Origin of the sequence: Bradyrhizobium sp. S3.3.6, assembly GCF_040546905.1 — a bacterium.
Lineage (GTDB): Bacteria > Pseudomonadota > Alphaproteobacteria > Rhizobiales > Xanthobacteraceae > Bradyrhizobium > Bradyrhizobium cytisi.
In genome coordinates, this window is sequence record NZ_JBEPOT010000008.1 from 1 (window position 1) to 228,762 (window position 228,762).

206 protein-coding genes and 1 tRNA gene (1 of these 207 only partly in view) are annotated in these 228,762 nt (G+C 63.6%); 85 read left to right on the plus strand and 122 right to left on the minus strand.

Translation table 11 applies throughout. From position 1 onward, the window contains the following. Both ABID59_RS22560 and ABID59_RS22565 read right to left on the minus strand, forming a co-directional pair. Positions 1–246: hypothetical protein (locus tag ABID59_RS22560; RefSeq protein WP_354084822.1), on the minus strand; the 246-nt coding region annotated here is incomplete at its 3' end. A gap of 155 nt (positions 247–401) precedes the next feature. After that, positions 402–1,262 (minus strand): L,D-transpeptidase, encoded by an 861-nt coding sequence (locus ABID59_RS22565; protein ID WP_354084823.1) that lies wholly within the window; start codon positions 1,260–1,262, stop codon positions 402–404. An 833-nt stretch (positions 1,263–2,095) separates the two neighbouring features. Here ABID59_RS22565 and ABID59_RS22570 point away from each other — a divergent pair. Continuing rightward, positions 2,096–2,335 (plus strand): DUF3551 domain-containing protein, encoded by a 240-nt coding sequence (locus ABID59_RS22570; protein ID WP_148755635.1) that lies wholly within the window; start codon positions 2,096–2,098, stop codon positions 2,333–2,335. Positions 2,336–2,860: 525 nt separating this feature from the next. On the opposite strand, the gene ABID59_RS22575 is transcribed toward ABID59_RS22570, so the two are convergent. After that, entirely contained in the window at positions 2,861–3,934 is a 1,074-nt protein-coding gene (locus tag ABID59_RS22575) for a TauD/TfdA family dioxygenase (RefSeq protein ID WP_354084824.1), read from the minus strand. Between the two features lie 207 nt (positions 3,935–4,141). Between ABID59_RS22575 and ABID59_RS22580 the strand changes: the two genes are divergently transcribed. Next, positions 4,142–4,963 (plus strand): outer membrane protein, encoded by an 822-nt coding sequence (locus ABID59_RS22580; protein WP_354084825.1) that lies wholly within the window; start codon positions 4,142–4,144, stop codon positions 4,961–4,963. A 53-nt stretch (positions 4,964–5,016) separates the two neighbouring features. Here ABID59_RS22580 and ABID59_RS22585 read toward each other — a convergent pair whose 3' ends face one another. From ABID59_RS22585 to ABID59_RS22605, 5 genes are read right to left on the minus strand one after another with little or no spacing between them, the layout of a single operon-like run. Beyond that, positions 5,017–5,787 carry a TSUP family transporter gene (locus ABID59_RS22585; protein ID WP_354084826.1) on the minus strand — a complete coding sequence of 257 codons (771 nt, stop codon included), beginning with the start codon at positions 5,785–5,787 and terminating at the stop codon, positions 5,017–5,019. Then, positions 5,784–7,052, minus strand: coding sequence for a CCA tRNA nucleotidyltransferase (locus ABID59_RS22590; RefSeq protein ID WP_354084827.1), 1,269 nt, complete (start codon positions 7,050–7,052; stop codon positions 5,784–5,786). The genes ABID59_RS22585 and ABID59_RS22590 overlap by 4 nt, the downstream gene beginning before the upstream one ends. A 22-nt stretch (positions 7,053–7,074) precedes the next feature. Beyond that, the gene (locus ABID59_RS22595) at positions 7,075–7,338 is read right to left on the minus strand and encodes a DUF6111 family protein (protein WP_148755630.1); all 264 of its coding nucleotides are present in this window, start codon (positions 7,336–7,338) and stop codon (positions 7,075–7,077) included. After that, positions 7,335–8,015, minus strand: a complete 681-nt coding sequence (locus ABID59_RS22600; RefSeq protein ID WP_354084828.1) for a CoA pyrophosphatase — start codon at positions 8,013–8,015, stop codon at positions 7,335–7,337. The genes ABID59_RS22595 and ABID59_RS22600 overlap by 4 nt, the downstream gene beginning before the upstream one ends. Beyond that, the gene (locus ABID59_RS22605) at positions 8,012–8,623 is read right to left on the minus strand and encodes a DUF1285 domain-containing protein (RefSeq protein WP_354084829.1); all 612 of its coding nucleotides are present in this window, start codon (positions 8,621–8,623) and stop codon (positions 8,012–8,014) included. Before ABID59_RS22605 ends, ABID59_RS22600 begins: the two co-directional genes overlap by 4 nt. Positions 8,624–8,900: 277 nt before the next feature. Here ABID59_RS22605 and ABID59_RS22610 point away from each other — a divergent pair, with 277 nt between their 5' ends. The 6 genes from ABID59_RS22610 to ABID59_RS22635 all read left to right on the plus strand — a co-directional run bounded on the left by ABID59_RS22610 (position 8,901) and on the right by ABID59_RS22635 (position 18,677). Continuing rightward, positions 8,901–9,899 (plus strand): AAA family ATPase, encoded by a 999-nt coding sequence (locus ABID59_RS22610; RefSeq protein WP_148755627.1) that lies wholly within the window; start codon positions 8,901–8,903, stop codon positions 9,897–9,899. Beyond that, positions 9,899–10,843 carry a DUF58 domain-containing protein gene (locus ABID59_RS22615; RefSeq protein WP_354033693.1) on the plus strand — a complete coding sequence of 315 codons (945 nt, stop codon included), beginning with the start codon at positions 9,899–9,901 and terminating at the stop codon, positions 10,841–10,843. The genes ABID59_RS22610 and ABID59_RS22615 overlap by 1 nt, the downstream gene beginning before the upstream one ends. Beyond that, the gene (locus ABID59_RS22620; RefSeq protein WP_354084830.1) at positions 10,840–13,653 is read left to right on the plus strand and encodes a DUF4159 domain-containing protein; all 2,814 of its coding nucleotides are present in this window, start codon (positions 10,840–10,842) and stop codon (positions 13,651–13,653) included. The genes ABID59_RS22615 and ABID59_RS22620 overlap by 4 nt, the downstream gene beginning before the upstream one ends. A gap of 7 nt (positions 13,654–13,660) precedes the next feature. Next, on the plus strand, positions 13,661–15,724 hold the full coding sequence (locus ABID59_RS22625) for a hypothetical protein (protein ID WP_354084831.1): 2,064 nt from the start codon (positions 13,661–13,663) through the stop codon (positions 15,722–15,724). Positions 15,725–15,862: 138 nt separating this feature from the next. Further along, the gene (locus tag ABID59_RS22630) at positions 15,863–16,261 is read left to right on the plus strand and encodes a DUF2946 domain-containing protein (RefSeq protein WP_354033697.1); all 399 of its coding nucleotides are present in this window, start codon (positions 15,863–15,865) and stop codon (positions 16,259–16,261) included. A 148-nt stretch (positions 16,262–16,409) separates the two neighbouring features. Then, entirely contained in the window at positions 16,410–18,677 is a 2,268-nt protein-coding gene (locus tag ABID59_RS22635) for a TonB-dependent receptor (RefSeq protein WP_354084832.1), read from the plus strand. Between the two features lie 53 nt (positions 18,678–18,730). Here ABID59_RS22635 and ABID59_RS22640 read toward each other — a convergent pair whose 3' ends face one another. The 9 genes from ABID59_RS22640 to ABID59_RS22680 form a co-directional block, all read right to left on the minus strand. After that, positions 18,731–19,114, minus strand: a complete 384-nt coding sequence (locus ABID59_RS22640; protein ID WP_148755621.1) for a RidA family protein — start codon at positions 19,112–19,114, stop codon at positions 18,731–18,733. A 40-nt stretch (positions 19,115–19,154) separates the two neighbouring features. Next, on the minus strand, positions 19,155–20,780 hold the full coding sequence (locus ABID59_RS22645) for an N-acyl-D-amino-acid deacylase family protein (protein WP_354084833.1): 1,626 nt from the start codon (positions 20,778–20,780) through the stop codon (positions 19,155–19,157). A gap of 10 nt (positions 20,781–20,790) precedes the next feature. After that, positions 20,791–22,110 carry an MFS transporter gene (locus tag ABID59_RS22650; protein ID WP_354084834.1) on the minus strand — a complete coding sequence of 440 codons (1,320 nt, stop codon included), beginning with the start codon at positions 22,108–22,110 and terminating at the stop codon, positions 20,791–20,793. Positions 22,111–22,298: 188 nt separating this feature from the next. Beyond that, complete coding sequence (locus ABID59_RS22655; RefSeq protein ID WP_354084835.1) at positions 22,299–23,069, minus strand: IclR family transcriptional regulator; 771 nt, start codon at positions 23,067–23,069, stop codon at positions 22,299–22,301. 105 nt (positions 23,070–23,174) lie between these two features. Next, entirely contained in the window at positions 23,175–23,657 is a 483-nt protein-coding gene (locus tag ABID59_RS22660) for a hypothetical protein (RefSeq protein WP_354084836.1), read from the minus strand. 6 nt (positions 23,658–23,663) lie between these two features. Beyond that, on the minus strand, positions 23,664–24,179 hold the full coding sequence (locus ABID59_RS22665; RefSeq protein ID WP_354084837.1) for a GNAT family N-acetyltransferase: 516 nt from the start codon (positions 24,177–24,179) through the stop codon (positions 23,664–23,666). Positions 24,180–24,233: 54 nt separating this feature from the next. After that, on the minus strand, positions 24,234–25,169 hold the full coding sequence (locus ABID59_RS22670; protein WP_354084838.1) for a glycosyltransferase family 2 protein: 936 nt from the start codon (positions 25,167–25,169) through the stop codon (positions 24,234–24,236). Then, the gene (locus ABID59_RS22675) at positions 25,166–26,317 is read right to left on the minus strand and encodes a hypothetical protein (protein ID WP_354084839.1); all 1,152 of its coding nucleotides are present in this window, start codon (positions 26,315–26,317) and stop codon (positions 25,166–25,168) included. The genes ABID59_RS22670 and ABID59_RS22675 overlap by 4 nt, the downstream gene beginning before the upstream one ends. 47 nt (positions 26,318–26,364) lie before the next feature. Beyond that, positions 26,365–26,856 (minus strand): NUDIX domain-containing protein, encoded by a 492-nt coding sequence (locus ABID59_RS22680; protein ID WP_354033714.1) that lies wholly within the window; start codon positions 26,854–26,856, stop codon positions 26,365–26,367. Positions 26,857–26,948: 92 nt separating this feature from the next. Here ABID59_RS22680 and ABID59_RS22685 point away from each other — a divergent pair, with 92 nt between their 5' ends. Beyond that, positions 26,949–27,830 carry a metallophosphoesterase family protein gene (locus tag ABID59_RS22685; RefSeq protein WP_354084840.1) on the plus strand — a complete coding sequence of 294 codons (882 nt, stop codon included), beginning with the start codon at positions 26,949–26,951 and terminating at the stop codon, positions 27,828–27,830. 97 nt (positions 27,831–27,927) lie between these two features. Here ABID59_RS22685 and ABID59_RS22690 read toward each other — a convergent pair whose 3' ends face one another. The 3 genes from ABID59_RS22690 to ABID59_RS22700 form a co-directional block, all read right to left on the minus strand. Then, the gene (locus ABID59_RS22690) at positions 27,928–28,482 is read right to left on the minus strand and encodes a hypothetical protein (RefSeq protein WP_354084841.1); all 555 of its coding nucleotides are present in this window, start codon (positions 28,480–28,482) and stop codon (positions 27,928–27,930) included. Between the two features lie 188 nt (positions 28,483–28,670). Further along, positions 28,671–28,880, minus strand: coding sequence for a DUF4170 domain-containing protein (locus tag ABID59_RS22695; RefSeq protein ID WP_008137787.1), 210 nt, complete (start codon positions 28,878–28,880; stop codon positions 28,671–28,673). A 23-nt stretch (positions 28,881–28,903) separates the two neighbouring features. Next, positions 28,904–30,538: an isocitrate lyase gene (locus ABID59_RS22700; protein ID WP_354084842.1), complete on the minus strand. Its 1,635-nt coding sequence runs from the start codon at positions 30,536–30,538 to the stop codon at positions 28,904–28,906. A gap of 206 nt (positions 30,539–30,744) precedes the next feature. Here ABID59_RS22700 and ABID59_RS22705 point away from each other — a divergent pair, with 206 nt between their 5' ends. Then, positions 30,745–32,190, plus strand: coding sequence for a helix-turn-helix domain-containing protein (locus tag ABID59_RS22705; RefSeq protein ID WP_354084843.1), 1,446 nt, complete (start codon positions 30,745–30,747; stop codon positions 32,188–32,190). 145 nt (positions 32,191–32,335) lie between these two features. On the opposite strand, the gene ABID59_RS22710 is transcribed toward ABID59_RS22705, so the two are convergent. Continuing rightward, positions 32,336–32,629 carry an antibiotic biosynthesis monooxygenase gene (locus ABID59_RS22710; RefSeq protein ID WP_045005289.1) on the minus strand — a complete coding sequence of 98 codons (294 nt, stop codon included), beginning with the start codon at positions 32,627–32,629 and terminating at the stop codon, positions 32,336–32,338. A 226-nt stretch (positions 32,630–32,855) separates the two neighbouring features. Here ABID59_RS22710 and ABID59_RS22715 point away from each other — a divergent pair, with 226 nt between their 5' ends. Further along, entirely contained in the window at positions 32,856–33,668 is an 813-nt protein-coding gene (locus tag ABID59_RS22715; RefSeq protein WP_354084844.1) for a hypothetical protein, read from the plus strand. Positions 33,669–33,844: 176 nt separating this feature from the next. Continuing rightward, positions 33,845–34,198, plus strand: coding sequence for a hypothetical protein (locus ABID59_RS22720; protein ID WP_354084845.1), 354 nt, complete (start codon positions 33,845–33,847; stop codon positions 34,196–34,198). Between the two features lie 166 nt (positions 34,199–34,364). Here ABID59_RS22720 and ABID59_RS22725 read toward each other — a convergent pair whose 3' ends face one another. Both ABID59_RS22725 and htpX read right to left on the minus strand, forming a co-directional pair. Further along, positions 34,365–35,006, minus strand: a complete 642-nt coding sequence (locus ABID59_RS22725; RefSeq protein ID WP_354084846.1) for a tetratricopeptide repeat protein — start codon at positions 35,004–35,006, stop codon at positions 34,365–34,367. Positions 35,007–35,141: 135 nt separating this feature from the next. Further along, complete coding sequence (gene htpX, locus ABID59_RS22730; protein ID WP_354084847.1) at positions 35,142–36,098, minus strand: zinc metalloprotease HtpX; 957 nt, start codon at positions 36,096–36,098, stop codon at positions 35,142–35,144. 187 nt (positions 36,099–36,285) lie between these two features. Between htpX and ABID59_RS22735 the strand changes: the two genes are divergently transcribed. The 3 genes from ABID59_RS22735 to ABID59_RS22745 all read left to right on the plus strand — a co-directional run bounded on the left by ABID59_RS22735 (position 36,286) and on the right by ABID59_RS22745 (position 39,479). Continuing rightward, a complete protein-coding gene (locus ABID59_RS22735; protein ID WP_354084848.1) occupies positions 36,286–37,587 on the plus strand; it encodes a lytic murein transglycosylase in 1,302 nt (433 codons plus the stop codon). 109 nt (positions 37,588–37,696) lie between these two features. Further along, positions 37,697–38,200 (plus strand): DUF1993 domain-containing protein, encoded by a 504-nt coding sequence (locus ABID59_RS22740; RefSeq protein WP_148755604.1) that lies wholly within the window; start codon positions 37,697–37,699, stop codon positions 38,198–38,200. A gap of 178 nt (positions 38,201–38,378) precedes the next feature. Next, a complete protein-coding gene (locus ABID59_RS22745) occupies positions 38,379–39,479 on the plus strand; it encodes an alkene reductase (RefSeq protein WP_354084849.1) in 1,101 nt (366 codons plus the stop codon). 199 nt (positions 39,480–39,678) lie between these two features. Here the strand turns inward: ABID59_RS22745 and ABID59_RS22750 are convergent, their stop codons facing one another. From ABID59_RS22750 to glpD, 13 genes are all read right to left on the minus strand, one after another. Then, positions 39,679–40,545: an IclR family transcriptional regulator gene (locus ABID59_RS22750; protein WP_354084850.1), complete on the minus strand. Its 867-nt coding sequence runs from the start codon at positions 40,543–40,545 to the stop codon at positions 39,679–39,681. A 12-nt stretch (positions 40,546–40,557) separates the two neighbouring features. After that, positions 40,558–41,463 carry a 4-hydroxy-tetrahydrodipicolinate synthase gene (gene dapA, locus ABID59_RS22755; RefSeq protein ID WP_354033730.1) on the minus strand — a complete coding sequence of 302 codons (906 nt, stop codon included), beginning with the start codon at positions 41,461–41,463 and terminating at the stop codon, positions 40,558–40,560. Between the two features lie 31 nt (positions 41,464–41,494). Then, positions 41,495–43,210, minus strand: a complete 1,716-nt coding sequence (locus tag ABID59_RS22760) for an ABC transporter permease subunit (RefSeq protein WP_354084851.1) — start codon at positions 43,208–43,210, stop codon at positions 41,495–41,497. 53 nt (positions 43,211–43,263) lie between these two features. Beyond that, positions 43,264–44,373 (minus strand): ABC transporter ATP-binding protein, encoded by a 1,110-nt coding sequence (locus ABID59_RS22765; protein ID WP_148755600.1) that lies wholly within the window; start codon positions 44,371–44,373, stop codon positions 43,264–43,266. A gap of 38 nt (positions 44,374–44,411) precedes the next feature. Beyond that, entirely contained in the window at positions 44,412–45,497 is a 1,086-nt protein-coding gene (locus ABID59_RS22770) for an ABC transporter substrate-binding protein (RefSeq protein WP_148755599.1), read from the minus strand. An 11-nt stretch (positions 45,498–45,508) separates the two neighbouring features. Further along, a complete protein-coding gene (locus ABID59_RS22775) occupies positions 45,509–46,942 on the minus strand; it encodes an FAD-binding oxidoreductase (RefSeq protein WP_354084852.1) in 1,434 nt (477 codons plus the stop codon). Positions 46,943–47,244: 302 nt separating this feature from the next. Continuing rightward, positions 47,245–49,041: an ABC transporter substrate-binding protein gene (locus ABID59_RS22780; protein WP_354033738.1), complete on the minus strand. Its 1,797-nt coding sequence runs from the start codon at positions 49,039–49,041 to the stop codon at positions 47,245–47,247. Positions 49,042–49,117: 76 nt separating this feature from the next. Beyond that, the gene (locus ABID59_RS22785; RefSeq protein WP_354033740.1) at positions 49,118–49,447 is read right to left on the minus strand and encodes a DUF2160 domain-containing protein; all 330 of its coding nucleotides are present in this window, start codon (positions 49,445–49,447) and stop codon (positions 49,118–49,120) included. A 10-nt stretch (positions 49,448–49,457) separates the two neighbouring features. Beyond that, the gene (locus tag ABID59_RS22790) at positions 49,458–50,264 is read right to left on the minus strand and encodes a carbohydrate ABC transporter permease (RefSeq protein ID WP_212297498.1); all 807 of its coding nucleotides are present in this window, start codon (positions 50,262–50,264) and stop codon (positions 49,458–49,460) included. Then, a complete protein-coding gene (locus ABID59_RS22795; RefSeq protein ID WP_354033742.1) occupies positions 50,264–51,166 on the minus strand; it encodes a carbohydrate ABC transporter permease in 903 nt (300 codons plus the stop codon). Before ABID59_RS22795 ends, ABID59_RS22790 begins: the two co-directional genes overlap by 1 nt. Further along, a complete protein-coding gene (locus ABID59_RS22800; protein WP_354084853.1) occupies positions 51,166–52,251 on the minus strand; it encodes an ABC transporter ATP-binding protein in 1,086 nt (361 codons plus the stop codon). The genes ABID59_RS22795 and ABID59_RS22800 overlap by 1 nt, the downstream gene beginning before the upstream one ends. Positions 52,252–52,263: 12 nt before the next feature. Then, entirely contained in the window at positions 52,264–53,340 is a 1,077-nt protein-coding gene (locus ABID59_RS22805) for an ABC transporter ATP-binding protein (protein ID WP_354084854.1), read from the minus strand. Further along, on the minus strand, positions 53,337–54,878 hold the full coding sequence (gene glpD / locus ABID59_RS22810) for a glycerol-3-phosphate dehydrogenase (protein WP_354084855.1): 1,542 nt from the start codon (positions 54,876–54,878) through the stop codon (positions 53,337–53,339). The genes ABID59_RS22805 and glpD overlap by 4 nt, the downstream gene beginning before the upstream one ends. A 301-nt stretch (positions 54,879–55,179) precedes the next feature. Between glpD and ABID59_RS22815 the strand changes: the two genes are divergently transcribed. Both ABID59_RS22815 and ABID59_RS22820 read left to right on the plus strand, forming a co-directional pair. Next, entirely contained in the window at positions 55,180–55,431 is a 252-nt protein-coding gene (locus tag ABID59_RS22815) for a type II toxin-antitoxin system Phd/YefM family antitoxin (RefSeq protein ID WP_354084856.1), read from the plus strand. Next, positions 55,431–55,847 carry a type II toxin-antitoxin system VapC family toxin gene (locus ABID59_RS22820; RefSeq protein ID WP_354084857.1) on the plus strand — a complete coding sequence of 139 codons (417 nt, stop codon included), beginning with the start codon at positions 55,431–55,433 and terminating at the stop codon, positions 55,845–55,847. Before ABID59_RS22815 ends, ABID59_RS22820 begins: the two co-directional genes overlap by 1 nt. Positions 55,848–55,851: 4 nt before the next feature. Here the strand turns inward: ABID59_RS22820 and ABID59_RS22825 are convergent, their stop codons facing one another. Both ABID59_RS22825 and ABID59_RS22830 read right to left on the minus strand, forming a co-directional pair. Continuing rightward, a complete protein-coding gene (locus ABID59_RS22825) occupies positions 55,852–56,700 on the minus strand; it encodes a DeoR/GlpR family DNA-binding transcription regulator (RefSeq protein ID WP_354084858.1) in 849 nt (282 codons plus the stop codon). A gap of 90 nt (positions 56,701–56,790) precedes the next feature. Next, complete coding sequence (locus tag ABID59_RS22830) at positions 56,791–57,465, minus strand: HAD family hydrolase (RefSeq protein ID WP_354084859.1); 675 nt, start codon at positions 57,463–57,465, stop codon at positions 56,791–56,793. Between the two features lie 154 nt (positions 57,466–57,619). Here ABID59_RS22830 and ABID59_RS22835 point away from each other — a divergent pair, with 154 nt between their 5' ends. Further along, a complete protein-coding gene (locus ABID59_RS22835) occupies positions 57,620–58,072 on the plus strand; it encodes a nuclear transport factor 2 family protein (protein ID WP_148755584.1) in 453 nt (150 codons plus the stop codon). A 117-nt stretch (positions 58,073–58,189) separates the two neighbouring features. On the opposite strand, the gene ABID59_RS22840 is transcribed toward ABID59_RS22835, so the two are convergent. From ABID59_RS22840 to ABID59_RS22880, 9 genes are all read right to left on the minus strand, one after another. Further along, positions 58,190–58,381 carry a hypothetical protein gene (locus ABID59_RS22840; RefSeq protein ID WP_148755583.1) on the minus strand — a complete coding sequence of 64 codons (192 nt, stop codon included), beginning with the start codon at positions 58,379–58,381 and terminating at the stop codon, positions 58,190–58,192. Positions 58,382–58,598: 217 nt separating this feature from the next. Then, positions 58,599–59,009, minus strand: coding sequence for an acyl-CoA thioesterase (locus ABID59_RS22845; protein WP_148755582.1), 411 nt, complete (start codon positions 59,007–59,009; stop codon positions 58,599–58,601). A gap of 22 nt (positions 59,010–59,031) precedes the next feature. Further along, entirely contained in the window at positions 59,032–61,128 is a 2,097-nt protein-coding gene (locus ABID59_RS22850) for a 3-hydroxyacyl-CoA dehydrogenase NAD-binding domain-containing protein (protein WP_354084860.1), read from the minus strand. Positions 61,129–61,130: 2 nt separating this feature from the next. Next, positions 61,131–62,414 (minus strand): acetyl-CoA C-acetyltransferase, encoded by a 1,284-nt coding sequence (locus ABID59_RS22855; RefSeq protein WP_354084861.1) that lies wholly within the window; start codon positions 62,412–62,414, stop codon positions 61,131–61,133. Beyond that, positions 62,414–64,681 (minus strand): acyl-CoA dehydrogenase, encoded by a 2,268-nt coding sequence (locus ABID59_RS22860; RefSeq protein WP_354084862.1) that lies wholly within the window; start codon positions 64,679–64,681, stop codon positions 62,414–62,416. Before ABID59_RS22860 ends, ABID59_RS22855 begins: the two co-directional genes overlap by 1 nt. A 180-nt stretch (positions 64,682–64,861) precedes the next feature. Continuing rightward, the gene (locus ABID59_RS22865) at positions 64,862–65,485 is read right to left on the minus strand and encodes a flavin reductase family protein (RefSeq protein WP_354033758.1); all 624 of its coding nucleotides are present in this window, start codon (positions 65,483–65,485) and stop codon (positions 64,862–64,864) included. Positions 65,486–65,661: 176 nt separating this feature from the next. Further along, entirely contained in the window at positions 65,662–66,261 is a 600-nt protein-coding gene (locus tag ABID59_RS22870) for a TetR/AcrR family transcriptional regulator (RefSeq protein ID WP_354084863.1), read from the minus strand. 33 nt (positions 66,262–66,294) lie between these two features. Continuing rightward, positions 66,295–69,432, minus strand: coding sequence for an efflux RND transporter permease subunit (locus ABID59_RS22875; RefSeq protein ID WP_354084864.1), 3,138 nt, complete (start codon positions 69,430–69,432; stop codon positions 66,295–66,297). A 178-nt stretch (positions 69,433–69,610) separates the two neighbouring features. Continuing rightward, the gene (locus ABID59_RS22880) at positions 69,611–70,717 is read right to left on the minus strand and encodes an efflux RND transporter periplasmic adaptor subunit (protein ID WP_148755575.1); all 1,107 of its coding nucleotides are present in this window, start codon (positions 70,715–70,717) and stop codon (positions 69,611–69,613) included. Between the two features lie 115 nt (positions 70,718–70,832). On the opposite strand from ABID59_RS22880, the gene ABID59_RS22885 reads away from it, so the two are divergent. Next, positions 70,833–71,111: an antitoxin MazE family protein gene (locus ABID59_RS22885; RefSeq protein ID WP_354084865.1), complete on the plus strand. Its 279-nt coding sequence runs from the start codon at positions 70,833–70,835 to the stop codon at positions 71,109–71,111. Beyond that, on the plus strand, positions 71,108–71,461 hold the full coding sequence (locus ABID59_RS22890) for a type II toxin-antitoxin system PemK/MazF family toxin (protein WP_354084866.1): 354 nt from the start codon (positions 71,108–71,110) through the stop codon (positions 71,459–71,461). The genes ABID59_RS22885 and ABID59_RS22890 overlap by 4 nt, the downstream gene beginning before the upstream one ends. Before the next feature lie 56 nt (positions 71,462–71,517). Here ABID59_RS22890 and ABID59_RS22895 read toward each other — a convergent pair whose 3' ends face one another. Beyond that, positions 71,518–72,858 (minus strand): MFS transporter, encoded by a 1,341-nt coding sequence (locus ABID59_RS22895; RefSeq protein ID WP_354084867.1) that lies wholly within the window; start codon positions 72,856–72,858, stop codon positions 71,518–71,520. A 76-nt stretch (positions 72,859–72,934) separates the two neighbouring features. Between ABID59_RS22895 and ABID59_RS22900 the strand changes: the two genes are divergently transcribed. Further along, positions 72,935–73,420 carry a ribosomal maturation YjgA family protein gene (locus ABID59_RS22900; RefSeq protein WP_354084868.1) on the plus strand — a complete coding sequence of 162 codons (486 nt, stop codon included), beginning with the start codon at positions 72,935–72,937 and terminating at the stop codon, positions 73,418–73,420. On the opposite strand, the gene ABID59_RS22905 is transcribed toward ABID59_RS22900, so the two are convergent. Beyond that, on the minus strand, positions 73,386–74,420 hold the full coding sequence (locus ABID59_RS22905; RefSeq protein ID WP_187435364.1) for a LacI family DNA-binding transcriptional regulator: 1,035 nt from the start codon (positions 74,418–74,420) through the stop codon (positions 73,386–73,388). The two genes, ABID59_RS22900 and ABID59_RS22905, sit on opposite strands and share 35 nt — an antisense overlap. A 202-nt stretch (positions 74,421–74,622) precedes the next feature. Between ABID59_RS22905 and ABID59_RS22910 the strand changes: the two genes are divergently transcribed. Continuing rightward, entirely contained in the window at positions 74,623–75,564 is a 942-nt protein-coding gene (locus tag ABID59_RS22910) for an NAD(P)-dependent oxidoreductase (protein ID WP_148755571.1), read from the plus strand. Between the two features lie 17 nt (positions 75,565–75,581). Here ABID59_RS22910 and ABID59_RS22915 read toward each other — a convergent pair whose 3' ends face one another. The 4 genes from ABID59_RS22915 to ABID59_RS22930 all read right to left on the minus strand — a co-directional run bounded on the left by ABID59_RS22915 (position 75,582) and on the right by ABID59_RS22930 (position 79,136). Next, positions 75,582–76,742, minus strand: a complete 1,161-nt coding sequence (locus tag ABID59_RS22915) for a winged helix-turn-helix domain-containing protein (protein WP_354084869.1) — start codon at positions 76,740–76,742, stop codon at positions 75,582–75,584. Positions 76,743–76,851: 109 nt separating this feature from the next. Next, a complete protein-coding gene (locus ABID59_RS22920; protein ID WP_148755569.1) occupies positions 76,852–77,106 on the minus strand; it encodes a hypothetical protein in 255 nt (84 codons plus the stop codon). A gap of 121 nt (positions 77,107–77,227) precedes the next feature. After that, positions 77,228–77,473, minus strand: coding sequence for a hypothetical protein (locus ABID59_RS22925; protein ID WP_148755568.1), 246 nt, complete (start codon positions 77,471–77,473; stop codon positions 77,228–77,230). Positions 77,474–77,723: 250 nt separating this feature from the next. Next, positions 77,724–79,136 (minus strand): caspase family protein, encoded by a 1,413-nt coding sequence (locus ABID59_RS22930; protein ID WP_354084870.1) that lies wholly within the window; start codon positions 79,134–79,136, stop codon positions 77,724–77,726. A gap of 510 nt (positions 79,137–79,646) precedes the next feature. Here ABID59_RS22930 and ABID59_RS22935 point away from each other — a divergent pair. Continuing rightward, a complete protein-coding gene (locus ABID59_RS22935; RefSeq protein ID WP_354033763.1) occupies positions 79,647–80,288 on the plus strand; it encodes an OmpA family protein in 642 nt (213 codons plus the stop codon). Positions 80,289–80,353: 65 nt separating this feature from the next. Here the strand turns inward: ABID59_RS22935 and ABID59_RS22940 are convergent, their stop codons facing one another. Then, positions 80,354–81,601, minus strand: coding sequence for a phospholipid carrier-dependent glycosyltransferase (locus ABID59_RS22940; protein WP_354084871.1), 1,248 nt, complete (start codon positions 81,599–81,601; stop codon positions 80,354–80,356). Between the two features lie 218 nt (positions 81,602–81,819). Between ABID59_RS22940 and ABID59_RS22945 the strand changes: the two genes are divergently transcribed. Together ABID59_RS22945 and ABID59_RS22950 are read left to right on the plus strand one after the other, a co-directional pair. Then, a complete protein-coding gene (locus tag ABID59_RS22945) occupies positions 81,820–82,521 on the plus strand; it encodes a FecR family protein (protein WP_354084872.1) in 702 nt (233 codons plus the stop codon). Continuing rightward, on the plus strand, positions 82,521–83,660 hold the full coding sequence (locus tag ABID59_RS22950) for a hypothetical protein (RefSeq protein WP_354084873.1): 1,140 nt from the start codon (positions 82,521–82,523) through the stop codon (positions 83,658–83,660). The genes ABID59_RS22945 and ABID59_RS22950 overlap by 1 nt, the downstream gene beginning before the upstream one ends. A gap of 124 nt (positions 83,661–83,784) precedes the next feature. Here ABID59_RS22950 and ABID59_RS22955 read toward each other — a convergent pair whose 3' ends face one another. The 3 genes from ABID59_RS22955 to ABID59_RS22965 all read right to left on the minus strand — a co-directional run bounded on the left by ABID59_RS22955 (position 83,785) and on the right by ABID59_RS22965 (position 85,372). After that, entirely contained in the window at positions 83,785–84,273 is a 489-nt protein-coding gene (locus ABID59_RS22955; protein WP_354084874.1) for a VOC family protein, read from the minus strand. 27 nt (positions 84,274–84,300) lie between these two features. Beyond that, positions 84,301–84,729: a VOC family protein gene (locus ABID59_RS22960; protein ID WP_354084875.1), complete on the minus strand. Its 429-nt coding sequence runs from the start codon at positions 84,727–84,729 to the stop codon at positions 84,301–84,303. A 130-nt stretch (positions 84,730–84,859) separates the two neighbouring features. Continuing rightward, the gene (locus ABID59_RS22965; protein WP_148755561.1) at positions 84,860–85,372 is read right to left on the minus strand and encodes a cupin domain-containing protein; all 513 of its coding nucleotides are present in this window, start codon (positions 85,370–85,372) and stop codon (positions 84,860–84,862) included. A gap of 127 nt (positions 85,373–85,499) precedes the next feature. Here ABID59_RS22965 and ABID59_RS22970 point away from each other — a divergent pair, with 127 nt between their 5' ends. Continuing rightward, on the plus strand, positions 85,500–85,718 hold the full coding sequence (locus ABID59_RS22970; RefSeq protein WP_148755560.1) for a CsbD family protein: 219 nt from the start codon (positions 85,500–85,502) through the stop codon (positions 85,716–85,718). Between the two features lie 84 nt (positions 85,719–85,802). On the opposite strand, the gene ABID59_RS22975 is transcribed toward ABID59_RS22970, so the two are convergent. From ABID59_RS22975 to ggt, 5 genes are all read right to left on the minus strand, one after another. Beyond that, positions 85,803–86,267 (minus strand): FKBP-type peptidyl-prolyl cis-trans isomerase, encoded by a 465-nt coding sequence (locus tag ABID59_RS22975; RefSeq protein WP_148755559.1) that lies wholly within the window; start codon positions 86,265–86,267, stop codon positions 85,803–85,805. Between the two features lie 60 nt (positions 86,268–86,327). After that, positions 86,328–88,619, minus strand: a complete 2,292-nt coding sequence (locus ABID59_RS22980) for a xanthine dehydrogenase family protein molybdopterin-binding subunit (RefSeq protein WP_354084876.1) — start codon at positions 88,617–88,619, stop codon at positions 86,328–86,330. A gap of 2 nt (positions 88,620–88,621) precedes the next feature. Then, a complete protein-coding gene (locus ABID59_RS22985) occupies positions 88,622–89,638 on the minus strand; it encodes an FAD binding domain-containing protein (RefSeq protein WP_354084877.1) in 1,017 nt (338 codons plus the stop codon). 4 nt (positions 89,639–89,642) lie between these two features. Further along, the gene (locus ABID59_RS22990; RefSeq protein WP_354084878.1) at positions 89,643–90,257 is read right to left on the minus strand and encodes a (2Fe-2S)-binding protein; all 615 of its coding nucleotides are present in this window, start codon (positions 90,255–90,257) and stop codon (positions 89,643–89,645) included. Positions 90,258–90,421: 164 nt separating this feature from the next. Further along, positions 90,422–92,008 (minus strand): gamma-glutamyltransferase, encoded by a 1,587-nt coding sequence (gene ggt / locus ABID59_RS22995; RefSeq protein ID WP_354084879.1) that lies wholly within the window; start codon positions 92,006–92,008, stop codon positions 90,422–90,424. Between the two features lie 195 nt (positions 92,009–92,203). Between ggt and trhO the strand changes: the two genes are divergently transcribed. Continuing rightward, entirely contained in the window at positions 92,204–92,971 is a 768-nt protein-coding gene (gene trhO, locus ABID59_RS23000; protein WP_354084880.1) for an oxygen-dependent tRNA uridine(34) hydroxylase TrhO, read from the plus strand. Further along, complete coding sequence (locus tag ABID59_RS23005) at positions 92,961–93,179, plus strand: SlyX family protein (RefSeq protein ID WP_354084881.1); 219 nt, start codon at positions 92,961–92,963, stop codon at positions 93,177–93,179. The genes trhO and ABID59_RS23005 overlap by 11 nt, the downstream gene beginning before the upstream one ends. 6 nt (positions 93,180–93,185) lie before the next feature. Here ABID59_RS23005 and ABID59_RS23010 read toward each other — a convergent pair whose 3' ends face one another. Then, positions 93,186–95,087 carry a diguanylate cyclase gene (locus ABID59_RS23010; RefSeq protein WP_354084882.1) on the minus strand — a complete coding sequence of 634 codons (1,902 nt, stop codon included), beginning with the start codon at positions 95,085–95,087 and terminating at the stop codon, positions 93,186–93,188. A 165-nt stretch (positions 95,088–95,252) separates the two neighbouring features. After that, complete coding sequence (locus ABID59_RS23015) at positions 95,253–95,468, minus strand: hypothetical protein (protein ID WP_148755551.1); 216 nt, start codon at positions 95,466–95,468, stop codon at positions 95,253–95,255. Between the two features lie 111 nt (positions 95,469–95,579). Between ABID59_RS23015 and hemE the strand changes: the two genes are divergently transcribed. The 3 genes from hemE (at position 95,580) to ABID59_RS23030 (ending at position 97,814) form a co-directional block, all read left to right on the plus strand. Continuing rightward, positions 95,580–96,614 carry a uroporphyrinogen decarboxylase gene (hemE, locus tag ABID59_RS23020; RefSeq protein WP_354084883.1) on the plus strand — a complete coding sequence of 345 codons (1,035 nt, stop codon included), beginning with the start codon at positions 95,580–95,582 and terminating at the stop codon, positions 96,612–96,614. A 187-nt stretch (positions 96,615–96,801) separates the two neighbouring features. Next, entirely contained in the window at positions 96,802–97,311 is a 510-nt protein-coding gene (locus ABID59_RS23025) for a DUF2867 domain-containing protein (RefSeq protein WP_354084884.1), read from the plus strand. 197 nt (positions 97,312–97,508) lie between these two features. Continuing rightward, a complete protein-coding gene (locus ABID59_RS23030; RefSeq protein ID WP_354084885.1) occupies positions 97,509–97,814 on the plus strand; it encodes a hypothetical protein in 306 nt (101 codons plus the stop codon). A gap of 643 nt (positions 97,815–98,457) precedes the next feature. Here ABID59_RS23030 and ABID59_RS23035 read toward each other — a convergent pair. Continuing rightward, a complete protein-coding gene (locus tag ABID59_RS23035) occupies positions 98,458–99,678 on the minus strand; it encodes a hypothetical protein (RefSeq protein ID WP_354084886.1) in 1,221 nt (406 codons plus the stop codon). 337 nt (positions 99,679–100,015) lie between these two features. Here ABID59_RS23035 and ABID59_RS23040 point away from each other — a divergent pair, with 337 nt between their 5' ends. Beyond that, on the plus strand, positions 100,016–100,840 hold the full coding sequence (locus ABID59_RS23040; RefSeq protein ID WP_354084887.1) for an IS3 family transposase: 825 nt from the start codon (positions 100,016–100,018) through the stop codon (positions 100,838–100,840). Between the two features lie 103 nt (positions 100,841–100,943). Here ABID59_RS23040 and ABID59_RS23045 read toward each other — a convergent pair whose 3' ends face one another. The 3 genes from ABID59_RS23045 to ABID59_RS23055 all read right to left on the minus strand — a co-directional run bounded on the left by ABID59_RS23045 (position 100,944) and on the right by ABID59_RS23055 (position 103,990). Then, on the minus strand, positions 100,944–101,783 hold the full coding sequence (locus ABID59_RS23045) for a Crp/Fnr family transcriptional regulator (protein ID WP_354085042.1): 840 nt from the start codon (positions 101,781–101,783) through the stop codon (positions 100,944–100,946). Between the two features lie 380 nt (positions 101,784–102,163). After that, positions 102,164–102,919: a dienelactone hydrolase family protein gene (locus tag ABID59_RS23050; RefSeq protein WP_354084888.1), complete on the minus strand. Its 756-nt coding sequence runs from the start codon at positions 102,917–102,919 to the stop codon at positions 102,164–102,166. Between the two features lie 90 nt (positions 102,920–103,009). Continuing rightward, positions 103,010–103,990, minus strand: coding sequence for a Bug family tripartite tricarboxylate transporter substrate binding protein (locus tag ABID59_RS23055; protein WP_354084889.1), 981 nt, complete (start codon positions 103,988–103,990; stop codon positions 103,010–103,012). Between the two features lie 157 nt (positions 103,991–104,147). Here ABID59_RS23055 and ABID59_RS23060 point away from each other — a divergent pair, with 157 nt between their 5' ends. Continuing rightward, a complete protein-coding gene (locus ABID59_RS23060) occupies positions 104,148–105,053 on the plus strand; it encodes a LysR family transcriptional regulator (RefSeq protein ID WP_354084890.1) in 906 nt (301 codons plus the stop codon). A gap of 114 nt (positions 105,054–105,167) precedes the next feature. Here ABID59_RS23060 and ABID59_RS23065 read toward each other — a convergent pair whose 3' ends face one another. Further along, entirely contained in the window at positions 105,168–106,244 is a 1,077-nt protein-coding gene (locus tag ABID59_RS23065) for a TIGR03032 family protein (RefSeq protein ID WP_354084891.1), read from the minus strand. Positions 106,245–106,539: 295 nt separating this feature from the next. Here ABID59_RS23065 and ABID59_RS23070 point away from each other — a divergent pair, with 295 nt between their 5' ends. Next, entirely contained in the window at positions 106,540–109,476 is a 2,937-nt protein-coding gene (locus tag ABID59_RS23070; RefSeq protein WP_354084892.1) for an autotransporter outer membrane beta-barrel domain-containing protein, read from the plus strand. A gap of 176 nt (positions 109,477–109,652) precedes the next feature. On the opposite strand, the gene ABID59_RS23075 is transcribed toward ABID59_RS23070, so the two are convergent. Continuing rightward, a complete protein-coding gene (locus ABID59_RS23075; RefSeq protein WP_354084893.1) occupies positions 109,653–111,860 on the minus strand; it encodes a VCBS domain-containing protein in 2,208 nt (735 codons plus the stop codon). A 143-nt stretch (positions 111,861–112,003) separates the two neighbouring features. On the opposite strand from ABID59_RS23075, the gene ABID59_RS23080 reads away from it, so the two are divergent. Both ABID59_RS23080 and ABID59_RS23085 read left to right on the plus strand, forming a co-directional pair. Next, positions 112,004–112,672, plus strand: coding sequence for a FecR family protein (locus ABID59_RS23080; RefSeq protein ID WP_354084894.1), 669 nt, complete (start codon positions 112,004–112,006; stop codon positions 112,670–112,672). Beyond that, entirely contained in the window at positions 112,666–113,496 is an 831-nt protein-coding gene (locus ABID59_RS23085) for a tetratricopeptide repeat protein (protein ID WP_354033791.1), read from the plus strand. Before ABID59_RS23080 ends, ABID59_RS23085 begins: the two co-directional genes overlap by 7 nt. A 70-nt stretch (positions 113,497–113,566) precedes the next feature. Here the strand turns inward: ABID59_RS23085 and hemC are convergent, their stop codons facing one another. From hemC to ABID59_RS23105, 4 genes are all read right to left on the minus strand, one after another. Continuing rightward, the gene (gene hemC / locus ABID59_RS23090; protein WP_354084895.1) at positions 113,567–114,547 is read right to left on the minus strand and encodes a hydroxymethylbilane synthase; all 981 of its coding nucleotides are present in this window, start codon (positions 114,545–114,547) and stop codon (positions 113,567–113,569) included. Positions 114,548–114,632: 85 nt separating this feature from the next. After that, positions 114,633–116,927, minus strand: coding sequence for a S8 family serine peptidase (locus tag ABID59_RS23095; RefSeq protein ID WP_354084896.1), 2,295 nt, complete (start codon positions 116,925–116,927; stop codon positions 114,633–114,635). Positions 116,928–117,275: 348 nt separating this feature from the next. Then, entirely contained in the window at positions 117,276–118,901 is a 1,626-nt protein-coding gene (locus tag ABID59_RS23100; protein ID WP_354084897.1) for a GMC family oxidoreductase, read from the minus strand. Between the two features lie 54 nt (positions 118,902–118,955). Next, on the minus strand, positions 118,956–119,546 hold the full coding sequence (locus ABID59_RS23105; protein ID WP_354033796.1) for a TetR/AcrR family transcriptional regulator: 591 nt from the start codon (positions 119,544–119,546) through the stop codon (positions 118,956–118,958). 102 nt (positions 119,547–119,648) lie between these two features. On the opposite strand from ABID59_RS23105, the gene ABID59_RS23110 reads away from it, so the two are divergent. After that, entirely contained in the window at positions 119,649–120,014 is a 366-nt protein-coding gene (locus ABID59_RS23110) for a nuclear transport factor 2 family protein (protein WP_148753056.1), read from the plus strand. 30 nt (positions 120,015–120,044) lie between these two features. Here ABID59_RS23110 and ABID59_RS23115 read toward each other — a convergent pair whose 3' ends face one another. The 4 genes from ABID59_RS23115 to pgm form a co-directional block, all read right to left on the minus strand. Beyond that, a complete protein-coding gene (locus ABID59_RS23115; RefSeq protein ID WP_148753057.1) occupies positions 120,045–121,025 on the minus strand; it encodes a PDR/VanB family oxidoreductase in 981 nt (326 codons plus the stop codon). Positions 121,026–121,032: 7 nt separating this feature from the next. Beyond that, positions 121,033–121,785, minus strand: a complete 753-nt coding sequence (locus ABID59_RS23120) for a GntR family transcriptional regulator (protein WP_148753058.1) — start codon at positions 121,783–121,785, stop codon at positions 121,033–121,035. A 3-nt stretch (positions 121,786–121,788) separates the two neighbouring features. Continuing rightward, positions 121,789–122,838: an aromatic ring-hydroxylating dioxygenase subunit alpha gene (locus tag ABID59_RS23125; protein WP_354084898.1), complete on the minus strand. Its 1,050-nt coding sequence runs from the start codon at positions 122,836–122,838 to the stop codon at positions 121,789–121,791. A 268-nt stretch (positions 122,839–123,106) separates the two neighbouring features. Further along, complete coding sequence (gene pgm / locus ABID59_RS23130) at positions 123,107–124,753, minus strand: phosphoglucomutase (alpha-D-glucose-1,6-bisphosphate-dependent) (protein ID WP_354084899.1); 1,647 nt, start codon at positions 124,751–124,753, stop codon at positions 123,107–123,109. Between the two features lie 148 nt (positions 124,754–124,901). Here pgm and ABID59_RS23135 point away from each other — a divergent pair, with 148 nt between their 5' ends. After that, positions 124,902–126,041 carry an alpha/beta hydrolase family protein gene (locus ABID59_RS23135; protein WP_354084900.1) on the plus strand — a complete coding sequence of 380 codons (1,140 nt, stop codon included), beginning with the start codon at positions 124,902–124,904 and terminating at the stop codon, positions 126,039–126,041. 34 nt (positions 126,042–126,075) lie between these two features. Here ABID59_RS23135 and ABID59_RS23140 read toward each other — a convergent pair whose 3' ends face one another. Beyond that, complete coding sequence (locus ABID59_RS23140) at positions 126,076–126,891, minus strand: response regulator transcription factor (protein WP_148753062.1); 816 nt, start codon at positions 126,889–126,891, stop codon at positions 126,076–126,078. Positions 126,892–127,192: 301 nt separating this feature from the next. Here ABID59_RS23140 and ABID59_RS23145 point away from each other — a divergent pair, with 301 nt between their 5' ends. Then, on the plus strand, positions 127,193–128,365 hold the full coding sequence (locus ABID59_RS23145; protein ID WP_354084901.1) for an acyltransferase family protein: 1,173 nt from the start codon (positions 127,193–127,195) through the stop codon (positions 128,363–128,365). A 6-nt stretch (positions 128,366–128,371) separates the two neighbouring features. Here the strand turns inward: ABID59_RS23145 and ABID59_RS23150 are convergent, their stop codons facing one another. The 3 genes from ABID59_RS23150 to ABID59_RS23160 form a co-directional block, all read right to left on the minus strand. After that, a complete protein-coding gene (locus ABID59_RS23150) occupies positions 128,372–129,256 on the minus strand; it encodes an aldose 1-epimerase family protein (protein ID WP_354084902.1) in 885 nt (294 codons plus the stop codon). Positions 129,257–129,392: 136 nt separating this feature from the next. After that, positions 129,393–130,706 (minus strand): UDP-glucose dehydrogenase family protein, encoded by a 1,314-nt coding sequence (locus tag ABID59_RS23155; RefSeq protein WP_354084903.1) that lies wholly within the window; start codon positions 130,704–130,706, stop codon positions 129,393–129,395. A 162-nt stretch (positions 130,707–130,868) separates the two neighbouring features. After that, complete coding sequence (locus ABID59_RS23160) at positions 130,869–131,888, minus strand: NAD-dependent epimerase (protein ID WP_354034593.1); 1,020 nt, start codon at positions 131,886–131,888, stop codon at positions 130,869–130,871. A 275-nt stretch (positions 131,889–132,163) separates the two neighbouring features. Here ABID59_RS23160 and ABID59_RS23165 point away from each other — a divergent pair, with 275 nt between their 5' ends. Both ABID59_RS23165 and ABID59_RS23170 read left to right on the plus strand, forming a co-directional pair. Further along, complete coding sequence (locus ABID59_RS23165) at positions 132,164–133,279, plus strand: glycosyltransferase family 4 protein (RefSeq protein WP_354084904.1); 1,116 nt, start codon at positions 132,164–132,166, stop codon at positions 133,277–133,279. A gap of 67 nt (positions 133,280–133,346) precedes the next feature. Further along, positions 133,347–134,504 carry a glycosyltransferase gene (locus tag ABID59_RS23170; protein WP_354034597.1) on the plus strand — a complete coding sequence of 386 codons (1,158 nt, stop codon included), beginning with the start codon at positions 133,347–133,349 and terminating at the stop codon, positions 134,502–134,504. A gap of 11 nt (positions 134,505–134,515) precedes the next feature. On the opposite strand, the gene ABID59_RS23175 is transcribed toward ABID59_RS23170, so the two are convergent. Beyond that, entirely contained in the window at positions 134,516–134,653 is a 138-nt protein-coding gene (locus tag ABID59_RS23175; protein WP_354034599.1) for a hypothetical protein, read from the minus strand. Between the two features lie 509 nt (positions 134,654–135,162). Here ABID59_RS23175 and ABID59_RS23180 point away from each other — a divergent pair. The 6 genes from ABID59_RS23180 (at position 135,163) to ABID59_RS23205 (ending at position 143,003) form a co-directional block, all read left to right on the plus strand. Next, positions 135,163–136,386 (plus strand): polysaccharide biosynthesis/export family protein, encoded by a 1,224-nt coding sequence (locus ABID59_RS23180; protein WP_354084905.1) that lies wholly within the window; start codon positions 135,163–135,165, stop codon positions 136,384–136,386. A gap of 241 nt (positions 136,387–136,627) precedes the next feature. Next, positions 136,628–137,815, plus strand: a complete 1,188-nt coding sequence (locus tag ABID59_RS23185) for a glycosyltransferase family 4 protein (protein ID WP_354034603.1) — start codon at positions 136,628–136,630, stop codon at positions 137,813–137,815. Between the two features lie 51 nt (positions 137,816–137,866). Beyond that, positions 137,867–139,066, plus strand: a complete 1,200-nt coding sequence (locus tag ABID59_RS23190; protein WP_354034605.1) for a glycosyltransferase family 4 protein — start codon at positions 137,867–137,869, stop codon at positions 139,064–139,066. 3 nt (positions 139,067–139,069) lie between these two features. Then, the gene (locus tag ABID59_RS23195) at positions 139,070–140,482 is read left to right on the plus strand and encodes a polysaccharide biosynthesis protein (RefSeq protein WP_354084906.1); all 1,413 of its coding nucleotides are present in this window, start codon (positions 139,070–139,072) and stop codon (positions 140,480–140,482) included. A 182-nt stretch (positions 140,483–140,664) separates the two neighbouring features. Next, complete coding sequence (locus tag ABID59_RS23200; RefSeq protein ID WP_354084907.1) at positions 140,665–142,107, plus strand: oligosaccharide flippase family protein; 1,443 nt, start codon at positions 140,665–140,667, stop codon at positions 142,105–142,107. A 149-nt stretch (positions 142,108–142,256) separates the two neighbouring features. Further along, positions 142,257–143,003 (plus strand): hypothetical protein, encoded by a 747-nt coding sequence (locus tag ABID59_RS23205; RefSeq protein ID WP_354084908.1) that lies wholly within the window; start codon positions 142,257–142,259, stop codon positions 143,001–143,003. A 74-nt stretch (positions 143,004–143,077) separates the two neighbouring features. On the opposite strand, the gene ABID59_RS23210 is transcribed toward ABID59_RS23205, so the two are convergent. After that, complete coding sequence (locus ABID59_RS23210; protein WP_354034613.1) at positions 143,078–144,178, minus strand: glycosyl hydrolase 53 family protein; 1,101 nt, start codon at positions 144,176–144,178, stop codon at positions 143,078–143,080. Positions 144,179–144,424: 246 nt separating this feature from the next. Between ABID59_RS23210 and ABID59_RS23215 the strand changes: the two genes are divergently transcribed. From ABID59_RS23215 to ABID59_RS23230, 4 genes are all read left to right on the plus strand, one after another. Beyond that, positions 144,425–145,537, plus strand: coding sequence for a glycosyltransferase (locus ABID59_RS23215; protein ID WP_354084909.1), 1,113 nt, complete (start codon positions 144,425–144,427; stop codon positions 145,535–145,537). A 274-nt stretch (positions 145,538–145,811) separates the two neighbouring features. Beyond that, a complete protein-coding gene (locus ABID59_RS23220) occupies positions 145,812–149,939 on the plus strand; it encodes a beta strand repeat-containing protein (RefSeq protein WP_354084910.1) in 4,128 nt (1,375 codons plus the stop codon). Between the two features lie 189 nt (positions 149,940–150,128). Next, on the plus strand, positions 150,129–151,229 hold the full coding sequence (locus ABID59_RS23225; protein WP_354084911.1) for an acyltransferase family protein: 1,101 nt from the start codon (positions 150,129–150,131) through the stop codon (positions 151,227–151,229). Positions 151,230–151,366: 137 nt separating this feature from the next. After that, a complete protein-coding gene (locus ABID59_RS23230; RefSeq protein ID WP_354084912.1) occupies positions 151,367–152,713 on the plus strand; it encodes an acyltransferase family protein in 1,347 nt (448 codons plus the stop codon). 5 nt (positions 152,714–152,718) lie between these two features. On the opposite strand, the gene ABID59_RS23235 is transcribed toward ABID59_RS23230, so the two are convergent. Genes ABID59_RS23235 through ABID59_RS23250 form a run of 4 tightly spaced genes read right to left on the minus strand, consistent with a single transcriptional unit; the run spans position 152,719 to position 157,520 of the window. After that, positions 152,719–153,816, minus strand: a complete 1,098-nt coding sequence (locus ABID59_RS23235; protein WP_354084913.1) for an acyltransferase family protein — start codon at positions 153,814–153,816, stop codon at positions 152,719–152,721. Further along, complete coding sequence (locus ABID59_RS23240; protein WP_354034625.1) at positions 153,813–154,919, minus strand: acyltransferase family protein; 1,107 nt, start codon at positions 154,917–154,919, stop codon at positions 153,813–153,815. Before ABID59_RS23240 ends, ABID59_RS23235 begins: the two co-directional genes overlap by 4 nt. Positions 154,920–154,941: 22 nt before the next feature. Next, entirely contained in the window at positions 154,942–156,375 is a 1,434-nt protein-coding gene (locus ABID59_RS23245; protein ID WP_354084914.1) for a hypothetical protein, read from the minus strand. Further along, positions 156,297–157,520 carry an acyltransferase family protein gene (locus ABID59_RS23250; protein WP_354084915.1) on the minus strand — a complete coding sequence of 408 codons (1,224 nt, stop codon included), beginning with the start codon at positions 157,518–157,520 and terminating at the stop codon, positions 156,297–156,299. The genes ABID59_RS23245 and ABID59_RS23250 overlap by 79 nt, the downstream gene beginning before the upstream one ends. 371 nt (positions 157,521–157,891) lie before the next feature. On the opposite strand from ABID59_RS23250, the gene ABID59_RS23255 reads away from it, so the two are divergent. The 6 genes from ABID59_RS23255 to ABID59_RS23280 all read left to right on the plus strand — a co-directional run bounded on the left by ABID59_RS23255 (position 157,892) and on the right by ABID59_RS23280 (position 164,640). Continuing rightward, on the plus strand, positions 157,892–159,247 hold the full coding sequence (locus tag ABID59_RS23255; protein WP_354084916.1) for an O-antigen ligase family protein: 1,356 nt from the start codon (positions 157,892–157,894) through the stop codon (positions 159,245–159,247). A 63-nt stretch (positions 159,248–159,310) separates the two neighbouring features. Continuing rightward, a complete protein-coding gene (locus ABID59_RS23260) occupies positions 159,311–159,937 on the plus strand; it encodes a hypothetical protein (protein ID WP_354084917.1) in 627 nt (208 codons plus the stop codon). A gap of 114 nt (positions 159,938–160,051) precedes the next feature. Further along, positions 160,052–160,735, plus strand: a complete 684-nt coding sequence (locus ABID59_RS23265; protein ID WP_354034635.1) for a transglutaminase-like cysteine peptidase — start codon at positions 160,052–160,054, stop codon at positions 160,733–160,735. Positions 160,736–160,967: 232 nt separating this feature from the next. Then, positions 160,968–161,588, plus strand: coding sequence for a hypothetical protein (locus ABID59_RS23270; RefSeq protein ID WP_354034637.1), 621 nt, complete (start codon positions 160,968–160,970; stop codon positions 161,586–161,588). Positions 161,589–161,615: 27 nt separating this feature from the next. Continuing rightward, complete coding sequence (locus tag ABID59_RS23275; RefSeq protein ID WP_354084918.1) at positions 161,616–163,865, plus strand: polysaccharide biosynthesis tyrosine autokinase; 2,250 nt, start codon at positions 161,616–161,618, stop codon at positions 163,863–163,865. 55 nt (positions 163,866–163,920) lie between these two features. Further along, positions 163,921–164,640, plus strand: coding sequence for a hypothetical protein (locus tag ABID59_RS23280; RefSeq protein ID WP_354084919.1), 720 nt, complete (start codon positions 163,921–163,923; stop codon positions 164,638–164,640). A 108-nt stretch (positions 164,641–164,748) separates the two neighbouring features. Here the strand turns inward: ABID59_RS23280 and ABID59_RS23285 are convergent, their stop codons facing one another. Continuing rightward, on the minus strand, positions 164,749–166,173 hold the full coding sequence (locus ABID59_RS23285) for an undecaprenyl-phosphate glucose phosphotransferase (protein WP_354084920.1): 1,425 nt from the start codon (positions 166,171–166,173) through the stop codon (positions 164,749–164,751). Positions 166,174–166,517: 344 nt separating this feature from the next. On the opposite strand from ABID59_RS23285, the gene ABID59_RS23290 reads away from it, so the two are divergent. Continuing rightward, positions 166,518–166,844 (plus strand): hypothetical protein, encoded by a 327-nt coding sequence (locus tag ABID59_RS23290; protein WP_354034645.1) that lies wholly within the window; start codon positions 166,518–166,520, stop codon positions 166,842–166,844. A 121-nt stretch (positions 166,845–166,965) separates the two neighbouring features. After that, positions 166,966–167,700: a metallophosphoesterase family protein gene (locus ABID59_RS23295; RefSeq protein WP_354084921.1), complete on the plus strand. Its 735-nt coding sequence runs from the start codon at positions 166,966–166,968 to the stop codon at positions 167,698–167,700. A 33-nt stretch (positions 167,701–167,733) separates the two neighbouring features. Here ABID59_RS23295 and ABID59_RS23300 read toward each other — a convergent pair whose 3' ends face one another. From ABID59_RS23300 to rfbC, 3 genes are all read right to left on the minus strand, one after another. Next, positions 167,734–168,156, minus strand: a complete 423-nt coding sequence (locus ABID59_RS23300) for a hypothetical protein (RefSeq protein WP_234681973.1) — start codon at positions 168,154–168,156, stop codon at positions 167,734–167,736. A 110-nt stretch (positions 168,157–168,266) separates the two neighbouring features. Beyond that, positions 168,267–169,163 carry a dTDP-4-dehydrorhamnose reductase gene (gene rfbD / locus ABID59_RS23305; protein ID WP_354084922.1) on the minus strand — a complete coding sequence of 299 codons (897 nt, stop codon included), beginning with the start codon at positions 169,161–169,163 and terminating at the stop codon, positions 168,267–168,269. Between the two features lies 1 nt (position 169,164). Next, entirely contained in the window at positions 169,165–169,719 is a 555-nt protein-coding gene (gene rfbC, locus ABID59_RS23310; RefSeq protein ID WP_354034854.1) for a dTDP-4-dehydrorhamnose 3,5-epimerase, read from the minus strand. Between the two features lie 86 nt (positions 169,720–169,805). Between rfbC and rfbA the strand changes: the two genes are divergently transcribed. Both rfbA and rfbB read left to right on the plus strand, forming a co-directional pair. Next, complete coding sequence (rfbA, locus tag ABID59_RS23315; RefSeq protein ID WP_354034651.1) at positions 169,806–170,687, plus strand: glucose-1-phosphate thymidylyltransferase RfbA; 882 nt, start codon at positions 169,806–169,808, stop codon at positions 170,685–170,687. A gap of 12 nt (positions 170,688–170,699) precedes the next feature. Further along, positions 170,700–171,764, plus strand: a complete 1,065-nt coding sequence (gene rfbB / locus ABID59_RS23320) for a dTDP-glucose 4,6-dehydratase (RefSeq protein ID WP_354084923.1) — start codon at positions 170,700–170,702, stop codon at positions 171,762–171,764. Positions 171,765–172,082: 318 nt separating this feature from the next. Here rfbB and ABID59_RS23325 read toward each other — a convergent pair whose 3' ends face one another. Next, positions 172,083–172,352 carry a hypothetical protein gene (locus ABID59_RS23325; protein ID WP_354034655.1) on the minus strand — a complete coding sequence of 90 codons (270 nt, stop codon included), beginning with the start codon at positions 172,350–172,352 and terminating at the stop codon, positions 172,083–172,085. Positions 172,353–172,913: 561 nt separating this feature from the next. Then, a complete protein-coding gene (locus tag ABID59_RS23330) occupies positions 172,914–173,225 on the minus strand; it encodes a hypothetical protein (RefSeq protein WP_354084924.1) in 312 nt (103 codons plus the stop codon). A 432-nt stretch (positions 173,226–173,657) separates the two neighbouring features. Between ABID59_RS23330 and ABID59_RS23335 the strand changes: the two genes are divergently transcribed. The 4 genes from ABID59_RS23335 (at position 173,658) to ABID59_RS23350 (ending at position 176,815) form a co-directional block, all read left to right on the plus strand. Further along, positions 173,658–173,831 carry a hypothetical protein gene (locus ABID59_RS23335; protein WP_354034658.1) on the plus strand — a complete coding sequence of 58 codons (174 nt, stop codon included), beginning with the start codon at positions 173,658–173,660 and terminating at the stop codon, positions 173,829–173,831. 566 nt (positions 173,832–174,397) lie between these two features. After that, positions 174,398–174,562 carry a hypothetical protein gene (locus ABID59_RS23340; protein WP_354034659.1) on the plus strand — a complete coding sequence of 55 codons (165 nt, stop codon included), beginning with the start codon at positions 174,398–174,400 and terminating at the stop codon, positions 174,560–174,562. 142 nt (positions 174,563–174,704) lie between these two features. Continuing rightward, positions 174,705–176,297 carry an EAL domain-containing protein gene (locus ABID59_RS23345; RefSeq protein WP_354084925.1) on the plus strand — a complete coding sequence of 531 codons (1,593 nt, stop codon included), beginning with the start codon at positions 174,705–174,707 and terminating at the stop codon, positions 176,295–176,297. A gap of 152 nt (positions 176,298–176,449) precedes the next feature. Next, positions 176,450–176,815 (plus strand): VanZ family protein, encoded by a 366-nt coding sequence (locus ABID59_RS23350; RefSeq protein WP_354034662.1) that lies wholly within the window; start codon positions 176,450–176,452, stop codon positions 176,813–176,815. A gap of 54 nt (positions 176,816–176,869) precedes the next feature. On the opposite strand, the gene ABID59_RS23355 is transcribed toward ABID59_RS23350, so the two are convergent. The 4 genes from ABID59_RS23355 to ABID59_RS23370 all read right to left on the minus strand — a co-directional run bounded on the left by ABID59_RS23355 (position 176,870) and on the right by ABID59_RS23370 (position 179,377). Further along, positions 176,870–177,298 carry a CHRD domain-containing protein gene (locus ABID59_RS23355; RefSeq protein WP_354084926.1) on the minus strand — a complete coding sequence of 143 codons (429 nt, stop codon included), beginning with the start codon at positions 177,296–177,298 and terminating at the stop codon, positions 176,870–176,872. Positions 177,299–177,428: 130 nt separating this feature from the next. Then, complete coding sequence (locus ABID59_RS23360; RefSeq protein WP_354084927.1) at positions 177,429–177,713, minus strand: hypothetical protein; 285 nt, start codon at positions 177,711–177,713, stop codon at positions 177,429–177,431. Between the two features lie 126 nt (positions 177,714–177,839). Beyond that, positions 177,840–178,286 carry a hypothetical protein gene (locus ABID59_RS23365; RefSeq protein ID WP_354034667.1) on the minus strand — a complete coding sequence of 149 codons (447 nt, stop codon included), beginning with the start codon at positions 178,284–178,286 and terminating at the stop codon, positions 177,840–177,842. Positions 178,287–178,435: 149 nt separating this feature from the next. After that, complete coding sequence (locus tag ABID59_RS23370) at positions 178,436–179,377, minus strand: methyl-accepting chemotaxis protein (protein ID WP_354084928.1); 942 nt, start codon at positions 179,375–179,377, stop codon at positions 178,436–178,438. Between the two features lie 265 nt (positions 179,378–179,642). Here ABID59_RS23370 and ABID59_RS23375 point away from each other — a divergent pair, with 265 nt between their 5' ends. Continuing rightward, positions 179,643–180,311, plus strand: coding sequence for a hypothetical protein (locus ABID59_RS23375; RefSeq protein WP_354034670.1), 669 nt, complete (start codon positions 179,643–179,645; stop codon positions 180,309–180,311). Between the two features lie 19 nt (positions 180,312–180,330). Beyond that, entirely contained in the window at positions 180,331–182,481 is a 2,151-nt protein-coding gene (locus ABID59_RS23380) for a CHASE2 domain-containing protein (protein ID WP_354084929.1), read from the plus strand. A 29-nt stretch (positions 182,482–182,510) separates the two neighbouring features. Here the strand turns inward: ABID59_RS23380 and pobA are convergent, their stop codons facing one another. Further along, a complete protein-coding gene (pobA, locus tag ABID59_RS23385; protein ID WP_354084930.1) occupies positions 182,511–183,683 on the minus strand; it encodes a 4-hydroxybenzoate 3-monooxygenase in 1,173 nt (390 codons plus the stop codon). A gap of 51 nt (positions 183,684–183,734) precedes the next feature. Between pobA and ABID59_RS23390 the strand changes: the two genes are divergently transcribed. After that, positions 183,735–184,640, plus strand: coding sequence for a helix-turn-helix domain-containing protein (locus ABID59_RS23390; RefSeq protein WP_148755416.1), 906 nt, complete (start codon positions 183,735–183,737; stop codon positions 184,638–184,640). 8 nt (positions 184,641–184,648) lie between these two features. Here the strand turns inward: ABID59_RS23390 and ABID59_RS23395 are convergent, their stop codons facing one another. Next, positions 184,649–185,038 carry an SPW repeat protein gene (locus tag ABID59_RS23395; RefSeq protein WP_354084931.1) on the minus strand — a complete coding sequence of 130 codons (390 nt, stop codon included), beginning with the start codon at positions 185,036–185,038 and terminating at the stop codon, positions 184,649–184,651. 94 nt (positions 185,039–185,132) lie between these two features. Beyond that, positions 185,133–186,083: a GlxA family transcriptional regulator gene (locus tag ABID59_RS23400; protein ID WP_502916826.1), complete on the minus strand. Its 951-nt coding sequence runs from the start codon at positions 186,081–186,083 to the stop codon at positions 185,133–185,135. 120 nt (positions 186,084–186,203) lie between these two features. On the opposite strand from ABID59_RS23400, the gene ABID59_RS23405 reads away from it, so the two are divergent. Both ABID59_RS23405 and ABID59_RS23410 read left to right on the plus strand, forming a co-directional pair. Next, complete coding sequence (locus ABID59_RS23405) at positions 186,204–186,593, plus strand: nuclear transport factor 2 family protein (RefSeq protein ID WP_354084933.1); 390 nt, start codon at positions 186,204–186,206, stop codon at positions 186,591–186,593. Between the two features lie 534 nt (positions 186,594–187,127). Continuing rightward, positions 187,128–187,742: a LabA-like NYN domain-containing protein gene (locus ABID59_RS23410; RefSeq protein WP_148755412.1), complete on the plus strand. Its 615-nt coding sequence runs from the start codon at positions 187,128–187,130 to the stop codon at positions 187,740–187,742. A gap of 24 nt (positions 187,743–187,766) precedes the next feature. Here ABID59_RS23410 and pcaG read toward each other — a convergent pair whose 3' ends face one another. Next, positions 187,767–188,393, minus strand: a complete 627-nt coding sequence (gene pcaG / locus ABID59_RS23415; protein WP_354084934.1) for a protocatechuate 3,4-dioxygenase subunit alpha — start codon at positions 188,391–188,393, stop codon at positions 187,767–187,769. Positions 188,394–188,397: 4 nt separating this feature from the next. Beyond that, positions 188,398–189,180: a protocatechuate 3,4-dioxygenase subunit beta gene (gene pcaH / locus ABID59_RS23420; RefSeq protein WP_354084935.1), complete on the minus strand. Its 783-nt coding sequence runs from the start codon at positions 189,178–189,180 to the stop codon at positions 188,398–188,400. A 106-nt stretch (positions 189,181–189,286) separates the two neighbouring features. Between pcaH and ABID59_RS23425 the strand changes: the two genes are divergently transcribed. The 3 genes from ABID59_RS23425 to ABID59_RS23435 all read left to right on the plus strand — a co-directional run bounded on the left by ABID59_RS23425 (position 189,287) and on the right by ABID59_RS23435 (position 193,134). Next, positions 189,287–190,207, plus strand: a complete 921-nt coding sequence (locus ABID59_RS23425; protein ID WP_354084936.1) for a LysR family transcriptional regulator — start codon at positions 189,287–189,289, stop codon at positions 190,205–190,207. Positions 190,208–190,286: 79 nt separating this feature from the next. Next, positions 190,287–191,591, plus strand: a complete 1,305-nt coding sequence (gene pncB / locus ABID59_RS23430) for a nicotinate phosphoribosyltransferase (protein WP_354084937.1) — start codon at positions 190,287–190,289, stop codon at positions 191,589–191,591. A 235-nt stretch (positions 191,592–191,826) separates the two neighbouring features. Further along, positions 191,827–193,134, plus strand: a complete 1,308-nt coding sequence (locus tag ABID59_RS23435; RefSeq protein WP_354084938.1) for a GGDEF domain-containing protein — start codon at positions 191,827–191,829, stop codon at positions 193,132–193,134. Positions 193,135–193,143: 9 nt separating this feature from the next. On the opposite strand, the gene ABID59_RS23440 is transcribed toward ABID59_RS23435, so the two are convergent. Further along, positions 193,144–193,764: a TetR/AcrR family transcriptional regulator gene (locus tag ABID59_RS23440; RefSeq protein ID WP_354085043.1), complete on the minus strand. Its 621-nt coding sequence runs from the start codon at positions 193,762–193,764 to the stop codon at positions 193,144–193,146. A 671-nt stretch (positions 193,765–194,435) separates the two neighbouring features. Here ABID59_RS23440 and ABID59_RS23445 point away from each other — a divergent pair. Both ABID59_RS23445 and ABID59_RS23450 read left to right on the plus strand, forming a co-directional pair. Next, the gene (locus tag ABID59_RS23445) at positions 194,436–197,843 is read left to right on the plus strand and encodes an acyl-[ACP]--phospholipid O-acyltransferase (RefSeq protein ID WP_354084939.1); all 3,408 of its coding nucleotides are present in this window, start codon (positions 194,436–194,438) and stop codon (positions 197,841–197,843) included. Further along, the gene (locus tag ABID59_RS23450) at positions 197,836–198,525 is read left to right on the plus strand and encodes an alpha/beta hydrolase (protein ID WP_354084940.1); all 690 of its coding nucleotides are present in this window, start codon (positions 197,836–197,838) and stop codon (positions 198,523–198,525) included. Before ABID59_RS23445 ends, ABID59_RS23450 begins: the two co-directional genes overlap by 8 nt. A gap of 3 nt (positions 198,526–198,528) precedes the next feature. Here the strand turns inward: ABID59_RS23450 and tcuB are convergent, their stop codons facing one another. Together tcuB and tcuA are read right to left on the minus strand one after the other, a co-directional pair. Further along, on the minus strand, positions 198,529–199,635 hold the full coding sequence (tcuB, locus tag ABID59_RS23455; RefSeq protein WP_354084941.1) for a tricarballylate utilization 4Fe-4S protein TcuB: 1,107 nt from the start codon (positions 199,633–199,635) through the stop codon (positions 198,529–198,531). Next, a complete protein-coding gene (gene tcuA / locus ABID59_RS23460; RefSeq protein ID WP_354084942.1) occupies positions 199,622–201,013 on the minus strand; it encodes an FAD-dependent tricarballylate dehydrogenase TcuA in 1,392 nt (463 codons plus the stop codon). The genes tcuB and tcuA overlap by 14 nt, the downstream gene beginning before the upstream one ends. Positions 201,014–201,170: 157 nt before the next feature. On the opposite strand from tcuA, the gene ABID59_RS23465 reads away from it, so the two are divergent. Continuing rightward, positions 201,171–201,878 carry a GntR family transcriptional regulator gene (locus ABID59_RS23465; protein WP_354084943.1) on the plus strand — a complete coding sequence of 236 codons (708 nt, stop codon included), beginning with the start codon at positions 201,171–201,173 and terminating at the stop codon, positions 201,876–201,878. A gap of 8 nt (positions 201,879–201,886) precedes the next feature. Here ABID59_RS23465 and ybaK read toward each other — a convergent pair whose 3' ends face one another. The 8 genes from ybaK to mobB form a co-directional block, all read right to left on the minus strand. Next, positions 201,887–202,360 (minus strand): Cys-tRNA(Pro) deacylase, encoded by a 474-nt coding sequence (ybaK, locus tag ABID59_RS23470; RefSeq protein ID WP_354034689.1) that lies wholly within the window; start codon positions 202,358–202,360, stop codon positions 201,887–201,889. A 166-nt stretch (positions 202,361–202,526) separates the two neighbouring features. After that, complete coding sequence (gene fdhF / locus ABID59_RS23475) at positions 202,527–205,292, minus strand: formate dehydrogenase subunit alpha (protein WP_354084944.1); 2,766 nt, start codon at positions 205,290–205,292, stop codon at positions 202,527–202,529. Beyond that, entirely contained in the window at positions 205,289–206,992 is a 1,704-nt protein-coding gene (locus ABID59_RS23480; protein ID WP_354084945.1) for an NADH-ubiquinone oxidoreductase-F iron-sulfur binding region domain-containing protein, read from the minus strand. The genes fdhF and ABID59_RS23480 overlap by 4 nt, the downstream gene beginning before the upstream one ends. Positions 206,993–207,146: 154 nt before the next feature. Continuing rightward, the gene (locus ABID59_RS23485; RefSeq protein WP_354034694.1) at positions 207,147–207,431 is read right to left on the minus strand and encodes a hypothetical protein; all 285 of its coding nucleotides are present in this window, start codon (positions 207,429–207,431) and stop codon (positions 207,147–207,149) included. Between the two features lie 80 nt (positions 207,432–207,511). Further along, positions 207,512–209,167, minus strand: a complete 1,656-nt coding sequence (locus ABID59_RS23490; protein ID WP_148755396.1) for an OFA family MFS transporter — start codon at positions 209,165–209,167, stop codon at positions 207,512–207,514. Positions 209,168–209,484: 317 nt separating this feature from the next. After that, positions 209,485–209,748 carry a sulfurtransferase TusA family protein gene (locus tag ABID59_RS23495; protein WP_148755395.1) on the minus strand — a complete coding sequence of 88 codons (264 nt, stop codon included), beginning with the start codon at positions 209,746–209,748 and terminating at the stop codon, positions 209,485–209,487. A gap of 44 nt (positions 209,749–209,792) precedes the next feature. Then, positions 209,793–211,049 carry a molybdopterin molybdotransferase MoeA gene (locus ABID59_RS23500; RefSeq protein ID WP_354084946.1) on the minus strand — a complete coding sequence of 419 codons (1,257 nt, stop codon included), beginning with the start codon at positions 211,047–211,049 and terminating at the stop codon, positions 209,793–209,795. A gap of 9 nt (positions 211,050–211,058) precedes the next feature. Next, on the minus strand, positions 211,059–211,586 hold the full coding sequence (gene mobB, locus ABID59_RS23505; protein ID WP_354084947.1) for a molybdopterin-guanine dinucleotide biosynthesis protein B: 528 nt from the start codon (positions 211,584–211,586) through the stop codon (positions 211,059–211,061). A gap of 209 nt (positions 211,587–211,795) precedes the next feature. On the opposite strand from mobB, the gene fdhD reads away from it, so the two are divergent. Then, positions 211,796–212,686, plus strand: a complete 891-nt coding sequence (gene fdhD, locus ABID59_RS23510) for a formate dehydrogenase accessory sulfurtransferase FdhD (protein WP_354084948.1) — start codon at positions 211,796–211,798, stop codon at positions 212,684–212,686. Further along, a complete protein-coding gene (mobA, locus tag ABID59_RS23515; RefSeq protein WP_187435342.1) occupies positions 212,676–213,350 on the plus strand; it encodes a molybdenum cofactor guanylyltransferase MobA in 675 nt (224 codons plus the stop codon). Before fdhD ends, mobA begins: the two co-directional genes overlap by 11 nt. Here mobA and ABID59_RS23520 read toward each other — a convergent pair. From ABID59_RS23520 to ABID59_RS23535, 4 genes are read right to left on the minus strand one after another with little or no spacing between them, the layout of a single operon-like run. Continuing rightward, entirely contained in the window at positions 213,317–214,444 is a 1,128-nt protein-coding gene (locus ABID59_RS23520) for an FAD-dependent monooxygenase (protein ID WP_354084949.1), read from the minus strand. The two genes, mobA and ABID59_RS23520, sit on opposite strands and share 34 nt — an antisense overlap. A gap of 52 nt (positions 214,445–214,496) precedes the next feature. Then, on the minus strand, positions 214,497–216,446 hold the full coding sequence (locus tag ABID59_RS23525; protein ID WP_354084950.1) for a molybdopterin biosynthesis protein: 1,950 nt from the start codon (positions 216,444–216,446) through the stop codon (positions 214,497–214,499). A 13-nt stretch (positions 216,447–216,459) separates the two neighbouring features. Beyond that, entirely contained in the window at positions 216,460–217,566 is a 1,107-nt protein-coding gene (locus tag ABID59_RS23530; protein WP_354084951.1) for a molybdopterin-binding protein, read from the minus strand. 55 nt (positions 217,567–217,621) lie between these two features. Further along, positions 217,622–218,449, minus strand: coding sequence for an ABC transporter substrate-binding protein (locus ABID59_RS23535; RefSeq protein WP_354084952.1), 828 nt, complete (start codon positions 218,447–218,449; stop codon positions 217,622–217,624). 69 nt (positions 218,450–218,518) lie between these two features. Here ABID59_RS23535 and ABID59_RS23540 point away from each other — a divergent pair, with 69 nt between their 5' ends. From ABID59_RS23540 to ABID59_RS23550, 3 genes are all read left to right on the plus strand, one after another. After that, positions 218,519–218,836 (plus strand): hypothetical protein, encoded by a 318-nt coding sequence (locus ABID59_RS23540; protein WP_148755386.1) that lies wholly within the window; start codon positions 218,519–218,521, stop codon positions 218,834–218,836. Positions 218,837–218,845: 9 nt separating this feature from the next. Further along, complete coding sequence (locus ABID59_RS23545; RefSeq protein ID WP_354034708.1) at positions 218,846–219,739, plus strand: substrate-binding domain-containing protein; 894 nt, start codon at positions 218,846–218,848, stop codon at positions 219,737–219,739. Between the two features lie 103 nt (positions 219,740–219,842). Beyond that, positions 219,843–221,072, plus strand: a complete 1,230-nt coding sequence (locus ABID59_RS23550; protein WP_148755384.1) for an ABC transporter substrate-binding protein — start codon at positions 219,843–219,845, stop codon at positions 221,070–221,072. Between the two features lie 19 nt (positions 221,073–221,091). On the opposite strand, the gene ABID59_RS23555 is transcribed toward ABID59_RS23550, so the two are convergent. Continuing rightward, on the minus strand, positions 221,092–222,069 hold the full coding sequence (locus ABID59_RS23555; protein ID WP_354084953.1) for a TAXI family TRAP transporter solute-binding subunit: 978 nt from the start codon (positions 222,067–222,069) through the stop codon (positions 221,092–221,094). A 106-nt stretch (positions 222,070–222,175) separates the two neighbouring features. Here ABID59_RS23555 and ABID59_RS23560 point away from each other — a divergent pair, with 106 nt between their 5' ends. Together ABID59_RS23560 and ABID59_RS23565 are read left to right on the plus strand one after the other, a co-directional pair. Next, positions 222,176–223,150 carry a Bug family tripartite tricarboxylate transporter substrate binding protein gene (locus ABID59_RS23560; protein ID WP_354084954.1) on the plus strand — a complete coding sequence of 325 codons (975 nt, stop codon included), beginning with the start codon at positions 222,176–222,178 and terminating at the stop codon, positions 223,148–223,150. A gap of 349 nt (positions 223,151–223,499) precedes the next feature. Beyond that, a tRNA-Ile gene (locus ABID59_RS23565) sits at positions 223,500–223,575 on the plus strand. 552 nt (positions 223,576–224,127) lie between these two features. Here ABID59_RS23565 and ABID59_RS23570 read toward each other — a convergent pair. Genes ABID59_RS23570 through ABID59_RS23580 form a run of 3 tightly spaced genes read right to left on the minus strand, consistent with a single transcriptional unit; the run spans position 224,128 to position 226,989 of the window. Beyond that, positions 224,128–225,027: an SMP-30/gluconolactonase/LRE family protein gene (locus ABID59_RS23570; RefSeq protein ID WP_354084955.1), complete on the minus strand. Its 900-nt coding sequence runs from the start codon at positions 225,025–225,027 to the stop codon at positions 224,128–224,130. 59 nt (positions 225,028–225,086) lie between these two features. Continuing rightward, a complete protein-coding gene (locus ABID59_RS23575) occupies positions 225,087–226,124 on the minus strand; it encodes an ABC transporter substrate-binding protein (protein WP_354084956.1) in 1,038 nt (345 codons plus the stop codon). 37 nt (positions 226,125–226,161) lie between these two features. Next, positions 226,162–226,989 carry an ABC transporter permease gene (locus tag ABID59_RS23580; protein WP_354085044.1) on the minus strand — a complete coding sequence of 276 codons (828 nt, stop codon included), beginning with the start codon at positions 226,987–226,989 and terminating at the stop codon, positions 226,162–226,164. 314 nt (positions 226,990–227,303) lie between these two features. Between ABID59_RS23580 and ABID59_RS23585 the strand changes: the two genes are divergently transcribed. Next, the gene (locus ABID59_RS23585; protein ID WP_354084957.1) at positions 227,304–228,551 is read left to right on the plus strand and encodes a sensor histidine kinase; all 1,248 of its coding nucleotides are present in this window, start codon (positions 227,304–227,306) and stop codon (positions 228,549–228,551) included. Positions 228,552–228,586: 35 nt separating this feature from the next. Continuing rightward, a protein-coding gene (locus tag ABID59_RS23590) for a response regulator (RefSeq protein ID WP_354084958.1) crosses the window boundary here: on the plus strand, positions 228,587–228,762 show its beginning. 448 nt of this gene lie beyond the right edge of the window; 176 of the gene's 624 nt are visible here — the first part of the coding sequence; its start codon is at positions 228,587–228,589; its stop codon lies beyond the right edge, outside the window.

Genomic DNA, 228,762 nt, shown 5'->3' on the forward strand with positions numbered 1-228,762 from the left:
CAGGTACTGCAGCGTGATTGCTGTCAGCTTCCAAACAAAAAACCAAAGGATCCCAATGCCCGCAGCAGCGATCAACGTATAACCAGCGCCACCCGGCCTCGGGGAGGTCGAGCTTGCTTCGACCGGAGCTATTGCTTGCTCGCTTGTTGAGCTGTCGGCAGCAATGGGCGCTCGTAGCAGCAAGAATGCCAATGCCGCGAAGAGGGCGATGATCCCGACCGCAAGGGTTAGAAGCGCCAAACCCATTTACCGACCTTCCTCGCGACCTCACACGCGGCTTACATCATCGTTTGGTTGCGTGTACGCTGCATGTCAAACGATCGCGCCGCAGATGCTCAATTTTAGATAAACATCGGCTTGACCGCTTCGGATTAGTTGCTGACCGGGGAAGAGGGATTGAGTTACCGGGCCTCGGCGATCTTCGGTCCAGATGACAGCATCTGCGCGTTGGTTGCCGCGGGCCGGTTCGACGGCGATGCCGGGTCTGGCGATCGGAGCGCGGCGTCGGGCGGCGCTTCCTGGGATGGTCGACGGGCAGCATTTGCCGGAAGCACGATCACCTTCGCTCCGACTTTCACCCGCTCGTAGAGATCCGCGACGTCCTCGTTGGTCAGCCGGATACAGCCGGACGAAACCCGCTTCCCGATCGTGTCGGGCTTGTTGGTGCCGTGAATTCTATACTCGGTCTCGCCCAGATACATCGCCCGGGCGCCGAGCGGGTTGCCGGGACCGCCTGCCATAAACCGCGGCAGATAAGGCTGACGCACAACCATCTCTGCAGGCGGACGCCAATCCGGCCATTCTGTCTTACGGGCCACGGTCTGCTCACCGGACCATGCGAAACCTTCGCGGCCAACACCGATGCCGTAGCGCATCGCTTGTGCGTCGTTCAGGACGAAATAAAGGAATGTGTTCTTGGTATCGATGATCACGGTGCCTGGCGTCTGGTGGCTGGCGTAGTCAACCACCTGCCGAACAAATGCTCCGGGACCGTCAGCGGCCTTTGGTGGTTCGACCGGAGGCGCCGGAGCAGGAATCGGAGCTGGGGCTGGCGCTGATGCATGAACCGGCGTTGACACGTAAACCGGAGTTGACGACGCCAGGGCCTGGTGCGCGGAGGGTTTTCGTATCGGTGGCACGCTCGCCGGGCGAGACAGCAAGCTGTACCCCAATGCGGCGACGGCCACGGCGCCGATTGCAACTCTGCCGACCATTGGGAGCGCAAGTGTCTCTGCCTTTCCACGTTTGGCCCGCTTGCTCATATCTTTCCCCCAGATCACTGCCTGGAAGACGTACCCAGCAAAATTTAACAAACTTCGAAGCGATTCCGCTCAGACTGGAACCGTTAAGCGCCGTTAACGGCAACTCTTGTCCGATCGAACAAAATTTGACAGTCCCGCTCCATAGCGAGGGCGCGAGGTGGACGACGCGCTTCTGACGGACTGCAAGATGCGCGTGCGGATGTCCGGTGGGGCGGTCCGAACAATCTGAAGACGCCCTCATAGGAAAGAAGCTGCCGAGCGCGACTCGGCAGCCTCCTTTTTTCTTGTCAGATCACGCGGCGAGGATGTCAGCGACCGGTGGGATCGTTGCTCCTGCCAGGACGAAGCGTCTGGGGGCCGCCCTGGCCGCTGTTGGTGCCTCCATCGGATCCGGCCCCGGCACTGCCAGCGCCGCCGCCCATGCCGGTTGTGCCGCTGCCCGATCCGTTACCGGCCGCGGACCCGGCTCCTCCCACGCCAGCGGCGCCTGTTCCAGCGGCCGCACCTGCACCGGCTCCTCCAGCGCCCGCACCCGCTCCTCCACCTGCACTGCCGCCGCCCGCCTGGGCGTGGGCGAAGCCGATCGATGCACCGGCCAGCAACGCGCACATGGCCATTGAGAAAATCGTCTTTCGCATTCTTCAACTCCGTTTGACGTTGTGCCCGTCAACCGAAGCTGCATGCGGACGTTCCTAAAGGCTGATGATAAGCTTTCGCAATTCGTCAGGAACGATGTCGTGTAACGCCGGATTGATCCTTGCGGCTGGGGCGACAATTCGTTAGCCACATTCAGCCACCGGCGATCGCCGTTCGGCTGACTGATGGAGTATCTCATGCGGATCGCCGCGCTGGTTGTCTTCATGGTCGCGGGGCTTGCTCCCGCAGCGCACGCTGAGCGCGACTATCCCTGGTGTGTCTTTGGCGGCGAGCTCGGCGCTCCCGGCGAGTGCATGTATGTGACGCGAGAACAGTGCCTGGCCTCGGCGTCCGGGCGGTGGAACACCTATTGCGATGTCAACCCGCGCGTCAGGTTCAAACAGCCGGCTCCGCCCCGGACGCCCCGGACGCGCTGATCACGGCAACGCTGATCGGAGTGCTCGGCTCCGGCTCCCCTAATGTGCGCTTCTCTGCCCGCAACCGCGTACGCGCGGACGTCAATCCAACGGTACGTCCAGACTGGTCCCTTCGGTCATGATGCCGGGGATGTGAGCAGTCGTGAAGCCGTTATCCCTTGGGGCTCTGCGGCCGAGCGTTACGTACGGAGCGAGGGGCAGCTGGAGAAAAGCGATGCGTTCCATTTTGGCCTTGAGCCTTTTGATCGCCCTGTGCGGCGTTGCGAACGCGGCGCCGGTACATCACGCCCACCGGCACGCTGTCGTTCACTCCCAACAGGGCATGTTCGCACCAGGTCCCGCTTCGAGCTTTGCCTACGCGCCACCGCCGCCGCCGGCCCAATTCCGGTCTACCCCCTCCTGTGACAAGCCTGAACCGTATTACGGCGCTTGTCAGGGTTATGCGCCTGGCGAAAAGGAGCGATTTCTGGCCACCGTGCACAGCCCGTAATGCTTGGGGCGAGCGACGTCGTCTGACTTCGACCATCAATCCAACGGCACGTTCAGACTGGCACCTTTGGTGATGATGCCGCCACGGTTGCCGATCTCGATCGAACCATAGCGCTGCCTGAAGCAATCGGGCAGCGGCCGGTCACCTTCCATGCTGAGCCAGAGGCGCAGCAAATGACGCTCCTGGCTTGCATTGGGCCAATCACGGAATCCGGTCCGGTCATGCAGCAAGGCATGATTGTAGACGAACTGCATGTCACCCGGCTGAAGCCGCATGCCAAAATGCAGCGTGGTATCATTTGCGAGCGCGTCGAACAGATCGAGCGCCTCGACGTGAGCCGGCGTCAGTCTCGGCGCATCGGCAAAGCGCTGCGCACTGTCGATATACTGGCGTTGATAGAACCCGGTCAGGAATCCCGCGTGCCAATTCAGCACCGGGATCTCGAGATACGGCTTTTCGTTCTCGGGCACCTCGCCGCGCCGGTCGGTCGCGATGGGATCAAACAGGAGCGCGGCAAGGTCGGGACGCCTCTCGAGCATCTCGTTGTAGATGGTCGACGTGCTGACGAGGAGAGAATCGCCTCCCTCCATGGCTTCGCGAATGCATAACAGTCCCACCACGTCGGAGGAATCCGTGTGGAACGTTTGCCGTTCCGACGTCTGATAAATCCGGGTGTTCGGATCCCTGGCATCGGCGCCGGTGTCACGGACGTGACCGAGAATGTGACCCGCCGCATTCTGGGACCGCGCCGACCCCAGATGCGCGCCCACCCCGCAGAATATCGTGGCGGCAAACTCCTGGCTGTAGTTTGCCACCGGGAGGCCGCGGATGACCTCGAAGCCGAGGCCGGCCAGCAGCCTTGTCTTGAGCCCTTCCAGATGCGCGCCGAAGTGAGGAAGCGGAAAGCTGTCCTTCGTGATCTCGGCGATTTTCTTGCTCCTGCCGAGATAGGATTCAGCCGCGTTCTCAAGTTCCGTGATCTCGCTGGCCGCAAGCGATATCAGCCATCGATCAGGATTGGCCTTCATCTCGGCGCCTCGCCAGGCCGATGGGATATCGATTTTCCCTGGAGGGCGATTGATCCTGTCGGGCGCTGAGACCGCATTCATCGTGGTGGCTCCTGAGATTGATCGCCAGGTAAGACGTCGGAACTTCAATTTCGCAGCTCAATCCTTCAACCGCACCATACACCCGAGCAAGGGGCGGCCCGCTCACCGAGAGGGGATTGCACTATTTCACAAGGTGTTGCCTGAAGTGCACAGGTATCGTCCCGTGCTTGTGGTTAGATAAGCCCACGGGGTAACGGGAGATGGTCCGTGCAGACGTGGGTTCCTGCTGCTATCGCCACGATTTTGATCGCTGGTTCGGCCAACGCGGCCGATCTCGCGCCTGTGTACAAGGCGCCTGCGGGAGCGGCACCGGTCGCCTACAGCTGGTCCGGGTTCTACCTGGGCGGGAACGTGGGCGTCATATGGAGCGACCGGCGGGTGGACCCCGTGTCATTCACGACCACCGGCGTTGACTTTTCCGGGCGCCAGGCCGTTGGCCAATTTCCGAGCTTCGACGTCGGCAATACCGCTTTCACCGGCGGGGGTCAGGTTGGATACAATTTCCAGTTCGGGTCAAATTGGGTCGCAGGTATTGAAGCCGACATCAACTACAGCGGCCTGAAGAAGACCGACACGCGCGTGTTCCCGGCGACCCCTTTCATCGGCGGCGGCATCATCGACGCCAATACCGAATCCGCGACACAAAAGCTGGGCTGGCTCGGGACCGTACGCGGTCGCCTCGGGTTCACAACCCTGAACAACAGGCTGCTTGCGTTCCTGACCGGCGGCCTGGCCTATGGCAAGGTCGATGACAGCATCTATACCATTGGCGTGCCAAACGGCGCTGGCCCGTTTTTGATCAGCGCCAGCTCGGCGGCGGTTCGCGTCGGGTGGACGGCGGGTGGCGGCCTGGAATACGCATTTGCCAGCAACTGGAGGGCCAAGTTCGAATACCTCTACTACGATCTTGGCACGCAAAACCTCACCCTGGATTACGCCCCGGTTCCGGGCGATGCGGGCAATACGATCACGTACCGATTTCGTAATAACGGCAATCTGGTGCGCGTCGGCCTGAACTACGGCTTCTAGAGACGAACGGGGCGTTCGGCGGCCGCTGCACGAACGCCAATCGGGCCGGCCACCTACGCGACGAGCTGCCTCGCCGCCGCCGAGATCATCACCAGCCCGCCGGTGATCACGGCGACATCGAGGATCGCGGTGTGGATGTGCACCGGCATCCGCTCCACGAAGGCCTTTGCCATGAACGCGCCGGGGATGGCGATGCCGCCGATCAGGAGCGCGAAGGCGAGCACCTGCGCGGTGACGGCGCCGGCGAGGCCGAACACCGAGATCTTGATCAGACCGGTGCCGAGCGAGATCATCGCATCGGTCGCGATCACGGCGGCGCCTTCGAGACCCGCGGCCATCAAGAGCGAGAGCAGGATCACGCCCGAGCCTGACGTGCCGCCGACCAGCACGCCGTAGCCGACGGAGCCTGCGGCGAGACCGGTGTCGCCGATCTTGACCTCGCGGCGGCGCAGCACGCGGCGCAGCGGCACGCTCAGGATCAGCATGGTGCCGATCACGAGTGCAGCTCCGGCATTGGTGAGGCGTGTATAGCCGTAGGCGCCGAGCGCGGTGGTCAGCGCCGCGCAGGCCAGCACGAGCAGGGCGCGGCGACGGTCGGCATAGCGGAGATAGGCAACCGCACGGCTGGAATTGGTGAAGAGTGCGGAGATCGCGATGATCGGCACCACCGGCTCGGCACCGACCAGCGGCACCAGCACCAGCGGCATCAACGCGCCGGTGCCGTAGCCGGCGAGACCTCCGATGACCGAGGCAAACAACGCCATCAACGCGACCAGCAGAAGCTGCAACATCGAGATGTCGGCGAAGCCTGAGACGATGGTCACGTTCTCTCATCGCGGCTGATGCGTGCCGCAGCTTGATCGGCGATGGAAGCGAGTGCGGCCTCGTCTAGTGGAAAATCCGCCGCAAGCCAAGCGTCCTCGGCGAGTGTCAACACATGTCCGAGCGCAGGTCCTTCCGCCATGCCGCGCGCAATGAAGTCGGCGGCGCGCAGCGGGAATTTCGGCGCGGTCCAGCGTTGCGGCAGCTCCGCGAGCTCGCGCCAGCGCGACGACGTCACGTCGCCGCCGGCCCTCGCCCAGGCCAGCAACACACGGTCGTGATAGCGCTCGGGCCCCAGCCGGTAGAGGAGCCGCCGCGCATCGGCCTCGTTCTTGGTGGCGAAGCGCCACCAGCGATGGCCCATCGAATCCAGCGCCTTGGCCTCGGCATTGGAGAGCCTCAAGCGCGTTGCGACACGCTTGGCGTCTTCGGTCACGGCCACCGTCAGCGCGGCGAGACGGCGCGTTACGCTTGGCGGCAAGCGCAGCTCTTGCTCGATCGCGATCATCGCCGTCAGCGGGCCGGCATAGGCGACACCACCGGTCAGCGTTTGCAGCAATCCGGCATCGGCCATCGCCAGCGTGGCTGCGGATGCGCCGCCCGCCACCAGCAATTTCAGCATCTCCAAGCGCACGCGCTCGGCCGACAGGGCCGCAAGGCCCGCGCGCCCGCGGATGCAGGCGAGATAGCCGTCGCGGTCGGGCTCGCCGGCGCCGAACGCGGCATGGATGCGGAAGAAGCGCAGGATGCGCAAGTAATCCTCGGCGATGCGCTGGTCGGCGTCGCCGATGAAGCGCACGCGCCGCGCTCTCGCATCCGCGATGCCGCCGACATAGTCGTAGACGACGCCGCTGGCGTCGACCGACAGGCCGTTCATGGTGAAGTCGCGCCGCTCGGCGTCCTTCACCCAGTCGCGGCCGAAGGCGACCCTGGCCTTGCGGCCGAACGTTTCGGTATCCTCGCGCAGCGTCGTGACTTCGTAAGGCACGCTATCGATGACGAGCGTGACGGTGCCGTGGTCGATGCCGGTCGGCACGCACTTGATGCCGGCAGCTTTCGCGCGCCGGACCACCTCGTCGGGGCGCGCCGTGGTCGCGATATCCGTATCGCCCGGCGGCAGGCCGAGCAGCGCGTTGCGGACGGTACCGCCGACCACGCGCGCCTCCTCGCCATCGGCGTTGAGCAGTTGCAGGACGCGCGCGGTCCCGCCCGCGGTCAGCCAGGGCGCATCGGCAAGGACCGGCTCAAGGATCGGCTCCGCGCTCATTGTCCGGCCCTTATCTTTCCATTCAGCTGTCCCTGCCCGGCACGAGCTTGCCATGCTCGATGTGGGCGGGAATGTAGGTCGAGTTCGGTGCGGCGCCGGAGAAATGCGCCAGCCCGATCAACCCGGCGATGACAAGCACCAGCGCCACCAGGATGAGGCGCGCGACGACGGTGATCGGCCAGGACGACTGCACGAACAGGCCGGATCGCGTGGCGGCCAGGAACAGCGCATAGACGGCAAAGGGGATGAGGAAGATTCCGATCTCGGTCAGAACCGGCCGGATCATGACGAATAGATCCGCTCATACAGCACACGCAGCATTCCGGCCGTCGCACCCCAGATGTAGCGCTCTGCAAACGGCATCGCATAGTAAAACCGCTCCATGCCGCGGAATTCCTTGCTGTGCACCTGGTGGTTCACCGGATTCATGAGGAAGGATAGCGGCACTTCGAATGCGTCATCAACCTCGGAATGGTTGATGGTGAGCTGAAATCCCGGCCGCACCCTGGCGACCGTCGGCAGGATGCGGAAGCCGAACGCGGTGCCATAGAGATCGAGATAGCCGATCGGCTCGACGAAATCTCTGGACAGCCCGACCTCCTCCTCGGCCTCGCGCAGCGCGGCGTCGAGCGGCGAGGAATCGGTCGCGTCGATCTTGCCACCGGGAAAGGCGATCTGGCCGGCGTGATCGTTGAGGTTCGTCGAGCGCTGCGTCAGCAGGATGGTCGGCTCGGGATGGTCAACCACCGCGATCAGGACGGCTGCGGGGCGCACCGGCTGCTCGCGCGCGACGATCTCGAGCATCTTGTCGGTGCCGGGATCGCCGGAGGCCGGAATGATGTTCGGGTCGAACAGGCCGGGCGGAACGTCGAAGCCGAGCTTCGCCCTGGAGCGGGCGAAGAAATCCGCCGCGCCGAAAGCAACGGGCTCGATCTTCTCGCTTTTGGAGATAGGCTTGTTCAAAGTGCGGCCCTCACCTGCTCCGCGTCGGCCATGGCGAAGAACTCGCCGGCCGACTCGACGCCGAACATCGGCTGGCCATCGACCATCCGCTCCTCACCCATGTCAACCAGATCGTAATAGAGCGCGCGGGTGACCTTGGCCCAGAGATCGGCGCGCACGTGCAGATAGGGCGTCAACCCGCCGTCCCTGGCCTGCTCGAAGCGCAGCCGGTGCGCGGCATCGCAAGTGACCCAGTCGTCGACATTGGTGCGGAAGCTCAGCACGCGATGGTTGTCCTCGCCGCTCTTTTGCATCTCGACCGCCATGAACGGCGCGTCGTCGACGCGGATGCCGACCTTCTCCACAGGCGTGACGAGGAAATGCTTGTCGCCCTCGCGCTTGAGGATGGTCGAGAACAGCCGCACCAGCGCATGACGCCCGATTGGCGTGCCCATGTAGAACCAAGTACCATCGGACGCGATTCGGATGTCGAGATCGCCACAGAACGGCGGATTCCACAAATGCACCGGAGGCAGGCCCTTTTTGGCGCCTTCGGCACCGGCAGCAGTTTTGGCGGCGGCAGTCAGCCCCTCAAGACCGCGGTCGGCGCTCTGCCCTTGGTTCGCCATGGTTTGCCCTTTGGCACGATTGGTGCACGTCTGATTTGTAAGTCTACGTTGCAGATCGGTGCGCGGTTCCACCCCGCATTAGTCCGGTGTGGAGGTCGCCACTTCGTGATGCCCTACATAACCCTAAGCCGATAAGGTGGGGATAGGTTAATTCAACGAATACATGGCCTTCCTGCAAGTCTAGCATGGCGCCCATGTGATCACGTGACGAGATCACGTGACGGCAGATGATCTGACGACGCAAGATTGCCGCGTGACAGGCTTAAGGAGCTAACGGATGGCGGAAAGTGTCGAGAAGCTCGAAGACGGCATCGTCCGCTCGGCCGAGCAGGTGTCGAGCCAGGTGCGCGCGGCGAAGGACGCGATCGCATCGGTGATCTTCGGCCAGGATCGCGTGATCGAGAACACGCTGGTCACCATCCTCTCCGGCGGCCACGCGCTTTTGATCGGCGTGCCCGGCCTTGCCAAGACCAAGCTGGTCGAGACGCTCGGCGTCACGCTCGGTCTCGATGCCAAGCGCATCCAGTTCACGCCTGACCTGATGCCGTCGGATATTCTCGGCGCCGAAGTGCTCGACGAGAGCACCGCCGGCAAGCGCTCGTTCCGCTTCATCTCCGGCCCGGTCTTCGCGCAGCTGCTGATGGCCGACGAGATCAACCGCGCCAGCCCGCGCACGCAATCGGCGCTGCTGCAGGCGATGCAGGAGCAGCACATCACCGTGGCCGGCGCGCGCCACGATCTGCCAAAACCGTTCCACGTGCTCGCGACGCAAAACCCGCTGGAGCAGGAAGGCACCTATCCGCTGCCCGAGGCGCAGCTCGACCGCTTCCTGATGGAGATCGACGTCGACTATCCCGATCGCGACGCCGAACGCCGCATCCTGTTCGAGACCACCGGCGCCGAAGACACGCTGGCGAAGGGCTCGATGACCGCCGATGCGCTGATCACCGCGCAGCGGCTGGTGCGCCGCCTGCCAGTCGGTGATTCCGTGGTCGAAGCCATCCTGTCGCTGGTGCGCTCGGCCCGTCCGGGCGAGGAGAGCGGCGAGGCCGGCAAGTTCATCGCCTGGGGCCCCGGTCCGCGCGCCAGCCAATCGCTGATGCTCGCCGTGCGCGCCCGCGCGCTGATCGACGGACGTCTCGCGCCCTCGGTCGACGACGTGCTCGACCTCGCCGAGCCGATCCTGAAGCACCGCATGGCGCTGACGTTCCAGGCGCGCGCCGAGGGACGTACGATTCCGGACGTGATCCGGCAATTGAAGACACGGATCGGTTGATGGCCGCAGAGACCGGGCACACAGCAAAGGAGGTCATCGCGATCCGACGTGCCGATGGCGAAAGCCGTACGCTCGCCGCTTCGCTGCCGCGCCTGGTGCTCGAGGCCCGCCGTATCGCCGCCAACGTCATCCACGGCCTGCACGGCCGGCGCCGCGCGGGGTCCGGTGAAAATTTCTGGCAGTACCGCCGCTTCGTCTCCGGCGAGCCGGCGCAGAGAGTCGACTGGCGCCGCTCGGCGCGTGACGACCATCTCTATGTCCGCGAGCTCGAATGGGAGGCCTCGCACACGGTCTGGATCTGGCCTGATCGTTCGCCGTCGATGGCGTTCGCCTCAAAGACCGCACGTGACTCCAAATTGGAGCGCACGCTGATCGTTGCGTTCGCGCTGGCCGAGCTGCTGGTTGCGGGCGGCGAGCGCGTCGGCATTCCCGGATTGATGGCGCCGACCGCAAGCAGCAGCGTCATCGACAAGATGGCGCAAGCGATGCTGCATGACGATGCAGACCGGCTGAGCCTGCCGCCGTCCTTCGTCCCCGCCGCGCTGGCCGAGACCATCGTGCTGTCGGATTTCTGGTCGCCGATCGCGGAGATCAGGACCACGCTCGCAGGGCTCTCCGGCTCCGGCGCGCATGGCACGCTGGTGCAGGTCGTCGATCCCGCCGAAGAGAGTTTTCCCTATTCCGGCCGCGTCGAGTTCGTCGAGCCGGAAGGCTTTGGCGTGATCACCGCCGGCCGCGCCGAGAGCTGGGTGGACGATTACACCGCGCGGCTGGCGCTGCATCGCGACCAGATCCGCACCGAGACCAACAAGCTCGACTGGCTGTTCACGACGCATGCGACCGACCGCTCGGCCGCTGAACTCTTGCTGTTCCTCCATGCCGGCATGCAGGTGAGCAAGTCGGGCGCCCGCACCACCTCGATCAAGGCGGGGCCGGCCGCATGATGGGATTGCCGCTCGCCTTCACCGAACCGCTGCTCCTGATCGGCCTCGTCAGCCTGCCGGTGCTGTGGTGGCTGTTGCGCGTGATGCCGCCGCGGCCGCGCCGTATCGAATTTCCGCCGACCCGCCTGCTGTTCGACATCGCACCACGGGAAGAGACGCCAGCGCGGACGCCGTGGTGGCTGACCGCACTGCGCCTGCTCGCCGCAGCCCTGGTGATCTTCGCCGCCGCCGGCCCGATCTGGAATCCGCAAACCGGCCTCGCCTCCAGCAAGGCGCCGCTGATGATCATGCTCGATGACGGCTGGAGCGCCGCCTCGAACTGGGACACGCGGATCCGGGCCGCCGACGAGCTGATTGCCAATGCCGACAATGACCGCCGCGCGATTGCACTGGTGCCACTGTCCGAGCCGAACCGCGACATCACGCTGATGCCGGCGGGCGCTGCGCGCGTTGCGCTGCGGCAGATCGTGCCAAAGCCCTATTCGATCGAGCGCGTTGAAACCCTCACGGCAATCGATCGTTTCCTGAAAGCGACCGGCGACTGCGAGATCGCCTGGCTGTCTGACGGCGTCGACACCGGCCGCGGCGAAGAGTTCGTGCAGGGGCTCGGCAAGACCTTAGGGGATCGCAGCTTGACGGTGTTCGAAGGCGGCACCTCCTCCCCGCTGGCGCTGGTCGCGGCGGAAAACGCGGCGGCGAGGATGACGGTGAAGGTGCTGCGCACCGACAGCGGCATTGCCGCCGGCACCGTGCGGGCGCTGGACCAGAAGGCCTCGCCGATCGGCGAGGCGCGCTTCACCTTCGGCCCGCAGGACAAGGAGGTCGAGGCGGCGTTCGACCTGCCGGTCGAGCTGCGCAACGACATCTCGCGGCTCGAGATCTCCGGCGAGCGTTCGGCCGGCGCGGTGCAGCTCCTCGACAAGCGCTGGCGGCGGCGCGCCATCGGCATCGTCTCGGGCGCAACCAGCGAGACCGCGCAGCCGCTGCTGGCGCCGACCTTCTACCTGACGCGCGCGCTGGCGCCGTTCGCCGACGTGCGGCTTGCCGACAAGGGTTCGCCGCAGCAAGGCATCACTCAGTTCCTCGACCAGAAGCTGCCGATGATTATCCTGGCCGATGTCGGCACCGTCGCGCCCGAATTGCGCGAGCGTCTCAACGCCTGGATCGACCAGGGCGGCGTGCTGGTGCGGTTCGCAGGCCCCCGCCTGGCGCAGGCCGAAGACGATCTCGTTCCGGTCAAGCTGCGCAAGGGCGGCCGCACGCTCGGCGGCAGCCTGACCTGGGAGAAGCCGCAGCATCTCGCCGCGTTCGCCGCCGACGGTCCGTTTGCCGGCGTCGTCGTGCCCAAGGATGTCACCGTGAGCCGGCAGGTGCTGGCCGAGCCAGACGCAGTGCTTGCCACCAAGAGCTGGGCCTCGCTCGAAGACGGAACGCCGCTGGTGACCGGCGAGCATCGCGGCAAGGGACTGGTCAGCCTGTTCCATGTCAGCGCCGACATGCGCTGGTCGGATCTGCCGATGTCGGGCACCTTCGTCGAAATGCTCCGGCGCGTCGTCGACATGTCCGGCTACACCGCCAAGCCCGGCGCCGGCGTTGCCGTCGAAGCCAGCACCGAGACGCTGGCGCCGCTGCATCTGCTCGACGGCTTCGGCGCGTTCGGGCCGCCGCCGGCCACCGCCAAGCCGCTGACGGCTGATTATCGCGACCGCGCTACGCCGGATCATCCGCCCGGCTTCTACGGTCCGGCAGAAGGACCGCTCGCCGTGAACACGCTCGCAGCCGCCGACCGCATCGCAGCCCTCAACACCGCAGGCCTCCGCGCCCGGCACGCCACCTACACCAACGCCGAGCCGCGCGATCTGCGCGGCTGGCTGCTGTCGACGGCGCTGGCGCTGTTTCTGGTGGACGCCATCATCGTGGCGCTGCTCGGCGGCGGCCTTGCCGCACTGCTGCGCCGGCGCGCAGCGCCCGCCATGATCCTGCTTGGCTTCGTGCTCGCAGGCATGGCCGTGCTGACGCCGACGCCGTCGCGCGCCGACAGCGCGTCGGACGAGTTCGCGATGAAGTCGACCTCGCAGACCCGCCTCGCCTATGTCGTCACCGGCAATGCCGACGTCGATTCCATCGTCAAGGCGGGCCTGTCCGGCCTGACACTGTTCCTGGCGCAGCGCACCGCGCTCGAGGCCGGCGATCCCGTCGGTGTCGACCCCGCGCGCGACGAGCTGGCCTTCTTCCCGCTGATCTACTGGCCGATCGTGCCGGGCGCGCCGAAGCCGCCGCAGGACGCCATCAACAAGATCGACGCCTATATGAAGCAGGGCGGCACCGTGATCTTCGACACCCGCGACGCGGTCGAAGCGCCGCCCGGCGAGAACGGGGCCTCGCAGACGCCGGGCATGCAGGCCTTGCGCGAGATCCTGTCCTCGCTCGACGTGCCCGAGCTCGAGCCGGTGCCGCGCGAGCACGTGCTGACCAAGACCTTCTATCTCTTGCGCGACTTCCCCGGCCGCTTCAACTCGGGCCAGACCTGGGTCGAAGCGCTGCCGCGCGAGGACGACGACGAGAGCGCGCAACGGCCCGCGCGCGGCGGCGACGGCGTCTCGCCGATCATCATCACCTCCAACGACCTCGCAGGCGCCTGGGCGCTGCGTCCCGACGGCCAGCCGATGCTGCCGCTGACCCCGGGCGAGCCGCGTCAGCGCGAATTCGCCTATCGCGCCGGCGTCAACATCGTGATGTACACGCTGACCGGCAACTACAAGGCCGACCAGGTGCACGCGCCGGCCCTGATCGAGCGACTGGGGCAATAGGATCGATATGAATTACGGCATTGCGTTCACGCCGCTGGTTCCCGCGATCGTCCTGTGGATCGCGCTCGCTGCCATCGTGGTCATCGCGATCGTGCTGCTGGTTGCGCGGGCGCGCGGCGCGGCGGTGCGCGTGGCGGCGCTGGCGCTGTTCTTGCTCGCGCTCGCCAATCCCTCCTTCACGCGCGAGGACCGCGATCCCCTCACCTCGGTCGCCGCGGTCGTGGTCGACAAGAGCCCGAGCCAGAATTTCGGCAAGCGCAACCAGGAAGCCGCGAAGGCGCAGGAGGCGCTGGTCGACAGCCTGAAGAAGATCAAGGGACTTGAAGTGCGCGTCGTCGATGCCGGACAGGCCGACGGCGAGACCGACGGAACCAAGCTGTTCGGCGCGCTGGCCTCCGCGCTGTCGGACGTGCCGGTCGACCGCGTCGCCGGCGCGTTCCTGATCACCGACGGCCGTGTTCACGATATCCCCGCCAACGCCGCCGCGCTCGGTTTCCAGGCGCCGGTGCAGGCGCTGGTCACCGGACAGAAGGACGAGCGCGACCGCCGCATCGCGATCACGGCGGCACCGCGCTTCGGCATCGTCGGCCAGAACCAGACCATCACCTACAAGCTCGACGACCAGGGCGTCACCGGCGAGCGCGCCAAGGTCACGATCCGCCGCGACGGCGAGGTCATCAACGAGCGCACGCTCTCGAGCGGCCAGAGCGCCAGCGTCGACGTCGAGATCAAGCATGCCGGTCCGAACATCGTCGAGATCGAGGCCTCGCCGCTCGAGCGCGAGCTGACGCCGGTGAACAATCGCGCCGTCGTCGCCATCGACGGCGTACGCGACAAGCTGCGCGTGCTCCTGGTGTCCGGCGAGCCGCATTCCGGCGAGCGCACCTGGCGCAATTTGTTGAAGTCCGACGCCAGCGTCGACCTCGTGCATTTCACGATTCTAAGGCCGCCGGAGAAGCAGGACGGCACGCCGATCAACGAATTGTCGCTGATCGCGTTTCCGACCCGCGAGCTGTTCCAGCAGCACATCAACGAATTCCAGCTGATCATCTTCGATCGCTACGCCCGCCAGGGCGTGCTGCCGATCGCCTATTTCGACAACATCGCGCGCTACGTGCGCGCCGGCGGCGCCGTGCTGGTGTCGGCCGGCCCCGACTATGCCTCGACTACGAGCATCTGGCGCACGCCGCTCGACACGGTGCTGCCGGCAGAACCCGTCGGCGTCACCGAAAAGCCGTTCTATGCGCATCTCTCCGACATCGGCAAACGCCATCCCGTCACGCGCGGGCTGGAGGGCTCGGCGTTCGAGCCGCCGCACTGGAGCCGCTTCTTCCGCACCGTCGAGACCCGCAATTCGGTCAACCCGCCGGTGATGACGGGCGCGGACGGCAAGCCGCTGCTGTTCCTGTCGCGCTTCGGCGAGGGCCGCGTCGCGCTGCTGCTGTCCGACCACATCTGGCTCTGGGCGCGCGGCTACGAGGGCGGTGGCCCGCATCTCGATCTGTTGAGGCGGATGTCGCACTGGCTGATGAAGCAGCCGGACCTCGACGAGGAAGCGCTGCGGCTCCAGGTGCAGGGCAAGGATCTCGTCGTGGTGCGCCAGACCATGGCGGACAGCGTGCAGCCGGTGAGCGTGACCTCGCCCTCCGGCGTCTCGCGTGATCTGACGCTCAGCCCCGGCGATCCCGGCGAGTGGCGCGCAAGCCTTCCCGCGAGCGAGCTCGGCCTGTGGCAGGCGACCGACGGCACGCTGAAGGCACTGATCAATGTCGGCCCGACCAATCCGAAGGAGTTTTCGGAAGTCACCTCCACCACCGAGACCTTGAAGCCGCTGACCCAGGCCACCGGCGGCAGCGCGGTCCGGATCGCGGATGGCGGCAGCGTCGAGCTGCCGCGCATTGTCCCGGTGCGCTCGACCAGCGTGTTTGCCGGTGACGGCTGGATGGGCGTGCGGATGCGCGACGCCAGCGTCGTCAAGGGCGTCGGCGTGCTGCCGATCTTCGCCGGCCTGATCGGCCTGTTGCTGCTGCTCGGCGCCTTCGCCGCGACCTGGGTGCGCGAAGGGCGTTAGTTGCCGGAACGACACATTGAGCAACGGTCCGACTTGGCCGTTGCGGCGGCGGTTGACATCCGCTGACCCTTGCTGCGATGTTACAATATAACATCGCGACGCCGATCGGCGCCTCGCGATGCGGGGTGGCGTTTCCAGATGAAGTGGTTCCGGTCGAATATCAGGCACGGCGCCCGGCTCGCGTTGTTCGCGATGCTGGTGCAGTTCGCGCTGACCTTCGGTCATAGCCATTGGTTCGCGCAGGCCGCGCCCCTCGCCCAGTCTCAGCTGGCCGACAGCGCCAAGAGCATCGCATCGACCGACAGCGCATCGGTCCAGAAGCAGTCCCCGACAAATCCCGATCGCGAACGGCCGGGCGAGGACAATTGCGCGATCTGCGCCTTGGTCGCGATGGCCGCCACGGTCACGTTCGCGACGCCGCCCCTGCTGTTGCTGCCGCAGGCGGTCGAGCTGCTTTACCGCACCACCGATGCCGAATTCATCCATCTGCAATCGGCCCGCACGGCATTCCAGCCACGCGCCCCACCTGCGTCCTGATCTCCATCGATTGAGCTGCCTTTGGCATCGGCCGCGCGTCGCGCTGATCCCGCAAGGTTATCGAAATTGATCCGTCGCGTGTCGACGGCGCGTATCGCCCGCAAAGCCTCCAAAAGAAAGCGGCGGTGCGCGATCGGAAATCAGGACAATGGTGTCTTCAAAAGCAATATTGGCGGGCTCGAGCCTCGCCGCACTCACGCTGTTCTATCCCGGCGGCAGCGCCATGGCGCAGACGACGGCTCCCACCACGACGCTGCCGAGCGTCGAAGTCGATGCGCCCAAGCAGACCCAGGCGCCGCGCCGCCCCAAGGTTCGCGTCGCCGTTGCCAAGCGGCGTGCGACAACGCAGGCACGGCCACAGACCGAGGCTCCCGCCGCCGTCGAGGGCCAGAGCGACCGGTTCGACGCTGCGCGCCAAAGCGTGCTTCCGCCCGGCGGGGCCACGACCCACACGCTCAATCACCAGGCGATCGAGGCGCTGCCGCAGGGCAGCAATGCCTCGCTGGACAAGGTGCTGCTGCAATTCCCCGGCGTCACCCAGGATTCGGCGGCGAGCGGCGATCTGCACGTCCGCAACGAGCACGCCAATCTTCAGTATCGCATCAACGGCGTCATGCTTCCCGACGGCGTCGGCGCATTCGGGCAGATTCTCGACACCGGCATCATCGGCAGCCTCAGTCTGCTCACCGGTGCGCTGCCGGCGCAGTACGGCCAGCGAACCGCCGGCGTGCTGGACATCCAGACCAAGGCCGACGCCTTCAACAATACGGGCGTCGTCGGCGTCTATGGCGGCAGCCACGGCACCATCTCGACCAACGTGGAATATGGCGGGACCGCCGGGCAGACGCAGTATTTCCTGTCGGGACGCTTTCTCCAGAACAATCTCGGCATCGAGAACCCGACCCCGTCGGTCAATGCGATCCACGACCGCACCAACCAGGAGAAGGGATTTCTCTATCTCTCGACGATGATCGATCCGACCAGCCGCCTCACCTTCATGAGCGGCGTGTCGAATGCGACGTTCCAGATCCCGAACAATCCCGGCCAGACGCCGGGTTTCACCGCCTTCGGCGTGTCGGATTTCGACTCGTCCCGGCTCAACGAGCACCAGAACGAGTTCAACCAGTTCAACGTCGTCTCCTACCAGACTTCGGACGGTGAGTTCGATACCCAGACCTCCTACTTCAACCGCTACAGCCAGCTGCACTTCTACCCCGACCCGATCGGCGATCTCGTCTTCAACGGCGTCTCCTCGGACGTCTATCGCCAGAGCGTGGTCAACGGCATCCAGCAGGACACCGCCTGGCGCATCGGCTACGCGCACACGCTGCGGTTCGGCCTGTCGGTGAGCGCTGAGCGAACGCTGGTCAACAGCGGAACGACGGTGCTGCCGCTGGCCGATCCCGCGGACCCGACGGCGGGCACGATCGACGCTCCGTTCTCGGTGTTCGATTCCAGCGCCAAGACCGGCTGGCTGATCGGGACCTACGTCCAGGACGAATGGAAGATCACCAACAATCTGACCCTGAACGCCGGCCTGCGCTTCGACCAGATGTATCAATTTGTCGATGCCAACCAGCTCAGCCCGCGCGTCAGCCTGACCTGGAAGCCGTTCGACGGCACGACCTTCCACGCCGGCTACGCGCGCAACTTCACCCCGCCCTCGCAGGTGATCGCGACACCGGTCAATCTCGCGCTGGTGACCCCGCCCGGCGCGCCCGCCAACACGCAGACGCCGGAGGTCGGGCAGAACAGCCCGGTGCTGCCGGAGCGGTCGCACGTGTTCGATGTCGGCGTCGTTCAGAAGATCTATCCGATCCCCGGTCTCGAGGTCGGCGCCGACGCCTACTACAAGAAGGCGCGGGACCTGCTCGACGATGGCCAGTTCGGCGCGGCCTATGTGCTCAGCGGCTTCAACTACGATCGCGGCGAGAACGTCGGCGTCGAGCTGAAGTCGACCTATCGCAACGGCAATTTCAGCGCCTACGCCAATCTTGCCTGGGCCAAGCAGATCGCGACCAGCGTCGTCTCGAACCAGTATCTGTTCGGCGCGGACGAGCTTGCCTACATCTCGGGCCATTACATCTACACTGACCACGCCCAGATGCTGTCGGGATCGGCCGGCGCCTCCTATCTCTGGGAGGGGACGCGCTACAGCGTGTCGATGATCTATGGCAGCGGCCTGCGCTCGGGCTTTGCCAACACCGATCACCTGCCCGGCTACACGCAGGTCAATTTCGGCCTGTCGCACGACTTCAACATCGTCGCGCCGAACAAGCCGACGACGGTGCGCTTCGACGTGGTCAATGCGTTCGACACGATCTACCAGATCCGCGACGGCTCCGGCATCGGCGTGTTCGCCCCGCAATACGGACCGCGGCGCGGCTTCTATGTCGGCATGTCGCAGCGGTTCTAGCTGCGCGGCTTGCTGCGTCGGGGCCTTCGGGCCCCGACGCAGCACAATCCGGCTCACCTGCGATAGGCGACGCAGTCGATTTCGACCTTGCAATCCACCACCATGCTCGACACCACGCAGGCCCGCGCCGGTGGATTGGCGCCGAAATATTCGGCGAAGACCTTGTTGAAGCTTTGAAAGTCTCTGGGATCGTCGAGCCAGACGCCGCAACGCACGACATCTTTGGGCTCGTAACCGGCCTCGGTCAGGATGGCGAGCAGGTTGCGGATCGCCTTGTGCGATTGGGGAATGATGCCGCCCTCGATCACCTCGCCGTTCTCCATCGGCGTCTGCCCCGAAACGTAAAGCCAGCCGTCGGCCTCGACCGCGCGGGCAAAAGGAAGGTGCTGGCCGCCGGTACCGGTGCCGCCGGCCGCGCCGTATCGTTTCAGCGTCATTGGTCTCGTCCTGTCTGTGGTGATGATGTCTGCAGGGCCGTCATCCGGCGATCAGGGCCCGGCCCGGCCGCGCGAAGGTGCTGCGTCCGTCTGCGACCACGGCCTCGCCTGCGACGAATACAGAACGGATGCCTGCGGGCATTTCCGTCGGCGTCTCGAACGTCGCCTTGTCCATGATGGTCTCATCGAACAAAGTGAGATCCGCGATCATGCCCGGCCGCAGGATGCCGCGATCGGACAGGCCGAACCGCTGGGCGGGCATCGCCGTCATTCGCCGTACGGCATCCTCCAACGTGAGCCAGCCTTGCTCGCGCGTCAGGCGGCCGGCGACGCGCGGGAAGCTGCCATAGGCGCGCGGATGCGGCTTGGTGCCTGGGCGCGGAATGCCGTCGGAGCCGACCATGTGCAGGCGATGGGTGAAGGCGGCGCGCAAATCGGCCTCATCGAGCTGGAACATGATGATGCCGGTCTGGCCCTGGTCCTCCTCGATGCACCGAACCATGAGATCGAACGGCGAGATGCCGAGCTCGCGCGCGGCATCGACCATCGACTTGCCCTCGAGCGGCTTCAGCGCGGGATTGCCGGTGCCGGAGATACGCACATTGTGCCAGCCGATCAGCACGATCTTGGACTGTGCGGCATGCGGATCGGGATCGCCCTCCTCTACCAGCACGCGCAACGCCTCGCGCTTCGCCGGATCGCGCAGCCGCGCGCGCAGCGCGTCGATGCCGCCTTCGAGCGCCGCCGGCGGCAACAGTTGCAGCATGTAGGAGCTGCCGGCGGGATACGGATACATGTCGAACGAGATATCGATCCCCTCTGCGCGCGCGGCCTCGAGCCGGTCGAGCGCCTTGGGGATCGCGCCCCAGTTCGGCTTTCCCGCCGATTGCAGATGCGACAGCAGCCCCGCGGCTCCGGAGGCGCGCAGGATCGCGATGAACTCGTCGATGGAATTCAGCAGGCCCGCTTCGTAGCTGCGGATATGGGCGGTGAGCAGCTTACCGTGCGCGCGCACCGTCTCCGCCAGCGCGCACAGTTCATGGGTGTCGGCATAGGCGCTCGGCGGATAGACGAGACCGAGCGACAGGCCGGCAGCGCCTTGCCTGAGTTGCTGGGCGAGCAGCGCCTGCATCGCCGCGATCTCCTGCGCCGTCGCCGCGCGGCGGTCGTAACCGAGCACCGCGAGCCGGATCGCGGCATGTCCGACCAGCGAGACGAGGTTGAGCGCCACGCCTGGCCCTTCCAGCGCCAGCCGGTAGCCGTCGAAACTGTCGAAGACTTCGTTCGAGCGGGTTTCGCCGGCGAGACCCGAGAAGTGCAGGCGCAGCATCTCGGCGGAGCCTGCGGTCGCCGGATAGAGCGAGAAGCAGCAATTGCCGACCACGAGCGTGGTCACGCCCTGCAACGCCTTCTCGGGCCTGTCAGGCTCGCGCAGGCAGATCAGGTCGTCATGGCAATGGGCGTCGATGAAACCCGGCGCGAGATAGCATCCGCGCGCGTCGATGATGTCGGCCTCCTCCGCCGGCAGCGAGGCGCCGATCGCCGCGATGCGGCTGCCGCTGATGCGCAGGTCGGCCTCGAACCACGGCGCGCCGGTGCCGTCGATCAGCCGGGCATTGCGGATGAGAGTGTCCCTGGCTCTGCTTTGGCTTGTTCCTTGGGGCATGGCCCTCTCCTCAGTGGACCGGCACGGCGTCCGGCGGCGGTGCCTCGGCGAAATCGGGAATCGATTCGATCCGCCCCAGCACCACGACATAGAAGAAGATGCCGATCAGCAGCACCACGCCGGCGATCATGAAGGCGCCGGCAAACGATTGAGTCCAGTCGACGACTATACCAGTCACGATCGGTGCGAGCACGCCCATCATGTTGTTGGTGAAATTGAGAATGCCGCCGACCGTTCCTGCCCCGCCCTTCGGCGCGATCAGCGACACGATCGAGGACCCCACGGGCGCCGCGGCCGACAATCCCGAGATCGCGATCGACAGCCACAGCAGCGCCCAGCCCGGCTTCACGGTGAAGGCGGCGCCGATGACGGCAAGCCCCATCAGCATGCCGACGATGATCACCGACTGGCGCACCCGCGTGCTGTCGTAACCACGGGCGATCAAATGATCCACCAGGAACCCGCCGATCAGGAGGTCCGACAGCGTCGCAAAAATCCAGGGAATCGTCGAATAGCCCGCGGCCGACATCAGATTCATATGCATGGTCTGCGCGAGATAGCCCGGCAACCAGGTCAGGAAGAGATAGAAGGTGTAGCCATAAGCGGAGAACCCGATGGTCAGTCCCCAGACCTTGCGGTTGCGCAAGAGGTAGCCGAGCATGCGGCTCTGCCCTGCCGTGGCCGGGCCTTCCGGCGTGCCGCCGCCGGCGACGATGTAGTCATGCTCCGTCTTGGACAGCTTCGGATCCTCGCTCGGATTCCGATAGATGAGGTAGTAGGCGACGAAATACAGAAAGCTCAGCAGCGCGGTGACGCCAAAACCCCAGCGCCAGCCGTAGAGAAAGATCACATAGGCGACCAGCGGCACGCCGATCACGTTGGAGAATTTGGCGGCGGAATCGAAGATCGCAGTCGAGCGCGCGCGCTCATCGAGCGGAAACCAGTGGCCGGTCGCCTTCTGGCTGGCCGGAAAGGCCGGTGCTTCCGCGACGCCGAGCAACAGGCGCGCGCCGGCGATTCCCCAAAGTCCGCTGGCGAGCGCGGTGATGGTGGCGGCGACCGCCCAGAGGAAGCTGCTGGCACGGCCGACCATGGTGACGCCGAAGCGGTCGAGCACCATGCCGCCGGGAACTTGCAGCAGCGAATAGGTCCAGAAGAACGCGCTGCCGAGCAGCCCGATATCGGTGGCGGTGAGGCCAAGCTCCCTGGTGAGCTCGGGCGTCGCGGCGGACAGCCCGACGCGATCGATGTAGTTGATGAGAATTCCGACGCCGAGCAGACAACCGATCAGCCAGCGTCGCCCGGGTACCTGTTGTCTTGCATTTGCCATTTCGAATCCTCGCCTGGAACGCAGGGTCGCGCCTCTCACGCCTGCTGCTACATTGTCTCTTATAATGGACAATGTTATCTTATAGCGTTACGTTAGATATTGCAGCGGCATGATGTCAAGAGTGGACACGCGGGGCCGCGACGGCCCGATGCCAGTGCATCGGCCGTGGCGCTGCCGGTCGACTGGGTTCAGTGGCGATCCGAGAGTTCGGTTGCGGTGGCGACGAGGTCGTCGAGCAGCGCGGTCTTACGCTCCTTCACCGAATCCGCGGGAACGACGAAGCAGAGCGTCGCGACCGCGACACCCTTCTTGTCGCGGATGGGGGCGGCAAGACACGACGTAAACCGATCGGACAGCGCCGTCGTCACGCATTTGCCGTCACGTCTCGCGCGTGCGACGTCCTTGATGAAATCGTCGATATCGAGGACGCGGCCGTCCGGCAGGCGAAAATCCTCTTTCGGAACGAACGCGCGAATCTCTACCGGGCTCATGTGATCCAGCAGCAACCTGCCGGATGCAGTCCACGGTAGCGGCACCTCGATGCCGACATCCGTCGTGATCCGGAACAGGCCCGACCCGTCCCGCGTATCGACCACCACATATTTGCGGCCACGCAGCGCGCAGAGTTGCGCGGTGGCACTATGCTGGGTCGCCAGCCGGTCGAGGGCTTCGCGGCATCGGCGATGCAGGGGATTGGCCTCCGCATAGGCCCGCCCGTAGAGATGCACCGCCTTGCCGAAATAGACCTGACCGCCCTCGCCGACGCTCTCCAGCAGGTCCGCCTCGATCAGGCGGTTGGCGATGGCATAGACCGTCGAGCGCGGCGCGCCCATTTGCTTGGCGAGGTCGCTGAGCCTGGAGGGCGCGCGCAAATGCAGCAGCGCTTCCAGGAGATCGATGGTCCGATCAATCCCATTCTGGCGTTCCGCGGGCGAGGTGCCCTTCTTGGATGCGGCCAAACTTCACATGTCCTTCGTCAGCTTCGCGGCCTGCTGTTCTTGGCATAAACCGCGCTGACGGTATAGCGGTGTCCGGCTTTCCGCGTTCAGAATAACGCCCCAGAGCTATTTGCCGGGCACCGGCGAGCCCTGCATATAGCGAACGGGGTTTTCAGGATCCGCTTTGAAGATGCCGGCAACTTCCGCGACGAGGGTCGATACGGCATCCTGATCGAGATCCTCGAACCGCTCGAAACTGAAGTTGTTGCCCCCCATCCGCAGTTCGCCGAGCTCTCCCGCATAACGGGAGACGATCGGCGCACCTTGCCTGGTAACCGCCACGTACACGCTGATGTAGTTCTTTTGAAGCGCAACACCGATCACCGGCCACTCCGTGCTTTTTCCCGACTTGACGGCGTAGCGAAACTTGCCGTAGCCGATCATCTTCATGCGCATTCCCGCCTCTCCCGCGGCAGTTCCTCGGTGGAAATAGCGCTTGAGGGTCGGCGCAACCGAGACGACCAGCTTGTGCAGTTCGGTCAGATCTCGCCTTCGCTGCGGATCGAAATCGAGGTAGGCCTGCAATGTGTCGGCTGTCACCCGGAACATGTGAGCCTACCCGCGCGCCTTGCTCCAGTCGGGAGCGATCTTGCCCGAGACGCCTTCGAAGGCGCCGTCGGCGAGCTCGAACACCAGGACGCGGGCGGCATCGACCGGGCCCGGCATGGTCACGCGTCCCTTGGGGACGAGCTTGAAGCCGACGCGGCTGTAATAGGGCTCGTCGCCGACCAGCAGCACGAGGCGATGGCCTTTGTCCCTGGCGTCCTTCAGCGCCCGCTCCATCAGCATGCGGCCGATGCCGCGGCTGCGAAACGGCGGCTCGACGGTGAGCGGCCCGAGCAGCAGCGCCGGCGTCTCACCGATCGTGATAGGCAATTGCCGGACGGAGCCGACCAGCAGCGTGCCGATGCGGGCGGTGAAGGAGACGTCGAGCAGATGGTCGACGTGCTCGCGGATGCGGTAGGCGCTGAGCACGAAGCGGCCGGGGCCGAAGGTGCGCTCGTGCAGCCGCTCGATCGCCTGGGCGTCGCCCGCAGCTTCGGGACTGATGGTGATTGAGAGATCGTTCATGTTGTTTCGCGGAGTAGCATCTGGACGTTCGGCAGTCCATGGCAGCGCCCGACTTCAGTTCCTTTTCGGCGCCGGCTGGGACAGATAGGCCAGCATCTTCATCTCCCGCCGTCCCCGCGTCACGGTATCGAGCACGAGGCCCGACGAGACCGACAGCAGCGCCATGATCGTCAATCCCATCGACAGCACGGCGGTCGGCAGGCGCGGCACGAGGCCGGTTTCGATGAATGTGACGACGATCGGAATCGCAAAGATGATCGCGGCCAGCGCCAGCAGGATCCCGATGACGGTGAAGAAGCGCAGCGGCCGCTCCGAGCGGTACAGCTTCAGAATGGTACCGAGAATGCGAAAGCCGTCGCGCCAGGTGTTGAGCTTCGAAAACGAACCTTCCGGGCGCGCGTAATAGGGTGTCTCGACCTCGGCAACCGGCAGCGACAGCTCCAGCGCGTAGACCGCGAGCTCGGTCTCGATCTCGAAGCCATCAGACAGCACGGGGAACGATTTGACGAAGCGCCGCGAGAACACTCGGTACCCGGACAGGATATCCTTGAACTCCTGTCCAAAGGTCGAGGACAGGAAGCCGGTCAGCATGCGGTTGCCGGTGCGATGGCCGAGACGGTAGGCGGCCTGCGACTGGTCGATGCGAAAGCCCACCACCATGTCGAGATGTTCGTCGAGCAGCTTGTCGATCATGGGCGGCGCGCTCGGCGCATCGTAGGTGGCGTCGCCGTCGACCAGCACGTAGATGTCGGCCTCGACATCGGCGAACATGCGACGCACCACGTGGCCCTTGCCCTGCCGCCGCTCGCTGCGCACGATCGCGCCGGCCTCGTGCGCGACGGCAGCGGTGCGGTCGCGCGAATTGTTGTCGTAGACATAGATTTCCGCCGCGGGCAGCGCCTTGCGGAAGTCGGCGACGACAGTCGCGACCGCCGCCTCCTCATTGTAGCAGGGCACCAGCACGGCGATGCGGGATTGAGCGGATGTCATCGCGGCAGCGCTCCCAGACTGGCCGGCTCGCGCCGGACCGATGCAGCCTCGCGCGCCTCGGCTGGCTGAAGCAGCCGGGCAAACGACAGCGTCCACAGCGACAACATCGCAATCGGCACGACGTAGTACGGTGTGAAAATCGGATGGCTCAGGAAGAAGCCGAGATTGACGGCGAGGTTGCCGGCAACGACGAAGGCAGCCTGCTGCACATGCCCCTCGCGAGACCACAACAGCGAGAGCGTCGCGCCGATCGCAAGCACGATCAGCACGATCTGCATGTCGCGCAAATACTGACCGAAAACCGCAAGATCGAACGCTGGCGCGACCAGATCGGCGCTGCCATAGGTCGTCGACAGCGCACTGCCGGCGTTGATGGCCTGGGCGGCCAGCGTCGGCGCCATGCCGACGAGCACGCCGGCTCCGAAGGCGAGGCCCTGCACGAACGTTGCAAGCGAGCGCGTCCACAGGAAGGGAATGCCGAGGAAGAGGAAATAGCCGGCCGCGAGCAAGGCATTCGGCAGCCTGAAATTCACGGATGCGCCGAGCAGGAGACCGATCAGCGCAATCAGTAAGACACTGCGCTTGCCCCTGGCCAGCCACAGCGCTGTCAGCAAGCCCGCGACCGCGCACAGCGCCATGGTCGGCGCGACCGAATAGCTCGCTTTCGCCGGATTGATCATGAGATAGACGGCAAGCGCGCCGAACACGCCAGCGCCGAGGACCGACGGCAGGCTCCGCGCCATGGCAATGCCTGATAGCGCGAGGCCGCACACGATCAGGCTCGCCGCAATGTAGAGCGGCACGACCTGATGGCCTTGCGGAAACAGCGCCAGCAGAAAGCCGGTGCCCGGCGGATATTGCAACACGACCTTGCCGCCCGGCATCGGATTGTGGCAGGGCCAGCGGATCGGATCCTTCCATTCGGCGAAGGCAATGTCCTTCAGCTTGCCTTCGAAATAGCGGTCGTCGTCCCTGACCGCGTTGGTGTTGAGCCCACCGGCGCCGAAGCGCTGGAACAGATGCGCCTGCCGGAGATAGCAGATGTCGTCATAGACCCCGCGCGCCTCGCTCCAGCGCGACATTGTCGCAATGTTGCTGGCGAGGATCGCGAGGCAGATCAAGCCGAAGGCGAGTTTTGCGGCTTTCATCAGGTTTCCGTGGCGCCCATTCGGACTGGTACTAGCATAGCCCGCCCTCAGCGCCACGTCGCAATCACGGGCCTGCCGTGAAGCACTTCCGCGATCCGCAGCCGCGTGCCGGGGGTCGCCTCCTCCGGCAGCGCGGCGGTGTCGAAGAAGCCGCATTCGATGATCTCGTGGTTGGGCGCCGGCAACCTGTCCTGCCGGAAATGCCTGACGACATAGACCGCGACATGGTCGCGGCGGGAGATGTGGCTGTTGAGGAAGACGCCGTGCAGCACGGCCTCCCCGGTGAGGTCGATATCGCCCTCCTCCTTGAGCTCGCGGCGCATCGCCTGCTCCATGGTCTCGCCATAGTCGACGCCGCCGCCCGGCAGATACCAGCCCGAGACGTAGCTGTGCTTGACCAGAAACACCTTGTTGTCGGCATCGAGCACCACGGCGCGGACGCCGAGCGTCATACCGCGGACCAGCAGGAAATAGGCGTGGAAGACACGCCGCAGCAGCGGCTCGAATCTGCGTCGGATCTTGTCCAGGCGTTCCCCCATCAGGCTCTCCTGAAGCGCCCTTTCAAGCGTCCCTTGCACGTTGCCGGCGACCTTGCCATTACAGCGTGCGAATAGCGAGGCAACCGCGCGCCATGGCACCTTTCACGCTCGCCCATCTGTCCGACCCGCATCTGCCGCCGCTGCCGAAGCCGCGGCTGATCGAGCTCGCCGGCAAGCGCGCGCTCGGCTACGTCAACTGGACGCGCAACCGTCACAACTACCACCGCCGCGAGGTGCTCGATGCATTGGTCGCCGACATCAAGGCGCAGACGCCCGACCACATCGCGGTCACAGGCGATCTCGTCAATCTGGCGATGGAGGCGGAGTTCGCGCCGGCGCGCGCCTGGCTCGACGGGGTCGGGCCGCCCGATCGCGTCACCACGATTCCCGGCAATCACGACGCCTATGTCCGCGCCACGCGCCATCGCTTCGGCGAGACCTTTGCGCCCTATCTTGCAGACGACGACGGCAACACCGGCTTTCCCGGTGTGCGCCGGCGCGGGCCGGCTGCGCTGATCAGCCTCTCCAGCGCCGTGCCGACGCCGCCCTTGATGGCGACGGGCACGCTCGGGCACGATCAGCTCGCCGCACTCGAACGGGTGCTCGATCAGCTCGCGGCCGAGGATGTCTTCCGCGTGCTGCTGGTGCATCACCCCCTGAAGTCCAGCGCATGGCAGAAGCGGCTGACGGATTCCGCGGCGCTGCTGGCGCTGCTCAAGCGCCACGGCGTCGAGCTGATCCTGCACGGGCACGACCACATCCATTCGACGATGTGGTTCGCTGGTCGGAACGGCAACATTCCCGCGATCGGCGTGCCGTCGGCCTCGGCGCTCGCGCACGGGCGACATCCGGCGGCGGCCTACAATCTGTTCGCGATCGAGAAGGACAATGCCGGCTGGCACTGCGAGCAGATCGTGCGAAGCATCGATCATGACCTGCAGGTGCGAGAGATCACGCGCGCGCGGGTGGTTTAGCCTTGCCGTCATTGCGAGCGAAGCGAAGCAATCCAGACTGCTTCCTCGGAGACAGCCTGGATTGCTTCGTCGCTTCGCTCCTCGCAATGACGAAATCTCACCAGCTCCGCAGCGCCGCGAGCACGGCGACGCCGAACAGCGCGGCGGCACCGAGGATGAAGCCGAACACGAACGGCCAGAAGCGCGAGCGGCGGGGCGGCTCCGCGACCTCCGGCTTCGGCTCGGGCAGCACCACCATCGCGCGCTCGCGCTCGATCATGCGGCGGGCGACGTAGTCGGTCACGGCGTCAACGATCACCGCAGTGTCGTGCGATTCGGCGAGCACGATGCGGCCGAAGCGGCTGTCCTGGACGAAGCGGTACAGCCGCTTGTCGCGCCCCATCATGATGTGCGCGACGACGTCGATCCAGAGCCGCGGCGTATCGCCCTGGCTGATGCCGCGGTCGAACAAATCGATCTGATCCGGAACCTGGGCGAACAGCGGGTCGAGCGCGTCGTTGAGGATCTCGAGCCGCGCCACCTCGGCATCCCTGAGATCGACGACGACGCCGGTCCGGTCGGCGGCCTCGATCCGCGCGCGCAGCAGCGCATCGCGCAGCCGCACCGGGCGCGGCTGGCTGGGATGGGTCCCGCTGGTCTCGGGCTCTGACATTGTCGGCCTGGTCCTCGACTTTCCACCATTAACCTATCAGCAACCAAAGCGCCCGCAAAGGGCCTATCATTCCAGATACTTACGACACCCACAGGCCGTTGATGTGTGCCAAAAGCAGACGATCCCACCCGGCTTGCGCCGGATGGGACCCTCCGTCCTTGGACGTCTTCTTATTTGTCAGGCAGCCGTCAGGCCGAGACCCGCGACGGCTCTTCCACGATCGAGAAACGGACGCCGGCCTTGTGGCGGTTCTCTTCCGAAACCGAACGCCAGGCGTCTTCGGCTTCCTTGCGGGTCTTGAACGGACCCTGCACCTGGGCCGAGCCTTCGACGAGCTTGTGGAAGTTCATCGAGCCGAACTCGCCGCCGATCACCCAGAAATTGCTGCCTTTGGTCATTGTCAGTCTCCTGTTGCGTGGCGTTAGCCGAACTGGTTCATCGTGTTGTGGGCTCCGCCCGCCTTCAGGGCAGCTTCACCTGCGAAGTACTCCTTGTGGTCGTCGCCGATATCGGAGCCGGCCATGTTCTGGTGCTTGGCGCAGGCGATGCCCTGGCGGATCTCCTGGCGCTGCACGTTCTTGACGTAGCCGAGCATGCCCTGCTCGCCGAAATACTCGCGTGCGAGGTTGTCGGTGGACAGCGCGGCCGTGTGATAGGTCGGCAGCGTGATCAGGTGATGGAAGATGCCCGCGCGCTTGGCCGAATCCGCCTGGAAGGTGCGGATGCGCTCGTCGGCTTCAATCGCCAGCGGCGTATCGTCGTATTCCGGCTTCATCAGCTCGGCGCGGTTATACTTCGAGACATCCTTGCCGGCTTCCTTCATCGCGTCGTAGACCTGCCAGCGGAAGTTGAGCGTCCAGTTGAACGAGGGCGAGTTGTTGTAGGCGAGCTTCGCGTTCGGAACGACCTTGCGGATGCGGTCGACCATCTTGGCGATCTGCTCGATATGCGGCTTCTCGGTCTCGATCCAGAGCAGGTCGGCGCCGTTCTGCAGCGAGGTGATGCTGTCGAGCACGCAGCGATCTTCGCCCGTGCCGGGGCGGAACTGGTAGAGGTTCGAGGGCAGCCGCTTCGGACGCATCATCTTGCCGTTGCGGTTGATGATGACGTCGCCGTTGCGGGCGTTCTGCGCCGTCACTTCCTCGCAGTCGAGGAAGCTGTTGTAGAGGTCGCCGAGGTCACCGGGCTTGTGGCTGACGGCGATCTGCTGCGTCAGGCCGGCGCCGAGCGAGTCGGTGCGGGTCACGACGACGCCGTCTTCGATGCCGAGCTCGAGGAACGCGTGGCGGCAGGCGCGGATCTTCGCCAGGAAGACCTCGTGCGGCACGGTGACCTTGCCGTCCTGGTGACCGCACTGCTTCTCGTCGGAGACCTGGTTCTCGATCTGCAGCGCGCAGGCGCCCGCTTCGATCATCTTCTTGGCGAGCAGATAGGTCGCCTCGGCGTTGCCGAAGCCGGCGTCGATGTCGGCGATGACGGGCACGACATGGGTCTGGAAGTTGTCGACCTTCTCGATCAGCTCCTTCTCGCGGGCCTTGTCGCCTTCCTTGCGCGCCTTGTCGAGCGCGCGGAAGATGTCGTTGAGCTCGCGGGAGTCCGCCTGACGCAGGAAGGTGTAGAGCTCCTCGATCAAGGCCGGCACCGAGGTCTTCTCGTGCATCGACTGGTCGGGCAGCGGTCCGAACTCGGAGCGCAGCGCCGCGATCATCCAGCCGGACAGATAGAGGTAGCGGCGATCGGTCTTGCCACCGAAGTGCTTCTTGATCGAGATCAGCTTCTGCTGGGCGATGAAGCCATGCCAGCAGCCCAGCGACTGGGTGTACTTGGTCGGATCGGCGTCATAGGCCGCCATGTCGGCCCGCATCAGCGCCGCGGTGTAGCGGGCGATGTCCAGGCCGGTCTTGAAGCGGTTCTGGATGCGCATGCGCGCGACGGCCTCGGCCGACACCCCATTCCAGGTCGGCTTGGTCTCGAGGAGCGCCTGGGCCGACTCGATCTCGCTCTGATACGAGGCCGGGCGCTGGAGCGCGTTGATGCCACGGGGCTGGTAGTTCATGTGTGTGCTCTCTCTCGACAGTTTTGACAGTGCATTGCGAAACGCGTGACACGAGCTAAACGCGAGAAAGAGAAATTCGTATAGAGGCCTTGTATTCGAATGATGATGTCATGTAACATAAGAACATGTAGTAGATGTTATTTTGTAAATTTTGTAAAGAATACAGGTCAGTGAGACTGCCCTTAGTGCCTCTGGAGATGTAAGAAATGCCCGCCGCATCCGGGAAAAAGCTGTTCGTCGGTCCGCGCTTCCGGCGGATCCGGCAGCAATTGGGACTGTCCCAAACCCAGATCGCCGAGGGGCTCGGGATCTCGCCGAGCTATGTCAATCTGATCGAGCGGAACCAGCGCCCGGTGACGGCGCAGATCCTGCTGCGGCTGGCCGAAACCTACGACCTCGATCTGCGCGACCTCGCCACCGCCGACGAGGACCGCTTCTTCGCCGAGCTCAACGAGGTCTTCTCCGATCCGCTGTTCCGCCAGATCGAGGTCCCCAAGCAGGAGCTGCGCGACCTCGCCGAGCTCTGTCCCGGCGTGACGCACGCGCTGCAGCGGCTCTACGCGGCCTATACCGAGGCACGCCAGGGCGAGACGCTGGCGGCAGCGCAAATGGCCGACCGCGATGTCGGCACGCGCTACGAGGCCAATCCGGTCGAGCGCGTGCGCGAGCTGATCGAGGCCAACCGCAATTATTTCCCGGAGCTCGAGCAGGCCGCGGAGAACCTTCGCGACGAGTTGAATGTGCCGGCCGAAGGGCTCTATGCCGCACTCGCCGCACGCCTGCGCGAAAAGCATTCGATCCAGACCCGCATCATGCCGGTCGACGTGATGCGCGAAACGCTCCGCCGTTTCGACCGTCACCGCCGTCAGCTCCTGATCTCGGAGCTGGTCGACCCTCCGGGTCGCGCCTTCCAGCTCGCCTTCCAGCTTGGCCTCGGCGAATGCACGCAAGCCCTGGAGACCATCATCGGCCGCGCCGGCCCGCTCGACGATACGCCGCGCCGGTTGTTCCGCATCACGCTCGCCAACTACTTTGCAGCGGCCGTGATGATGCCCTACCCGGCCTTCCTCGCGGCGGCCGAAGCCCTCAACTACGACATCCACGTGCTGGCGCAGCGCTTCAATTCCGGCTTCGAACAGGTCTGCCATCGCCTCACCACGCTGCAACGGCCGAACGCGCGTGGCATTCCGTTCTTCCTGCTGCGCGTCGACAATGCCGGCAACGTGTCGAAGCGCTTTTCCTCCGGCACGTTCCCGTTCTCGAAATTCGGCGGCACCTGTCCGCTGTGGAACGTGCACTCGACCTTCGACACGCCCGACCGCCTGCTGAAGCAGGTGATCGAGCTCTCCGACGGCACGCGGTATTTCTCGATCGCCCAGATGGTGCGCCGGCCCGTCGCGCCGCACCCGCAGCCGCAACCGCGCTTCGCCATCGGCCTCGGCTGCGAGATCCGCCACGCCGCGCGCCTGACTTACGCCGCCGGCATCGACCTGGAGAAGACGGAAGGCACGCCGATCGGCGTCAACTGCCGGCTCTGCGAGCGCGAAAACTGCGCCCAGCGCGCCGAGCCGCCGATCACACGCACGCTGATCCTGGACGAGACCACGCGACGGGTGAGCTCGTTCGCGTTCTCGAATGCAAGGGAGTTGTGACCCCTCTCCGTTGTCATGCTCCGCGAAAGCGGGGCATCCAGTACGGCGCGGCCCATCGGTTCAATCATAGCCGTCTCGGAGTACTGGATCGCCCGGTCAAGCCGGGCGATGACCGTTGAGTTTGAGGCGCGAGCGATCCAACCAACTACGCCAGCGTATGCACGATCACCGGCCCCGCGGCGGCGCTCGCATGCCCCGCCAACAGCGACCCCAGATCCTTTTCGATCCAGGCAATGGCACGCCGGTTCGCTTCCTCGGCCTGCTCGAACTTGTCGAAGATGGAGATCGCGGTCACCGTGTCGTCGCCGGCATAGACGACGTAATAGGCCCTGAAGCCGTCGACGTCGCTGATGATCGGAACGGCGCCGTCCTTGATGCGGCGCGCCAGCTCTTCGGCGCTTCCGCTCTTCGCCTTGGCCTGACGGATGGCGGCATACATGGCATCCTCCCTTCGGCTTCTGATCCGGGCTTGATGCCCGAGCGGCATGTTACGCCCAAGCGCGCCGCCGATCTACGGCTTGGTTAACCCTGCCCTAATCCGCCTTCGCGATCTGCAACCAAGGATTAAGCACGCCTCAACATCGCTGCCTTAGTCTCGCCCCACTCACTTTTCGCAAACAACGGCAGCCTATCCTGCCGCGTGAAGTGACATCAGGGGGTTCATCATGCGCATTGCGTTGCTGCTGACCGCGACCGTTGTCGGCGCGCTGTTCGCCAATCCGTCCACCGCCGGCTCGCTCGATGTCGCGTCCGCCGATGCCGCGAAGGCGCTGCCGCCCGGCTTCCAGAGCTACCGCGGCTACATGTTCGACGTGTCGGAGAATTCCGAGCGCAAGGACGTCGACAAGCTCACCGAGAATCTGAAGCAGCAGATCGACGTGGTCGAAGGCGCCGGGTTCTCGCCGCGCGTGCTTCGCTTCTTCCGTACCGTCCCGATCATCGCGAGCGAGCTGGCCTGCCTCGACGAAGGCGCCGCAACCGCCTGCTACGGCCGGGTCACGCCGGATACCCAGCGCACCACCCCGCGGACGCTAACGGTGTGGGACCACGACAAGCAGCGCTGGACCAACCCGAACGCCGTCGACCTCGCAGTCGATTCCGGGCTCGGCGTCATCATGGTCCGGCCGGACATGATGCGTTACGAGAAAGAGGCCGTGCTGCTCCACGAGATGCTGCACGCCTATCACGCGCGCCTGCTGCCGGACGGCTACGCCAACAAGGGCGTGATCAGCTATTACGCCTATGCCAAATCCAAGGATTTCCTGCCCAAGGAAGCCTATGCGCTGAAGAACCACATGGAGTTCTTTGCGGTGACCGCCAGCATTTTCCTCGCCGGCAAGAGCGAATTCCACGATCCCAAGACCCGCGAGGCGCTCAAGGAGAAGATGCCGGACTATTACAAATATCTGGTCGGCGTGTTCGGCTTCGACCCCGATCCGGCAGCAAGCTCAAGCGGACCGGTCGCCTCGCTGAAATAAGGCCGGCACGGCGCACCTCGCGCCAAGCCAATGCCAAAAGCCGCGCGACATGCGCGGCTTTTCTGTTTTGGTAACCGGAAGCTGCGGATGACGCCCGGGCAGGAATTGCCAAGGCGGGGCCCGATCTGCATAGTCCCGCCGCATCGATTGGGACTGTTTCGAAGAGGATAGAAGACATGGCGGACGCCGACCTGGATGTCGTGATCCGGCAACTGGCCAGACAGCTGCAGACGGGCCTGATGACCCGCGCCAAGCAGCGGCGGGATCGCTTCAGCGGCCTTGCGGCCAAGGCCAGGGGCAAGGAGACCGGCGCCCGCTTCGAGATGATGGCCAAGGCCACCATGGAGCAGGCCACCGCCGCTGCCAAACGCCTCCAGATGTCCGCCGACAATGTCGCCGACAGCTATGCCCGCGCCATGCGACTGGCCGCCAGCACGCCCATCGAGGCGAAGGCCGAGAAGCCGGCCAAGGACAAGCCGGCGAAGAAGGCCGCGAAGGCCAAGAAGGCCAAAACCAAGAAGGCGAAGTAGCCGACGCTTGCGCCCTTCACCTCGCCCCGCTTGCGGGGAGAGGTCGGATCGCTCTTGCGATCCGGGTGAGGGGGAGTCTCCGCAGATCCAACTCTCACCATCTTCGCGGATAGAGCCCCTCACCCCAACCCTCTCCCCGTAAGAACGGGGCGAGGGAGAACACCTCTCACCGCGTCGGCGCCGAGACGCGGGTCGGCTCGGCGTGAGCAAGCTCGGCGAGTTTTGCGCGCGCGGCGGCGCGTGTGCGGCCGTCCTTGCCGGGCGGCAACGCAACAGCGGCTTCGAAATCTGCACGAGCATCGTTGGCCTGGCCGCGGGCGAGGAACGCAAGGCCGCGGTCGAGGCGGGCCTTCGGGTCCGAGGGGTCGAGGCGGACGGCGGTGCTGTAGCTCAGAATCGCGCGGTCGAGATCACCCTTGGCGGCGAGAGCGAGGCCGCGCTCGTGATAGGGCGGCGCCGGCTTGGGATCGAGCGCGATCGCCTCGTCAAAATCGGCAATCGCGAGGCTCAGCTCGCCGTTCTGACGGTACGCCTGCGCGCGGTCGCGATAGAGCGAGGCGCGGTTGGGATTGAGGTGGATGGCCTCGTTGAAATCGGCGATCGCCCGGCCGTTGTCGCCGTGGCGCAGCGCGATCCGTCCGCGCCCCTCGTAGGCGAAGGCGATCAGGGAGCCACGGAACGGCGAGAAGCCGATCACGGCCGAGCAGATGTCGGGCTCGTCCTCATCACCGCAATTCACGACCGTATGCGTGGACAGGCCAATGGCCACGCCCAGCACGATCAACAATGGCACCGCAGCTCTGGTCATCTTCGACGGCGACCGGCGACGGGCCGGCCACGCATCCCCTTTCGAAGGAACACTCTCGGTCAGGTGTTACCACCGGCGAGACCGGCCCTGTGTGCGCCAGGTCACAAAGCCAGCCAAAATCCGGCGGATTCCGCATCAGCCCCAAGGTCCACGTGAAGGCCCATCCAAGGGACCCCGTGAAGACGAGCGGCCCCACGGGCCCTGCGGCGGATAATTCTCGTTGGCGCCGACCGACGGCCTCGCTCGCGCGCCGAGCTCGGCCGCCAGTTGCTGGAGCGCTGCGATGCGGTTCTGCGTCGAGGGATGGGTGGCGAAGAGGTTGTCGACGCCATGGCCCGACAGCGGGTTGATGATGAACATATGTGCGGTCGCGGGATTTCGTTCGGCGTCATAGTTCGGCACCTGATGCGCGGCGCCCTCGATCTTCACCAGCGCCGACGCCAGCCACATCGGCTGTCCCGCGATGCGCGCGCCGAGATCGTCGGCGGCGTATTCGCGGGTGCGGCTGATCGCCATCTGCACCAGCATGGCTCCGAGCGGCGCCAGGATCATCATCAGGATCGAGCCGACGATGCCGGGGCCGTTGTTGTCGCGGTTGCCGCCGAAGAACATGCCGAACTGCGCCAGCATCGAGATGGCGCCGGCGATGGTGGCGGTAACAGTCATCAGCAGGGTGTCGTGATTTTTGATGTGCGCGAGCTCGTGCGCGATCACGCCGGCAAGCTCCTCGCGGCTGAGCTGGTTCATCAGGCCCGTTGTGACGGCCACGGCGGCGTTCTCGGGATTGCGGCCTGTCGCGAACGCGTTGGGCTGCGCTTCGTCCATCACGAACACGCGCGGCATGGGCAGGCCTGCGCGGCCCGCAAGCTCGGCAACGAGCCCGACCAGTTCCGGCGCGCTTTGACGGTCGACCTGATGGGCGCCGTACATCGACAGCACCGCGCGGTCGGAGTTCCAGTAGGTGAAGAGATTGGTCGCCGCCGCAATCACGAGCGCGATCATGGCGCCAGCGGCGCCGCCGATCAGATAGCCCACGCCCATGAACAGGGCGGTGAGGCCTGCGAGAAGCATTGCGGTACGCAGATAGTTCATGGCCGTCTCCTGGAGCCGGCCATGGCCGCTGGACGCGTGGCAGGCCGGCAAACACGAGGTAGGGATGACCCCGGCCCGGATGCAAGGTTCTAGGGTGCGTCGCGGAGCCGCGGCACTGGTTTGAGCTCGAGCATTCCATTAAACTTCGTCAAGAATCCAAACGTCTCCTCCCCCTTTCGGAAACCTCATGTCCAAGACCCGATTTGCGATCGCGGCCGCCGCTCTGTTCGCGCTCTCTTCAACCGCCTCCGCCCAGATCGCGCCGCCACCCGCAAGGCCTGCCGCGCCCAAGGCCACGGTGCCCTCGTCGCGCGCGGCGTCGTGCCACAATGGGCAGAGCTTCGATCGCTTCCTCGCCGACCTGAAACAGCAGGCGGTTGCGGCCGGCGTGTCGCAGCGAACGATAGCGGAGGCTTCGCCCTACCTCGTCTACGACCAGGGCATCGTCAACCGCGACCGCGGCCAGCGCGTGTTCGGCCAGCTCTTCACCGAATTTGCCGGCCGCATGGCCGCGCCCTATCGCATGCAGAACGGCCAGCAGCATATCAAGCAACACGCTGCGGCGTTCGCCCGTGCCGAAAAAGAGTACGGCGTGCCGCCGGCGGTGATCGCCGCGTTCTGGGGCCTGGAGAGCGACTTCGGCGTCAACATGGGCAATCTGCCGACGCTGAAATCGCTGGTGTCGCTCGCCTATGACTGCCGCCGTTCGGAGATGTTCGCGAACGAGACCATCGCCGCGCTGAAGGTGATCGACCGCGGCGATCTCACGCCCGACGAGATGATCGGCTCCTGGGCCGGCGAGCTCGGCCAGACGCAGTTCCTGCCGACGCATTACGTCAACTATGCCGTCGACTATGACGGCGACGGCCGGCGCGACCTGTTGCGCAGCGAGGACGACGTGATCGGCTCGACAGCGAACTACATCGCCAAGGGCTTGAAGTGGCGGCGCGGCGAGCCGTGGCTGGAAGAGATCAAGGTGCCCTCGAGCCTGCCATGGGATCAGACCGACCTCAGCGTGCAGCTGCCGCGCTCGAAATGGGCGCAGTTCGGCGTCACCTATCCCGACGGCCGTCCACTGCCGAATGACAATCTCGCGGCGTCCGTGCTGCTGCCGATGGGACGCTTTGGGCCGGCCTTCATGGCGTATGCCAATTTCGCGACCTATACCGAATGGAATAACTCGCTGATCTATTCGACCACCGCGGGTTATCTTGCCTCGCGGATTGCGGGCGCCGCCCCGATGCGCAGGCCGGCCGGGCAGGTCGCGCAACTGCCGTTCAACGAGCTCAGGCAATTGCAGCAACTTCTGGTCCAAGCCGGCTTCAATGTCGGCAAGGTCGACGGCGTGCTGGGCCAGCAGAGCCGCGCGGCCGTGAAGGCGATGCAGATCAAATACGGCCTGCCCGCCGATTCCTGGCCGACCGCGGAGCTTCTGGCCCGCATGCGGGGCAGCACGGCACAGGCGCAGCCCCAGGCGACGGTGCGGTAGAATTTTCTCACCGCACAAGCCGCTTCGACGATTGTATTATTCCATGAGGCTCCCATGTGAGTGGCTCAGGTTTTCTCCTGAGATCTCCCACCATTGAAGCGAGCATCACATGTCCTTCCACGACGCCGTCGTCCCCGCCTATCTGCAAATGCTGAACAGCCTTATCGGCCTGCTCACCAAGGCCGAGGCGCATTGCGCGGCCAAAAAGATCGACCCGGCCGTCCTGCTCGGCTCGCGCCTCTTCCCGGACATGCTGCCGCTGTCGAAGCAGATCCAGCTCGCCAGCGATTTCGCCGCCAAGGGCTGCGCCCGGCTGACGCATAGCGAGGTGCCTTCGATGCCCGACACGGAAAAGACGTTCGAGGAGCTGAAGCAGCGGCTCGCCAGGACGATCGACTACGTGAAATCATTCAAGCCGGAGCAGTTCGAAGGCGCCGACACCAAGGACGTGACCTTCCCGGCGGGCCCGGACCGGACCATGACGCTCAAGGGCCAGCAGTTCTTCAGCGCGGTCTCGCTGCCGAACTTCTATTTTCATGCCACCACCGCTCATGGCATCATGCGTCACAGCGGCGTCGAGATCGGCAAGCGCGATTTCCTCGGCGTAAACTGAGTTTGTCAGGCCGCACGGCCGCGGCAGCGAATTCACGCTGCGGCAGCCGAAAATGCACATGAATTATGCTGCGCGGGCCTGCCGCGCAGCTCGCCTGCACTTTCCGTATGGCTCATCCCTTGCGCCTGATGTCGCAATGCACAAGTGTTCCGGACCTCTCAACCCTGGAAGCACCCCAATGAGCCGTCCGACCAAACTGTTTGAGACCTACAAGCTCGGCCCGATCACGCTGGCCAACCGTTTCGTGATGGCACCGCTGACGCGCAATCGCGCCGCGCCCGGCAGCTTCGTGCCCTCTCCGCTCGCCGCCGACTATTACGGCCAGCGTGCGTCTGCGGGCCTGCTGATTACCGAAGCGAGCCAGGTCTCGCAGCAGGGCCAGGGCTACCAGGACACTCCCGGCATCTATTCGAAGGACCAGGTCGCCGGCTGGCGCAAGGTCACCGACAAGGTGCACGAGCGCGGCGGCAAGATCTTCATCCAGCTTTGGCATGTCGGCCGCATCTCGCATGTCGACCTCCAGGCGGGCGGCGCAGCCCCGGTGGCGCCGAGCGCGATTCGCGCCAAGGGCAAGACTTTTGTGAACGGCACCTTCGCCGACGTCTCCGAGCCCCGCGCGCTCGAGCTCTCCGAAATTCCAGGCATCATCGACGATTTCAAGCGCGCCACGAAGAACGCGCTGGAGGCCGGATTCGACGGCGTCGAGATCCACGGCGCCAATGGCTACCTGCTCGACCAGTTTGCCAAGGATGGTGCCAACAAGCGCACCGACGCCTATGGCGGCGGAATCGAGAACCGCGCCAAGCTGATGCTGGAGGTCTCCAAGGCCGTCGTGGCGGAAGCCGGTGCCGACCGGACCGGTATCCGCATCTCGCCGGTGACGCCCGCCAACGACATTGCCGATTCCAATCCGCAAGCGCTGTTCAATCACATCACCGACGGCCTCAGCGCGCTGAAGCTCGTCTATCTCCACGTCGTCGAAGGCGCCACCGGCGGCCCGCGCGACTTCGCAGCGTTCGACTATGCGAGCCTGCGCAAGCGCTTCTCGGGCGCCTACATCGCCAACAACGGCTACGATTTCGAACTCGCGACCAAGGTGCTCGACGCGAACGCGGCCGATTTGATCGCCTTCGGCAAGCCGTTCATCTCCAACCCCGACCTGGTCGAGCGGCTGAAGAAGGGCACGGCGCTGAACGATTGGGACAAGAACACGTTCTACGGCGGCGGCGCCAAGGGCTACACGGATTACCCGACGCTGGCCGCCGAGCCGGCGGAGTAGCCTTTCCCAAGCGACGACTGTCATGCTCCGCGAAGGCGGGGCATCCAGTAACCACCGGCAGCGAGATCAGGTCGAGAGGCCGCGGCGTACTGGATCGTCCGCCTTCGCGGACGATGACTGCGGAGAGGAACGGCGAGCGTGGCGCGCCACGAAAGGAAAAGGCCGGGATCGCTCCCGGCCTTTTTGCTACCCCCGCGCCTCAGGCCGCGTAGCGGTTGAACTTCGACTTGGAGATGGAGGTTGCGGCGACGTGGACGTGCTGCGCCAGCTCGGCCTCGGCACGCTCTTTGGTCCAGCGCGTCGTCGGCACTGAAATGTTGATCGCGGCAATCGCACGGCCATGCTCGTCGATAATGGGAGCTGCGACCGAAATGTCGCCCATCACGGTCTCGTTCATGATGACGGCATAGCCGCACCGGGCCGCGACGCGTACACGCTCCATCAGCATCTTCGGGTCGGTTACAGTGAAAGGCGTGAGCGGCGCGAGCGGGGTGCGCTTGAGAAGATCGAGGCGTTCCTCCTCGGGCAGCGCCGACAGGATCGCCGTGCCGGACGCCGTGAAGAAGGTCGGCAGCCGGCTGCCGATCACGATGTCGATGTTGATGAGGTGCGCCCCCGGAAAGCGTGCCACGAAGACAACCTCGTGGCCATCCAGTTCGTGCAGGTTGGTCGTCTCGCCGAGATTGCGGCTGATCTCGAGCAAATAGGGCGATGCGCGGTCGATCAGATCGTTGGCCTTGAGATAGCTGTGCGAGAACTGGAGCACCTTCGAGGTAAGACCGTAATTGCGCGTGCCCTCGATCCGCTTGAGATAGCCGAGCGTCTCGAGCGTGTAGACCAGGCGCTGGGTGGCGCTACGGTCGAGACCGGCGGCGCGCGCGATGTCGGCGAGCGTCATGTAGCGCTGCGGGCCGTCGAAGGCGTGCAGGACCTGGAACGCCTTTTCGGTCGAGCCGACGAACAGCGACGAACGTGACTCGCCGCCGTTGTCCGCGGCCTTCTCGTCGGCCTTGGCGGCCTTTGCCTTCGCGGCGCGGCCGCTGCCGTCACGACTGCTACGCGCCATGCTGCCGTCCTCTCACCCGATGCCCTCCGAGACCGCCAACTGCCGGCCGAGCTCGGCGCGGAGCGCAGCGACCAGCGCCGGTGCCGGCTGGACCAGCGGCGCCAGCATGCGCGGCGCCTCGACGCCGACGAGGTCCATCACCGCTTTCATCGGTCCCGGATTGGTTTCGGCGAACGCCATGTTCATCAGCGGGATCAGGCGGCGATGGAGGCTCAAGGCCTCCGCTGTCTTGCCAGCTGTGGCCGTCTCGAATATCTGGCGCCAGGCTCGCGGCAAAAGGCATGCGGTCACAACGATGCCGCCCGTCGCGCCGGCCGCGAGATGCAGCGGAAACAGGCTGTCCTCGCCGCTCAGCACCGCAAAGCTCGCGTCGACGCCGGCCACGACCTGGAGGAAATGGTACATGTCGAGATTGCAGGCCTTCATGCCGATGATGTTGGGATGCCTGGAGAGCTCATGCAGGATCTTGGGCTCGATCGCTATCCGGGTGCGGTAGGGAATCTCATAGATCAGGACAGGCACGGGCGAGGCGTCGGCATAACGCAGGAAATAGTCGCGGACGCCAGCCTGAGTCGGGTTGGTATAATATGGCGTAAGAACCAGGAGACCGTCCACGCCCTCCGCTGCGAATTCCTTGCCCGCCTGCAAGGCATCGTGGAAGCCGGTGTCCAGCACGCCGGCGATGACCGGGCCCTTGCCCGCCATCGCCTTCACCGACAAGCCGGCCATCTTGATGCGCTCGGCGCGTGCCAGCGCGCCATATTCGCCGGTGCCGCCGAGCGGCACCACGCCGTCGATCCCCTGCTTGTTGAGCCAGGCAAACAGCGCCGAGACCGCGCCGGCATCGATGGTGTCGTCGGCCTTGACCGGGGTCGGAATGGCCGGGAACAGGCCGCGAAGACGATTGGCAGTAAGCATGATGTGAACCTCTGGTTGGAATGCGGAGCTTCTATCTCGCGGCGGCCCGCCGGCGCAGGCGTTCGGCGACGAAGATCAGGAGCCCCATGAAAACGAACAGGCAGGTCGAAACGGCGGCGATCGCGGGCGAGACCTGAAGCGTCACCTCGTCCCAAAACTGCTTTGGCAGCGTCGCGTTGAGGCCGCCGGTCGCAAACAGGGCGATGGTGAGCTCGTCGAACGAGGTCGCGAAGGCGAACAGGAATGACGACATCATGCCCGCGCCGAGGATCGGGAAGGTGACGTAGCGCAACGTCGCGAACGGGCGCGCGCCGAGGCTCTGCGCGGCGTGGTCGAGCCGCGTGTCGTAATTGCGCAGCACCGCCATCATCGTCATGACCACGTAGGGCACCGCCACGACGGTATGGCCGAGAATGAGGCCGAAAGCGCTGCCGATTAGGCCCATCCGCGCGAAGACGTAAAACAGCCCGACCGCGATGATCATGCGGGGCACCACGATCGGAGACAGGATGAAGGCCAGCCACGCCGCCTTGCCGCGGATGTCGCTGCGCACCAGCAGGAACGCGGCCGGCGTGCCGATCAGCATGGCGAGCAGTCCCGTTCCGAGCCCGACCATGAGCGAGCGCAGCATGGCCTGGGTCCAGAGCGGCGAACTCAGCACGGTCTCATACCAATGCAGGGTAAAACCCTGCGGCGGCCAGTTGAGGCCGCCGGTGCCGAACGACAGCGGGATCATCAGGATGGTCGGCGCGCTGATGATGAGCAGCATGATCCAGACGAAGGCTTGCAAGCCCATGCCGGCCTGGTCGGGATTGCGGTCGCGACGGCGTGACGGCAGGAGCCGGAGGATCCGGTCGGAGACCGCACCGAGCAGCGTAAGGAGCGCGTCACCCGCCTTGTGAAGGGGGCCCGACGAACGCGACGGTGCCGCGTTGCGCGGCGCGGCCGCGCCGGTCATGGTCGACAGGCCGAGCAGGCGGTCATAGGCACCAAAGACGATGAAGACCACCAACAGCAGCAGCACCGAGATCGCTCCGGCAAAGCCCCAGTTCATGGTCTGCTGGACCTGGTCGATGATGAGCTGCGTGATCATGGTCTCGCGGCGTCCTCCGAGCAGTGCCGGCACGATGAAGAAGCCGATCGCGGTGACGAACACCATGATGCCCGCCGCGGCGACGCCCGGCAGCGACAGCGGAAAATAGATTCTCCAGAACGCCATGCCCGGCCGCGCCCCGAGCGTGGCGGCCGCGCGCGGCAGAGTGCGGTCGATGTTCTCCATCACCGCGAGCATCGTCAGCACGGCGAGCGGCAGCAGCGCATTGACCATGCCGACGAGCACGCTGCCGAAATTGTAAAGCAGGCTCGCGGGGCTCGAGATGATGCCGAGCGAGATGAGGAGCTTGTTGATGACGCCGTTGCGCCCGAGCAGCACGATCCAAGCGAAGGCGCGGACCAGGAAGCTGGTCCAGAATGACAGCAGCACCCAGAACAGCAGCGTCGTCTTGCGTTCCTTGTCGACGACCGAGATCAGATAGGCGATCGGATACCCCGTGATGACGCAGACCAGGGTGGTGACCAGCGAGATCTTCAGGGTGATCAGGAGAACGTCGAGATAGACCGATGAGGCGAAGAGCTGGCGGTATTGCGCCAGCGTGAAGCCATTGTCGCCGTAGACGCTAAGCAGCAGCAGCTGGCCGACCGGATAGACCAGGAACAGCGCGAGCAGCAGGACCAGCGGGGCGCCCATTGCCGCCCGCGTCCAGGCCAGATTCCGCTGTATCGCGCGCGGGGCGGCCAAGCTCAGATCCCCTTGCCATCGCGGATGGCGACGGCGTCCGCCGCATGCCATCCGAGCGACAGAAGCTGTCCGATCTCGTAGGGCGCCGCGCCGCTGCGGGTCGGATGCGCGGCGACAAGTTGCGGCATGCCCACCGTCTCCGGCGCGATGTAGAGCCGCGTCAGGCTTCCGCTGATCATCACGTCCAAAAGCCGCCCAGAGATACGGCCGGAGAGCTGGCCTCCGCCGCCGGCGTCCCCGACCACGAGGTTCTGGGGACGCACCATCACCTTGATCGGCTCGCCCGCGGCGAAACTCCCGCCATTGCCGACCGCGCGCGACGGCGCGGCCTGTGCGGCCAGGACGATGTCGAGCCCATCGCCGTCGACGCCACGCACGGTGGCGCTGAGCAAATTGGACTCGCCGAGGAAGTCGGCGACGAACACCGAGCGCGGACGGAAATAGAGATCCTCAGGCGTGCCGAGCTGCTCGATCGCGCCTGCATTCATCAGGCAGATGCGATCAGACATCGTCATCGCCTCTTCCTGGTCGTGGGTGACGTAGACGATCGTGGTGCCGAGCTCGCGATGGATGCGCTTGATCTCGAGCTGCATCTGGTCGCGCAGCTTCTTGTCGAGCGCGCCCAAGGGCTCGTCCATCAGAATGATGGCGGGCCGATAGACGATGCAGCGCGCCAGCGCGATGCGCTGCTGCTGGCCGCCGGAGAGCTCGCGCGGATAGCGTTTTGCAACGTGCGGCAGTCGCACCGTCTCCAGCGCCTCGGCCGTGCGCCGGCGCGCCTCAGCGTCGGCCACCTTCCGCATCTTCAGGGGAAACGCGATGTTGTCCTCGATCGTCATGTGAGGAAACAGCGCGTAGTTCTGGAACACGACGCCTATATCGCGGTCATAAGCCGGGCTGTGCGTGACGTCGGTATCGTCGATCAGGATCCGCCCCTCGTCAGGATGGGCGAGGCCTGCGATCAGGCTGAGCAGCGTCGTCTTGCCCGATCCCGACGGGCCGAGCAGGGTCAGAAATTCGCCGCTGGCGACGTCGAGGCTGGTCGGCGCCAGCGCGACGAAGTCGCCATAGCGCTTGCACAGCTCGTGAATGCGCAGGCTCGACGAGACCATGGGCCGCTCCGATCGCTTCGCGCTTCCCTGGGCGCCGGTCAAGCCAGAATCCAGCTGTTGAAGCGCTCGATGACGGCGGCCTGGTTGTCGTACCAGTATTTCGGATCGATCTTCAGCCCGGCCTTGATGTTGTCCGGATAGGTCGGGCAGTTCCTGGCGACCTCCGGCTTGACGTAGTTGAAGGCCTCCGGCTGCGTGAGGCCGGCCGGAAAATATTCCACGAGGGCTGCCTGCCGCTTCGGATCGGAGGCGAACTTGATGAACTCGCGGCAGGCATCCGCATTCGGCGAGCCGGCGAGGATCGACCAGTTGTCGGCGCCCCAGACCCCCTGGTTCCAGACGATCTCGACGGGAGCGCCTGCCGCCTGTGCCGACTGCGCACGCGACACCCAGGTCGGCAGCATGTCGATCTCGCCCGAGGTCAGCATCTGCTCGACCTGCGCGCCGCTGGTCCACCACACCGCGACCGACGATTTGATCTTGTCGAGCGAGGCAAAGGCTTTGTCGAGATCGCAGGGATAGACCTGCGCGGTCGGCGCGCCGGCTCCCATCAGCGCCTCCTCGATCGTGTCGAACGGATGCTTGCGCACCGAGCGGCGGCCGGGGAAGTCCGCCACATTCCAGAAATCGGCCCAGGATTGCGGCGCCTTGCGGCCCTTGAAGGCGTCGGTGCGATAGGCGAGCACCGTGGTGTAGACGTTGGTCGCGACGCCGTAGGGCGAGGCGTATTCGGCCGGGATCGACTTGACGACGGGCTCGGATTCGAGGCCGTGCTTCTCGAGATATTGCTTGCCGCCGGTGGTCAGGAGCTGAATCGCGGGCCAGGAGATCTTGGCCATGTCCCAGGTGTAGCTCTTGGTGTCGACCATGGTCTTGATCTGAGCGACCGGCTCAGCATTGGCCTGCACGCCGACGACCTCGATTCCCGTCGCTTCCGTGAAGGGCCGGTAGTACACCGCACCATAGGCCTTGGTGTAAATGCCGCCGTCGTCGCGCACGACAATCCGTTTGCCGGCGGCGCGGGAAGGCGACCAGACCGAGGGCGCGGCGAGCGCGACGGCGCCGGCTCCCGCACCGAGCAGCAGACGGCGGCGGGAAGTGATGATCTTCGGAAGATTGGTCATGTCAGTCCCCTCTATGATGTTGCAATGGGTGGTGGCAGAACGCGGCCAGGATTGAAGAGGCCCTGCGGATCGAACGCCTGTTTCACCGCCTGCATCAAGGCGAGCTCGACCGGCGGCTTGTAGCGGGACATCTCGCCGGTCAGCGTGCGTCCGACGCCGTGCTCGGCGCTGAAGGTGCCGCGCAGCGAGCTTGCGACATCGTTCATGGCGCGGCGGATGCGCTGCGCAACGGTGTCGCGCTCCGGCAGGGCTTCCCACTCGGCAAAGCTGAAGAAGGGAATGAGATGAATGTTGCCGTCGCCCATGTGGCCGACGATCACGAACGGCAGATCCGGCACGACCGCGCGCACAGCGGCCATCGCCTGGTCGATGAAGGCCGGCACGGTCGACACCGGCACCGCGGTGTCCGACGTGAGGCCCACGCCTGCTTTCTTGTTGGCTTCCGAGACGCTGTGACGCACCAGCCACATTGCCTTGCGCTGTGCCTCGCTTGCGGCGACGACGCCGTCGCTGACCAGTCCCGCCTCGAGCGCCTGTTCGAGCACCGTTTGCATCGTCGTCGCGAGCGCCGCGGCATCGCCGGTGTCGGACAATTCGACGAGGACGTGCCAGGTGTCGATTTCCGCGACCGGACAGCGCCGGCCCGGCACCTGCTCCAGTACGAGCCGGATCTGCTTCGCATTCATCAACTCGAAGGCTGAGAGCCGCATGCTGCAAGAGGCCTGGAACAGGCCCAGCACGTCCAGCGCCTTCTGCGGATGATCGACCGCAAGCCAGGCGACGGCCTCCGCCGTCGGCAGCGGATGCAGCTTCAGCACCGCACCGGTGATGATGCCGAGGGTGCCCTCGGAGCCGATGAAGAGATGCTTGAGGTCGTAGCCGGTGTTGTTCTTGCGCAGCGCGTAGAGGCCGTCCCAGACCGATCCGTCCGGCAGAACCACCTCTAGCCCGAGCACATTGTCGCGGGTATTGCCGTAGCGCAGCACGCCCGCGCCTCCGGCATTGGTGCCGATATTGCCGCCGATCTGGCAGGACCCTTCGGCGCCGAGACTCACCGGAAAGAGCCGGCCCGCAGCAGCGGCGGCATCCTGAATGGTTGCGAGCACGCAGCCGGCGTCGACCACCATGGTGTTGTTGACGGGATCGAGCGAACGGATCCGGCGCATGCGCGTCAGCGCGACGATGACCGGCGGCTTGCCCTGCCCCGATGGCGTCGCTCCGCCGCACAGGCTGGTGTTGCCGCCCTGCGGCAGCACTGGCGTTTCATGCGCGACGCAAAGGCGGACGATGGCCGCGACCTGCTCCGTGGTGGATGGCATTACCGCACAGAGCGCCGCCGCGCGAAAACGGCCGCGCCAATCCTCGGTGAGGCCCGCGAGATCCTCCTCGCGAGTCAGCACGGCCGTGTCGCCCAGCAACTGCCTGAACGCCTCGATCAATGCCATCACCAGCCTCCGGGACGGGCCGATACTGGCCCAAACGGCGTCTGCGCAAGTAATCGTAATACGATTACTGCAATCGCATTATGCTAACTATGAATTCGGTATGACGGGGAGTCAAGCGGCGGCATTCGTCTGCTCCTGGGAGAGAAGCGCGCGGCCTTCTCTCGGTGCCTCCGCGGAAAGACTCTGGATTGCTTCGCTACGCCGCTTCGCTCGCAATGACGGCGCTGAGGTATTCCGCCTAACTCACCAAGACAAAAAAAGGCCGGGATTGCTCCCGGCCTTTCGTCGTTATGAAGCGTCGCTTACTGCAGCGAGGCGCGCTTGGGCGGGGTGGCCGGCCACGACTTGATCAGCGTGTCGTAGTCGATCGTTTCGCCCTTCGGCTTCTCGTTGGCGAGCTTGCGCTGCGGCGCGATGGTGCCGTCCTTCTGGGCCTTGGCGAACCAGAACTCGGCCGACTCCTTCTTGTGCAGCTTCGGACCGCAGGCACCCTGCACACCCGACTTCTCGATACGCTCCATGACGGAGTCTTGCGCGGCGGCAAGGGCATCCATCGCGGCTTGCGGCGTCTTCGCACCGGACGACGCATCGCCGATGTTCTGCCACCAGAGCTGCGCGAGCTTCGGATAGTCAGGCACGTTGTTGCCGGTCGGGGTCCACTGCACGCGCGCGGGCGAGCGGTAGAACTCGATCAGGCCGCCGAGCTTCGGCGCACGCTCGGTGAACGACTTGTCCCAGATGTCGGATTCACGGATGAAGGTGAGACCGACATGGCTCTTCTTCAGCGACACCGTCTTGGAGACGATGAACTGGAGGTACAGCCAGGCCGCCTTGCGGCGATCCGCCGGGGTCGACTTCAGAAGCGTGAGCGAGCCCGCGTCCTGGTAGCCGAGCTTCATGCCTTCCTTCCAGTACGAGCCGTGCGGCGACGGAGCCATACGCCACTTCGGCGTACCGTCCGCGTTCATCACGGCGATGCCCGGCTTCACCATGTCGGCGGTGAAGGCGGTGTACCAGAACATCTGCTGGGCGATGTTACCCTGCGCCGGGACCGGACCCGACTCGGAGAACGTCATGCCCTGCGCCTGCGGCGGAGCGTACTTCTTCATCCACTCCAGGTACTTCGTGATCGAGTAGACCGCAGCCGGACCGTTGGTGTCGCCGCCGCGCTCGATCGACGAGCCGACCGGACGACAACCTTCCATGCGGATGCCCCACTCGTCGACCGGCAAACCGTTCGGAATGCCCTTGTCGCCGTTACCCGCCATCGACAGCCAGGCGTCGGTGAAACGCCATCCGAGCGAAGGGTCCTTCTTGCCATAGTCCATATGGCCGTAGACCTTGACCCCGTTGATCTCCTTGATGTCGTTGGTGAAGAACTCGGCGATGTCTTCATACGCCGACCAGTTCACGGGGACGCCGAGATCGTAGCCATACTTGGCCTTGAACTTGGCCTTGTAGTCGGGGTTGGTGAACCAGTCGTAGCGGAACCAATAGAGGTTCGCGAACTGCTGGTCGGGCAGCTGGTAGAGCTTGCCGTCCGGCGCGGTGCCGAACGACTTGCCGATGAAGTCGTTGACGTCGAGCTGGGGATCGGTGACGTCCTTGCCCTCGCCGGTCATGTAGTCCGACAGCGCGATGGTCTGGCCGTAGCGGAAGTGCGTGCCGATCAGGTCGCTATCGTTGATCCAGCCGTCATAGACGTTCTTGCCGGACTGCATCTGGGTCTGAAGCTTCTCGACGACGTCACCTTCCTGGATGATGTCATGCTTGAGCTTGATGCCGGTCAGCTCGGAGAACGCCTTGGCGAGCGTCTGCGACTCGTATTCGTGGGTCGCAATGGTCTCCGAGACGACGTTGATCTCCATGCCCTTGAAGGGCTCGGCGGCCTTCGCGAACCACTCGAGCTCTTTCTTCTGGTCGTCCTTCGAGATGGTCGAAGGCTGGAATTCCGCGATCCACTTCTGGATGGCGGCATCGTCGGCGGCGCGAACCGGCGCCGAGGCAGCGAACGCGGTGGCGAGAATGGCCGCGGCGCTCGATACGGTCAGAAAGCTAATCTTGGTCAATGGACCTTTCCTTCTCCTAAACTGTCGCATGTTGTTCCTCCGTTGCAGCGACAAACTTTTATACAGGCCCGGGTTGACCCCGGATCTGGCCGTCCCTTCGCGAGCTTCAGACCGTGCGAAAAATGAGCACGGCCGTGGCCAGCGAAATTCCACTTGCGAGCCACAGGCTCGAAATCTCGATCCCCTCCTCGCCGATCGGCAGCGAGGCGATCGGGTCGGTGCCGACCAGGCCGATCCACGCCAGGTGGATGACGGCAGCCAAAATCAGCGAGATGAACAGGCGATCGCCGCGCGTGGTCGGAATACTGAGCACGCCGACACGCTCGGCCTCCGGATAGACAGACGCGAGCCACGTCATCACGGCAAGCGTGCAAGCGAGCGCTGCGAAGAAGATCGCCGTCGGCAGCGTCCAGGCCATCCATGCGATGGATTCCATAAGAGCCTCCTCAGACCCGGCCAAGCGCAAAACCGCGCGCGATATAGTTGCGGACGAACCAGATCACCAGCGCGCCCGGAATGATGGTGAGCACACCGGCCGCCGCCAGCAGGCCCCAATCCATGCCGGCGGCCGACACCGTGCGCGTCATGATTGCCGCGATCGGCTTGGTCTGCACCGAGGTCAGTGTCCGCGCCAGCAGCAGCTCGACCCATGAGAACATGAAGCAGAAGAAGGCGGCGACGCCGATGCCGCTCGCGATCAGCGGAACCAGGATTCGGACGAAGAAGCGCGGGAAGGAATAGCCGTCGAGGAAGGCGGTCTCGTCGATCTCGCGCGGCACGCCGGAGACGAAGCCTTCGAGAATCCACACCGCCAACGGCACGTTGAAGATACAGTGCGCCAGCGCAACCGCCCATGGCGTATCGAACAGGCCAATCGCCGAATAGAGGTTGAAGAACGGCAGCGCATAGACCGCCGCCGGCGCCATGCGGTTCGACAGCAGCCAGAAGAACAGATGCTTGTCGCCGAGGAAGCGGTAGCGCGAGAACGCGTAGGCCGCCGGCAACGCCACCGAGATCGAGATGATGGTGTTGAGGATGACGTATTCCAGCGAATTGATATAGCCGGAATACCAGCTCTCGTCGGTGAAGATGCGCTTGTAGTGCTGCAGCGTCGGCGCGTGCGGCCACAAGGTCATCGTCGAGACGATCTCGGCGTTGGTCTTGAAGCTCATGTTGACGAGCCAGTAGATCGGCAACAGCAGGAAGATCAGGAACAGCCCCATGATGAGGCGGCGGCCGGGAATCGAGTGCATCACGCCGCTCCTTTCTGGGGTTTCCGTTCGCTGCCGGCATTGGTCATGACGGTGTAGAAGATCCAGCAGACGATCAGGATGATCAGATTGTACACAAGCGAGAGCGCAGCCGCCTTGCCGAGGTCGAACTGGCCGAGCGCGATCTTGACGAGCTCGATCGAGACGAAGGTGGTCGAGTTGCCGGGGCCGCCGCCGGTGACGACGAACGGCTCGGTGTAGATCATGAAGCTGTCCATGAAGCGCAGCAGCACGGCGATCAGCAGCACGCGGTTCATCTTCGGCAACTGGATCGCCTTGAACACGGCCCAGCGCGAGGCGCCGTCGATCTGGGCGGCCTGGTAATAGGCCTCGGGGATCGACTTCAGGCCGGCATAGCACAAGAGCGCAACGAGGCTGGTCCAATGCCAGACGTCCATGACGATGACGGTGACCCAGGCGTCGATGTCATTTGAGACGTAATTATAGTCGAGGCCTATGTGGTTAAGGACATAGCCGAGCAGGCCGATGTCAGGCCGGCCAAAGATCTGCCAGATCGTGCCGACCACGTTCCACGGAATCAGCAACGGCAGCGCGAGGGTGACGAGACAGGCCGCCACCGTCCAGCCCTGGCGCGGCATCGACAGCGCGACGACGATGCCGAGCGGAACCTCGATGGCGAGGATGACCAGCGAGAAGAACAGATTGCGACCGAGCGACGCGAGGAAGCGGCCGCCGAGATCGGTCGAGGGATCGAGCAATTCCTTGAACCAGCCGACGCCGTTCCAGAAGAACTGGTTGTTGCCGAAGGTGTCCTGCATCGAATAGTTCACCACCGTCATCAACGGCAGCACCGCCGAGAAGGCGACGACCAGGAACACCGGCAGCACCAGGAACCAGGCTTTTTGGTTGATGGTCTTGTCCATCAGGCGGCTCCTTCCACCAGAAGGCTGTCGGCATAGACGTGGATGTGCGCCGGATCGAATTTCAGCCCGGCCGTGCCGTCCGAACTGGTGAAACCCGCAGGCGCCCGCGCGGCGAGCTTTGCGTCGCCGAGATGCGCGCGCGCAAAGCGGATGCGGCCGAGATCGTCGATGCGCTCGATCTTCGCGGTGAGCAGGCCGGGTGTTGGCGCGACGACCTCGACGAATTCCGGACGCACACCGATCTCGATCTTGGCGTTTGCCGGCAGATTGTCGTAAGCGCGTTTGAGCGCGATGACGTGGCCGTCGATCCGCGCCTCGCGTCCCTTCACCTCGGCCGGCAGGATATTCATGCCGGGTGAGCCGATGAAATAGCCGACGAAGGTGTGAGCCGGCTTGTCGAACAGCTCGGCCGGCGTGCCGCTCTGCACCACGCGGCCGTCATGCATGACGACGACGGTGTCGGCGAAGGTGAGCGCCTCGGTCTGATCGTGGGTGACGTAAATCATCGTGAGGTCGAGCTCGCGATGCAGCGCCTTCAGCTTGGAGCGGAGCTGCCATTTCAGCTCGGGATCGATCACCGTCAGCGGCTCGTCGAACAGAACGGCGGCGACGTCGGAGCGGACGAGACCGCGGCCAAGCGAAATCTTCTGCTTTGCGTCAGCGGTGAGCCGGGTCGCCTTGCGGTTCAGATAGGGCTCGAGGTCGAGCAGGCGGCCGATCTCGGCAACGCGCTTGTCGATCTCGGCCTTCGGCACGCCACGGTTCTTCAGCGGAAACGCCAGGTTCTGCCCCACCGTCATGGTGTCGTAGATCACCGGAAACTGGAACACCTGGGCGATGTTGCGCTTCTGGGTTGACAGCGGTGTCATGTCCTGGCCGTCAAACAGGATTTCCCCCCGCGACGGCGTGATGATGCCGGAGATGACGTTGAGCAGCGTGGTCTTGCCGCAGCCGGACGGGCCGAGCAGCGCATAAGCGCCGCCCTGCCGCCAGGTCATGGTCACCGGCTTCAGCGCAAAGCTTTCCTGCGGCGCATCGTTGCCGCCGTAGGAATGAGCGAGATCGACGAGATCAATGCGAGCCATGGCGCACCTCCCTCATGAGCTCGGCGCGGCGACCAGACGGTCGGCCGCGTCGAACACGAAGACATCATTGGGATCGAGCACGGCATCGATGGTCTGGCCGGGCTCGAATTCGTGCACGCCGTGCAGCACCGCAACCCAGTTCGATCCGCCGCGGGTCAAATGCACAAAACTCTCCGAACCAGTGATCTCGGTCACCGTTACCGTGGCATGGAAGGCATGGCGGTCGGCCTGGCCGTTGGCGAGCGCAAGCTGATGCGCGCGAAAGCCGACGCGATAGGCACCGTCGGCGAGCGAGGAATAAAGACCAGACGCCGGCGCGGCGATGCCTCCCGCATATTGTACGGAACCGTTCTTCTTCTCGATGCCAACGAGATTGAGCGGCGGATCGGAGAACACCTGCGCGACGCGTAGCGTCTGTGGACGGCGGTAGACGCCGGGCGTTTCGCCGATCTGGAGCGCCCGGCCCTGCCACATGCAGACCGTGTTGCCGCCGAGCAGCAAGGCCTCGGTCGGTTCGGTGGTGGCATAGACGAAGATCGCGCCGGAGGCCTCGAAGATGCGCGGCAGCTCGGTGCGCAGCTCCTCGCGCAGCTTGTAGTCGAGATTGGCGAGCGGCTCGTCGAGCAGCACAAGATCGGCGCCCTTCACCAGCGCGCGCGCCATCGCGGTGCGCTGCTGCTGGCCGCCGGAGAGCTGGAGCGGCGTTCGCTTCAGGAACGGCTCGAGCCGGAGCAGCCGGGCGGCTTCCGCCACGCGCGCCTCGATCTCCTCACGCGGCTTGCCCTGCACGCGCAAGGGCGACGCGATGTTCTCGTAGACCGTGAGCGAGGGGTAATTGATGAACTGCTGATAGACCATCGCGACGGAACGCTGGCGCACGTCGACGCCAGTGACGTCCTGGCCGTTGACCAGCAATTTGCCCGTGGTCGGCTTGTCGAGGCCGGCGAGCAGCCGCATGATCGAGGTCTTGCCCGACAGCGTCGGCCCGAGCAGCACGTTGAGCGTGCCGCTCTCCAGCGTCAGCGAGACGTCGCGGATGTGCTCGATACCGTCAACGGTCCGGGTCACGTGATCGAGTGTCACGCTCATGAGCGTCCTCCTGCTTCCAGCAGGGGACTTTGCGACACAATTTGGGTCCTGATCCAGTCGTCCAGGGCGGCAATTTCGTCGGCAGATAGCCGCAGACCAAGCTTGGAGCGGCGCCAGACGATATCCTCGGCGGTCACCGCCCATTCGTTGGTCATCAGGTAGCGAACCTCACGTTCGGTCAGAGTCGCGCCAAAGGCCTGGCCGAGATCGGCGACCGATTTGGCGTCGCCGAGCAATTTGATGGCGCGGGTGCCATAGGCGCGCGCGAGACGTCGCGCATGCTCATGGCTTAGGAAGGGATAGCCGCGCTGGAGCTCGCCGATCAGGCCCTCGACGGCCGACACATCCATGTCGCCGCCCGGCAGCGGCCATTTGCCGGTCCAGCCCTCGCGCGCTTTCGCACTGCGAAGATAGGGCGCGAGCCGTTCCAGCGCCTCTTCGGCGAGGCGGCGATAGGTCGTGATCTTGCCGCCGTAGATCGACAGCAGCGGCGAACCGCCGGGCGTGTCGAGCTCGAACACGTAATCGCGGGTCGCAGCCTTGGCCTCGCTGGCGCCGTCGTCATAAAGCGGCCGCACGCCGGAATAGGTCCAGACCACATCCTCTGATGTCACCGGCTTGGCGAGATATTCGCTGGCAGCAGCGCAGAGATATTGGATCTCTTCCGCGGTGGCCTTCACCTTGGAGGGATCGCCGTCATAGTCGCGGTCGGTGGTGCCGATCAGCGTAAAATCGTCCTGATAGGGGATGACGAAGATGATGCGGCCGTCGGCGTTCTGGAACATGTAGGCGCGGTCGTGGTCGTAGAGCTTCTTGACCACGATGTGCGAACCCTGCACCAGGCGCACCTTTGCTTTCGCATTGACGCCGGCGCCGCGGCCGAGCACGTCCTCGACCCAGGGGCCGCCGGCATTGACCAGCGCGCGAGCCTGGACCTGCGAGCGCGCGCCGGTCAGCGTGTCGATCATACCGACGGTCCAGACGCCGTCGGACTGCTTGATATCCGTCGCACGGGTGCGGGTGCGAATCTCTGCACCCTTGTCGGCGGCGTCGCGCGCGTTGAGCACGACGAGGCGGGCGTCATCGACGAAGCAGTCGGAATATTCGAACGCGCGACTGTAGCGATTCGGGATCAGCGGGCGGCCGACCTCGTCACGCCCGAGATCGACCGAGCGGGTCGCCGGCAGCAAATGACGACCGCCGATGTGATCGTAAAGGAACAGGCCAAGGCGCAGCAGCCAGGCCGGTCGCAGGCCCGCGTGATGCGGCAAGACGAAACGCAGGGGACGGATGATGTGGGGCGCGATGCCCCAGAGAATTTCGCGCTCGATCAGCGCTTCGCGGACCAGCCGGAACTCGTAATATTCGAGATAGCGCAGGCCGCCATGCACCAGCTTGGTCGACCAGGACGATGTCCCGCTCGCCAGATCGTTCATTTCGCACAGGAAAACAGTGTTTCCGCGGCCCACGGCATCGCGCGCGATGCCGCAACCGTTAACACCGCCTCCAATGATGGCGAGGTCGAAAATACGCTCCAACAGACGCTTCCCCCGGCGACTCACTCGTTCCGTCGAGTGGTTACTTTCGTTTTTGATTAGATCACACCGAAAAACGAAAGCAAGACGAAAGAGGGGCGGAAGGAAGCGAAAGTGGAACTTTTTGACCGCCAGAATGGCGTAGAAATGGGCAGGCGGACGGACGGATTCAAAGGCAATCGGCGCGATTGGACGTCATGTGGACGTTCCGGAGCCAATAAGGGCGAAGGCGATCTTGAATGTAGCAACATAGCTACATATACTTCGGCACACGTATGGCACCGCGCAATCAGGAGCGCTAACGATGGTGACCACCCTCACCAGCCGAGAATTCAATCAGGACACCAGCGGTGCCAAAAAGGCTGCCTCGCAAGGACCGGTCTTTATTACGGATCGCGGCCGCCCAGCCCATGTGCTGCTGACGATCGAAGATTATTTGCGTCTGAGCGGCGGACACATGAGCCTCGCCGAGGCGCTGGCACAAGCGAACGCGGACTTTGATTTCGATCCGCCTCGCATGTTCGACGGGGTCTTCAAGCCCGCCGATCTCGACTAATGTTTCTGCTGGACACCAATGTCATTTCCGAACTCAGGCGAACGGATAAAGCCGATCGCAATGTCGTCGCCTGGGCCAATGCGGTCCCTGCGGCAAATTTCTTCATGTCTGTCATCTCGATTCTCGAGATCGAACTCGGCGCGCGTCTGATCGAGCGCAAAGACGCTACGCAAGGTGGTGTCCTGCGCTCGTGGATCGACGATCAAGTGCTGGTTCGCTTTGAGGGGCGAATCCTGGCCGTCGATACGGCCGTGGCGCTGCGCTGTGCGCAACTTCACGTTCCCGATCCGCGGGCTGAACGAGACGCTCTCATTGCAGCAACCGCGCTTGTTCACGGGTTGACAGTCGTCACACGCAATGTGGGGGATTTCGAACCCACGGGCGTGGCGCTGTTTAACCCGTGGAGCAACGCCTGAGGCGCTATCGCAGCCGCACCACAGGTGCTGCTTCCGGCGCCGCCTCCTGCGTTTCGGCCTGAGCCTCATCGATATCGCCCGCCGCCTTCGGCATCGCCGCCACCACCTCGATGCCCTTGCCGTGGCAGATGGTGGAGAGGCGCTCGGGCAGTTCCTGATCGGTGACGAAGGTCTGGATCTGGCTGATATGGGCGATGCGGACCGGCGCACTGCGGCGAAGTTTTGTGGAATCAGCCACCAGCATGACGCTGCGGGCATTGGCGATGATGGCTTGCGCCACCTGCACCTCGCGATAGTCGAAGTCGAGCAGCGCGCCTTCCTCGTCAATCGCGGACGCACCGATGATGGCGTAATCGACCTTGAACTGGCCGATCAGCTGCGTTGCGGTCGAGCCGACCACGGCGCCGTCTGCGCGCCGCACCGTGCCGCCGGCCACCACCACCTCGATGCGGGGATGGCGGTAGAGCAGCATGGCGACATTGAGGTTGTTGGTGATGACGAGGAGATCCTCATGCGAGGTCAGCGCGCTCGCGACCTCCTCCGTGGTGGTGCCGATGTTGATGAAGAGCGAGCAGCCGTTCGGGATCAGCGAGGCGGCGGCCGCGCCGATCGCCTTCTTCTCGTCGGCGGCAACGAAGCGGCGCGCCTCGTAAGCGAGATTTTCGACGCCCGAGGCGATGATCGCGCCGCCATGGACACGGGTCAGCGAACGGCGCTCGCAGAGATCGTTGAGGTCCTTGCGGATGGTTTGCGCCGAGACTTCGAACCGGCGCGCCAGCTCGTCGACCATGACGCGGCCGGAGGCGCGGGCGATGTTGAGGATTTCGGCTTGGCGATGGGTCAATCCGGTCACGGCAATGGCCTCAAATCAGAACGATGCATGGTGCGGCGGTTCGCGCGCGCGGTCAATGCGCGCGCCGATCACGGTTAATGGATGAAGCCCTCACCACGCCATCGCAGCTGCGAGCCGCACGAGCAACTCGGGATCGTCGAAGGCGCTCGCGGAGGCAACCGCGCCTGCGCCGACAAGGTCAGCGTCGCTGAGGCTGGTCCGGATGCCGATGGTGGGAATGCCGGCGGCGGCCGCCGACTGCACGCCGGAGCGGGAATCCTCGAAGGCGATCGAGGCAGCCGCGCTGGCGCCGACGAAACGCAGCCCCTCCTGATAGGGCAGCGGATGCGGCTTGCCGTGCGGCAGCTCGTCGCCGATCACGAGCGCCTTGAAGCGCTGCGTAATGCCAAGGCCGGACAACAGCAGCTCGGCGTTGAGGCGCGGCGCGTTGGTGACGGCAACCATGGGAATGCCGGCGGCATCCGCGCGGTCGAGCAGCGCCGTCAGGCCCGGCAACGGCTCGATCTGCCCCGCGACCAGCGTGCGGAACACTTCTTCCTTTTCACCGAGGATCGCTGCGCGCCGCTCCAACGTTTCATCGGGCAGAAAACGCTCCCCGATCGACACGTTGGCGAAGCCCTGCAGCTCCCTGGAGAAGCGCGCGTGGTCGAAAACATGACCGTGAGGACCGAGCACCTGATTGAACGCCTTCAGGTGCAGCGGGTCGGTGTTGGCAAGCGTGCCGTCGATGTCGAACAGCAATGCCCTGCCGAGAATCTCGATCATGTCCGTACCTTCCCGAATGCGACACGCATCAATGCCGAAGACGTATCAATAGAGCCTCTCGCGCGCAATGACGCATGAGCATGACGACCACGCGCCACTCGACAAAGCCGCGCGCGGCTGCAACACTCCATGCAAGATCAAAAAGGAGGAAACGATGACGATCAACCGACGCGATCTGGCTCTCTCGACTCTCGCCGTCTCCGCGCTTGCGCTCTCGACACCGGCGCTCGCTGCTTCGGCGGACGAAGAAGCCGTGGCGAAGCAGGTCGAGGCCTTCCGCCTCGCCCAGATCGCGGCCGACCCGAAGGCGCTCGGCGCACTGTGCTGGGACGATCTCAGCTACAGCCATTCCAGCGGCAAGGTCGAGGACAAGGCGACCTTCATCACCAATGCCACCGACGGCAAATCGAAGTTTCTCTCGATCGCCTATCAGGACCCGACCATCAAGGTCGTCGGCCCGGCCGCGATCGTGCGCTTCCACTGGGTCGCGGAACAGGAGATGGCGGCCGATGGGAAAAAAGTGCCGACCAACCTTCACATCCTGATGAACTGGCAAAAGCAGGGCGACGAGTGGAAACTCTTGTCGCGCGCAGCGACGAAGTTGTGATGGACAGTGTCATTCCGGGATGCGCCGAAGGGCGCGGGCCCGGAATCCATCGAGCGACGTATTCTCAGCCGAAATGGATTCCAGGCTCGCGCTTTGCGCGACCCGGAATGACAGAGGTTACGCCGCCTCCTCCACATCGCCGCTAACCAGCTTGCGCGCGGCGCGTTCGGCTTCGCGCGCATTACGGAATATCTGGCCTTCGAGGCGATTGAACGGGTGAGACGAGGCGAAGAAACAATAACCTCCGTCGCCGCGGACGACGATGCCCGCGGTCTGAGAGTTAACTTCGATGATGTAGCTGTCCGGCATGGCCCGTAGATTCCTCAGTGCGGGCAAATAACGACGCTTTTGCCCAAAGGTTCCCAAGGGCAAATCGGCCGTTTCCACCCCGAATCGACGCGCTTTTGAGTACGCCGGAACCTCATCCGTTTTATGACTGGTTGTTGGCAATGCCGCGGCATGCTCACTCACCAGCGCCGCGTTTCACGGTGCTGTTTCGTGAGATGGGACAAGGCGCCGCGCGAAATTACGTCGCGATCGGCGGATCATCCCACTGAATCGCTTGCGGATGGCCGTTATCGTCGATCGAGACGTAGGTGAAATTGCCATCGGTCACGAGGATCGGCTGCAACTCGCGCCGCCGCAGCGCCCAGGCTTCGAGATGGACGGTGAGCGAGGTGCGACCGACACGCACGAGATTGGCGTAGACCGAGACGAGATCGCCGACATAGACCGCCTTGCGAAAATTCATCGCGTCGATCGCGACCGTGACGGTACGCGACTTGGCGGCCTTCGAGGCAAACACGCCGCCGCCGACGTCCATCTGGCTGAGCAGCCAGCCCCCGAAGATGTCACCATTGGCATTGGTGTCGGCGGGCATCGCCAGCGTGCGGATGCAGAGATCGCCGCTCGGCTCGGTAGTCCCCTGTTCGCTCATGCTTCTCTCGCGTGACATCTGCTCACTTGAAATTGTCCCAGCCCGGGTCGGGCGCGAAGCGTTCGCCGAATCGTTCGGCCAACGCGCGCATGGTGGATACGACATTCTCCACGCCGCGTGCACGCGCATAGTTCAGCGGCCCGCCGCGGAACGGCGCGTAACCGGTGCCGAAGATCATGGCGCCGTCGACCGCATCGGGATCGTCGACTATGCCTTCGCGCAGGCACGCGACGCAGACGTTGGACATCGGTAGCACCAGGCGGTCGATCATCTGGTCGGTGACGCGCGGACCGGTCTCGGGCAATGGCGTCTTCTCCGCCTTGCCGTCCTTCCAAGTATAAAACCCCTTGCCGGTCTTGCGGCCGAGCTCGCCCTTAGCAACCTTCTCGCGCAGCCAGGCCGGCGTCGGCGGCAGCAGGTCGCCGAACCTGGTGCGCAGCATGTCGCCGACGTCGAGACAGATGTCGAGGCCAACCTGGTCGGCCAGCTCGATCGGCCCCATCGGCATGCCGAACTGTTCCGCGGCAGCATCGATCAGGCGCTGGTCGATCTTCTCGTCCAGCATCACCATCGCTTCCAGCATGTAGGGCGTCAGCGCGCGGTTGACGAGGAAGCCCGGCGAACTCTTCACCGACAGCGGCAGCCGGTCAATCGCGCCGACGAAGGCGAGCGCTTCTTTGAGGACTTCCGCGTCGTTGCCGTCATGGCTGACGACCTCGACGAGCTGCAGCCGCGACACCGGATTGAAGAAGTGCAGGCCGACGAGTCGCTCCGGCCGCGACAACGTGGTGCGCAGATCCTGAAGCGGAATGCTCGAGGTGTTGGTGGCGAGAATCGCGCCCGGCTTCATCTTCGGCTCGAGGCCGGCATAGACCTTCTGCTTGAGCTCGAGCTTTTCCGGCACCGCCTCGATGACGAGGTCCGCATTGCGGACGCCCTCGCCGTCCATGTCCGGGATCAGGCGATCGAGCGCGTCGCGGACCTCGGTCGGCTTGCGGATGATCTTGCCGTAGAGCTCGGCAGCGCGCTTGACCGCACCTGCGATCGGCTCAGCCTTCATGTCGGCGAGCGAGACGCGAAGCCCCTGCCCCGCGCACCAGGCCGCGATATCGCCGCCCATGGCGCCGGCGCCGATGACATGGACGTGCTTGACCGTGTTGCCGCTGCCCGCCGCCTTCTTCATCTGCTCGCGCAGGAAGAACACGCGTATCAAATTCTGCGCGGTCGGCGTCACCATCAGCTTGGCGAACGAGGCCTGCTCCGCCCTCAGCATCGCGGACTTGCTGCCGCCATGGGTCTCCCAGAGATCGATCAGCGCATAGGGCGCCGGATAATGCTCGCGGGGCGCGGCCTTCGCCGCCTCGCGACGCATACGCTTTGCCAGCAGCCCACGCGCCGGTCCGAAATTGGCAGCCCGCGCAAGGAGGTTCGGACGCGCCTTCTTCAGCCGGCCAAACAGCGCGTCCTTCACCGCGTTATGGACATGGCGCTCCTGCGTCACGGTGTCGACGAGACCGAGCACTTTGGCGCGGCTCGCATCGATGGTGCGGCCGGTCAGCATCAGCGCCATCGACTGGGTCGGATTGACCAGAGCGGTGAAGCGCGCGGTGCCGCCGAGGCCGGGATGCAGGCCCAGCATCACCTCCGGGAAGCCGAAGCGCGCGCCGTCGATGGCGATGCGCGACTGGCAGGCCAGCGCGACCTCGAGCCCGCCGCCGAGGCAGAAGCCGTGGATCACCGCGACCGTCGGCAGCTTCAGCGCCTCCAGATGATCGACCACCGCATGCGCGGCGTGGATGCGGGTCTCGACCATCGCGGAATCGCTGGCGCCACGGAATTCGTTGACGTCGGCGCCCGCGATGAAGCCCGACGGTTTTGCCGAGCGGATCACGAGACCGGCGGGACGTTCGGTCTCGATCGCGGCGAGCACGGCGTCGAGCTCTTCCATCACCTCGGCGGACAGCGTGTTGGCGCTGGCATCAGCACGATCGAGCAGCAGCCAGGCAACGCCGTCGGCGTCGCGCGTCAGCTTGAAGCTCTTGTACGGACTATCAGCCGCGGGCTGAGGCCCGAGCGAGAGCACGCGGTCGCCGAGTGCGGTCATGATTTTCGAATCCATGGTCATACCGCCTCGATCAGCATTGCACCGCCGAGCCCGCCGCCGATGCATTCGGCGGCAATCCCGCGTCGCGTTCCCAGCCGCTTCATGGCGTTGACGAGGTGCAGCACGATGCGGTTGCCGGAGGTGCCGACGGGATGGCCGAGCGAGATCGCGCCGCCATCGACGTTGAGCTTCTCACGGTCGATCTCGCCGGCGGCACCGTCGAGGCCCAAAATCTCGCGGCAGAATTTGTCGTCGTTCCAGGCGGCGAGACAGCCGAGCACCTGCGTTGCGAAGGCCTCGTTCAATTCCCAGGTCTCGACGTCCTGGATTGTGAGGTTGTTGCGCTGGAGCAGCGGCGTCGCCGACATCACGGGGCCGAGCCCCATGATGCTCGGATCGAGCGCGGCCCAGTTGCTATCGACGATCGCAGCCTTCGGCCTCAGTCCGTGCTTTGCGACGGCCGCGTCGGAGGCGAGGATCACCCACGAGGCGCCATCGGTGATCTGCGAGGAATTGCCCGCGGTGACCTGGCCCCAGGGACGTTCGAACACCGGCCTGAGTTTTGCCAGCGTCTCGGCTGTCGAGTCCGGACGCACGCCGTCATCATGGTCGAAGAATTTTCCGTCGCGGGAGAAGGCGGTCTCGACCTCGCCCTTCAGAAAGCCCTCGGCCTGCGCGTGTGCAAGGCGTCGATGGCTCTCGGCCGCATAGGCATCCGACTGTGCGCGGGTGATGCCGAAGAGATGGCCGACGACCTCGGCGGTCTGGCCCATGTTCAATTCGGTGATGGGATCGGTCAGCCCACGCTCGAGGCCGATGATCGGCTTGAGATAGCGCGGACGCAGCTTGAAGGCAGCGGCGGCCTTCGCGGCAATGCCTTTCGCCGTGGCAAGACCGGCAAACCATCGCACGCCGGAGTTCGGCCAGACCAGCGGCGCGTGGCTCAGCGCCTCGGTGCCGCCCGCCAAAATCATGTCGGCGTGGCCCTCGCGGATGTAGCGGTAGGCGGTGTCGATCGACTGCATGCCGGAGCCGCAATTGATCTGCATGGTGAAGGCGACCATGTCCTCACCCATGCCGAGCCGAAGTGCTGCGACACGAGCCGGGTTCATCTCGTCCGCGATCACGTTGACGCAGCCGAGGATGACCTGGTCGAAAGTCGTGGGCGAGAACGGCTGGCGCGCCAGCAGCGGCCGGCCGCATTGCACGGCAAGATCGACCGGCGTGAACGGGCCGGGCCCCGAGCGCGCCTTTAAAAACGGCGTCCTGCTGCCGTCGACGATGAATACCGGTCGTGCCATCAGCTCGCCGCCCTCTGTTCACCGAGTTCCTGGAAGAACTGATGCACGCCGCCGGTTTTTTTGTAAATCGGCGACAGCGCCTCCGGCGCAAAATCGTCGACCTCGATGACTTTTGTGACGGCTTCATGAGCGGCCGCGACCTGCTCGCCTTCGGCCTGCGTGATCACGCCCTTGGCGACGGCGTCCTTGGCGTCGCGGATACGCGCAGCGCGCATGCGCTTGGCGATGGCGTCGGTGCTCGTGACCAGCTTGAATGCGCGCTCCAGCCGGGCGAAGCCGCTGTCGTCGTCGACATGGGCGAGATCCGGCGTGAGGCGCTCGCGCGCGGCCGTGGGCTCCAGCACGAGGCTTGCGCATTGGTGCACGACGCGGTCGGACGGGCCGAGCACGCGGGCACCGAAGGGCTGGACCACGAGCTTGAGAATCACTGCGACGAAGCGGTTCGGCAGGTTGGCGAGGATTTCGGCGAGCCGGTTCTCGATCGTCCGGAATCCGGTCGTCATGCACCATTCCAGCGCGGCAAAGTCTTCCTTCTGCCGGCCCTCGTCCTGCCAGCGCTTTAGCGCGGCAGAGAGCAGGTACAGTTCGGAGAGGATGTCGCCGAATCGCGCCGACAGCATCTCCTTGCGCTTCAGCGCACCGCCGAGCGTCAGCAGCGCCATGTCGGCGCAGAGCGCGAACGCCGCGGAGTAGCGCGATAGCTGGCGATAGAACGGCGTGGCGTCGCCTGCATCAGGCGCAAGCGCAAAGGCGCCAAAGGTCCAGCTTCGACCGAAGGCGCGGAACAGCGTCCGGAAGCTGTGGCCGACATGCTTCCAGAACGCCTTGTCGAACGCGGCGAGACCGCGCTCGCGATCGGTATCGGCGAGCGCATTCATCTCGTCGAGCAGATAGGGATGGGCGCGGATCGCACCCTGCCCGAACACGATGAGATTGCGGGTGAGGATGTTGGCGCCCTCGACCGTGATGCCGACCGGCACGGCGCGGTGGAGATTGCCGAGATAGTTCTGCGGACCGTCGATCACGGCCTTGCCGCCGTGGATGTCCATGGCGTCGTCGACCGCAACGCGCATCCGCTCGGTCGCGTGCAGCTTCATGATGCCGGAGATCACGGCGGGATGCACGCCGGCGTTGAGCGCAGCGCAGGTCATTCGCCGCGCCGCGTCGAGCTGATAAGCGGTGGCGACGATACGCGCAAGCGGCTCCTCGACGCCTTCGAATTTTGAGATGGAGATACCGAATTGCTCGCGGATGCGGGCGTAGGCGCCGGTGGTGCGCGCCGCGTAGGCGGCGCCGGCCGCTGAGAGCGACGGCAGCGAAATGCCGCGACCGGCGGCGAGCGCGGTCATCAGCATTTTCCAGCCGTGCCCGAGCCGTGCCTCACCGCCGATGACATAGTCGAGCGGGATGAAGACATCGCGGCCCCGGTTCGGGCCATTCTGGAACACCTGCATCGACGGCAGATGGCGGTGGCCGATCTCGACGCCGGGCAGATTGGTCGGGATCAGTGCCACGCTGATACCGAGCTCTTCCTGATCGCCGACGAGATGATCGGGATCGTAGGCCTTGAAGGCGAGACCCAGCAGCGTCGCGACGGGACCAAGCGTGATGTAGCGCTTGTGCCAGTTGAGCTTCAGGCCCAAGACCTCCTGCCCCTCGAAGAAGCCCTTGCAGATGATGCCGGTGTCGACCATCGAGGCGGCATCGGAGCCGGCCTCCGGACTGGTGAGGCCAAAGCAGGGAATGTCGCGACCATCCGCGAGGCGCGGCAGCCAGCGCTCCTGCTGCTCCCTTGTGCCGAAGCGCATCAGGAGCTCGCCGGGGCCGAGCGAGTTCGGCACCATCACCGTGACGGCGGCGGCGATCGAGCGGGTCGAGATTTTCCGCACCACTTCCGAATGGGCATAGGGCGAGAAGCCGAGGCCGCCAAATTCCTTCGGGATGATCATGCCGAAGAATTTCTCGCGCTTGATGAAGGCCCACGCCTCCTGCGGCAGGTCACGCCATTCCCAAAAAATCTTCCACTCGTCGAGCATGGCGCAGAGCTCGTCGACGGGACCGTTGAGGAAAGCCCGCTCCTCGTCCGTCAGCGTTGCCTGCGGAATCCTCAGCAGCTTCGACCAGTCGGGATTGCCGGTGAAGAGATCGGCGTCCCACCAGACGTCACCGGCCTCCAGCGCCTCGCGCTCGGTATCGGACATCGCCGGCAGCACGCCGCGCGCCCAGGAGAAGATCGGTTTTGTCAGGGTGTCGCGGCGGAAGTTCATGGCGGACCTCATGCAACGGCGCGGTTACAGGGCATTTTAGCGGAAAGTGGCCGGCGGAAGTGAACACTTCGCGCCCAAAAAGAAGCGAATTGACGCGGCCGGGCGGCCACCCGGACCATAACGGCAGGGGCGTGGGGGCGGTTCCGGGGACGGAATAGGTGGGACGAGCAGTAGCCTGGATCAGTCCGGCCGGACCATCTCGAACATGTTTTCCGGCTTGATCTCGAAGTAATCGCCGCGGCGACCGGCGCGCACGATCGGGCGGGCGGCGGCGGTCTGGTAGACGCCGTCCTTGATCATGGCCTTGTCGATATGGACGGCGACGACCTCGCCCAGCGTCAGCCAGGCGTCGGCCTCCCTGCCGTCGGCGCCCTTGAGGCGGACGACGTCAGACACCTTGCACTCGAAAGCGACGGGGCTCTCAGCCACGCGCGGCACGTTGACGAGCTTGCCCGGCACGGCGGTGAGGCCTGCGATCTCGAACTCGTCGACCTCGGGCGCAACATGCGCGGCGGTCGCGTTCATGTGCTTGGCGAGATCCATCGTAGCGAGATTCCAGACGAATTCGCCGGTCTGCTGGATGTTCTCGACCGAGTCCTTCCAGTTGGTGGAGGAGAAGCCGATGATCGGCGGCACGTAGCAGAAGGCGTTGAAGAAGCTGTAGGGCGCCAGATTGACGTGGCCCTTGCCGTCGCGCGAGGAGATCCAGCCGATCGGCCGCGGCGCGATGATGGCGTTGAAGGGATCGTGCTTGAGGCCGTGGCCCTTGGCGGGCTCGTAGAAGTACAGGTCTTTGTCGGTCACGCTGGCTTCCCCTGATCGTCATTGCGAGCGCAGCGAAGCAATCCAGAATCCCTCCGCAGGACGCAGACTGGATTGCTTCGCTGCGCTCGCAATGACGGAGATTGTTGATCCGTCCTTGCCCGCCATCGTCTCGCGGGGGCGGCAGATCCACTTATAGGAGGAATTCCAGCGCCCTGTCAGTGGCGCGGCGACAGACCCGCGATGACGAAATCGATCATCTGGTCGATGCTCGGGCCAGGCTTGGTGGCGCACTGGGCGATCATCTGGGGGTGGAAGAAGCGCATCATGGCGGTGCAGGCGCAGAGCGACGCCAGCTGCAGGTCCGGCGCCTCGAACTCACCGGTGGCGGCGCCCTGGGCGATCATCTGACCGATGAAGCCGGCAATGCACTCCATATGGGTGACGCAGACGTCCCAGTCCTCCTGCATCGCGATCTCGACCATCTCATGCAGCTTGGAGTCGCCGACATAGCGCTCGGTGTTCATGCGGTTGATGGTGGTGAGCAGCTCGCGGAAGCGCTCGAGCACCGGACCGGGCCTCGCCACGATCCGCTGCGCCTCCAGCTCGACCTCACCCATCAAGCTCCGCGCCACCGCCTGGTGGATCGCCTTCTTCGATTCGAAGAAGCGATAGACGTTGGCGGGGCTCATCCGGAGCTCTTTGGCGATGTCCCCGACCGTGGTCTTCTGGTAGCCGATCACGCGGAACAGCCGCTCAGCCACCTCGAGAATACGATCCCGGGTGTCGCCCTCGATATGTTCCGCAACCAGTGTCATCTGTCAGGACTCGTCTGTCGGTAGTCTTCTCATTTATTCAGCCGCTTCAGCAAGCGGAATTGCTTCCTGGTCATCGCTCCCATGCTGCGGCGCGGCAGGCTGCTCGGGGGTGCCGGCCTCGTCCAGGCTCTTTCTGAACCACAGGGCATAGAGGCCCGGCAGATACAGCAGCGTCAGGAAGGTCGCGACGAACAGGCCGCCCATGATCGTGATCGCCATCGGGCCCCAGAATGCCGAGCGCGACAGCGGGATCATGGCGAGGATGGCGGCGAGCGCCGTCAGCACCACTGGACGGGCGCGGCGGACGGTCGCCTCCACGATCGCCTCTCGGCGAGTCAAGCCATGAGAAACGTCGGTCTCGATCTGGTCCACCAGGATGACCGCGTTGCGCATGATCATGCCGGCGAGCGCGATCAGGCCGAGCAGCGCCACGAAGCCGAACGGCGCGTTGGCGACGTTGAGCCCCAACGAGGCGCCGACGATGCCGAGCGGTGCGGTCAAAAACACCAGGATCAGGCGCGAGAAGCTCTGCAGCTGGATCATCAACAGCGTCAGCATCACCATGACCATCAGCGGGAAGAGGATGAAGATCGAGGCATTGCCCTTGGCGGACTCCTCGAACGCCCCGCCCGGCTCGATCCGGTAGGCCGGCTCGAGCTGGTCCTTGATGGCTTGCAGCTTCGGCGCGATCTGGCCGGTGACGTCGGGCGCCTGCACGCCGTCGACGACGTCGGAGCGCACGGTGATCGCCATGTCGCGGTTGCGCCGCCACAGGATCGGCTCCTCGTGGGCATATTCGATCTTGGCAATCTGCTGCAGCGGTACGGCGACGCCATTGCGCGAGGTGATGGTGAGATCGCCGACGCCGCCGAGATCGAGACGCTCGGACGGGATCGCTCGCGCAACCACGCCGACCTTCTCGATGCCGTCGCGCACGGTCGTCACCTGCGCGCCGGAGATCAGCATGGACAGCGCTTGCGAGACGTCCTGCGGGGTCAGACCCATGGCGCGAGCGCGATCCTGATCGACGACGAGCTTGAGGTAGGGCGACTGCTCGTTCCAGTCGAGCTGGACGTCCTTGACGTTCTTGTTCTCCCGCATGACGTCGCGGACCTGGTAGGCGATCTCGCGCACCTTGTTGGCGTCGGGGCCGATCACGCGGAACTGCACGGGGAAGCCGACCGGCGGACCGAAATTGAAACGGTCGACGCGCACGCGGGCCTCCGTCAGCGTGCCGTCGGCGACAGCACCCTCGATCTTGGCCTTGACGCGCTCGCGCGCCTCGACGCCCTTGGCGACGATGACGATCTCGGCAAAGGCCTCGTTCGGCAGTTGCGGATTGAGGCCGAGCCAGAAGCGCGGCGAACCCTGGCCAACATAGGACGTATAGGTCTCGATATCCTTGTCGTCCTTGAGCAGCGTCTCGGCCTTCTTCACGGCCTTCTCGGTGACGTTGAAGGCGGTGCCTTCGGGCAGGCGCAGCTGGAGGAACAGCTCAGGCCGCTCCGACAGCGGGAAGAACTGCTGCTGGACGTGGCCGAATCCAACGATCGAGGCGACGAACACGCCGACGGTCGCGACCACGACGGTGATGCGGTGATTGACGCACCATTGCACGATCGCGCGCAGGCCGCGGTACATGCGGGTCTCGTAGACCGCGTGCGGATCGTGATTGTGATGCACCTTGATGTTGGGCAGCAGCATGACGCCGATATAGGGCGTGAAGATCACGGCTACGAACCAGGAGGCGACCAGCGCGATCGCCACGATCCAGAAGATGCTGCCGGCATATTCGCCGACCGCGGAATTGGCAAAGCCGATGGGGAGGAAGCCAGCGGCCGTGACCAGCGTTCCCGTGAGCATCGGAAACGCAGTTGATTCCCAGGCAAAGGACGCTGCGCGCATGCGGTCCCAGCCCTGCTCCATCTTCACCACCATCATCTCGACCGCGATGATGGCGTCGTCGACGAGCAGGCCGAGCGCGATGATCAGCGCACCGAGCGTAATACGGTGCAGGTCGAGCGACATCGTGTTCATGACGATGAAGACGATGCCGAGCACCAGCGGCACCGAGAGCGCGACCACGATGCCGGTGCGCCAGCCGAGCGCGAGGAACGACACGAACAGCACGATCACCAGCGCTTCCATGAAGGAATGCACGAACTCGCTGACGGCGTGCTCGACCACCTTGGGCTGATCGGCGATGAGCTTGACGTCGACGCCCTGCGGCACGGCCTTCATGAATTCCGCGGTCGCCTTCTCGACCTCCTTGCCGAGATCGAGGATGTTGGCGCCCTTGGCGGTGACGACGCCGATACCGATCGCGGGCTTGCCTTCCTGGCGGACGACGAAGCTCGGCGGATCGACATAGCCGTGGGTGACGGTGGCGATGTCGCCGAGGCGGAACACGCGGCCGTCGCTCTCGACCGGGGTCTCGGCCACCGCCTTGGCGCCGTCAAGCGCACCGGTGACGCGCAGTGGCACGCGCTGCGACGAGGTTTCGACCGTACCGGCCGGCGTCACGTTGTTCTGCTTGGCGAGCGAATCGAACAGCGCCTGCGGCGTGATGCCGAGGGTGGCGAGCTTGGCGTGCGAGAATTCGACGAAGATGCGCTCGTCCTGATTGCCGTAGACGTCGACCTTGGTCACGCCGGGCACCTTGAGCAGGCGCTGACGAAAACCTTCGGAGACCTTCTTGAGCTGGGCGTAATCGGCACCGTCGCCGGTCATCATGTAGAGGATGGAATCGACGTCAGAGAACTCGTCATTGACGACGGGTCCCAGAATGCCTGCGGGCAACTGGCCCTGCACGTCGACCAGCTTCTTGCGCAGCAGATAGAACAGATACGGCACGTCCTTGGGCGGCGTGGAGTCGCGGAAGGTTACCTGAAGCGCGGTGAAGCCGGGTTTGGAATAGGTCTGCACCTTCTCGAAGTAGGGCAGCTCCTGAATCTTCTTCTCGATGGGGTCGGCGACCTGGGCCTGCATCTCCTGCGCGGTCGCGCCCGGCCACATCACGGAGACGTTGACCACCTTCACGGTGAAGAACGGATCCTCAGCGCGGCCGAGCTTCTGATAGGAGAAGAAGCCAGCGACGCCGAGCACGAGCATCAAGAACAGGACCAGCGTCGGATGGCTGACGGCCCAGGCCGAAAGATTGAAGCGCTTCATCGCACTCTCCGGAAAAAACGATCCAATTGCCAAAAACGACAGCCACTCTGTTCAAGGCGTCGTCGCGAGGCAGCGAAGCAATCCAGGGGGCTGGGCAGGTTCTGGATCGCTTCGCCGCTTCAGCCTTTGCGTAGGGGCACAGGCCGAAACTCACCTCACACGACGTAACTCGTAATCTCTAGAACGACAGTGACGACACGACCCGCACCTTCTGGCCGGGATCGAGCTTCTGCACGCCGAGCGTGACGATCTTGGCGCCCTCGTCGACACCGCTGGTGATGACGACGTCGTTACTATCGTAGGACTTCACCGCCACCGGCTTCAGCGTGACCGCGCCATTGTCGTCGACGACGAAGAAGGACGGCTTGCCGCCTTCGTTGAACAGCGCCGACAGCGGCAGCCGCGCGACACGCTCGGTAGCAGCGTCCGACAGCGTCAGCGTCGCGGTCATGCCGAGCGAAACCTTGTCGTCGGCCTCGGGCAGCGAGAACTTTGCAAGATAGGTGCGCGTCGCGGAATCCGCGGTGGGCGCGATCTCGCGCAGCTTCGCCGTGTACTTCTTGTCCGGCTCCGACCAAAGAGTGACGCTGGCGGCGCCCGACTTGGCACGTCCGACCAGCGTCTCAGGGATCGCGACGACCGCTTCCTTTTCGGCAAAGCGGGCGACACGGATCGAGGTCTGGCCTGCGGCAACCACCTGGCCCGGCTCGATCAGCGTTGCGGTGACGACGCCACGGGCGTCGGCGTTGAGCGTCGCGTAGGAGAGGGAATTCTTGGTCAGCTCGACCGAGCGGACGGCGCGGTCGAGGCGCGCACGGGCTTCGTCGGCGGCGGCGCGGCTCGAATCCATCGCTGCGTCCGTGGTCCAGCCCTTGGCTTTCAGATCCTTGGCGCGCTGCTCGGCCGCGGCAGCCTGCGCCAGCACGCCGGTGGCCGCGGTCTGCTCGGCGACGGCCTGCTCGGCCTGGAGTTTCAGGTCAACCTCATCGAGGGTGGCGAGCGGCTGGCCGACTTCGACCGTCTGGCCGACCTCGACGAGGCGTTTTGCGACCTTACCGGCGACGCGGAAGCCCAGATCGCTCTCGATCCGGGGCCTGACGGTGCCGACGAAGCTGCGCTCCGGGGTCTCGGCATCATAATGGGCGGTTGCGACCAGGACCGGCCGCGGCGGCTCGGCTTTTTGCGCCACGGTATCATTGCACCCGGCCAGCGCAGCGGCCATCAGGGCCAGCGACACACCTGCCAAGAGCCTGGAATAGCTGGACAAAACGGACCGAACGAACATCGGAGGACACTCCTGCGTCTGCAATGAGAGGAATGTCGACTAATCACTGATAAAAGTCAATAATCGTCAGTCATCAGAAAAGCGTGATCGTTAAGGGGTGGTAAGGAGTCATGGGTTGGCGGAACTCCCTTATCCTGATATGGTTACATGTAACCGAATGGAGGAACCCGTGCCGTCCTCTTCCAAGCCAAAGTCATCGCGAGCGAAGGTCCGCGAGCATCGAGAGCGGCTGCGCGCGCAGGGGCTCCGTCCGATCCAGATCTGGGTTCCGGATGTGCGTTCAGCGTCCTTCAAGGCGGAAGCCCATCGCCAGTCACTGGCGGTCTCATCGAGCGCTCAGGAATATGACGATCAGGCTTTCATCGATTCCGTCTCCATTTTGAACGACGAATGAAGCGGGGCGAGATCTGGACACTCGCTGGGGGCGAAGACTATGCGGGAAAACCGCGTCCCGTGGTCATCGTCCAGGATGACGGTTTCGACACCGCGAACTCCGTCACGGTCTGTGCATTCACGACCAACGAGACTGAAGCGCCGCTATTTCGCCTGCCGGTCGACCAGTCCGAACGCAATGGTCTACGGGTACGCTCCCGCCTGATGGTGGATAAAATCACCACCGTGCCAAGGTCCAAGATCGGAAAGTTTGTGGGACGGCTCGACGACGAGGACATTTTGCGTCTCAGCCGCGCCCTGCTGGTGTTTCTCGGATTGGCCGGTTCGCAGAAAGGCGCCGGCGCAGATTAGCCGGTAGCCCGGATTTGGCTTCAGCGAAATCCGGGCTGGCTAGGTCGGAGAGATAATTACCGTCCCTGTTCGGCGAACTCGTGCTTGGTTTCGTGGCCGCCGATGAACACCAGAATGCCGGCGAGCAGAGGCAGCACGGCGAGCACCAGCAGACCCGTCGAGGTCTGGCCGGTGGCTTCCTTGACCCAGCCGATCAGATAGGGTCCGCCGAAGCCGGCGAGATTGCCGATCGAGTTGATCAGCGCGATGGCGCCGGCGGCCGCGGTGCCCGACAGCCACGAGGTCGGCAAGGTCCAGAACACGCCGAAGACGCAGAACACGCCGATCGCGGCGAAGGTCAGCGCCACCATCGTCATGGTGGGATCGGAGATGTAGCTGGAGATGGCGAGCGCGACCGCGATCAGGATCATGGGCGCACCGACATGCATCACGCGTTCGCGCGTGGCGTCCGAATGCCGTGCCCACAGGATCATGGCGACCGTCCCGAACAGATAGGGGATCGCGGTGACGAAGCCGGTCTGGGCGTTGCTCAGCCCGAACGCCTTGACGATCTGCGGCAGCCAGAACTGCATGCCATAGAGCGCGCCGACGAAGCCGAAATAGACCAGGCTCAACGTGATCACCTTCGGCGACGACAGCGCTTCACCGAGCGATAGGTGCTTCACCGCCTGCTTGGCAGCGATCTCGGAATCGAGTCTGGTCTTGAGCCAGGCCTTCTGCTCGGCCGAGAGCCAGTCCGCCTTCTCCGGCTTGTCGGTGAGATAGAACCAAGTGACGATGCCGAGCAGCACCGAGGGTATGCCCTCGAGAATGAACAGCCACTGCCAGCCCTTCAGACCCATCGCGCCGTCGAGCCCGAGCAGCAGGCCCGAGATCGGCGCGCCGATCACGGTCGAGACCGGCACCGCGATCGCGAAGGCCGCGAGGAAGCGGCCGCGATATTCGGCCGGGTACCAGTAGGTGAGATAAAGGATGATGCCGGGGAAGAAGCCGGCTTCCGCAACGCCGAGCAGGAAACGCAGGGCGTAGAAGCTGGTCACGCCGTTCACCAGCGCCATCAGCGCCGAGATGATGCCCCACGTCACCATGATGCGGGCGATCCAGCGGCTGGCGCCGAACTTCTCCAGCGCCAGATTGCTCGGCACCTCGAAGATGAAATAGCCGATGAAGAAGATGCCGGCGCCCCAGGAGAAGATCAGCGGCGTGAACTTCAACTCGGCGTTCATGGTCAGCGCGGCGAAGCCGAGATTGACGCGGTCGAGATAGGAGAAGAAATAGGCCAGAACCAGGAACGGGATCAGGCGCCAGGAGATGGCGCGGATGGTCGAAGTCTCGATGTCCGACTTGTTTGTATTCTCGGCCCCCGCGGAACCGGTATAGGTTGTGGTCTGGCTCATGGCTTCCCCCCGATTTGTTGCTTTTGTGAGCTAAAAGGCGGTTTTCAGCATCACGGGCAAAGAGTCAATGGAAGCCATGCACGGAGCGCAGCCGGTCAACACCATTGCGCTGCGACAGAGCATGCTGCTCCGCGCCGCCCTGGCTTTGATCGTGATCGCCTGCGGCCTATCCCTACGCTGGTACGGCTTCCCGCTCGGCCTCCCCGCCTTCGTGGTGAAGTACGGCGGCTCGCTGCTGTGGGCGACGATGGTGTTTTTGCTGATCGGGGTTTTGCTGCCGCGGCTGACGCGGAGCCAGCGTGCGGCCATCGCGATGGTGATTGCGATCGTGGTCGAGCTTTCGCGGCTGGTGCATACGCCCTGGCTCGATGCGTTCCGGCTGACCACAGCGGGCGCGTTGCTGTTGGGCCAAATCTTTTCGCTGTGGAATTTGGTCGCCTACCTCATCGGAATCGTGGCCGGCCTCTGGCTCGACAGCCGTGTCGCGAGCTTCGCCCAAGATCGGATCCTGCCTCGATGTCGCAAACTCAATTCGCAACAGGCCGGCTCGACCCGCGAATGATCAGCTCCGTCGGCACGGTGAGAGCACGGCCACATTCAATCTCGTCGCCGCGCATCCGCTCCAGCAGCATAGTCGCAGCGTGGCGGCCCATGGCCGCAAGATCCCACTCGATCGCCGTGATAGGCGGCGTGTGCAATTCGGCCAGGTCGGAGTCGCTGCCAGCCACCACCGAAATCCCGTCACCGACGGCAATGCTCATCGTCCGCAGGGCCCTCAGGCAGCCGCCGAGCATGTCCATCGCCGCGACGAAGAGCGCCGTCGGGGGATTCGCGAGACTCATGAGCGACGCCGTCGCCCGATAGGCGTCTTCGCTCGAGAGCACGTTGTCTCGCAACAATCTCGGGTCCGGCGTGATGCCCGCCGTCGAACACGCCGCGCGAAATCCCTCCAGACGGCTTCGTGACGGAAAGGCCTTGATGTCGCCGACGAGCATGGCAATCCGCCGATGCCCAAGGCCGAGCAGATGGCTCGTCGCAAGCCGCGCGCCCTGGCGATGATCGGCCGTGACGCGATCGAGCGCCTCGATGCGATCGCGGTCGATGAGCATGACCGGCATCGGCGCCTCCGACAGCGCTTCGCGCACGTCGCGGTGCTCCTCGTCGCTCAGCGTCATCATCACGCCATCCACCCGGCGCCTACGGAAGGCCCGCAGCAAGGCGATTTCGACCTCGGGGCGGTTGGTCGTGCTCGCCAGAAGCAAGGTGTATCCGGCCTCGCGTAGAACCGCCTCGGCCTCCTTGATGAACAACGCGAAGCGCGGGATGTCGAAATCGCGAATCGCGCAGGCCACGAGCCGCGAGCGTCCCGCGCGCATGCTCTGCGCCGTGACATCGACCTCATAGCCGAGATGCGCCATGGCCCTTTCGACGCGCTCGCGCAGCTCCCGGGCCACCGTAGGATGATCATTGAGCACACGGGATACAGTGCCGACCGCGACACCGGCCTCTCGGGCCACGTCCCTGACTTTTACAGTTTGCGAACGGCGTGGCTGTGACAACATGCCGGTTATATGAACCGGTTCATCATATGAGACAAGGGTTTGGACAGAAATTGTAGAAGTTTCTATCATTCGCATAAAGCTTCTCGAATCTTATATGAACCGGTTCATTGACTCCGGCGCCGGACTTGGCACAATGGCGGCAACGCTGAAAGCCGCACGACGAGATCCCATCCTCTCGATCGGACGATTCCGGAGAAGAGCCATGCCTCAGCCCAAGGTCGCCTTTGTTGGATTTGGCGAGGCCGCACAATGCTTTGCCAAGCATCTCGCGGCGCAGACCGATGCGCCGATGGTCGCGTTCTGTCAGGGCAAGACGAATGCACCGCCCTACTCGCAGGCCTTTCGCGCGATGGCGGCCGGTTGCGGCGTCACGCTGGTCGAGCGACTTGACGATTTGTCGGACGCGGACGTGATCTTTTCCGCGGTCGTCGTTGCGGTTGCAGCCGAGACCGGCGAGGCAATATCCAGAATCGTACGTCCCGGCTGTCTCGTGGCGGACATCAATGCCGCGAGCCCGCGAACGAAAAGGCGTGTCGCCGAAGCCGTCGAGGCGCGCGGCGGCGTGTTCGCGGACACGAATCTGATGGGTTCGGTCGACCTCTATGGCGCCGCGGTCCCGCTCTATGCGTCCGGCAGCGGCGCCGAGCGCTTCTCAGACATTTTCAAGCCACTCGGTTTTCGCATCGAGGTGGCGGGTCCACAAGCTGGAACAGCAGCGGCCGTGAAGATGCTGCGGAGCGTGGTGACGAAGGGCATGGAAGCGCTGCTGGTCGAGGCCCTGACCGCCGCAACGCTCGCCGGCGTGCGCGAGGAAACCATGCGCGGGCTTTGCGCGTCGATGGATGCCACCACGTTCAGCAAGTTCCTGGACATGTGCGTCCGCTCCGACGTGCTGCATGCCGAGCGCCGCGCCGTGGAAATGGAAGGCGTGGTGGAGGGCCTGCGGGAATTGGGCTTCGACCCCCTGATGACGACCGCAACGGCGGAACGATTGAAGGTCTCTGCGCGGCTGGGCTTGCGGCAGGAATTTGCGCGACGCCCGGGCTATTCGGCCGACGACGTGCTGGACCGTTATGCGCATGTGGTGTCCGTCCATGGAGGCGAACCACGAGGCTCGCGCGGCGAGCTCAAGAAGGGGCCGTAAAGTGCGGGCCTGACTTTTTACTCCGCGAGCTGAAACCGCTCGAAGCGATCAAGCTCCTCCTCGATCTTCTGCTTGAGCTCCTTGCGCCCCGCCATCTTCTTGGCCTGCCCGAGCCAGGTCCATTTCTGCATCAAGAGCTTCTTGGCCTGCCGGTCCGTCTTGAGGTCGAGCGCGGCGACGATCTCGTCGCCGACCAGCACGGGCAGCGCGAAATAGCCGAGCTTGCGCTTGGCCTTCGGCACATAGGCCTCGAACAGATGGTTGTAGCCGAAGATGAGATTGGTGCGCTTGCGCTGGATGATCAGCGGATCGAACGGCGACAGAATGTGGACAAGATCCGGCGACACCTCATGCGGCTCCAGCGCGGACGGCTGCGCCCAATGCTCCTGCTTGCCGGCGCCCTCGATCGCGACCGGCATGAGCTCGCCGCGGCGAACGCGCGCGGCGATCAGGCTTGCCACCGCCTTCTTGCTCGGCGCATCGAGATGGCAGACCGAATCGAGGCTGACGACACCTTGCGAGCGCAACGCGCGGTCGAGCAGATAGGCCGTGATCTCCTTGGCCGAGGCCGGCTTCGGCAGCTTGTCCCAGCCGAAATGCCGCGTCATCAGATCATAGGTCTTGAGCATGCCCTGGCGCGCGCTGATGGTCGCGACGCCGGTGTAGAAGGCAAGCTGGAGCGCGCGCTTCGAGGGTTTTCGGCTCTGCCACAGATGCTCCTTCTCGGTGAGCACGTCGTCCTCGATGTCGCGGATCGTCAGCGGACCGGCCCGCAACAGCCGCATCACCTTGCGCGTGTCGCCCGGCGTCACCGAGGCATACCATCTGTGCCCCTCGCGCTTGTGCTCGCGCATCGCCGGCAGGAAGAAGCGAAAATCGTTCGACGGCACATAGGACAGCGCATGGGTCCAGTATTCGAACACGCTCCTGTCGACGCTCTGGGCATGGCGCAGGTCGGCGCGGCTGTAGGACGGGATACGGCTGAACAGGATGTGGTGATGGCAGCGCTCGATCACGTTGATGGTGTCGATCTGCACATAGCCGAGATGGGAGACCGCACCAGCCACGGCCTGCGCGCCTTCCCCGAACGGCGCGCGCGTGTCGAGCCGTTGGGCGCGCAGCCAGATCTGCCGGGCCTGTGTCGTCGGGAGCGGAAGGGATTTTGGTGCGCGGGACATTGCGAGAGGCAATGTAGCGAGATTCGCGCCGGGAGAAAGAAGCAGGCTGCCAAAGAAAAAGCCGCGCTGCCATCTGCTGACAGCGCGGCTGGATGGTGCGGGCCGAGGCCTACTTCATCATCATCGCCTTCTGCGCCTTCATGTAGTGCATGCAGGCGCCCTTCATCTTGCCCATGCTCATGTCGGTGTTGACCATGGCCATCTCCTTGTTCGCGGCCGTCTTGGCGGGCGTGTCGGCCGGGCCGGTCATCATGGCCGTCGATTTCATCATGTTATCGCTGGTGCACGCCATCATCGCGGCGGATGCGGGCGAAACTGAAAAAGCGAACGCGACAAAGGCTGCGGCGGTGAGCAAGGTCTTCATCGAAATATCTCCTGAAGTAAAACGAAACCGGCGTCATGCCGGCATTCGCAATACGTATTCTCTGGCGAGAACGTTTCGCGGAGAAGACAATTTTCTTGCTGCAATGCGAAGGGAATCGGCCTCAGCGGCCGTCCTTCGGCGCCCTGGGCCTGTCACTGAGGCTACCGGTGGCGATATCGGGCTCGCAGGACGCCCTGCCGCGCCCCTCCGCCTGGCAGCGGTAGACGCTGCCGGTGAGCCGATCGACCAGCCACATGCTCTCGTCGGTCGGAGCTTCGAGGCCGACATAGCGGGAGGTCACCCCCGTGATCAGCGTCGAGAGCAGGATCGCCACCGCAATCATCGCGGCGCCAATATAAATGGGCATGGGATTCAGAGACACAGTCCGATCCGGCGGGCCGCTGCGATAGAATTGATAGTCACTTGGCCTCGGCACTGGATGGAACTCGGCTCCCTCACCTGGCGATGTCTGACGAAGGTGTCTGCTAGGCGCGCATCTGGCCGAAAACTTGTTCGCAGACAGGCCATCGCGCGACCGCTTTGAGATGAAGCGTGAGCGCAGGTTTCCGACAGGGAAGGCGGCCGGGACTGGGTCGCCCCCTGTCGCCCTTTGCCGCTCAGCGACGGCCGAACAACCCGCCCATCATGCCGCCGAACAGACCGCCAGGGCCGCCCGTCGGGGCGCCGCCGCCACCGCTGTAATGTCGCCGGCCGCCGCCACCGGAGGAACGGCGCCGCGACGGCTCATCGTCTGCCTGCTCGGAAGAGGCAGCGCGGGTTGAAACGACCTCCAATAGCAGAGCCTTGTGCTGGAGCTTGTTGAGGTAACCTGTGGCGGGATAGCCACGTGCCGCCTGCCAACGCTTGATCACGGAACGGGTCTCGTCGTCGAACTTCCCGGTCACCTTGACGTCGAAGCCGAGCCCGGTGAGGCGGCGCTGCGCGTCCCGGCGCTGCCCCTTGTCGAAACCGATCTGGTCTTCCGATATCTGGTTGGCTTCTTCGGTGAACGTGGCGGGATCGATCCCGGCCGACAGGTTGCGGGTGGTGTTGGACGGTCCATCCTGCAACGCCGCGATGCGGGCGAGTGCGATCGATTTGAACGTGCCGCTCGGATAGCTGGTGAGATAGGCGTTGAGCTCTTCCACTTTGTTGGTGTCCTTGATCGAGCGCCAGAACTCGAGCTCGATGTCGGAGCCTTGCTTGGTCGCGGCAGACACCGGCCCATTCGACGGATCGATCGTGGCCGCAGCCGACGCGCCAACCGGATTGAGATAGACGTTGCCGGTGAGGTTGGTGTGTCCCCAGGGCAATTGGCCCTTGCTGGTCTCGTCACTGACTTGGGCACGAACCTTGGTCATGGCCTGCTGGATCTCGACCCCGGGCTGGGCAATGTTGGCGACGAGGGCGCGGGTGAAAGGACTGTTGGTGCCGGCCTCGCCGTCGAGCGCGGTCTGGCCGGGGCCGGTGGCAAAGGCAATCAGCGTGCCCTCGCCCGACTTCATCTCGGCGAGGCCAGTCTGCACGTTGACGGAGCGGGTCGCCTTGGCTGACCGGATCTTTGCCGCGAACGGGTTATCGCGGCAGGCGTCCAGGAATACGAGCTTCACCTTCGCATCCGCCATGGTCTGATCGAGCGTGATGTCGACATTGATCGCCGCGCCGAGCTTGACGTCGATCTCGGATTTCAGGTCTGCGTCGATCGGCAACAGGTAGTTGATACCATTCACGGCAATCCCGTGGCCGGCGTAGAAGAACACGGCGACATCGGCGCCTTCGCTCTTCTTGCCAAACTCCAAAAGCTTTGCAGTCATGGCGTCGCGGGTGAGATTGGAGCCCTCGACGACATCGAAGCCGACATTGCGCAGCACCCTGGCCATCGCCTTAGAATCGATCGCGGGGTTGGGGAGCTGCGGGACATTCTTGTAGGCGGCGTTGCCGACCACGAAGGCGACGCGTTTGTCGGCGAAAGCTGCGTTGCCGCTGACGAGAAATGCTGCGACTGAAATTGCTGCGATCAAGAAGCGCATGGTCATTCTCCCCTGATCCAAACTTCTTCGCTGCCATCGGATCAGCCAGAGCCGGCCCGATCAGAGCAATCTGATCCAGATCACAACGACGCACTGTGATCTTGATCACCTGGGGATTTCTGCTGCTCGAACCGAGCTGAGAGGCGCTGCGACGGCTACTTTTCGGGCGGTTGGCGCAACGGGCAATAATCGCTGGTGACGAGCAATGGCAGGGAGATTGTACCCGCTGCGGAACGAAGTCCAGCGCGTCGCGGAAGCCCATTCGAAAAGACATGAAGGATTTGCACGCTGCTTTCGAGCATCGAATGAGACAGCGTTACTTCCTGACGCAGGCCTTGTGCTGCACCGGAGGTAGGACGCTGCTACTAGCTGGATGTCGACCTCGGCTGCTAAGGTACGAATGGAATTTCGGCCATTTCTGAATGTGACCCGAATCACATCCAAGCCTTTGAACCTACCCTATGCTCGCAGCATCAAATCGGCATCAGGCGTCACAGCGAGGATACGAAGATGACCCATTTCAATAAGTTTTTTGGACTGAAGGCGATGACACTCACGGCCGCGCTGTCGATGACGGCGAGCCTGGCTTTCGCCGGCGACACCAACGTCTCCACCAACCAGATCCTGGATGCGTTGAAGCCCAGGCCGATCACCCGCGGCCTGTCCGTCGGTCCGCAGGCCGATCCGACGGCGCAGGCCAAGGAAGCGAGCTTCCTGAACACCGTGCGCAACCGGCAGACCCGCTCGCTGTCGATGGGCGAGCGAGATCAGATCGCCGAACTCGCGGCGACCAAGCCGAACATCGATCTGGAGATCCAGTTCGACTACAACTCGGCCGACATCGCCAAGACCTCGGTGCCGTCGGTGCAGGCGCTCGGCAAGGCGCTGTCCGACCCGTCGCTGAAGGGCTCGACCTTCGTCGTCGCCGGCCATACCGACGCGATCGGCACCGAAGCATACAATCAGGGCCTCTCCGAGCGTCGCGCCGACACCATCAAGAAGTATTTGGTGCAGAACTACAGCCTTAGCGGCAACGATCTTGTCACCGTCGGCTATGGCAAGACCAAGCTGAAGGACACCGCCAACGGCGCCGACCCGATCAACCGTCGCGTCCAGGTCGTGAACATGGACACCAAGACCGCGTCCAAATGATCTGAGAAGTGATTGCAGCAATCGACAAGCCGCCTGCCGCGAGAGTGGCAGGCGGCTTTCTGTTGTCAGATCCAGCTCTGGAACAGCATCAGCCGGTTGAACGTCTGCATCGACGTACCGACGAAGGCGGCTGAGATCGGCAGCATCACCACAAAGCCCATCGCGGCGACGCCGACGTAGGCCCACAACAGCCAGCGCGGCAGGCCCTCCCTGTGCAGAACATAGACCAGCGCGAGCGAGGCCGCGGTTGCGGCCGGCAGATAATAATAGATGAAGCCCAGCGTGCGCGGCAGCAGCGCCCAGGCGAGCCAGAGGCCGAAATAGAACGCTGCAATCAGGAACGCATCCCAGTGACGCGCAACGATGAAGTCACGCAACACCACGACGAGCGCGAGCAGCGCCGGCCATGCGACCAGAGGATTGCCGAGGAAAACGACCGCCGCGACATTGTCGTCCGAGGTCTTGTCGAACAGGAACCACACGGGACGCGCGAGCAGCGGCCACGACGGCCACGAGCTCATGTAAGTATGGCCGGCGATCGAGGTGGTGGTGTTGTCGGCAAAGATACGACGCTGTGCTTCGATCATATCCGGCAACGACACCCCGTAGAGCGGAACGAAGGCGGCGAGATAGGTCACGGCCGGCAACAGCGCAAAGCAGAGCGCAGCATGATGTGCTCTGAACTCTGGCCAGAGATCGGGGCGATACCAGTCGCTCGGCTCGGCGTCGGCAAACAGCGCGTGCCAGCCCTGCATCAGGCGGATCACCGCAACAATGACGATGCAGACACCGAGCGGAAACAGGCCGCTCCATTTGCAGGCGGCGGCGAGACCGAACAAGCTACCTGCGAGCGCGAACAGCGCCTGCGGCCGCTCTCGTCGAAAGCCGTGCATGAAGGCGGCGATGGCGAGCAGACCGAAGCCGAGTGCGAAGATGTCGAGCATCGCGATGCGCGCCTGCACATAGAGCATCTGGTTGAACGCCGCGATCAGCGCCGCTGCGATCGCGGGCCCTTGCGATCCGAACAGCGCGAGGCCGCAGAGATAGACCGCGACGATCGCGAGCGCGCCGAACAGCGTCGCCGGATAGCGCCAGCCGAACGCATTGTCGCCGAATGTTGCGATCGAACCCGCGATCAGCTCTTTCGCCAGCGGCGGATGCATCGGATTGAGCATCGGCTGCGACGCGCCGGAGCCCAGCATCTGCCGCGCAGCCGGCACGTAATGCACCTCGTCGAACACGAACTTTTCCGGCGTCACCAGCCCGATCAGCAGCGCGAGATGCGCAGCCAGGAAGATCGCGACAGCGATCACTGCGCTTCGCGACAAATTCGGAACCGCGTGTGCTTCAAGCGACTGCTGTAGGGCTACTTTGCGTGGCAAATCTGCGTCACCGCGAATAAAAAATAACTCAGCCGATCCATTGAACGCATTCTGCCGCAACTGTCACTAAGCTTACGCTCGTCCCGCGCCGCTTGTGATAATTCTGCCACAACACGGGTGCGCGATCAGGGATTTCGATCGGGTATGATATGAATTTTCGTTTTCTGTTTTTCCCTTCACTGCTGGCGGCCACATTGTGCGCTGCGCCTTGCGCGCAGGCTCAAACGCGCGTCGGCGAAGCCGTCCTGGTTCAGAACGAAGTGGTGCGCGTCGCCGCGACGACGTCACCGATCAGCGTCGGCGACAGCATGTTGCGCGACGAGACCGTGCGCACCGGCGCCGACAGCGCAGCGCGCTTCGTCATGGCCGACAGCACCAATCTGTCGCTCGGACCGGGCGCGACGCTGAAGCTCGACCGCACCGTCTTCAACGACGAGCACAGCTATCGCGACGTCGCGATCCGCATGACCACCGGAGCATTCCGCTTCGTCACCGGACATTCGGAGAAAACCGCCTACAAGATCACGACGCCGCTCGCGACCATCGGGGTGCGCGGCACCACGCTCGACATCCTGTCGCAGCGCGGCCGTTCGGTCGTCGTGCTTCAGGAGGGCGCGGCCAGCGTCTGCACGTTGAACTTCCAATGCATCCAGCTCACCCAGCCTGGCGATACCGCGGTCATCACCTCGATCGGCGGCAAGGCCAGCATCACCAAGACCAACACCCCGCCCTGGACTTTCGCCGCCAACTGCGCTGCGAATGCCGGGCTTTGCTCCGTCAACCAGTATGCCGACGCCTCGCCGACCATCTCGCCCGCCGTCCATGACGATGGCATGCTGTGCGGGCGCTGATGGTGGGGAAGCTCGGCTTCACGAGGCTTGTCCTGGCCGGCGCATTAACTGCGGGCGCGGCGCTTGCGCTATTTGCTTTCGATACCCGCCCGGCCACGGCCGCAAGTACCTGCGAGTTCGAATGCGGCGAACCGCAACCCTACCCATCACCCACATACTCGCCCTCCCCCGCGCCAAGTCCGTCTCCGTCTCCGTCTCCATCGCCAGCACCCAGCCCGTCCCCATCGCCGAGCCCGACGCCGACCGGCTCGGATTCGAGCGGAAACTCGATCGGTGGCCTCGCCAACGAGCGCTTCAACCAGATGATCACCAACCGGGTGCTCGGCACGGTGCTGCTCGGCGTCAACGAGCAGGTCAATTGCAGCGACTGCGTCAGCGCGTTCGGCTCGGCCGGCTCGTTCTCGGCCGGCATCCACGGCCGCAAGGAGCTGACGCCCAATCTGTCGCTGCTCGCCGGCCTCGCCTACACGCAATACGGCGAGGGCGGCTACAACATCACCAGCGCACCGATCGGCGCCTTTGCACTGCGCTATGACTTCACCGATTGGGGCTCGTCGCGCCCATTCTTCGACGTCGGCACGATCCTGACACCGTGGGAGAAGGCGCGCTACACCCGCAGCTACAACACCAGCCTCGGCCCGGTGAGCGTGACCAGCTCGACCAACGCCGCGAATTACGCGGTCTATGGCCGCGCCGGCTGGATGAGCCGGTTGTCACCGCGCGACGAGGTCGCGGCCTCCGTCGAGGTCTGGCAGCTCTGGCAGCGCGTATCGGGCTATACGGACAACACCGTCGCGTTCAATCCGTTCGACGCCAGCATTGCGACCGGCACCGACCGCACCAGCCTGGTCAAGATCGGCGGCCAGTGGACCCATCTCTTCGCCGGCAACATCGAGACCAACATCAACGGCGGCTGGGTGCAGTCGTTCGCCAGTCATAGCGGCATTGTCGCCACCGTGACCGGCGACGGCATGGTGGTGCCGACGATGGGCAACCAGGGCTGGTTCGAATATGGCGGCCGCCTCGGCTTCCGCGTGCAGAAAGGCTGGATCGTGGACCTCTTCGCCAACGGCACACTGGGCCCGCAGCCGGTCGGCAACACCATCCATGGCGGCGTGGGGTTGAGGATTAATTACTAGCCGCGAGCCCAGTCTCGTAGGGTGGGCAAAGCGGAGCGTGCCCACCACTTCTCTCTCAACCGGAGACGAATGGTGGGCACGGCGCTATCGCGCCTTTGCCCACCCTACGGCACCTGTGCTGACGTTACGCCGCCGACTTGCCCTCGAACGCGCGCCGCAGCGCCTCGACATCGAGCTTCACCATTTTCATCATGGCCTGCATCGCGCGTGCGGCGGCTGCCTTGTCGGGGCTCGACAGGAAGTCGAACATCACCTTCGGCACCACCTGCCAGGACACGCCGTAGCGGTCATAGATCCAGCCGCACTGCTGCTCCTTGCCGCCGTTGGCCAAGAACGCATTCCAGACGCTGTCGACCTGGGCCTGATCGTCGCAATGGATCATCAGCGACAGCGCGTGGGTATATTCCACCTTCATGCCACCGTTGAGCGCGACCAGCGGCTGGCCGGCCACCGCGAACTCGACGACGAGCACCGAGCCCTCCTTGCCGGACGGGTTGTCCGCAACATTGTGCTGGACGTGCGTGATCGCCGAATTCGGCACCAGCGAGACGTAGAACTTCGCGGCTTCCTCGGCGTCGCCGTTGAACCACATGCAGGGCACGAGCTTGGACATTGCGAATGCTCCTCTTCAGGGTTTCGATCAGGCGTTCGCCATGGCGGGCTTCGGGGGGACGGCTGCCATGTCCAGCCAGTTCACACCCCACATATGACCATCCGGATCCTCGAAGCTGCGGCCGTACATGAAGCTGTATTCGTCCTTCGGGCTGGGATCGGCCACTCCGCCCGCAGCCTCGGCCTTGCCGACGATATCGTCGACCTCGTTCCGGCTATCGGCGGACAGGCAGAACAGCGCCTGGTTCGAGGTCTTTGCATCGGCGATCGGCTTCGGCGTGAACTGACGGAATTTGTCATGGGTCGTCAGCATCGCGTAGATGGTCTCCGAAAAGACCATGCAGCTCGCCGTGTCGTCACTGAACTGCGGGTTCCTGGTCGCGCCGATCGCCTCATAAAAGGCGGTCGCACGCTTGAGGTCGGTCACCGGCAGATTGAGGAAAATCATCCTGGGCATCGAAAGCTCCTTGGGCAGGGTTCTTCCCAAGGACGGATGGCTGGACCGCCATCCGACACGACTTCCGAAATATTTTCCCGGCCGCCGGCTGCGGGGTTCTGTCGCACCGAACCCCGCGCAGTCTTCGGCCTTACTTCTTCTCGTTCGGATCCCGGTGCACCGGATCGATCCACAGCACGGTCTCGGGCTTCTCGACCGGCTCGATGTCGAGATTGATCGCGACCGCCTCGCCGTCGCTGCGCACCAGCACGCATTCCAGCACCTCGTCGCGGCTGGCATTGATCTCCTGGTGCGGCACGTAGGGCGGCACGAAAATGAAATCGCCGGGACCGGCCTCGGCGGTGAATTGCAGGCTCTCGCCCCAGCGCATCCGCGCCTTGCCCTTCACCACGTAGATGACGCTTTCGAGATGACCGTGATGATGCGCGCCGGTCTTCGCATCCGGCTTGATGCTGACCGTGCCCGCCCACAATTTCTGTGCGCCGACGCGGGCGAAATTGATCGCGGCCGCACGGTCCATGCCTGCCGTCGACGGCACGTTGGTATCGAGCTGGTTGCCGGGAATGACGCGCACGCCGTCATGTTTCCAGCGATCGTCATGATCGTGTGCATGTTGGGAATGCGAGTGGTCATGGCCGGTCATTGATCTTGCTTTCTGTTGGTTCCGTGCGGGGCAAGCTAACCAAAGCCGCGACATCAAGCCATACCAAAATAGGAACCCTCGCGCGCGTCAGCTGTTGTCCCGGCGAGAAAACCGGAAGGAGAGTTTCATGGGTAGCACGAGCGACAAGATCAAGGGCGCCGCCAACGAAGCGATCGGCAAGGCCAAGCAGGACATCGGCGAAGCCACCGGTTCCGAACACCTGCAGGGCGAAGGCGCGGTCCAGGAGGTGAAGGGCAAGGGCCAGAAGGCCACGGGCGATGCCAAGGACGCCGCGAAGGAAGCGATCGATCGCGCCGCTGCGGCGGCACGCCGCGCGGCGGAGTAACGCGCGCAAGATCGAGACTGAAAGCAAAAAGACCGGCCGCGAGGCTGGTCTTTTTTTATCCATCCGCACTGACGGCGAAAGTCTTCACTTCACCGCGAGCAACTCGACGTCAAACATCAAGGTCGCGTTCGGCGGGATCACGCCGCCGGCGCCGCGCGCGCCGTAACCGAGCTGCGGCGGGATGATCAGCGTGCGCTTGCCGCCGACCTTCATCGTGGCAACGCCCTCGTCCCAGCCGGCGATGACGCGGCCCTTGCCGATGGGAAATTCGAATGGTTCGTTGCGATCGACCGAGGAGTCGAATTTCTTGCCCTTCTGGCCGTTCTCATAGAGCCAGCCGGTGTAGTGCATCACGCAAATCTGGCCGGGCTTCGGCGAAGCGCCGGTGCCGGCGACGCTGTCGATAGTCTGCAAGCCTGAAGCTGTGGTCATGGGTTTTCCTGCGGTCTGGGCCGATGCCGTGGTGGGGACGAATGTCGACACGCTGGCGATCACAGTGATCGCGAGGGCCGACATGATGGCGAGGAGCATGCGCTGGAAACGCTGCATAGAACACCTTCCGTTTGAGGCGGGAGGTGTCTAGCGCAACGAGCATGCGGTTTCCACCCCTCAGACCTCGATATTTTCCAGCCGTACCGGCAGCTTGCGGATGCGCTGGCCGGTGGCGTGATAGATCGCGTTGCAGATCGCTGCATTGGTGCCGACATTGGCGAGCTCGCCGAGCCCTTTCGCGCCGGCCGGATTGATGTGATCGTCCTGCTCGGAGAGCAGGATCACCTCGACCCCGGGCACATCCGCATTCACGGGGACGAGATAGTCGGCAAAATTGTCGTTGACGTAGCGCGCGGTGCGCTCGTCGATCTCCGTGGCTTCCAGCAGCGCCGAGGACATGCCCCAGATCAGGCCGCCCATCAGCTGGCTGCGCGCTGTCCGCGGATTCATGATGCGGCCTGCTGCGAACGCACCGACCAGCCGTGGCGCGCGGATCTCGTGTGTGAAGCGGTTGATCCTGACCTCGACGAACTCCGCACCGAAAGCGTAGGCGACCTTGTCCTTCAAGGCGGCACCACCGACGAGGCGCACGTGGCCGCTATGCATTGCCTTGAAGGAATCCAGCGGCGCGCCGTCCGGCTTCCACTCGCCATATTCTTCGACCACGCTGGCACCGAGCGCGTCGAATGCCTTCTCCAGATCAAGCGGCCGGTCACTCTTCGCCGCCTGCGTCGTCGGCGTCTGGCCGATGCCGACCGTTTCCTTGGCCTTGTCCGTGAGGCTCTCGTTTGGCATCACTGCCTTGAACAATTTCTGGCGGACCTGGTCACACACCATCATCACCGCCGAGCAGGTGCTCGCGGTCGAGTTCGAGCCGCCCGCGACCGGCGCCGGCGGCAGATCGCTGTCGCCGATAAAGACCGAGACCTTCTCCAAGGGCACGCCGAGCCGCTCAGCCGCGGTCTGGGCAATGATGGTGTAGGCGCCGGTGCCGATCTCGTGGCCGGCGATCTCGACCCGGGTACGGCCGTCGCGCTGGAGGCGCACGCGTGCCGCCGACGGCCCCATCTGCGTCGGATAGCAAGTGGAGGCACAGCCATAGCCGACCAGCCAGTCGCCATCGGACATCGATCTGGGTGCGGCCGAGCGCTGCGACCAGCCAAAGGCTTTGGCCGCCTCGTCGAAGCACGCCATCAGCGATCGCGAGGTATAGGGCTTGCCGCCGATCGGCTCATTGGTGGTGTCGTTGACGCGGCGGAGCTCGACCGGATCCATGTTGACCTTGACCGCGAGCTCGTCCATCGCGCTCTCCAGCGCGAACAGATACGGCACCTCCGGCGGCGAGCGCATGAAGCCTGGCGTGTTTCGATCCGCACGCACGATCGACACGAGGCTGTCGACGTTCGGGCAGGCATAGAGCCGCGTCGTGGTCTTGGTGCCACCGACGCAATAGGCGTCAGCGCGCGAGGATACTTCTGCGCCCTCGTGCCCGAGCGCTACCAGCTTGCCGTCGCGGCTGGCGCCGAGCTTGATCTCGTGGCGGGTCTCGGCGCGATAAGTTGCGATGGTAAAACCCTGGTCGCGGGTCGGGACCAGCTTGACCGGCCGGTTCAGCCGCTTGGCGATGCCGGCGATGATCGCGGTGCGCGGCGTCATCGAGCCGCGCGAGCCAAAACCGCCGCCGACATAGGGATTGACCACCCGCACCTTGTCAGCATCGATACCGAGCTGCTCGGCGACGCCGTTCTTCAGGCCGTAGACATATTGGCTCGGCTCATAGATGACGAGGTTGTCGCCCATCCAGGCGCAGCTGGTCGAGAATAGCTCCATCGGGTTGTGATGCTGGGTCGGCGTGTCGTAGGAAGCGGTGAGCTTCACCTCGGCCTCCTCAAACGCCTTGGCGAAATCGCCGACCTGCGGATCTTCCCTGAATTGCGCGTTCTGGCCTTTCGCGGCAGCTTTCGTGGTTCCCGGCGAGTCGAAGCTCGCGCTCGGGGTGGCCGCCGAGTAGCCGACCTTGACGCGATTGGCGGCCTCGCGCGCAGCCTCATAGCTCTCTGCAACGACCACAGCGATGATCTCGCCGTCATGCGCGATGTCGGCCGATTTCAACGGCTGGATCGTGGTCCCGGCATAGCCGCCATTGCTGAAGAGCTTTGACTCCTTCAGCTTCGGCGCATTCTCGTGCGTGACAATGTCGATCACGCCGCGGACACGCTTGGCATCGCCGAGATCAACGCTGTTGATGCGGCCCCTGGCAATCGCGCTGGTGACCAGGAACGCATAGGCAGGATTGTCCAGCGGCATATCGGACCCGTAGGTCGCCCGCCCCGTGACTTTTGCCGTTGCATCATAGCGCGGCACGGGCTGGCCCATGTTCGCCTTGGGCTCGGGAGCAGCAGCAGTCATGGTCAGATCTCCATCGTTACGGCCTGCTGGAGCGCGCGCGCCACCACGCGCTTGCCGAGCGCGATCTTGAAGCTGTTGTGCCGACGCCCCTTGGCGTCGGCGAATGCGGCGTCCGCAGCGCGCTGCGCCAGACCGTCATCGAACTTCCGGCCCTTGAGCAGCGCCTCCGTCTCTCGCGCGCGCCAAGGTACCGTGGCGACACCACCCAACGCGATGCGCGCATCCCTGATCGTGCCGTCCTGTACATCGAGCGCGACGGCGGCGGAGGACAGCGCGAATTCATAGGATTGCCGGTCACGCGCCTTCAGGTAGACGGAGCGCGGCCAGCGGCCGGGAATGACGAAGGCGGAAATCAGCTCGCCCGGTTGGAGCGAGGTCTCGATCTCGGGCGTGTTGCCGGGGGGCTTATGCAATTCCGCAAAAGGCATGCTGCGGGTCCCGGACCTGCCGGTGACCTCGACCGTGGCGTCCAGTGCGATCAGCGCCTGGGCGAAATCGCCGGGATAGGTCGCAATGCATTGCTCGGAGGTGCCAAGCACGGCATGCATGCGATTGACGCCATCCATTGCGGCACAACCGGAGCCGGGATTGCGCTTGTTGCAATTCTCGTAGGAAACGTCGCGGAAATAGCTGCAACGCGTCCGCTGCATCACGTTGCCGCCGAGCGTCGCCATATTGCGCAGCTGCGCGCTGGCGGCGAGCTTCAGGGAATTTGCAATGACCGGATAGTTGCGCTGGATGTCGTCATGTGCGGCGACGTCGGACATTTTTGCGAGCGCACCGAGCCACAGGCTCCCGCTCCCAGGCTCGATCGCCGACCAGCCCTGCGCGAGCGGATTGATGTCGACGATCGCGGCGGGCCGCATCACGTCGAGCTTCATCAAATCGATCAGCGTGGTGCCGCCGGCGAGTGGCTGTGCCGTGGCCTGCGTTAGCGGATTGTTGGCTGCCGCGGCGGCGCTGAGCGCCTGCACGGCCATGCCGGGGTCGGTTGCCCTCTGATATGAAAACGGTCGCATGGGCCTAGCCTTTCATGATTTCCGGCGCGGCCTGTTTCACGGCGGCAACAATGTTGGGATAGGCAGCGCAGCGGCAGATGTTGCCGCTCATGTACTCGCGGATGTCGGCGTCGGAGCCGGCATGCCCCTCCTTCACGCATGCAATCGCGGACATGATCTGGCCGGGCGTGCAATAGCCGCACTGAAAGGCATCGTTGTCGACGAAGGCCTGCTGCATCGGATGCAGGCGGTCGTTGGTCGCGAGTCCTTCGATGGTCGTGATCTCTTGCCCTTCGGCCGCGAGCGCAAGCGTCAGGCACGACACCACGCGCCGATCGCCGATCAGCACTGTGCAGGCGCCGCACTGGCCGTGATCGCAGCCTTTTTTGCTGCCGGTGAGCTTGAGATGCTCGCGCAGCGCATCCAGCACCGTGGTGCGGGCGTCGAGGTTGAGGCGCTTGTCCTGGCCATTCACCCGCAGCGTGACATCGACGGGAAGCGCCGGATCCTGCGCCACGGGCGCTTGCGCATCCTTCACGGCCGCGCGCGCCGTCAGCGGAACAAGCGCGCTGCCTGCGGCGCCGGCGATGAAAGCGCGCCGGTGGAATCCTGATGGTCGGGAACTTGAAGTATCGGACATGGACGGCCTCCGCCGCTTGGAAACAAAGCAGCGCACGCCTGCACCGCTCATCGCCCCATAACTTGGAGTAACGAGCTCAGTTCCGAATAAGAAAGGGCGGCGCAGCCTGCGCCGCGCCGCCCCTTCTCAACTTTTCCTGATCTTGTGCGGAACCTCGCGAAGGCTCAATAGCCCAACGCGCAGCCGTCCTTGCGCGGATCGGAACCGCCGGTGAGCGTGCCCTTGTCCCAGTCGATCCAGATCGCCTGGGCGCCGCCGAGCGGGCCCACCACATTCGTGGTCTTGTGGCCGAGCTTCTTGAGGCCCTCGACGATGTCAGACGGCACGCTGTCCTCAAGCTGATACTGGCCCTCGTAATGCAGGCCGCGCGGCATGTCGATCGCCTCCTGCACGTCGCACCCGTAGTCGAGGATGTTGGTCAAGAGATGGGTATGGCCGGTCGGCTGATACTGGCCGCCCATCACTGCGAACGACATCGTGGAACGGCCGCCCTTGGTAAGCAGGCCCGGCATGATCGTATGCAGCGGGCGCTTGCTGCCTTCGATGCAGTTGGGATGGCCCGGCTGAATGCGGAAGCCGCCGGCGCGGTTCTGGAACAGCACGCCGGTCTTGTTCGAGACGATCGCCGAGCCGAAGGAATGTGCGATCGAGTTGATGAACGAGCAGACGTTGCGATCCTTGTCCACGACCGTGATGTAGATGGTCGAGGGATTCATCGGCGGCGCGACGTTCGGCAGGTCGAGCATTCCGTCCAGGCGGATCTTGCTGATGTACTCGTCGGCAAAGCCCTTTTCGAGCATCTCGGCGACGTTGATCTTCATGTGCTCGGGAGAGGCGACGTGCATCTCGCGATTCATGTAGGCGATGCGGGCGGCTTCCGCCTCGAGATGGAAGCGTTCCACGCTGAGCGGCGCGTATTTGGTCAAGTCGAAGCGCGACAGGATGTTCAGCATCAGCAGCGCGGTGACGCCGGGCCCGTTCGGCGGGCACTGCCAGACGTCGTAGCCCTTGTACATCGTGCCGATCGGCGTCGTCGTCTCGGTCGTGTGCGCGGCGAAATCGTCGAGCGTGTGCAGGCCACCGATGCCGCGTAAGGTCTCGACCATGTCCTCAGCGATCTCGCCCTTGTAGAAGGCATCGCGACCGTCCTTAGCGATTGCGCGTAGCGTCTTGCCGAGTTCGGCCTGGCGGATGATGTCGCCGGCCACCGGCGGCTTGCCGCCAGGCAACAGGTAACGAACGGTGTTGGTGCCGCCCTTCAGCTTCTCGAACTGGTTCTTCCAGTCGAACGCGATGCGGGGGGCAACGACATAGCCTTCCTCGGCCGCCTTGATCGCGGGCTGCAGCAGACGGTCGAAGCCGAACTTGCCGTGGTCGCGCAGCACGGTGTCGAAGGCGTCGATCACGCCGGGGATCGAAACCGCATGGGCCGAGGTCAGCGGCACGGATTTGATCTTGCGCTCGATATACCAGTCGGCGTTGGCCGCCTTCGGCGCCCGGCCGGAGCCGTTATAGGCGATGATCTTGCCTTCGCCGCGCGGCTGGATCAGCGCAAAGCAATCGCCGCCGATGCCGGTCGATTGCGGCTCGATCACGCCGAGCAGGGCAGAACCGGCCATCGCCGCGTCCACCGCCGTGCCGCCTTCGCGCAGCACCTCGATCGCGGCCAACGAGGCCTGCGGATGCGAGGTCGCCACCATCGCGTTGGTGGCGTGGACCGTGGACCTGCCGGGGAAATGGAAGTTTCTCATCGAATTCTTGCTCTCTTGGGCGTGTGGGCTAAGTCTCTGGGCGCGTGCGCCGCGATCTCGGGAAAACCGGGCCTACATGACACATTCCAGCCCGCCCGGGCAATGCTGGCATACCAGGGAAATGGCTGCCATTCGCTGGGAATAGAGCTATCGGTTGCGGGTTTTCTGGGCGCCGGCCGCCTGCTAAACGGGCGCATGATTTACAAGGTGTGCGCCTTCTACCAATTTGCCGCCCTGCACGATTACCGCGAGCTGCGCGAGCCGCTGCGCGCACTCTGTGCCGGCCTGTCCCTGAGGGGCAGCGTGCTGCTGGCCCAGGAGGGCATCAACGGCACGATCGCAGGCTCACCTGCGGCGATCGACGCCTTCGCGCACGAGCTCGGGCACGGGGCGATGTTCGGCGGCCGGCTAGACAATCTCGAACTGAAATGCTCGACCGCGAAAGCGATGCCGTTCGGCCGGCTCAAGGTGCGGCTGAAGAAGGAGATCGTCACGCTTGGCGATCCAGCCGCCGACCCGACCCGGCAGGTCGGCACCTATGTCGAGGCCGCCGAATGGAACGCGCTGATTTCTTCGCCCGACACGCTGGTGCTCGACACCCGCAACGCCTTCGAGGTAGCGATGGGCACGTTCGAGGGCGCGGTCGATCCTGACATCACGAGCTTTGGCCAGTTCAAGGATTTCGCCGCCGAGAAGCTCGATCCTTCAAAGCACCGGCGTATAGCGATGTTCTGCACCGGCGGCATCCGCTGCGAGAAGGCGAGCGCGCATCTGCTGGCGCGCGGCTTTGCAGAGGTCTATCACCTCAAAGGCGGTATTCTGAAATATCTGGAAGAGGTGCCGGAGGCGCAGAGCCGCTGGCGCGGCGAATGTTTTGTGTTCGACGAGCGTGTGGTGCTTGGTCACGGATTGCGCGAACGGGGCCTGCGCGAGCAAGAATTGGGGCACGCAAGTGACGAATGACATCAAGACGCTCGCCGAGCGAATCGACACGCTGGAGACGCGCCTGGCCTATCAGGACGACACGATCGAGACGCTGAACCAGACCATCACCGCGCAGTGGAAGCAGATCGACGTGCTGACGCGACAGCTCGCGCAGCTCAACGACCGACTGCAGGAGGCCGAGGCGAATGCGCCGGGCCCCGCCAACGAACCCCCGCCGCATTATTGAGCGGGATTACTGACCGGAAGCCTTCAGCAGGTTCATGACCTCGCCTGACATCATCAGGCGATCGCGGCCGGCGTCCTTGGCGGCGTAGAGCGCACGGTCGGCGGCCTCCACCAGCGATCCCGTGCCCGCGGTGCGCTCCAAGACCGGCCGGCAGGCCGCACCACCGACCGAGACGGTGACGCATGGCGCGGTCGGATTGGAAGCATGAATCAGGCCCGCATCGTGGACGGCGCCGCGGATCCGCTCGCCGATCCGGGCACAGCCGGCGGCATCGGTGTTCGGCAGCAGCATGGCGAATTCCTCGCCGCCATAACGGGCCGCGAGATCGCCGACCCGCTGCATCTCGGCCGCGATGATCTTTGCGACCACACGCAAGCAAGCGTCGCCGGCGGGATGGCCATATTCATCGTTGTAGGACTTGAAGTGATCGACGTCGATCATCAGCAAGCCAAGGCTGGAGCGATCGCGATAGGCCCGCGCCCATTCCTCCTTGAGCCGCTCGTCGAAACGGCGGCGGTTGGCAAGCCCGGTGAGGCTGTCCTCGATCGCGAGCGTCTCGAGCCGGGTCTCCAGCTTCTTCTGTTCGGTGATGTCGCGCGAGATCGCGACGACGCCGTCGACATTGCCGTTGTCCTTGCGCGTGACGCGCATGGTCGATTCCAGCCAGACCTCGGTCTTCTGCCGGTGCACGTTGCGGTAGGTGAGCCGCGCTTCGTCCGTTTCGCCGCGCTTCATGGCATCGACGATGGCCTGCACATGCGGCCGATCCTCCGGATGGATTCCAGCAAGCGCGTCTGTGCCCATGAGCTGATTGGGGCGCCAGCCGACGACGCGGTTGGATGACGGCGAGACGTAGCGCAGCCGTTCGTCGAGCCCGATGCGGGTGACCATGTCGCTGGAGCCTTCCGCGAGCAGGCGGAAATGCGCCTCCTTCTCGATCAGGGCCGCGGCCATGCGCTGGCCGCGCTGCAGCTGCCGCACCAGCACCGCGCCGATCACCGCGATCAGCATCACCAGCGCGACCACGTAGAGCATGCGGGAGATCGCGGCTGCCCGCCACGGCGCGAGCAGCTCGTCCTTGTCGACGGTTGCGAGCAGCACGAGCGGATAGCGGGCGCTGCGCTTGAAGAAGCTGACGCGCTCGGCGCCGTCCAGCGGCGACTTGAAATGATGGGTGCCGCTCGGCTGTTGCAGGCTGGCGTCGCGGAACAGCGCCGTGTCGGCGACGCTGCGGCCGACGAACTTCTCGTTGTTCGGGTTGCGCGCGATGATCATGCCGCCGCCGTACATCAGCGTCACGGAGCTGTTGCGGCCGATCTCGAACTGCTCGTAGAAATGCGACAGGTATTTGGAGCCGATGGCCGCGAGCACCACGCCGCCAAAGCTGCCGTCGGGCTTGTTGAAGCGGCGCGACAGGGTGACGACCCATTCGCCGTCGACGAGGCTCTTCACGGGACGGCCGACATAGGCCTCGCGCTTGGGCGAGAGCTGGTGGTGACGGAAGAACGTGTCATCGCTGAGCGTCGAGGCGATCGTGCCGGGCGAGGTCAGCCAGTTACCCTGGTCGTCGATGATGGCGAGGCTATGGACGCGCTCCATCGCCTTCTTGCGCGCCTCCAGCAGGTTGCGCAGCTTCGCGATCGTGGCGGGATCGGCGCCATCCATCTCCAGCCGGCTGACGACGCCGACGACGCCGGAATCCAGCAAATCAAGGCTGTCCTCGGCATGCTGCGTAAGCGAGCGGGCGACGTTCGCCATCTCGGTTTCGGCGCCCTTGAGCACCGCGTCCCGCGCGACCCATTCACGCCAGCCGCTGACGCCGAGGATCGCCACGCAGGTGAGCGCGACAAAAGCCGCCGCGCGCAGCGGCAGGCGGCTCCATCCGGCTCTCTGTGAGATGACGTTCATGCGGCAGAAATCTCCAATAGACGGAAACTCTGCCGCTTCTCTTATTGAACCCTGAAGCGCTTGCCGGGATTCGCATTCATCTACGGGTTTTTCCGTACTCCTACGGACCGGGGCTTCCGCAGATCGCTAACAAGGTCTTATCAAGCCTATCGGAAACCGGCGGCCCTAGCTGAAGATCGACTTGACCTTGTTCCAGAGCGAGGGATGGTCGGCCTCCGCGTCGGCCTTCGACGGCGTCGGCTGCGTGGCGCTTACGGGATCGGAGGCGGGGAAGGTATCTTCCAACCCGGTATCGAGCTTGGCGTGGCGGTCGGCCGCGAGCGCCTCGTGAAGATTGTCGGCGTGCTTGTCGTGCGGGGCGGGATTGAATCTCTGAGCCATGGGATTCCTCCTCCATTGCCCGGTCAACGCGACGCAATTGCGCTGGTTCCCCTGTTCCGCTCGGGCCGCGCCCGGTGTATCAGGAACCTCAACTCTGCGTCAGGAACGTTCGTGCCCCAGTCTGCGACAAAGCCCTTCATCGACGTGCTCTCCGGCCAGCGGCAAGCCGTCCCGCCCATGTGGATGATGCGGCAGGCCGGCCGCTATTTGCCGGAGTACCGCGAGGTGCGCGCCAAGGCCGGCGGCTTCCTCGATCTCTGCTTCAATCCGGAACTGGCCGCCGAGGTCACGCTGCAACCGATCCGCCGGTTCGGCTTCGATGCGGCGATCATCTTCTCCGATATACTGGTGATCCCGTACGCGCTCGGCCGCTCGGTGCGCTTCGAGGTCGGCGAAGGCCCGCGGCTCGAGCCGCTGGATGATCCGGCGAAGGTCGGAACGCTCGCCGCGCAGGCCGACTTCGGCAAGCTCAAGCCGGTGTTCGAGGCACTCAAGCTGGTGCGCCACGCGCTCGATCCCAAGATCGCACTGATCGGCTTCTGCGGCGCGCCGTGGACGGTTGCGACCTATATGGTCGCGGGCCACGGCACGCCCGACCAGGCGCCGGCGCGGATGATGGCCTACCGGCATCCGGACGCCTTTGCGAAAATCATCGACGTGCTGGTCGAGAGCTCGATTCACTATCTGCTCGCGCAGCTCGAAGCCGGCGCCAACGCCTTGCAGATTTTCGACACCTGGGCCGGCGTGCTGCCGCCCGCCGAGTTCGCACGCTGGTCGGTCGAGCCGACGCGTCGCATCGTCGAAGGCGTGCGTGCGAAAGTGCCCGATGCCAGGATCATCGGCTTCCCTCGCGGCGCCGGCGCGCAATTGCCCGGCTATGTCGAGGCGACCGGTATCAATGCCGTCAGCATCGACTGGACTGCCGAGCCCGCCTTCATCCGCGAGCGGGTGCAGAGCCGCGTCGCCGTGCAGGGCAACCTCGATCCGGTGGCGCTGATTACGGGCGGCGCGGCACTCGACCGCGCGGTCGACAACGTGCTGGCGAATTTTGCGCAAGGCCGCTTCATCTTCAATCTCGGCCACGGCATCCAGCCGGAGACGCCGATCGCCCATGTCGAGCAGATGCTGAGGCGCGTGCGGGGCTAAAAAATTCAGTCCCCTCAGGGGGCGGAAACCGAAACCCTTAAAACAACCCCATGCACAGTACAAATCATTGAGGAATCTTGCCTGGCGCAATCACGGGCCCTGCGGCCGCGAGGTTTGACACGTCGGGCAAAACAGGCGCACGATGGCATCATCCCGCCGACCTCCCCAGCATCCGGTACCTGATCGCATGACCAAAGCACGCGCCGTGCCGATGCCCAGCAACAGCGTGCTCGCGCCGCTCTACGCAGGCGCGGACCTTTTGGATGCGTTTGCAATTCAACTGCCGGCGGGGGCCAGCGATGAGGTCGAGGTGCTGGCACGCGCCGCGCTCGAGCGACAGGCGTGGTGGATTCGTGCGCTCACGCGTGTCCGCGATGTGGTGATGGCGACCGTCGCCGTCAAATCGTCGCGCGCCGTCGGTGTTGCCGCAGCGGCACGTGGGCCGGTTATCGGCTTCTTCCCGGTGCTGTCAAAGAGCTCGACGGAGTTGGTGCTGGGCGCGGATGACTGGCATCTCGACTTCCGCGTCAGCATCCAACTTCGCGCCGATGCAGCAAATGGGCGCGAGCTGGTCGCGGGTACCGTCGTGCATTGCCATAACCGACTTGGGCGTATCTACCTCAGCACGATAGCACCGTTTCATCGCGTAATTGTGCCGGCCAGTTTAGAGCAGGCGGCAAGAGCAACGAAGATCTGAGCATGCTTTGGTGGTCGCGACTGGCTGTCGTCCGCCATCAGCGGTCGACGAACGAGTCTGCCTCTGAAATAGCAGACTTCGTGCGCATCGCGTCCAGTTACGGAACCAATATCGCAATTGATAAACTCCGATCTGCTCGGCAAGTCTTTCTTTTGGAACGAGCCGATAAGACTTTTAGGCACGAAGGATGAAGGATTATGTCCACGTACTTCCTCACTGCCTGTCTGATCGTGGTCGTCGTGAGTTTCGAGGTATCGTTTCGTCGATCCTGGAATCTCTCACGGAACTCTCGTGGGGTTGCCCCGGCCCAGCGGCTCGCAGCGCGGCGGCGGGCGCTTTGGCCTGCGTTCTGCGCTCTGGTTTGTACCCTGCTGGGGCTGATCGGATTTGATCATGTTCAAGACAAGCTTGGTCTCTCCGCAACAGCCAATCTCATGATGTTGAGTGTCTCTTTCTTCAGCGGCTGGTTTCTTGGCGCCATTGCCGGGATGGATCGAGATTGAAGCAGCGACTAATGCAGAGCGAAAAACGTGCATCCGGCTGCGGCCGCCAGAGGAGTTCGACGCGTCCGCAGAATAAAATGGGGTTCCTATACGGGATAGCGCCATTTCAAAGCGCGGCGCAGGAAAAGCAAAGCCACGATTATCGCAATGGCCGCGATCCATAGGAAAGCCGGAACGGGCGATTGATTGTGAATGTGGGCAATGTACAGAACTAGGGCCAACAAGACGGCGACTAGCGCGTTCGACACCCAATATAGAGGAGAGCGCCCAATTCCAGCTGCTGCGAGTTCTGTCGCCCGTTCACTTGCCCGCCTAGTAAGCCACCAATAAAACCCGAAAGAAGCGAGGGCAATGATCCAGGACATTTTCAGCTTTTCTCATGCAACTTTGTAGATGGCCCTATTGAGAATACTCAAATTGAATGGATGAGTTTAACGCAACCGACCTAGCCCCAGCACTTCACCTTTGACCTATCGCGTCGGTCGGCTCGCCGCAGCGACATGTCCGGACTCCGGTGCAAACCGGAAGTCACTGGCCGACGGGCAAATCGACGTTATTGACCCAATTCGGACCTATCGAAATCGAAAAAGCACTTGGCTTGGATGGAACTGAAGGGCTGAGACGGGCGCCACTGCGGCCTTAACTACGGAAGTCCTTTTGTCGCCGTAAAGGGATTGAACCCGCGTTCTGCAAGAGCAGCCCACGAAGCTGCGCCAAGATGTGGCAATCGGAAATAGAGTCGTGGCTTGGCCGGATCGGTATCCAACATGAACCCGGTCGGTAGCCCTCGGACACTTGTGGCATAGAACCCGCCATCCGGCGACCTCTGGGATTCGATTACAGCGACCAACGATTTTGCCTCCCCAGTCCTGCCGAGCAATTCCAGCAAGAGAGCCATTTGGCCCGTCCCTTCGGTCCACACACCATCTCGGTCTTCACCGTAAGAAAAGCCCTTGTCGACACTCATTCGTTGTTCGGCGGTAGTCATTGCCGATGCAAATTTCTTGGCCGCTCCGGGGAGCGCCAATAAGGGCCAGACTTGAGCATCCAGGGCCAAAATCGGATTGCGCGTGACGCCGTCTTCGGCGGTGCCTGCGGCGAAACAGGCGCACGCCGGATCCCACATCGTATCTACGAAGTGCTCAGCAGCTGTTGCCATATCACGCCAGCGCGAATCGCCCGTGCGGGTTGCAAGAAGGCCAAACGCGGCGGCGAGGTCAGTATTGTGTTCAGTCGATTTCCACGTCCGTACGTCGGGCGTCGGTTCGTGCCCAAAAGTACCGCCCGTGAAACCGCCAGTACCGCGCGTGTCGGCCCATTGCGCGGCCCAGGTGCCAAGCCGTGCCGCACCATCGCGGAACCGGGAGCTGGCGCTCACATCGTCAATCGACAGCAAAGCCAACATTGCCCATGCAACGTTGCCATTATCGCTGCCCACCTGATATCGATCTTCTAACCACTTGTTCTGAGTATTGTCCCACCAACCCGGAAGTTTTGCGGAGCCACTCGCCGCCACACCCGCGGCGTAAGCGTTCCGGAGCCGTCCATCATGCCAGGTCCGGTCGTTATCGATGGCCCAGAGAATCGCCGCGCCGATCCGACGTGCTTTGTCCCGCTCACCGCAACCGACTAATGCGATGGCGGCCACCGCATTGTCATAAAGGTATGCGGCACCATGGAGAGGCCCCGATTCCACGGTCGGATAGCTGGGCAAGAACAACGGCCCTGGCGGTGCCTTATCGATCAGACCAGCGAGGTACCCGCATGCAGACGCTTCTGGTGTTGCCAAAGCCCGTGGTGGAGTGGTGGCCATAATGATTATGAAAGTCGTTACGATCCATACGAAGGTTTCTATTCGGGCCACTTGCTGTTCTCCGCGGTGGACGATGATCCTATATACCCATCGGCGATGTCTGGAAGTGGCCCATCGCCTCCTTTGACGCGGTGCCGCTGCATTTCGGCCGACAAGGGCAGACGGAAGTTTGCAGCCGAGCTGCCGAACCGCCCCTTTTGACCCATCGAAATTACGGTGACAGAAATTACGGTGACAGTGCATTCAATTCGGCCAAGCAAATTAATGTCATCGTAATACAAATTAAGTGCACTGTCACCGTAATACGAGGCCGCCCTTCAGGTATTACGGTGACAGTGCATTCAATTCCAAAATTAAGTGCACTGTCACCGTAATACCCAATGCCGACGTGCAACGGCTCTGTGGTCTGGCCGGTCTGCCACGCGCGACCTATTACCGGCACCTCACCAGACGCAGTCGTGAGACGGCCGACTGCGAGCTGAGCGACCAGCTGCAACGCATTTGCCTCAAGCATCCGTTCTACGGCTACCGGCGCGTGACTGCCACCATCCGCCGCAAGGGCATGGTCGTGAATGCCAAGAAGGTGCTCAGGCTCATGCGCGAGGATAATCTTCTCGCACAGCGCAAGGCGCCATTCCTGAAACCGCCGGCAGAGCGATCAAGGAACATTGTCGTCGTCCCGAATCTCGTGCGCGGCCTGGTGCCGTCCGCCCCTGATCAGATCTGGGTCGCGGACATCACCTACGTCCATCTCGCCAGGACCTTCGCCTATCTTGCGGTCATCCTCGACGCCTTCTCGCGCAAGGCGGTTGGCTGGGCCTTCGAGAACACGCTCGATGCCTCACTCGCGATCGCGGCATTGGACCGGGCAATCGCGGCCCGCAAGCCGCAACGTGGCAGCCTGATCCACCACTCCGATCGCGGCGTGCAATACGCCTCGATCGCCTACCGCCAGATATTAGCGGATCGTGACATCACGATCAGCATGAGCAGGCCGGGCAACCCCTTCGACAACGCCAAGGCTGAGAGCTTCATGAAAACGCTCAAGGCCGAAGAGGTCAACGGCAAGGCGTTCTCCGACATCCGAGACGCGCGTCGCCGGATCGATAGCTTCATCGCGGACGTCTACAACAAGGAACGCCTGCACTCAGCGCTCGGCTATCAATCGCCCCTTGAGTTCGAAGCCGTGTTCGCGCAAAACAAGGCACGATAACCCGTCGTGGCAACCGACCCTGTCACCGAGATTATCGTGTCTCACTTGAGGGGTGCAGTCCAGCACTGTCACCGTAATACGCTGCGCTAACTAACGGCAGCTTCTACTTCTCCGCCCCCGAAACGGCTCTGGATTCACCACTCGCTCCGCCGGACGAGGCGATGGCGCATTCCCGGAACGGCGCACGGGTAGGCTGGGGCGCCGACAATTCCTGGCAATACATCCGATCGATCTTGCGCTGCATAAGCGCATAGCAGTCGCATGCGACCCTCTCGAGCCGCGCCCGATCGATCTCAACAAATCCGCGCCGGTCGGACGGGACGGCTCCGGCCTCGCGCAGCTTTCTCATCGTCAGAGTCACTGTCGTCCGCCGCACCCCCAGCAATTGCGCAAGCGCCTCCTGCGTCACCGGAAGGAGGTCTTCGGGAACGCGGTCGTGAAGCTGCAGAAGCCACCGCGCCATGCGACCATCCACCCGGTGCAGCGCGTTGCAAGCGGCTACGTGCTGGAGCTGCAATAACACCGCGCGGGCGTGGAGCTGAACGACATTCCTGATGGCCGCGCTTTGCGCATAGGCATCCCGAAATTTGACGGCGGAAATCAATGATGCTGAGCCAGCCATGCGTGCAATCGCGGTCACGGATGAAAGCGATGGGCCGAGCACGGAGAAAGAGGCCAAAGCGCCTTCCCGTCCCATCAAGGTGGTTGCGACCGTTTGCCCGTCCGGCATATCGAGCATGAAGGCGATTGCGCCGCTATGGGGAAAATAGACCGGGTCCATCTCATCGCCCGAGCGCACCAGAACGGCATCTGGCTCAAACGAGACCTTCCGGAAGTGGGGCGTGAGCAAGCCGAGATCCGCCGGCGGCAGCGCTGCCAGTAGCCGATTCCCGATGCCGGCACGGTGGAGGGTCACGATGCTTTCTTGTGAAGGAGCACCCATTGAACGCCGGTATCCATCTTTTTCATTCACTATGATTGCCCGAAATAGAGTTGCGCGAAACGCAATCATCCAAACAGAGCCATTAATCGAGATCAAGCACGGACATTTGCGGAGACGCTGCCGGCATCTCGCCGCGCAAGCAGGATCTTGCATACATCATACTATTCACGCCCGTTGTGCGACTCGGCGAGCGGGGCCTGCGGGATGATCGACCGGTGATGGTTCCGGCAGCGCCCGCTCTCGGCTTCCTAGCTGACGTCTTCGGCGGTGTGGGGCGTGGACGCCTCTTGGCCCATCGCTTCTGTTGACACGGTGCAGCTACATGTCAGTTGATGGGGGGCAGAGCGGTTACGGGAGTTACGGTGGGAATTACGGTGCATTCAATTCGGCCAAACCAAATTAAGTGCACTGTCACGTAATGATGCAGCCGGCTTACGAGTTGCCGACTCGAGACCTTCGAGAATCTCGCGGGCGCGCTTTATTGAAAAATCGTGTGTCGCGTGATCGAACGACGGGCTTCCCCGCATCATGTAGCCGTGGCGCACCCCGGGACAGATGTGCAGTTCGACGTTTGCCATGCGCGCCGCCAAATCACGATAGGCGTCCAGCACCTCGACCGGCGCGCGATCGTCCTTGTCGCCCCAAATGAGACAGACTTGCTGGTGAACCCCGGCAAGTTCGTGAAGATAGTCCAGCATCTGGGATCCGTGGCAGCAGATGCCCGCCGCATAGCCAAGTCGTTTCGGCCCGAGAATCGCATACGGGCCGCCGTAGCAGAACCCCATGACCGCCGCCTGGCCATTGAATTGCTGGATTGTGCCGAGGTGCCTCAAGGTGTCGATCATATCGTCTTCGCCGGCCTCGATTTGCTCAAGGCGCGGCTGCGCGCGCCGGGCCGCGCGCGGGTCGTTCCGGGAAAGCGGCCCGGCAATCGAACGCCAGAACAGATCCGGCACAGCGACAACGAAGCCGGATGCAGCAAGCTCGTCGGCGATTGCGCGCATGTCGGCATCCACGCCATGAATGGCTGAAGCAAGCACGACGGCAGCAGCCGGCTTTTCACGCTCAGGCGTGACCAGATAGCAATCGAACGCGCCGCCGCCGTTCGCGCAGATCTTGCTGAACTTCCCTTGCATCTCGAATCCAACCCTTCGTGTGAGGTGTGGTGGCCTGGTCCGGCTGGGGATGCGAGGGACGGAGATTGCGGCGATCCAAGCGTCGCCGCGCTATTCCGGTCGGATCTTCGCGAAGCTGATCACCTTGGCCCACTTCTCGGTTTCACCGGCCATCAGCTTGCCGAAATCGCCGGGCGAGCCGCCCAGTTCCGTTGCGTCGAGACTACGAAGGCGCGTCCTGAACCCGGGATCGGCCAGAGCGACGTTGGCCTCATTGTTGAGCCTGTCGATAATCGCGACTGGCGTGTCTTTCGGCGCGCCGATGCCGAACACCGAACTCGCCTCGTAACCTCGCACGAATTCGCCGATGGCCGGGACATCCGGCAGCGCTTCGGATCGCGCTGCCGTCGTTATTCCGAGCGCGCGCAGCTTGCCGCTCCGGATGTGCCCGATCGATGGCGCCAGGTTCACAAAGACGACCTGCACCTGCCCGCCGAGCAGATCCGTGATCGCGGGCGCCACGCCTCGATAGGGCACATGCTGAAGATCGAGCCCGCCGGCTTCCTGTTTGAACAGTTCCGCGGCAATATGGGTGATCCCGCCCACGCCGCCAGAACCATAGGAGAGTCTCCCGCGATTGGCTTTGGCATAGGCGATGAACTCCGGAATTGTATGGGCAGGAACCGATGGGTGTATCACCATCACCAGGGCGCCACGGGTCAGACTCGCGACCGGCGCAATATCCCGCAGGAAATTGAAATCAAGATTTTCATAAAGCGTCGCATTGATCGCGTTGGGAGAACCGACCAGCAGCAGAGTGTAGCCGTCCGGAGCCGCACGCACGACCGCATCAGTGGCGATATTGCTCCCGGCTCCCGGCCGGTTCTCGACGATAAATTGCTGGCCGAGCCGCTCCGAGCACCATTGCCCCACCAGACGCGCAAGGATGTCATTTGGGCCGCCCGCGGCGAAGCCAACCATGATGCGTACCGGCCGCGACGGGTAAGTATCGGCCCAAGCCAAGCCCGACAGCAGAGGTGGCGCGGCGATTGCCAACCCAAGGCGCAGAAATTGACGTCGGGAGGGCGTCATGGACATTGCTCCGTCGAACCTGCACCGGCGCAGGCTTTCTTCAACGGCTTAAGGATAGTTGATGTTGTCATAAGCGCATAAGGCTATTGTCTGATGAAATCATCTCAAAGCGGAAATGGGTGCTCTCATGCAGATGAGCGATCGCATCGGAAAACGAATGAAGCTGCAGGACCTGCATGTGCTCATGGCGGTGGTGCAGGCTGGCAGCATGGGCAAGGCGGCGCTCATGCTCAATACCACCCAGCCCAATATTTCGAGATCGATCGCGGAGCTTGAGCATGCGTTCGGCGTCCGCTTGCTGGATCGCCACCGGCGAGGGATCGAGCCGACCGAGAGCGGCCGCGCCCTGCTCGATTGCGGTGTCGCCGTTTTCGACGAACTGCGCCGCGGTGTGAAGAGCATCGAATTTCTGGCCGACCCCACCGCTGGAGATGTGCGGATTGGAACCACGGCTTTTCTGGCGGCGAGCTTCGTCTCCGCTCTCATCGATCGGCTTTCCCGGCGTCATTCGCGGATCAGATTTCAGCTCGTGACCGGCTACCTGGAGACGCTGCACCGCGATCTCAGCGAGCGCAAAGTCGATCTGTTGATCGTGCGGAGCACCGGCCCGATGACTGACGAGCGGTTGCATTTCGAGTTTCTTTTTGAGGATCGCTATGTCGTCGCGGCGGGTGCCAAAAATCCCTGGACCCGGCGGCGCAGCATCCAGCTCGCGGATCTGGCGGAGGAACGTTGGGTGCTTCCACCGCGGGAGAGCGTGATCGGATCAATCATCACGCAAGCCTTTCACGCCGGCGGATTTGAGTATCCACGCGCGACGGTGGTCACCGATTCCCCCCATATGCGGGTCAGCTTGCTGGAGACAGGGCGGTTCATCACGGTTTTCCCGTCTTCAGCACTGAAATTTCTTACCAGGGGGGCAGCGCTCAAGGTCTTGTCCGTTGAACTGCCGGCGGCACGCCGACCGAACGGGATGGTCACTGTCAGGGATCGCGCCATCAGCCCGGTTGTGCAGCTTGTCATAGACAGCGCCCGCAAGCTCGCAGGGCCAATGGCGAAATGAAAGCGACAAACCGGATGTCGGGTTGTGGCCCCCTCTAGAATTCCGGTGACACCGTCACCTAATACCAGACCGGAAGTGGCCAGTTCCTTTCTTGCGGCTCGGAAAGTGGCTACTTCACATTTCAAAAGTCATCGGCTCGTTGATCTCCGGGCCGGTGAACGAGGCCGCCATCGGCCGCCGCACGCCCGGCAGCACCGCGACATCGTAGAGCTCGCTCACCGCGCCTTCGATGCGGATCCATTGCACGATGTCGCCGGAGCCGAGGTTGACGATCTGCACGCCGCACCAGCCGTCGGCATCGCGCTTCTTCATCTCGTCGTCGAGCGCGAGGCCGGAGAACGAACCGTCGCGCGACAGCGACAGGCCGACGACCGCGTGGTTGTTGTGGAACGCCAGCCCGCGCAGGAAGCCCGGACAGAACGCGCGCGGCGTGAAGTCGCCGCTTGAGAGATCGACGGTGCCGAGATGTCCGCTGCCGGAGTTCAGCACCCACAGCTTGTTATCGTACCAGCGCGGCGAATGCGGCATCGAGAGTTTCTCGGTCACGATGGCGCCGCTCACCACGTCGATCACGATGCCGCCCTCGGCGCGCCGGGCCCGCCAGCCGCTGATCACGTCGCTGCGGCTGGTCGCCGTCACCCAGGCCACTTCACCGTCCCTGACCGCGAGGCCATTGAGATGGCAGCGATCCTCGGCAGCGAGCTTGGAGATGAAGGACGGCTTCCAGAGCACGCGGAAGGCGTGCACCGGCGACAGCAGCGACAGGCACGAATAGGCGGTGTTGACGAAAACGATGCGGCCGTCGCCGAGCACGCTGACGTCGTGGATGTCGATCTCGCCCGTGGTGTGGGCGACGCGCGGCACATAATAGCGATCGGCGCCGTTCATGGTCTGACCGGCGGCCAGGATGTTCTCGAATCGCCAGACCTGAAATGCGGTCGCCAGCACCAAGCGCTGCGCGTCGGCCCACACGCCCATCGCGCGGCCGGTGCCGACCTCGTGGATCGCGAGACTTCCGGCGTCATCGACGCCGACGAGATAGAGCCGCCCGGTCTGATACGAAGTGAAGGCAAGGCTGACCTGATTGGCGCGCAGCCAGTCGGCCAAACCGCGCGAACAGGTAATGTGCGCCGCCGTCAGTTTGGGAAGCGCGGCGGCGGGTGATGCGGGGCTGGCGGAGGCGTCGCTCAAATGGCGCGGGTCCCAGATTCTCGGAGCACGCCGCTGTTGCGGCAAGCGTTCGGCGGCGTCCCGCTATGTGGCACGGCGCGCAAACGCGGTCCACGGCTCATCTTTTTTTGGCGATCGCGGACGCAGCGACCATTCGAGTGATTTCTCGCAAGTGTTGCCATATTGTCGCGCCTTTTCGGCCTGTTTCGCCGGGATTTGTACCTCTGCGGCCAGGCGGGCGGGATAGACGCGCGCGGGTCCATTCAATATCCTCGAAGCGGGATGCAAGACCGCTTCTTGGGGCGTGGGAATTTCGATGACAAACGTGTGGACCTGCCCGGGCGGCGTTGCGGCCGCGGGGCGGCCGATGGGCTTGCGTTTGCGGGATGCATTTCTGGGGACGGTTGCCGCAGGCGCGCTGTCGCTGGCATTCGGGGGCCCGGCGTTGGCGGCACCGCTGCCTGTCGGCTGCACGCTATCCGGCGGTGGCACCATCGAGACCTGCACCGGCGATCAACACAACGGCGTTACCGCCGCGCCGCCACCGGTCACTACGCTGAACGTCAACGATTTGACCACGGCGATTACGCCCGCGAGCGGGACCGACGGCATCACGTTCAGCTCCGCCGGCGCCGTCACCGTCAACAGCGATACCGGCGCGTTCGGCATCACCACCGCGGGCAGCAACGCGTTCGGGATTTTTGCCGTCAGCAATGGCGGTGCTGGCGCTGTCACGGTGACCTCGACCGGCAACATCGCCACCGCGGGCGACGGCGCGATCGGGATTGTTGCCATCAGCAATGGCGTTGGTGGCGCCGTCGCGATGATCTCGACCGGCAACATCGCCACCGCGGGTGCCAACGCGAACGGGATTTTTGCCAGAAGCAATAGCGGTAGCGTCATGGTGACCTCGACCGGCAACATCACCACCACGGGCAGCTACGCAGCCGGGATTTATGCCGCCAGCAGTAGCGCTGCCGTCACGGTGACCTCGACCGGCAACATCACCACCACGGGCGGCTACACGACCGGGATTTATTCCAAAAGCAACGGCAGTGGCACCGTTACGGTGACCTCGACCGGCAACATCACCACCACGGGCGGCTACGCGACCGGGATTCTTGCCGACAGCCTTGGCACTGGCGCCGTCACGGTGACCTCGACTGGCAACATCACCACCAAGGGCAACTACGCGTTCGGCATTCTCGCCAACGCTTATGGCGGTGGTGCCGTCATGGTGACCTCGACCGGCAACATCTCCACCGCGGGGGTCAACGCGAACGGGATCCGTGCCTATGGCACTGGCGCTGTGACGGTGACCTCGACCGGCGACGTTAGCGCTGCCGGCAACAACGCGACCGGGATTTCTGCCTCCAGCGCTGGTGGGCCGGTCAACGTCGCCATCAAATCGGGTACGGTGTCGGGAGGCACGGGGACCGGGGCGGGTGTCGCCTTGCTCGGAGGCACCAGCAATACGCTGACCAACTTCGGCACGGTGACGGCCTTGTCCGGCCTCGCGATCACAGGTGACACCGGCAACAACACCGTCAATAATTTCGGCACGGTGATCGGCAATGTGATTCTGGGTACCGGCACCAACGCCTTCAACAACGCGGCGGGCGGCTTTTTCAATAGCGGCGCCACCGTCAATCTCGGCACGGGCAATACGCTGACCAACGCCGGCACGCTGTCGCCGGGCGGCGCGGGCGTGATCCAGACTACCGCGCTGACAGGCAACCTGACGCAGACCGCGACCGGGCGGCTGGTCACCGATGTCAACATGTCAGGCGCGACCGGTGATCGGATCAACGTCTCCGGCACGGCCAATGTCGCCGGCACGGTGCAGCTGCAGGTATCGAACCTGACATTTGCGCCATGGCAGCAAACCATCCTGTCGGCTACGGGCGGCACCACCAATAACGGGCTTTCGCTGTTGCCGGTAAGTCCGGTGCTGCTGCAGGCGCAGCTTGTGTTTCCCAATGCCACCGACGTCGTCGTGAAAAGCGCCGGTATCAATTTTGCCCTGCCTGGCCTGAACGCCAACCAGACGTCACTCGGCAATGCGCTCAACGGCGCGGGCCAGACGTTTGGCCTCGGCGGACCCCTGTTCAATTTCCTGCTCAACGGCATTACCACGCTCCCGGGCTATAGCACGGCGCTCAATCAGCTCACGGGTGAGGCCGCCACCGGCACGCAGCAGACGACCTTCGATGCGATGAACCTGTTCATGGGCACGATGCTCGACCCCTTCAATCGCGGCTCGACGTCGATGCCGGGCGCTAGCGTGAGCGGCTATGCGTCCGAAGGCTATGCCCGCGCCTATGCCTCCGACGGCCGCAAGCACACCGCCGCCGAGCGTGACGCCTACGCGATGTTCACCAAGGCGCCGCCGCAAAATTTCGAGGCACGTTGGAACGTATGGGCCGCCGGCTTCGGCGGTTCACAGACTACCGACGGCAATGCCGCTGTCGGCAGCAACAGCGTTACCAGCCGCATCGCCGGCGGCGCAGTCGGAGCGGACTATCTGTTCTCGCCGAACACCATCGCCGGCTTCGCGCTGGCCGGCGGCGGCACCAACTTCAGCCTTGCCAACAATCTCGGCAGCGGCCGGTCTGATCTGTTCCAGGCCGGCGCCTATGTGCGCCACACCATGGGCGCGGCCTATATCGCGGGCGCACTGGCTTACGGCTGGCAGGACATCACCACCAACCGCACGGTAACGCTGGCCGGCTTCGATCAGTTGCAGGCGCGCTTCAACGCCAACGCGTTCTCGGGCCGGCTCGAAGGCGGTTACCGTTTTGTCAGCCCATGGATGGGCGTCGGCATCACGCCCTATGCTGCGGCTCAATTCACGACCTTCGACCTGCCGGCCTATGCCGAGCAGGCGATCATCGGCACCAATAATTTCGCGCTGGCCTATGGCGCCAAGAGCGTTACCGATCCGCGCAGCGAACTCGGCTTCCGCACCGACAAATCTTACGTGATGCAAGATGGCGTCCTGACGCTGCGCGGCCGTCTCGCCTGGGCGCATGACTACACCACCGACCGCTCGATCGGCGCCACCTTCCAGTCGCTGCCGGGCGCATCGTTCGTGGTCAACGGCGCGGCGCAGTCGGCCGACTCGGTACTGACCACGGGGGCAGTCGAGATGAGATGGCGCAACAACTGGTCGATAGCCGCAACCTTCGAAGGTGAGTTCTCCAACGTCACCACCAGCTATGCCGGCAAGGGCGTGGCGCGCTATCAGTGGTGACGCCAACTTCCGCCAACGTGAAGGTTTTCGAATTACGGTGAAAAAAATTAAGTGCACTGTCACCGTAATACAGTGCACTGTCACCGTAATACCCGAGATTATCGTGTCTCACTTGAGGGGTGCAGTCCAGAAGCGTCCCCGTAAAAGCGCAAAGTCCGCCGGCCGGAAACCGGCTCTCAGAAGATCAGATCGTGCTGCGGCGGATGGAACCCGACGGCGGCCGCCTCGTATGGGCCCGCGTCGTGCCCGACGGAGTGCAGGTCGTCCGGCAGAAGTGGCATCGGATGAGCGGCGTCGGCGAAAGCCGCATGGACGACCTCGGCGGACGATGCCGGCGTGGGGGCCGCATGGCCGGAGCCGAAGCTTTCCTTGAACCGGAACGAATCGGCCTCCGCCGCGCCCTGGATGGTCACGCTCACCGTCTGGGGCGTCCCGTCGATCGTCGTCACGGTGAAGCAGTCGGTCAGCGTATCGCAGGACCGCAGGGCCTCCACCGCCGGGTTGCCCGGATCGAGCGTGTAGGTCCAGGTGCCGTCGGCCGTCATGGTGAAGCTGCCGTAGCCGTGCTCGCTGGCCCGAGGGCACGTCGTTGCCGTGAAAGTATCGTCCGGATTGTCCACGTCCTTGTCGCTCAAGGTGCCGCTGGCGCTGGGCGGCGGCAGGCAGGAGTAGCTCGGTTCGGTCACGCATCCGTGGGTATCCCCGCAGATCGTCGCCGCGTCGTTGCTGCCCTCGATCGTGACGCTCACAGATTGCGCGGTCCCGTCCGCCGTCTTCACCGTGAAGCTGTCGGTGAGGCTCCGACCGACGTTGAGCGCCTGGACCGCGCAGTTGCCGTTGTCGAGTGCGAAAGTCCAGTGCCCGTCGGGCGTCATGGTGAAGGTGCCGTAGCCGTTGTCGCTGGTCTCGGGAAAGGCGACCGCGTCGAAGTCGTTCGAAGGTCCGTCAACGTCGACGGCGGTCAGCACGCCGCTGGCGGTCGGGACGCCGTGGTCGGCGTTGTGGACCCCGCCGGCCTCGACCACGCGTCCATGCGTGTCGCCAGAGACGACGGACGGATCGTCCGCGCCCTGGATGGTCACGGTGATCGTCTGCGGCGTGCCGCCGATCGTGGTCACGGTGAAAGTGTCCGTCGTCGTGTCGCAGGCCTTCAGCGCGAGCACGGCCGGATTGGCGTCGTCGAGCGTGTAAGTCCAGTGCCCGTCGGTCGTCATGGTGAAGGTACCGTAGCCGTGGTCGCTGGCGTGGGGTGTGCTCACCGCGGTGAACGTGTTGGCGGGATCGTCGACGTCGGCGTCGGTCAGCGTGCCGCTCGCGGTCGGCGCGGCATGGACGTCGTGACCGGCCGCAAAGGCCATGGCGGTGGCGGCAACCGATCTGGCGGTGGCGCCGGAGATCACGGACGCGTCGTCCGTCCCGTGGATGTCGATGGTGAAGCTTTGGCTCGCCGAGGCGAAGCCGTCGGAGGCGGTGATCGTGAAGTTGTCGGCGCTGGGAGCCTTCAGCGCGTTGATGGCGTCGTTGTTGGGTACGTAGGTGTAGGCGCCGGTATGGCTGTTCACGTAGAGGATTCCGAACGAGCCCGGCTTCTCGACGTCGAAGTTCGCGCCCGCCACCGTGAAGGGGCCGCCGATCCCGCCGGCGATGCCGAAGGTCGGCGCGCCGCCGGAGCCGAAGCTCGAGGCCCAGAAGCTGCCGCTGGACGCGGAGAAGTCGTCGAACACGACCGTGTCGATCTCGACCGGAGCCGAGCCGAGGTTCAGGGTCGGCACCGAATGGATCAACGGCGCATCCGGGACGAAGCTCGCCGGCACAACCAGTCCCTGAAGGACATGCGGCGCCGTCGGCCCGTCCGGAGCTTCGAAATTGATCGGCTGCGGCGACAGATCGGCCTCGCCGGGCGGCGTGCTGGAGCCGGGCGGCCCGTGCTCCCGCGAATAGTTCGCGAGCACGTCCTGTTGCTGGGCCTGCAGGTCGCCCATCTGCGACGCGTTATTGGCGACCTGGGCGAAGCTGACCGAGGACCCTACCTTGCTCAGGACGACGGTCTGTCCGGGATCGTCGACGATGATGTGGCGCGGCACAGCCTCCTTGGTGACGAGCTCGAAGGAGCCGTGCGCGAAATCCTTGTAAGTGATGCTGTCGTGATCGAACAGCGCGACGTCCGGATCGGCGCCCCACGCCTCCTTCAGCGCGGAGAGGATCAGCGCCACGAAGGAAATCCCGCCGGTCAGGGACGCGACGCCGAGCCGGCCGCCGGGCGGCGTGCGTCGTAGACCGTCGAAGACCCGTGCCGGCGACATCGCCACGTCTCGCATGTTGTCGTTCCGGATCGTGCCGATGCCGCCGCATCCGCCCGCATTGCGCACTCGGAAATACGCCATTTCAGGGCACGCCGCGCAGCATGAACGCGGGCCCGACCGACTATTAAGTGGTAGTCCAAAGCCCGATCTGGCCCGTCTCGCGCGGCTCTGCCATCATTCGCGGGGTGCGATGATGGGGCTCTTCTCGCGAAGGGAGAAGCGGCATGGACGGGCGACGGACGATGGCGGGCCTCGCGGCCCTGCGTCTCGGCTTCCTGTGTCTCGGCGTCCTGTGTCTCGGCTTGACCGCATCCCGGAGCGCGTCGGCGCAGAACGCGCCGCCATCCGACGTCAAACCCATCGGCAAGATCGTGATGATCGTCGGCAAGGTGGCGGTCGAGCACGTCGGCGCGGCCGTCGTCCAGACCGCCCTTTCCGACGACAAGGCCGCCGTCAAGGTCGGCGACCCGGTCTACCAGGGCGACGTGGTCAAGACCGGCGCCGACGGCAAGCTCGGCATCAATTTCGCCGACGGCTCTTCGTTCAATCTGTCCAGCAACGCCAGCATGGAGATGAACGAATTCGTCTACGACCCGGGCGCCAAATCCAACGCGAGCCTGTTCAACCTGACCAGGGGGACGGCCACCTTCGTGGCCGGTGCCGTCGCCAAGAGCGGCGACATGAAGGTCGACACTCCGGTGGCGACCATGGGCATCCGGGGCACCACGCCCCACATCGAGGTCTCCGACGACGGCACCGTCAGGTTCTCCACCCTGATCGAGGAGGGCAAGGACCGGGTGCTGGACAAGAGCGGCGTTCCGAAGCGCAGGGCGCCCGCTCCGGCGCGGGAGGGGAGGGCCGAGCGTACCCCCGGCATCTGCCGCGGATGCTGAACGCGCGCCTCGGGGCGGCGTCGATCGTGATCCTGCTGCTCGTGCCGGCCGCCGCACAGAAGCCGAACGAAGGCCAGTTCCGGAACGTCGAGCTGTGCAACGGCGCCGCCGCCCCCGACATGCGGATCATGGCCTGCTCGGCCTTCATCGAGGCGAACCAGGGCGGCCCGTCCTCCCTCGCCATCGCCTACAACAACCGCGGCGTCGCCTACGCCGAGAAGGCCGACTACGACCATGCCGCGGCCGACTTCGAAAGCGCCATCGCGGTCGATCCGGCCTTCGTCAAGGCCGTCAACAACCTCGGAGCGGCCAGACTGAGAAAGGGCGACTACGACGCCGCGATCGAGGATTTCGACCGGGCCGTCGACCTCGCTCCGACCTATGCGCGGGCCTTCGCCAACCGCGCCGAGGCCCGGCTGAAGAAGGGCGATCCGACGCGCGCGGAGCGCGACTACGCCGAAGCGGTGCGTCTCGACCCCGACCTAGAAGGGGCTTGGAGCGGCCTCTGCTGGATCCGGGCGAGTTCGACGGAGGCGCGGGACGCCATGGAGGCTTGCGACAGGGCGATCGGCGCCGGCGCCCACACCTCGGCGACCTACGATTCCCGCGCGCTGGCGAACCTCAGGGCCGGACGTTTCGCGGCGGCGATCGCCGACTACGATTCCGCGCTCCGCATCGACCCGAAGTTGGCGGCCGCGCTGTACGGCCGGGGCCTGGCGAAGGCCCGCCGCGGCGACATCGCCGCCGGCGATGCCGACGTCGCGGCCGCGAAGGCCCTCCGGACCGACATCGCGGAGGAATTCGCGCGCTATGGCGTGCACTAGGTGTGGTCTGTCAGGAGGTTGTCCATCTGGTCTGAACCGAGGCACTCCACTGGACCTATGGATACACGGATTACCGCGGCCGGCTGCGCTCGATGATCTCGGCGGCGCCCTTGTCCAGCAGATCGAGTCCCACGGCACGGCCGAGCTCACGCGGACGGTTGGCAGGGCCAGTGCGCAAGGCTTCGATGATGGTGTTGCCGGAGAGGTCGAGCACGGAGGCGGTGAGCGACATCTGATCGCCGTCGATGGTCGAAAAACCCGCCACCGGCGAGTTGCAGTGGCCGTTGAGCACCCACAGCACTTCGCGTTCGGCATCGGCACAAGCATGCGCCGTGGGATCATCGATCGATGCGAGGATCTGCCGCGTTTGCCAGTCCTGCGCCGCGCATTCGACCGCGACGATGCCCTGCCCCGCCGCGGGCAGCATTTCGGCGGCGGTGAATTCGTAGGCCATGCGATGAGACAGACCCACGCGGTCGAGGCCCGAGCGTGCCATGATCAGTGCGTCCGCCGGTCCCACCGCGCCGCCATCCGGCAGCTTCTGCTTCTCGCCATTGTCGAGTTTTCGCACGCGCGTGTCGGCGGCGCCGCGAAAGTGAATGACTTCGATCTCGGGAAACAACCGCCGCGCATAGGCCGCGCGGCGGACCGCGTTGGTGCCAATTTTAAAACCCTTGCCGCGCGACTGGCGCAGCGCTTCCAGCGTGACGCCATCGCGCAGCACCAGCGCGTCGCTGGCGGGATCGCGCGACAGGGTGGCGCCGATGACGAGGCCCGGTGTGTCCTCGTTGCCCGGCATGTCTTTCAGCGAATGCATCGCCGCCTGCAATTCGCCCGCCAGCACCGCGGCGCGGATCTGCGCCACGAAGGCGCCGCCCTTGCCGCCATGCGGCAGGAGCTTGCTGGTCTGGTCGAGATCGCCTGACGTGTCGAACTTGACGATCTCGACGTCGAGATCGGGCATGGCGGCAGTCAGGCGGCGCGCAATCTCTTCCGTCTGGGCCAGCGCCATCGCGCTCTTGCGGGTGCCGATCCGAATCCGATGTGCCACGATCCGTGCTCCACGTGAGACCTGGGTCCGCGGCAGAAGCCGCGAGCCCCGGACGGCCGACAATCGCAGCCGGGAGGCACAGATTTCACATCGCCCCCTGAACGACAAGAGCAAAAGGTTGCGGACCCGAGGCGACGTTCGAGGCGATCACCTGGACGATGTAATCTCCCGCGGCGGCCTGGGCGATATGGACCAGTTCCACATTGTTCTTCGAATCGAACGCTCCCGCCGGCTGCCCGCTGTTTCCGACGAAAACCGCGCCGTCGGGTGCCCGCACAACCAGGTTGAGATTATTGACGAGCGCCGCCCCCGGAAAATCGGAATAGGCCATCACGACCCGCAACGCAGCGCCCGGCTTCGCCACGGTGACGGTTCGCTGGTCCATCTCGCCGGTCTGGAGGCCTCGTCCCTCCGCAAAGTTCACGCGCAGTGGATCTGGCGGTGCCAGAACCGCGTCGAGATCGACCCGGCCGTATCCCTGATTGTTGTCCAACGAGGACGCCGCGCCGCTCAGAAAGACGGCCGAAGTCACCAGCGTAGCCTTGAGTAGCGCTGCCGATGGCGAGGCGATGCCCCGGTTGGTGCGCAGATACTGCCTGACCACGCCGACGGCGCCCGCGGTGAGCGGCGTCGCCATGCTGGTGCCGCCGTCATACATGTACAGCTTGCTCTGGTCGAACCTCGCCCAACCGAAATTGTTCTCGGCGATCATCCGCGACCGTGTCGACAGGATGAACGTCCCGGGCGCGACGACGTCCGGCTTGATCCGTCCGTCCGCGGTGGGGCCCCGGCTGCTGAAGGCCACAATGTCGTCCGGATTGTCCGACACCTGCGCGGATTTGAGCGGCTCGGCCGGGTAGTCCTTCGGCCAGCTATCGCCATAGGTCATGTGGAATTCCGGCCGGTTGTTCTCGCACGCGCCAACGGTGATGCAGTTTTTCGCGGTCCCGGGCGCCGTGACGCTGCCCAGATCAACCACGCCATTGCGATCTGCGTCCGTGCCATCGTTGCCTGCAGCAAAGAGGATGCAGAAGTCGGGCTTGCTCCAGACAAACTTGTCCAGCTGCTGGCATTGCTCGTCATATTCTCCAGGATTCCCGCCGCCCCAGGAATTCGAGTGAATGCGTGCCCCTTTTGCATAGGCATCGCCGAACAGGACGGCCAGGTCGTTGGGAATCCCGGACAGCAGGAAGCGACCGTTTTTCGCCAGATCGGCTGGGTTCTTCCATTTCATCTCCTGCTCGATCGCCTGGAAGACGAGCCGAGCGCCGGACGACAGGCCGCGGACCGGCCCCGTCAATCCCTGAAAATTGGAGCTGGCAATGCCGCTGCCAAGAACCGAACCGGTGGTGTGCGTGCCGTGGCCACTGTCGAGATCAGCAGGCCCATCATCGCCGCCGGGATTCTTGATGAACCTGCTGTAGTCGCGCGTGATGGGATAGCTCTTGATGAAGCTGATGCGGCCGACGAAATCCGGATGCATGTTGTTCGGGTCGCCACTGTCCAGTCCGGTATCGGCTACCGCAATGATCTCACCGTCACCATTGAGACCTAGGCCCGGATGCCCGAGCGAAGCCGCGGTCCCCATGACGACGGCGGCCCGGTCATTCGACTTGCGCGGAATGGCGCGCTCGGTGATCTGGCTCACGCCGTGGACGCGCGACAATTGCTCGAGCTGGCGCGCGACGGCCGTGGCCGTCGTACGCTTGGTCCCCACGATGAGAACGTCGGAACCCTTGCGCTTGTCGAGGATATCGAAGCCGAGTTTAGTGACCTGCTTGATCGCCTTGGCCGCCTGCGTCGCGCGAAAGAACTGCACCGTATAGACGCCAGCGCGAATGCGCGTGCGTGGCACCTCCGGAAGCCCCTCGCCCAGCGCCTTTCCCGGCCCGGGAATCGTGTCGGCAGCCAGTCGCGCCGAAAACGGGAGATGGCCGACCCAGCGCACGAAGGGCAGCGACGAGACGGCTGCGAGATCCTTCGCCGCCATGTTCGCGATGTAGGAGAACCCCTCATAGGGCTGCACGAAGTCGGCCCCGGCCTTGCTCGCGGCCTTGAGCCAATCCTGCTTGATCGGTCCGATGAACTGCACGATGTAGTGATGCGGCCCGGAGCTCAACCTCGGCGCCTTCTTGTAGGCGGGATGGGCCACTGTCTTGCCCTTTGCATTGATGCGCGCCATCGATGTGTCGATGCCGCCCGCCGCCGGCAGCGTGTACTGATCCGTGATGTCCTCGGTCAGATAATTGCGCTTGATGTCGTTAGCGGCGCTGTCCGGCACTTCGGCGACGGTGAAGGCCGGATAAGTCTCGATCACTCTCAACGGCGAGCCGGCCTTGGTGGCGGCCTCTGAATCATAAATCTTGAGAATGCGCGTCATGACACCCTCCCTGTCAGTTCGTGATGGAAATAAATTGAATTATTGGACCAATCTTACCTTTGGTTGCAATCACATGCAACGCGTAGGGCCACTGAATTTGGCGAAAACAGCCGCGGAACATGCACGCGGCTTCCCACAGGGCTATCGCATATGAAGAAAGACGCGGCGACCAACTCGCTTGCAGCCATCCTTCGAGACGCCCGCCTGCGGCGGGCCCTCAGAATGAGGGTCGCGTTTTGCGGCGAGATATCACACCCTCATGGCGAGGAGCCCGCCATAGGCGGGCGTCGCGGATACAGCGCGGCCGGCGGAAGGAACCTGGATTCGCTTGAGGTCGACGGGCGCGGCCTACCGCGCATCCTCCAATATCATATCGGACGCCTTCTCCGCGATCATGATGATCGGTGCGTTGGTGTTCCCCGAGACGAGGTCGGGCATGATCGAGCCGTCGACGACGCGCAAGCCTTCGAGGCCCCTCACCTTCAGCCGCTGGTCGACCACCGCGAGCGCGTCGTTGCCCATACGACAGGTCGAGGTCGGATGGTAGATGGTGCTGCCGCGCTCGCGGCAATAATCCAAAAGCTCGGCGTCCGTGGATACCTTCGCGCCGGGATCGTACTCGCTGACCACGAACGGCTTCAGCGCCGGCGCGTTCAATATCTTGCGCAGGATCTTGAGGCCCTCGACGTTGGTGGTGCGGTCGGTCTCGGTCGACATGTAGTTGATGCGGATCTCCGGCGGCACCGTCGGGTCCGCGCTCCGGATGCGCAGTGACCCGCGGCTTTCCGGCCGGAGCTGGCACACCGACGCGGTAAAACCGGAAAAATCATGCAGCCTCTCGCCCATCTTGTCGGTCGAGAACGGCAGGAAGTGCACCTGGATGTCGGGCGAAGCCAGCCGCGGATTGGTCTTGAAGAACGCGCCTGCGGTGCCGGCCGCGATGGTCAGCCAGCCTTTGCGGAACAGCGCATAGCACGCGCCGGCGAGCGTGCGGCGGATCGGATTGTTGACGGTGTCGTTGAGCGTAATCTTCTGCGAGCAGCGCATCACGATGCGGACCTGCATGTGGTCCTGGAGATCGTGGCCGACGCCAGCTGCGTCCAGCACGACGTCGATGCCGTGCTTGCGCAGGAGATCCGCAGGCCCGACGCCGGAGAGCTGCAGGAGCTGCGGCGTGTTGTAGGCGCCGCTCGACAGCACGATCTCCTTTCGCGCCCGCGCGCGGTGCACGCTCGCGCCTTGCCGGAATTCGACGCCGACCGCACGGCGGCCTTCGAACAGCACGCGCTGGCCGAGTGCCTTGGTTTCAACCCTGAGATTGCTGCGCGTCCTCGCGGGGCCAAGATAGGCCACCGCCGTCGAGGCGCGACGGCCGTTGCGCGTCGTGGTCTGGAACAGGCCGACGCCTTCCTGCGTGGCGCCGTTGAAATCGGGATTGTAGGGCAGACCGGTCTCGACCGCGGCGTCGATGAAGGCTTTCGACAGCGGATCGGTCACGACCATGTTGGAGACCGGCAGCGGTCCGCCGCTGCCGTGATATTGATCGGCGCCGCGCGTCTGGTTCTCCGCCTTCTTGAAATAGGGCAGCACGTCGTCATAACCCCAGCCGGCATTACCGTGCTGGCGCCAGCGATCGTAGTCCTCATGCTGGCCGCGAACATAGAGCAGGCCGTTGATCGAGCTCGATCCGCCCAGCGTTTTGCCGCGTGGCTGAAACACCTGGCGGCCCTTCAGCTCGGGCTCCGGCTCGGTCTGGTACATCCAGTTGACGGTCTTTTCCTTGAACAGCTTGCCGTAGCCGAGCGGCACGTGGATCCAGATGTTGGAATCCTTCGGGCCGGCCTCGAGCAGCAGCACGCTGTGCTTGCCGTTCGCCGACAGGCGATTGGCGAGCACACAGCCGGCAGAGCCGGCGCCGACGATGATGTAGTCGAACTCGGGATCGGACGGGGCGAGAATGGAATTTGCGTTCATGCGCTATTGTTCTTCTTGTCGGTGTGGGCGTTTCCAGTGTCGTGATTAGCACAATCATGCGCGGAGGCGCAGCGCCTCGACCAGCGACTTGAACGCACGGGCATATTCCGCGCCCGCCCTTGCGATATCGGCGCGCCCGGCGCAAGCGACCGCGGCTTCCGTCACAGCACCGAGCAGCAGCCGCGCCAGCGGCTCGACCGGCTGCCTTGCGATCAGGCCGGCCTCCATCGCCACCGCGAGTGCACGCGGCATCTTGCCGCCAAAGTGTTTTGCGTCGATCTCGCGCCAGCGCTCCCAGCCGAGCACGGCCGGACCGTCGCGCAGAATGATCTGGCCGGTCGGCCCCTTGGCGGTCACAGCAAAATAATGCTGGGTGCCGGCGACCATCGCGGCCAGCACGTCCTTCTCGGCGCGCGCGGTGCTGTCGATCTCGGCGACGAGGTCGCGCGAGACCAGGTCGAACACCGCTTCGAACACCGCCTCCTTGGTCCTGAAGTGATGATAGACCGCGCCCTTGGCGACGCCGGCGGCTTCGGCGATCTCGTCCATCGTCGTCGCGGCAAACCCTTGCATCCCGAACAACCGGCGCGCCGCCGTCAGGATCGCCTCCGATGTCGCGGCCCGCCGCTCCGCCTGCTTCGCCATCAGCCCCGTCTAGTCCAATTCGGCGGATCCCACCAGTTGACTTTTCGACCAAGGGTCGGTATTTACAGACCGTCAGTCGGTTTGTAACTCGAGGTGCTGCCAATGCCGAGCCGTGAGATTGTCGAAGCCTTTGCAAAGCGGTTGGAGGATGGCGATTTTGTCGGAGCGATCCTCGATTACTACTCTCCGGACGCCGCGACGTATGAAAACCAGACCGAACCCATGGTCGGTCGCGACAAGCTCGCGGCCAAAGAGCGCGGCGTGCTGGCGGCCTTCAAGGAAGTCAAGGCGGTGCGGATCGGGCCGAGCCTGATCGAAGGCAATAATGTCGCCTCACGCTGGAAGTTCAGCTTCACCAATGCCGAAGGTGTGACGCGGACACTCGACGAAATCGCGTGGCAGACCTGGCGGGGCGACCAGCTGATCGAGGAGCGGTTCTATTACGATCCGAAGCAGATGGGACGATGAACGGGCGCCCTCAAGGCCGAACTGCTAGCGTCAAACCGCATCCGCCCGCAGCAGCGTATCCACGGTGATGGTTCCCCGCGCGCGCGAAACGCAGGCGCAGATCTTCTGGTTGCTTTGCTTCTGGTGATCACTGAAGAAGACGTCGCGATGGTCGATCTCGCCGTCGACCTCGACGACGTCGATGGCGCAGAGGCCGCATTCGCCGCGCTTGCAGTCGGCTATCACCTCAAAGCCGCTGGCGTTGAGGACATCAAGCATCGAGCGCTCGCGCGGGATTTCGAGCTCGACACCGGAGCCCTTCAGGCGCACGCGGAACGTCTCTGTCGGCAGCGTGCCGCTGGAGCCGAACGTCTCGTAGCGGAGATCGGGAAGCGGATGCCCGGCGCCGATCCAGGCGTGGCGGGCGGCATCGAGCATGCGCATCGGGCCGCAGAACAGCGTCAGCGTACCCTTCGGCAGTGCGGCGAACAGGCTGTCGAGATCGAGCCGCTTGCCTTCATCGCTGGCATGGACGACCAGGCGGTCGCCGAGCAGGCTTGAGAGCTCGTCGAGATAGGCGGCGTCAGCGCGCCCGCGCACGGCGTAGTGCAGCGTGACAGCGGCGCCGCGGCGCGCCAGCGCCTGTGCGGCACTGATGATCGGGGTGATGCCGATGCCGCCGGCGATCAGGCAATAGTTTTGGCGCGTCCAATCGACCGCGAGCAGCGACGACGGCCGCGTAATGTCGAGCCGTGCGCCCGGCGCGAGCTGCCACATGTAGCGTGAGCCGCCGCGGGAATCCTCCGCACGGCGCACCGCGATCCTGAAGCCTTGCGGCGAGGCTTCACCGACGAGCGAATAGGACCGTGTCTCGGGCTGGCCGTCGATGGTGACGCTGACATTGATGTGGCTGCCGACCGGATAGGCGCTGCCATCGAACTGGTCGGGCCGAATCAGGAATTCGCGGATGGCGGGCGCAAGATCGCGGGTCGAGACGAGCGTGGCCGGAATCCAGGTTTCGACGAAGCGCATGGTGCCCTCAATCGGTTGCGGTCATGATCCGCGCCAGCGCCGGCAGCAAATCGAGATGGGTGCGGTTGCGCAGCGCGAGCCTTAAGTTGCGCACCGCGAGCCGGGCGTGCTCGCGCATCACGGCCTCGGCCCGTGCGCCCTCGCGGTTCTCGATCGCGTCGATCACGACGCGGTGGTGCTCCTGCCCGATGATCAGGATCTGCTGCGCCTCGGGCAGTGCCGACTGCGCCATCACGAAGGCGCTCGGCGAGGCGAACGGCAGCGCCGAGGCGCGGTCGATCTGCCGGATCAGCGGCGGGCTGCGCGACAATTCGGTGAGCAGCGCGTGGAAGCGCGCGTTCAGCGCGACATAGGACGAGAAGGCTTCGATCGAGATCGGCACCTGCCGCAGCAGCTCGTCGATCGCGGCGAGGCACTCCTTGAGCGGCTCGAGCTCGCGCGCGGAGACGCCGCGCTCGGCGGCAAAGCGCGCGGCGAGGCCTTCCAGCGTGCCGCGCAGCTCGATGGAATCGGAGATGTCGCGCTCGGAGAACGCTTTCACCATGAAACCGCCGGAGGGAATCGCCTCCAGCAGGCCCTCCTCCTCCAGCCGCACCAGCGCCATGCGCACCGGCGTGCGCGAGGCGCCGGTGGTCTCCACCGCCTGCAGCTCGGAGATGCGCTCGCCGGGACGTAAAGTCCCCGACAGGATCTGGTCGCGCAACGCGAGCTGCGCCTTCACGGTCTGCGAGACGGAGCGGTCGACCTCACGTTCGGCCATGATCTACTCCGCGGCCTGGAGCTGCTGCGGCGGGTTCTCCTTCGCGAGCATCCTGTCGATCAGCTTGCGCATCCACATCGCGCCGGCGTCGATATTGAGATTGTAGAAGATGCGGTCCGGGTTCTCGTCCATGGCGCGCTGCTGCGCCTCCAGGATCAGCTCGTCCTCGTGGAAGATGCCGGAGACGCCGTCGCGGATTTCGGTGGTAATGCGCTGCTCGCCGATCTGATAGTTGCGCACGAACGCCCAGAAATAGTGGCAGGTCTTCTCGGTCTCGGGCGTGATGGTGTTGAGCACAAAGCCGTTGACGCCCTGCGAGCGGTCGCCTTCCGGCGCGCCGGTGCCGGTTGGCGCCACGCCGACGTCGATGGCGATGGTGCACGGCGCCTCGAAGCGGATGATCTGCCAGCGGTCGACGAGGCCGGACTTGCCGAGCTGTTTGGCCCAGAACGGCGGCGCCTCGATGCCGCGCATCCAGCGCGTCACCGTCACCGTCTTCTCGCCATGGGTGACGTCGAACGGCGCTTCGGCGACCGCGTCATTGCCGATGGAGGAGCCGTGCACAAACGTCTCGTGGGTGAGGTCCATGAGATTGTCGAGCACGAGGCGGTAGTCGCAATTGACGCGGATGGTCTTGCCGTCGCCGGCCCAGGCCGGATCGTGATTCCAGTGCATGTCGGGCACCAGCGCGGGATCGGCGAGCGCTGGATCGCCCATCCAGAGCCAGACGTAGCGGTGACGCTCGACGACGGGATAGGCGCGCACGCAGGCAGACGGGTTGATGGTCTCCTGCGAGGGCATGAAGGTGCAGCGGCCCTGCGCGTTGTATTTCAGGCCGTGATAGCCGCAGACGACGGTGTCGCCTTCGAGCCGGCCCTTGGACAGCGGCACCAGCCTGTGCCAGCAGGCATCCTCCAGCGCGGTCACCGCGCCGTCGGCCTTGCGGTACATCACGACGTGCTTGCCGCAGATCGTCCGCGGCAACAGCGCCGGCTTGACGTCGGCGTCCCAGGCGGCGGCGTACCAGGCGTTCATGGGGAAGGGTTTTGTCATTGGGCGATCTCCCAAGGCTTATGTATGCGCTATGTATACAATAGCTGGGAGACGGAATGATTCAAGGCCTGAATTGCCGTATTATAATACCTTCTTCTGATGCTGTGTATACAGGATTAACCCCGTTGTCATTCCCCGCGAAGGCGGGGAATCCAGTACTCCGCGGCGGTCGTTGATTCATCAAATCGGCGCCGCGGAGTGCTGGATCACCCGCTTTCGCGGGTGATGACATCATCTGGGGTAACGATAGCGGCGCTCGGCTCGGTCCCTACGCCCCGAACACCTTCTTCAGCCCGGCCTGCGCCTCTTGCTGAATCCGCTTCAGGTGCTCGGTGCTGCGGAAGCTTTCCGCGTAGATCTTGTAGACGTCCTCCGTCCCCGACGGCCGCGCGGCGAACCAACCATAGTCGGTTTCGACCTTGATGCCGCCGAAGGGCTGGCCGTTGCCGGGCGCCTTGCTGAGCGTGGCGCGGACCGGATCGCCGGCGAGGTCCTTCAGTCCAAGTTGCTCGGGCGTGACGGATTTCAAGATGTTCTTCTGCGGCGCGGTCGCTGCGACGTCGATGCGGGCGTAATGGGGCACGCCGAGCTCGGCGGTGAGATCGCCAAAGAGCTGGCTCGGATCGCGGCCGGTCTTGGCCATGATCTCGGCTGCGAGCAGGCCGAGGATGATGCCGTCCTTGTCGGTGGTCCACACCGTGCCGTCGCGGCGCAGGAACGAGGCCCCAGCGCTCTCCTCGCCGCCGAAACCGAAGCCGCCCGTGAGGAGCCCGTCGACGAACCATTTGAAGCCGACCGGCGTCTCCACCAGCTTGCGGTCGAGCTTCTTGGCGACGCGGTCGATGATCGAGCTCGACACCACGGTCTTGCCGATCGCAGCGCTGCCGCCCCAGTTCGGGCGATGCGCGAACAGATAGGAGATCGCGGTCGCCAGATAATGGTTCGGATTCATCAGGCCGCCGGTGCGCGTCACGATGCCGTGGCGATCGGCGTCGGTGTCGTTGGCAAACGCAACGTCGAACCGGTCACGCATCGCGATCAGGCTCGCCATCGCATAGGGCGAGGAGCAATCCATGCGGATCTTGCCGTCCCAGTCGACGGTCATGAAACGGAAGGCCGGATCGATCGCCTCGTTCACGACACTGGCCTTGAGGCCATAGCGCGCGATGATCGGATGCCAGTAATGTACGGCAGCGCCGCCGAGCGGGTCGATGCCGATATTGATGCCGGCGGATTTGACCAGCTCGAGATCGACGACATTGCCGAGATCGGCAACATACGGGGTAATGTAGTCGTAGGCGTGAACGGTCGACGATTTCAGCGCCCTGGCATAGTCGATGCGCTTCACGCTCCTGAGGCCGTCGGCGAGATAGGCGTTGGCGCGCTTCTCGACGACACCGGTGACATCCGTGTCAGCCGGCCCGCCATGCGGCGGATTGTATTTGTAGCCGCCATCCTCCGGCGGATTGTGCGAGGGCGTGACGACAACGCCATCGGCCAGACCCGACGTGCGGCCCTTGTTGTAGGTCAGGATCGCGTGCGAGATGACAGGCGTCGGCGTGTAGCCGCCGTCCTTGTCGATCATCACCTCGACGCCGTTGGCCGCGAACACTTCGACGGCGCTGACGAGCGCCGGCTCGGCCAGCGCATGGGTGTCGATGCCGATGAAGAGCGGCCCGGTCAGCCCCTTTTCTTTTCTGTAGTCACAAATGGCCTGCGTGGTCGCGAGGATGTGGCCTTCGTTGAAGGAGCTCTTCAGCGAGGTGCCGCGATGGCCGGAGGTGCCAAACGCCACCCGCTGCGCCGGGTCGGCCGCGTCCGGCTTGCCCGCGAAATAGGCCGTCACCAGCCGCGGAATGTTGGCGAGCGCGTCCGGCGAGACCACTTTGCCCGCCGCGGGATCAACATCAGCCACTGAAATATCCTCGTCCTGTCGTACAGAGATTGCGCCACACCATAGCATCGGCCGGGCCCGCGCCAAGGGCACAACACGCGCGGTGGGCGGCTGTTCCGGAGATCGTGCTATGGTCTTCTTTTGATCTGGTCTTTTTTCGAGTCGGCACATGGCGCTGTTTCACAGGCTCTTATTTCTGCTGATTGGCTCGCTCGCGATGGGCTTTGCGCCAGCGCGGGCCGCGGAATTCTACACCGAGGACCTCCGCATCCCGATGACGGAAGCCGGGCCGCAGGGACTGGAGGCGTTTCTGGTCCGCCCGGCCGGGACCAAGCGCTATCCGCTCGCGCTGCTCAGCCACGGCACGCCGCGCAGCTTTGGCGATCGCGCGACCATGACGGCGCATGCATATTACGGCATCGCGCTCGAATATGCCCGGCGCGGTTTCGCCGCGCTGATCGTGATGCGGCGCGGCTACGGCACCTCGCCCGGCGGCCGGGCCGACAGCGCCGGCGGCTGCGCCAATGCCGCCTATTTGCCGGCGGCAGCCGTTGCGATCGCGGATTTGCGCGCGGCGATCGATGCGATGTCGCGCCGGGCTGATGTCACCACGACGAGCATGATCGCGGCCGGCCATTCCGCCGGCGGGCTCGCCACCGTCGCGCTGACGGCGCAGCCGCCGCCCGGCCTCGTCGCCGCGATCAGCTTTGCCGGCGGCCGCGGCTCGCGCGACGATGACGAAGACGTCTGCAACGAGGATGGGCTGGTGCAGGCCTTCGCCAGCTTCGGCAAGTCCTCACGGGTGCCGATGCTGTGGGTCTACGCGACCAACGATCTGTACTTCGGCCCTGACCTGGCGCGCCGCCTCTATGCCGCCTTTCGCGCCGGCGGCGGCAGCGCGAAATTCGTCACGGCACCGCCTTACGGCGACGACGGCCACTATCTCTATTCCGTGGCCGGCCGCCCGCAATGGACGCCTTATCTCGACGCCTTCCTGCGCGAGCGCGGGCTCGCCCACGACATGCTGAGCCCGCCCGATCCGCTGCCGCCGCCGGGCCATTTCAGTGACGCGGCGAAAGCCGAGTTTGCGCGCTATCTCGCCAGCACCATGCCGCACAAGGCCTTTGCGGTATCGCCCAATGGCGGTTACGGCTGGCGCTCGGGGCGCAACACCGTGGACGATGCGCAACGCGATTCGCTCGCGGCCTGCATGAAATGGTCGCCGACCTGCACGCTCTACGCGGTCGACGACCAGCTGGCGGGGACGACACGACAAATCACCACGGATCAAAGCGCCCGCACACGATAGGTACGCGGGCGATCGGATCTTTCGACAGTTGAGATCAGAGCCGCTCGCTGAGCGCGAGCTTGTAGCCGACACCGGTGACGGTGGCGATGACGGGCGTGCCGCTGCCGACGAGCTTGCGACGCAGCCGCGCCACCAGCGCATCGACCGTGCGGATGTCGACCTCGGCCTGGCGGTTGCTGACGACCTCGATCAGATAGTCGCGGCTGAGCGGCCTGCCATCCGCACCGACGAGCGCGGCGAGCAGATCGAACTCGGCGCGCGTCAGCGCCACCGGCTTGCCGTCGCTGCCGAGCAGCTCGCGCCGCGTCAGGTCGATGATCCAGTCGCCGAAGGCGATCGAATTGTGGTTGCGCGCCGCCTTGCGGTCGATCGAGCGCCGCCGCAGCACGCTGCGCGCACGCGCCAGCAGCTCGCGCAGATTGATCGGCTTGGTGACGTAATGATCGCCGGCGATCTCGAGGCCGAGGATGCGGTCGACATCGGTGTCGCGGCGGGTCACGAAGATGATGCCCGCATTGCTGGTCGCCTGGATCTCCCTGGCGAGCTCGAAGCCGTCGCCGTCGGGCAACTGCAAATCGAGGAAGACCAGATCGGTGCGCGCGCGCAGCGCCTGGCGACATTCCGCGCAGGTACCGGCGCCGACCACGTCGAAATTGTTCTCGCTGAAGTAACCGACCAGCATCGTCCGGATCACCGGGTCGTCTTCGACCACAATCAATCGCTCGCGCCCGATAGGACGCAATTCCTGAAGTGCGGAATCGGCCACGATGTTGGATGTCCTGTGTGCGTTTGAGCCGCCCTGAAAATTCAGGCCGCCGCGCGACGCGCTGTCCTGTGAACGTACATTCACGGCTTATTCGAGCCCCCGAAACTGCCTGCTTGAACACTAGGCTTGTTATGCTGCCCAAACAATATTGGTCACGGTATTGAAGTATTAAGTATGAATTGGCCCACACTTCTCACTGAGCGCACCGATGCGCGGAACTCGGCCCGCTTCGGCCCGCGCCCGGCACCAACAAGCCTGCTCATCCGGCTCTGGATTCAACCGCCGGTTAACGTAAAGGAAGGCTTCCGCTTCGGTTTGGACGTCACCGCCTCTATGCTTTCGCATCGCAAGCGCGAGAGAACGGCAAGACCACGGAGCAGGCGTGATGCAGGGGCAGGCCCGGTTGGCTGCCGGTCGGACCGACCGAGGCGCAACGCCCTTCGGCCGCTCGCACAGCCTCGACTTCCTGCGCGGCCTTGCCATCGTCGGCGTGATGGCGATCCACGTCTCGCAATCTTTTCCGTCAAATATCCATGCCGTCGATTACGCCTTCATGTGCGGCTGGACCGGCGTCAACGTGTTCTACTTCGTCAGCGCCATGACAATGTGCCTGATGTGGACACAGCGCACCGAAGCGAGCCCGACGCGCAAATTCTACATCCGCCGCTTCTTGCGCATCGCGCCGCTGTTCTGGCTCGCGATCCCGGTCTACCTGTTCATCAACGGCACGGGCCCGAGCACCAACGCACCGAACGGCATCGGACCGCTCCAGGTGATCCTGACCGCGACGTTCCTGCACGGCTTCTGGCCGGACAGCGTCAATAGCGTCGTGCCGGGCGATTGGTCGATCGCAGCCGAGATGATGTTCTATCTTTTCTTCCCGTTCGTGATCACGGCGTTCGGATCGCGCCGTCATCTCTATCTTGCGCTCGCGATCGTGCTGCACCTCGTCAATGTCTGCCTGTTCAAGCCGTGGGCGTTCGCGCTGTTCTCGGCCTATTACGGCCCCGGCCACGAGGCGTTCGTCTGGAACGCGCTGCACATCAGCTTCCTGAACCAGTTGCCGGTCTTCCTGGTCGGCTGCGCGCTGTTCTTCACGCTGCGCGACGGTTTTGCGAAGTCTGACGCCGCGATCCTCGCAGGCTTCGTCGCGCTGTCCTTTGTCGCCGACCGCGCGACCGGATCGCACGAGTTCAACTATCTCGTGATCAACCTCGTGCTCGGCGCACTCGTGTTCTGGTGCATCCGCCTTGCGATCCGCCTGCAACCACTCGAGGCGCTCGGCCGCAACTCCTATTCGATGTACCTGTCGCATTTCGCGGTGATCTTCGGCCTGCACCAGATCTGGCCGTTCGCGGACGGGCTGGCGTCGCTGCTGCTCGCCTATGTCGTCACGGCAGTACTGAGCTATCTGGTCGCGCGCGCGACCTGGCACCTGGTCGAGCGGCACGCGCAGGATCTGGCGCATCGCCTGACATCTTCGGCGACCAAAGCCGCGCGCGCGGAGCCCGTCACCACGGCTCGCGTGGCGCTCAACAGCCGCAGCGCCGGCGTATGATCGGCCTCATGACGTTCCCACCTCGACCCGGAACGACAACTGCTCCTCTGCCCCGGGTGCGATGTGCATCAGGCCCGGCTTGTCGCTGAAATCGCCGTCGAAGTCTTTGGGGCTGGCATAGCCGCGCCAGGGTTCGATGCAGAGGAACGGCGCGCCTGATGGTTTCGACCAGACGCCGAGTTCGCGAAAGCCGCGCCAGGACATTTTGAGCCAAGGCCCGGTGCCATCCGTGGAGGCATAGCGGACCGCATCACTTTTGACGGGGTCGAGGATGACGGCGTCATTGGCGAACAGGGCTTCCGACAGGGGAAGCACAGTGCCTCGGACGGGGCTTGGATCCGTTGCCGCGAGCAGGAGTCCGCCCTCGACACGGCGAACCGGAGACGGCTCCTCGTTCGTGAACGTCAGGGCGTAGCTCTCTTTCGGCACGCCAGCCTGAAGCGGCCAGTTGAAAGCGGGATGGCCACCGAGCGACGCCGGCAATGTCACCTGGCCGGTGTTGGCGACCGTGAGCGAGAGATCGAGACCGGACTCGTCGAGCGCATAGGCCGCCGTCAGCCGGAACGCGAACGGATAGAGCGCGCGCGTCGCCTCGCTGTCCTCGAGCACGAGCGTGCAACGGCTCTCGCCGCGCTCCGCCCAGACAAAACGGCTGTCGCGCGCAAAGCCATGCTGGGTCATCCGGTAGGTCTTGCCCCGGTACCGCATCTCGTCATTGGCGAGACGCCCGACGATCGGAAACAGCAGCGGCGCATGGCGCGCCCAGGCGGGACCTGCCGGCCAGACGAACTCAGTGCCGTCCTTGTGCTTGAGCGAGCACATCTCGGCGCCGTGCGCCTTGATGGTCGCGGTGAGAGGCCCGCTGCGGATCGTGTGGGTGTCGTCGGTCATGGCAGTCCTCCATCACGCCGAAGGCCCGAAGGGCATCTGGCCTCATGCGAGCAGACCATACCGCATTGGAAACGATTTCGCTCGCCCTGGAACGAGGCGAGCGAACAGCCGCAACGCTCAGTGGCGCATTGCCGTGCTAGGCTCGGGACGACCGTCCCACGCTTTCATAAACGAAGCCGGCCGCAGCCATCTCCTCGGGGCGGTAGATGTTGCGGAGGTCGACGACGACGGGCTGCGCCATGATCGCCTTCAGCCGGTCGAGATCGAGCGCGCGGAACTGCACCCATTCGGTGACGATGACCAGCGCGTCGGCACCTTGCGCGCAGGAATACGCGTCCTCGCAATAGGTGATGCTGGGCAGCTCGCCCTTCGCCTGCTCCATGCCGACGGGATCGAACGCCTTCACCTTCGCACCCATGTCGATCAGGCCGGTGACGAGCGGGATCGACGGCGCATCGCGCATGTCGTCGGTGTCGGGCTTGAAGGTGAGACCGAGCACGGCGATGGTCTTGCCGCGCAGCGAGCCGCCGAGCGCCTGGCTTACTTTCCGCGCCATCGCGCGCTTGCGGTTCTCGTTGACCGCCAGCACGGATTCGACGATGCGCAAGCTCACGTCGTAATCCTGCGCGATCTTGATCAGCGCCTTGGTGTCCTTCGGGAAGCAGGAGCCGCCGAAGCCGGGACCGGCGTGCAAGAACTTGGTTCCGATGCGGTTGTCCAGGCCAATGCCGCGTGCGACCTCCTGGACGTTGGCGCCGACCTTTTCCGAGAGATCGGCGATCTCGTTGATGAAGGTGATCTTGGTCGCGAGGAACGCATTGGCAGCGTATTTGATCATCTCGGCGGTGCGGCGTTCCGTGAACATCAGCGGCGCCTGATTCAGCGACAGCGGGCGGTAGATGTCGCCCATCACCTTGCGGCCGCGCTCGTCGGAGGTGCCGACGACGACGCGATCGGGGAACTTGAAGTCGCGGATCGCGGCGCCCTCGCGCAGGAACTCAGGATTGGAGGCGACGACGACGTCGGCTAGCGGATTGGCCTCGCGGATGATGCGCTCGACCTCGTCACCGGTGCCGACCGGCACGGTCGACTTGGTCACCACGACGGTGAAGCCGGACAGCGACCGCGCGATCTCCTTCGCGGCGGCGTAGACGTAGGAGAGATCGGCGTGGCCGTCGCCGCGACGCGAGGGTGTGCCGACCGCGATGAACACGGCGTCGGCGTCGGCAACCGGCTTCGACAGGTCGGTGGTGAAGTCGAGCCGCTTGGCCTTCACGTTGGTCGCGACCAGCTCGTCGAGGCCCGGCTCATAGATCGGGATCTCGCCGCGATGAAGCGCCGCGATCTTCTTCTCGTCCTTGTCGACGCAGGTGACGTCGTGACCGAAATCCGCAAAGCAGGCTCCGGACACCAGTCCGACATACCCCGTGCCGATCATCGCAATTCGCATGAGAAACTCTTTCCGTTGACGACGGATGCTCCACTGAACACCCTAGACCATTTCTCTATCCGGCCGCACGCCCAACATTAGGGCAGGCTGCTTTGCGCAGCCGAACAAACCTTAGCCGTCGCCGCCCGGGTATTTTCTTGTGTCCTGCCGTCGCTTCGGCGATCACACGCCGTGGTACTTTCGATACCATTCGACGAAACGCGCGAGGCCTTCCGCGATTGGCGTCGACGGCGCGAAACCGACGTCGCGCTGGAGGGCGGAAATGTCGGCGCGCGTCTCCAGGACGTCGCCGGCCTGCATCGGCAGCAGCTTGCGGATCGCAGGCTTGCCGATGATCCTCTCGAGCGTCTCGACGAACTCGAGCAGCTTGACCGACCTGTTGTTGCCGATGTTGTAGACGCGGTACGGCGCATAGCTCGACGAATTTTCAGGCCGCTCCGCGTTCCACGCGGGATTCGGAGCTGCGGGCCGATCGAGGGTGCGGATCACGCCCTCGACGATGTCGTCGACATAGGTGAAGTCGCGCCACATGTCGCCATTATTGAAAATCTTGATCGGCTCATTCGCGAAGATCGCGCGCGTGAACAGATAAGCGGCCATGTCGGGCCGCCCCCACGGACCGTAGACGGTGAAGAAGCGAAGACCGGTCACCGGCAACTTGTGAACATGCGCAAAGGTGTGCGCCATCAGCTCGTTGGCCTTCTTGCTCGCGGCGTAGAGGCTGACCGGGTGGTTGACCGATTGCTCGGTCGAATACGGCAGGGTGCGATTGGCGCCATAGACCGAGCTCGACGAGGCGTAGACGAGATGCGCCAGACCATGGCGCCGGCCGGCCTCGAGCACGGTGACGAAGCCGTCACAATTGGCACGGATGCTGGTGATGGGATCGTCGATCGAGGCACGGACGCCCGGCTGCGCTGCAAGGTGGACAACCCGATCGGGCGCGACTTCATCGAATACGCGGATCACCGCGGCAAAATCGGCAAGGTCGATCTCGTGGAAACTGAAGCCGGGAAGGTGCTTGAGCTTTTCGAGGCGCGCGCGCTTCAGCGCCGGATCGTAATACGGCGTGAACGCATCGATACCAACGACCTGCTCGCCACGCGCCAACAGCCGTTCACAAACGTGCATTCCGATAAAGCCGGCAGCGCCGGTCACGATCACTGGTCGCAAAGTTGTCATCTCGTTCATTCCGCGAATGCAATGCCAGACCAGGACATGAGAGGCAAGGTTTTGACGATGACGACATCATCGAGTCAGGCTTGTCGTCCATGTAAGCGCATCGAATTGTGTAGGAAACATGATGGCATCATGCATCCACGCATGCTATCCGGCTGCGAGGATACTCGGACGATAGCGCTGCATGTGCTAGAGATCATATCGACCGTCCATTCCGCGCGGATGCCCAGTCTTGAGGCATTGTTCGCGCAAGACACGCGCAAAGAAAAAGATCGGCTTTGAAACTTTCCATCAACGGCAGGTTCCTGACACAATCGCTGACAGGCGTGCAACGCTATGCCGCCGAGATCGTCAAAGCGATGGACCGCCTGCTCACGAGCGGCAAGGCGGCACCGCAACTCCTGGATGCGGAGTGGCAGATCCTGGTGCCGCCGGATGCACAGGCGCTCGCCGGTCTTGGCCGCATCAAGGTCAAGCAGGTCGGAACTTTGCGCGGGCACGCATGGGACCAGATCGATCTGGCGCGCGCGGCCGCCGGCACGCGTCTCGTCAGCCTCGCCAATTCCGGTCCGGTGCTCCACCGCGACCATCTTGTCGTCATTCACGATGCACAAGTGTTCAAACGGCCGGACTTCTTCAGCTGGCGATACCTCGTCTTGCATCGATCGCTCGGCTATTTGCTGGCACGCACCGCAACCATTGCAACGGTTTCGGCGTTTTCACGCAACGAACTTGCCGACGCGCTCTCGCTGGATCCCGCATCGATCCCGATCGTTCCAAACAGTGCGGAGCACTTCGCCTCGGTCGCGCCCGATTTCTCGATCATCGAGTCCCTGCGCCTCGAACCCTACCGCTTCTTCCTCTTTGTCGGCTCGATGACGAAGAACAAGAATGTCGACACAGCCATTCGTGCGGCCGAGCGGCTCGGCCGTCCGGATTTCCCGCTGGTCGTGGTCGGAGGCGACAACAGCAAGGTCTTCGGCGGCGGCGCGACCGAGTCGAAAGCCGGAATCGTCATCGCCGGCCGCCTCAAGGACGAGGAAGTCGCCGCGCTCTTCGCCCGGGCTGCAGCTTTCGTGTTTCCGAGTCTGTACGAGGGCTTCGGCATCCCTCCCCTGGAGGCGATGTACTTCGCCTGCCCGGTCATTGCGAGTTCCGCGGAAGCCGTTCGCGAGACCTGCGCTGACGCCGCCGTCTACTTCGACCCGCTCAACCCCGGCGAGTTGTCGGCACGGATGCACGAAAGAATTGATCTCGGCAGGATTTCGCCGGCGGAACAAGAGAAGCAGCGGGAGCGGCTCGCGACATATTCGTGGACCAAATCGGCCGCCGCCATGCTCGATGTGCTCGCCAAATCGGCTCCGCAGGCCGCATCCCGCGGAGCGGCACCATGACTCGGCCCAAATATTGCTGCTTGGAGACGGTACACATGGTCTCTGCGAGACAAGGAAGGATCGACCGTTGTCCAGCGGCCTGAAGGTTCTGCATGTCGCCGAGACGGTGAGAGGCGGCATCGCAACCTACCTCAACGAGCTTCATCCGCATCAGAGCGCGAGCTTCGGACGCGGGAACGTCAGCTATGTCGTTCCGTCCGACCATCGCGGCGACCTGGTCAACATCGAGGATGAGGCCGTCACCACCTTCCCGCGCGACGGCCGCAACGCTGTCGGCCTGTTTGCCATGTTGTCCGCGACCATGCGCGCGGTCCGCCAGCAGCAGCCGGACATCATTCACCTGCATTCGTCATTCGCCGGGCTCGTGGTGCGGCCGGTGCTGTGGCTGGCCTACCGGCGCTCTCGCATCGTCTATTGTCCGCACGGATGGGCCTTCGGCCGCGAGACGGGCCGTCTCAGCCGCGCCGTCACCGAGTTCACCGAACTTGTGCTGTCGAAGCTGACCCATCGCATCGTCTGCATCTCGGAGAGCGAGCGGGTCGACGCCAGGCGGGCCGGAATTGCGGCAAAACGCCTCGTCCTCGTGCACAACGGGATTTCCAAGCAGCGCCCCACGCTCGATACGCGCGCAGCACCGTGGCGGTCGGAGAAGATCAAGGTCCTGTTCATCGGACGCCTCGACCGCCAGAAGGGATATGATCTCCTGATCGAGGCGGCCCGCGCGCTCGGAGCCACGCTGGATGTGCGCCTCATCGGCGCCTCGGTCGTCAGCAAATTCCGGAGAAGCGATCTGCCCTCCAACGTTACGCTGCTGGGCTGGATGGACCGCAACCAGATCGAGGCCGAACTGGATCAGGCCGACATGGTGGCGATTCCGTCGCGCTGGGAAGCATTCGGCCTCGTTGCCATCGAGGCGATGCGTGCGGCCAAGCCGATCATCGCATTCCGCATCGGCGCCCTGCCGGAAATCGTCGAGGACGGCGCCACCGGCGTGCTGTGCGACGAAGTCTCGCCCGAAAAGCTGATTGAAGGATTCAAGCGCGCCACCAGGCTCGATCTGCCTGCGGTCGGCCGGGCCGGATATGAGCGCTTCACCCGCCTCTACGACATCGAGCAGACCCATCGCAACCTGAGCGCGGTCTATGCCGACGTCCTGCAATTGGGCGAGAGCGAGACCGGCGAGGCAAAGCTGCAGTCCGACTTCTCGAACAATCTGCGACCGTAGGGACCTGTCGATCAGGCCATCCGGTGGACGTCGCCCTGCGCCAGGTCGGCATCGATGACGCGTTGATCGGAGAACGACCACGCGATCGCGAACATGACGGCCATCGCACAAATGAGAAAGCCGGCTGCGAGCAGCCCGGTTTGCAACATTGTCTTCGCCTTCCCTTTTGTTTGGCCGATACCTAGCCGGATCGGGATTAGGAAGACCTTACGGACGCCAGCGTGACGCCAGCTTCCAAATCTAAGCGTTAACGGAGGCGGAATCCCGTTACTGAAATATCGACGCAGTATCCGTGCAGGATTTCTGCAACGCAGGGTACGCCGAGGTCCGAATCCGACACTTGAACTTTACGGCGATGTCGCTTCGCGGCGAGGCTGTCGGATGCACGCGGGCCGACGTCAGCACCGCTCACAAGAGCGGCATCTGCCTTAATCATGACATCGATCTGACACTCGTATGGCCTCGCTGCGAACTGCATCAAAAAGAGCGTATTCCGCACAATTTTTGGACAGAAATTTGCTCGTGTATCACGGTTCACAAGTGGCAATAAGGTCACAGCCATAAGTGCTTTACCATAAACACGAAGAGGCAGCAGTGACTCAGTAGCTGGACAGTTGCTACGGTGATTCAGATTTTAGGTGCGTACGAGGGAACGACATTGGCTAAGACCGAACAGGCTCATTTGGATTTCGGAATTGGCCGGATTCTGGCTGTCGCTACGATCAGCATCTCGTTGACCGGCTGCGCGGGCTTCATTCCCCTAGACGCTCCCGATGCCGTATCCACGCAAAAAAATGCCGCGCTGGTCACCGAGCCGACCGCGCCGCTCGCCTATGCCCTGCTGCCGGCCAATCCGGCCGTGCTGCGGGCGACCAACGGGTTTACGGACAGCGCCGGACTGCTGTTCTCCCGCCTCCCCGGCGGCAATTATCGCGACGTCACCATCGGCGTCGGCGACATCGTCACCGTGACAGTCTACGAAGCGCAGGCGGGCGGCCTGTTCATTCCGCGAGAAGCCAGCGTGCGGCCGGGCAATTTCGTCGACATCCCGCGCCAGCAGGTCGACCAGTCCGGCAACATCAACATCCCCTACGCCGGATCGATCAAGGTCTCCGGCCTGACGCCGCGCGCCGTCTCGAGCATCATCCGCGAACGCCTCAAGGATCGCGCCATCGATCCGCAGGCGGTCGTGAGCGTCGCGGAACAGCGCGGCAACCAGATCAGCGTGCTCGGCGAAGTCAATTCGCCGCAGCGCTTCCCGGTCGACCCGGGCGGCATCCGCCTGATGGGCGCGATCGCGCGCGCCGGCGGCCCAAAATATCCGTCCTACGAGAGCACGATCACGATCAAGCGCGAAGGACGCACCTACAACGAGTCGATGTCATCGGTCGTGCATCATCCCAGCGAGGACGTGCTGCTGGCTCCTGGCGACGTCGTCTTCCTCACCCGTATTCCGAGGGTGTACATGGCGTTCGGCTCGACGCCGTCGCCGGGTTCGATCGGCGGCACCAACAACCGCCGCTTCACCTTCGAGAACGACAACATGTCGCTTGCCGAGGCGCTCGCGAAGGCCGGCGGTCTCGATGGTTCTCGGGCCGATTCCAAGTCCATCTACGTCTATCGTTTCGAGCCGAAGCCGCTGCTCCAGCAGATCGGTGTCGACGTGTCGCAGTTCCCGACCGCGACCGTCCCGGCCGTCTACAAGTTCGACATGAGCAAGCCTGACGGCTGGTTCCAGGCCGATACGTTCAGGATGCGCGATCACGACGTGGTCTCGGTCGCTGAATCGCCATCGACCGAATTCATCAAGGTCATGGCTCCGCTGGACGCAGCTTCAACGAACGCGTCGAACATCTCCAGCGTCGTGGTCAACTCCAAATAACGGCCACAAGTAGCGGCCACGCTCGAGACTCTCTCTAGCCCGGATCTCGCCACGCGCGAGGTCCGGGCAGGATGTCATGGCCCGCTTCTTGAATATGGTGTGACTATTTCGGCCTCATTCCGACGTGATCGTTCACGCCGTTTTGGGCTCGAATGCGATTGCAGAGCCAGCTATTGCGTGGCAAGCGAGGTGCGCTCCCATCTACGATCAACGCATGAGGCGATCGTTGAAGATACTTATCGTGAACACCCTCTATCCTCCCGACATCATGGGTGGAGCCGAGGTATCGGTATCGCTGCTCGCAGAAGCCTTCATGCGCAACGGCCACCAGGTCGCCGTCGTCTGCCTGCAGCAGGCGGGCGACGTGTCGGTCGGGGATCGCAACGGCATCCGCACCTACCGGGTGCAGATCGACAATACATACTGGCCGTTCGGACAGACGCGGAAGCCGCCGCGGCTCGACCGACTGCGATGGCATCTGCGGGATACCTGGAACAGGCGTGCAGCCAAGCGCTTTGGCGCGATCCTCGACACCGAGAAGCCGGACGTCGTCCACACCAACAATCTGACCGGATTCTCCGTGTCGCTGTGGGCGGAGGCCAAGCGCCGCAACATCCGCGTCGTCCATACGCTGCGCGACTACTCGCTCATCTGCAAACGGTCGACGCTGTTCAGCAAGGGCGACACGTGCAAGCAGCGCTGCCTGGCATGCAAGACGATGACCATGCCATATCTCTACGCCTCGCGCATGGTTGATGCGGTGGTCTCCAACAGCCAGTATGTGCTGGAGCGGCACCTGAAACCCGGCTTCTTCCCGGGCGTACCTCACAAGGTGATCTACAATATCGCGGACGCCAGCGCGGGACTTGCCCCGCCGTCTCCGGACGCCGACCTGAGTTTCGGCTTTATCGGCCGGATTGAGCCCGAAAAAGGCATCGATGTCGTCCTTAAAGCAGTCTCCCTGCTCCCCGATTCGGGCTGGCAACTCAAAATCGCCGGAAAGGGCCTTGAAGCTTACGTGAGAGAGCTGAAGGGACGGTATGATAATCCGAGGATCAAATGGCTTGGCTTCGTAAGGTCCGCGGAATTTTACTCCGCCGTGGATGTTTGCCTAATTAGCTCGGTTTGGCCGGAGCCGTTGCCGCGTACACTGATAGAAAGCATCAATGCCGGACGTGCGACCATTTGCTCTACCGCCGGCGGAATACCAGAAATCTCTCATTTCTCGACGACACTCGGCTCGTACGAGCCAAGTGACTTCCACAAGCTCGCCGAACTGATGAAGCAGGCCATCAGCGAAGCGCCGAAATGGAAGCAGACTTTTCCGCCTCGGCCTGACTTTGCAGACAGCTTCACACCGGAAGCTGTCACCGGACAATATCTCGACGTCTATTTAGAAGGCAGCTCGAACACCGATGGAGAAAGATGAGAAGGGCTCTCGGGGTTCGTTCACAGACGATTATTGGATGAGATCCTTCCCATGAGGATATTGATCACATCGTCACTGTACCCGACACCGGGCGCACCGAAGGTGGTCGGCGGGGCCGAGATATTCGTGCGCCGCGTTGCCGACGGCCTTCTGAAGAATGGCGATGAAGTCGAAGTCGTTCGCGCCGCCTCGCTTCCTGAGCAGGCGATGGAGACAAGCAACGGCATCGACGTGTATTCGGCGCCGGTCAAGAACATCTACCGGCCCTTCACCGGACAGCGAAGCGCGCCTGCGCGCGGATTGTGGCACGCGACGGAGGACTGGCGTCAAAGCGCCGAACTTGTTGCCGACAGGATCAAGGCATTCAAGCCCGACGTGCTGCACTCGAACAACCTCTCGGGCCTCACCACGGCGGTGTGGAAGACAGCGGCCGAGCTCAATGTGCCGGTGCTCCACACATTGCACGACTACTACCTCACCTGCCCGCGGTGCTCGCGCTTCTCGAAGGGGAAGGCCTGCGAGCATACCTGCATGAGCTGCAGGCTGCTGACCATCAACCGCCGAAGCGCAACCAGATATCTGCGCGGCGTCGTCGGCGTGAGCCAGCGCATCCTCGACATCCATCTGGAGGCGGGCCTGTTCGCCGATACGCAGCTGCGCAAGATCATCCCCCACGCATCGACGGTACCGGTCTCCGCGCCTTCGAAGTATTCCGCGGGTCCCGTCCTGACCCTCGGATTCATCGGCCGTGTGACCGAAGAAAAAGGCATCTACAATCTCGTCAAGGCGTTGGCCTATCTTCCCCATGACCGGGTGCGCCTTGTCATCGCGGGTGTCGCAGAGGCGGAGATGCAGGACGAGCTCAGGACCTTGGCGCCGAAGGCGAGCATCGAATTTCTCGGCTTCGTCGAGCCCGAGACGTTCTACAGCCAGATCGACGTCGTCGTGATTCCGCCGATCTGGGAGGAGCCGGGTCCGCTCGTCGTCGCCGACGCCCAAGCGGCGCGAAAGCCTTTCCTCGGGACGCAATTCGGGGGGATTCCCGAGGCCGTGAGGCGCGGTGCCGTCGGCTGGTTGACCGCGCCCGACCCGAAGTCGCTCGCGGACAGCATTCTGCGCATCATGTCGAATCCCGAGGAGCTGGCGGCGATGGTCGACGAGCTCGCCGAGAAGAACGACCATCGGACATTCACCGACGTCATCGCCGAATATCGCGACGCCTTCGAGCTCCTGAGCCGGCACAAGCAATAGCCCATGACCCGTCTGTTCGCGCTTGTCGGGGTCGTCTACCAGAGTGCGGCGGCGATCATCCTCATCTTTCTGCTCGGCCGTATCCTCTCGCCGCTCGCTTACGCCAATTTCTCCCTCACGCTCGCCTCCAGTCAGCTGCTCAGCGTGCTGATGTTCGAATGGCTGCAATTGGCCGGCGTGCGCTTTCTGGCCGCCGCCGTGCAGGACGACGCCGCGCGACTGAGATCTTCCCTGTTCGGCGCCGCGCTCGCCAGCGCGCTCGCACTTCTGGCGATCGGGGGCCTCGCCGTTTCGATCGCGACTCCGATCGCCACGAGCATAGGCTTGGTCGGCCTTGCACTGGCCGTAGCCCAAGGCGCGACCGATCTCCACTTCATGGTCGTCCGCGTCTCGCACCGGCTTGGCGCAGCCGCGTTTCTCCTCATTCTGAGAGCCACGCTGATGGTGGGCGGCGCGACGGCCGGCGCGTGGCTCCACGGCACGGCGGACGCGGCGCTGCTCGGCATGCTGGGCGCCCAAATCGCCAGCCTGATCGCCGGGCAGTTGCTGCATCCCCACAAACTTCAGAAAGTGACGCGTCCGGCCCTGCTGGAGGATTGGAGCGGCTTCGCTCGCTACGGGATGCTCGCCGCCGGCGCCTCGGTGCTCCACCTCTCCGTCCCGGTCTCGATACGCTTCGTCGTCGTTTCAGCGCTGGGTGCGAGCGCTCCCGCGGTCACCGCGGGCTTCTCGATGGCGATCGACCTGCTGCAGCGGCCGTTTGCAGTGCTGGTCGCGGCCATCCACACCGTCAACTATCCCGAAGTCGTCCATCAATACGAGCGCGGCAGTGCCGGCGACTCCCGCGCCGCCGTCGCGCATCTGCTCGATTTCATCATCTGCGCCACGTTGGTGATGCTTGGAGGCCTGATCGGCTTTCTGCCGGACGCGGGACAATTGTTCGTCCCCGCGCCCATCCTGGCAAGCTTTCTCCAGACCTCGGCGGCCGCAGCCGGCTTCTATTTCATGCACTGCCATCTGCAATCCACGCTCGCGATCGCACCCCATTTGACGAAGTCCGCCACGCGCCTCGTCGTCGTCGCCCTGTGCCAATTGTTGCTCGTCCTGGCGGTGGCGGTGCCGACGCAGGCGATCACAGGAGCGCCGACCTATGTCCTGGTCGGTGCGATCGTCGCAACTGCGATCGTCATCGTGCTCGCGGCGGGACCAATGGTGCGGTTCGGCGCAGCGCCGCGATGGGGGCTGCTGGCGACATCCATCGCAGGCGCCGCCTTCATCGGCGCATTTTCGGCCGTGCCCTCGGCGTCCGCGATTGCGCTGGTTGCGAAGATTGCGGCCGCAACCGCCATCGTCGCACTCCTCGCGTGGAAGGGGCGCTTCCTCGAGGCTGCCGGCGCATCCCGATCGGATGTGTAACGACGGCGTGACGCCGCGATGCTGCCCAGAATGAAAAATGGCCTGCCCAACAACTTGGCAATGCCTGCTGCCCGATTGCTTGTCTTGCCAGTTGTGCATGTGCGAGATAAACGCGCGGGTGCAGGGCTGGGCCGTATGGAACCTGAGTGGGCGTCATCCCGTGGCGCCCGGAGATCGACGTAATGCTGAAAAATCTGCTGTCGATGTCCGGCATGAACGTTCTCAAATCCGGCCTGCAGTTCGCGATGACCGTCATGATGACGTATTTCGCCGCACCGGCCGAATTCGGTCTCGTCACCTTTTCACTGCCGTTCGTCGGATTCATCGCGCTGTTAACCGATCTGGGCATGTCGAGCGCCATGGTGCAGCGGCCGACGCTGGATCGGGACGACGCGGGTGCCGCGATCACGCTGATCTGCGCCATCGGCTTGCTCTGCGCCGTGATCCTGGCGGTCATCTCCGCGCCTCTCGCTGCCGGTCTCGAGATGGAGGGATTGGGAAGCGTTCTCGCCACGCTGTCGATTTCGGTGGTGCTCTCCATTGCCGCTCTCGGCCCGCGTGCCGTGCTCGAACGGCACCTGCGCTACCAGGTCGTGGCGAGCGTCGAGATCATCGCCGTCATCGTGTCGGTGCTCATATGCGTTCTGGGCGCCTTCCTGGGCTGGGGCGTCTGGGCGCTGGTCGCCTACTATGTCGTCGTCCAGATCGTTCGCGCCGCGGCCTTCGCCATCATCGCGCGAAAGGATGTGCAGCTCAACTTTCAATGGGGCCGCGTGCGCTCGATCCTGACCTTCGGCGGCTGGGTGCTGGCGAGCAATCTGCTCAACTTTGCCGGTCGCGCGGTTGGCAACGTCCTGATCGGCGGTGCCGTGGGAGCGGCCGCCGTCGGTCTGTACGGTCTGGCTTACCAGATCATGATCCTTCCGCTGATGGTGATCACCTGGCCTGGCAGCGGCGTGCTCATGGCGACACTCAGCCGCCAGGCCGCAAAAGGATCGCTGCAGGAACGCAACGAGATCATTTGCGGCGTGCTGTCGCTGACGGCCGCCGCGGTCTTTCCCGGCATGCTCTATCTCACGTTCGGCGCCGACTATCTTTTCACCGCGTTCTTTCCGGCCAAGTGGACCGGCATCATTCCGCTGGTCGGGCTGATGTCGATTGCCGGCGCAGCGCAGTCGATCACCGCTTATAGCGGCGCCATGCTGCTGTCGCGGGGCAAGGCTCAGCTGCAATTCTGGGTTTCGACCGCGAACAGCATCTCGACCATCGTGGCGTTCGTCATCGGCCTGAGATTTGGGCTCATCGGAATCATCAAGATCTATCTTGCGGTGACGCTCATCGTGTCCGTCGCCACGATGCTGATCACCTGCTGGGAAACCAGGCTGCCGGTGCTCGATCTGGTCAAGGCGCTCGCGCCCGCAACGGTCGCCACGACGCTCGGCCTCGTTGCCGCAAATCGCGTCATGGAGATGGCCGCCACGCCGAAGTCAGCCTGGCTGCTTGGCACGACCGCATACGTCCTGACGATCGCGATCAGCTACCTGCTGTTTCATCGCCAGCTGGCACGAAGCCTGCTCGGCCTGCGCGATCTCGAACTGAACAAGGAGCGCGTCGCTGCCATCTAGCCATCCGCTCGATGGCCGCGCGCGCGAACGGCCTGGAACCCTTCACACCATCGGACAAACCTGCAAGACTTCGACGAGCCATCGACAGCATTGCCGCAACGTCTCGCGCCGGACCGCGAGGGATTGATGAGATGACATCGAAAGGACCCATGAATATCCTGATCATGACGGCGACCATCACGCCGAAAGCCGACGTGCGAAGCCTCGGCCGGAAAGATCCCGCCCTCCGCCGCAAGGACTATGAGGATGCGCTCTGGTTCTACGGCCGGCTGGTCGGCCAGTGCATCGACCAGATCGTCTTCGTCGAGAACTCGGAATCCGACTTGTCCAGTCTCCAGGCCATCGCCGAGCAGTTGAACATCGCCGACAAGATCGAGTTCATTTCCTTTCCGGGGCTCGACTATCCCCAGATGTACGGCCGCGGCTACGGCGAGCTGTTCCTGCTCGACCACGCGATGGCGAATTCGCGCTTCATCAGGGAATGCGATGCCAACACCCCGATCTGGAAGGTCACCGGCCGCTACATCGTCCTGAATCTCGCCAAGCTGATCCGGAAGACCCCGAAAGGGTTCGCTTTCTACTGCAACATGCGGAACTACCCCAAGAGGGTGGTCGACATGTACATGATGGCGTGGACCACTGCGGGTTATCGCCAATATCTCCAGGGCAGATGCAAGCTCTACGAGGACTCTCCCGCCGCCGCGTTTCCCGAAAAGGCGCTGCGCGACGATTTCGAGGCGACACCGAAAACGTCAAAATTCGTTCCGCGGTTCCGGACGGTGCCGCTCGTCAGCGGCATCCGCGGCCTCGACAACAAGGGATATGCAACCGACAACATCTGGAAGTTCTACATCCGGGTCGCACTGGACACCGTTTGCCCGTGGCTCTGGATCTAGGCCGAATGTTGCCATTGACGCGGCTCTTGGACGCGGCTCCTGGACGCGGCTCTTGGGTGCGGCTCTTGCCGCGCCTACATTCCTCGCTTGGTCAGCTCCTCCGCCTCGTGCGGCGCCAGGTTCTTTCCTGCAAACCGTGACAGCATATAGAGCGGGACCTTCGGTGTGTTGAGGTCGTACATCAGGCCGAAGCGGTTTTCCGGCGGCGCCTTCTTCGGCTCATCGAACAACTCGTAGATCAGCACGCTCTCGACGTTGGCATCGACCTGATTGGCGATGAAGCTCAACGTGGCGTGCAGGCTCTTGTAGCACGCCTCGGTGAGGGGTTTGCCGGCTTCGTTCTCATAGGCCGGCTTGTAGATCTCCGCGCAATTGACCTCATTGAAGACGACCGGCTTGCCATACGTCGCGAGCTTCTTGAACAGATTGTAGGGCTGCCTGCTGCCGCCCCAGGCGCGGTTTGGATTCTGATTCAGGGATTCATAATAGTGGTAGGAGATGACGTCGAATCCGACACCCTTCGACGCCATGAAATCGAGGAAGCCGAACATCGTCGAGGTGGTGTTGAGCACGCGCCGCAAATGCAGCCCGTGCTCGCGATTGATCTTGTCGATCGCATCCGACATGCCTTTGAGGATCGCGACCCAGTCATTCATGACCGGCATGTCGAATTCCTCGGCGGTCCAGCCGCGGCCGTAGAGCTTCTTGCCGGCGGGATCCAGCGCCAGAAGGTTGATCTCGTTGCCCATCTCCCAGTCCTTGATCTGATCCTTGAAATTGATCACGAAGGTGTAGGTTCTCGAATAGGCCTGCTGATACAGCGCATTCCAGTCGCCGGCCGGATACTTGCCGCCATCGGTGCGATCCCCCCAGGCAAACGGGGTCGCCAATATCGGCTTGAGCGTGATGCCGTAGGTCTTGGCCAGCGCCAGCATGTCCCGGTACATCTGGACCTCGTAGGGATCGGTGTCCCGCGCGAGATTTGCACTGACCCTATACTGCGTGAGCCCGCGGGCTCGCATGACCTCGAAGATCGCCTTCAGGTCTGCGCGCCGTCCGTCCGGGCCGTCGACCCCCCAGGTGAGCGGACCTGCACCGGCATTCTCGACGGATGCCACCAGACCGAGTGCCAGCAACAGCGCGGCCAGAACCACTCTCTTCATTGCCAGGAACATTGCGCCTCCGTGCGCCCGAGACACTGCATGCATCCGTTTCCGATCCATCATCACCTGCATCTGCGCGACCGACCTTCACAATATGATCACAATAGACTCTCACCGGCGAAGCGCCGCCGCTGCCGGAGCGAACGACACGTTTGCACGCTTTTGTGGCGAAAATTGCCGGAGGAATTGCCGTTCCAATTCGACTGAGTATCTATAATGTCGCCCGGATGGAACGACTTAACGCCAAGCGAGAGTAAATTGTCGAACGCTCCCCTCGAATCGAAGCCGCAGATCGTCCTCAATCGCTCGACCGAAGCGGGGCGCTCGGTCGCATGTGTGATCGTGACTTACGGGCGACGCGAGCAGCTGGTGCGGCGAACCGTTGCCGCCGTTCAGGCCAGCCCCGCGGTCAAACGTGTGATCGTGGTCGACAATGGATGCAACCGGCCGGTGATGCTTGACGATTTCGCAACCAAGCCCCCCGTCGATGTCATCAGGCTCGCCTCAAATCTGGGATCGGCCGGCGGCTTTCACGCCGGCATCACCGCCGCCCAGCGGCTCGAGGACGACGACTTGGGGTTCGTCCTCATTCTGGACGACGATAATGTCGGCGAGGACGGCTTCCTGGACCGCTTGCTCGCGCTGCATACGGCACTTGGCGCGACGGACGATATCGGGCTGTGCGCATTGCGCAGGCATCGGGGCATCTATCCGACGTTGCTCGCCGATCAGAATGCCGTGGCCATCCGCGCCAACTCGTTCCTGAACTTTCATCTCGCCTCGCTTCCGTCGAAACTGTGGCGGCGGTTGGCGCGTTCCGCGCGGCGAGTTCCGGAGAATTACGGAGGGTTTCATCTGCGCCGGATCGAGACCGCTCCGTATGGCGGGCTCCTGCTGCCGATTGCCGCGGTTCGGAAGGTCTCGCCTCCGAACAAGGAGTTCGTCCTCTATAGTGACGACCACGACTACTCGCTGCGCCTGATGGACGCCGGCGTTGCCATCTATCTGACCGATGTCGGTTGCATCAACGACGCGGAAGAATCCTGGGACACGAAGCCGAGCACCAGCGCGCGAAGCGCGCTCGTCAGCCCCGACGCGCCGGCGTGGCGGCTCTATTATGCCTGCCGGAACCGGATCTTGATTGAGAAACGGTATACGACCTCCCCGATTGTCTATCGTATCAACCGAACGAGCTACGTCGGCCTGCTCGCGATCGAGGCCATCCTGGCTTATCGAAATCTTAATGCCGCCAGAAAGGCGCTTCGTCCGCTGCTCGAAGCCATCGCCGACGGCGATGCCCAGCGACTCGGTTGGCGGACCGAGTATCAATTGCCCGGCGCATCACCATCGAGCACCACGTCCGCGCGTTAGCGCGCGACGAATCATTTTCGTTTGCGCAAACGATTCGATTCACGTCGCTCTCATGGAACATTCCGTAGAACAACGGGCCAATAGTGAATCGCAATTGGGCAATCGCGGCGAGTTCCCGTGCGGAACAAGCAGTGTCGCGCAATGTGCTGAAAATACTTGCAGTTCGTCCCGCGAAAAGCCGCGGATACCTACATCTTTAGCCTTCTTTCTAACGTCACTGACAAACTCTGCCGCTACGCATGAAGCAACACAGCGTGCATCACCAGAGTGACTCATGACGACCATCACCAGCAGCGATCAAACTGTTCTCTCGGCAAGCGCATTCACAAGTTCAATCGGCGTCAACACGCACGTCTCATATGCGTGGGGCAGCTACAACAATCTCGCACTCGTCGAAGCCGACCTCAAATATCTCGGCGTCACCACGCTTCGTGACAGCTTGACGAATATCCCGGGAGCACAGCCGGTGCTCGACGGTTTGGCGAACGCTGGATACAAGTTCGATCTCGGCGTTTCATCGTCGGTCCCGGCAGCGGGCGCAGCTGGCCTGCAGCAATATATCAACGCGCTCGACGCGTTCGAGGCGGCACACCCGGGCAGCGTCATCGCGCTCGAAGGCCTGAACGAGGCCAATCTCCAGGCGTTCAGCTACAACGGCAGCTCGACGATCCAGGCGGCTGCGCAATTTCAGCAGGCGCTCTACACCGCGATCAAGGCCGACGCGAACCTTTCGAAGCTTCCGGTCTACAATCTGACCCTCGCCTACGACGACCCCAACGATTTCGCCAAGCTCGGCAATCTCGGCTCGTCCTCGGACTACGCCAACTCACACGCCTATGTCAGCACCGGCACCACGCCGGGGGTTGCACTGGCAGCGGCGTTGAATCTCGCGAGCTCCGTGTCTCCCGGCGATCCCTCGGTGATCACGGAAACCGGCTACTCCACGTTGAGCACCACGCCGTATCTCGGCGTGAACGAGTCGGTTCAGGCGAAGTCGATCCTCAACACCTTGATGGACGCCTTCAAGGACGGTGTCGGCACGACTTATCTCTACGAACTGCTCGACCGCAATTCGTCGAGCAGCAATACCGATCCGCAGAGCCATTTCGGACTGTTCTATGACGACGGCACGCCCAAGCTGGCTGCCACCGCGGTCCATAACCTGACGACGATCCTCAACGACGACGGAAGCGGCAGCGGCCAGCCGACCAGCCCGCTGAGCTATACGCTCAGCAACATGCCGGAGTCCGGCAACAGCCTGGTGCTCGGCAAGAGCAACGGCGCCTACGATCTGGTCGTCTGGGCCGAGCCGAAGGTCTGGGATCCGTACACCAAGACCGAGATCAGCAATCCGAGCCAGACCGTCACGGTTCAGCTCGACGGCGTGCACCAGTCCATCAAGGTCTACGATCCGACCGGCGGAACCGACCCGATCGAGACCTTCGCCAATGTCAGCTCATTCACGATTCCAGTGAGCGACCATCCCATCATCATCGAGATCGACGGCGTGGCTCGATCGGCGTCGAATCCTTCCCAGGCCACCGACGTCACCGGCACCGCCGCCACGATTGTCGCGGAGCTCGCCGATCTCTCCGCATCCACCACCCTGCAGTCGATCACGCTGACGGACACCCACGTGCTCGCCGTCGCGTCGGTGTCGACGATGAACTACATCATCTCGCACTACGGAAACGCGCTCGCGGCGATCCAGGGCGGCTACTCGTTCTCCGTCACAACCTCCACGACGGCCTGGAGTGAGACGAAGTTCTTCAACGCAGCCGGCACGCAGACGGGGACGCAGACGTCGAACTTCTCTAACGGCGTCATCACCAGCAAATCGCTCGTCAACGTTGACGGGAGCAGCGACACGATCCTGTACGCGGCCGGCGTCAAGACGCAGGAAGCGATCGTCAGCGCAAACGGCGCGAAGCAGACCATCAACTACAATTCGGACGGCAGCATCTCGAGCGAAACGGTTGTCGGCTCCGACAAGACGGTCACGACCACCATTTACGCTAATGGATTGAAATCCAAAGTCTATGTGACCAATGCCGATGGAACGCACACCAACACGTTCTACGGCGTCACCGGCCAGGCCTACGCAACCCAGATTCTGACGACAAAGGCCGACGGAACGGTCACGTCGATCACCGACCTGCACGCCGACGGTACGACCCAGTACACGAAGGTGGTCAACGCCGACGGCAGCACCACCACCGGCCTCTACAACGCCGCCGGCCAGAAGACGTCGGAAGTACGCAACTATGCCGACGGCTCGAGCCTGACGACGAACTACAACACCTCGGGCGTCGTGACCCAGACCATCGCCAAGGCTGCCAACGGCGCCACGACCACGACCAACCTCAGCGCCGGCGTGCAGACGTCGATCTACATTACCAACGCCGACGGCACCAAGGAAACCAAGCTGTTCGCGGCCGGCGTGATCGCAAGCGATTTCGTCCAGAATACTGACGGATCGTCGACGACGACGGTCTATGCCAACGGCGTCAAATCCAAGGTGTATGTCACCAACGCCGACGGCACCCATACCAACACATTCTACAACATCACCGGCCAAGCCTACACGACGCAGATCCAGACCACCAAGGCCGACGGAACGGTGACCGCTCTCACTCAGCTGCACGCCGACGGCACGACGCAGTATACCAAGGTCCTGAACGCGGACGGCAGCGCCACCACCGGCCTCTACAACACCGCCGGCCAGAAGATCACGGAGGTGCGCAACTACGCTGACGGATCGAGCCTCACGACGACCTACAATACTTCAGGCGTCGCAACACAGACCGTGTCCAAGGCAACCGACGGCACCACCACGACGACGAACCTCAGCGCCGGCGTCCAGACCTCGATCTACATCACCAGCGCCGACGGCACCAAGGAAACCAAGCTGTTCGCTGCCGGCGCGATCGCCAGCGATCTCGTTCAGAAGACCGACGGGTCGTCGACCATGACGGTGTTCGCCAGCGGCGTGAAATCGAAGGTGTATGTCACCAACGCCGACGGCACCCACACCAACACCTTCTACAACATCACCGGCCAGGCCTATACGACCGAGATTCAGAAGATCAAGGCCGACGGCACCATCACGGCGATCACCGACCTCCACGCAGACGGCACCCTGCAGTACAGCAAGGTCGTCAACTCCGACGGCAGCGTTACCACCGACCAGTATGACAGTGCCGGTCACAAGACGACCGAGGTCCTGAACAGCGCTGACGGCTCGACGCTGACGTCCACCTACGATACCGCAGGAAACGTCACGCAGACGGTGGCGAAGGACAGCGGCAACGCCACGACGACCAACTACAGCAGCGGCGTCAAGACGTCGGTCTACATCACCAACGCCGACGGCTCGAAGGAGTCCGACCTCTACACGGCCGGCCACCTGACCAGCACGCTGATCCAGAAGACCGACGGCTCGTCGTCGACGACGGTCTACAGCAACGACATCAAGACCGCGACCTACGAAACCCATGCCGACGGCACGCACACCAACACTGCTTACAATGTGACCGGCAAGGCCTACACGACCGAGATCCAGCAGAGCAAGGCGGACGGCACCATCACGTCGATCACCGACCTGCACGCCGACGGCACCCTGCAATACACCAAGGTCGTCAATTCGGACGGCAGCATCACGACGGATCTGTACGACTCGACCGGTCACAAGGCGACCGAGGTGCAGAACTACACCGACGGCTCGACCCTGTCGTCCACCTACGATACGACCGGCAGCGTGACTCAGACGGTGGCGAAGGCGTCCGGCAATACCACGACGACCAACTTCAGCAGCGGCGTGAAGACGTCGGTCTACATCACCAATGCCGACGGCTCGAAGGACACCCAGACCTATTCGAGCGGCAAGATTGCCAGCGACTACGTCCAGAACACCGACGGCTCGAACGCGACGACCGTTTACACGGACGGCGTCAAGGCAAAGATGTACGTCAACAACGCCGACGGGTCGCACGACAATTTCTACTTCAACGCGACCAACACGGAGCACGACTCCTACAACACGGCCGGCAATTTGGCCTATGTCGACATCCTGAACTCGGACGGCACGCACAATTCGTCGGCCAAGGTCGCGGGCATCACGCTTGCCGGCAGCGCCGGAAACGACACCTTTGCTGCGGCCGGCGTCGGATCGACCACGATCTCGTTCAGCGGCGGCAACGACACGGTGAACGGCTTCCACGCCGGTTCGGCAACCGGTCACGACACGGTCGCGATCGCCAAGCTGATGGCCACAGACTACAGCCATCTCCAGCTCAGCCAGTCCGGTGCCGATACCGTGATCCACGTCACGGCGAACGACACCATCCTGCTGAAGAGCGTCGTCGCCGCGAACGTGACCAGCAACGACTTCCTGTTCGTCTGAGCGAGCCGGAATTGCGTGCGGCGGGCCTCGGCCTCGCCGCACGCAACCCGGGATCGGCGGCACGCCCGCATGTGGCCGCCTTATCGCTGCAGCATTGCCTCATCCATCATCATCGCGCCAAAAATCAGGATTTGACCGATCGCGGATGCGATCGGTAAAATCGAGCACCAGCGCGGCATTGAGGCGACATTGACCGACATCGAGGGTGCACGCTCCCCCAAGGGCGGGATCGTACCGGGAATTCAATACCTGCGCGGTTTTGCAGCCATTCTGGTGGTGATCTGGCACGTCAACTGGCTGGTCAGCCTGCCGCCGTCTTACGGCGAGAGCCCGTTTGCGCTCGCCGAAACCGGCCTGTTCGGCGTCGCGATCTTCTTCGTCATCAGCGGCTTTATCATCACGATTGTTTCATTCGGCCCGATCCGCAACACGCGCGCGGAATTCTTCGTCCGGCGCTTCGTGCGCATCATTCCCTTCATGTGGGTCTGCGTGATCGGATACAACCTGCTGTCGATGGCCGGCACGGCAAGGATCGATCTTCTGCCCGGCCTGCGAGCCATGGCGCTGTGGCCGATCGGAGAGCTGCGGCCCCACGTGGTCTGGACGCTCAGGCATGAGTTCATTTTCTACATCCTGTTCGCGATCACCATGTTGCGGCCGCGCCCTCTTTCATATGTGCTCGCCGCCTGGTTCCTTGCGCCGCTGGCGTGGCACGCGGCGTCTCACCTGCTGGCGTGGCCGGAACTGCTGCAGCCGGAAAGTTCGGGGCTCGCGCTTGCGACCGTGGTTGGTTACGGCAACATCATGATGCCAAACCTCCAGTTCGGCATGGGGTTTGCGCTGGGTCTGCTGTGGCTGAAGGGGAATCCCCTCGTGCAAAGTCGATTCCCGGCGGCGTTCCTGCTCACACTCGCTGCGACCATCCTGGCAACCGCTCTTGTCGGGGCGACACTGTCGGAAGACAACGGCCTCCGCGCCCTGTGGTGGACGCTGTTCGCGACAATCGTCGTCTGGCTGGGCGTCGTCTCGACCGAGAAGCCGGGACCGCTGCATTCCCTCGGCATGCTGCTCGGCGACGCCTCCTATTCAATCTATCTCACCCACGCCGCGACCGCGGTCGTGCTGATTCAGATATCCGCGCGTCTCCACAATCCATTGCCGTCCGCGCTGTTCGTCATGGCAGCCGTGGTCGCATCGGTCCTCGCCGGGATCCTGATTCATTGGTATGTCGAGCAACCGCTCATTGCCTATTGCCGCAGGCTCGGACGCCGCCGTTCGATTATCGCATAGCGGCGATCGATCGGGCGAACGCCGCAATTCGATGCTATGCCAAGCCTATGCCAAGGCGGCCTCACGGCCATGAATTGGCTTCAACTCCGTGGCATCCGCTGATGCCGCCAAAACAGGCGCACGAAAGGCTGACGAGAATGTCGCAACCGGATCGAGACGCAGAGCTCGCGACCGTTTCGTTGCCGGGCGCACTCGGCCGCAAGCGCCCCACCGCTCCGACGCGCCTCTGGCGGCTGCCGGACACCATCCAGACTGGCCTGGCGCGGCAGGAGACCGCGGAAAGCATTCTGGCGAGGAACAAGGGTCTCGGACCGGGCTTCAACATGATGCGGCACCTGCTGTCGCTGGTCATCCTGTCGCATCATTGCAGAGTCGCTGTCGCCGGCCTGTTCGCCGGGGCCGCCTTCGTCAAAAAGCTCGATGAACCGGGAATGGCCGTCTACGTTCTCAGGGATCCCGGCGCCGCCGCCTTTGACAAGATGGGAGGACTGACCGCGCTGTCCTTCAGCCACCTCCATGCGTCCGAGATCGTCCAGGAACTGCTCCGACCCGGGCTGATCGCGCTCGTCGGGATGTTCTTCGCGCTGAGCGGCTTCCTGGTCACCGGCAGCGCCATCAAGAACCCGGATCTCAAGACGTTCTTCGTCAACCGCGTGTTGCGGATCATCCCGGCGCTCAGCGTCGAGGTGACGCTCTGCGCGCTCGTGGTCGGACCGCTGCTGACGCAATTGCCGCTGTCGCAATATCTGTCCGAGTACCAGTTCTACCGCTATTTCGGCAACATCGTCGGTCACGTCACGTTCGAGCTGCCGGGCCTGTTCCTGCACAATCCCTGGCCGGAGATGGTCAATGCCAATCTCTGGACCCTGCCCTGGGAGCTCTGGTGCTACGTCTTCGCCTTCGCGCTCCTGCTTGCGCGCATGATCTCCGGTGAGGCGCGAAAGATCCGCTGGATCACGCTTCTGGTGGGCGCAGCGCTCCTCGCCGAGCTGGTCGCTTACTTCGTCGATTCCGCGACCTTCAACGTCCGGTCCGATTCGACGAGGTTGGCCGGCTGGTACCTCGTCTTCATGTTCTTCTTCGGCATGGTGTTCCGCCTGCACGCGAAATACGTGCCGATCCACTGGGCGATCTTTGCTGCGTCGGCGCTCTGCTACGCGGCGATCATGTGGCTCAACGTCCTGCTGCCGCTTGCCGGGATCTTCCTGACCTATTGCACGGTCTATATCGGCATGCAGAGCTTCAAGGCATTCGATCGATTGTTCAGCCAGGATCTCTCCTACGGCATCTACCTCTACGGCTTCCCGATCACGCAGGCGACGATCGACATCTTCCAGCGCGTGCTGGGGCCGGATCACCGCCTCTCGCTGACGATGATCCTGCCGATTGTCATCGTGCTGACGCTCGGCTTTGCGGCTTTCTCCTGGAACTTCATCGAAAAGCCGGCGCTGCGGCTGCGCCGGTTCTACCAGAGGCCGGCCTAACGCGATCAGGCCGCCGGGCTCTGGGCCATTTTCCGCGCGAAGATGTGCCGGAGCGTCCCGTCGATGATCCGGCGCAAGCGTACTTCAATGATCTCGTAGCTGAGCGCGCTCGCGATCAAGGCGAGCGCGAGCCCGAAAATCACGAACCCGCTCCACAGTAGCCAGCGATCGACGCCGCGATCGACCAGCTTCAATCCGATGACCTGCAACGGAAACAGCACGAAGGGGTGAACGAGATAGAGGCTGTAGCTGATCTTGCCCATATATTGCAGCGGCGCCAAACTCAACAAGCCGGCCATCCCCGATCCCGTCGCTAGCACCATTCCGAACAGCAGAAAGCCCGGGATCAGCGCAGCAAACGGATGCAGCACGTCGAGTGCGGCATACATGGCGGCAAAACAAGTGAGCCCGGCCATGACGCCCACTGCCCCCGTAATCCGAAAGCGCAAATTGCTCGCGCTGAACAGCATGCCAATCACGAAGAAGGCGGTAATCGGCCATTGCAGGATGCAGAGGAACCCGAGAAGGATCAGTGGCGCCGCAAGCCACCAGCTCTTCAGCCGTACCACGGCACCGAAGCACAACGCGAACAGGAAATAGAAGGCCCATTCGTAGGTCAGCGTCCAGGCGTTTTGCTGGGCGATCGGAAGCCCGATCGCGTCCTGCACGAAGAACAGGTTGGCGAAGAACACCTGGAGGTAGGTCGGCAGATCGATGCCCCGGAAGAACTTGTATCCAACGATGGGGCCGGCCACGAACAAAGCCAAATGCAGCACGACGAACACCGGCATGATGCGCAGGATGCGATCATACATGAACTTTCCGATTGACCCGTGCCGCACCAGACTGGCGGGGATCAGAAAGCCGCTGATCATGAAGAACAGCTCGACACCATGCCCGCCGGAGTTGATCACCGATTGCAGCCACGGCCAGATCGGCGGCAGAAAACCGGGATCGGGGATGTCGTAGACGCCTCCCTTCGGCATGTCGCAAAAATGGTCGATCAGGACGCTCAACGCGGCGACGCCGCGAAGCCCCTGAACGGACGGTACAAAGCCGCCGCCGGCCTCGGCATAGGACGACGCGTGCGCCGGCGCCGTCACTCTGCCCCCTGGCTTCGCAAGGAGGGCTGGAGCGGAACGGAAGCAAAGGCCCGAGGCGATCTGAACCGATGGCCGAAGTTGATACAGGGCTTTTCGACGGCCAGATAGGTCACCCAGCTGACGAGGATCGAAGCTGCGACCACGGCGCCTGTAAACAGGAGCCACTGCAAGGGACCATTGCCGACGCCAAAGAAGTAGAAGATCACGATCATGGCAATCGATCCCATCAAATAGATCGAAAAACTGATCGTTCCGACGAACGACATGAAGCTCCAAGCAGCCTTTTCGCCAAGAGCTGCGAAGCTAATGAACACGAAGGCTGCCAGAATGTAGGCGGCCCCCATTCCGTAAGCGCAGAAGAAATTCTCCTGGTAGTCGACGCCGTAACGCCTGTACGCAACGCCCGCAGCGAAGATCACGTACAAGACGGCGCAGATCCCGACGTGACGCCAATTGAGCTTGCCTTCCATGACGGCGTCGCGGATCACCTTGCCGAAGAACATCGCAGTCAAGTCAAGGGCTAGTTCGAGCACGCCCCACGCAGCATGAATCTTGACGACCGGGAAAGCGATGATGCCGACGACGCACGTCGCGATGACAATCTGGAACGCAGTCAGGCGGCGTGTGAGAAAGCCGGTCGCGAACAAGAAAATACAGGTGATGTAGAAGATCAGCTCCACCGCTAGAGTCCAATAGGCGATCCGGATGTTGGGAACGCCCATGAACATCTGAAACATGGTCGCGTTGGCCGCGACGTGCGACAGCGGGAAGCTTTTTCCCTCGACGACCGGGGAGAGAACCAACAAGACGACGAGCGACAGCCAGTACGCCGGATAAAGGCGGAAGAAGCGACTGATGGCGAAATCCCGAACCGGTGCGGCGCTGTTCGGAAAGCTGTAGGGGATCACGAAGCCGCTGACGAAGAAGAACAGCACGACGCCAAAGCGGCCGAAATTGAAATACTCTCCGAGCGCATAGTGAAACGCCCAATAGTAGCTTCCGGTCGGCTGGTTGAGCACAATCTGCTCCAGCGCGTGCTGTAGCACGACCGACAGCACGGCGATGCCGCGAAGCGTGTCAACGAATGCCAATCGTTTATGCATCACAATTCTTCCCTGGCTCGACCTACGAAGCGGGCCGCGGCACGCTCGCTCCGATGGCAGAACGTTCTTCTTCCGACAGACTTGCGCGTCCCAAATCCGGCCGTCGAGAAGGCACCTGCAGAGCAACAGACGCGCGACGTGAGAACACCTCACTGAAGCTCAGCGCGATCATCAACAGCCCCGTCGAGGGACCATAGTTCAGAACCGTGATCGTGAAGAGATTGACCGTGAATATCAGGGACAACTTGTAGATATCGGTGACCAGAAAAGTCGTCCGGAACACCATCCACATGAAGACGACGAACGGCAGCCCGAACATCAGGTACGTACCGAGATAGAAGTTATCGACCGGCACCCAATACGAAACCAGGTTCGAGAACAATTGCTGCGGGTAGTTGAAACAACCGGCGCCACACCCGGTGATGAAGCCAACCGGCATCAGCTCGCTCATGTACACGAAAGGCAGCTGCCAGCTGTTGTTGATCCGGTCCATCATGCTGAACAGCAGATCCTTGTTGCCAACCGACGCACCCGAGGCAAGCAGGATGAGAACCAATGGTGCGAAAATCGAGGCGAACGACCACAATGCGATCCTCCGCACCGCCGTGAACTTCATGCGCTCCGGCAGGCTCCGAACAACCAACAGCAGCACCATGTAAAGCAGGAGCACGAGCATGGTTGTCTTGCTCGTCGTCAGCTTGATTGCGTAGACCGCGATCGAACCGAATATGAGGCACCACAAGGTGCTCTTCCGGATCGAAGTCACGACAAAGGTGATCAGGATGAAGAACGCCGCCATCGTGTTGTCGGCTGCAAAGCCCGAGAGACGCTGCTCCGCGGCGGCCCACCACAACCGCCCCGCCTCTCGAACCGCGCCGAACGATTCATATTTGAAGCCGGTCCACGGCATGGTTGTATATTTGGACAGGAACACGCCAATGATGGAGGCGTAGAATACACCCGTGAAGATCATCAGCAGCTTCTTGTAGGAACCAAAATTGCTGTCGCAGAAAGAGAAACCGACGAACACGGGAAGCATCATCTTGAAGGATGATGAAAGAGCGTTGATCGTGCCCAGAAAAAAATACCCGATGCCGAGCGAGAGCACGATCTGGAGCAGAACGAGCGCGGCGACGATACTTCTGTTTCGTATAATGCAGCGCTGAACAAACAGGCCGATGCACAGCATCGCAACAACATCCGGCAGAAACCAGAGTGCGCCGACGTGAAGAATACTCGTGTAATATCGCGCCACGCCGCCAAAAGCATCGCGGAATATGTAGAGCGTGAGCGCCACGGCTTCGAGATTGAAGCCGAAATCAAGCTTTAACCTGTGTTGGGGCGCGACCGTGTGGGCCATCATCCGCACCGAACTCCCTAATTCGATGGCCGTGCGGACGGCACGGCGCGGGACGACGACACTTTGGGAATCCTGCCGAGGATGTTCCTGGTCCACCTGCCTCCTGGAAGCTCGATGTGGAGGTAAGTCAGATTCGACAGGACCAGGACGGCGGCGAGAACGACAACCAGGTTCAGGGTCGTGGACAGCCCGGGATACACGGCATCAAGAGCCGCCACCGGCCGAGCTCCCAACGCCCGGACGAAATACTCCGCGAGCAGAACGACAAAGGCATGGATCATATAGATCGAATATGACCGCGCGCCGAGCCAAACCAGCGGCCTGGCAACAAGCATCGGGGGCACAACGGCAGCATTGGGAAATGCGAGAAGGGAGCCGAGGAACACCGCAAAGGTCAGAGGTGCGGCGAACGAGATCCAGGGATAGGCCTCCACAAGCCAGACATTCGCGACGGTCGCGACCATCGACGCCAATTGAAACGCGCCAAGCAGATACACGTTGGCGCCACGGATGGCGCTTGGCAACAGCGAGACGATCTTCACCGCGAGCACACCGAGGAAGAAGCTCGTAAAGCAGCGCAATAGACCAAAATCGTACTGTGCTCCGAGATCACGCTTGTCGAGGATCACCGCAAGCGTGAACCAGCTCGCGGCAGCAAGAAGCAACGCCGAAACATACAGCCATCCAAGCGAACCGAGCCTCTGCGCAATCAGCACGACGACACCGAAGACCAGATAGGTGTAAAACTCGACGCTTATGCTCCAACTCGGCGCATTCCAATTCAAGTAGTGAACGAAACCCAACGAATGGAGCAGGAAGACGTTCAGGAAGAACGAATATGCATTGTTGACTTCGAACACCGTTGGGACCGCGACGATAATCCCGGCCATGACGAGCCCGATGCGGACCAGCCGAAACAGAAGCGTGACGAAAAGCATCACGACATGCAGCGGATAAACACGCGCGAAGCGCCGGACCATGAAGTCGCGCAAGGAAAAATGACCGAAATCCGACTGCACGTAGCTCAACGACATCACCATGCCGCTGAGTACGAAAAACAGGTCGACCAGAAATCCGCCGCTGCGGAAGAACGCACAGTCGATCCACGCACGATTCGGAAATGCCGCAAGGAAGGTCGGCATCAGGATCACATGGTGAATCACCACGGTGACCGCGGCAATTCCCCGAATGCTGTCCAGAGTGAGGACATGCGCTTTCTCGCGATGAACGGTCACCGTCACGGCAATTCCCTTGCACTTTGCAGTGCAGCATTTCTACTGGGCATTCGAGGCGAATACAATGTCCGGCCCAGCAGTTGTCGCATGCATTTCCAATGAAGGAGTTTTGTCCGTCGGATGAACAGCGTGACAATTAATTTGTCGCGGGCGACTCGCCTGACGCGTGATGAACAGCTGTCTGCATCGAAGATGAGCAGCGAGCAGCAGAAGACGTGGGACTTCCCGCGCGACGCACGGTTCGCGTTAATGCTGTACGTCTCACTTGCTCGCGAAGCCGCGGAAATAGCCTATTCATTCGGCACGAATGTGGCAAAAGAGCACCGAGATTGGGAATTGAAACGCGGAGCCGCGATGCGGTCCTCGGGAGTTGGATCTTGGACAAGGTTTCACGGTTTGCGGCGATTGGAGTGTTCGTGCTGGCCCCGCTGCCGTTCGGCTCCGCCGAGACGGTCTGGATCTGCGTCTGGACGATGATGCTCGCGTTCAGCCTCGCCACCGCCGACCTAAGCAGCGCGACGCTCGATGATTTCTACCTGTTGCTGCCGCTGTTCGCCGTTCTCGTCGTCGTCGCGGCCGTGATCACGGTTCAGTTATGGCCGAATTCACCGCTTCACGAAGTCGATGCGGCATGGGCGGTGGCGCGAGGCGTAGTGGGAGCGGATCTGCCCGGCCGCGTCTCGATCACCGCCAACGGCCCATGGCTCGCATTCGGCTACCCGCTGTTGCTTGTGCTTGCCTTCACGCGCGCCGTCTACATCGCCACCGACGCGGAGGATGCGCGGCAGCTGCTGCGCATCCTCGCCTGGACGGGGTTTGCCTATGCTCTCTACGGAATCCTCGCGGGGATCGGCGATCCGACCACGCTCCTGCTCCGCCGCAAGGAGGCCTATATCGGCTTCGTCACGGGCACATTCGTCAACAGAAACACGGCTGCGACCTTCTTCGCGAGCTGCGCCCTGCTTTTTCTGCTGCCATTGCTGCGCTTCATCTATCGCCAGGATCGGCCAAATCGACCGCCTTCGCGACAAATGACGGCACTGATCGCGTATTATGCGTCCTCCCCCGTGGCGCTGGGAGGCGGCTTTGTCGTCTGCATGGTTGCAACGGCGATGACAGGCTCTCGCGCGGGGCTTCTGCTGCTGATCCTGACCGTCTTTATGGCGACCGCCCTCTTCTTCGCACCGCTGCGCATCGGCAAGCTTCGCCGCTGGGGCTGGCTCGCAGGAATCGCAGTGGCAGCGCTGTTGCTGTTTCAGCTCGTCGGCGGCGCAGTGGCAGGACGAATCCTGACTTACGGCCTCGTGGATGAACAGCGGTTCACGATGTATCGAACCGTACTGACCATGATCGAGGAGCATCCGCTTCTTGGGATCGGCTACGGAAACTTCGAAAGCGCATTTCCCGCCTACAGGCCGGATTCACTCGGCAGTCTCGGAGTATGGGACCGCGCGCACAGTACGCCGCTCGAGCTTGCAGTCGAGCTCGGCCTTCCTGCGGCCTGCTTGATTATAGTCACATGTCTCTGGTATCTTTACCATTTGTTAAATGGAAGCTTGCATCGACGGCGTGACCGCTACATACCGATTATCGGTGCAAGTGTGGCGGCGCTTGGCTTCCTGCATACGAGCATCGATTTCTCGTTGCAGATTCCAGGTTTCGGCGTTTTTTTTGCGGCGATCACCGGCTGCGGGCTGGCGCAAAGCAGGCCTTCATCCGAGCAAAAAAAGTAGCGTAATTGCGGCTTTGGCAATATGTTGAATCAAACTTTACTCGATTGCAGGTTGGGGAGTCGAATGCGTAGATCCGTGGGGCTCGGGGCTGCCTTGCTTGCGATGACAGCAGCGACGCCTACTTTTGCAACACAGAACGGTTGCGTTCCAAATCCCGCGATCACTTCCGAGCGGGCAACTCAGTTCCTCGGTAATCCTGAGGCACTTCTCGACCAATTCAAGGACGGTCAGGGCGGCCTCGCCGCCCAGGTCCGGGACCTCCTGACCAATCGGCCAGAAAGCCTGGAAGGGATGGCCTCGCTCGCCAAGTCGAGCTCGGATGACCAAGGCCGCGCGATTGGCGCCGGAATGGGCACCGCCGCTGCGGTCTGCGTGCTAACGCAGCCACAGTTCGCGCAGGAGATTCAGGCGGTCGTCTTGAAGACCGAAAAGCCGGGGCTGATCCAGTCGTTCACGAGCATCACCGGCGAGATCCCGACCGAGGCCATCACGGGCGCAGACGCCAACGGCGATACAACCGCAGGCGGTGGACAGGCGGCTGCTCCGGAACCGCGTGCCGGCGGTGCAATCAGCCCGGCTCCGCCACCTTCGTTCTCCACCGGAGCCGGCCCGGTTTCCCAGTCGACGACGACGCTGTTTGCGGCGTCAACAGGAACCTCGTCGCTCACGGCCACTAGCCCGTCGCGCTAGCCCTGGAACGAATCCAAGCTCAGCCTATTAATTAACCAAGCCGGCCACGCGCACACGTGGCCGGTCATTTGCATTCAATTTTAGAGGTTCGGGGAACCCCGCTCTAAAAGCTTTGTGCGAGACCTGTTGCGTCAAGAAAGACGGATAACGGGGGATGACATGAAACTGTTGTACGCGCCGTTGCTCGCAGCCCTCATCGCCTGCGCCGGCAGCACCGCGAAGGCCGAATCGGATAGCGCACAGCGTCCGGCCGGAGCTTCGTTCATCGAAGAATTCGACAACGCACTTGCGCCGATGAACTTCGTCAAGTTCTGCATGAAGAACGATGCGGAATGCGGCACCGATACCAGCGAGCGCACACTGCCGCCTGCCGACACCGCCATGGCGATGCTTCGTCAGGTGAATCTTTCGGTCAACGAATCCATTGCGCCGATGCGCAAGCCGACGGATCCGGTGACCGCAAACTGGACGGTCTCGCCGTCAGCGGGGGACTGCAACGATTACGCGGTCACCAAGCGACACCAATTGATCGCGATGGGATGGCCGCAGGCGGCGCTGCGTCTTGCGGTTGTGCGGATTGACGGCGGACAGGGTCACCTGGTGCTGGTGGCACGGCTTTCGGAGGGCGACGTGGTGCTGGACAATCTGTCCTCGAGTGTTCGCCCCTGGAATTCGCTCGGCTACGAATGGATCTCGATGCAGTCCGGTACCAATCCGCGCTTCTGGGTGAACATCGGCGATCACGGACGCAAGCTTCGCGAGAAGCGCTTTGCTTCCCTCTCCGGTTCGTCGCTCTGATCGGCCGCACGTCCAATCCCCACTTCCCTCAATCAAGGGGCATCGTGCATCAACGCCCGTGGCTTTCGCCACGGGCGTTGATGCATACGCTGTTCGCAATGCGGCATTCGCCGCATGACGAAATTTGCTATGAATTTCCGAGGTTTCAGACTATATTTTGCACCGCACAAGAATTTGACATAGTTAAGCGCGACACTCGGCTTTAGCGAAGCCTTTGCGGCGGTTTGTTTGAATGAACGCGATGAGTGGTTTGGCCCTGCCCCGACAACGACAATCTGCCGATCGCGGCGCCGGCGGTTACCGCTTGGCGATCGCTTTGGCGCTGCTGATTGCTGCGTGCGCCGCCGGCCGCTGCGAAGCTCAGTGCGTCGAGCAAGCGAACCGCGTACCCGCCGTTGTCCTGCAAGCCTTTCAGACTGAACCCGCATCACTGCTGCGGGAGATCCGCAACGATCGAAGCAAGCTCGCGGACCGCCTCGCTGCCTACATCGTAACCGATATCTCCATCCTGCCAAGAGTGCGCGACCTCGTCAGCGAGTCCGCAAACGTCGATCGCAACGCGATCGGCGTGGCCTTGCGCCGAGCGCAGCTGATCTGTGTCTCCCGCAAGCCTGAAACCGCCCAGAAGATCAGTGATTTTGTACGAAAGCTGGCGGACTCGGCCGTGAGTTCAGGGTACTCAGCGGAACTGGAGGCTGTGGAGTTCGACCCGAATTCAGTGGCTTCGCAGTCGGCGGGAGGTGCGCGATCGTCACCAACCAAAAAACCTTCTGATTCTGCGAACAGCTTGATGACCGGCGAATGGAACACGGACATCGCCGATCCGTTTGCCCCTGCACCGACTCCCCAATAACCTCACGTCAGGTTGATGAATATTCAAATGTACCAGCCCAGAGAGCAGTTTCACCTGCAAGAGAGGTCCGCGCTAGATCTGGCGGGAGCGACGCTGAGCGTCGAGCGTATCCTGGGCATCCTGCGACGGCAGTGGCCGCTGATCGCAACGATCGTCGGCGGCGCCTTCGCACTCGTCGTCGTTTACCTGCTGACCGCGACGCCGATGTATACGGCGAACACGCGAATCCTGATGGATACCCGCCAAACCCAGGTGCTCGACAAGGACACCGGCGTCTCCAATGCGCTGATCGACCCCGGCTTCGTCGACAGCCAGGTCGAGATCATCACCTCCGACGATCTAATCCGGTCTGTTGTTCGCCGCATGAAGCTGACGGAAGATCCCGAGTTCAACGGTTCGGATCCGGGCCTCATTCCGGCGATCATCGGCAGGGTGATTGGACTTTTCGGATCAGATGGGCCGGCGTCGAAAGAGCGCATCGAGCGTGGAACGGTTGGCGCTGTGCAGGCCAACCTGAAGGTCGAGCGCGTCCTGACAACATACGTGCTGTCGGCCAGCTTCCGTTCGCGAGACCCCGACAAGGCCGCTCAGATCGCCAACGAGATCGCGGATGCCTATACCGTCGGCGCCCTCGACGCGAAGTACCAATCCACCAAACGCGCCAGCGAATGGTTGCAGCAGCGCAGCGCCGAGCTGCGCGAGCAGGCGACCGCCAGCGACCGCGCCGTGCAGACCTTCAAGAGCCAGAACAATATCGTCGGCACCAGCCGCGGCCTGATGAACGAACAGCAGCTGACCGACGTCAACACGCAGCTCATTCAGGCCCGTGCGGCCACCGCCGAAGCCAAGGCACGGCTGGACCGCATCGACGCGATCAGCGACAAGGATCTCGCCCAGCCGACCGTCACCGACGCGCTGAACAATCCCGTGATCACCCGGCTGCGCGCACAATATCTCGATCTTTCGGCGCAGTACTCGGATTGGTCGAGCCGGTATGGCAAGACTCATCAGGCGTCGGTCAATCTTGCCAATCGCATGGATGAGCTGCGCAAGTCGATCGCGGACGAGGTCAAGCGTATCGGCGACGCCTATCGCAGCGACTACGAAATCGCGAAGAGCCGCGAGACTTCGCTGGAGGAAAACCTCAAGAATCTCGTCAGCCAGGCCGGCAACACCGGACAGGCGCAGGTGAAGCTGCGCGACCTCGAGAGCGCGGCCGACACCTACCGCAACCTGTACAACAGCTTCCTGGAGAAGCAGCAGCAGGCATTGCAGAACCAGAGCTTCCCGATCAGCGAATCCCGCATCATCAGCACCGCCGTCAAGCCGGACCGCAAGAGCTCGCCGAAGACGGTGCTCTCGCTGATCGGAGCCCTGTTCGGTGGTCTTTGCTTCGGCCTGGGCGCCGCCTTTGCCCGGGAGATGCTGAGCGACGTGCTGCGCTCTCCGACCGAGGTCGAGGACGAGATCGGCGTCAAATGCCTCGGGGTGCTCCCCGCCATCGGCGCCAGGGCGATGGGCTTGCCGAAGATGCGCGGCTCGCGATCGCCCGATGGCGCGCCGGTCGAGGCGAGCGGCCAGCTCTCCCGCTACGTCATCGACCATCCCTTCTCGCGCTATGCCGAGACCATGCGCAACATCAAGGTCTCAATCGATCTCGCCCGCCTGTCGCGGGAGGTGAAGATCATCGGCATCGTGTCGTCGCTTCCGAAAGAAGGCAAGACCACGGTCTCGGCCAACTTCGCGCACCTCACCGCATTCACCGGCAAGCGCGTGTTGCTGATCGACGGCGACCTCCATACGCGCTCGCTGACCAAGGAGCTCGACCCGACCGCCAAGAGCGGGTTGCTGGAGGCTCTCAAGAATCCGCAAGCGGTTGGACACCACATCCGGCGCAGCGCGGAGACCGGACTGGATTTCCTGCCCTCCTTCGCCGTCTCGCGCATGGTGAACTCCGCCGACATCATGGCCTCGAAGGCGATGGCCGATTTGCTGGCGCTGCTGCGTAACGAATACGACTACATCGTCATCGATCTGGCGCCGGTGATGCCGGTCACCGATGCCAAGGCCATCAGCCACCTCATTGACGCCTATGTCTATGTCATCGAATGGGGCCGCACCACGCGTACGGCCCTGCAGGAATCGATGTCGAGCTCCGAAGGCATTCAGAAGAAGGTGCTGGGCACCGTTCTCAACGGTGCAAACCCGAAGATGCTGAAGCGCATCGAGGGCTACAAAGGCTCGCACTACAACGCCTACTATGTCGAGGGAGCCTAAGGCCGAGGCCGGCGCACCTGGTCGCTCGCGCTGGCTCGCGCGCGGCGCCAATTGTTTGCTGGCGGCCTCCGCCCTGGCGTGGGCGGTATCGACTCTCCCCAATCTGACCGATTCCACGGTATCGCGGGTTGCCCGGCAAATCGCCGCCGGCGAGAGCTACGACGCGCCGTTGCTGAGGCGCATCGTGGCGGCGAACCTGCCCGCGGCTCAGCACCAGTGCGAACCAAAGGCGCTTCGGGAGTTGCTCGTCCTGCAATTGTCGGCCACCGACATGACCGTCCGCGGCACTGATCTGAAACAGGCGGATTCGGATGTTGATGCCGTCCAGCGGATGAGCAGGATCCTGCTGGGATGCGCTCCGACCGAGTCGCTCGGATGGCTGGCGGCGTTCTGGGCTGGCTCCCGCCAGGACGGGCTAACGGCCAGAAGCGTAGCGCTTCTCGGCCAATCCTACCGCCTCGCACCGCATGAGGTCTGGCTGCAAATGATGCGCGTGCCTCTCGCCTTCCGGGCATTCGACGCGCTGCCCACGGCGTTGACGGACGCTACGGTACAGGATTTCAACGACGTCTTCCACGACCGGCTGTACCCCAGCGCCGCCGCGCTCTACGTCAAATCCCCGGCCTCGGCACGCGGCAGACTTCTCGATCTGACCTGCGACGTGTCCGAACGGGAGAAATTGGCTTTCTGGTATCTCGTCCGGGAGGCCGGAGGAAAGATCCAGCATCGGTGCTATCCGGCAGACGACCGTCCGCGCTACCTGCTCGAGAATTAGCCGGCTGCTCCCGGCTGCACCGACAGCGCGCGGACCGGAGCGCCACGTCAGCTCATGATCGATGCCGTGGAAAATATCTCGCCACCGACGGACAGCGGCCCGCGCTTCTCAGTAGGCTTCCTGATGGATTAGGGCCAGAGCGGTCTTCAGGATGATCCTGATGTCCAGCCAGATGCTCCAATTGCTGACGTACCAGACATCGTACTCGACCCGCTTCTCCATCAGGTCGATGGTCGGCGTCTCGCCGCGGAAACCGTTGACCTGGGCCCAACCGGTCAGGCCCGGCTTCATGTGGTGCCGATACACGTAGTTGCTGATCAGCTGGTCGTAATAATTGTCATGCGCGAGCGCATGCGGACGTGGTCCGACCAGCGACATCTCACCGCGCAGCACGTTCCAGAGCTGCGGCAACTCGTCAATGCTGGTCCGTCGCAGCACGCGACCGACGCGGGTGACGCGAGCGTCAGACTTCGTCGCCTGCGTCACGGTGTGGCCATTTTCCGCCACCGTCATGGAACGGAACTTCCAGATCTGGAACGGTTTGCCGTTGAACCCGCGCCGGGACTGCTTGAAGATCACATTGCCCATCGAGTCGAGCTTGATCATGATCGCCGCCGTCACCAGCAGCGGTGCCAGCAGCAGCAGGGCAAACGAGGCAAGGCCGATATCCAGGCAGCGCTTCTGCGCCCGCTCGAACACGGTGAGCGGCGCACGCTGGATCTCGATGGCAACCGTGCCACTGACCGGCTGGAATGGCCGTGAGACGAGATCGGCGATCGGAAAGTCCGGCAACAGGCGAATCGGCTGGGGAACCACGCGCAGGTGCTGGCTCAGCCTCTGGAGCAGCGGCATCTCGTCCCAGTCGATGACCAGGAGATATTCCTCGACATCGGCTGCGCGCGCCTGACGCACGACGTCGCGAATCTCGTGATCCCAGCCAGAGCCATCTTCGGACGGCCCGAGAACGAAATGACGCACGACGTTGAAGCCGTGCTTGCGCAGATCCTTGAAACGGCTCGACGTGAAATCGAGCGGCTTGAGGCTGAGCAGCACGACCTTGCGATCGACCAGGCGGCCTTTGGCATAGCTCGAGTTCAGCGCGATGCGCCACAGCACCCGCAACCCGCCCAAGGCGGCACCGCCGGTTGCAGCAAACAGCAACGTGGTTCCGCGCGACAGATCCGCCGAGGATTTGAGCAGGAACGCCTCGACCGCGAGAATGGTGAGCGAGATGGCCCAGATCGCAAGCGACTTGCGAAGCTGCCAGACCGTGTTGAGCAAACGATGATGATCGTAGACGCCCTGGAAGTAGGAGATCGTCACGAACACCGCGGCGACCACGAGACCCGCGCCGACCGACGAATCCTGCTCGGCAACGAGCAGGCGATACAGACCGCTCGCCGCGAAATAGCTCAACAGCAGCGCTAGAAAGTCACCAGCGATCAGGGCGATCTGGAGGGGACGTTGGAGGGCACCCCGACGGTTCGATACAACCGAATAATAGTTTTCCGAACCATAAGTTGCTACAGCCATCCGAACCTCGCTGCCTCGTCACGCACGCGCAACCGCCGAATTGCAAGCAGTCGATTAAATGTGCGGTGCGTCCTCGACAATGTCTTAACTAAACAAAGCAACAATGCGGCACCGCACCAAAAAAATCAAATCTATTTTCTGCAATGCCGCGCCTGCATACGTTGCGTGCTCAAAGTGTCGCCACAAGCCTGACATTTATCTGAGCATCGCGTCGCGCTTCGCATCAAATCATTCTAATTTTACGCATTGTTGCGCGCACATTTGAACGGTTGTTCAACCCTGTTGCTTAAGCCGACCTTAGGCCGGCGCCATTAACACTCGTGGCAGTTTCTTGGGAGTGTGCCGTGAGTACCGTCGCCATTTTCAGTCTGCTGATCGGATCGTTGCTTGGCGGCCGATTCCGGATTTTCATTCTGCCTCCGGCGATCGTGCTGGGCGGCGCGATGATTGGCGCCGTTTCTGCATGGCAGGGACAGGGCCCGGCTCACATTGTCGTTATGATCGTTGTCTTTGCGGCCGTGCTCCAGCTCGGCTATCTCGGCGGCGCGCTTCTCATCCGCACGCGTGCGACAGCGTATCGCAACGAGACCGCACCGTCGTTTCGACAGCCGCAGCTTCGGCTGAGCGCACCCCGCGCGGCAAATCGACGCCTCATTGGACCACACGGGTGATAAGACAGCCGCACGAACCGGCGTTCACGTGGCGTGGACGAAAAAAGCGGCTCGTGCCGACCCGAATTCGTCGATAGCATATTGACATCTCGGGCGAAGCTCTCTGAAAGAGTTGGACCCCATGGTCACTCCCCCGACTCAGAACTCGCCCCGGCCGAAGCTGCCGAACGGCGTGCGTATCTACGCACTCAGCGACATCCACGGCTGCGCGCATCTGCTCGAACAGATGTTCGCCGTCATCGATGCGGACATGGCGAACAGCCGGCCCTATCGCGCGATCGAGGTCTTTCTCGGCGACTACATCGATCGCGGACCGGACTCGCGTCACACCCTCGATCTGCTGATCGACCGCAGCCGCCGCCGCAACACGGTCTTTCTCAAGGGCAATCACGAAGCCTATTTCACCTCCGTGCTGGACGATCCCTCGCGCACCGCCGACTGGTTTCAGTTCGGCGGCCTCCAGACCCTGATGTCCTACGGAATCTCGGCAACGCCCGATCTCAGCAAGGACGAACAGTCCGATCTCGTGCGCGAGCTCACTTCCGCGATGCCGCCGCAGCACATCGCGTTCCTGCGCCAGTTGCGGCCGACATTCACATGCGGCGACTTCTTCTTCGTGCATGCCGGCGTTCGTCCGGGAATCCCCCTGTCTGAGCAGCGCGAGCAGGATCTGCTGTGGATCAGGGACGAGTTTCTCCAGAGCAGGAAGCGTTTCGGCAAATACGTCGTGCACGGCCATACGCCGGTGCGCCAGGCCGAGCTGCTCGAGAACCGTGCCAATATCGATACCGGAGCGTATGCGACCGGCAACCTGACCCTGCTGTCGATTCAGGGCAACAGCATGCTCGCGATCTAGCAAGCTAGCGACGCCTGCGCCCGGCGCGAAGCGTCAATTGGTCTGGCTTGCCGGCGGCCGGTATTCCGGAAACCGACTGAGCATCGCTGCCTTCAGGAATTTGAAGTGGGCGATCGAGGCGCTGAGCTCCTTGAGCCTGCGCTGGCCGTTCAGGATTTCCTTGTCGAACAGATCCTGATGGTGATTGTCCAGCGCCTCGCGCTCGAGATATTCGTCATTGCCGTTGCCGATGGTCACAGCCGCGCGCGCCAGCACGTCCTCCACCCGGCGGTTCAGCCCCGATTGCTCGCGCTCCGCCGCATGCAGCGCATCCTCGATTGCAACCATGATGGCTTCGATGCGCGTGCGATCAGTGTCGGCGTCGCGCTCGGGCGAGCGGGCACGGAATGTCTGCTCTCCGCCGAAGCGGTCTTTCAGGAAATTGTGAGTGCGGGCCCGCAAGAAGAGCTGAAACATGCGTGCACTTTCCGGTTCGAGGCGCCAGAACGGAAAATGGGCCCTGGATGGTTAACAAAGTTTAAAGGCTGCCGGACGTTGTACTCCGACGCGGCCCTGCGAACCGGCGTTCAGATCGTCGCCTTGAGGGCATCCAGCTCGCGATCGAGCGCCTGCTGCCAGCTCGGCGGCGTAATGCCGAACCGCTCGCGCAGCCGCGTGAGATCTAGGCGAGAGTTGGAGGGCCGCTTCGCCTTGACCGGAAATTCGTCGGAACGGATCGGAACGATTTCCTTCACGGCGAATTTGGCGCCCCTCGATCGCAGCCCGGCAACGATCGCAGTCGCAAAGCCGTGCCAGCTGGTCTCGCCCGCGCAGACCAGATTGACGACGCCGCTTCGCTGCTCGAACGCCTTGCGAAGATCGTCGCCGCTCCGCGGCAGCATTGCAACCACCGCTTGCGAAATCGTATCGGCTGTCGTCGGCGCGCCGATCTGGTCGCCGACGATCCGCAACTGCTCGCGCTCTCCGGCGAGGCGCACGATTGTCTTGAGAAAATTCGCGCCGGTGGCAGCGTACACCCAGGACGTGCGCGCGATCACATGCAAAGCACCCGCCTCGGCAATGGCCTGGTCGCCGGCGAGCTTGCTCTGGCCGTACACCGAGAGAGGCGCCGGCGTGCTGTCCTCGCGCCACGGACGATCGCCGGAGCCGTCGAAGACATAGTCCGTCGAAAAGTGCACCAGCGGCACGCCGCGGGGCGCCGCCCACTTGGCGATTGCCCTGGGAGATTCCGCGTTGATCCGAAACGCGAGCTCTCGCTCGTCTTCCGCGCGGTCGACGGCGGTATAAGCGGCGGGATTGACGATCAGATCCGGCTTGATCGAATCCAGCTTGCCGGCAAGCTCGTCCGGCCGCGACAGGTCGAACTCTTCCAGCGCCGGTGCAACGATATCGGCCCGCCCCTGAAGCAGCGGAAGCAGCGCACCGCCCACCTGCCCCGCAGTGCCCGTCAGAAGGATCTTCATGTCAGATCTCCCCGTAACGCGGAAGATTCTTCACATCCGCGAGCAAGGGCGCATCGGCATCCTTGGGCGAAAGCGAGGGATCTCCGACGCCCCAGTCGATGCCAATCGCCGGATCGTTCCATCGAACCGAGATCTCATCCTTCGGGCTGTAGAGCGCGTCGCATTTGTAGAAGAAATCGGCCGTCTCGGAGAGAACGGCAAAACCATGGGCGAAGCCGCGAGGGACCCACAATTGCCGCCGATTCTCCTCATTCAGCTCGACCGCAACATGACGCCCAAAATTTGGGCTACCTACGCGGACGTCGACTGCAACATCCAGGACCCGGCCGCGGAGCGCCGTGACCAGCTTGCCCTGCGCGCCCGGATTTTGTAGGTGCAGCCCCCGCAACACTCCATGACGCGAGCGTGACAGGTTGTCCTGAACGAACGGCTGCGCAACCCCGCTCTGCGCGTAGCGCTCGAATTGGTAGGTCTCCAAGAAAAAGCCGCGTTGATCGCCGAATAGCTTCGGCTCGATGATCAAAACTTCGGGCAGATCTGTCTTGATTACGTTCATTCCAGCGCCTTCAGCTCCGCACATACAACAATCTTGTGCAGCGCACACTATCTGATATTTTCAAATTGGTAAACCAGAGGGACCTAATGAAGGGAATTATACTCGCCGGCGGAACAGGCTCGCGCCTTTTTCCCGTCACGACAGTGGTATCGAAGCAGCTGCTTCCGGTTTTCGACAAGCCGATGATCTACTATCCGCTGTCGACGCTCATGCTCGCTGGCATTCGCGACATTCTCATCATCTCGACGCCGCAGGACAAGCCGTTGTTCCAGCGCTTGCTCGGTGATGGATCGGAGATCGGCGTCAACTTCTCTTACGCCACGCAGGACACCCCGCGCGGTCTTGCCGACGCCTTCATCGTCGGCCGCGAATTCGTGGGATCGGATTCAGTCGCCCTGGTTCTCGGCGACAATATCTTCTACGGCCACGGACTTCCGGAGATGCTGGCCAGGGCGGCAACACGCAAGAGCGGTGCCACGGTCTTCGGCTACGTCGTCAACTCACCCGAGCAATACGGCGTGGTCGAGCTCGATAGTGACGGACGTGCGCGCTCGATCGAAGAGAAGCCCAAGCAGCCGAAGTCGAATGTGGCCGTCACCGGCCTCTATTTCTACGACAACAGCGTGGTCGACATCGCTGCGGGGATCAAGCCTTCGGCGCGGGGCGAGATCGAGATCACCGACGTCAACAATGCCTACCTCGCGCGCGGCGACCTGTTCGTCGAAGTGCTCGGGCGCGGGTTTGCCTGGCTCGACACCGGCACGCACGCCTCGCTGGTCGAAGCCAGCCACTTCGTTCAGATACTGGAACAGCGCCAGGGCTTGCGCATCGCCTGCCCCGAGGAAATCGCCTTGCGGCGCGGTTACATTTCTCTCGAAGCCTTCAAGAAAGTTGCAGAGAAGACCGCCAAGAGCAGCTACGGCGAGTATCTGCAATCGGTTGCCCGCTCCTTCGCCGCTCAAGACTGAGGCAGATCACACATGCGTTTCGAAGGCTCCACGATTTTCGTCACGGGCGGTGCTGGTTTCATCGGCTCTGCAGTCGTCCGTCATCTCCTCCGCGACACGCACGCGCGAGTCGTCAACATCGACAAGCTGACTTATGCGGCGAACCTCGAGTCGATCCCTGACGCCGAGGCAAACCCCCGCTATGCATTCGAGCAGCAATGCATTTGCGAGGCAGCCTCGCTTCGCAAGCTGTTCGAGAAGTACCAGCCCGTCGCAGTGATGAACCTGGCGGCCGAGAGCCATGTAGATCGTTCGATCGACGGCCCTGGCGAATTCATCCAGACCAACATCGTCGGCACCTTCACGCTGCTGCAGGAGGCGCTGCGATACTGGAGGGCCCTGAGCCCGGATCGCCGCTCGCAATTCCGCTTTCTCCACATCTCCACCGACGAGGTGTTCGGGTCGCTCGGCAAGGACGGTTACTTTACCGAGACCACGTCCTATTCACCGAACTCGCCCTACTCGGCGAGCAAGGCATCCTCCGACCATCTGGTTCGCGCCTGGCGCGAGACCTACGACCTTCCGACGATGGTGACGAACTGCTCGAACAATTACGGGCCGTATCACTTCCCCGAGAAGCTGATTCCCCACATCATCATCAAGGGGCTCGCCGGCGAGCCCCTGCCGGTCTACGGCGACGGACAGAACATCCGCGACTGGCTCTACGTCGAGGACCACGCCAAGGCGCTCACGCTCGTGCTCGAGCGCGGTGCGATCGGCGAGACGTACAATGTCGGCGGTCGAAACGAGCGTACCAATTTGCACGTCGTCGAAAGCATTTGCGATATGCTGGACGAAATGTCGTCGCGCACGGCAGGCCCCCGGCGCGGCCTCATTTCGTTCGTCGCCGACCGCCCCGGTCACGATCGCCGCTACGCGATCGATGCTTCGAAGCTCGAGCGCGAGCTCGGATGGCGCGCTGACGAGAATTTCGAAAGCGGCCTTGCCAAGACGGTTCGCTGGTTCTTCGACAACCGCATCTGGTGGCAAGCCATTCTCGATCGCGGCTATCAGCAGAAGCGGATCGGCCTCGGCTAGCTAGCGGGTCGACCACCCCCTCGTGGCAGCTGCCGTCCCGCAGGAGGTGACGGCAGGCTGACCGCGTCGATCTGCAGGAGGGACTGACACGAGGATGCACGAATCCTACTTCGTCTGGATTCGCGGCCTGGATGGTCGTCCGAGGCCACAGATCTGGGACGCGGACCAGTTTTCCGGCCCTGAATGGAAGTTCAGGCACGTCATGGCGCGGCATGCCCTGGACGCAAGAGTGCGTGGGATGGGGCTGGACCGCCTCGCGAAGCTTTTTCCCGCGCCGCCTTTCCCGGACGATTTGGCCTGAGATTCTGGCGCGTGAGACTAGAGATAAGGTTGATCGACCCGGCTCTGCGCCATCCAGACCTTCCATGCGTCTTCATGCTTGGCGTACAGCTCCAGCCAGCGCTGCTCGCCGGGAGCAGGCTGAGAGCTCCGCTCGATCCAGCTGGCTCCGGTTCGGCCGCCATCCGGCTCGCGGTCGAGCCGCTCGAACTCATAGGTCTCCTCGGGCGTCAGACCGATCAGAACACGCCTGCCGACCGCATCGACAAAATATCGCCGCGGCGCATTGTTGTTCCTGACGCTCGTCATGGCGCACCTCTTTCGCGATCCATGGGCCGTTCAGACCAACAGGACACCACCCGCAAGTCCGAACGACCAAGGGCAAATTGCCGGACCATCCGTGTCGGATTCCCAAACTCAGTCACGCACGCAAGGACCATCAGGTGCCTGCAAGAACCGTGCGCAACTTAATGAGGGCATGCGAAGGGAACAGCATTGGGCACGGCCTGACCGGCCTCGTATGGTTACCTTCGCGCGGTATGATTTCGGCTGAATCCACTCAGAACGCACGGCGCGCCCTGGCTAACGACACGTGCTGGCGCTCCCAGGCCGCATGGACCGGTCGCTGCTCCCCGTGCGCCCGCCGCGCGCGCGTCGCGTAGCCGATGCAGAAGCCAACGAAGATCGAAATCAGAATCGAAACCCAACTCATGTGAAGGTCTCTCTATTTGGCGCGCGTCAGTCGCCTCCATTCGCCTAGCGAACATTCTCATCTTCGAGTTGTGTCGAGATCGTGATCATGGCCGCTGATTTTGTCGTCACAGGCGGGAATTTTTGGGCAGCAGCGTGCTTGCTTCCTGGCCGTTTGCATCAACCAACCAGCCAGAAGAAGAATTTGACTGACAGCAGAATGATAAAATAGGCCCAGCCCGCCATTGCGATCAGCGCAATGCCGAGAAAGGCACCTTCGAATGCCCGCTCTCTCATCTTCGCCAGAGGCTTTGCGGGTAGCGTTTTTTGAAGCATACCGATCTTCTTTTTTATTCGTATCGCTCGCACGATCATAGCCCAACGAATTCGACGATCTCGTGACGGACGCAGACGAGAATCGGCTGATGTGCACGCGGACTCCTGCACGACATCGATCTTCAACGAATTTTGAATCGATGCGGCGCCCAGCATCGGGGTGACGGAACAATTTTTCCGATGGGCACCTGAGCGGGATTTGAACGACTCAACAGTTTGCAGCTTTTACGCGAGATCGTCCGATCGCATCCGAAAAGTTTCACAAGCGGCCTTGCGGGAGGGCAGACCGGTTCTGCGGCAACCGGACGTCGTGACGGGGCGTCGGGCCGGATGGCTGCTGCCGTCGCTGATCGGCGCGAGATCAGAAAAACCCCGGAGTTGTACGGAGCGCCCGGCGCCGATTTCCTCGCGGTAAGGTTGAGAGGTTAGCTTAATCCCCGTTGTTTGTTGCGAAGTCTCACCGATCGCATATCCATTTTCGCACCGGGCTTCCCCAAGAGCCCGGCCCCACCCAAGCAAGGCCGTCGAGCGACATGGGTCCGCTTGGCGGCTTTGTCGTTATGTCGATGTAAGAGGATCATTTCGGTTATGGCGCGGAAGCCCTGGTCGTTCAAGGAAGACCGCCGGCTCATGGAGCTGGCCAAATCTTCGACGTCGTTGGAGGAGGCAGCGAGGCAGCTCGGGCGATCGCCCGACGCAATCAAGCGCATGGCCTTGCGTCTCGGCCTGGCTCTCAAGTCAAAGGCCGCCAAGAAGAGCTAGCGGGCGTACGCTGCGAGCGACACTTCGTGGATACGGGCCATTGCCGACGGCACCAGCCGAATGCAAGTCGCAAAACGACGCATTCCAGACGCTTCGGCGCTCTCGATCTCTCCGTGCGCGGGTGTTAGACTCTCCGATTGAACATCGACTTTTTGTCGCCGAGGCAATTGCTCGAAGCCTCGGTATCGGATCGATAGTCTGATGGAGGATTGCACCATGTTGTCCCGCACACTCGCCGTAGTTTTGCTCCTGGCTCTGCCTTCCGTGGCGTCGGCGCAAGTTCCCGTGGGGTTCGGATTCCCGAAGGGGGCACCCTGGTGTGCGTTTGGCTTCGATTGTCGATTCCTGAATTTCCACGAATGTGCGGACCGGATCTATGATCCCGCGCGCAACTGCCTCAAGAACCCATACTTCGCGGCCCGCTACCCGACCGATGTCGACAAGGGCTGGTCCTACAATCGGCGTTGAACGCCGCGCCCTACCGGCGCCGATCGCTTACCCACGAGCGGAACTCCAGGGCCGCCTCGGCATTGTTCCCTAAAGGAATGCGGAAGGCGGAGCCGATCATGGCAAACTCTTTCCTAATTGTGATGTCGATTTGGTTCGGCGTTAATATCCTGTTCGTGGCGTGGCGATTGTGGGTGACCAGGCCGGATAGCTGGAAAATGGGCACCGGTGCTCGCCATCTCAGTCCCGTCAGCGTGAAATCGCATTTGCGCCGCCACGCCTGACGCGGCCGACACCACCCGTCGCGGCGGAGACCTTCGGGTGCTGAACCGACGGTCACGCAATCGCATGCGATCGCCTTAAACCCTATCTTAGCGCCTCCGCGGTTAGAGTTCTGGTCATTCTCTCTTAACCTCTGCGGCCCGGATGAAAGCAGCATGGCCGAAACTCTCACTGGCGGTGCCCGTGCTTGCGGGCATGGTTGCGTTCGCGCTCGCCGGTCACATCGCGGCGACGCGGTTCATCCGGGATCAGCAGGCACGCCAGCTCGACGAGCTGACCGAAGCCGTGCTGCGCCGGTCCGAATTCGCTGTCGACTTCGCGACCGCGAGCCTTGACGAGCTGGCCGGCCGCGGGCTCGCCACATGCGATCCCGCATCGCTCCAGGCGATCCGCCTCCACGTCTACCAACGCTCCGCCGTGAAGGACGTCCGCCTCGTCAATTCCGACGGCTCGGTGATCTGCTCGGCCTATTCGGAGACGCTCGAATTCGACAAGGGCTGGGTCGATCGGGCCGACATGCTTGCGTCGCGCGATTCGAAGCTGATGCTGTTTCGTGTCGAGCAGTTCGGCGGCGACGCGCTCGGCGTGCTCAGGGACATCGGCGACAACAAGGCACTGGTTGCCATTCTCGGCATCAATTCCAGCCTGTTCGACATCATGCCGGCCGAGCTGCGCGCCCACAGCGAGGTTCTGCTTGCGCTCAGGAACGGTGCACAGCTCGGCGAGTTCGCGCTTGACGCCGGCAAGACGCTGCCGCATCCGATTGATTTTGAGAAAAGCTCAGCGCGCTATCCGTTGCGCGCGGTCATCCGCATTGACAGATCGGTACTGTCGACATGGAACAGCGAGGCCTACTGGCCGGCGATGGCGGCCGCGCTCGTGCTCGGCGCACTGTTCGGCATGCTGCTGTCGCGGACGCAGCGCTTGGAGGGGCCCGTCGCCGATCTCGATCGTGCGCTGGCGCGGGGTGAATTCAAGCCTTACTTCCAGCCGATCTTCGATCTCCGCACCGGCGAGATCAGGGGCTGCGAGATCCTGGCGCGCTGGCTGCGCGAAGACGGCACGGTGGTCCCGCCGATGAACTTCATCCCGCTGGCGGAATCCAGCGGACGGATCGAGGCCATGACCTGGCAGCTGCTAGGCCGCGCGCTGGCCGACCTCCAGCCGCAGCTCAAAGCCGACAAGGATTTCAAGCTCTCGTTCAATGTCGTGCCCAGGCACATGCTCGGCGCAGGCTTCATCGAAACGCTCCGCAGCACCGTCACGGCGGCACGCGTGTCCGCGCGGCAGATCGTGATCGAGGTGACCGAGCGCGACGAGCTCGACGATCTGGCGCGCGCCGCGGCCGTTGTGCGTGAGTTGCGCGACTACGGCTTTCGCGTGGCCATCGACGACGTCGGTGTCGGCCATAGCGGGCTGTCGCGGCTGAAGGGTCTCGGCGCCAACACGATCAAGATCGACAAGTTCTTCGTCGACACTATCACGGTCGACGCCTCGACCACGACGATCGTGGAGATGCTGGTGGCGCTCGCAAGGGATTTCCACATGACCGTGGTTGCGGAAGGCGTCGAAACCGAGGAGCAGGTCCACGCGCTGATCTCGTGCGGTGTCGAGGAGGGTCAGGGCTATCTCGTCGCCGCGCCCCTGCCCCTTGCGAAATTCAGCGAATTGATGGCGTCGCGGCGTGCGGCGACCGCAGTCGCGGCTCCAGCCGGCGACACTGCACTGGTGGCCTGACCGGGCCGGCTGGCCCGAATTCGAACAATTGTCATCCGAACATGTCCCGGTGCGAACCACCAGTCGTGCACCCACAATCGACCACATACGCCCCTTAACGATATTCTCCGCTTTCGAGAGCGGCACACCGGTCGACCGGCTATGATGCTGCAATGCGCCGAAATCATCTCATCGCAGCTGCGGCCATCTGCCTTGCGCTGATCGTCTATGCCACGCTGGCTACGCTTGCGGGCAGACCGGTGCTGATGGGCCATGCCGAGGCCTATTGGGTCGTGGTCATCGAGCGCTTCAGCGCCTACAGCCTGCTGGGCTTCCTGCTGTCCTTCCTGCTGCCGGGACGCTTCAGGCTGGCTTGCGCATTCGTGATCGCCGTCGCCGTCGGGCTCGAGATGTTGCAGGCGATGGTGCCCGACCGCGATCCGCGGTTCATCGACGTGCTGCAAAAGGCAGCCGGCGGCATCCTCGGCGTCAGCCTGGCCCAGACCATTCTGGCTTTTCTGCCCAGACCGCCGTCCTGACGCGAGCGGCGTCGACCCACATCGCGAGCGCGATGCGCAGCTTGGTCCGGCAGATTATTTTGCCATCTGCCCGCGCAGCTCACCGCCTGGATTGGCCGCGGTATGGATGTTCGCATACCATTTGCCGGCCAAGAGATCGGCAGCCTGCGTCTTGGTGAGGGTTGCGGTGCCGTGGATCGGGCTTTGCGTTAACTTGAACGGCAGCGCGATGCCGGCATTCTTGCCGGATTCGCTCGGTCCGTGGAAATGCGCGCCGAGCGCGGGACCGGTCAGATCCGCATAGGTGACGGTGTAGGTCAGGATCTTGGTATCGGTGTCGAAAGCCGCCTCGGCCTTGCCGGAGCCGGAGCTCGTGTTGGGCGGCACTTCGTTGCTGCCCCTGAGTTCCGCCTGCAGTTTGATCACTTCGGCACGGACCGCCGTCGCAAGAAGAGACGGGAGCGCAAAACCCAACGCACCCGCCAGGCACACGGCTCTCATCATGGTAACCTCCCAGCCCGGATCTCATTGGTTTCGACCTGCTCCGGTGTGAAACACCAGAGGTCGCGCCAAATTCCGGCTGGGTGATTATGCCTGATTCGAACGGAGCCGACTGCGGCCGGAAGCGGCGGACTTACGCCACGCCGCGCCTGAAGCTCTGCTGACCGGAGGTGAAACCGCCCGACATCTGCCGGTGGGTTTCGCGCAGCGCCGTGATCGCTTCATCGACGCCGAATTCGCCTTCGCGAATGGTTTCGAAGAACCGGGTCGTCAAGGCGAAGTCCAGCTTGACGCGGGTGTTTCCATCGCGGCTCTTGCGGCGATCGAGCGACAGGTGCAGCGCCAGCACCCTGGCCTCGGCGGCACTGCAGCCGCTGAGCGTCGCGAGTTCGTCATAAGTCATCCAGATCTGAGGCATATCCCTGTCCGCCTTTTGTTATAGGCCTCAACCTAGATTTCACATCTAAAAGCACTCTTGCCGCGGTGCGGTCTTCAGGCGCTTTCGCGGCAACAGCGTCAACGCAAAGCTAAGGCGCAGGACACATCAGGACGCGGGAGGCCTGGAGGGCGTAAACGGCGGCCGCGGCCGCGACCGGCTGTCCAGCCCCTTGGGCAGCTTGTCGGGATTGAGCTTGACGACCGCGCATCTGGCGTCGGCTGCAAGCGCTTCTTCCTGGCTGTAGATCAGCGTGCACTCGAACCTGACCTCCGGCGCCTCTCGCGCCGTGCCCGAGCACGTCGCCATCGCGCCGCTGCAGAGGCCGGTCAGATTGACCTCGACCTCATCAGGACCAAACACGCTCGGATTGCCTTCGGTATGGCGCTTCACTGCCAGGACAGCCGTGAAGCGTTGCTGATCGACCTGATAGGAGCCGCCATAGGTGAAGAAGCTGTCGCAGCCCGAGATCCGCCCCTCGATCAATTCGACAAGGCCTGTGCCCTGGCCACGCGGGGTTCTGAACCAGGCAGCGTATTTGCCGTCTCTCAGCATGAAAACATCCGTCGTAAAATTCAAACGTATTTGCGACGAACTCTGGGGCGCGACAATGACTGATGCGGCGCGTATTCCGGCACGGTTAATGCCTTGCAAAACCAATTCGTCAAATTTCCGGTGCCGCATGCGCGACGCCGGCTGCAAACTCAAAACAATTCGATGCCGTCATCCGCAGGCACGACCGCCTCGACCCGGCGGGCCGCGGCGCTCGACGACAGCCCGAGGGCTTGCAAAAATTCCCGGTGGACGTCGCGCTCCCGCTCCATCGTGTAGCGCGCGAACAGATCGTCGAGCAGCGCCTCGTCCTGCGGACGCGGCCGATGCGCGCCTGCGCTTGCCGTCTCCAGGCGCGCAGCGACGGCGGGCAACGTCGCAGAAGACTCGCCGAGCGAGCTCATCAGGCCTTGCGCCGAATTCATCAGGCCCTCGAATTCGGCACCTTCGTCGACGAGCCGGCTCATAAGCTTGCCGAGCCGCTCGTTACCGGCCTCGACCTCGCGCAGCGCCCGGAGGATCTGCGGCTCCAGATTGGTGAGCTGCGTGGGATCGCCCTGGACGCGAAGCTCCTTCAACTCATTGGCGGAGCGCTCGATGCCGTCGAGCACGGGCCGCAAGCGGCCGGCGCCGGCCGAGACCTGATCGGCGGTCGTCTTGAGCTCGTTCGCGATGACGACGAAAGCGCTGCCGCGGCTGCCGAGATGGCTCGCCTTGAGGCCCGCATTCATGCCGATCAGGGTGATGTCGACCGTGGCTTCCGCCAGTCCCGCAATGGCCTGACGGAATTTTGCCAGCGTATCCTCGACGACCGCGAGCGCCTGGTCGACCGAGCGTCCGGCGCTCTCGCAAGTGCCGATCAGGGTCGAGGCGTGAGCCAGCGTCTGCTTGATGCGGGTCAGGAACGAGGCGGAAGAACCGTTCTCGCTACCGAACAGCGTGCGGCCGTGACCGACGACGCCACTTGCATCGTTCAGGATCGCCGACAGCGCGCGGATGATCTGGCCGATGTCGCCGCCGAACTCGCGCTGCGCGTCCCTGAGCTGGGCCGCCGCCGGGCAAGCTGCGACGCCGTTGCCGAAACCAGAGGCCACCGTCGCACATATAAGCGCGGCCGGGAGCCATCCGGACCTGGACCGCGGGCGAAGCCGCCCCGGCCGTCTGCCATCGCGCCATCGCGTCTAGAGTCACGGTTTGCCGCGGCGCCGTTTTCTGCCATCACCGGTTTGAACCTGTTCCTGCCAGGGTGCACCAATACCAAGAGTGATTCTGATCACACTTGCTTGGGCGATCCCCTGCTAGGCTCCCGCTGGCACGTGGATCACTCGGGTATCTTGTTCGAACTGGATGAAAAAAGTCATGAGAAGCCTGATCGGCGCGATCGCCGGCGTGTTTTGCCTCGCGGCTCCCGCCATTGCCGAGACGCCCGCCGCCATCGTCGAGGACGTGCAGGGCAAGGTCGACGGCATCGAATTCATGGACTACGTGGCGCCCGGCAAGATCATCAAGCTCGGCCCCAAGGCTGGCATCACGCTCAGCTATCTGAAATCCTGCCTGCGCGAGACCATCACCGAGGGCGTCGTGCTGGTCGGCGCGGAGCAAAGCACCGTGCAACTCGGCAACGTCCAGCGCGTCAAGGTGCCCTGCGACGCCAACGCCGCGCAGCTCTCCGAGCGCGAGGCGAACCAGAGCGCGGCAACCACGTTCCGCACCATGCGATCCGATGCCAACAGTGCGCCGGCCAAGCTGCCGACGATCTACGGCACCGCGCCACTGATTCAGGCCAAAAGCGGCAGCACGCTGGTGATCGAACGCACCGACGGCAAGGAGCCCACGATCAGCCTCCCGCTCAAGAACGACATCATGATCGCCGGAAAATTCTATGACCTCTCGAAAGCCGGCAAGTCGCTGACGCCGGGCGGCAGCTATCTCGCGAAGCTCGGCACCAAGCGCTACACCTTCCAGGTCGACGCCAGCGCGACCTCGTCGCCGACGCCGATCGTCGGCCGTCTGCTTCGGCTCGAATAGCCGGCCAGCGACAGCAACGATGCGGAGGATCGGCAGGTGGGACATCGTTGCGGCGATCATGATAGCGCTCGTTACGGGCGCAACTTTCACGTCTCCGCCGCTCCAGACGCTGCAAGGGCTCTCGCTCGACATCCTCACGGCCTTGCGCTGGAAGCTCATCGGTGACCGCCGCGATCCCGCGACATCACCGGTCGTCGTCGTGGCCATCGATGGGGAGACCTACGACACGCCGCCCTTCAAGGGATCGCCGACGCAGACATGGACGCGCGAGATCGGCCGGGTGCTCGGAAGTATCACTGACGGGGGCGCCAAGGTCATCGGCTTCGACGTGATCTTTCAAAGCTCGATCGAGCAATCGGCGATTCCGTTCGGCGACGCGTCGTTCGGCAGCCGTTTGAAGGGATTTGACCGGGACTACCTTATCGCCGTGCGGAAGCTCTCCGACAGCGGCAAGCTCGTGCTCGGCGAAATTCTCAGCAACGACCATCCGGAGCGGCCGGATCGCGCGCAGCAACTGGCGGTGAAAGACAACATCCGCGCCCTCAACGTCCATACCGACGCCGACGACGTAATCCGGCGAATGCCGCTAAGCTTTTCCATCGCGGGCCAGCCAGTGTCCGCAATGGCCGTCGAGCTCGCCGCGCGCGCACTCGGTGCCAAGCCCGAGACCGGGTCGATCGGCGTAACGAAATTGTCCGGCTACGCGATCCCGAGCGCGGTCACCAACACGCTCACGCTCAATTTCCGCGGCATGGGCCGCGACGTCCCCACTTATTCCTTCGCCGATTTGCGCGCCTGCGTCGAAAAGGGCGACACCGAGTTCTTCCGCCGCGCCTTCGAGGGCAAGATCGTGCTGCTCGGCAGCATCCTCAATTTCGAAGACCGCAAGCTCACCTCAATGCGCCTGGCCAGCGGATATGACGGGACACCCGGGTCGCGATGCGCCCTGCCCGCGTCTGCAAGCACCGCGCAACAAGCCCGCAACGCGGTCGCCGGCGTCTTCGTTCACGCCACGGTCGTGCGAAATCTGCTCGAGCATGATGCCATCACCGAGCTCGGCTTCCCGCTGCGGACGATCCTGACAATTGTTTTCGCGGCGATCATTGCCGCTGCCGCCTGCCTGCTCGCTCCGACCGGCGCGGCGGTTACCTGGCTTGGGCTCACCGTCGCCTACGCTGCTGTCGCCGTCAGCACATTCGCGCATGCCATCGCGCTGCCCCTGACCGAGCCCGTGCTCGCCGGTCTCGCAGCGCTCGCCATGATGATCGGCTACCGCTTCGTGATCGCCGACCGCGAGGAGCGCTTCCTGCGCAAGAGCTTTGCGTTCTATCTCGCACCCGAGGTGATCGACGGCATGGTCGCCTCCGGCAAGATGCCCGTGCTCGGGGGCGAGATGCGCAACATCACCATGTTCTTCTCTGACCTCAGCGGCTTCTCCTCGATCGCCGAGAAGATGACGCCAAGCGAGCTGGTCGCGCTGATGAACGACTATCTCTCCGACATGACCGACATTATCGAAAGCCACGGCGGCTATGTCGACAAATATATCGGCGATTCCATCGTCGCGATGTTCGGCGCGCCGGCCGACGATCCCGATCATGCACGCAACGCGGTCGCCGCCGCGCTGCAATGCCGCGACCGGCTCGAGGAGCTCAACGAAAGCCATCCCGCGTTCCGTGGCCGCGGCCTCGCCCACCGCATCGGGTTGAACAGCGGCGAAGCCGTGGTCGGCAATATCGGCTCGCGCCGGCGCTTCAACTACACCGTCATGAGCGATACCGTGAACCTCGCCTCGCGGCTCGAAGGCGCCAACAAATACTTTGGCACCGTGATCATGGCGTCCGAGATGACTGTGAACCAGAGCCGCAGCGCCCACACCTGGCGCGAGCTCGACATGGTCAGGGTGCAGGGACGCGACGAGCCGATCAGGGTGTACGAGCCGCTCGCCGAGAAGAACCACGAGACGCAGGAGCAGGGCATCCGCACGGCAACTTACGCCAGCGGGCTTGCGTGCTGGCGTGCGCGCGACTTCGCCAAAGCGGCCGAGCTGTTCGAGAGCGCCGCCGGCGACGATCCGCCGTGCCGATATTTTGCCAAGCGTGCGCGGACACTGGCGGCGCATCCACCGCCGGCCAACTGGACGGCGGTGAATACGCTGGAAGGGAAGTAGCCGCAGAACTTGCCGTCCGCCGGGGGAGCCTAGAACGGCAGCCCGACATAGTTCTCCGCCAAGAGCCGCTGCGCCGTCTCGGACGACAACAGGTACTCCAGCTCGGTCTGCTGGAGACGATCTTCATACTCGGAACGATCGGGGAAACGGTGCAGCAGCATCGTCATCCACCACGAGAAGCGCTGCGCCTTCCATATCCGCGCCAATGCCTTGGCGGAATAGCCCGCCAGCCCGGAATCGTCGCCATCCTGATAGTGCGCGAGCATCGCGTGGTAGAGGTAATAGATGTCGGAAGCGGCGCTGTTCAGCCCGCGCGCGCCGGTCGGCGGCACGATGTGGGCGGCATCGCCGGCGAGGAACAGTCGGCCATAGCTCATCGGCTCGGCGACGAAGCTGCGCAAAGGCGCGATGCTCTTTTCGATCGAGGGGCCGGTGATCAAGCGGTCTGCGACCTCATCGGGCAGGCGACGCTTCAGCTCCGCCCAGAATGCATCGTCCGACCAGTCTTCGACCTTGTCAGTCAGCGGCACCTGGAGGTAATAGCGGCTCAGCACCTGTGAGCGCAGCGAGCAGAGCGCAAAGCCGCGCGCATGCTTCACGTAGATGAGCTCAGGCGACACCGGCCTGGTCCGCGACAACACGCCGAGCCAGCCGAACGGATAGACCTTTTCATATTCACGCAGCACATCCTTCGGGATCGATTTGCGGCTGACGCCGTGAAATCCGTCGGCGCCGACGATGTAGTCGCAATCAACGCGGACGGTCTCGCCGTTCGATCGATACGTCACGTAGGGCCGGTCGGAGGTCAGATCATGCGGCGTCACGTCCCCGGCATTATGCACGACCTTGCCACTGAGCCGGTCGCGCGCCTCATAGAGGTCGCGCGTCAGCTCGGTCTGGCCGTAGACCAGCACCGAATTGCCGCCGGAATGCTTGTTTAGATCGACATGGGAGAGCACGCCGTCATGGGCGATCTCGAAGCCGTTGTGGATCTCGCCCTCGCGGTCCATCCGCTCGCCGCATTGCGCCTCGCGCATCAGCCGGGCAAAGCCATGCTCGAGCACGCCGGCGCGGATGCGCGCCAGCACGTGCTCGCGGCTGTATTTCTCCAGCACGATGGTATCGATGCCCTTCAGGTGCAGGAGCTGGGACAGCAGCAGCCCGGACGGCCCGCCGCCGATGATGCAAACCTGAACTTTCATTTTTCCGGCCTCCCGTCGGCACTTTTTTTGCAGATTCCGCCGCCTGTACCGATGGAGGCTTTCGCCATTGTCTTGTACTATTCGAACATGAGAACCGCAGCCCCCGCCCCGGCCATCCGGGTCTACAATCTGTTCGGCGAAGCCGGCGACCTGCCGGACGTCGTCCATTGCGAGACGATTGCGTCGCGCTCGGTGCTGCATGACTGGACGCTCGCCGTGCACCGCCACGCCCGGCTGCACCAGGTGCTGCTGATCGAGCGCGGTGGCGGCGAGGCGACACTCGACGGACGCGTGGTGCCGCTCAGGCCGATGCAGATCGTCAACGTGCCGGTCGGCCATGTCCACGGCTTCCGTTTCGTGCGGGAGACCCAGGGCTGGGTTCTGACCATCGCCGCGGAAATCCTGGACGAGGCACTGCTCGCCGCCGAGGGCCTGCGCGGCGTGCTGTCACGATCGGCCGTCGTTCGCGGCACGCCGCAGATCCGCGCGACGATGAAACAGATCTTTGCCGAGCACGCTGCGCGCGATTTCGGCCGCGCGCATGTGCTGCGCGCGCTGTCGGCCGCCATGATCGGCCTCGTGGCACGAGCGCTTACAGCCGAGAGCGGCACCAGCAGCAGCTCTGAATCAAATCTGTTCCGCCGCTTCGAAGCCCTGCTCGAACAGCATCATCTGGAGCGCCGGACCGTTGCGGACTACGCGAACGCGCTGGCGATCACGCCGACCCATCTCAACCGCATCACGCGCGCGGCAACCGGCGATACCGCCTCGCACCTTATCCTGAACCGGCTGATCCGCGAGGCACGCCGCAACCTCGTCTATACAAATCTTCCGGTCTCGACGATCGCCTATGCGCTCGGCTTCGAGGACCCCGCCTATTTCAGCCGGGTCTACGCCGCAGCCACCGGGCTGTCACCGCGCGCCTTTCGCGCTCAGATTCATGGCGATGAAGGCTGATCCACATGTTACTGGTGCGCTCGCTCCTGCGCGGATTCCACCGGCGCTTCGTCCGGATGCCGCTTCTCGTAATGCAGGAAGAGATCGAGCAGCGCCAGCAGCACGATGAGGACGCCGAAGCCGATGCTCAGATGCATCGCCCGCGTATGCGGAAATCCGAGCAGCCAGGGCGACGCGACGAGCCAGACGCCCATCAGGACGTTGATCCATTCCTCCCAGTCCCGGTAAGCGATGATGGCTGCCAGCGAGAGCACGACGATGATCGCGCTCGTGACCCAGAGGTCGATCTTGCCCTGACTATTTGTCAATTTGAACAGCCATGGCGATATGAAGAGAACGGCGGCGAGAAACAGATTATAGACGTCAGGGACAGTTTCGCGCTCTTGCAGCCTGCTCATGACACACCCTCCGCGGAGGACCCGTCGGAGCAAAGATCGGGAAGCGATTTGGTTCCCATTCGCCGTGGGCTGACCGGCTAGACTTTGGTCTCGCTCAGGAACCGAACCGACGACGATAGTCCTGCGGCGCCGTGGCCAGCACGCGCAGAAAACTGCGGCGCATGGTCTCCTCCGACCCGAAACCGCAGCGCTGGGATATCCGCTTCACCGGCAGGCGCGTCTCCGACAGCATTCGCCGCGCAGCTTCCACCCGCAACCGCTCGATGGCCCGCAGCGGCGTCAGTCCGGTCGCCTTGGCATAATGGCGGCTGAAACTGCGCTCGCTCATGCCGGCCTCGTGTGCCAGTCTGGACAGAGAGAGATCGCCGGCGAGATGCTTGCTGATCCATTGGTGCAACACGCCGAATTCATCCTCGGCGGATTGCAGCGACAGCGCCTCGCTGAACTGCGCCTGCCCGCCCGGCCGCTTGAGGAAGACGACGAGATAACGCGCCACGGCCAGCGCGGTGGTGCGGCCGAGATCCTCCTCCACCAGGGCCAGCGCCAGATCGATGCCGGCGGTTACGCCCGCCGAGGTCCACATCGAGCCATCGCGCACGAAGATCGGATCTGGCTCGACGCGCACGGCCGGGAAACGCCGCGCGAGCTCGGCGCAATACGACCAATGGGTCACCGCACGGCGTCCGTCGAGCGCGCCGGATGCACCGAGCAGAAATGCGCCGGTGCAAACCGACGCCACGCGCCGCGCCTTCTTCACGCGCTGCCGCAGCCAGTCCAACAGCACCGGATCGGAAGCGGCGAGATCGACACCCGGACCACCTGCGACAACCAACGTGTCCAGCCCGCTGCCGGCGCGCGGCAGCGGCTCCGTTGCAATCGCCAGTCCCGAGGACGCCGTCACCCGCGCGCGATCTTTCGCCACCACGCGAAGCGCATAAGGCGGCGTTCCGCCGGCTTCCACGATCTGCTCGTTGGCGGTCGCGAACACCTGGAGCGGTCCGGTGACGTCGAGCAGCTGTACCGATGGATAAGCCAGCACTTCGATCACGCGCACGGAACTCCGCGTGGCACGAGAAATGGAGCTTGGCGAGAAACGAGGGGTCTTTGGCATTTGCGCCAAAACGTGCCCGGTTATGTTGCCGCTGTCCAGCCTCGAGGAGAGACCATGACCACGAAGACTTTTACCAAGACCGCCCCGCCGGAATGGCTTCTCGCGATGTGGAAGGAGATCGACGACAAGACCTTTGGCAAGGGTTTTGACTGTTTCGCCGACGATGCGATCTGCAATCTCGGCGTTGCCGACTGGCACGGCCGCGAGGCGATCCGCAACAATCTGCGGCAGTTCATCGACCGTGGCTTCACCGCGCTGCATAACGTCGTCGAGTACTGGGACAGCCCTGAGCTCAAGATCTTCCACGGCAAGGTCGCGATGCGCTTCGACGATCCCAGCATCGAACCCGTGAGACCGACGATGGCCCATTTCTTCTATATGGACGAAAAAGATCCCACCAAGGTCAAGCGCTGGGTCGGAGCGGTGGGACCGACCGGATTTTAGTTGGCGCGTCACCGACGGAGCTCGGCGGTGCAAGCTTCACCACGACAAGAGAGCCGGCCTCACCATCGGATGCGGCCGGCTCATTCCTGATCACGTGAAGCAAACATCGAAGAACAAGACCTTCTCCGGCCCCTGCAAGTTGATCGCGAAGAATATACGACCATGACAGCGCGCTCGTCGCTCGAAAATCGAAGGCGGCCATAGCCGGGATCAGGCGAATTCGGACCGGGCCCGCCACTATTCCCGGCGCTTCTACTTACCTTGGTATAGAGCGACCAACCCTTTGGATAGAATTCGTTTACCTCCGTACGATTGAGCGCGGAATGCGCACGCCTTATCGTGGCTGCATTCGGCGCCCCAGACGCTGGTGGCACGGACCTCCCTAACCTTGGCGCAAGACGGCCACACCCTGTCCGGTCGTCTGCGCTGCTTTTTCAGCAAGCCGTCAGCGACCTCAGTGTTTTCCCGGCCGACACATCGAGCCCTCGCGGTCGAAGCTGCCGGCTTCCATGCGAAACTGGAGTTTCGTGCTTAATGTCTTCGTTTGAGAAGATCGCGCTCTTCATCGATGGCTCCAATCTCTATGCCACCTCCAAGGCGCTCGGTTTCGACATCGATTACAGGCGTCTGCTCAGCGAATTTCGCGGCCGAGGCGTGTTGCTGCGGGCCTTCTACTACACGACACTCATTGACGATCAGGAATACTCGTCAATCCGCCCATTGATCGATTGGCTCGACTATAACGGGTATACCGTCGTCACCAAGCTCACCAAGGAGTTTGTCGACGCCACCACCGGCCGCCGCAAGGTGAAGGGCAGCATGGACGTGGACCTCGCCGTGACGGCGATGGAGCTCGCCGGGCACGTCGATCAGATCGTGTTGTTCTCAGGCGATGGAGATTTTCGTTCGCTGGTGGAAGCCGTGCAGCGCCGCGGCGTCCGGGTGACCGTCATCTCCACGCTGGCCAGCCAGCCGCCGATGATCGCCGACGAACTGCGCCGACAGGCGGACATCTTCGTTGACCTGGCGGAACTGAAGCCGAGAGTGGGGCGCGATCCGGCGGAACGGCCGGGATCGCGCGAGATGCGTCAGCAACCGCCGCAATTCATCGCGCGCGGAACGGTGAATCGAAGCGACCAGCTGGAATAATCTGGGCCTGACGATCCTGGATCGTCAGACGTCGAAGAACACCGTCTCGTCCGGTCCCTGCAGATTGATCGCGAAGGAATATACGGCCTTGCCGGCGCGCTCGCTGCGGGTGGCGATCAGCGTGTTGCGACGCACCGGAGGCTCGACCAGATTGAGCACGGGATCGGCGGCGTTGGCGGCCTCTTCATCGGAGAAATAGAGCCGGGTGTTGAGCCCAATATTGATGCCGCGGGCGACAATCCAGATGTTGACGTGCGGCGCGCATTTGCGCCCGGCCCTGTCGACGATCGCACCCGGCTTGATGGTCTCGAAGGTGACGAGTCCGCTCTCGAAATCGGAGCCGGCACGGCCCCAGCCGCGGAAGTCCTCGTCCAGCGCGCCGGCCGAACGATCAGCCGGATGGTTGTAGCGGCCGGCCGCGTTGGCCTGCCAGATCTCCAAAAGAACGTCGCGCAGCACCGTGCCGCTGCCGTCGATCACCCTCCCTTCCAGCGTGATGCGTTCACCCTTCGTGTTCGGCGTCACCAGCACGTTGGAAAAGTTCTTCTCGAAAATGTCGAAGCCGGCCATGGCCGGGATCAGGCCGATATGAACGTAGGGTCCGGCGGTCTGCGAGGCGGTTTCCTTGAGATAGTTGAGCGGCTGCGGCATGGGCTCAGTTCCCTTCGGGACGGTTCTCGAAATAGGTGGAGCGCTGGCCGCGCAGCACGATGTCGAAGCGATAGGCGAGTGAGTCGAACGGCGTCGAGGCGTTGAGGTCGAGCGGCGCCACCAGGCGATCGAGCGCGTCCTTGTCCGGGATCGTCGTCAGGATCGGGCAGACCGGGATCAGCGGATCGCCCTCAAAGTACATCTGCGTGATCAGCCGCTGCGCAAAGCCCGAGCCGAACACCGAGAAATGGATGTGGGCGGGGCGCCAGCTGTTGACGAAGTTGCGCCAGGGATAGGGCCCAGGCTTCACGGTGCGGAAGTAGTAATAGCCGGTGTCGTCGGTCAGAGCACGGCCGCAGCCGCCGAAATTCGGATCGATCGGCGCCAGATACGTGTCCTTCCTGTGCCGGTAGCGGCCGCCGGCATTGGCCTGCCAGAACTCGACCAGCGTATTCGGCACCCCGCGGCCGGTCTCGTCCAGCACGCGGCCGTGGACGATGATGCGCTCTCCGACGGGATCGCCGTCCTTGGCGTAGTTGCGGATCAGATCGTTGTCGAGCGGGCCGAGATCGTTGTGGCCGAACACCGGCCCCGTGATCTCCGAGACCGAGCTCTCCAGCGACAGCAGCGGCTGGCGCGGCGAGCGCAGCACCGAGGATTTGTAGCCGGGCGCGTAGGCCGGCGGGTGGATGGCGCGGTCGCGCTGGAAGAAGCCGCCGTCACGCGGCGTGAACGGCTCGGGAGCGTTGAGGCGGCGATCCCTTAAGGCTGGCGCCTGGGCATTCATCGGCGTTGTCTCTCCCTTTGGCTGCGGCCGGTCCTGGCGCACGGCCTATCGGGAGATCATGGGCCGGCCTATTCCACAGATAAATAGATCGATTATAATATATTGCATGAAAAAAATCGATCATTTGGCGCTCGACGGCCACGCCCTCGAACTGTTCCTCGCCGTGCTGGAGGAAGGTTCGGTGACGGCTGCCGCAACCCGGCTCGGCCTGACACAGTCGGCCGTCAGTCACGCCCTGAACAAGTTGCGGCGGATCGCCGGCGATCCGCTTTTCACCAAATCCGGCCGTGGCATTGTCGCGACCGCCCACGCCCAGGCGCTGGCCGCAAAAGCGCGGGCGCTGATCGACGAGATGCGCAGCTTCGCAGGCGGTGTCACGTTCGAGCCGGCGAGCGCGCAGCTCTCGCTGACGATCGCTGCCAACGACCTTCAGCGCGATTTGCTGCTGCCGCGCTTCTTCGGACATGTCGCCGCGCAGGTGAAGAGCCTCAATCTGCGTCTAATCCCATCGCAGTCGCCCTCGCCTGCGATGCTGCGCGAGAATCGTTGCGATCTCCTGATCACACCGCTGCCGCCGTCCGGCATCGACATTGTGCAAAAGCGGCTGCTGCGGGATCATTACGTCTGCTATTACGATCCCAAGGCGCGCACCGCACCAGGCAGCCGTAGCGGCTATCTCGCAGCGCGCCACATCACCGTGGTCTATACCGACAACGAGCGGCTCGATTTCGACCGCCGGCTCGCCGCGAACGGCTTCCACCGCGACATTGCCATCTCCGTGCCGAGCTTCTCCGGCGTGCCGTCGTTCCTGCGCGGGACGCAGATGCTGGCGAGCATGCCGAGCCTGCTGGCCTCCGGCGTGATGCGTGGCTTCGCGCATGCGCTGATACCGCTGGCCTCACGCACGCGAACGCTGGCCGAACTGCCGATGTTCATGGTCTGGCACCAGCGCTATCAGAAGGACCCGGCGCATCGCTGGATCAGGGCCCAACTCGAAGCCGTGGCCGCGACCGCCGCGGAGACTTGAGACCCCGTCCCAAGTTTCGGAAGCCCGCCCCTCGCCAAACCCACTGGTTGCGCAGGGAGAGCCACGCTAGAATTCCCACATGACAGTGACCGATATCGCGAGCCGAACCTACAATCACAGCTGGCGGCTGGATCCCATCATCCGCAGCCTGCTTGATACCGACTTCTATAAGCTGTTGATGTTACAGCTGATTCGGGAATCATACCCGGATCAACAGGTGACGTTTTCGGTCATCAATCGTTCGCGCCATGTGCGCCTTGCCGAGATCATCGACGAGGGCGAGCTGCGCGCCCAGCTCGATCATGCCCGCACCATCCGCTTCACCAAGAAGGAGTTGATCTGGCTCGCCGGCAACACCTTCTACGGCAAGACGCACATGTTCTCCGCGGATTTCATCCGCTGGCTCGCCGAATTCCGCCTTCCCGAATACGAGCTGCGCAAGGTCGAGGGCCAGTATGAGCTGCATTTCCACGGGCCCTGGACCCATACCACGATGTGGGAAATTCCAGCGCTCGCCATCCTCAACGAATTGCGCTCGCGTTCGGCGATGAAGGGCCGCGGCCGCTTCGAGCTGGACGTGCTCTATGCCCGCGCCAAGGCCAAGCTATGGACCAAGGTGGAGCGGCTGCGCGAGCTGGAAAATTTGCGGCTGTCCGACTTCGGCACCCGCCGCCGCCACGGCTTCCTGTGGCAGCGCTGGTGCGTAGAAGCGGTGAAGGAGGGCCTGGGTTCGTCCTTCATCGGCACCTCCAACGTGCTGCTGGCGATGGACAACGATCTCGAAGCCATCGGCACCAATGCGCATGAGCTGCCGATGGTCGCCGCCGCGCTCGCCAAGGACGACGAAGAATTGCGCTGGGCGCCGTATCGCGTTCTCGACCAGTGGCGTCAGACCTATGGCGGTAATCTGCTGATCGCGCTGCCGGATGCTTTCGGCACCAAAGCCTTCCTGCGCGATGCGCCGGAATGGGTGGCGGACTGGACCGGCTTCCGCCCCGACAGCGCGCCGCCAATCCAGGCCGGCGAAGAGATCATCGCATGGTGGGCGAAGAAGGGCCGCAACCCCAAGGACAAGCTGCTCGTGTTCTCCGACGCGATGGATGTCGGCTCGATCGAGGAGACCTATCACCACTTCGCCGGCCGCTCGCGGCTCTCGTTCGGCTGGGGCACCAATCTCACCAACGATTTCGTCGGCTGCGCGCCGGATGGCTCATTCGATCTCGATCCGATCTCGATCGTGTGCAAGGTGTCATCGGTCGACGGACATCCGGCCGTCAAGCTCTCCGACAATCCGGAGAAGGCAACCGGTCTTCCCTCGGAGATCGAGCGCTATTTGCGCGTGTTCGGCGATGCCGGCCGCGTGCGCAAGCCTGTGCTGGTCTAGTCCCGATCCAAATTCTCTCAATCGAGTAAATCGCGGGAGTCGGATTCGCGGCATCGGTGCGCGGGTTCCGGCTCAGCGGCATTTGCAGCGATCTGCGCGCATCCGTTTCACAACGCTTTCACCCTGCAAGACAATCTCTCGGCTTTTCCAGGTCGAGTTAAGCAGCGTTCCCGCCTCATTCGCGTTATGAGCGGAACGCTCCGCTGGGATCGTTGAGCGATTTGGGGAACGCAGGGTGTTTTGCAGAACAGCAACGTCGGCGAAGGAACGCAGCTTCCTTCACGTCATCAAGCTTGTCTCGCCTTTCGTGACGGTCGTCATGCTTCAGGCGGCGATCGCGGGATTCAGCTTAGAGGTGATGTCATCGGTTCGCGCCTATGTCGCGGGCGAGGCGATGTGGTCGCGCTCGCAGAAGAACGCCGTTTATTTCCTCAATCTCTATCTGCATTCGGGCCAGGCCAGCCAGTTCGCGCAATATCAGACCTCGCTCGCCGTCCCGATCGGCGACGAATACGCGAGATGGGCACTCGAGGGCGATCCGGTCGACGTCGAGCTCGCGCGCATCGGCTTCCTGCAGGGTGGCAACCATCCAGATGACGTCCCCGGCCTGATTTGGCTGTTCCGCTATTTCAACCAAGTCAGCTTCCTCCGCGAAGCGATCCGGGAGTGGGCTGCCACCGATCCGATGCTGCTGGAACTCAGCGTCTTCGGTGAAGTCATCAAGAGTGAACTAAAAAACGGTCCCGTCAGGGACAGCGACCGTCTGCAATTCCTATCGTCCCGCCTCTCGGAGCTGAACAGGCAGTTCACAGGGCATGCCGAGCGATTCTCGACCGTGCTCGGCGAAGGCTCCCGCGCCATCAAGCTGACGCTGACATGGCTCAACATCGCCACCGCCGCGATCCTGATCCTGCTCCTGATCTGGCACACGCGACGACTGGTGCTACAGCGGCAGGCGTTCGAGGATGCGCTGCGTGCCGAGAAGGAGCGCCTCGCCTTTCAGGCCTCGCATGACTGGTTGACCGGCATCGCCAACCGGCGGGCCTTCGAGGCGCGCCTGCAGAGGGAGCTCGATGATAGCGGCGAAAATTCACTCAGCCTGATCCTGCTCGACCTCGACCAGTTCAAGAGCGTCAATGACAGCTGCGGCCATCTTGCCGGGGATCGACTGCTGTGTCAGGTCGCGCGCCTGCTGCAGCAGGACCGGCGGCCGCACGATCTGGTCGCACGGCTCGGCGGTGACGAGTTCGGCCTGATCCTGCCGCAATGCGCGCCGTACGACGCCGTCGATATCGCCGAGCGGCTGCGGCGATCACTCGAGATGTTCAATTTCGCCTGGGACGATCGCTATTTTGCGGTGACCGCCAGCATCGGCGTTGCCTGCATTGCCGACGCCAACACCACGCTCGAGGAGGCGATGCGCCGGACGGATGCCGCCTGCTATCGCGCCAAGGAAAAGGGGCGTAACCGGGTTCAAGTCGACAACGGAAAGCCGGACGTCGCTCTCGTCGCTGCGCCGGCGCGGGAAGCTGCCCGCGCGTGAGCGTCACCGCTATTGTCCCGGCAAGATCCCGAGACCCAGGAGATGCGCGTCCAGGAAATGCGTGACCTGCTGGCGCAGCATCTCCGGCGGCACGGCGACCATGCGTTCTTCGAGGCCGAGCGAGATGATCCCATGCACTGCGGAAAACAACGTCCGCGACAGCAGTGCGATCTTCACGTCATCCGCATCCGGTAGCAAACGCACCAGAGGCGGATGCATCAACGCGAAGGCGTCCATCACCATCTGAAGAATGTCGTCGGGATAAGGACGGTCGTCCTCCATCCGATGCTCGAACAGCGAGCGCAACAGATTGGCGTTGTCGGCGAAGAATTCGAGATAGGTCTCGGCGAGACCATAGAGCTGGCGGACCGGGTCCTCAGCCGGAACCCGGCCCAGCCGCACCGTCAACGCCTGAACCGTCTCCCGATTGACCGTCAGGATCACCCCGTCGAAGTCGCCGAACTCGTTATAGACGCTGCCGACCGAGCAGCCGGCGGCCTCGGCCACGTCTCGAACCTTCAACGATCTCAATCCTTTAGTCGCAATAATGCTGCGGGCGATCTCCAGGATCTGGAGACGCCGTCGATTTTTTTTCTGGTCCCGCAATGATTCTTCTTGAACATTGTTCATTTTAAAGCTACTCACGTGAACATTGTTCAAACTAACCCGGAGACCTGCAAAATGCAAACCCTCGCTGTCGATATCGCCTCCACCTTCGTCGACGACGCCACGGCTCTCTTGAGCGGCTCCGGCCGCGCCCTGCTGCGGGTCGTCATGGCCCCGATCGATCGGATCGCGAATGCTTGCGATATTGCCGGCGTGCTCGCTGGGCGCCGCGCGACCTTCCGGATGTGGCGGACCACCCGTTCCCGCCACGAGCGCCGCCGCTTCAGCGTGCTCGGCCGCTTAAACCCCTTTCGCCACCTCGCTCACCTCACCTGAAGAGAAACCGGTGCGCATGCGAGTCGGTTCGAATGCGAGGACAGGCCGCAACAAAGACTTATTATGTCCGGACATTCGTGGCCGATCCCGCGGTTGTGAGAGAGAGACGATTCAGCTTTTGCTTATCGGCAAGGGCAATCCCCGTAAGCGCGGCATTTCCGCCCGAAACCGCGGCCGCAACCGGATATTTGCGAACCTGACGAGACCACTTGGAGACCAACAGGATCGGAGGGACCGAGGGGACAGAGCAGGCCGATGACCGTCGTCACCCTGCAATCGTTCCTCCCACACCCTTCCGGTCGTGACGTTTCACCGATAACGCAACACCTTCAGGCTGCTCTTCCAAAACAGGACTCGTCATGATCAGGGATTTGATGTCGTCACGCCGATTTGCGCCGCTGTTCTGGGCGCAATTCTTCTCGGCGCTCAACGACAACGTGCTCAAGAACGCACTCGTCATCATCCTGCTTTACAGCGCCACGACCGGCCACGGCGATGCGCTGGTGACGGTCGCAGGCGCCGTCTTTATCTTCCCCTATTTCATCCTGTCCGGGCTCGGCGGCCAGCTCGCCGACAAATACGTCAAATCGGTCGTCGCAAGACGGCTGAAATTCACCGAGATCTTCGCTGCGGCCTTCGCCGCCGCCGGCTTCTTCCTGCACTCGGTGCCGCTGCTGTTCGCGGCGCTTGCGCTGTTTGGCATCATTGCCGCCCTGTTCGGCCCCGTAAAATACTCCATGCTGCCGGACCAGCTCGAACTCGGTGAGCTCGCGACCGGCAACGCGCTGGTCGAAGGCGCGACCTTCATGGCCATCCTGCTCGGCACCGTCGCCGGCGGCCAGTTCGTGGCCGGCTCCGCCCATATGGGCTGGGTCGCATCGGCCGTGGTCGTGCTGGCCCTGTTGTCGTGGGCCTTTGCCTCCCGCATTCCGCAAACAACGCCCTCCGCGCCCGATCTGCCCGTCGATGCCAATCCCTGGACCTCGACGTTCGGCCTGTTGAAGACGCTCCATGCGGATCACCGACTGTGGGACGGCACGGTGATCGTCTCCTGGTTCTGGCTGGTCGGCGCGATCGTGCTGTCGCTGCTGCCGGCGCTGGTCAAGGACGTCGTCGGTGGCAGCGAAGGCGTGGTGACGCTGTGCCTGGCGATCTTCGCGATCGGCATCGCCATCGGCTCGCTGTTTGCGGCCAGCCTGAGCCACGTTCGTCCCAACCTCGCGCTGGTGCCGATCGGTGCCATCATGATGGGATTTGCCGGCATCGATCTTGCCTGGGCCATCGGCGTCACCGTGAAGGCGGACGACATCGCCGCGGTCGATTTCGCAACCTCATTTGCGGGCCTGCGCATGCTGATCGACTTCGTCGCCTTCGCTTTCGGCGGCGGGCTGTTCGTCGTTCCGTCCTTCGCCGCGGTGCAGGCCTGGTCGGCGCCGAACGAGCGCGCCCGCATCATCGCTGCCGGCAACGTGCTGCAGGCCGCCTTCATGGTGGTCGGCTCGCTATTCGTCGCGCTGCTGCAGGCGGCCGGATTGCATGTCGGCTGGATCTTCCTCGGCCTGGGTGTCGCAAGCTTCGGCGCGGTGTGGTTCGTGCTGACGAAATGGGGCAAGGAGGGCGTGCGCGATTTCGGCGGGCTCTTCTTCCGCGCCCTGTTCCGCACCGAGGTGCGCGGGCTCGAGAACCTGCCGCCATCAGGCACGCGCATGCTGATCGCGCCCAATCATGTCAGCCTGATCGACGGCCCGCTGCTGCACGCCGTGCTGCCGATCGACGCGAGCTTCGCGGTCGATACCGGGATCTCCAAGGCGTGGTGGGCCAAGCCGTTCCTGCGTGTGGTCAAGCACTACACCATGGACCCGAGCAAGCCGCTGGCCGCACGCGACCTGATCAAGCTCGTCGCCGCTGGCGAACCGGTCGTCATCTTCCCGGAAGGACGCATCACGGTCTCCGGCTCGCTGATGAAGGTCTATGACGGTACCGCGATGATCGCCGACAAGGCCGACGCCGTCGTCGTGCCGGTTCGCATCGAGGGCGCCCAGCGCTCGCATCTCAGCTACCTCAACTCTAGCCAGATCAAGCGCTCGTGGTTTCCGCGGGTGACGGTGACGATCCTGCCGCCGGTCAAGCTTCCGGTCGATCCGGCGCTGAAGGGCAAGGCGCGCCGCAATGCTGCGGGCGCGGCGCTCCAGGACGTGATGATCGATGCGATGGTCAAGAACGCCATGCTCGACCACACGCTGTTCGAGGCGCTCGGCCACGCCTACCGCGACCGCGATACCGGCAAGGTCATCGTCGAGGATGCCCTCGGCATCAGGCTGACCTATCGCAAGCTGATCCTCGGTGCGCAGGTGTTGAGCCGCAAGCTCGAAGCCGGCACCTCGGCCGGCGAAAATATCGGCGTGCTGCTGCCGAACTCCGCGGGCGTCGCCGTCGTCTTCATGGCGCTGCAGAGCATCGGCCGCGTGCCAGCGATGCTCAACTTCTCCGCCGGCCCGGTCAACGTCCTCGCCGCCATGAAGGCTGCACAGGTCAAGACGGTGCTGACCTCAAAGGCGTTCATCGAGAAGGGCAAGCTCGACAAGCTGATGACAGCGATCTCCGCGGAGGCGCGCGTCGTTTATCTCGAGGACGTCCGCGCCTCGATCGGTACTGCCGACAAGCTCAAGGGCCTGCTCGCCGGCAGCGCGCCGCGCGTTGCCCGCCAGGCCAACGATCCAGCCGTCGTGCTGTTCACGTCGGGCTCGGAAGGTACGCCCAAGGGCGTGGTGCTGTCCCACCGCAACATCCTCGCCAACGCCGCGCAGGCGCTGGCGCGGGTCGACGCCAACGCCAATGACAAGGTGTTCAACGTGCTGCCGGTGTTCCACTCCTTCGGGCTGACCGGTGGCATGATGATGCCGATGCTCGCCGGCATTCCGATCTACATGTACCCCTCGCCGCTGCACTACCGCATTGTGCCCGAGCTGATCTACCAGACCGGCGCCACGATCCTGTTCGGCACCGACACGTTCCTCACTGGCTACGCGCGTTCGGCGCACGCCTACGACTTCCGCACGCTGCGGCTGGTGATCGCCGGCGCCGAAGCGGTCAAGGACCGCACGCGGCAGGTATTCATGGAGCGCTACGGCATCCGCATCCTCGAAGGCTATGGCGTCACCGAGACGGCGCCTGTGCTGGCGATGAACACGCCGATGGCCAACCGTCCCGGCACTGTCGGCCGCCTGTCGCCGCTGATGGAAAGCCGGCTCGATCCGGTCCCCGGAATCGAGGAAGGCGGACGCCTGTCGGTGCGCGGACCGAACGTGATGCTCGGTTACCTCAGGGCCGAAAATCCCGGCGTGCTCGAGCCGCTTGCCGACGGCTGGCACGATACCGGCGACATCGTGGCGATCGACGCGGCCGGCTTCATCACCATCAAGGGCCGCGCCAAGCGCTTTGCCAAGATCGCGGGCGAAATGGTCTCGCTGTCGGCGGTCGAGAGCATCGCGACGACGCTGTGGCCGCAGGCCGTATCGGTCGCGGTGTCGATCCCCGACCAGCGCAAGGGCGAGCGCATCGTGTTGCTGACGACGGAGAAGAATGCCGAGCGCAGCACGATGCAGGCCCAGGCCAAGGCGATCGGCGCCTCCGAGCTGACGGTCCCCGCGACGATCATGGTGGTCGACAAGGTGCCGCTGCTCGGCACCGGCAAGACCGACTATGTTACGGCAACGACGATGGCCCGCGAGCAGGCAACGGCAGCATCGGAGCGCGAAGTTGCCTGACACGCAGCCCACGGCCGTCGCACCAGCGCATGCGCTGTGCGACGGCGTGGTACTGCTGCATGGCATCGGTGTCGGCTCCTGGACGCTGAAGAAGCTGGATCGAGCGCTCCAGCGTCGCGGCTTCGCGACGCTCAATCTCGACTACTCCAGCCGCAAGAAGCCGCTTGAGGCACTCGCGGAGGAGATCCAGGCGCCGATCGCCGCATTTGCCGAACAATGCGAGGGCGCGATCCACTTCGTCGCCCATTCCATGGGCGGACTGCTGACGCGGGTTTACATCGCGCGATACCGGCCGGTGCGGCTTGGCCGCGTCGTGATGCTGGGCACGCCCAATGGCGGCAGCGAGGTCGCCGATCTCCTGAAGGACCTGTCACTCTACCGTGCCGCTTTCGGCCCGGCCGGCCTGCAGCTGACCACCACCCAGGACCCGGTGCTCGCCGACCTGCCGTCACCCGATTATGCGATTGGTATCATCGCCGGATGCCGCACCATCGCGCCGATCGCGTCGGCCTTTGTTCTGCCACGCCCCAACGACGGACGGGTTTCGGTTGCGAGCGCGAAGCTGGCTGGCATGGCCGACCACGTCGTCGTCAAGGCATCGCACACCGGACTGCCGCGTCACGCCGCAGCGATCGAGCAGACGATCGCGTTTCTGCACGACGGCCGCTTCCATTCTGCTTGAATCTCAAGAGCCGGCTTCGCTGCGCCGCTCCTGCGCGTAACGCACCAGCGCCGCGAAGCGGTAGATGCCATGCACGAACTTGCCATAGGGCATGGTGATGAACAGCGCGAACACCGCGCCGAGATGCAGCGCCAGCAGCGGACCCATGGCGGCGGTCTCGCGCAGGAGCAGAAGCAGCACGCCGGTGAGGCCGGTCAGGAACAGCATGGCGATGAAGCCGACATCCATGCCGTAGCTGGTCTCGTCGAGAAGCTCGGGCGCGCGGCGCGATTTGGCGACGAGCAGCCCGATGGGGCCGACGACGAGACCGATGCCGCCGAGCGTGCCGAGCACGACCGGCAGATCCCACCACGGATACGGCGCCTCGCGGCCGAGCAGATAGTGATACAGCGTGGCAACCGAGGTCGCGGCAAAGCACAGCAGGAAGCCATAGAACGTCAGGTGATGGAAAAGCTTGCGCCGATCGGTCGGCGTGTCGTCCTCGTTGTAGCAACCGACCCCGCCGCCATGGAGATAGCGCAGCTCGCCGGCGTCGCGGATGGCCTGGAATATCGAGCCGCCGTCAGGCCGGCCGCCGATCGGTGCGCCGATATCGTGCCAGAACGTGCGAACGCTCATGACCAGCGCGAGGATCGCATAGAGAAAGGCAGCGCTAAACAGCGCAGCCATCGCATTGTGCGGCATCAGCTTGTAGAACGCGCCGGGACCGGTGTGCACGCCAAGCAGCACATTGTGGTCGTTCAGGGCCGCAAAGCCGAGGATGAAGGCGGCCATGCTGAGTGCGGCAACGATGCTGATCACGAGTCCATTGCGTGCGAAAGCTCCGGACAGCGCCTGCGGCCACGCATAAGCAGCATAGGATTCGGCGCGCGCCACCGCCAGCGTCTTCGGAACGTTGACGTTGAACTCGTGCGGCGGCGAGAACTGGCAGTCGACATAGCAGGCACCGCAGGAATGGCAGAGGTTGGCGAGATAGTTGAGATCGCCATCGGAGAACGCGCGTCGCATCTCCATCGCGGGAAACACTGCGCAAAGACCCTCGCAGTAGCGGCAGGAATTGCAGACCGTCATCAGACGGTCGGCTTCGTCCAAAATTCTAGTTCCGTGCATGTTTCGCCGCTTCCCGTCCTGCGATCCGCCCGAACACGCTGCCGATGGTCATGCCCATGCCTGCGGCATACCCCTTGCCGAGCACGTTGCCAGCCATGATCTCGCCGGCGGCGAACATGTTGGCCGACGGCTTGCCGTCAGCCATCAGCATCCGCGCCTGCTTGTCTACGCGCGTGCCGAGATAAGTGAAGGTGATGCCGGGCCGCACCGGATAGGCGAGATAAGGCGGCGTCTCGATCCGCCGCGCCCAGTGCGTCTTGGGCGGCGTGATGCCTTCGGTCACGCAATCGTCGAGAATGGTGTGGTCGAAAGTGCCGGGCCGCACGGCGGCGTTGAATTCGATGATGGTCTTTTCCAACGCGGCCGGGTCGAGGTCGAGCTTGGCTGCAAGCTCGGCGATCGTCTGCCCGGCGATCGGCGGGAACAGCGTCGGCATGAAGCTCGTGACGACAGTGGAATCGAAGATGATGTAAGCAATCTGGTCGGGCTGCGCCGCAACCAGCCGGCCCCAGATCGCGTAACGCTTCGGCCAGATGTCCTCGCCTTCGTCGTAGAAGCGCTGCGAATGCTTGTTGACGACGATGCCGAACACGACGGAGTCGTGCCGCGTGATGATGCCTCCGTCGAATTTCGGCGCGCGGGCGTCGATCGCGACCGCGTGGCACTGGGTGGGATCGCCGACCTCCTGCACGCCCTTGTCGAGCAGCATCTTCAGGATCGAGCCGCGATTATAGGGCGTGCCGCGGATCAGGAAATTGTCTGCCGCCTCGCCCCAATATTGCTTCAGCCATTCGATGTTGGCTTCGAACCCGCCGGCCGCGGCGACCAGCGAGGTCGCGCGGATCTCGGTCTCGCCGTTGACCGGCCGCTTCAGGCGCGCGGCGACGAACATGCCGTCCTCGATCACGAGGTCGGTGACCTCGGCGTCGTATTCGACGTCGACGCCGAGCCGTTCGGCGGTGAGATAGAGCGCATTCAGCATCGCACGGCCGCCGCCGAGGAAAAACGAGTTGGTGCGGCCCAGGCTCAGCGTGCCGCCGAGCGACGGCTGCCAGCGCACGCCCTGCTCCACGATCCAGTTCAGGATGTCCTTGGACTCCCGGATCATGTGGCGGGCGAGCACCTCGTCGGTCTGTCCCCCGGTGACGAGCAGGAGATCCTCCCAGAACTCCTGCTCGGTGTAGGGACCGGTCAGGATTTCGGTCGCGGCGTCATGGGCGCAACGCATGTTGCGGGTGTGACGGGTGTTGCCGCCGCGATAGAACTTTGGCGCACCTTCGAGCACCAGCACCGAGGCACCGCCGCGGCGGGCGCTGATCGCTGCGCACAGCGCCGCGTTGCCGCCGCCAATCACCAGCACATCGTATTTGCTGCCCATGCCGTCTGTCCGATGCGACGAGGTTAGAGACATTCTGCCCGCGGGCCGCCCCGGTCAAGCCGATCCATCATTGCGTACTTTTGTATACAAAGATATACATTTGGTGCAAAGCGGCATCTGTGCATGGGCAGGATGCGCATTGCGAGCCCGAGGATTCATGGCCAGACGCCCGGCAAAGGCAGGCGGATCGATCGCACGTGGCGGCGGCGTGGCGCTGGGCGAAGCGGTGTTCCGCTCGCTCTGCGAGGCGCTCCAGGCCGGCAGCTACCGCGCCGGCGACCGCCTTCGCGAGGAGGAGGTCGCCCAGCGACTCAAGGTCAGCCGTACGCCGGTACGGGAGGCGCTTGGCCGTCTCGCGGCACGCGGCTTCGTCGAGCCCGCCGGCGGCCGCGGGCTGATCGTCCGCAATCTCGACATATCGGAAGTGCTCGAGCTCTACGCCATGCGGGAGATCATGGAGGGCGCCGCCGCGCGCCTCGCCGCCGAGCACGCATCTGCGCCGGAGGTCGACGCGCTCAGGGATATCGAGCAGGCCTTTGTCGAGGCGTCCGAGACCGATGCCGCCGGGATGGCAGGAGAAATGGCAAGAGAAATGGCAAGGCTCAACCGCGCCTTTCACGAAGCCATCTGCCGCGCCGCGCGCAACCGCTATCTCGACAACGCGTCGCGGGAATTGCAGGACTGGATCGCCCTGCTCGGCCCGACCACCTTCATCGTGACGGGGCGCCCCTCGACCAGCCATGGCGAGCATCAGGCCATCATCGAGGTCATCGCCGCACGCGATGGCGACAAGGCCGAGCAGCTCGCGCGCGCGCATATCCGCGAGGCGCTGCGTTGCCGGCTGAAGCTGTTGCAGAAACAGTAGCCTCGAACTCAGGCGAGCACGTCCGCTGCGATCGCCTTCAGGATATCCCGCACATCGGCTGGTTTCATCCGCACCTGCAGGCCGCGCTGACCGCCATTGAGATAGACCAGATCGTGCGCAAGCGCGCTCTGCTCGATCACCGTGCGCACGGACTTGCGCTGTCCGAACGGACTGATGCCGCCGACCTTGTAGCCGGTGACGCGCTCGGCCTCCGGCGGCTTCATCATCTGCGCCGACTTGCCGCTCACGGCCGCGGCGAGCTTCTTCATCGAGACTTCCTGGTCGGACGGAACGATGACACAGACCGGCTTGCCGTCCACCAGCGCCATCAGCGTTTTCAAGACGCGTGCCGGATCCTCACTGAGCGCGGCGGCCGCCTGCAGCCCGATGCTTTCGGCCTCCGGATCGTAATCGTAGGCGTGGATGATGAAGCCAACGCCAGCGGCGGTGAGCGCGCGGGTGGCTGGGGTGACTTTGGACATGGTTACGTTTACCACCGTCCTTGCAAGCGGAAAATCCGGGCGCTGTGGTGACCATGCATTGATACAGGTGTTTTGCCCGACGCTGCAAGTCGTTTCGGCAAGACCGAAAATTCCTCAAGCCTTTCAACCCCCGTTCTACTGTGCATGGGGTTGTTTTCGCGGATTGCTATTCCGCCGCGTCCCGCATCTCCGCGCGTTCGGCCCTCGCCGCGCAGAACTTGAATTCCGGGATCTTGCCGAACGGATCGAGCGCCGGGTTGGTCAGCAGGTTCGCCGCCGCTTCCGCGTAGCAGAACGGCATGAACACCATGTTCTCGGGCACGTCGCGGTCGGAGCGAACCTTGACCTCGATCGCGCCGCGGCGGGTCTCCAGCCGAATGAAATCGCCGGGCAGCAGCTTCTTCTTGCGCATGTCCTTTGGCGACATGAACGCAACCGCCTCGGGCTCGATCTGGTCGAGCACCTGGGCGCGACGGGTCATCGACCCGGTGTGCCAGTGCTCCAGCACCCGGCCGGTGGAGAACACCATCGGATATTCGGCGTCGGGCACTTCGTCCGGTGGAATGACATGGGCCGGCACGATCTTGCCGCGGCCGCTCGCGGTCGGGAAGCCCGTGGTGAAGATGATCTCGTTGCCGGGCTTGTTCGGATCGTCGGCCGGATAGGTGACGGCGCCTTCGCGCACCAGCCGCTCCCAGCTGATGTTCTTGAGCGACGGCATCAACTCCGCCATCTCGGTGTAGACCTCGCCCGGGCCGGCGTAATTCCACGGCAGGCCCATGCGCTTGCCGATCTCCTGGATGATCCAGAGATCCTGCCGCGCATCGCCGGGCGGCTTGATCACCTGGCGCGCGAGCTGCACGCGGCGATCGGTGTTGGTGAACGAGCCGTCCTTTTCCGCAAAGGCCGAGGCCGGCAGGATGACGTCGGCGTGGAAGGCAGTCTCGGTGACGAACAGATCCTGCACCACGAGATGATCGAGCATGGCGAGCGCCTGGCGCGCGTGCTGGAGATCAGGATCGGACATCGCGGGGTTCTCGCCCTCGATATACATGCCCTTGATCTCACCGGCATGGATCGCGTTCATGATCTCGACTACGGTCAGGCCGCGGACGGGATCGAGGTCCTGGCCCCACAGCTTCTCGAACGCCCCGCGCATGTCGTCGCGGCCGACCGGCTGATAGTCCGGCAGGAACATCGGGATCAGGCCGGCGTCGGAGGCGCCCTGCACGTTGTTCTGGCCACGCAGCGGATGCAGGCCTGTGCCGGGACGGCCGACCTGGCCGGTGATCAGTGCGAGCGCAATCAAACACCGTGCATTGTCGGTGCCGTGGACGTGCTGGCTGATGCCCATGCCCCAGAAGATGATCGACGATTTCGCACGCGCATAGGTCCGGGCGACCTCGCGCAGCGTCTGCGCCGGGATGCCGCAGATCGGCTCCATCTTCTCCGGCGTGAATTCCTTGATCTTCTCCTTGAGGTCCTCGAAGCCCTCGGTGTAGCCGGCAATGTATTGATCGTCGGTCAAGCCTTCGGTGATGATCGTGTTGATCATCGCGTTCAGCATGGCGACATCGGAGCCCGGCTTGAACTGCAGATGCTTGGTCGCGTGACGCGACAGGCTCTGCCGGCGCGGGTCCATCACGAACAGCTTTGCGCCGTTCTTGGCCGCGTTCTTGATGTAGGTCGCGGCGACGGGATGATTTACCGTCGGATTGGCACCGATCACCCAGATCACCTCGGCATCCATAGCCGCCGAGAACGGCGCCGACACCGCGCCCGAGCTGAGGCCCTCGAACAGCGCCGCCACCGACGAGGCGTGGCACAGACGGGTGCAGTGGTCGACATTGTTCGAGCCGAAGCCGGTGCGCACCAGCTTCTGGAACAGATAGGCCTCTTCGTTCGAGCCCTTGGCCGAACCGAAGCCTGCCAGCGCCTTCACGCCCTTCTCATCCCGGATATTGACGAGACCCTTGGCGGCGATGTCGAGCGCCTCGTCCCAGCTCGCTTCACGAAAATGCGTGAAGGGGTTGGCGGGGTCGACCTGGTCGTTGGAATCCTTCTTCGCATTCGGCAGCCGCACCAACGGCTTTGTCAGGCGGTGCGGGTGGTGGATATAGTCGAAGCCAAAGCGGCCCTTGACGCAAAGACGGTTGTGATTGGCGGGGCCATCGCGACCCTCGGCATAGATCACCTTCTCGTCCTTGACCTCGTAGGTCACCTGGCAGCCGACGCCGCAGAACGGGCAGAGCGAATCCACCTTCCGGTCGGCATAGGTGACGCGCGTCTGCTTGTCGTCCAGCATCACGGCCGGCATCAACGCGCCGGTCGGGCAGGCCTGCACGCATTCGCCGCAGGCGACGCAAGTGGACTCGCCCATGGGATCGTCGAAGTCGAACACGATCTTCGAGCCATGGCTGCGATAGGCCATGCCGATGACGTCGTTGACCTGGACCTCGCGGCAGGCGCGCACGCAGAGGCCGCACTGGATGCAGGCATCGAGATTGACGCGCATCGCCGGATGGCTGGCATCGGTCTCCCAGCGCTCGGCGGCGGGGAAGCGGCTCTCGGTGACGCCTGTCGTCTCGGCCCAGTGCCAGAACTTCGAATCCGGATCGTGCGAAGTCTCGCGCGCCGGCTGGTCGGCGACCAGCAGCTCCATCACCATCTTCTGCGCCGACACTGCACGCGCGGATTCGGTCTTCACCTTCATGCCGACCGACGGCGTGCGCTTGCAGGACGCCGCCAGCACGCGCTCACCCTCGATCTCGACCATGCAGGCGCGGCAATTGCCGTCAGGGCGATAATCGGGCGCGGGCGAATAGCAGAGATGCGGAATCTCGCGGCCCTGGCGTTTGGCCACCTGCCAGATCGTCTCGCCGGGACTGGCTTCGACCTGCTTGCCGTCGAGCTCGAACGTAATTCTGGTCATTCGGCCGCTTCCTTGAACTCGTCAGGGAAATATTTGATCACGGTGGACAGCGGATTCGATGCCGCCTGTCCGAGCCCGCAGATCGAGGCATCGCGCATCGCCTGGCTCAATTCTTCCAGCAAGGCGCGGTTCCAGACCGGCTTCTGCATGAGTTGCGCCGCCTTCTGGGTTCCGACGCGACACGGGGTGCACTGGCCGCAGCTTTCGTCCTCGAAGAACTTCATCAGGTTCAGCGCGGCTGCGCGCACGCTGTCCTTGTGCGACAGGATCACGATCGCCGCCGAACCGATGAAGCAGCCGTATTTCTCCAGCGTGCCGAAATCGAGCGGGATGTCGTCCATCGATGCCGGCAGAATGCCGCCGGACGCGCCGCCCGGAAGATACGCGTAGAACTGGTGGCCATCGGCCATGCCGCCGCAATATTCGTCGATCAGCTCGCGCACGGTGATGCCTGATGGTGCGAGCTTCATGCCGGGGGTCTTGACGCGGCCCGACACCGAGAAGCTGCGCAGGCCATGGCGTTCATGACGACCATGGCCCTTCCACCAGTCGGCGCCCTTCTCGACGATGTCGCGCACCCACCACAGCGTTTCGATGTTATTGATCAGCGTCGGCAGGCCGAACAGGCCGACCTGGAACGGATAGGGCGGCTTGTGCCGGGGCAGGCCGCGCTTGCCCTCGATGCTTTCGAGCAGCGAGGACTCTTCTCCGCAGATGTAAGCGCCGGCGCCGCGGCGCATGTGGAGCGTCGGACCACCCGCGGGGAGCTTCGCGATCTCGCGCTCCAAAATCTCGCGCGAGGCGGGATATTCGTCGCGCAGATAAATGTAGACGTCGGAGGCCTGCACCACATGCGCGCCGATCAGCATGCCCTCGATGAAACGATGCGGATCGCTTTCGAGATAGACGCGGTCCTTGAACGTGCCGGGCTCGCCCTCGTCGCCGTTGATCGCCATCAGGCGCGGACCGGGTTCGCCGAGCACCGCGCGCCATTTGCGCCCTGTCGGGAAACCCGCACCGCCGAGGCCGCGCAGCGAGGCATCGTCGAGCGCCTTCAGCAGATCGTCCTTCGGCAATTCGCCGGAGAGCATCCGGTTGAGCAGCTTGTAGCCGCCGCCGGCGACATAGGCGTCGTAGTCGATATATTTCGGTAGATGCGGGTGGGTATCGCCGGCCTTTGCGGCGGCGATCACATTGGCCACGGTCGCATGGTCGACGAAGTTGTGGCCGACTTCTGCGATCGGCGCCGTATCGCAGCGGCCGACGCAGGGCGCGCGCACGACGCGAATGCCGGGTCCCGATGCGCTCTGCAGATCCTCAAGCAGCTTCTCGCCGCCGAGCATCGCGCAGGTCAGCGAGTCGCAAACGCGGATCGTCAGCGGCGCGATATCGGGTTCGCCTTCCTTCACCACGTCGAAATGCGCGTAGAAGGTCGCGGTCTCGAACACTTCGGCGAAGGCGAGCTTCATCTCGTCAGCGAGTGCGACAAGATGCGCGGCCGAGATCTGGCGATATTTGTCCTGGATCAGGTGCAGATGCTCGATCAGGAGATCGCGCCGCCGCGGGCGATCGCCGAGCAATTGCTCGATCTCGTGCGCGGCGGTCGGATCGACCTGTCGCCCCTTGGGCGTGGCCTTGGCTCGCTTGCGTCCCTCGCCCGGATGTTCGAACGAGCGGACCTCGTGCACGTCATGGCTCATCGCTGCGTCTCGTAAACCTTCTTTAGAACAGGTCCAATCCTAGCCTTTGGCATGCCAGATGCCAATAGAATTCATACGTCCCAATAAGCATTTAAGGGACATGCAGCCAACAAGCCACATGCCCCTTATCTCGAGCGGTTCGCGGAACCCGACCTCAGGTCTTGTTCATGCACTCTTCGATGTAGAACCAGCGGTCATCGCCGGCTAGGCCCTTGGACTTCACCTCAGTGCGGCAGGCCTTCAGCTTCGGCTTGTTGGCCGCCCACTTTGCCTTCATGTCCTTCAGCTTCTGCATGGTGAGCTTGATCTTGCCCGGCTTAGCTTCGGTCGTTGCAGCAGGCGCCGGGGCAGCGGGAGCCGTTGCGGTCTGCGCTGAGGCGGAGTGGAGCGCTCCGGCAACGAGCAGCACGGCGGCGACATAAGCGAAGTTGCGAACCATCGAAATCCCCCAGATGTTCTTTTTCACGGTGTGGCGACCGCGGCGCGCGCGAGCGGCGCGCCGCGGTGATCATATTACGATCAGAAGATCTTCACCGCGCTCTCCAGCGTCTTCCACACGCCCCAGGCGAGCGGCACGCCGACAAAGGCCCAGAACAGCGCGGCCTTGAGGTCCAGCCCGCCCTTGCCGATACCGAACGAGCCGTGCTGGATCGACGCATCGCTCTTGGCGCTTGCGGCCTGGAGCTTGGCAACCTCGGCCTCGCTCATGTTCCACTTCGGATCGACCGGCTTGATCAGATAGTTGCAGATCAGGCCGGCGATCAGCATGGCGCAAAGGATGTACATGGTGGTGTTGTAGAGTTGGTCGCGAGGCACGCCGGCCGCGAGCTGGAACTCGCGGATGTAGTTCACGACAACGGGACCGATGATGCCCGCGGTGGACCATGCCGTCAGCAGCCGGCCATGGATGGCGCCGACGAACTGCGTTCCGAACATGTCGGCGAGATAGGCCGGCACCGTCGCGAATCCGCCGCCATACATCGACAAGATGATGCCGAAGCCGAGCACGAACAGCAGCTTCGAGCCCATCGCCGCGAAGGTCGGCGCCAGTGCGTAGAGCGCGATGCCGAGGATGAAGAACGTGTAGTAGGTGTTCTTGCGACCCATGAGGTCCGACATCGACGCCCAGAAGAACCGGCCGCCGATGTTGAACAATGACAGCAGGCCGGCGAAGCCCGCGGCGATCGCAGCGATCGCTGCCTTCTGTTCAACCGAAAGCTGGCTGAAGGTCAACTCCGGATGCCCGATCAGCTTGCCTGCGAAGATCTCCTGCAGCATCGGCGAGGCCATGCCGATCACGCCGATGCCCGCCGAGACGTTCAAGCAGAGCACCCACCAGATCAGCCAGAACTGCGGCGTCTTGTGCGCGTTGTCGAGGTGCACATGGTGCTCGGTGATCATCGACTTCTTCTCGCTCGGCGGGGTCCAGCCTTCGGGCTGCCAGCCGGCCGGGGTCACGCGGTAGGCGAAGGCGCCGATCATCATGAAGACGAAATAGATCACCCCCATCGTGACGAAGGTCTCCCAGACGCCAACCGAGTTGGGCGTCTTGAAATAGTTGATCAAGAGGTTGGCCAGAGGCGCTCCAATCATGGCACCACCGCCGAATCCCATAATGGCCATGCCGGTCGCCATGCCGCGGCGATCCGGAAACCATTTGATCAAGGTTGACACGGGGGAGATGTAGCCGAGTCCAAGTCCCACGCCACCGATCACGCCGGCACCGAGCCACATGATCCAGAGCTGATGGACGTAGACGCCGAAAGCGCCGATCAGAAGGCCACCGCCCCAACAACAGGCAGCGACGGCGCCCGCCTTGCGCGGACCGGCGCGCTCGAGCCAGCCACCCCAGATCGCGGCGGATACGCCGAGCAAGACGAAGAACAGCGTATACATCCAGCCTAGGCTCGCGACCTTCCAGTCGCAGGTCGTGGTGAACAGCTCCTGCCAGAGCGAGATGTCCGGACAGGCCTTTGGCGCGGTCAATCCGATCGCGCGCGAGAGCGGCAGCCAGAACACAGAGAAGCCGTAGGCCATGCCAATGCAGAGATGGATGCAGAGTGCTGCCGGCGGCACCAGCCAGCGATTGAACCCAGCGGTCGCGACGGTCCGTTCGCGATCCAGAAAACCTGCGCCAGCGCCTGAAATCCTTCCAGCGCTCTCTATTGTCGTCATGCATTCCTCCCCTGCGGCCGCCCTTCTGAGCAGCCTGCCGCTACCATCCTGGTCCTCAGCCCATTGCGGCGCAGCTGTTGTCCCTGCTGCTCCGCACAATTACCCGACGCGCGCCAGGATCGTCACGCGCGTGTGAAAAGTTAACCCCTCGAGCGGGGCTCTATGCCCGATACGATTTGCGAGCTTCGTAAGTGGCCCGTTGATCTGCGTATCGCGGACAAGACTCAACCTCCGCGCCTGCACGGGGAAAGTCAATTGGGGCAGAAGCCGTGGTCGATGTCGATAGATAAAAGGTCGGTATCAGCGCGGTAACGCGCTCAGGAACGCAGCGCAGCATTGGCAGCGTCTATCGAACCATTCGCTTTTTCTATCAAGAACACGATGCGCGCGTCGTTGCGCTCGGTGATCTCCACCGTGTCACCCGTCTCGCGGATCAGGTTCGGAATGTCAATCACCGACAACGGGTCGGTGCAGTGCACTTCGAGCTGATCGCCCGGCTGCAATGGTTTCAACGCCTTGCGCGTCTTCAAGGCGGGCAGCGGGCATTTCAGCCCGGTGAGATCAAGCGTCGTTCTGGTCATGAGCGCAACATGGCGGGAGGGGTCGATGACGTCAACGCGTCGCCTCAGATCAGATCGGCATAGGACAGGAAACCTGCACTGTCGCCCGGCTCGACGCGCGTGATGTCTTCGCCGAGCTCAACGAGGCCGTCGGTCTCCACCAATGACGAGAGCAGTCCGGCGCCCTCGCGCGGGAACTTGACTGCCTCCAGCGCGCCGTCGTCTCCCGGTCGCAACGAGGCGCGAACATATTCGCGCCGGCCGATCTTCTTCTTGTAGGTGAAGGCCGCGCGCACGGGGATCGGCATGAGCTTTTCCGGCAGACTGCCGGCGAGTGCCAGCACGGTCGGCCGCACCACATGGACGAAGGTGACAAAGCTCGCGACGGGGTTCCCGGGCAGCCCGATCAGCGGCGTGCCGCCGATGATGCCCATTGCCACGGGCCGTCCCGGCTTGATCGCCATTCGCCACAGCACCAGCGAGCCGACGCTCTCGACCGCCGCCTTGACGTGGTCTTCCTCGCCGGTCGAGACGCCACCGGTGGTGAGGATCAGATCGTGGCTGCTTGCGACCTGCTTCAATCCGTTGGCGAGCGAAGCTCGCTCGTCGCGCAGGATGCCGAGATCGGAGACCTCGCAGCCGAGACGGCGCAGCATTGCCATCAGCATGAAGCGGTTGGAATCGAACAGCTGCGAGCCCGCGCGCGGCTCGCCGGGCGAGGCCAGCTCATTACCGGTGGAGAAAACGGCGACACGGATACGCCTGACGACATCGAGCCGGGTCAGACCGAAGGCTGCGGCAAGCGCGACATGCTGGGGCCGCAGCCGCTGGCCGGCGCGTAACGCGACGTGCCCGACAGGAATGTCCTCACCTGCCGGACGAACATTGGCGCCAGGCTTCAGCCCGGGTGGCAGCACGATCTTGCCTGAAGCATCGATGCTGACATCTTCCTGCATGAAGACGGTCTCGGCCCCCGGCGGCATCGGTGCGCCCGTGAAGATACGCGCGGTGTGGCCGGGCTTGATCGGTGCTTGCGCAAGGCCGCCGGCCTGGATGCGGCCATCGAGCGGGAACGCCTGTTCCGTTTCTCGCGGAAGGTCGGCGTTGCCCACGGCGTAACCGTCGACGGCGGAGTTGGTGAAAGGCGGCAGCGGCAGGGGCGCCGCGATATCGCGCGCCAGCACACGCCCGTCGGCGTCAACGAGCGCCACTGTATCGAGATCGGCAATCGCACTGACGCGTGCGCTGATCAGGCCAACAGCCTCATCGAGCGACATCATCGGTCCACCGAAGGCAAAGCAATCGTCCGACAGTTGCGCCATGGTGCCTCGTCAGCGCGTCGCCGCGCTTCTTGCAACCGCTTCCTCGACCGGCATCGCCGCACGCAGCAGCAATGCAGCAACGGCCTCGATGTCATCGAGATGGACAGTCGGCAGCCGGGTTTCAACCGCCACATCGGTCGCGATTCCGACAATGCCGGGATCGTCAGGGAACAGCAGCGGCTTGTCGTTGGCGGCGCGATGCACCTCGATCTTGTGATGCGGCTCGCGCTTGAAGCCTTCGACCACCACGAGATCGACCGCCGACAGCTTGTTCAACAGTTCCGGCAGCCGCGGCTCGGCCGCGCCGCGCAATTCGTGCATCAGGGCCCAACGGTTCGACGAGGCCACCAGCACCTCGGCCGCACCGGCCTCGCGATGGCGCCAGGAATCCTTGCCGGGCACATCGACGTCGAACCGGTGATGCGCATGCTTGATGACGGAGACGCGCAGGCCCTGCGCGTTGAAATGCGGGATCAGCCGCGTCAACAGCGTGGTCTTGCCCGCACCGCTCCAGCCTGCAAGGCCGATGACTTTCATCGCAACTCGATCTCCGCCGACAGCCTACCAGCCGATGGAACCTCCAGCCTCTCCCCGTCATTGCGAGCGCAGCGAAGCAATCCAGAGTGTCTCCGCGGATGCATTTCTGGATTGCTTCGCTACGCTCGCAATGACGAACGGAGGCATTTCGTGCTCTCCAGGGCATGCTTATATCGGCTTGACCCGAATGTCATGCTAACGTCGCCCCCATGATGAAGATCGACAAAGCCCCGGTGCCTCTGGTCATTCCGAACCCGGACGACCCGCGCCTGACCCAGAGGGTGACCGGGACCGACCAGACCGGCGCCAGGGTCGAGATCAAGGTGCCGATGGAGCGGCCCTTGACGCTGTATCTGAACTCGCAGGAGATCGTCACCATGATGACGATCGGCGACTATCCGGAATATCTGGCGCTGGGCTACCTGCTCAACCAGAACATGCTGAAATACAATGACGCCGTCACCGAGGTCGAATACGACGACGACCTCCAGGTCGTGGTGGTGCGCACCGAGCACCACACCAACTTCGAGGCCAAGCTGAAGAAGCGCACGCAGACCTCAGGCTGCGCGCAAGGCACGGCCTTCGGCGACCTGCTGGAGGCGGTCGAAAGCGTCGCGCTGCCGAAAGCCGAGCTGCGCACCTCCTGGCTCTACCAGATGACACAGACCATCAACACCATGCCCTCGCTCTATCTGGAGGCTGGCGCGATCCACGGCTGCGTGCTGTGCAGGGAGGGCGAGCCGCTCTGCTACACCGAGGACGTCGGCCGCCACAACGCCGTCGACAAGATCGCGGGCTGGATGTATCGCCACGGCGTCGATGCGTCCGACAAGATCCTTTACACGACAGGACGTCTCACCTCGGAAATGGTGATCAAGACGGTGCGGATGGGAATCCCGATCCTGGTGTCGCGCTCCGGCTTCACCGCCTGGGGCGTCGATCTTGCAAGGCAGGTGGGTTTGACGCTGGTCGGACGCACGCGCGGAAAGCGTTTCATCGCGCTCGCCGGCGAGGAACGGATCGTCTACGACCAGAATCTCGATTACGTCGAAGAGGAATCGGCGAGGCACAAGCGTAAGGGCGAAGGTGGTGACGACTAGGACTCCGGCAACGAGCATTCCATCAACTCTTGGCGTGCTGCTCGCCGGCGGCCTCGCGCGCCGCATGGGCGGCGGCGACAAGCCGATGCGGACCATCGGCGGCCGCACCATCCTGGAGCGCGTGATCGCGCGCCTATCGCCCCAGTGCGACGGATTGATCCTCAATGCGAATGGCGATCCAGCGCGCTTCGCCGCGTTCGGCTTGCAGGTCATTTCCGATGACGTCCCCGGCTTCCCCGGCCCGCTCGCCGGCATTTTGGCCGCGCTCGACTGGACCGCGGCGAACCGGCCGGAGATCGAATGGGTGCTCAGCGCCGCCGGCGACTGCCCCTTCCTGCCACGCGACCTCGTCGCGCGGCTGCATGAGGCCCGGGCACGGGGGAACGCGCAGCTTGCGGTCGCAGCGTCAGGCGACCAGTCGCATCCGGTCATCGGCCTCTGGCGTGTCGCCTTGCGCCACGAGCTTCGTCACGCACTGGTCGTCGAGGATCTCCGCAAGATCGACCGCTGGACCGCGCGCTACCCGCTGGCGACGGTGACGTGGCCGGCCGAGCCGCTCGATCCGTTCTTCAACGCAAATACAGTCGAGGACATCGCAGAGGCCGAGCGGCTCGCGGCGCTGGATGACGCTCAAGCCGCCAGCGGCACCGACCAGGCGTCGTAGCAGTAGACCCAGCTCGTATCTGTCCACTCCTTCAGCCAGATGTTGGCACGTGAGGTCTCCTGCACCCGCGTGGTCCGCACCTTGCGCGTCGCCTCGAAGCGGCGAAAAGCATCCACGATGCCGTCGCGGTCGACACTTTCGAGACAGCGCGACAGCACCGCGGCGTCCTCGATCGCCATCGCGGCACCCTGTGCCATATAGGGCGTCATCGGATGGCAGGCGTCGCCGAGCAGCGTCACCTTGCCGTCGGCCCAGCGCTCCAGCGCATCGCGATCCATGATCGCCCATTTGTGCACGTCGGGACACGCCGCCAGCACCTTTCCGACCTGCGGATGAAAGCCTTCGAACGAGGCGCGCAGATCGCGCACGTCGCCCTTCGCCGACCAGGACTCGATCAGGAAGTTCGGCTCCGGCTGGCTGGTGACGAGATAGACCTCGCTACGATCAGGCTTGACGTAATAGATCACGATGTGGCGGTCCTCGCCCCACCACTTCGTGCAATCGTCGATTTTCTCGCCGAGCAGTGCGGCCGGATAGGTGGCGCGGTAGGCGATGCGGCCGGTGAATTTGACCGGCGTGGTGTCAAACAGAATGTCGCGCACCGCTGAATGCACGCCGTCGGCGCCGATCACCGCATCGGCAACAGCGCCGGTGCCGTCGGCGAAGCTCAGCCGAACGCCCTCGCCGGTCTCGTCGAGGCCGACGAGCTTGTGGTTGAGCCTCACACACTCATCCGGCACGACGCTCGCCAACGCTGCGTGGAGATCGCCACGATGCGCCAGCAGATAGGGCGCACCGAACTTCTCCTCCGCGCTCTCGCCAAAGATCATGTCGAACTTGATGTCGCCGCTCTTCCAGGCGCGGTTGTTCCAGGACCGCGGATAGAACGACTGGCTGCGCATTCGCGACTCCAGTCCCAGCGCGCGCAGCACCTTCATCGCGTTGCAGCCGATCTGGATGCCGGCGCCGATGCGAGCGAACTGGGAGGCCTGCTCGTAGACCATCACGCCGACGCCGACGCGCCTGAGCGCCGCAGCGGTCGCGAGCCCACCCATGCCGGCACCGACGACCGCAACCGAAAGCGGCCTTGCCATCGCTTCCCCTACCCTATTGTCCGCGCGGCTTGAATGCCGCGTCGTCTATCGTTTACGCGGGCCGGAAGCCAGCGCGCTCCAGCGCTGCGCGGGCGTCGTCCGAGCCGAGTGCGTCGAGAAAGGCCTGCACTGCAGGACGCTGCTTGCGCGCTGCGACCAGCGCAAAGTCATAATGCTCTTCCGCGAGCGGAATGAAACCGAGGCCGACCGCATGGGCGACCGGCGCAATGGTCATGCCCCAATCGGCGCGGTGCTGCGCGACGGCTGCGGCGACCGCATTGTGCGAGCGCGGCTGGTTCCAATAGCCGTCCGGACGGGCGCCACCGAGCAGCCGGTCGATCAGGATCCGCGTGCCGGCGCCCTGATTGCGGTTGACCATGATGCAGGCGGGGTCGGCGAGCGCAGCAGCAATGGCCTCCTTCGCGCCGAGCCCCTCAAAACGCTTGTCGCCCCTGCGGTACACAATGCCCTGCATCCGCCGCCAGCCCGGCACGAGCTCGAGTCCCTCGGCGAGGTAAGGCGTGTTGTAGGTCTCGCTCTTGTCGTCGAACAGATGGATCGGCGCGAGATCGCATTCGCCGCGCTTCGCTGCCGCAAGTCCGCCGAGGCTGCCGACGGCGATCGAGCGCACGGTAAGGCCGGCATGCGCGAGCGGTGCGGTGACGAGATCGAGGCCGGTGCAATGACTGCCGACGATGACGAGATCAGGCACCCGCACATGCGGCGTAAACAGAGTGACCTCTGCTTCGGTCCCCGCCGGCATCTGGTCGGCGAGCGCGTCAATGCGCAAAAAGCCGTCGGCTTGCGCGAAGGACGTGATCGCACCGGAGCCTTTGCCGGAGGGATAGGCGATCAGGCCGTCCTTGCCCGCGACCAGCGAAACCATGACGAATTCGGTGCGGCCGAGCTCGGAAGCAATGCGCACCGGCACGGTGGCACTCACCTTGGCATCGGAGCGCGGCGGCAGGCCGGCCATTCTGCGCAGCGCCGGCACGATCATGTCGTGGAAGGTGAACATCGCCGAGGTCGGAAAGCCCGGCAGGATCACAACCGGCTTGCCGTCGCACACCGCGAGACACAGCGGCTTGCCCGGCTTGAGCGCAACGCCATGCGCGATGATGCCGGGCTGGCCGAGCCGGCCGATGATGCGATGGGACAGATCGCCCGCCCCCTTCGACGTGCCGCCGGAGAGCACCAGCATATCGGCATCCGCCAACGTCTGGCGCATCGCGGCTTCGAGCTTGGCTTCGTCGTCGGGAATGGCGCCGAGGAAGATGGCCTCGCCGCCGTTCTCGTCGATCGCGGCCGCGACGATGGCGCCATTGGTGTCGTAGATCGCGGCAGGCGCAAGCGCCTCACCGGGCTGCACCAGTTCGTCGCCGGTGGAGATCACCGCGACGCGCGGCCTCCGCGCAACCTTCACCTCGGCGATGCCACAGGCCGCCAGCATGCCGATCTCACGGGAGCCTATGATCGTGCCGGCGCGCAGCAGCGCCTCGCCGCGCGCGATGTCGGATCCGGCATAGGACACGAATTGCCCCGGCGAGGCGGCGCGACGAACATCGATCGCGTCGGGGCCGGCCGGCTGGGTGTGCTCGACCATGACCACAGCATCGGCGCCTCGCGGCACGGGGCCGCCAGTGGCGATCGGCGTTACGGTGCCCGCGGCGACTTGCAGCTTGGGCACGGTGCCGCAGTGAATGGTCTCGCCGTTCAGCGCGAGCCGCACGGATGCGCCTTCACCGGCGGCGGAAAGATCCGCCGAGCGTACGGCAAAACCATCGACATTCGAGCGGTCGAAGGGCGGCACGTCGATCGGTGCGGTGATGTCTTCAGCCAGTGCCGTACCGAGCGCATCGGCAAGCCTGCGCTGTTCGCTCGGGATCGCGCGCGGAAACAGGGCCGCCTCGAACCGCGCGAGCGCCTCCTCGCGTGAGAGGATCTTGAGGAATTGCTCCTGTTCGAGCGCGCTGCGATCTGGCGGTTTTGGGATCATCGTCATGCCGGAACCCATATCATTCCCGCATCAGATAAGCATCGACCGGCTCGTCCGCCGCAAATCCCTCATGGCTGGCGGGAATGAGCAGCCATGCATCCGCTCCGGCAATGGCGTGGAGCGGCCATTCACCGACTGCAAGCGGCATCCACGTTTTATGTTCCTCGGCCAGCAGAGCGATCTCGGCAATGCCGACGCTGGACGCGATCTTTCGCGCGAGCGGCAGGGTCACTGTGCGGCGCGGCTGCCGCGCCGACATTCTGTCGATGAGCGGAAGCACAAGCGCCAACCAGACCGCGAGGGCCGGAGCGGGCGCCCCGGGCAAGGCAAGGACGGGAACTTTTCCGAGCCGCCCAGCGGCTGCGGTGCGTCCGGGCTGGAGCGCGAGGCCGTGGGCGAATTCGGCTCCACGCTGGGCCAGCGCCGTTACCGAGGCATCCGCACGACCGGCTCCGCTGCCGCCGATCGTCAGCAGCAGATCGCAGACGGAGACATCGAGCGCCTCCGCAATCGATGTCGCATCACGTGAGCCGGCTTCATGCGCGGTCACCTCCAATCCCGCCGCGCGCGCGAGGTCGGTGATCATCTGCATCGTCGCGGTGGCGCCCGGCACGTTGACGATGCGCAGCCGCGGTCGCCTGATGCTCAGCCTTTCGACATCGGCGACACGCGCGAGCAACAGAGCCGTTGCATCGATGGGAAGTCCCGCTGTGGCCGCGGGCGAGCGGTCTGCGGTGTCGCCGCCGGCACGCCCGACGCCTTGCCCTGGAACGCCCTCGGCCAGAACCTGGGCGAGCGGGCCCGACACCTCGACGGCGCCGGCATCGAGCACGCAGTCGCACCCTGCCGGCATCGCATCGCCGGCGTCGACCCACACGGGAAGCCCGGTCAGAGGCAGCGGCGAATAGGAGGACGCACCGACCAGATCGTTGGCACGCAACGCCCAGCCATCTACGACAGCGATGTCGCACGGCGGATAGGCTGCGAGCTGCGGCATCCCCGCGGCGATACAGCCGACGGCTTCAGCCAGCGGCAACTCGACCGGCGCGACCGGACCGATGCCGCGCAGCAAAACAGCGAGCGCGGTGTCGAGCGGCGTCAGCGAGGGCGGCAGGCGCTGGGTCATGCCTCATGGTGGACCACGCATCGCTCGGTTTGGCAACCGCTCGTGCCTCGGCCAATCAGGGCTTGTCCGCATTCGGAAAGAACACCTGTTGCCCGTCGACCTTGAAGCCTGCGATCGCCGCCTGCCCTTCCGGCGAGGTCAACCAGTCGACGAAGGTCTGGCCCAGCTCCTTCTTGACGTTCGGATGCTTCTCCGGGTTCACCAGCATCACGCCGTATTGGTTGAGCAGCCGCTTGTCGCCCTCGACAACGATGTCGAGATCGCCGCGATCCCTGAAGGCGATCCAGCTGGCGCGATCCGCGAGCACATAGGCATTCGCCGCGCGTGCGGCGTCGAGGGCGGCGGTCATGCCCTGCCCGCTCTCGCGATACCAGGCGCCTTTTGTACTGGCGATGTCGATGCCGGCAACGATCCAGAGAGCAAGCTCCGCCGCGTGGGTGCCGGAACGATCGCCACGCGTGATGAACGGCGCACCCTTGGCCTCGATCGCCTTCAGCGCGGTGGCGATGTCCTTGCCCTTCACGCCGGCGGGATCGCTCTTCGGCCCGATCAGCACGAAATCGTTGTACATCACGTCGTAGCGCTTCGTGGCAAAACCGTCAGCGACGAATTTCTCCTCTTGCGGCCGGGCATGCATCAACACGACGTCGACCTCGCCCCGTCGTGCAACGTCGAGCACCTCGTCGCTGCGGCGTGCGATCACCGTCACCTCGATGCCGGTCTTGTCGCGGACAATCGGCAGCAGATAGTCGAGCAGGCCGGAGTCCTGCGTCGATGTCGTCGAGGCCAGGACGATCGCACGCTCCTCGCCAGACGAGGCCGCAATGCCTCCGGCGAGGCCGCAGAGAAGCGCAAATGCAACGGTCAGTCGGCGAACGGCCATGACGGGTTCCCATTGAACAAGACGCGATCATGATGCTCGATTGCGCCGCACTCGTGACGGACTTGCCAGTTGCCACAGCAACAGGAGATAGAGCTTGAGCCTGACCACCACCGAAAGGCAAGTTCACCACGCGTCGGCGAGCGGACGAAGACGAGTTATCCGGGAAATTTCGGCAATCAATCAACCGCCACGTTGACTGCAATCACGAGCGCAACGGCCGCAACGCCCGCACCATTCGAGCCCAGCAAGATCGTCAACCAAAATCAAAACACGCGTCAGGATGTGTTGCAAAGCAACGAGATCATCGGGCATGGTTCGCGCGGACAAAAATCGAAGTGCAGAATTCCACCTGCGTTTAACGTCAAAAAGAAGCAAGAATTTGCATAGGAATGCAGGATGGAATTCCTGACGACCAGTGAAGCCGCGGACTATCTCCGTCTCGGCGAACGCAAGCTTTACGAACTCGTCACCAACGGCGCGATCCCGTGCACCAAGGTGACCGGCAAATGGCTCTTCCCGCGGCACGAGCTCGATCTCTGGGTCCTGTCAGGCATGGCGCGTCCAGCCGGCATGCTGACGGCGGAGCCGCCGCCGGTCGTGGGCGGCAGCCAGGACGAGCTCCTGGATTGGAGCCTGCGTGAGTCCGGCTCGGGCCTGGGATCGATGACCGAAGGCAGTGCGCGCGGGCTCGAGCGCCTGCAACGTGACGAGGTGATGGCAGTCGCCGTGCACTTCCACAGCCTCGATGCCGAGGGCAATCTCGCCTCCGACGCCAGCGCGGCGGCGCTGCGGGACGCGCCTGACCTGCATGACGCGCTGCTGGTCGCCTTCGTGCGCCGCGAGCAGGGTCTCGTGCTGCCGCCGGGCAATCCGAAGCGGCTGCGCGGTCTCTCCGACGTGCTCGCGCTCGGCTCGCGGATGGCGACGCGGCAACAGGGCACGGGCGCGCAGATGCTGCTCGACGTGCTGCTGCTGCGCGCGGGCGCCTCGACGCGCGATCTGCGCCGGGTGGAGACGCCTGCCCTCACCGGGCCGGATCTCGCCGAAGTGGTCCGCGCCGGGCAGGCCGACTGCGGCGTTGCGACGCGCGCGGCGGCGCGCTCGGCGGGTCTCGATTTCGTGCCGCTGGTCTGGGAGAATTTTGACCTTGCGATGCGGCAGCGCAGCTATTTCCGCCCCGCCATGCAGGCCCTGATCCGGTTCCTCAGCGAACGGCGGCTGCGCCGGCGCGCCGAGGAGCTGACCGGCTACGATCCCTCCCCCGCCGGGCAGATCCGCTTCGCGGCCTGACATTGACGCCCGCCCCAAAATAGTTGCAAAAGAAACCAATTCAGCCGGGCCGTACCCGGGACAGGCAACTTCGGCCAACGAGCCGGATCAGGGGAGGACAAGCGTGAATCCAGCGAGATTTGGACTGCCGGTCGCGGCTGCCTTTATAGCGATGCCCTTGGCGGCGGCGCTGCTGTCGGGCGCCGCAATGGCGCAGGTGTCCGACGACATCGTCAAGATCGGCGTGCTCACCGACATGAACGGCCCGGCCTCCGCGCCGACCGGCCAGGGCTCGGTGACCGCGGCGCAGATGGCGATCGACGATTTCGGCGGCACGGTGCTCGGCAAGCCGATCAGCATCGTGATCGGCGACCACCAGCTCAAGGCCGATATCGGCGGCGGCATCGCGCGGCGCTGGTACGATGTCGACCAGGTCGATCTCATCGTCGACGTGCCGGTTTCCGCCGTTGGCCTCGCGGTGCAGAACGTCGCCAACGAGAAGAAGCGGCTGTTCATCACCCACTCCACCGGCACCGCCGATTTCCACGGCAAGTTCTGCTCGCCCTATGCGATACAGTGGGTGTTCGACACCCGCGCGCTCGCGGTCGGCACCGCGGACGCGGTGGTCAAGCGCGGCGGCGACAGCTGGTTCTTCATCACCGACGACTATGCCTTCGGCCACTCCCTCGAACGCGATGCCTCCAGCGTCATCACCGCCAATGGCGGCAAGGTGCTCGGCTCGGTGAAGCCGCCGCTGGCGACGCCGGATCTCTCCTCCTTCGTGCTGCAGGCGCAGGCGTCCAAGGCCAAGATCATCGGCATCGCGGCAGGTCCCCCGAACAACATGAACGAGATCAAGACCGGCTCGGAGTTCGGCGTGTTCAAGGGCGGCCAGCAGATGGCGGCGCTGCTCGCGCTGATCACCGACATCCACGGCCTCGGCCTGCAGGCAGCGCAGGGCCTGTTGCTGACGACGTCGTTCTATTGGGACATGGACGACAAGACGCGCGAATGGTCGAAGCGCTATTTCGCCAAGATGAACAAGATGCCGTCGATGTGGCAGGCCGGCGTCTATTCCAGCGTGATGCACTATCTCAACGCCATCAAGGCAACCGGCACCGACGATCCGCTCAAGGTCGCGGCGAAAATGCGCGAGACGCCGGTCGAGGATTTCTTCGCCCGCAACGGCCGCTTGCGCGAAGACAATCTGATGGTGCACGACCTCTGGCTGGTCCAGGTGAAGACGCCGGAGGAAAGCAAATATCCGTGGGACTATTACAAGATCCTCACCACGATCTCGGGCGACAAGGCGTTCGGCCCGCCGGACCCGGCGTGTCCGATGCTGAAGAAGTGACGAGCGCCTAAAGCGATCGTCACTTCACGACTCCAATCTCGCGAAAATACTGCATCACGCCCGGATGAATCAGCTCCGGCTTCGGTGCCGCCGCGACCGTGTTCGCCGCGGTGGTCTCGCAGGCCTGGGCGAGCTTCCTACAGAAGATCGCTTCGGCGCTGTGCAGCGTCTTCGCGAGACGATAGGCGACATCGTCGGGCAGATCCTCGCGCGTCAGCACAAAGCTCCAGGAGCCGAGCGAGGCGATCGGCTCGGACTGTTTGGGATAGGAGCCGGCCGGCACGGTCAGGGGTTTAAGGAACGCATGCCTGGCGCGGATGCGCGTGATCTCTTCGGCAGAGGGCGCGATGAAGCGCGCGCCTGATGCGCTCGAGGCCACCGCCGCAAAGCCCGGCCAGCCGATGCCGGCGCCCCACAGTGCAGCCACGCGGCCATCCTCGACCATCGCGGGGCCGTCGCCGGCGCGGTCGAGATAAACAGCCTTGAAATCCTCGTCCTGCTTCAGGCCGAGCCCGTCGAGCACGTAGCGCGCCAGGATCGGCAGGCCCGAGCCCTTGGCGCCGAACGCAACCGGCTGGCCGACGAGATCATGAATCGTTTTGTACGGACTGTCCGCCCGCACCACGAACATGCCGGGGTTGGAATAGATCGCGGTCAAGATCTTCAGCGCTACCTTCGCGCGGCCGATGCCAGCAAACGCCTCATAGGCCGGCTCGCCCGCGACCAGCGCGAGATCGAGCTCGCCTTTCTCCAAAAGCGGAATGTTCTCGTTGCTGCCCTTGGTGTTGCGCGGAGCAATGGTGAGCGCGCTATCTGCCGCGTTCATCACCTCCGCAAAGGCGTTGCCATAAAGCGGGAAACCGCCGCCGGGCGTCGCGGTGCCCAGGCTGATCGTCGTGGTGGAAATGGCATTGCCTCCGGTTTGAGCAGCAGCGGGGCTTGCAAGGAAATTTCCGAGCAGCGCCGCACTGATGAGAATCGTGATCGCGAGTTTCATGGTCGTTCCGGCGGCGCCCGCGTCAACATCGACTTGAGGCGATGTAGGCAGCGGGCGGTTTTTGTGAAAGCATGCCCCCAACGACAATAGAACAATGGGAGGCATCATGTTGCGAATTTTGCGGTGCGCTGTTTTCGGGCTGGTTTTTCTGTTCGGTGTTTTCGCAGCCTCCCCTCCCGCCTCCGCCGCATATCCCGACCGCCCGGTGCACTGGATGATCGGCTTTGCCGCCGGCGGCCCGGTCGACATCGTCGCCCGCATCATGGCGCAGGCGCTGTCGGATCGGCTCGGCCAGCAATTCATCGTCGAGAACCGCGCCGGCTCCGGCGGCAACATCGCGGCCGGTGCCGCGATCAACGCAGCCCCCGACGGCTACACGCTGCTGTTCGTCGCGCCCAACAACGCGATCTCGACCTCGCTCTACAAGAAGCTGCCGTTCGACTTCCTGCGCGACACCGTGCCGGTCGCGAGCATCATGCAGCTCACCAACATGCTGGTCGTCTCCAATGCGATGCCGGTGAAGACGGTCCAGGAGTTCATCGATTATTGCAGGGCCAATCCCGGCCAGATCTCGTTCGCCTCGTCCGGCAACGGCACCTCGGTGCACATGTCGGCGGAGCTGTTCAAGGTGATGACCAAGTGCGACATGGTGCACGTGCCCTATCGCGGCTCTGCGATCGCCTTCCCGGACATCATCTCCAACAAGGTGCAGCTGATCTTCGACAACCTTCCTTCCGCGCTCGAGCAGTCGCGCGGCGGCACTGTCCGCGCCATCGGCGTGACCTCGCCGCAGCGCTGGCCTGGTGTGCCCGACGTGCCTGCGATCGCCGAGACCGTGCCGGGCTTCGAAGCGGTCGGCTTCTACGGCATCTCCGCGCCAAAGGGCACACCGCCCGAGGTGGTCGAGATCCTCAACAAGGCCGTCGGCGACGCGCTGAAGGACCCGAAGGTCACGGCGCGGTTGACCGAGAATGGCGGCATCCCCAAGCCGATGACGCCGGCCGAGTTCGGCAAGCTCGTCACCGACGAGACCGAGAAGTGGCGCAAGGTCGTGGCATTCGCCGGGGTCTCGGTGGACTGAGCGGACAACCTGCCACGGGCCGAGAGCCCGCGAGTGAAGCGTGGTGAGGGGACCGGCGTATCCCCTTCCAGCAAGAACTTGCGAAAACAACCCCATGCACAGTAGAAAAGCCAGGCGATTTCAGCGGGTTACAGAGGCGAAAGCGCGCAGCACCCCAAAACACTTTGACACGTCGGGCAAAACAGTGGCATAAGCCCAAGATCGCAGAATTCGGTTATTCGGAACATGCTCGGCGATACAGCGCCTGCGCTTGCGGTTCGCCAGACCCGGCATTGCACCCCCGCCTCCGGCCCTGTAAACGAACCGCGCACCGTTGCCGGCCGCGCATTCCCGCGGCCGTCCTGCGGCGGGGCCTGTAGCTCAATGGTTAGAGCCGGCCGCTCATAACGGTCTGGTTGCAGGTTCGAGTCCTGCCGGGCCCACCAGCCTTCGCTCGCTTCGCGAGCTTCGGCTCGGCAAGCCGGTGCCACACGTCAAAAGCGAAGCGAGTGACGGCTGCCGCGCCGAAGTTCAAGAGGCGAAGGCGGGCCTGCGCTCGGCAAGCTACCCATCGACAACGAACTGGCCTCGGCCCGCAAGCGCAAGAGGAATTCGACACCCCAAGATGTTTTCGATGAAGGCCAGGAAAAGGAAATCGCCGCACTCCGGGGCCAAGCTCAGCACGCTTGACGGTTCTTCCCTCTTGCCGCCACAGGACATCCTCGGAAATGCCCTATCACCGAGATAATCGTGTCTCACTTGAGGGGTGCAGTCCAGCACTGTCACTGTAAGTTTTACTGCGGCATTCCGCAGCGGACCCTGAGCGACGATTGCGAATCGATCCCGAGCATCAGCATAAGGAGCAAGAGGATCTGGAAACGGCAGAGAAGACCGGGAGCTGCGACTTCGCCAACCGATCGGCAGAGCGGCATGGGACTGAGGCTCGCAAGCAAGCATCCTATAGGCCGGATTTCTGGCTCAGACCAAGTGGGTTGGGATCAAGAAAGATCTTTGAGATCTGCAACTAACAGCGACCCCGTAGAGGACTCCGTAATGAGCAATGCGTTGTTGGCCGCATCTAAGGCGACGTTTGTGCAGGTCGCCCCTGCGCACGACTTGATGCGGGCAATCACTTCGCCGTTCGGCGCCAAGACGAACACGTGACCGAGGGACGCGTGCGCGACAAAGAGTCGCCCATCGCGATCCAATGTGAGTCCATCTGGTCCGCTAGTCCCGAAAAACGAACTGAACCGTCCAACCTTCGCGACGCCACCGTCGCGCATAAGCGGCATACGCCAGACGCTGTTGTCACGTGTCATCGCCACAAACAGCACGCTCTCATCCAAATTGAGCACTAGCCCGTTCGGGCTCGGCCCGTTTGAAACGAGGCAGTCCAAGCGGCCTCCAGCGCAAAGGCGAAACACACGGCCAGTCGGATCGTGCAAGCCAGTCTGTCCCTGATCTGTGAAATAGATGTCGCCGTTAGCCGCGATATGAAGATCGTTGCAGCCCCTGAAGGACTCGGAATTGCGGTGGCTCAGCAGGGGGCGGATTGTGCCGCACTCCGAGTCGAGCTCCATGAGACCGTTCATGTAATCGGCGACGATTATTCGTCCATCCGGAGCGATTTTCAGCCCGTTGGGCCAGCCGTCATATTCGACTATCAGAGACCAGGCGCCGTCAGGTGAAACCCGGAAAATGCGACCGAAGGGAATATCGACAACATATACATTTCCGGATTTATCGATCGAGGGCCCCTCGAGGAAGCAATCCACGGAACGGCCACCGCGATTGGCATCCGCCCATTCCGAGGAGACGCCGGGGCGACGAAACTGCGCCGGCATTGACGAGAGAACGCGCGTTTCGATCAACCGAGGTGGCTTGTCGAGATACATCATGAACTGCCGAACTGCTTGGACATCGTGCGCTCGTTGCGATAGAGGTCTGGAGTGAATGTCTATTTCAAGCGCCGTGCGGCCTCCTCCGCGAAGTGGTTTGTGTACGTTTTCGACAGATCGATCTTGAAATTCTCAATCTCATCGCTGTAGCCGGACAGAATCGCGAGTGGGATTCTCGTGCTTTCGGGGTCCGTGAAGCCATCAGCTGAAAACAACGACCTGGATGCCTCCATGATTTGAACGTTGAGGTCATGCTGGCCGGGCAGTTTCCATGCGTCTGGCAATGAGTGGACAATCTCTGCCGCGGGCGCCTGCTGAATGAAGCGTAGAGTACGGATGAACGCGTCGACGAGTCGTTGTGTTGTCTCTGGATTGGCTTCGATAAAGGCACGTGTCGCGTAGAGACAGGCAAACGGTGAGATTTTCCCGCCTATTGCCGATTCCGCACCTTCAGGCGTGCGCGCGTCCAAGAGGACCTTCACTGCCTTCTTCTGCTGAAGAATTGTAGCAATAGGATCCCAATAAATAAGTGCATCGACATTGCCGTTCTCAAGAGCAACCATTCCTGGTGGCCCGCTGCCCACAGCCACGATCTGCGCGTCAGCGGGCTTCAGGCCGTTGCGACGCAGATAGTAGCGCACCGTCATGTCCGCACTTGAACCTGGCGCAGTTATGCCGATCCTCAGGCCCTTGAGATCGCGACCGCTGTTGACCTTTTCAGCTAGACTGGCACGAACTCCTATCGAAAAGCCTGGTCGGGTGTTGAGCTGCGCGACGCAGACGATCTCCTTCCCTTTCGTCTGCATCTGGATCGTATGATCATAGGCTCCTACGGTGACGTCGACGGACCCGCCAATGAGCGCCTGCAGCGCTTTCGTGCCTCCCGATGCAAAATTCTGGACCGTTACGGTTAGCCCTTCCTTCTTGAACTCGCCGCGCGATTCGGCCAGGCCGACGGGCATGTAATTCATTATCATCGACCCGACGGCCAGGCTTACATTTGCCTTTTCGGGCTCGGTCGCCGTGGCCGTGGACGATGCCGCTCCGAACATCATGGCAGCACCGAACAGCGCATTCAAACGAGTTGAGTTGCTCATCTGCAATTTCCTTATAAAGGGAAAGTTCTGGTCGCGTTCAGCTATCGTGCTCGTGCGCAGTTACTGGACGCCAGACAAGAAGCCTGCGCTCCAGCGCGTCGACCAGCGCGTCGATACCGACAACGAAGACGGACAGGATCACGAGGCCAGCAAAAACGCCGGTGGCATCCATAACCCCCTCAGCTTCGGATATCCGATGACCAAGACCTGCGGAGGAGCCGAGATATTCAGCGACAACTGCACCGAGCACAGCCATTCCAACGGACACGCGCAACGACGACAGGATGAAGCTGGTCGCTGATGGCAAATAGACATGCCGCAACAAAGCCCATCGGCTGGCCTTCAGCAGCCGGGCGTTGGCTAGCACTACGGGGTTCACTTCGCGAATACCCTGATAGGTATTGAAGAACGCAATGAAGACCACGATCATCAAGCCGAGCGCTACCTTGGAGGCGAGTCCCAGGCCAAACCAGATTACGAAAATCGGAGCGAGAAGTACGCGCGGTATAGCGTTCACGACCTTGATGAAGGGCTGCAAAACGTCGGACGCGAACCTAGATAGGCCGAGCCAAATACCAAGGCTCGTGCCCAGTGCAATACCGCCCAGGAACGACAAAATCGTCTCGAGCAGCGTAGTGCCAAGATCGGACCAAAGCTCAGCGGTTATCATCCAATCGCGGACGCGGCTTATGATCTGGGTTGGCGCCGGGAAAAAGAAGGGATCGAGCCAACCGGCTCGGACGCCGATCTCCCAAAATCCGACGAAACCGCCCAGGAGCAACGCCCGCGCAAGATGCACGCGCAGGCGATAGGACAAGGTGCTCCCGTGGATTGCCCGGCTTTTCTCGGGGCGTGTCGGCTTCATCGCGGGCGTTTCGAGGAGGGGCGCGTCACTGCTGGACATAGCTCTTCTCCACTTCGCTTCCTAGCAAGTCCCAGATGCGACGGTAGAGTTGGACGAACTCGTCGGTCGTTGTGAGCTGCGATACGTCCCGCGGTCGGGGCAACGTGATCTCCACATCGCCAACCACGCGGCTATCCGACCGTGCCGCAGATTCTGAGTTACGAGGCAACGCCGACCGTCTTTCAACCACTACGACTTACGCGAATAGAAGAGAGACAACTTTCGTCAGATGGGATTGCGATGTTGCGAGCCCCTGAACACAGAGAGAACGTGACTTGAGGCAACATCTCGCCAGGGGAGCTCCATCCGTTCGGACCGATTTCCAGAAGCGTCCCGCAATTGGCTCCGAACAAGGCGACGAGCAGAGATATTGGACGATTACTACCGATTACCTCTTTGCCGTGCGCGTATTGCGCGGAAGAACATTCCTGTACGAGACCATAAACCCGGCTCTGAGAGCTGTCCTTGGCATTCCGTCGGACTTCGTCAGCGGGACGCCCGTCTCCGACTGTCTCGGCGCGGAAGACGCTCGACCCATCTGTAAAGCCTTTCGTACCTGCCTCGGCGAGGGCCGTCAGGTTTATGTCAGACATCGCCTCGCGTTTGGCGGATCCCTGCGCGATTTTGAGACGGTCGCTACTCCGGTTTTCGATCCAGATGCGGGCAGCGTCACCAAGTTGCTTGGAAGCCATCGAGACGTGAGCAGCTACTCATCCGGAAGCCTCACTGAATCGAGGCCTGACATCGATGGACGCGTCAACACAAGGCTGGTCCATATTCAGGAGGATATTCAGCAGCGCATAGCATCCGATCTCCACGATTCGACATGTCAGTATCTGATCGCTGCAAGTCTCAGCATGATGAGGGTCCGGACTGCCTTAGGCGACCCAGCCATGGTAGAGCGGCTTTTCGACGACATCGACACATCCATCGATTTCGCGCTCAAGGAAATAAGGGCCTTTGCCTACCTGTTGCATCCCCGCAATCTGACCGTCGATGGATTGAAGGTTTCTATCGAGCAATATGCCAGGGGATTCAGTGCTCGAACCGCGCTGAAAGTCAGAACCAAAATCTCACCTGAGATCGACAGACTATCTTACAAGGGCCAGCACTCGTTGTTGCGGATCGTTCAGGAGGCTCTCACCAACGTCTTCCGTCATGCAAGAGCGACGGAGGTCGAGATATCGGGTAAGATAGCAGACAACCATTTTGAGTTGCGGATCAGCGACAATGGGTGCGGAATCGCCGGCCGGGCGCCAGACGGCACCTCCACATCGCTCGGCGTCGGAATTCCCGCGATGAGAGCGAGACTTCAGCAGATGGGCGGGCGGCTTGAGATATGGTCTGCACCGGGACGGCGACTTCCTGGTACCACGTTGTGTGCGATTGTCCCGTACCATTACAAACGACGAAAACTCAACCAGCCAACTGTCGCGACAGCCATCGGAGCTCGGCCAAGAACTGAAATAAAGGTCCGGTCGCCGAACATGCAGAGCGGGGCAATTCGCTCGGCGCCAGACTAGGCAGACTGTGCGCGTAATGAGCTCGAGTTCAGACCATGAAGCAGATTCTTATCGCTGACGATCATACGGCTGTCCGATCCGGGCTACGAGCGGTCCTGGAACAACATGCCGACTGGCAAGTCGTTGCTGAAGCGAGTGACGGGCGCAACGCGCTGGCTGCAGTGATCAAGATCGAGCCTCATCTCGCCATCGTCGACTTCTCTCTCCCCGG

What these genes read in the sequence shown, in the direction of transcription:
- ABID59_RS22665 (WP_354084837.1), bottom strand. Translation starts at nt 24,179, where the DNA reads ATGAACGATCTCTCAATCACCATCAGTCCCGAAGCTGCGGGCGACGCC.
- ABID59_RS22750 (WP_354084850.1), bottom strand. Translation starts at nt 40,545, where the DNA reads ATGGCGCGTAGCAGTCGTGACGGCAGCGGCCGCGCCGCGAAGGCAAAG.
- ABID59_RS23530 (WP_354084951.1), bottom strand. Translation starts at nt 217,566, where the DNA reads ATGACCCAGCGCCTGCCGCCCTCGCTGACGCCGCTCGACACCGCGCTC.
- ABID59_RS22845 (WP_148755582.1), bottom strand. Translation starts at nt 59,009, where the DNA reads ATGAGCGAACAGGGGACTACCGAGCCGAGCGGCGATCTCTGCATCCGC.
- ABID59_RS23175 (WP_354034599.1), bottom strand. Translation starts at nt 134,653, where the DNA reads ATGTTGCAAACCGGGCTGCTCGCAGCCGGCTTTCTCATTTGTGCGATG.
- ABID59_RS23375 (WP_354034670.1), top strand. Translation starts at nt 179,643, where the DNA reads ATGAGAAGCCTGATCGGCGCGATCGCCGGCGTGTTTTGCCTCGCGGCT.
- ABID59_RS22760 (WP_354084851.1), bottom strand. Translation starts at nt 43,210, where the DNA reads ATGGGCGCCCCGCTGGTCCTGCTGCTCGCGCTGTTCCTGGTCTATCCG.
- ABID59_RS23075 (WP_354084893.1), bottom strand. Translation starts at nt 111,860, where the DNA reads ATGGCGTATTTCCGAGTGCGCAATGCGGGCGGATGCGGCGGCATCGGC.
- ABID59_RS23395 (WP_354084931.1), bottom strand. Translation starts at nt 185,038, where the DNA reads ATGAGCAGGCTGCAAGAGCGCGAAACTGTCCCTGACGTCTATAATCTG.
- ABID59_RS22565 (WP_354084823.1), bottom strand. Translation starts at nt 1,262, where the DNA reads ATGAGCAAGCGGGCCAAACGTGGAAAGGCAGAGACACTTGCGCTCCCA.
- ABID59_RS22815 (WP_354084856.1), top strand. Translation starts at nt 55,180, where the DNA reads ATGGTGACCACCCTCACCAGCCGAGAATTCAATCAGGACACCAGCGGT.
- ABID59_RS22645 (WP_354084833.1), bottom strand. Translation starts at nt 20,780, where the DNA reads ATGCCCCAAGGAACAAGCCAAAGCAGAGCCAGGGACACTCTCATCCGC.
- ABID59_RS23135 (WP_354084900.1), top strand. Translation starts at nt 124,902, where the DNA reads ATGGCGCTGTTTCACAGGCTCTTATTTCTGCTGATTGGCTCGCTCGCG.
- trhO (WP_354084880.1), top strand. Translation starts at nt 92,204, where the DNA reads ATGATTTACAAGGTGTGCGCCTTCTACCAATTTGCCGCCCTGCACGAT.
- ABID59_RS23150 (WP_354084902.1), bottom strand. Translation starts at nt 129,256, where the DNA reads ATGACCGACGACACCCACACGATCCGCAGCGGGCCTCTCACCGCGACC.
- rfbA (WP_354034651.1), top strand. Translation starts at nt 169,806, where the DNA reads ATGAAGGGAATTATACTCGCCGGCGGAACAGGCTCGCGCCTTTTTCCC.
- ABID59_RS23425 (WP_354084936.1), top strand. Translation starts at nt 189,287, where the DNA reads ATGAAAAAAATCGATCATTTGGCGCTCGACGGCCACGCCCTCGAACTG.
- ABID59_RS23535 (WP_354084952.1), bottom strand. Translation starts at nt 218,449, where the DNA reads ATGGCCGTTCGCCGACTGACCGTTGCATTTGCGCTTCTCTGCGGCCTC.
- ABID59_RS22855 (WP_354084861.1), bottom strand. Translation starts at nt 62,414, where the DNA reads ATGGCACGACCGGTATTCATCGTCGACGGCAGCAGGACGCCGTTTTTA.
- ABID59_RS23345 (WP_354084925.1), top strand. Translation starts at nt 174,705, where the DNA reads ATGAAAGCAGCATGGCCGAAACTCTCACTGGCGGTGCCCGTGCTTGCG.
- ABID59_RS22820 (WP_354084857.1), top strand. Translation starts at nt 55,431, where the DNA reads ATGTTTCTGCTGGACACCAATGTCATTTCCGAACTCAGGCGAACGGAT.
- ABID59_RS23330 (WP_354084924.1), bottom strand. Translation starts at nt 173,225, where the DNA reads ATGCTGGGCGCCGCATCGATTCAAAATTCGTTGAAGATCGATGTCGTG.
- ABID59_RS23355 (WP_354084926.1), bottom strand. Translation starts at nt 177,298, where the DNA reads ATGATGAGAGCCGTGTGCCTGGCGGGTGCGTTGGGTTTTGCGCTCCCG.
- ABID59_RS22980 (WP_354084876.1), bottom strand. Translation starts at nt 88,619, where the DNA reads ATGACTGCTGCTGCTCCCGAGCCCAAGGCGAACATGGGCCAGCCCGTG.
- ABID59_RS23335 (WP_354034658.1), top strand. Translation starts at nt 173,658, where the DNA reads ATGGCGCGGAAGCCCTGGTCGTTCAAGGAAGACCGCCGGCTCATGGAG.
- ybaK (WP_354034689.1), bottom strand. Translation starts at nt 202,360, where the DNA reads ATGTCCAAAGTCACCCCAGCCACCCGCGCGCTCACCGCCGCTGGCGTT.
- ABID59_RS22955 (WP_354084874.1), bottom strand. Translation starts at nt 84,273, where the DNA reads ATGTCCAAGCTCGTGCCCTGCATGTGGTTCAACGGCGACGCCGAGGAA.
- ABID59_RS23365 (WP_354034667.1), bottom strand. Translation starts at nt 178,286, where the DNA reads ATGCTGAGAGACGGCAAATACGCTGCCTGGTTCAGAACCCCGCGTGGC.
- ABID59_RS22975 (WP_148755559.1), bottom strand. Translation starts at nt 86,267, where the DNA reads ATGCAGCGTTTCCAGCGCATGCTCCTCGCCATCATGTCGGCCCTCGCG.
- ABID59_RS23240 (WP_354034625.1), bottom strand. Translation starts at nt 154,919, where the DNA reads ATGCATAAACGATTGGCATTCGTTGACACGCTTCGCGGCATCGCCGTG.
- ABID59_RS23050 (WP_354084888.1), bottom strand. Translation starts at nt 102,919, where the DNA reads ATGCAAGGGAAGTTCAGCAAGATCTGCGCGAACGGCGGCGGCGCGTTC.
- ABID59_RS23340 (WP_354034659.1), top strand. Translation starts at nt 174,398, where the DNA reads ATGGCAAACTCTTTCCTAATTGTGATGTCGATTTGGTTCGGCGTTAAT.
- fdhF (WP_354084944.1), bottom strand. Translation starts at nt 205,292, where the DNA reads ATGACCAGAATTACGTTCGAGCTCGACGGCAAGCAGGTCGAAGCCAGT.
- ABID59_RS22595 (WP_148755630.1), bottom strand. Translation starts at nt 7,338, where the DNA reads ATGATCCGGCCGGTTCTGACCGAGATCGGAATCTTCCTCATCCCCTTT.
- ABID59_RS22765 (WP_148755600.1), bottom strand. Translation starts at nt 44,373, where the DNA reads ATGGTCTCGTCGAGCCTGCGCATTCACGAGCTGTGCAAGCGCTATGGC.
- ABID59_RS22625 (WP_354084831.1), top strand. Translation starts at nt 13,661, where the DNA reads ATGAATTACGGCATTGCGTTCACGCCGCTGGTTCCCGCGATCGTCCTG.
- ABID59_RS22720 (WP_354084845.1), top strand. Translation starts at nt 33,845, where the DNA reads ATGGCGGACGCCGACCTGGATGTCGTGATCCGGCAACTGGCCAGACAG.
- ABID59_RS23110 (WP_148753056.1), top strand. Translation starts at nt 119,649, where the DNA reads ATGCCGAGCCGTGAGATTGTCGAAGCCTTTGCAAAGCGGTTGGAGGAT.
- ABID59_RS23230 (WP_354084912.1), top strand. Translation starts at nt 151,367, where the DNA reads ATGTCGCAACCGGATCGAGACGCAGAGCTCGCGACCGTTTCGTTGCCG.
- ABID59_RS23545 (WP_354034708.1), top strand. Translation starts at nt 218,846, where the DNA reads ATGGAATTCCTGACGACCAGTGAAGCCGCGGACTATCTCCGTCTCGGC.
- ABID59_RS23295 (WP_354084921.1), top strand. Translation starts at nt 166,966, where the DNA reads ATGGTCACTCCCCCGACTCAGAACTCGCCCCGGCCGAAGCTGCCGAAC.
- tcuB (WP_354084941.1), bottom strand. Translation starts at nt 199,635, where the DNA reads ATGCACGGAACTAGAATTTTGGACGAAGCCGACCGTCTGATGACGGTC.
- mobB (WP_354084947.1), bottom strand. Translation starts at nt 211,586, where the DNA reads ATGAAAGTCATCGGCCTTGCAGGCTGGAGCGGTGCGGGCAAGACCACG.
- ABID59_RS22800 (WP_354084853.1), bottom strand. Translation starts at nt 52,251, where the DNA reads ATGGCTCGCATTGATCTCGTCGATCTCGCTCATTCCTACGGCGGCAAC.
- ABID59_RS23260 (WP_354084917.1), top strand. Translation starts at nt 159,311, where the DNA reads ATGCGTAGATCCGTGGGGCTCGGGGCTGCCTTGCTTGCGATGACAGCA.
- ABID59_RS22850 (WP_354084860.1), bottom strand. Translation starts at nt 61,128, where the DNA reads ATGGATTCGAAAATCATGACCGCACTCGGCGACCGCGTGCTCTCGCTC.
- ABID59_RS23080 (WP_354084894.1), top strand. Translation starts at nt 112,004, where the DNA reads ATGGACGGGCGACGGACGATGGCGGGCCTCGCGGCCCTGCGTCTCGGC.
- ABID59_RS22965 (WP_148755561.1), bottom strand. Translation starts at nt 85,372, where the DNA reads ATGACCGGCCATGACCACTCGCATTCCCAACATGCACACGATCATGAC.
- ABID59_RS22990 (WP_354084878.1), bottom strand. Translation starts at nt 90,257, where the DNA reads ATGTCCGATACTTCAAGTTCCCGACCATCAGGATTCCACCGGCGCGCT.
- ABID59_RS22650 (WP_354084834.1), bottom strand. Translation starts at nt 22,110, where the DNA reads ATGGCAAATGCAAGACAACAGGTACCCGGGCGACGCTGGCTGATCGGT.
- ABID59_RS23285 (WP_354084920.1), bottom strand. Translation starts at nt 166,173, where the DNA reads ATGGCTGTAGCAACTTATGGTTCGGAAAACTATTATTCGGTTGTATCG.
- ABID59_RS23015 (WP_148755551.1), bottom strand. Translation starts at nt 95,468, where the DNA reads ATGGCTCAGAGATTCAATCCCGCCCCGCACGACAAGCACGCCGACAAT.
- pncB (WP_354084937.1), top strand. Translation starts at nt 190,287, where the DNA reads ATGACAGTGACCGATATCGCGAGCCGAACCTACAATCACAGCTGGCGG.
- ABID59_RS22590 (WP_354084827.1), bottom strand. Translation starts at nt 7,052, where the DNA reads ATGAGCGCGGAGCCGATCCTTGAGCCGGTCCTTGCCGATGCGCCCTGG.
- ABID59_RS23045 (WP_354085042.1), bottom strand. Translation starts at nt 101,783, where the DNA reads ATGGGTGCTCCTTCACAAGAAAGCATCGTGACCCTCCACCGTGCCGGC.
- ABID59_RS23350 (WP_354034662.1), top strand. Translation starts at nt 176,450, where the DNA reads ATGCGCCGAAATCATCTCATCGCAGCTGCGGCCATCTGCCTTGCGCTG.
- ABID59_RS22805 (WP_354084854.1), bottom strand. Translation starts at nt 53,340, where the DNA reads ATGAGCGTGACACTCGATCACGTGACCCGGACCGTTGACGGTATCGAG.
- ABID59_RS22775 (WP_354084852.1), bottom strand. Translation starts at nt 46,942, where the DNA reads ATGGCATTGATCGAGGCGTTCAGGCAGTTGCTGGGCGACACGGCCGTG.
- ABID59_RS23445 (WP_354084939.1), top strand. Translation starts at nt 194,436, where the DNA reads ATGATCAGGGATTTGATGTCGTCACGCCGATTTGCGCCGCTGTTCTGG.
- ABID59_RS23580 (WP_354085044.1), bottom strand. Translation starts at nt 226,989, where the DNA reads ATGAAGCCGACACGCCCCGAGAAAAGCCGGGCAATCCACGGGAGCACC.
- ABID59_RS22640 (WP_148755621.1), bottom strand. Translation starts at nt 19,114, where the DNA reads ATGACGCTGAAACGATACGGCGCGGCCGGCGGCACCGGTACCGGCGGC.
- ggt (WP_354084879.1), bottom strand. Translation starts at nt 92,008, where the DNA reads ATGAGAAACTTCCATTTCCCCGGCAGGTCCACGGTCCACGCCACCAAC.
- ABID59_RS22770 (WP_148755599.1), bottom strand. Translation starts at nt 45,497, where the DNA reads ATGACCAATCTTCCGAAGATCATCACTTCCCGCCGCCGTCTGCTGCTC.
- ABID59_RS22915 (WP_354084869.1), bottom strand. Translation starts at nt 76,742, where the DNA reads ATGTCCCGCGCACCAAAATCCCTTCCGCTCCCGACGACACAGGCCCGG.
- ABID59_RS23095 (WP_354084896.1), bottom strand. Translation starts at nt 116,927, where the DNA reads ATGACGCGCATTCTCAAGATTTATGATTCAGAGGCCGCCACCAAGGCC.
- ABID59_RS22620 (WP_354084830.1), top strand. Translation starts at nt 10,840, where the DNA reads ATGATGGGATTGCCGCTCGCCTTCACCGAACCGCTGCTCCTGATCGGC.
- ABID59_RS22635 (WP_354084832.1), top strand. Translation starts at nt 16,410, where the DNA reads ATGGTGTCTTCAAAAGCAATATTGGCGGGCTCGAGCCTCGCCGCACTC.
- ABID59_RS22670 (WP_354084838.1), bottom strand. Translation starts at nt 25,169, where the DNA reads ATGACATCCGCTCAATCCCGCATCGCCGTGCTGGTGCCCTGCTACAAT.
- ABID59_RS22740 (WP_148755604.1), top strand. Translation starts at nt 37,697, where the DNA reads ATGTCCTTCCACGACGCCGTCGTCCCCGCCTATCTGCAAATGCTGAAC.
- ABID59_RS22970 (WP_148755560.1), top strand. Translation starts at nt 85,500, where the DNA reads ATGGGTAGCACGAGCGACAAGATCAAGGGCGCCGCCAACGAAGCGATC.
- ABID59_RS22860 (WP_354084862.1), bottom strand. Translation starts at nt 64,681, where the DNA reads ATGAACTTCCGCCGCGACACCCTGACAAAACCGATCTTCTCCTGGGCG.
- ABID59_RS22950 (WP_354084873.1), top strand. Translation starts at nt 82,521, where the DNA reads ATGGTGGGGAAGCTCGGCTTCACGAGGCTTGTCCTGGCCGGCGCATTA.
- ABID59_RS22695 (WP_008137787.1), bottom strand. Translation starts at nt 28,880, where the DNA reads ATGACCAAAGGCAGCAATTTCTGGGTGATCGGCGGCGAGTTCGGCTCG.
- ABID59_RS22685 (WP_354084840.1), top strand. Translation starts at nt 26,949, where the DNA reads ATGGCACCTTTCACGCTCGCCCATCTGTCCGACCCGCATCTGCCGCCG.
- ABID59_RS22945 (WP_354084872.1), top strand. Translation starts at nt 81,820, where the DNA reads ATGAATTTTCGTTTTCTGTTTTTCCCTTCACTGCTGGCGGCCACATTG.
- pobA (WP_354084930.1), bottom strand. Translation starts at nt 183,683, where the DNA reads ATGAAAGTTCAGGTTTGCATCATCGGCGGCGGGCCGTCCGGGCTGCTG.
- ABID59_RS23520 (WP_354084949.1), bottom strand. Translation starts at nt 214,444, where the DNA reads ATGGCAAGGCCGCTTTCGGTTGCGGTCGTCGGTGCCGGCATGGGTGGG.
- ABID59_RS23220 (WP_354084910.1), top strand. Translation starts at nt 145,812, where the DNA reads ATGACGACCATCACCAGCAGCGATCAAACTGTTCTCTCGGCAAGCGCA.
- ABID59_RS22905 (WP_187435364.1), bottom strand. Translation starts at nt 74,420, where the DNA reads ATGTTGTCACAGCCACGCCGTTCGCAAACTGTAAAAGTCAGGGACGTG.
- ABID59_RS23390 (WP_148755416.1), top strand. Translation starts at nt 183,735, where the DNA reads ATGGAGGCTTTCGCCATTGTCTTGTACTATTCGAACATGAGAACCGCA.
- ABID59_RS23160 (WP_354034593.1), bottom strand. Translation starts at nt 131,888, where the DNA reads ATGACAACTTTGCGACCAGTGATCGTGACCGGCGCTGCCGGCTTTATC.
- ABID59_RS23105 (WP_354033796.1), bottom strand. Translation starts at nt 119,546, where the DNA reads ATGGCGAAGCAGGCGGAGCGGCGGGCCGCGACATCGGAGGCGATCCTG.
- ABID59_RS23200 (WP_354084907.1), top strand. Translation starts at nt 140,665, where the DNA reads ATGCTGAAAAATCTGCTGTCGATGTCCGGCATGAACGTTCTCAAATCC.
- ABID59_RS22880 (WP_148755575.1), bottom strand. Translation starts at nt 70,717, where the DNA reads ATGTTCGTTCGGTCCGTTTTGTCCAGCTATTCCAGGCTCTTGGCAGGT.
- ABID59_RS23205 (WP_354084908.1), top strand. Translation starts at nt 142,257, where the DNA reads ATGAATATCCTGATCATGACGGCGACCATCACGCCGAAAGCCGACGTG.
- ABID59_RS23210 (WP_354034613.1), bottom strand. Translation starts at nt 144,178, where the DNA reads ATGTTCCTGGCAATGAAGAGAGTGGTTCTGGCCGCGCTGTTGCTGGCA.
- ABID59_RS23410 (WP_148755412.1), top strand. Translation starts at nt 187,128, where the DNA reads ATGTCTTCGTTTGAGAAGATCGCGCTCTTCATCGATGGCTCCAATCTC.
- ABID59_RS23575 (WP_354084956.1), bottom strand. Translation starts at nt 226,124, where the DNA reads ATGAGCAACTCAACTCGTTTGAATGCGCTGTTCGGTGCTGCCATGATG.
- ABID59_RS23195 (WP_354084906.1), top strand. Translation starts at nt 139,070, where the DNA reads ATGACCCGTCTGTTCGCGCTTGTCGGGGTCGTCTACCAGAGTGCGGCG.
- ABID59_RS22795 (WP_354033742.1), bottom strand. Translation starts at nt 51,166, where the DNA reads ATGGACAAGACCATCAACCAAAAAGCCTGGTTCCTGGTGCTGCCGGTG.
- fdhD (WP_354084948.1), top strand. Translation starts at nt 211,796, where the DNA reads ATGATGAAGATCGACAAAGCCCCGGTGCCTCTGGTCATTCCGAACCCG.
- ABID59_RS22710 (WP_045005289.1), bottom strand. Translation starts at nt 32,629, where the DNA reads ATGTATGCCGCCATCCGTCAGGCCAAGGCGAAGAGCGGAAGCGCCGAA.
- ABID59_RS23300 (WP_234681973.1), bottom strand. Translation starts at nt 168,156, where the DNA reads ATGTTTCAGCTCTTCTTGCGGGCCCGCACTCACAATTTCCTGAAAGAC.
- ABID59_RS22705 (WP_354084843.1), top strand. Translation starts at nt 30,745, where the DNA reads ATGCCCGCCGCATCCGGGAAAAAGCTGTTCGTCGGTCCGCGCTTCCGG.
- ABID59_RS23145 (WP_354084901.1), top strand. Translation starts at nt 127,193, where the DNA reads ATGCAGGGGCAGGCCCGGTTGGCTGCCGGTCGGACCGACCGAGGCGCA.
- ABID59_RS23560 (WP_354084954.1), top strand. Translation starts at nt 222,176, where the DNA reads ATGTTGCGAATTTTGCGGTGCGCTGTTTTCGGGCTGGTTTTTCTGTTC.
- ABID59_RS22840 (WP_148755583.1), bottom strand. Translation starts at nt 58,381, where the DNA reads ATGCCGGACAGCTACATCATCGAAGTTAACTCTCAGACCGCGGGCATC.
- ABID59_RS22575 (WP_354084824.1), bottom strand. Translation starts at nt 3,934, where the DNA reads ATGAATGCGGTCTCAGCGCCCGACAGGATCAATCGCCCTCCAGGGAAA.
- ABID59_RS23500 (WP_354084946.1), bottom strand. Translation starts at nt 211,049, where the DNA reads ATGGCGCAACTGTCGGACGATTGCTTTGCCTTCGGTGGACCGATGATG.
- ABID59_RS23405 (WP_354084933.1), top strand. Translation starts at nt 186,204, where the DNA reads ATGACCACGAAGACTTTTACCAAGACCGCCCCGCCGGAATGGCTTCTC.
- ABID59_RS22785 (WP_354033740.1), bottom strand. Translation starts at nt 49,447, where the DNA reads ATGGAATCCATCGCATGGATGGCCTGGACGCTGCCGACGGCGATCTTC.
- ABID59_RS22890 (WP_354084866.1), top strand. Translation starts at nt 71,108, where the DNA reads ATGAAGCGGGGCGAGATCTGGACACTCGCTGGGGGCGAAGACTATGCG.
- ABID59_RS22790 (WP_212297498.1), bottom strand. Translation starts at nt 50,264, where the DNA reads ATGCACTCGATTCCCGGCCGCCGCCTCATCATGGGGCTGTTCCTGATC.
- ABID59_RS23275 (WP_354084918.1), top strand. Translation starts at nt 161,616, where the DNA reads ATGTACCAGCCCAGAGAGCAGTTTCACCTGCAAGAGAGGTCCGCGCTA.
- ABID59_RS22735 (WP_354084848.1), top strand. Translation starts at nt 36,286, where the DNA reads ATGTCCAAGACCCGATTTGCGATCGCGGCCGCCGCTCTGTTCGCGCTC.
- ABID59_RS22910 (WP_148755571.1), top strand. Translation starts at nt 74,623, where the DNA reads ATGCCTCAGCCCAAGGTCGCCTTTGTTGGATTTGGCGAGGCCGCACAA.
- tcuA (WP_354084942.1), bottom strand. Translation starts at nt 201,013, where the DNA reads ATGGGCAGCAAATACGATGTGCTGGTGATTGGCGGCGGCAACGCGGCG.
- ABID59_RS23120 (WP_148753058.1), bottom strand. Translation starts at nt 121,785, where the DNA reads ATGGCCGAACGTGAGGTCGACCGCTCCGTCTCGCAGACCGTGAAGGCG.
- ABID59_RS22780 (WP_354033738.1), bottom strand. Translation starts at nt 49,041, where the DNA reads ATGCGACAGTTTAGGAGAAGGAAAGGTCCATTGACCAAGATTAGCTTT.
- ABID59_RS22570 (WP_148755635.1), top strand. Translation starts at nt 2,096, where the DNA reads ATGCGGATCGCCGCGCTGGTTGTCTTCATGGTCGCGGGGCTTGCTCCC.
- ABID59_RS23070 (WP_354084892.1), top strand. Translation starts at nt 106,540, where the DNA reads ATGACAAACGTGTGGACCTGCCCGGGCGGCGTTGCGGCCGCGGGGCGG.
- ABID59_RS22925 (WP_148755568.1), bottom strand. Translation starts at nt 77,473, where the DNA reads ATGCCCATTTATATTGGCGCCGCGATGATTGCGGTGGCGATCCTGCTC.
- ABID59_RS22725 (WP_354084846.1), bottom strand. Translation starts at nt 35,006, where the DNA reads ATGACCAGAGCTGCGGTGCCATTGTTGATCGTGCTGGGCGTGGCCATT.
- ABID59_RS23270 (WP_354034637.1), top strand. Translation starts at nt 160,968, where the DNA reads ATGAACGCGATGAGTGGTTTGGCCCTGCCCCGACAACGACAATCTGCC.
- ABID59_RS22715 (WP_354084844.1), top strand. Translation starts at nt 32,856, where the DNA reads ATGCGCATTGCGTTGCTGCTGACCGCGACCGTTGTCGGCGCGCTGTTC.
- ABID59_RS23480 (WP_354084945.1), bottom strand. Translation starts at nt 206,992, where the DNA reads ATGAGCCATGACGTGCACGAGGTCCGCTCGTTCGAACATCCGGGCGAG.
- ABID59_RS23060 (WP_354084890.1), top strand. Translation starts at nt 104,148, where the DNA reads ATGAAGCTGCAGGACCTGCATGTGCTCATGGCGGTGGTGCAGGCTGGC.
- ABID59_RS22920 (WP_148755569.1), bottom strand. Translation starts at nt 77,106, where the DNA reads ATGAAGACCTTGCTCACCGCCGCAGCCTTTGTCGCGTTCGCTTTTTCA.
- ABID59_RS23030 (WP_354084885.1), top strand. Translation starts at nt 97,509, where the DNA reads ATGTCCACGTACTTCCTCACTGCCTGTCTGATCGTGGTCGTCGTGAGT.
- ABID59_RS23125 (WP_354084898.1), bottom strand. Translation starts at nt 122,838, where the DNA reads ATGACAAAACCCTTCCCCATGAACGCCTGGTACGCCGCCGCCTGGGAC.
- ABID59_RS22895 (WP_354084867.1), bottom strand. Translation starts at nt 72,858, where the DNA reads ATGAGCCAGACCACAACCTATACCGGTTCCGCGGGGGCCGAGAATACA.
- rfbB (WP_354084923.1), top strand. Translation starts at nt 170,700, where the DNA reads ATGCGTTTCGAAGGCTCCACGATTTTCGTCACGGGCGGTGCTGGTTTC.
- ABID59_RS23465 (WP_354084943.1), top strand. Translation starts at nt 201,171, where the DNA reads ATGGCCAGACGCCCGGCAAAGGCAGGCGGATCGATCGCACGTGGCGGC.
- ABID59_RS22675 (WP_354084839.1), bottom strand. Translation starts at nt 26,317, where the DNA reads ATGAAAGCCGCAAAACTCGCCTTCGGCTTGATCTGCCTCGCGATCCTC.
- ABID59_RS23010 (WP_354084882.1), bottom strand. Translation starts at nt 95,087, where the DNA reads ATGAACGTCATCTCACAGAGAGCCGGATGGAGCCGCCTGCCGCTGCGC.
- ABID59_RS23570 (WP_354084955.1), bottom strand. Translation starts at nt 225,027, where the DNA reads ATGATGTATCTCGACAAGCCACCTCGGTTGATCGAAACGCGCGTTCTC.
- ABID59_RS23440 (WP_354085043.1), bottom strand. Translation starts at nt 193,764, where the DNA reads ATGAACAATGTTCAAGAAGAATCATTGCGGGACCAGAAAAAAAATCGA.
- ABID59_RS23525 (WP_354084950.1), bottom strand. Translation starts at nt 216,446, where the DNA reads ATGACGATGATCCCAAAACCGCCAGATCGCAGCGCGCTCGAACAGGAG.
- ABID59_RS22690 (WP_354084841.1), bottom strand. Translation starts at nt 28,482, where the DNA reads ATGTCAGAGCCCGAGACCAGCGGGACCCATCCCAGCCAGCCGCGCCCG.
- ABID59_RS22745 (WP_354084849.1), top strand. Translation starts at nt 38,379, where the DNA reads ATGAGCCGTCCGACCAAACTGTTTGAGACCTACAAGCTCGGCCCGATC.
- htpX (WP_354084847.1), bottom strand. Translation starts at nt 36,098, where the DNA reads ATGAACTATCTGCGTACCGCAATGCTTCTCGCAGGCCTCACCGCCCTG.
- ABID59_RS22875 (WP_354084864.1), bottom strand. Translation starts at nt 69,432, where the DNA reads ATGAAGCGCTTCAATCTTTCGGCCTGGGCCGTCAGCCATCCGACGCTG.
- ABID59_RS22835 (WP_148755584.1), top strand. Translation starts at nt 57,620, where the DNA reads ATGACGATCAACCGACGCGATCTGGCTCTCTCGACTCTCGCCGTCTCC.
- ABID59_RS23380 (WP_354084929.1), top strand. Translation starts at nt 180,331, where the DNA reads ATGCGGAGGATCGGCAGGTGGGACATCGTTGCGGCGATCATGATAGCG.
- ABID59_RS22615 (WP_354033693.1), top strand. Translation starts at nt 9,899, where the DNA reads ATGGCCGCAGAGACCGGGCACACAGCAAAGGAGGTCATCGCGATCCGA.
- ABID59_RS22960 (WP_354084875.1), bottom strand. Translation starts at nt 84,729, where the DNA reads ATGCCCAGGATGATTTTCCTCAATCTGCCGGTGACCGACCTCAAGCGT.
- ABID59_RS22935 (WP_354033763.1), top strand. Translation starts at nt 79,647, where the DNA reads ATGACCCATTTCAATAAGTTTTTTGGACTGAAGGCGATGACACTCACG.
- ABID59_RS23325 (WP_354034655.1), bottom strand. Translation starts at nt 172,352, where the DNA reads ATGACGAGCGTCAGGAACAACAATGCGCCGCGGCGATATTTTGTCGAT.
- ABID59_RS22660 (WP_354084836.1), bottom strand. Translation starts at nt 23,657, where the DNA reads ATGTTCCGGGTGACAGCCGACACATTGCAGGCCTACCTCGATTTCGAT.
- ABID59_RS23100 (WP_354084897.1), bottom strand. Translation starts at nt 118,901, where the DNA reads ATGAACGCAAATTCCATTCTCGCCCCGTCCGATCCCGAGTTCGACTAC.
- ABID59_RS23055 (WP_354084889.1), bottom strand. Translation starts at nt 103,990, where the DNA reads ATGACGCCCTCCCGACGTCAATTTCTGCGCCTTGGGTTGGCAATCGCC.
- ABID59_RS22610 (WP_148755627.1), top strand. Translation starts at nt 8,901, where the DNA reads ATGGCGGAAAGTGTCGAGAAGCTCGAAGACGGCATCGTCCGCTCGGCC.
- ABID59_RS23115 (WP_148753057.1), bottom strand. Translation starts at nt 121,025, where the DNA reads ATGCGCTTCGTCGAAACCTGGATTCCGGCCACGCTCGTCTCGACCCGC.
- ABID59_RS22985 (WP_354084877.1), bottom strand. Translation starts at nt 89,638, where the DNA reads ATGCGACCGTTTTCATATCAGAGGGCAACCGACCCCGGCATGGCCGTG.
- ABID59_RS23155 (WP_354084903.1), bottom strand. Translation starts at nt 130,706, where the DNA reads ATGCGAATTGCGATGATCGGCACGGGGTATGTCGGACTGGTGTCCGGA.
- rfbC (WP_354034854.1), bottom strand. Translation starts at nt 169,719, where the DNA reads ATGAACGTAATCAAGACAGATCTGCCCGAAGTTTTGATCATCGAGCCG.
- ABID59_RS23495 (WP_148755395.1), bottom strand. Translation starts at nt 209,748, where the DNA reads ATGACCAGAACGACGCTTGATCTCACCGGGCTGAAATGCCCGCTGCCC.
- ABID59_RS22900 (WP_354084868.1), top strand. Translation starts at nt 72,935, where the DNA reads ATGCACGGAGCGCAGCCGGTCAACACCATTGCGCTGCGACAGAGCATG.
- ABID59_RS23025 (WP_354084884.1), top strand. Translation starts at nt 96,802, where the DNA reads ATGACCAAAGCACGCGCCGTGCCGATGCCCAGCAACAGCGTGCTCGCG.
- ABID59_RS23485 (WP_354034694.1), bottom strand. Translation starts at nt 207,431, where the DNA reads ATGGTTCGCAACTTCGCTTATGTCGCCGCCGTGCTGCTCGTTGCCGGA.
- ABID59_RS23190 (WP_354034605.1), top strand. Translation starts at nt 137,867, where the DNA reads ATGAGGATATTGATCACATCGTCACTGTACCCGACACCGGGCGCACCG.
- ABID59_RS23085 (WP_354033791.1), top strand. Translation starts at nt 112,666, where the DNA reads ATGCTGAACGCGCGCCTCGGGGCGGCGTCGATCGTGATCCTGCTGCTC.
- ABID59_RS22930 (WP_354084870.1), bottom strand. Translation starts at nt 79,136, where the DNA reads ATGCGCTTCTTGATCGCAGCAATTTCAGTCGCAGCATTTCTCGTCAGC.
- ABID59_RS22630 (WP_354033697.1), top strand. Translation starts at nt 15,863, where the DNA reads ATGAAGTGGTTCCGGTCGAATATCAGGCACGGCGCCCGGCTCGCGTTG.
- ABID59_RS23360 (WP_354084927.1), bottom strand. Translation starts at nt 177,713, where the DNA reads ATGCCTCAGATCTGGATGACTTATGACGAACTCGCGACGCTCAGCGGC.
- rfbD (WP_354084922.1), bottom strand. Translation starts at nt 169,163, where the DNA reads ATGAAGATCCTTCTGACGGGCACTGCGGGGCAGGTGGGCGGTGCGCTG.
- pcaG (WP_354084934.1), bottom strand. Translation starts at nt 188,393, where the DNA reads ATGCCGCAGCCGCTCAACTATCTCAAGGAAACCGCCTCGCAGACCGCC.
- ABID59_RS22605 (WP_354084829.1), bottom strand. Translation starts at nt 8,623, where the DNA reads ATGGCGAACCAAGGGCAGAGCGCCGACCGCGGTCTTGAGGGGCTGACT.
- ABID59_RS22870 (WP_354084863.1), bottom strand. Translation starts at nt 66,261, where the DNA reads ATGACACTGGTTGCGGAACATATCGAGGGCGACACCCGGGATCGTATT.
- pcaH (WP_354084935.1), bottom strand. Translation starts at nt 189,180, where the DNA reads ATGAATGCCCAGGCGCCAGCCTTAAGGGATCGCCGCCTCAACGCTCCC.
- ABID59_RS23555 (WP_354084953.1), bottom strand. Translation starts at nt 222,069, where the DNA reads ATGAAACTCGCGATCACGATTCTCATCAGTGCGGCGCTGCTCGGAAAT.
- dapA (WP_354033730.1), bottom strand. Translation starts at nt 41,463, where the DNA reads ATGCTTACTGCCAATCGTCTTCGCGGCCTGTTCCCGGCCATTCCGACC.
- ABID59_RS22830 (WP_354084859.1), bottom strand. Translation starts at nt 57,465, where the DNA reads ATGATCGAGATTCTCGGCAGGGCATTGCTGTTCGACATCGACGGCACG.
- ABID59_RS23490 (WP_148755396.1), bottom strand. Translation starts at nt 209,167, where the DNA reads ATGACGACAATAGAGAGCGCTGGAAGGATTTCAGGCGCTGGCGCAGGT.
- ABID59_RS22700 (WP_354084842.1), bottom strand. Translation starts at nt 30,538, where the DNA reads ATGAACTACCAGCCCCGTGGCATCAACGCGCTCCAGCGCCCGGCCTCG.
- ABID59_RS22680 (WP_354033714.1), bottom strand. Translation starts at nt 26,856, where the DNA reads ATGGGGGAACGCCTGGACAAGATCCGACGCAGATTCGAGCCGCTGCTG.